The organism is Pseudomonas sp. Marseille-Q0931, from assembly GCF_940789645.1.
GTDB lineage: Bacteria > Pseudomonadota > Gammaproteobacteria > Pseudomonadales > Pseudomonadaceae > Aquipseudomonas.
On the sequence record NZ_CALNWT010000011.1, the window covers coordinates 1 to 204,836 of the forward strand.

Below are 204,836 nucleotides of genomic sequence, written 5' to 3' on the forward strand. Positions count from 1 at the left end.
CCGGGGGAGAGGGTAAAGCGGTTGTCTACGCAGCCCCCTCTCCCTAACCCTCTCCCCGAGGGGAGAGGGGACGGTTCAGTGGCTAGTCTCCCCTATTTTCGGCTCCCCTCACCGGGGCGGGCCTGTTTCATCCCGAGAAAAACGATAAAGAGCGCCTCACCATGTTCAGCAAGCACGACCAACTGCAGGGCTATGACGATGCCCTGCTCGCGGCGATCCAGGCCGAGGAAAAACGCCAGGAAGACCATATCGAGCTGATCGCCTCGGAGAACTACTGCAGCCAGCGCGTGATGCAAGCGCAAGGCAGCGGCCTGACCAACAAGTACGCCGAAGGCTATCCGGGCAAGCGCTACTACGGTGGTTGCGAGCATGTGGACAAGGTCGAGGCACTGGCCATCGAGCGCGCCAAGCAGCTGTTCGGCGCCGACTACGCCAACGTCCAGCCGCACTCCGGCTCTTCGGCCAACAGCGCCGTGTACCTCGCACTGCTGAGCGCGGGCGATACCATCCTCGGCATGAGCCTGGCCCATGGCGGCCACCTGACCCACGGCGCCAAGGTGTCGTCCTCGGGCAAGCTGTACAACGCGGTGCAGTACGGCATCGATGAGAACGGCCTGATCGATTACGACGAAGTCGAGCGCCTGGCAGTCGAGCACAAGCCGAAGATGATCGTCGCCGGTTTCTCGGCCTACTCGCGCGTGCTGGACTTCCCGCGTTTCCGCGCCATCGCCGACAAGGTCGGTGCGCTGCTGTTCGTCGACATGGCCCACGTCGCGGGCCTGGTCGCCGCTGGCCTGTACCCGAACCCGGTGCCGTTCGCCGACGTGGTTACCACCACCACGCACAAGACCCTGCGTGGCCCGCGTGGCGGTCTGATCCTGGCCAAGGCCAATGAAGAGATCGAGAAGAAGCTCAACTCCGCCGTATTCCCCGGCGCCCAGGGCGGCCCGCTGATGCACGTCATCGCGGCCAAGGCGGTGTGCTTCAAGGAAGCACTGGAGCCGGGCTTCAAGACCTACCAGCAGCAGGTGATCGACAACGCCCGCGCCATGGCCGAGGTATTCGTCGAGCGCGGTTATGACGTGGTCTCCGGCGGCACCGACAACCACCTGATGCTGATCAGCCTGGTCAAGCAGGGCCTGACCGGCAAGGCGGCCGACGCGGCGCTGGGCGATGCCCACATCACGGTGAACAAGAACGCCGTGCCGAACGACCCGCAGTCGCCGTTCGTCACTTCCGGCATACGTATTGGCACCCCGGCGGTGACCACTCGCGGCTTCAAGGAAGGCGAATGCCGCACCCTGGCCGGCTGGATCTGCGACATCCTCGACGACTTGGAAAACCCAGCCGTGATCGAGCGTGTGCGCGGCCAGGTCGCCGACCTGTGCACCACCTTCCCGGTCTACGCTGACTGACACCCGACTTACCACGGGCCGCGCGGCGGCCCCAACCGGTGCGCACAGCGCACCCAACAGGAAATCGACATGACCACTGAAACTCTCGCCAAGACTCCGCTGCACGCCCTGCACCTCGAACTCGGCGCACGCATGGTGCCCTTCGCCGGCTATGACATGCCCGTGCAGTACCCGCTGGGTGTGATGAAGGAACACCTGCACACCCGTGAGGCCGCCGGCCTGTTCGACGTCTCGCACATGGGCCAGATCCTGCTGCGTGGCGAGAACGCCGCGCGTGCCCTGGAAACCCTGGTGCCGGTGGACATCATCGACCTGCCGGTGGGTACACAGCGCTACGCCATGTTCACCGACGCCCAGGGCGGCATCCTCGACGATCTGATGGTCGCCAACCTTGGTGACGACACCCTGTACCTAGTGGTCAACGCCGCCTGCAAGGATCAGGACCTAGCCCATCTGAAGAAGCACATCGGCGAGCAGTGCCAGATCGAGTGCCTGTTCGAGGAGCGCGCCCTGCTCGCCCTGCAAGGCCCGAAAGCGGTCGACGTGCTGGCCCGCCTGGCGCCGGAAGTGAGCAAGATGACCTTCATGCAGGTGGCCCGCGTACGCCTGCTGGGCAGCGAATGCATCGTCAGCCGCAGCGGCTATACCGGCGAAGACGGTTTCGAGATTTCCGTCGTCGTCGACCAAGCCGAAGCCCTGGCTCGCAGCCTGCTGGCCGAAGCCGAAGTCGAGGCCATCGGCCTCGGCGCGCGTGACTCGCTGCGCCTGGAAGCCGGCCTATGCCTGTACGGCCACGACATGAGCAGCGCCACCACGCCGATCGAGGCCAGCCTGCTGTGGGCCGTCTCCAAGGTGCGCCGCGCTGATGGCGAGCGTGCCGGCAACTTCCCGGGCGCCGAGCGCGTGTTCGAGCAACAGCAGAAAGGCGTGGCCCGCAAGCGCGTCGGCCTGCTGCCGCAGGAACGCGTACCGGTGCGTGAAGGTGCGGAAATCGTCGATGCCGACGGCACCGTGATCGGCCAGGTATGCAGCGGCGGCTTCGGCCCGACCCTCGGCGCACCGGTGGCTATGGGTTACGTCAATGCCAGCCACACCGCCATCGACAGCGATGTCTGGGCCGTGGTGCGCGGCAAGCGCGTTGCGATGAAAGTGGCCAAGACCCCGTTCGTGCCGCAGCGCTACTACCGCGGCTGATTCGCGGCGCAGCCTGGCTGCCCGCTCCCCTCTCCCATGTATGGGAAAGGGGTTGAGGGCAAGGTGCGTAGGGCGGGTGAAACCCGCCGCGCGATCTGGCGGGTTGACCCGCCCTACAGGCTGAAGCCCTTCCGACAGATGCAGCCATTCGCGGACAAGTCCGCTCCCACAGAAGCAGCGAGATAGAGTGGCTGGATTTGGGGGAGCGGACTTGTCCGCGAAAGCTTCGTAGCCCGGATGCAATCCGGGGATGCCCTCAAAAGCTCCCGGATTGCATCCGGGCTACGTTGTTATTACCCCCTGATTCGCTCGTATGACACACGCTCGCTTCCGGCACGCAGCGTCTGTGCCCCGCTGCTCCACTTCGTAGGGCGGGTGAAGTCCGCCACATTGCTCTAGCGGGTTGCACCCGCCCTACGAGTAGCCATCCGCGCTACGTCGCGCTATTACCCCCTGATCCGCTCGTAAGGCACCCGCTCGCGGCCGGCACGCAGCGTCTGTGCCCACCAGTTAAGTTGCACCAACGTATGCGCCAGCGCCGAGTTGGCTCGCCGTGGCTCGCTCAACCGCCCCTGATCGTCGAACTGTTCCCAGGCATTGGTGAAGCTCACCGAGCCGCGCACCGTCATGCCATGCAACTCCGCCAGCACCTGGCGCAATTGCTCTACCGCACGCAGCCCGCCGGACACTCCGCCATAACTGACGAACCCCACCGGCCGTGCTTCCCAGGATGCCGGCACCTCGTCGATGAATTGCTTGAGCGCCGCCGGATAGCCGTGGTTGTACTCCGGGGTGACGATCAGAAAGGCATCGGCGCGCAGCAGATGCTGCAGCGACTGATGGCGTTGCTCGGCAACCGCCTGCGCTTCACCTGGCTGGCGGAACATCACGGCCGGATCGACCAGGCTCAAGTCAAATTCGCTGCGCTGCTCGATCTGCTCACGCGCCCAGGCCACCACCTGGTCGCAGAAGCGCTCTTCACGCACGCTGCCGTAAATCAGTACCAGACGAATGCGGTCCTGCATGGAAATGCCCTCGGGGTTGTCTATCAAGGCCTGCGAGGGTAAAACCTCAACTTAACTTGAGGTCAACAGGAATTTGTCATGGACATGCATCGCGCCTTCCACGAACGCCCGCTGAGCGTCGGCCAGGTTGCCGAGCGCAGCGGCGTGGCGATTTCCACGCTGCATTTCTACGAAACCAAGGGCTTGATCCAGAGCCAGCGCAATGCCGGCAATCAGCGGCGTTATCGGCGTGATGTGCTGCGCCGCGTGGCGATCATCAAGGTGGCACAGCGCCTGGGCATTCCGCTGGCCGATATTGCTGCCGCGCTGGCCACTCTGCCCTGCGATCACATGCCCACGGCCGCGGACTGGCAACAACTGTCGGCACAATGGCAACGTGACCTGGATGCCCGCATCGAACAGATGACACAGCTGCGCGACCAGCTCACCGGCTGCATCGGTTGCGGTTGCCTGTCGATGCAGGACTGCCCATTGCGCAACCCCGGGGACGAACTTGGCGCGCAGGGCGCTGGCGCACGCCTGCTGGAGACGGATTAATCGTCCAGGCAGTTGCGCCGATTGCTGAATACCTCGCGCCGGATGTCGCGCACATCCAGGGAAATCGCCGGCACCTGCGGCAGGCGTTGCACCAGTGCGCGTACGATACGCCGCGACAGCGCCCGTTTGTCGTCATCGTTGCGGCCAGCCAGCACGTAGAAGATCAGGTGCACAAACGGGCCCGGCTCGCCACCGACGCAGTGATGCTCGTACAGGCTCAGGCGCACCTTGACCTCACCGGGTTGGAACAGACCACTGTCGGCCGTCTGGTCATGCACCAGTTGCACCAGCTCCTGAGGCGCAATCAGCTCACTCACCTCGCGTGCAGCTTCGATCAGGCAATGCGGCATGGATAAGTCCTTGGTGTAAGTAAATTTGTCATACGTTATCACACAACAAAAGCACCACCCTGCCGCTGTCTTTTCCCGCGTTCCTATCGGCCATGAGCGTTCCTCATGGCGTTTATACTGGGCACCGACGACGTAGACCACTCAGACTTTCGTCTGCCATACATTGACAAGCGATAAAAATGCTGTCGATAATCCATCCAGTTGTATGACGACTTATGACAAAGATAAAAACAAGAATCAGGGCCAGAACATGACTATCCTCGCCTCTTTCTCAGCGCAGCAGCTCCTCGCCTGCTCAGCATTCATCGCCACCAGATGCCATAAACCCGGATTCGCCGGAGGCTGACACCAGCCACCAGCAATGACCGGCCGCGTTCGGCCGGCCGCTCGCCCTCTACAGGGGCAAACACAGCATTCCCCTTCATGCAGGCCCTGAGCAGGCCAGCAGGGGATGGTTCGTTCAAAAACTGGGAGCACAACAATAATGACCGCACGCAACATCATTCCATTGGCCCTGCTTGGCAGCACGGCTCTGGCCCTGGTTATGCCGACTGCCACGCACGCTGCCGGCTTTGTCGAAGACGCCAAGGTCACCCTCGGCCTGCGCAACTACTACTTCAACCGCAACTACCTCAACGGCACCGACCCCTTGATCCGCGGGGAGCGCCAGGGCCAGGCCGAAGGCTGGACCCAGAGCTTCATCCTCGATGCCCGCTCCGGCTACACCCAGGGCACCGTCGGCTTCGGTCTCGATGTGCTCGGTCTGTACAGCGTCAAGCTGGACGGCAACCGTGGCGCCGCCAACACCCAGCTGATGCCGATCCACGATGACGGCCAGGCCGCTGATGACTTCGGCCGCACTGCCGTAGCCGCCAAGGCCAAGATTTCCAAGACCGAACTGAAGGTCGGTGAGTGGTTCGCCGTGCTGCCGATCCTGCGTGCTGATGACGGTCGCTCGCTGCCGCAAACCTTCCAGGGCGCGCAGCTCACCTCCGGCGAAATCGACGGCCTCACCCTGTACGGCGGCCAGTTCTGGAAGAACAGCCAGCGCCACGACGCCAGCCGTGAGGACATGACGTTCAACGGTGTGGATGGCGATGACTTCAACTTCGGCGGCGGTGAATACCGCTTCAACGGCAACAGCACCATGGTCGGCGTCTGGCACGCCCGCCTGGAAGATGTGTACAAGCAGAGCTTCGTACAGTTGACCCACAGCCAGCCGGTCGGTGACTGGGTGCTGGGCGCCAACCTCGGCTATTTCAACGGAAAGGACGAAGGCGCGGCCAAGGCCGGCGACCTGGACAACAAGGTGTATCAGGGCGCGCTGTCGGCCAAGAGGGGCAACAACACCTTCCAGGTCACCTACCAGCGTCTGAGCGGCGATACCAAGTTCCTGCGCATCGACGGCGCCAGCGGCGGCTCACTGGTCAACGATGGCTTCCTGTCCGCTTTCGACAGTCCGGAAGAGCGTTCCTGGCAGGTTCGTCACGACTACAACTTCGCCGGCATGGGCATTCCAGGCCTGACCCTGATGAACCGCTACACCAGCGGCTCCAATATCCATGCTGGCGGCCGTACCGATGCCGAAGAGTGGAGCCGTGAGACCGAGCTGGCCTACACCATTCAGGAAGGCACGCTGAAGAACCTGAACGTGCGCTGGCGTAACTCCGACGTCCGCCGCGACGTTGGCCAGGATCTGCACGAGAACCGTCTGATCATCAACTATCCGCTGTCGATTCTGTAATACCGGACGCTTCACTACGTCCTATTGACTCCTGTGTGTTAACGGCACTTTAGGCCCGTCCTCGTGACGGGCTTTTTTTGCCTACGAACCCAACGAGCCACTTCACGGGACGCCAGCATTCGCGCCCGGCACGCCCAGCCTCAGCGCAAGCGCCCGACCATTTGCGCCAGCACCGTCAGCACGTCCTGCCCCAATTTCTGCGAGCGCGCGCCATTCCAGCCGGTGCGTGGCTGCGGGCTGTCGTCGTGGTCCTTGAACGGCATCTCGATGGTGAACGACAGGCAATCGAAGGTTTCGCCCACCGCGTTGCAGGCCAGGGTCAGGTTGGCCTGGCCCGGCTCGTCGCGCGGGTAGCCGAAACGGGTCTGGAACTCAGCGCCGATCCCGACCAGGCGGCTGCGGAAGTCCTCTTCCAATGCAGCCAGGCGCGGGGTGTAGCCGGGATTGCCTTCGCAACCGGCGGTGAACACATGAGGAATTTCCTCATCGCCGTGAATATCGAGGAACAGGTCGACGCCGATGCGCTGCATATGCTGCAGCACGAACAACACTTCCGGGCTGCGCTCGGAGCTGGCCGACTGCCAGGCGCGATTGAGGTCCTGCCCGGCATAGTTGGTACGCAGATGACCACGATAGGCGCCGTCCGGATTCATGTTCGGCACCAGGTAGAATTCGGCCTCACGCAGCAATGCGGCGACCTCGGCATCCTGCGGATTCTGCAGGCGCTCGATCAGCCCTTCCATGAACCACTCGGCCATATGCTCGCCGGGGTGCTGCTGGGCGATGAGCCACAACTTGCGCGGCGCGGCAGCCTGGCCGCCGATACGCAGCAGCTGGATATCGCGCCCCTCCAGGCTTCTGCCACTGGCCACCAGCTCGGCGCCGCGCTCCAGCGCCCTAGCGATCAGCCGTTCGTGTCGCGCTCGCGGGTAAGGTTCGAAGTAGGCGAACCGTACGCTCTTGTGCTCGGCCTGCAGCTCGAATCGCAGTTGCCCGTCCTCGAACCGGGTCGGCACGCGAAACCAGTCCTGCTGATCGTAACTGGCCACGGCCTGGTAACCGTCCCAGGCGCGGTTATAAGCCGATTGCCCGGCATTGGTCAGATTGAAGCCGTAACGCTGGCCAGGCTGCAGGCCATCGACCTGAAAGTGAAACCACTGTAAGTGGTGACTGTTGAGGTCCGGCCGCATGGCCAGCAGCACGCGCTGCGGGTCACTGGTGTCGATGACCTGGATATTGCCGCTGTCGAAATCCGCACTGATCTTCATGGCTGCCTCTTGAGCGAAATCAGCGCTCAGGATTGCAGCTCATCGCGCCAGTGGGAAGTCGGCACTGCACGGAGAGTTCAGAGCGAACTAAGGTGAGCGGGGCAGGCCTAACAGCGACTTGCCTCGTTTTCTCGCCCAGGGAGCCACTGCCATGCCCAGTCCATTCAATCTGTTTCACGCCACAACCGCCCTGCTCGCACTCGTGTTGCTGGCAGGATGCGCCGGGCGTGAGCCTGACGCCGCCAAGCCCGACGACCAGCCGCAGGCCGAACAGCCCATCACCGAGACCGAACAGGATCAGTTGCGCCAAAAGGCCCAACGTGGCGACCTGGACAGCCAGTTCCAGCTCGGCAGCAGCTACTTCGTCGGCCAGCCGGAAAAGAATCTCAAGCAGGCCGAGTACTGGTGGAAGCAGGCCGCCGACAAGGGTCATGCCATGGCTGCAGTAAGCCTGGCCTACCTCTATACCGGGAGGGATGCGCCGGAGTTCGCTAACCAGCGCGACATGCTCAAATACCTCAACCAGTCAGCCGCTGCCGGCAACCCTATGGCCCAGCATGTGTTGGGCAACCTCTATCGCCGCGGCGAAGGTGGTGTGTCGCGCGACCCCGACCAGGCCCAGCGCCTGTACCAGAGTGCCTGTCAGCAGAACTACGAGCCGTCCTGCGCGGCACTGGGGCGTCAGTAAGCCGAACGTTCAACCCTAAGGTTCAAGGTCGAACAGCGCCTTGCCGCTTTCCATATCGCAGGGCGCCGAGAAGTGCTCATGGAAAATCAGCCAGCTGCCGCCTTGGCGGCGCAGGCACTGGGTCACGCGCATCCAGCAGGTTTCCATCTCGCCCTTGTCATTGGTGCCGCCGCAATGCAGCAGGTAGTGGGTCACGCCGAGATCGCCGCTGGCGTTGAAAGTCGGCTCGTGCGGCTCGAACATCCCCGGGCCGCTGCACATCTCCATGCAGGCCTGCCAATGCGCCTGATACGCCGGGCGTCCTTCGAAGCGCAGCGGGCCGACGGCATCGTAGGACACCAGATCCTCCACGTAGTGACTCATGATGCGCGCCACGTCCTTGCTGCGGCAGGCTTCGGTCCAGCTGTTCAGTGCGTCTTGCAGTTCATGCTGACTCATGGGGTTTCTCCTTCGCTAGGGTTCAGGCCTTGTGGCCGCAACAGTCATGGGTGGGCGCCGCCTGCTCGTACTCATCGTGCAGGCGTGTCCAGTTAAGGCCCTTGCCGTCCAGGTCGGGCATGCCGTCCCAGCCTTCGCCACGGCCAAAGGGCGTGAAGTCGAGGAAATGGAAGCTGCTCATCAGGATCTCCACACCTCGGCCATAGGTGGAGTAGGTGTGATAGATGCGCCCACCCTCCCGCAGAAACACACTGACGCCAGGCTGCTCACCCTGCACGTGATAGGTCAGGCCCAGGCGCTCGAGCTCTTCCTTGTCGCGGTAGTTGTACTCGACCGGCGCGACCTGCTCGTCGGTGGTGGCGTGGTAGTCGTAGTTGAAACGGCTGCCGTATGAGCTGTACCAGGGCAGGGTCCAGCCCATACGCCGCTTGAAAGCTTCGAGATCGGCCAGCGGCGCGCGCGAGACCAGCACCAGGTTGGTGTCACGGGCATGCAGGTGGGACTGGTGACCGATGTTGTCCACCAGGCAGGAACAACCGTCGCAACCCTCGCCTCGGTCCATGTGGTACATGAAGTGATAGACGATCAACTGGCTACGCCCGTCGAACAGCGCCTCTAACCCAACCTCGCCGTCTGGGCCATCGAAGCGGTAATCCTCCTCCACCAGCACCATGGGCAAGGCACGGCGGGCACGGTTGAGCGCATCGCGCTGACGGGTCAAGGCCTTTTCCTGCTCGAGCAGGGCCTTGCGCGCGGCCAACCATTGCTCGCGCGTGGCGACTTCAGGGATATAACGACGGTCCATAAGAATTCTCCGATGAACGATGGCGACTCAGCGCTGCGCGGCCGGGTCGATATCCAGTTGGCGAATCGGCCGCACTTCGACGCAGCCGACACGGGCGGCGGGAATGTGCCCGGCGAGCTGGATGGCTTCGTTGAGATCACGCGCCTCGATCAGGTAGAAGCCAGCCAGTTGCTCCTTGGTTTCGGCAAAGGGGCCATCGGTGATCGCCAGCTTGCCGCCACGCATGCGCACCGTGGTGGCGGTCTGTACCGACTGCAGCGCCTCGGCGGCGAGCATGCGCCCGCTTTCCTGCACACGCTGGGCGTAGGCGTGGCATTCGCTGTCATGCGGGCTGTCGGCGGAGCTGTGCAGCTCCTGTTCGCTGGCGTAGACGAGACAAAGGTATTTCATGGCGCGCTCCAGTTCCTTGGGGGTGGATACTGGATAGTCGAACCTAAGGGCGCTATTTCGACATTGGCCGAAAAAAGATCTTCGCAGCCGACGAACGGTCGGACGCGCCTCGTTAGCGAGTTGGCGCGCGGCGCCCTACTCGGGGACTTCGACGCTGACGTGGATGGCGTCGTGGCGCCAGAACTCCAGGTCGCAGTCGATGATGCGCCCGTGCTGGTCGCGATTGACCCGGGTAATGCGCAGCGCCGGGCTGCCAGGCGCGACCTTGAGGCTGGCTGCGGCTTCGGCATGCAACGCAGTGGGCACCATGTCGAAGCGTACTCGGCCGTAGTGGATGCCATATTCGCTGGCGTAGAGATCGGTCAGCGAGCGCGTCAGGTCGAACTCGAGAATGCCGGGGAAGTAAGCCGGGTTGAGGTAGTGCTCGACGTACAGCACCAGGCGTCCGTCGATGCGCCGCGCGCGGCACACCTGATAGACGCTCGACAGTGCGGGCAACTCCAGTATCTCGCAGATTTGCGCCGTGGCGGGCATCAGCCGTGCATTCAGCACCTCGGTAGCCGGCACCCGCCCCTGTTCAGCGACCATGGCGTGGAAGTGGGTGCGAACCAGCGGGTTGTAGGCGACCCGCGTTGGCGAAACGAACCAGCCGCGGCGCTCCTCACGGTAGACCAGCCCCTGCGCCTCCAGCTGGCCAAGCGCCTCGCGCAGGGTGATGCGCGTGGTGTCGAACAATTCGCTGAGCTTGCGCTCGGCTGGCAATTTGCTGCCGGAGGACAACAGGCCCCGGTCGATCTGCTCCTGCAAGGCGCGGCAGATGACAGTGACGGCCCGTGGCACTTCTTCGCGCATCAACATCTTCCTCTTTGGACTAGTCCAGCCCCATGACAGGGCAAAACTCAATTGCCCAGACGGGTTACAAGACTAGGCAGTCTAGATGACTGATAGATGACAACCAGGCTGCAAGCACGCCGCATGCCACCGGCCTGCGCATTCGCTGCCCGATAAATCAGCCACTTATCCATGGTCTACGCTTGTGAAGCGCACCGGCCAGCCACGCCTAGACATCTGCCAGCTGTGGCCGGACATAAAACTGTCATTGAAGGCGCCTAGATTGGCTCGGGTATTGCTGATCTAGACCAACACTCTCACTGCAAAGGAGTTTCCAATGAAACAACTGCTGCTGGCTTCACTGATGGGCTCGGCCATCGCTCTGGCGACCTCCGCCATGGCCGAAGACACCGACTTGCAGGCACTGGAAAAGGCTGCACGCGCCGAAGGCGCGGTGAATAGCGTGGGGATGCCCGATAGTTGGGCCAACTGGAAAGACACCTGGGCCGACCTGACCAAACTCTACGGCCTCAAGCATCAGGACACCGATATGAGCTCGGCGCAGGAAATCGCCAAGTTCGCCGCCGAGAAGGAAAACGCCACTGCCGATATCGGTGACGTCGGTGCCGCCTTCGGCCCTATCGCCGTGCAGCAGGGCGTGACCCAGCCGTACAAGCCGAGCACTTGGGAGCAGATTCCGGACTGGGCCAAGGACAAGGACGGCCACTGGATGCTGGCCTACACCGGCTCCATCGCCTTCATCGTCAACAAGCAACTGGTCAAGGACATCCCGCGCTCCTGGGCAGACCTCAAGACCGGCACCTACAAGGTGGCTGCCGGTGACGTGAGCACCGCGGCACAAGCCGTGAACGGTGTGCTGGCCGCCGCCATCGCCATGGGCGGCAACGAGAGCAACGTGCAGCCTGCCCTGGATTTCTACGGCGAACTGGCCAAGCAGCGTCGCCTGTCGCTGGCCAACCCGACCATCCAGACCCTGGAAAAAGGTGAAGTGGAAGTCGGCATCGTCTGGGACTTCAACGGCCTGTCCTACCGCGACCAGATCGACCCCGAGCGCTTCGAGGTGCTGATCCCGTCCGACGGCTCGGTGATCTCCGGCTACAGCACCATCATCAACAAATGGGCGAAGAACCCCAACGCCGCCAAGCTGACCCGCGAATACATCCTCAGCGATGCCGGGCAGATCAACCTGGCCAAGGGCAACGCCCGCCCGATCCGCGCCGAGCATATCGAGCTGCCGGCCGAAGTGCAGGCCAAGCTGCTGCCGCAAGAGCAGTACGCCAAGGTCCAGCCGATCAAGGATGCTGCTGCCTGGGAGAACACCTCCAAGATGCTGCCGCGCCTGTGGCAGGAGCACGTGATCATCAATATGAACTGATGCGGCCGCGACACCATTGATCCGTAGCCCGGATGAAATCCGGGGCAATCGCCAAGTGCGCCCCGGATTGCATCCGGGCTACGACCTAACGAGAGAACCCCATGAAGCACAACGTCATCCTGGTGGTACTGGATGGCCTGAGCTATCAGGTGGCCCAGCATGCGCTGGGCCACCTGTTGGCTTACTGCCAGGCCGGGCGCGCCGCGCTGTACAAGCTCGACTGCGCACTGCCGGCACTGTCCCGCCCACTCTACGAATGCATTCTCACCGGCGTCGCCCCCATCGATAGCGGCATCGTGCACAACGATGTGGTGCGCCTGTCGAATCAGCGCAGCGTCTTCCACTACGCCCGTGACGCCGGCCTGACCACTGCTGCTGCGGCCTATCATTGGGTCAGCGAGCTGTACAATCGCGCGCCCTTCCAGGCCGCCCGCGACCGTCATACCAGCGACGAGGCGCTGCCGATCCAACACGGCCATTTCTACTACGCCGATCACTATCCGGACTCACACCTGTTCGCCGATGCCGACAGCCTGCGCCAGCTTCATGCGCCGAACCTGCTGCTGGTGCACCCGATGAACATCGACGACGCCGGCCACAAGCACGGCCTCGACAGCCCGCAATACCGCAACGCCGCGCGCATGGCCGACGTGCTGCTGGCCGAGTACATCCAGACCTGGCTCGACGCCGGTTACCAGATACTGGCGACCGCCGACCACGGCATGAACACCGACCGCAGCCATAACGGTCTGCTGCCGGAAGAACGCGAAGTGCCGCTGATCGTCCTCGGCAGCGCCTTCAGCCTCGATCCGGCAGCCCGCCCGCAGCAGACCGAGCTGTGCGGGACCATCTGCCAATTGCTCGGCGCAGCCCACGACAAACCCTGGTGCAGGGAGCTGCTCGCATGAAGTCGTCCATTTCCAGCAAGGGCTGGGCACTGCTGTGCCTGGTACCCTTCGCCTTGTTCTTCTTCGCCTTTCAGATCGCACCGCTGCTCTGGGTGGCAAGCAACAGCCTGAATACCAGTGAAGGCTGGGGCCTGGGCAATTTCCAGCAGGCCTTCTCCTCGCCGTTCTACCGCCAGGCCATGCGCCACAGCCTGGAGGTCGCCTTCTGGTCGAGCCTGCTGGGTATCGTCATCGCGATCATCGGCAGCTATTCGCTGCGTCAGGTCAGCAGCCGCCTGCGCGATTTCGTCATGGCTTTTTCCAACATGACCAGCAACTTCTCCGGGGTGCCGCTGGCCTTCGCCTTCATCATCCTGCTCGGCTTCAACGGCGCGCTGACCATCCTGCTCAAGCAGATGGGCGTGATCGAGGACTTCAATCTCTACTCCAAGACCGGTTTGATCGTCCTCTACACCTATTTCCAGATTCCCCTCGGCGTGCTGCTGCTCTACCCGGCCTTCGATGCCCTGCGCGAAGACTGGCGCGAATCGGCCGAGCTGCTCGGCGCCAGCAATTGGCAGTTCTGGCGACATATAGGCCTGCCGGTGCTGACCCCGGCGCTGCTTGGCACCTTCGTCATCCTTCTGGCCAATGCCCTCGGCGCCTACGCCACGGTGTATGCGCTGACCACCGGCAACTTCAACATCCTGCCGATCCGTATCGCGGCAATGGTCTCCGGCGACATCTTCCTCGACCCGAACATGGCCAGCGCACTGGCGATGGTGCTGGTCGGCCTGATGACCCTGATCACCATCGTCCACCAATGGCTGCTGCGCCGGAGCTACCATGTCGCCCGCTGAAAAACGCTCGCCGCTGTTCCACCAACTGGTGGTCTACCTGCTGTTTCTGGTCCTGCTGCTGCCACTACTCGGCACGCTGGTTTACTCGCTCTCTACCAGCTGGTCAGCGACCGTCCTGCCCAGCGGCTTCACCTTCAAGTGGTACGTGGCGCTGTGGAGCGATGCGCGCTTTCTCTCCGCCTTCGGTCGCTCGCTGCTGGTGTGCTTTGGCGCCCTGGCACTGGCGCTGGTGTTGATCCTGCCGCTGCTGTTCGTGGTCAACTACCACTTTCCCAAGCTCGATGGCGTGATGAACGTGCTGATCCTGCTGCCGTTCGCCATTCCGCCGGTGGTGTCCTCGGTCGGCCTGATGCAGTTGTTCGCATCCGGCCCGCTGCCGATCCTGGGCACGCCTTGGATCCTCATCGGCTGCTACTTCACCATCGCCCTGCCCTTCATGTACCGGGCGATCACCAACAACCTGCAGGCGATCAACCTGCGCGACCTGATGGACGCTGCTCACCTGCTTGGCGCCAGCACCTGGCGCGCGGCTTTCATGGTGGTGTTGCCCAACCTGCGCAAGGGCCTGATGGTCTCGATATTCCTGTCCTTCAGCTTCCTGTTCGGCGAGTTCGTCTTCGCCAACCTGCTGGTGGGCAGCCGCTACGAGACGCTGCAGGTTTACCTGTACAACATGCGCAACGACAGCGGCCATTTCACCAGCGCTCTGGTGATTTCCTACTTCATGTTCGTGCTGCTGATGACCTGGGCAGCCAACCGTCTGAACAAGGACAAGTCATGAGTTTTCTGCACATTCAGAACCTGCACAAAAGCTACGGCCCGACGCAGATCTTCACTGACATCAATATCGAGATCGGCCAGGGCCAGTTCATCACCCTGCTCGGCCCATCCGGCTGCGGCAAGTCCACCCTGCTGCGCTGCATCGCGGGCCTGACTGCAGTCGACGGTGGGCAAATCCTCCTCGACGGCCAGGACCTGGTACCCATGCCACCGCAGAAACGCGGCATCGGCATGGTGTTCCAGAGTTATGCGCTGTTCCCCAACATGAGCGTGGCGCAGAACGTCGCCTTCGGCCTGCGCATGCAGAAGGTGCCCGGTGCCGAGGCCAACAAGCGTGTCGCCGAAGCGCTGGAGCTGGTGGAGCTGAGCGACTACGCCGGGCGCTATCCGCACCAGCTTTCCGGCGGTCAGTGTCAACGCGTGGCCCTGGCCCGTTCACTGGTCACCCGGCCGCGTCTGCTGCTCCTCGATGAGCCGTTGTCGGCGCTGGATGCACGTATCCGCAAACATCTACGCGAACAGATTCGCGCGATCCAGCGCGAGCTGGGCCTGACCACCATCTTCGTCACCCACGATCAGGAAGAGGCGCTGGTGTTGTCCGACCGCATCGTGTTGATGAACGGCGGCCAGATCGTCCAGAGCGGCGACGCCGAAACCCTCTACACCGCGCCGGCCGATGCCTTCGCCGCCGGATTCATCGGCAACTACAACCTGCTCGACGCCGATGCTGCCAGCCGCCTGCTGCTGCGCCCGGTGAACAGCCGCGTGGCGATTCGCCCGGAAGCCATCCAGATCGGTGGCCTGGGTATCGACGGCACCATCCTCGGCCACAGCCTGCTCGGCAACGTCGTGCGCTACCGGGTCGAAGCCCGCGGCGTGGAGCTGCTGGTGGACGTGCTCAACCGCTCCGCCGCAGACCTGCATCAGGACGGCCAGAGCGTCAGCCTGGCCATCGGCGCGGATGCGATCCGGGAGGTGGCGTGATGGCCTTGGCGATTTTCGACCTCGACGAGACGCTGATCCACGGCGACTGCGCCAGCCTGTGGACGCAGGAAATGGTCAAGATCGGCTGGGCTGACGGTGAGTCCTTCATCGCCCACGAACAGGAGCTGATGCGCCAATACGCCGCCGGCACTCTGGCCATGGAGGACTACATGACTTTCACCCTGTCACCGCTGGTCGGCCGCACGCCCGAGGAGGTCGCCCATGTGGTCGAGCCCTTCGTCGAGGACGTGATCGAGCCGATCTTCTACAGCGACGCCAGCCGCACCCTGGCCGCGCATCGCGCCGCTGGCGACCGCCTGCTGGTGATCTCGGCCTCGGCGCATTTTCTGGTCAGCGCCATCGCCGAGCGCTTCGGCATCGACGAGGTCTTGGCCATCGACCTGGAGCTGCAGCACGGCTTTTACAGCGGGCGTACTCAAGGCGTGCTGACCTACCGTGAGGGCAAGGTGATCCGCCTGGAAAGCTGGTTGATCGAACAGGGCGAAAGTCTGGCTGGCGCCAGCTTCTATTCCGATTCTCGCAATGATCTGCCGCTGCTGCAGTTGGTGGACAGGCCCTTTACCGTCAATCCTGACCCAACTCTGCGCGCCCATGCCGAAAAGTCCGGCTGGCCGATCCTCAGTTGGCGCTGAACCTCACACTACCGGCTCATGATCCCTTCGCAGGCCTCGATCAACGCCGCCGCCAGTTCCCGTGCATAACCGGGCAACTGGTTGCGCGCATGCAGGGCCACCTCCACCGGCGCAACCGGGGCGAAGCCTTCGGCCTCGCCCAGTTCGCGATGCGCGGACGTGATCAACCGGCGCGGCAACAGGGTCAGGCCCAGGCCACCTTCGGCTGCGGCGCTGACTCCAGGCAAACTGCTGCTGACGTAGGCGATGCGCCAAGGCTTGCCCATGGCATCCAACGCATGGGTCATTTCCAGGCGATACAGGCCGTTGGGCGGGAAAACCGCCAGTGGCACCGGATTGCGCGCCAGCACTGGGCGCGCGCGGCTGTCGAGCCAGGCGACCGGCTCGGCCCAACTGGCAAGGCCCTTGGCACTGCCGGCGCGCTGCTTGATCAGCGCCAGGTCCAGCTCGCCCGCATTGAACGCCCGCCATACGTCATGACTGAGGCCGCTGGTGATCTCCAGGCGAATGCCCGGATGCGCATCGGCAAAATCGGCCAGGTAGGGTGTCAGGCTGTTGGCGGCGAAATCGTCCGGCACGCCGAGGCGTACCTCGCCTTCCACCGCGCTCTGCCCCAAAGCGAGCATCGCCTCGTCCATCAGCGCGACGATGCGGTTGGCATAACCGAGCAGGCGTTCGCCTTCGGTGGTGGTCACCACGTAGCGGCCACTGCGGTCGAGCAGCTCGGCGCCGAGCTGCTCCTCAAGACGCCGCACCTGCTGGCTGACGGTGGACTGCGTCAGATGCAGGCTAGCAGCGGCACGAGTGAAGCCTCCGGTCTGCACCACGGCGAGAAAACTGCGTAACAGCACCGGATCAAGCATCGCGCCACCCATCATGAAATCCACTGACAGGCATTCTACTATTTAATTTCCGAATCCAGCTGCGAATTCCTATAGTGCCTGGGAGTCCTTTTTCGCGCCGGGATCGATCCCAGCGCCATCCACCCGCCGAGGCAATCTCTCGATGAGCAAAACGCCCTACTACTACGCCCCGCATGGCGGTCATCCTGGTCAGGATCAGTTACTGACCGACCGCGCCATGTTCACCGAAGCCTACGCCGTGATTCCCAAGGGCGTGATGCGTGACATCGTCACCAGCCACCTGCCGTTCTGGGACAACATGCGCATGTGGGTCATCGCCCGCCCGCTGACCGGCTTTGCCGAAACCTTCTCGCAGTACATCGTGGAAGTTGGCCCGAACGGCGGCAGCGAGAAACCCGAGCTGGACCCGAGCGCCGAAGGCGTGATCTTCGTCGTCGAAGGCACCTGCGACCTGACTCTGAACGGCACCCAGCACGCCCTGCGTCCGGGCAGCTACGCCTTCATCCCGCCAGAAAGCGATTGGTCGCTGCGCAACAACGGCAGCGAAGCCGTGCGCTTCCACTGGTTGCGCAAGGCCTACCAGCCGGTTGAGGGCGTGCCCTACCCGGAAGCCTTCGTCACCCATGAGCAGGACATCGAGCCGATCGTCATGCCCGGCACCGAAGGCCGCTGGAGCACCACGCGCTTCGTCGAGATCAGCGACATGCGTCATGACATGCACGTCAACATCGTCAACTTCGAACCAGGCGGCGTGATTCCCTTCGCCGAAACCCACGTCATGGAACACGGCCTGTACGTGCTCGAAGGCAAGGCGGTGTATCGCCTGAACCAGGACTGGGTCGAAGTGGAAGCCGGCGACTTCATGTGGCTGCGCGCCTTCTGCCCGCAGGCCTGCTATGCCGGCGGCCCGAGCCGCTTCCGCTACCTGCTGTACAAGGATGTGAACCGTCAGATGCCGCTGACCCTGGGCGGTCTGAAGCGCTAGGTCACTCCTCCCGCGTAGGGCGGGTGTAACCCGCCGGTTCGGCAATGGTGGCGGGTTGCACCCGCCCTACGCGAAAACCTCCGCCCTCGCCCCAATGAAAAAGGCCATCCCCTCGGGGATGGCCTTTTTATTTTAAGACATCGATCAGCTATGGCGGATCAGGTGATCGAAGGCGGACAGCGATGCCTTCGAGCCCTCGCCCATGGCGATGACGATCTGCTTGTACGGCACGGTGGTCACGTCGCCGGCAGCGAACACGCCCGGGATGTTGGTCGCGCCCTTGGCATCGACGACGATCTCACCGAAGCGGCTCAGCTCGACGCTACCCTTGAGCCAGTCGCTGTTGGGCAGCAGACCGATTTGCACGAAGATGCCTTCCAGCTCGACGGTGTGCAGCTCCTCGGTGGTGCGGTCCTTGTAGACCAGGCCGTTGACCTTCTGGCCATCGCCCGTGACCTCGGTGGTCTGCGCGCTCTTGATCACAGTGACGTTCGGCAGGCTGTAGAGCTTCTTCTGCAGTACGGCGTCAGCACGCAGGGTGTCGGCGAATTCCAGCAGGGTCACATGAGCGACCAGGCCGGCCAGGTCGATGGCCGCTTCGACACCGGAGTTACCGCCGCCGATCACCGCCACGCGCTTGCCCTTGAACAGCGGGCCGTCGCAGTGCGGGCAGAAGCACACGCCCTTGGCCTTGTATTCCTGCTCGCCGGGCACGCCCATCTCGCGCCAGCGCGCACCGGTGGAAAGGATGACGGTCTTGGCCTTGAGCGAGGCGCCGTTCTCGAACTGCACTTCGTGCAGGCCACCTTCGCTGCTGGCTGGCACCAGCGCCGACGCACGTTGCAGATTCATCACGTCGACGTCGTATTCCTTGACGTGTTCTTCCAGCGCACGCACCAGTTTCGGACCTTCGGTCTCCTTCACCGAGATGAAGTTCTCGATGGCCATGGTGTCCAGCACCTGACCACCGAAGCGCTCGGCGGCAATGGCGGTGCGGATGCCCTTGCGCGCAGCGTAGATGGCAGCTGCGGCACCGGCCGGGCCACCACCGACCACCAGCACGTCGAAGGCTTCCTTGGCGGTCATCTTCTCGGCATCGCGGTTGGCGGCGCCGGTATCGATCTTGGCGAGGATTTCCTTCACATCCATGCGACCGGAAGCGAAAACCTCACCGTTCAGGTAGATGCTCGGCACGGCCATGATCTGGCGACGCTCGACTTCTTCCTGGAACAGCGCGCCGTCGATGGAGACGTTGCGGATATTGGGGTTGAGCACGGCCATCAGGTTCAGCGCCTGAACCACGTCCGGGCAGTTCTGGCAGGAGAGCGAGAAGTAGGTCTCGAACTCGAACTTGCCTTCGATGCTCTTGATCTGCGCGATGGTGTCGGCGTCCAGCTTGGACGGATGGCCGCCCACCTGCAGCAGCGCCAGCACCAGCGAGGTGAACTCGTGGCCCATGGGGATGCCGGCGAAGGTCAGGCCGATATCCGCGCCGGGGCGCACCAGCGAGAACGACGGTCGGCGGGCATCGCTGCCATTGGTCTTCAGGGTGATCTTGTCGGTCAGGCCGACGATGTCTTGCAGAAGCCCGAGCAGTTCCTGGGATTTTTCGCCGTCATCAAGGGACGCGACGATCTCGAACGGCTGGGTGACCTTTTCCAGGTAGGCCTTCAACTGGGCTTTAAGATTGGCGTCCAACATGGCGGAAATTCCTCAAATACGAAAATTCGGGCAATAAAATGCCCGGACGGATCGCGCCCGGGCATCGGGCACCACAAGGGCCGGTTAATGGCCCAAACAGCGCAGATTCGTTCCTCCCCAACCCGCAAAGGCTGGGAAGGTGTTGGCAGTTTAGATCTTGCCGACCAGGTCCAGCGAAGGAGCCAGAGTCTTCTCGCCTTCTTTCCACTTGGCCGGGCAAACTTCGCCCGGGTGAGCGGCGGTGTACTGGGCAGCTTTCAGCTTGCGCAGGGTCTCGCCGACGTCACGAGCGATTTCGTTGGAGTGGATTTCCAGGGTCTTGATCTGACCTTCCGGGTTGATGATGAAGGTGCCGCGCAGAGCCAGGCCTTCTTCAGCGATGTGCACGCCGAAAGCGTTGGTCAGCTGGTGGGTCGGATCACCGATCAGCGGGAACTGAGCTTTGCCAACGGCCGGCGAAGTTTCGTGCCAGACCTTGTGCGAGAAGTGGGTGTCGGTGGTCACGATGTAGACCTCGGCACCGGCCTTCTGGAACTCGGCGTAGTTGTTGGCGGCGTCTTCGATTTCGGTCGGGCAGTTGAAGGTGAAGGCAGCCGGCATGAAGATCAGCACAGACCACTTGCCCTGCAGGCTCTGATCGGTGACTTCGATGAACTCGCCGTTGTGGAACGCATTGACCTTGAACGGCTGAACCTGAGTATTGATGAGGGACATCTCTGACTCCTTCTGAGTTTTGGGTGAGGGTTGAAAGCTACGGTCGCTATATTAGCCACCTAACAGAAAAAAGCTTATTGATTACGGGCATGATATCGATTGAATGCACCAATCGATGGCTCAGCCCACGCCACATGCGGGCTGCAGCCCTGATTCAGACTAGGCTGGGATCAATCAGCAGTGCAAGTTTACCTGCGACCTGGTTACCAGCGAGCGTCTCGAACGCCGCCTCATGGTCTTGGATCGCAAAACTGCGCTCCAGTTGCGGCTTTAACCGGCCTTCGCCGAACAGCGGCCACACCTGCTGCTGCAGATCGTGCAGTAGATCGGCCTTGAACTGATCGTCGCGGTTGCGCAGGGTCGAACCGGTCAACTGGATGCGCTTGCCCAGCACCTGAGCCAGGTCCAGCTTGGCCTCGCGCCCGCCCATCAGGCCGATGTTGATCCAGCGACCGTCACGCGCCAATAACTCCAGATTAAGCGCCGCATACTGCCCACCGACCGGATCGAGAATCACGTCGAACGGCCCGAAATCACGCAAGGCCTGCAGATCTTCACCACGCAAGGCACCACCCTGCGCACCCAGCGCTTCGCAGTAGGCCAATCGCTCGGCAGAGCCGACGCTGACCCAGCACGGGCTACCGAACGCCTTGCACAGCTGGATGGCAGCCGAACCGACGCCACTGGCGCCAGCATGCAGCAGGACTTTTTCCCCGGGGCGCAGAGCGCCGAGCTGGAACAGATTGAGCCAGGCCGTGGCGTACACCTCCGGCACCACGGCAGCCTCGACCAGAGTCAAACCCTCAGGCACCGGCATGGCGTGGCGTGCATCGAGCACCACTTCCTCGGCCATACCGCCACCGGCGAGCAGGCAGCAAACGCGATCGCCCACCTGCCAGGCGCTGCCAGCACCCACTTCGACAATCACCCCGGAGCACTCCAGGCCCAGCGCCTGGCTAGCACCCGGTGGCGGCGGATAGAGCCCGGCACGCTGCAACAGATCGGCCCGGTTAAGCCCAGCGGCCGCCACCTTCACCCGGATCTGCCCTGCATCACAGCTCTGTGCCGGTTGTTCCAGCCACTCTGCACGCCCTTCGACGCCTTGCAATGCCTTCATGCTGCCTCCATAGTGCAAGTGAACCAAGCCCAGCGCTGACCGCCGGGCTTTCGCCTAGCGCCAACGGAACCTGGCGCCCTCAAATACGGCCTAATATGCGTTATCACCTGCCACTACGTCGAATCAGCATGAAGCGCTCCCTTGCAAGCACCGCCCTCGCCCTCGTTCTCGGCCTCAGTGCCCTGCCGCTGGCGGCCAAGACCACCACAGCGACCAGTTGGGACTACCTGCAACCGGATCGCGAGCAGGTGATCGCCAGCCTCAACGTAGTGGAGCTGTTGCGCCGCCACCACTACAACAAGCCGCCGCTCAATGACGAGCGCTCGGTTCAGATCTACGACAACTACCTGAAGTTGCTCGATCCGTCCCGTAGCTATTTCACTGCGGCCGACATCGCCGAATTCAACCAGTGGCGCACCAAGTTCGATGACCTGCTGAAAAGCGGCGAGCTCGAACCGGGCTTCACCATCTATCGCCGTCACCTTACCCGCCTGGAAGAACGCCTGAACTTCGCCCTGGCCGAGCTGGGCAAAGGCGTCGACAAGATCGATTTCACGGTGGATGAAGAGCTGCAGGTCGACCGCGAGAAAGCTCCTTGGGCCAAGGATCGTGCCGAACTCGACGACCTCTGGCGCAAACGCGTCAAGGACGAAGTGCTGCGCCTGAAGATCGCCGGCAAGGAAACCAAGGACATCCAGGAGCTGCTGACCAAGCGCTACAAGAACCAGTTGGCGCGACTCAAGCAGACCCGCGGCGAGGACGTGTTCCAGGCCTACATCAACGCTTTCGCCACCACCTACGACCCGCACACCACCTATCTGTCGCCGGATAACGCGGAAAACTTCGACATCAACATGAGCCTCTCGCTGGAAGGCATTGGCGCCGTCCTGCAGAGCGACAACGAGCACGTCAAGGTGGTGCGTCTGGTGCCAGCCGGCCCGGCCGAGAAGAGCAAGCAGATCGCACCTGCCGACAAGATCGTCGGCGTCGCCCAGGGCAATGATGAAATGGTCGACGTGATCGGCTGGCGCCTGGACGAAGTGGTCAAGCTGATTCGTGGCCCGAAAGGCTCCACCGTGCGCCTGGAAGTGATTCCGGCCAGCAATGCGCCGAGCGACCAGAGTAGCAAGGTGGTCACCATCACCCGCGAAGCGGTCAAGCTGGAAGAGCAAGCCGCCAAGAAAAAGGTCCTGGAACTCAAGCACGATGGCCGCGATTACAAGCTCGGCGTGATCGAACTGCCGGCCTTTTATCTCGACTTCAAGGCCTTCCGCGCAGGCGACCCGAACTACAAGAGCACCACCCGTGACGTCAAACGCCTGCTCGACGAGCTGCAGGCCGAGAAGGTCGACGGCGTGGTCATCGACCTACGCAATAATGGCGGCGGCTCGCTGCAGGAAGCCACCGAGCTGACCAGCCTGTTCATCGAACAGGGCCCCACCGTACTGGTGCGCAACGCCGACGGTCGCGTCGACGTGCTCGCCGACGAGAACAAGGGCATCTACTACAACGGTCCGCTGGCGGTGCTGGTCAACCGCCTGTCCGCGTCGGCCTCGGAGATCTTCGCCGGCGCCATGCAGGACTATCACCGCGCGCTGATTCTCGGCGGCCAGACCTTCGGCAAGGGCACGGTGCAAACCATTCAGCCGCTCAACCATGGCGAACTGAAACTGACCCTGGCCAAGTTCTATCGCGTCTCCGGCCAGAGCACCCAGCACCAGGGCGTGATTCCCGACATCCTCTACCCGGACGTCATGGACACCAAGGACATCGGCGAAAGCGCCCTGCCCGCCGCACTGCCGTGGGACAGCATCCGTCCGGCGATCAAGCCCGAGCTGGACCCGATCAAGCCGTTCCTGACCGAACTGAAGGCTCGCCATGATCAGCGCACGGCCAAGGACCCGGACTTCGTCTTCACTCGCGACCGCCTTACCCTAGCCAAGAAGCTGATGGAGGAGAAAACCGTCAGCCTCAACGAACAGACCCGACGTGCTCGCCAGGCCGAAGTCGAAGCCAAGCAACTGGCCCTGGAGAACAACCGCCGCCAGGCCAAGGGCGAAGAGCCGCTCAAGGAGCTGGAGAAAGAAGACGAGGACGCGCTGCCGCTTGCTGACGAGAAGAGCACGCCGGAAGACGATGCCTACCTTTCGGAGTCCGGACGCATCCTGCTCGACTACCTGGGGTTGAACCCGTCGCTGGCGCTGCATTGAGGCGATTCTACGAACGTCATCAAATCGTCATCGAACTGTCGTGAAATGCAGGGGCCGGTTAGAAACCGGCCCCTTCGTTTTCCGGCAGATCGAGAACACCATGACCGTCACCGAGCAGTTGAGCGCACTGGGTAACATCCTCGCTCACGGCGACCTCAGCAGCCTGTTCCAACCCATCGTCTCGCTGTCCGAACAGCGCATTCTCGGCTACGAGGCACTGACTCGCGGCCCATCCAACAGTCCACTGCATTCACCATTGACGCTGTTCGCCGTGGCCCGCCACGCAGGCCGCCTGAGCGAACTGGAAATGGCCTGCCGCAAGAGCGCCTGCAAGGGCTTCAGCGCCCTGGGCCTGGACGGCAAGCTGTTTCTCAACGTCTCGCCGGAATCGCTGCTCGACCCCGGTCACCAGCCCGGGCGCACCCTGAAACTGCTGCAGGCATTCGGCATCCCACCAAGCCAGGTGGTGATCGAACTCACCGAGCAGTCGCCCACCGAAGACTTCGCCCTGCTCGACAATGCGCTGCATCACTACCGCGCCATGGGGTTTTCCATCGCCCTGGATGATCTGGGCGCCGGCTATTCGAGCCTGCGCCTGTGGTCGGAGCTGCGCCCGGACTACGTGAAGATCGACCGTCACTTCATCGACGGCATCCACCTCGACACGGTGAAACGCGAGTTCGTCGGCTCCATTTTGAAAATGGCCGAAGCATCACGCGCACAGGTGATAGCCGAGGGCATCGAGCTGCCCGAAGAGCTGGCCGTACTGACGGAAATGGGCGTCGACCTGGTACAGGGCTACCTGCTCAGCAGGCCGCAGGAAAAGCCGCCGCGCGAGGCACGCCAGTTGCTGCCCCAGATCCAGAGCAACCAGGCCAGCCTCAGCGAAGACAGCCATGACCTCAGCGCTCTGCTCAACGATCAGCTCGCAGTCGATCAGCACACGCCCATCGCCGAGGTGCTGGACGTCTTTCGCGCCCAGGCCAACCTCAACTCCCTGGCGGTGCTGGACGCCCAGCGGCAGCCGGTCGGCATCGTCCACCGTCACTCGCTGTCCGAAGCGCTGCTCAAGCCATTCGCCACCGATCTGTTCGCGCGCAAACCCATAAGCCGTCTGATGAGCCAGGACTTTCTCGCCGTGGAGCTGACGCAGTCGTTGCAGAAGGTCAGTCGTCTGCTCACCAGTCGTGCACGCCAGCGCATCGAGGAAGACTTCATCATCATCCAGAACGGCCGCTATCTGGGGCTGGGACGGGTGATCGACGTGCTCAAGCTGATCACCGAGCAGAAACTCCAGCAGGCGCGTCACGCCAACCCGCTGACCCTGCTGCCAGGCAACGTGCCGATCCAGCAATGCCTGAGCCGCTTGCTGCAACAGCAGCGCGAAGCGGCCGTGTGCTATGTCGATATCGATAGTTTCAAGCCGTTCAACGATCTCTACGGCTATGCCAAGGGCGACGAGGTGCTGCTGTGCCTGGCACAGTGCCTGAACGAGCGGGTCGATCCGGCGCGCGACTTCGTCGGCCATATCGGCGGTGACGATTTCATGCTGGTGCTTGGCTCGACCGACTGGCGCGACAAGCTCGGCAAGCTGATCGAGGATTTTCAAAGTCAGTGCCGACGCTTCTATCGCGAGGAGCATCTCCAGGCCGGCTGCTTCATCGCCCACAACCGCCAGGGCCAGCGCCAGGAATATGCGCTGCTGTCGCTTTCGATCGGCGTGGTGCACGTGAGAAAGACGGATTGCGCTCAACTCGATGCCTCGCGCCTGGCCGAACTGGCGTCCGAAGCCAAGCGCCAGGCCAAGGGCGTGCCTGGCTACAGCCTGCACATTCTGGAAGGCTCAGCGGCCTGAGCGGCTAGCCTCGTCCGCCATGGCGGCGTAGCGCTCGGCGGCCTGCGGGTCTGCTTCCAGGCCGGGAGCGCCCTCGCGGTAAAGCTGGCTCAGGCGCCCGCTCGCCAAGGGATGCCCGGCAGTCGCCGCCATTTCCCACCAACGCACGGCCTGCACGGCATCCGGCACTTGCCGGGTGTCGCCCTGCATGGCCTGCACGCCCAGTTGATAGGCGGCCTTGCCGTCTCCACCCTGGGCAGCCAGACGCAGCAGCCGCAGCCCCTCCTCGCGCGCGCCAAGGCCCTGGCCGCGAAATAGCAGGATATGACCATAGAAACTCTGCGCCGCGGTGTCGCCGAGGTTGGCCATACGTCCGTACTGGCCCTGCATCCATTGCCACAGACGCGGTTGACGCAGCGCCGCAGGCCAGTGGAAAAGTCGCCGAGCCAGCCAGTACCCCAGCCGCGCTCGGGCCTGCCAGAGCCACCTAGACATCGGCGGGATACTCGAACTCGAACACCCGCACCACCTCCGCCGCATGCCAGGACGCAGCGGCGACGCCATCGGAGGCCCCATTGAAACGCCCGAGGCGCGTCACGCAATCGAAGAAGCCGGTGCGCGGCAGGCGACTGGCGCCCTGACTGATGACCAGCGCGCTGCGCAGCGGCCGCTCGGCGCGAGCATCCAGTGCAGCGAGGTGCTCCAAAGCGGCGGTCAGGGTTTGCATGGCCGGCGTCGGTAGGTCGAGGCGCTCGATCAGCGCTCGATAAGTCAGGAGGTGGCGCTGACGGCGGGCATCATCCAGCTCGGTCAGCAGTGCCTGCCAGTGTTGACGACTGATGCGTACACTCAAGACCAGCCCTCCAGCCCCAGCTCCCAGGCAAGAGAACGCAGAATCGCGGCATCGGGCTGCCGTTCGCCGCTCTCGATCATGGCCAGATAATGGGGGCTGATACCGACGCTGCGCGCCAGCGCTTCCGGGCTCAGGCCCTTGGCTTCGCGTAGCGCTTGCAACTGCGCGAGAGGCGCGCGATTGGTTGCAGGCACCGGCGAAGGCTCAACGGTCGCGGCAACCTCCTGGCGCCCCGCAGCCTGCAACAGGGCCTGATAATCGGCCCAGGGCAGCACTGCGTATTCCGGTTCGCCGTCACGGGCAATGATTTGCACACTCATGAGTCTCTCCGTTGGAAAGCAGGGCCGACGGCCTCGACCCCTTCCTTGCATGTGGTCATCTTAACAGGCGTCTACCGCCAGAGGCGTCATCCAAACGGGCCAGGTAGCGAGATGCGGCGTTTCGCCCTATCCACTCGAATCGGCAACCTGCCGAACGCGCGACCTTGAGAGTGCGAAACACGGGAGCGTCGGCCGCTCAGCGAGTGCGGACAGAATCCGCAACGCTTAGAGCCATCAGGATTGCAGCGGATCGACCCGTTCGGCCGGCGGTAGCTGTTCGATGAGCGCCATGCGCTCCGGGCTCTGCTTGTCCCGCCACGCCCTGAAAGCCTCCAGCTCGCCATGCCAGGTGCGCATGACCCAGGCCAGCACGGCGAGGTCGTCGACGAAGCCGACGCCTACCAGCCAGTCGGGAATGGCATCGAGCGGAGCGATGAAGTACAGCAGCGCTGCCACCACCATCAATAGGGCCTGGCTGCTGATCTGCCGGTACTCACCCTTGAACCAGGCCAGGCTGAGCGCACGCAGCAACTGCAGATCTTCCTTGAATGCGGCGAAGCGCTGTCCCTGCGGGGTGCGCTTGTCACCCAACGCGCGCACGAGTTCGGGCAACTTGCCGTCGCGAAGAAAGCGGGCGGCCAACGGCAGGTAACGCGTCAGTTTCCACGGGATTTTCATAGGCCTCCTCGGCGAGCCAGGTACTTTCTGGGCTTGCCTCGCTTATCCACCGAAGCTGTGGATAAATCTGTGCAAATTCTTTAGACAAGCTTATCAAAGCCCCGTGGCATGGGGTCTCGGCTTAGATCGGATATTTTTTATACAGCATATAAAATCCATGAAAATCAACAAGTTGCTGATTGACATGAGAGGCTCGCGTCTGTAGCGAAGGCTCTTCGGGAATCTTTCCCAGAATGTGCATAAGCGTAACACCCTGCCACCGTGCACCCTCTTTTTTGCCCTCAGAAACGACAACGCCCCGTCAAGACGGGGCGTTGTACGCAAGTACCAGGTGTTACTCTTCGGTCGGCTCGGCGGCCTGATCCTTGATGGCGATCAGTTCCAGATCGAACACCAATACCGAATTGGCCGGAATGGCCGGGGACGGGCTTTGCTCGCCGTAAGCCAGCTCGCTGGGGATGTACAGCTTGTACTTCTCGCCCACGTGCATCAGTTGCAGGCCTTCGACCCAACCCGGGATCACGCCGCCAACCGGCAGGTCAATGGGGCTACCGCGCGCTACGGAGCTGTCGAAGACGCTGCCATCGGTCAGCTTGCCTTCGTAGTGAACGGTTACCACGTCGCTTTCCTTCGGCTGCGCGCCGTCGGTCTTCTCGATCACTTCGTATTGCAGACCGGAAGCAGTGGTGACGACACCTTCACGCTTGCCGTTCTCTTCGAGGAATTTCTTGCCGGCTTCGGCAGCTTCCTTGTTCAGCGCCGTCATGCGCTCTTCAGCACGATTCTGCAGGAAGGAGAAGGCCTCGATCATGTCCTCATCCTTGATGCGCGGCTCCTTCTTCGCCAGCGCATCTTCGATCCCCTGGGCGACGGCCTTGGAATCCAGATCGTCCATGCCCTCTTCGGACAGGCTGCGACCCATGTTCAGGCCAATACCGTAGGAAGCTTTCTGCGCCGGGCTGTTGAGTTCGACTTCGCTGGTTTGCGAATCGCAACCGGCGAGCACCAGGCCCACCAGGGCAACCGCCGCCGCCAAACGATGCTGTTTCATGCTTGTTCCTTGTAGATGCGCCCGAAGGCCGTCGTGTGAAAGCGCGAGCTTAGCAGTACGCCGCGATCACTGGCTACGGCATAGGAGCCGTACAATGCGCATAAGTTCAAGCAAACAAAGGATTTTTTGAGGTTTTCGGGGAATGCCGAAGCGTTGTCACAGGAGGGGATGAAGCGAGGAAAAGAATGGCGCAGCGGACGGGACTCGAACCCGCGACCCCCGGCGTGACAGGCCGGTATTCTAACCGACTGAACTACCGCTGCGCGTAACTGCGAGATTGGTGGGTGGTGACGGGATCGAACCGCCGACCCTCTGCTTGTAAGGCAGATGCTCTCCCGGCTGAGCTAACCACCCCATTCACTCTCGAAGTGGGGCGCATTCTAGAGAGCGATTCGGACCTTGGCAAGCCCTCTTCATAAAAAAATTTATCGCCGCAGCAAGAACTTAGGCAGCACCGGCGAATTTCCTCGAAGGTTCGTTGTCAGGGTTGGCCTGAGCACGCCAGCGGAGAATAATGCGCGCTCTGTGCCGGCGGACCGGTCAGCCTACCGCTGCTCGCCCGCCACCTTCATCCGTCGCTGCGCGCCGGCTTTCCCCAGGTGAAAGCCAACAGATGGCGCCGCCTCGCGACTTACATCATCAATGGAGAGTCACCCGCTCATGTGGTTTCGTAACCTGCTGGTCTACCGCCTCACCCAGGACATCCCTTTCGACGCCGAAGCGCTGGAGACCGCACTGGCCAGCAAACCGGCCCGTCCCTGCGCCAGCCAGGAACTGACCACCTACGGTTTCACCGCCCCCTTCGGCAAAGGCGCCGATGCTCCGCTGGTGCACGTCAGCGGCGACTTTCTGCTGATCGGCGCGCGCAAGGAAGAACGCATCCTGCCGGGCTCGGTGGTGCGCGACGCGCTGAAGGAAAAGGTCGACGAAATCGAAAACACGCAGATGCGCAAGGTCTACAAGAAAGAGCGCGACCAGATCAAAGACGAGATCGTCCAGGCCTTCCTGCCGCGTGCCTTCATCCGCAAATCCGGCACTTTCGCTGCCATCGCGCCGAAGCAGGGCCTGATTCTGGTCGACAGCGCCAGCGCCAAGAAGGCCGAAGACCTGCTCTCCACCCTGCGCGAGGCCATCGGCTCGCTGCCAGTACGCCCGTTGTCGGTGAAGATCGCACCGACCGCCACGCTCACCGACTGGCTGAAGAACCAGAGCGCTGCCGAAGGTTTCTTCGTGCTCGATGAGTGCGAGCTGCGTGACACCCATGAAGATGGCGGCGTGGTGCGCTGTAAGCGTCAGGACCTGACCAGCGAGGAAATCCAGCTGCACCTGTCCACTGGCAAACAGGTTACTCAACTGTCGCTGGCCTGGCAGGACAAGCTGTCCTTCATGCTCGATGACAAGCTGACCATCAAACGCCTGCGTTTCGAAGATGTGCTGCAGGAACAGGCCGAACAGGACGGCGGCGACGACGCCCTGGCCCAGCAGGACGCCAGTTTCATCCTGATGATGATGACTCTGGTGGAATTTCTGCCGGAGCTGTTCACCGCACTGGGCGGCGAAGAGATTCCGCAGGGTATCTAGGGCGCTTGTCTCCCCTCTCCCGCTTGCGGGAGAGGGCCGGGGGAGAGGGTCTATCCGACAGGTGTAGGGCGGTTGCAACCCGCCAACTCGACCGGCAGGTTAGCTGCCCTACATCGGAAGACAACCCCGGATTTCATCCGGGCTACACACGAGTGAGCGTCAGACCAGCGACTCGAGGCTCTCGGTAAAGGCACTGGCGCCCTGCTCCGCCGTGCTGAAGTTATGGCGCATGAAGGCGAACAGCTCACGCCCGCAGCCCATTGCCGGAGCCGGCCTGGGCGCTGACTCACGTGCGGCGAACTCAGCCTCGTCGGCCTGCAACACCAACTGCCCGCTTTGACCATCGACACGAATCAGGTCGCCGTCGCGCACCCGCGCCAGCGGCCCGCCATCGAAGGCCTCCGGGCAGACATGAATGGCCGCCGGGATCTTGCCCGAGGCGCCAGACATGCGCCCATCGGTGACCAATGCCACCTTGAAACCACGATCCTGCAGCACACCCAGATAAGGCGTCATCTTGTGCAGTTCGGGCATGCCGTTACTGCGCGGCCCCTGGAAACGCACCACGGCGACGAAATCGCGCTCCAGCTTGCCGGCCTTGAACGCCTCGACCAGCTCCAGCTGATCCTCGAACACCAGCGCCGGCGCTTCGACTACCTGATGCTCGGGTGCCACGGCGGACACCTTCATCACGCCACGGCCAAGATTGCCCTGCATCAGGCGCAGACCGCCTTCTGCCGAGAACGGCCGCGCCACCGGACGCAGCACGCTCTCCTCCAGGCTCTCGGTCGGCCCGTCGCGCCAGACCAGCTTGCCATCCTCGAGGAAAGGCTCCTGGGTGTAGCGCGACAAACCGCGTCCGGCCACGGTGTTGACCTCTTCATGCAGCAGTCCGGCATCGAGCAACTGACGAATCAGGAACGCCATGCCGCCGGAGGCCTGGAAGTGATTGATGTCGGCCTTGCCGTTGGGATAAACATGGGCCAGGGTCGGCACCACCTCGGACAGATCGGCCATGTCCTGCCAGGTCAGCAGAATGCCGGCAGCGCGGGCGATGGCCGGCATGTGCAGTGTATGGTTGGTCGAGCCGCCCGTGGCGTGCAGGGCGACAATGGAATTGACCAGGCAGCGCTCGTCGACGATCTCGCCGATGGGCATGAAACTCCCACTCTGCTTGGTCAGGCGCGTCACCTGCTGCGCAGCCTCGCGGGTCAGCGCCTCGCGCAGCGGCGTGCCCGGATTGATGAACGAGGCGCCCGGCAGATGCAGGCCCATCACCTCCATCAGCAACTGGTTGGTATTGGCGGTGCCATAGAAGGTGCAAGTGCCCGGCCCGTGGTAAGCGGCCATTTCCGCTGCCAGCAGCTCTTCGCGGGTCGCCTTGCCTTCGGCGTAGCGCTGACGCACATCAGCCTTCTCCTTGTTGGACAGACCCGAGGTCATCGGCCCGGCCGGCACGAACAGCGATGGCAGGTGACCGAAACGCAGTGCGCCCATCATCAGCCCTGGCACGATCTTGTCGCACACACCCAGGTACAGCGCAGCGTCGAACATGTTGTGCGACAGCGCCACGGCCGTGGACATGGCGATCACCTCGCGGCTGGCAATGCCCAGCTCCATGCCCGGTTCGCCCTGGGTGACGCCATCGCACATGGCCGGCACGCCACCGGCGAACTGCCCTACTGAACCGAGTTCGCGCAGGGCCTGCTTGATCTGCTCGGGAAAGACCTCGTAAGGCTGATGCGCCGACAACATGTCGTTGTAAGCAGAAACGATGGCCACATTGGCCGCATCCAGCAGACGCAGGGTCTGTTTGTCGTCACCGCTGCAGCCGGCGACGCCGTGAGCGAAGTTGGCGCATTGCAGCTTGCCCCGCTGCGGGCCTTCGCTGGCAGCTGCACGGATCATCTCAAGGTAGCGCTGGCGCGTGGCGCGGCTGCGCTCGACAAGACGTTCGGTAACTTCGACAACGCGGGGATGCATGGGAAATCTCCAGGCTAGCTGCTAGCGTCTGTTTGTATTTACAACAAAATATTGCCACCCGGCACGCTTGATTTCCATAGCGATGGGAATAATCTTGTAATTACAACAACAAATTAACGAGACCCTCACCATGACACTACGAATCGCCATCAATGGCTTCGGCCGTATCGGCCGCAACGTGCTACGCGCACTTTATACCCAGAATTATCGTCAGCACCTGCAAGTTGTGGCCATCAACGATCTGGGCGCCAGCACGATCAATGCGCACCTCCTGCAATATGACAGCGTCCACGGCCATTTCCCCGAAGAAGTGAAAGTCGACGGCGAAAGCCTGTGGATAAAGGGTGATCGCATCGCCGTCAGCGCCATTCGCAACCCGGCCGAGCTTCCCTGGAAAACCCATCAGGTCGATGTGGTGCTCGAATGCACCGGGCTGTTCACCGAACGCGACAAGGCAGCCGCGCATCTTGCCGCCGGCGCGCGCAAGGTATTGATCTCCGCGCCTGCCAAAGGCGCCGACGCCACCGTGGTGTACGGCGTCAACGAACAGGTGCTAACGCCGGACATGCAGATCATCTCCAATGCCTCCTGCACCACCAACTGCCTGGCGCCGGTGGCGCAGGTGCTGCAGCGCGAGCTGGGCATCGAACAGGGGCTGATGACCACCATCCACGCCTACACCAACGACCAGAATCTGTCCGACGTCTACCACAGCGACCTGTACCGCGCGCGCTCGGCGACCCAGTCGATGATCCCGACCAAGACCGGCGCCGCCGAAGCGGTCGGCCTGGTGCTGCCGGAGCTGGCCGGCAAGCTCACCGGCATGGCGGTACGCGTACCGGTGATCAACGTGTCACTGGTTGACCTGACCCTGCAGGTCAAAAGCGAAACCACCGCAGAGGAAGTCAACGCCCTGCTCAAGGCCGCCAGCGAGCAATCCCCGGTGCTGGGTTACAACGCGCTGCCGCTGGTGTCCTGCGACTTCAACCACAACCCGTTGTCATCGATCTTCGACGCCAACCACACCAAGGTCAGCGGCAAGCTGCTCAAGGTGATGGCCTGGTATGACAACGAGTGGGGCTTCTCCAACCGCATGCTGGACAACTGCCTGGTGCTGGCCCGCTTGAACTGAACAGGAGGCTCGATGAGCCGTATCAGCTTTACCCGCGCCGAACTGCCGGCGCGCAAGCGCATCGCCCTGGTGGCGCACGATCACTGCAAGGGCTTCCTGCTCGACTGGTGCGAACGTCAGCGCGACAAGCTCGCGCGCCATGAGCTGGTGGCCACCGGCACCACCGGCCTGCTTCTGAGCAAACGTCTGGATTTACCGGTGGAGAGCATGATCAGCGGCCCGCTGGGCGGCGACCAGCAGATCGGCGCGCGCATCGCCGAACAGCGCGTGGACATGCTGGTGTTCTTCTGGGACCCGTTCGAGCCGCAGCCACACGACCCAGACATCAAGGCCCTGTTGCGCGTGGCTGCCGTGTGGAACATCCCGGTGGCGTGCAACGAAAGCAGCGCCGATTACCTGCTCAGCAGCAGCCTGCTGGAACAGCAGCACGAGTACCGTATCCCCGATTACCAGGCTTATCTAGCTGCGCGCGGCTAGCAGGCCATTGAAAAACTACCTGCGTTGGCAATACTGCGTTAAAACCGGCCTCGCGTGCGAGCCCAGTCAAAATGCTCATTTACAGCTCGTAAACTGCGCTTTTTCGGCCGTTTTTGCCTTGTCTTGCCTGCCTCGCCGACGTTTTTCAACGGCCTGCTAAAAATCCACCTTGCCCCGCCCCGCCTTGATCGCACCGCGCTTGCTCTTGCCGTCCAGACGGCGCTTCTTCGACCCGAGGGTCGGCTTGGTCGGGCGGCGCTTCTTTTCCACCTTGCCAGCGGTGCGAATCAGCTCGGCTAGGCGCTCGAAGGCATCGGCGCGATTCTGCTCCTGGGTGCGGTACTGCTGCGCCTTGATCACCACCACGCCGTCAGCGGTGATGCGACTATCGGCAAACGCCAACAGGCGCTCCTTGTAGAACGGAGGCAGCGACGAGGCCTGGCTGTCGAAGCGCAGGTGCACGGCGCTGGACACCTTGTTGACGTTCTGCCCGCCGGCCCCTTGGGCACGGATGGCGGTCAGCTCGATTTCCTCATCGGGGATATGAACACTGTTGGAAACGATCAGCATGGGTAAAAATTTCTTGAGGCTCATGGTCATCAGGATACCCGCCATAGCTGTAATCTTTGCTTGAAATTTCCCCACGGCATTCGTCGGGCGCCTCGGCTAACGTAGCGGCCTGTCTTTTTCCGGAAGCACGCGATGGACTCGATAACCCAGGCGGTACTCGGCGCCAGCATCCAGGGCGCGCTGCTCGGCCGCTGGCAGGGGCGCAAAGCCCTGCTCTATGGCGCTACGCTGGCTACCCTTCCCGACCTGGACGTGGTCATGGACTACGGCGATGCCGTGGCCAACATGACCTACCACCGCGGTTTCAGCCATTCGCTGTTCGTTCTGAGCGGCCTGGCGCTCCTGCTGACCTGGCTGGCCAGGCGTTTTCGGCCTCACCCAGGTTATTCGGCCAATCGCCTGTTACTGACGCTATGGCTGGTGCTGATCACTCACCCCTTGCTGGACGCCTTCACCAGCTACGGCACGCAGCTGTTCTGGCCGCTGATGCCAACGCCTACGGCCTGGTCCAGCCTGTTCATTATCGACCCGCTGTACAGCGTGCCGTTGCTCGCCGCGGTGGTGATCAGCCTGTTTACCGGGCTGCGCGAACAGAGCTGGCGCGTACCGGCCGTGGCGCTAGCGGTGTCGACGCTGTACATCGGCTTCAGCCTGGCCGGCAAGTTCATGGCCGAGCAGCGCGTGGAGCGTGAGCTGGCGCGCCAGGGCATTCAGGCCGAACAACTGTTCATCACCCCAACGCCGTTCAACACCCTGCTGTGGCGAGTGATCGTACTGGACGGCGAGGACTATCACGAAGCCCTGATCGGCTGGTTCGATGACCAGCCTCCGCAGTTGCAGCGCCTACCGCGCGGCACGCACCTGCGCGAACCACTGGCGGCCTCGCCGATGCACCAGCGCCTGGAGTGGTTCACCGGTGGCGCGCTGCGTTACGACCAGGTCGGTGATCGCCTGATCGTCACCGACCTGCGCCTGGGCATGACCGGTTTTCACCCTTTCCGCTTCGACTTCGCCCAGTTGCGCGATGGCCAGTGGCAGGTGCACCCGCGCCTTGATCGCCTGCCGTTTGAGCGCGGCGAAGTCGGGCACCTGACCCTGCTGTTCAAACGCATCTGGCAACCCGAACTGAAGGTTCCGCTGCTGGCATGGGCCAGCGAGTTGCAGAAACCACTTTTGACTGAGACTCGCTCGCACTAACAGCGGTACTATCAGCGTCCACTTATCTGGGCAGGACGCCTGCAATGCTGTTTCGCCGCTTCGAATCTCTGATCGACGTCTTCAAACCCAGCCCCGACGTTGCCCCGCCAGCCGGCATGCTGCGCTTCTACGGCCACTACCTGAAACAGGTGTGGCCGCTGATGGTCGCCGTGCTGATCATCGGCTTCTTCGCCGCCCTGATCGAGGTAGCGCTGTTCAGCTTCCTCGGCCAATTGATCGACATGGCTCAGGCCAGCACGGACGCCAGCACCTTCTTCCACGAGCACCAGCGCGAGTTGTTGTGGATGCTGCTGGTGGCGCTGATCATCCGCCCCATCGTGTTCGGCCTGCACAACCTGCTCACCCATCAGGCGGTGAACCCTGGCCTGACCAACCTGATTCGCTGGCAGAACCACCGCTACGTGCTCAAGCAGAGCCTGAGCTTCTTCCAGAACGATTTCGCCGGGCGCGTCGCCCAGCGCGTGATGCAGACCGGTCCCTCGCTACGCGACTCGGCCATGCAGGTGATCGACGCGCTGTGGCATGTGGTGGTCTATGCCGGCAGCGCGCTGTACCTGTTCGCCGCCGCCGACCTTCGCCTGGTGGTGCCGCTGGCGTTGTGGATCGTCGGCTATAGCGCGGCGCTGTGGTACTTCGTGCCACGCATCAAGGCACGCTCCGCCGCCGCCTCCTCGGCACGTTCCAAGGTCATGGGCCGCGTGGTGGACGGCTACAGCAACATCGCCACGCTCAAGCTCTTCGCCCACTCACAGGAAGAGGAAAGCTACGCCCGCGAAGCCATGCAGGACCTGCTCGACAAGTTCCGCCTGCAGTCGCGCACCATCACGGCACTGGATTTTCTCATCACCTGCCTGAACGGCGTGCTGATCGTCGGCACCGGCGCCCTGGCCCTGTGGCTGTGGAGCCATTCACTGATCACCACCGGCGCGATTGCACTGGCGCTGGGCCTGGTGATTCGCATCAACAACATGGCCGAATGGATCATGTGGGTGGTCAACGGCATCTTCGAGAACGTCGGCACCGTGCAGGATGGCATGCAGACCATCGTCCAGCCGCGCCAGGTGCTCGATCGCCCGGACGCCAAACCGATCAAGGTGCAACAAGGCGGCGTGCGCTTCGAGGACATCCACTTCCACTACGGCAAGAAAGGTGGCGTGATCGCCGGCCTCAGCATCGATATTCGCCCCGGCGAGAAGATCGGTCTGGTCGGCCCCTCCGGCGCCGGCAAGTCGACCCTAGTCAACCTGCTGCTGCGCCTATACGACCTGGAAAGCGGCCGCATCCTGATCGACGACCAGGACATCGCCACGGTGACCCAGGAAAGCCTGCGCGCCAACATCGGCGTAGTGACCCAGGACACCTCACTGCTGCACCGCTCGATTCGCGACAACCTGCGCTACGGCAAACCCGGCGCCAGCGACGAGGAACTCTGGGAAGCGGTGCGCAAGGCGCGCGCCGATGCCTTCATCCCCACCCTCGATGACAGCCAGGGCGGCCGCGGCATGGATGCTCAGGTCGGTGAACGCGGCGTGAAGCTATCCGGCGGTCAGCGTCAGCGCATCGCCATCGCCCGCGTGCTGCTCAAGGACGCGCCGATCCTGGTGCTGGACGAAGCCACATCGGCGCTGGATTCGGAAGTCGAAGCGGCCATTCAGGAAAGCCTGGACAGCCTGATGGAAGGCAAGACCGTGATCGCCATCGCCCACCGCCTGTCGACCATTGCGCGCATGGATCGCCTTGTCGTGATCGACAAGGGCCAGGTGATCGAAACCGGCACCCACGCCGAACTGATCGCCCACGGCGGCCTGTACGCACGGCTGTGGCAGCACCAGACCGGCGGGTTCGTCGGGGTGGAGTGAGATTACGCGGTTGATCCGGGTGTGGATTGTGGGGCTTGTCCGCGAAGCTGTTCTGCCAACCCATTCGCGGACGTGTCCGCTCCACAGGTTTTATGCCTGAAAGGCCGAGATCCCAGCCCGGGGCAATCCGGGCTAGGATCTATGGTTCACTCGGCTGCCGGCTTCTTGCGCTTGAGCGGCGCGCTGCCGTCGGCGCTGACCAGTGCAGAAGGCTTGCCAGCCGGGCGTGGACCGGTCTTGCGCTTGGGCGCGGCGGCTTTCTTCGGGTCCTTCTTCTCGGCTTTTTTCTTCTTGCTGCCAGCGGCCTTGCCGGACGCCTTGAGGTTTTTCGGCCCCTGATAGACGCCTTTCAGCTCCTTGATGGTGCGACGCTCGAAACGCTGCTTGAGGTAGCGTTCGATGCTCGACATCAAGTTCCAGTCGGTATGGCAGATCAGTGACACCGCCAGGCCTTCGCCACCGGCGCGGCCGGTGCGCCCGATACGGTGCACGTATTCGTCGCCGGAACGCGGCATGTCGAAGTTGATCACCAGATCCAGGCCTTCGACATCCAAGCCACGCGCCGCCACGTCGGTGGCGACCAGCACGCGAACAGCCCCCTGACGCAGGCGTTCGATGGCCAGCTTGCGGTCCTTCTGGTCCTTCTCACCGTGCAGGACGAACGCCTTGACCCCGGCGGCGACCAACTTGCCGTATAGGCGGTCGGCCTGCACCCGGGTGTTGGTGAAGATGATGGCCTTGTCGTAGGTCTCGTTGGCCAGCAGCCAGTCAACCAACTGTTCCTTGTGGTAGTTGTGATCGGCAGTGATGATCTGCTGACGCGTACCTTCGTTGAGCTGGCTGACGCTGTTGAGCATCAAGTGCTGCGGCTCCTTGAGCACCTTGGCAACCATCTCGCGCAGGCCATTGCCGCCGGTGGTGGCGGAAAACAGCAGGGTCTGGTGCGGGCCACAGGCTTCGGCCAGGCGCTGGGCATCTTCGGCGAAGCCCATGTCAAGCATGCGGTCAGCCTCGTCGAACACCAGCACCTCGACCTCATCCAGCGGCAGGTTGCCGGCATTGGCATGCTCGATCAGACGCCCCGGCGTGCCGATGAGAATATCGATCTTGCGCATCATCGCAGCCTGCACCTTGAAGTCCTCGCCACCGGTGACCAGACCGGCCTTGAGAAAGGTGAACTGGGCGAAGCGCTCGACTTCCTTGAGCGTCTGCTGCGCCAGCTCGCGGGTTGGCAGCAGGATCAGCGCGCGAATGCTCAGGCGCTGCTTGGAGTTGCCGTCACCCAGCAGGCGATTGAGCAGCGGCAGGACGAACGCGGCGGTCTTGCCGCTGCCGGTCTGGGCAATCACCCGCAGGTCCTTGCCCTCCAGCGCAGGCGGAATCGCTGCCGCCTGCACCGGAGTCGGCTCGACGAAGTTAAGCTCGGCAACAGCTTTCAGCAGGCGTTCATGCAGGGCGAATTGGGCAAACACGGGGGCACTACCTCGAAAAATCGACAAAACGGTGCATAGCCTAACGGTTTCCGGCGTCGGGGCCGAATTTCTTTGCACGCCACTCACATTCATACGCCGACAGACGGCCGCTTGGCGGCGCCGTCCGGCTATAGGCGAACGGGAACCGAAGCGGCTCGCCCACTATCTAATCGGCATAATCCTCCAGGGAGTGCCGCCATGCTTACCAAACCCCAGGCAACGCTCAGCATTGGCCTGTGTATCCTGCTCGCCACCTCGCCAGTGCTGGCCAACCCGCCCCCCGGTAAAGGCAAGCCTGGCCATCAGCATGATGGTGGCGTGCAGATCGACCTGCGCGGCCCGAGCGTGGATATCGGCCAGGTGCGCATCGTGCTCGGTGAGAATCGCCAGTTGATCGGCCCCACTTCATCACTACCGCCAGGCATCGCCAAGAACCTCGCTCGAGGCAAGCCGCTGCCTCCCGGCATCGCCAAGAACTTCGATAGCCGCCTGACTTCGCGCCTGCCCTATTACGAGGGCTACGAATGGAAGCAGATCGGCCGTGACGTCGTGCTGGTCGCCATCGCGACCGGCATCGTCTACGAAATCCTGCGCAACGTCCTGGACTGAGAGCCTTCCGACAAGCGGTGAGGCGCGCGACGAACTTGTTTCAGCGGCGCCACTCCAATTTCCAGATAGCCCTCCCGAGGTGCATGATGAACCCGTCCCTGATCTACCACGTCACCTCCAGCCTCGATGGCTACATCGCTCGTCCCGATGGCCGCCTCGACTGGTTCGACTCGTTGCGTCAGGCTGATGAAGAGTACAGTTTCCAGTACTTCTATTCGGGCATCGATGCGCTGCTGATGGGCCGGGTCACCTACGAAGCGCTGCTCCAGCGCGGCGGCCCCTGGCCCTACCCCGGCAAACCCTGCGTAGTGTTGACTCGCCTGGCCCTGCCGCGCGCCAGCGATGAGATCCAGCTGACCCACTGCACACCAGCCCAAGCGGTCGCGGCCTTGAACGAGGCCGGCTTTCAACGCATCTGGCTGGTCGGCGGCAGCCTGCTCGCCGGTAACTGCTACACCGCCGGGCTGATCGACGAAGTGGTGATCAATCTGGTACCTCACCTGCTTGGTGCCGGCGTTCCGCTACTGGCCACCGGCATGGAGCGCAGCCTGACACTGAGCGAGCAACGTCGGTTCGACAGTGGCACCCTGCAGCTGCATTACCAGGTGCAGAAGCAGAGCAATGCGCTAACCCAGATGCCCACCCCGCGCATCAGCGCAGCTTGACGTTTTCGCGCTGCCTGCGCAGCAGCCGTGCGCTGTCCCAACCGACCAGCAACACAGCCGCCCAGATCGGCAGGTAGGTCAGCCATTGCCCCGCATCGAACGTCTCTCCCAGCACCAGTAGCGCCACGCCGAACAACAGCACCGGCTCGACATAGCTGAGAATGCCGAATAGTCCGAGAGGCAGCAGCCGGCTGGACGCCATGTAAGCGGCAAACGCCAGGGTACCGATCAGGGCCATCACCGGCACCAGCAACCACAGCTGCGGGCGTTCGGCAAATGCCCCTGCGGGGCCATAGGCGATGATCAGCCAGATCGCCAACGGCGCCAGCATCAGCATCTCCAACACGAAGCCGGACAGAGCATCCAGTCGCATCCAGCGGCGTAACATGAAATAAGGCGGATAGCCCAGCGCGGTGACCAACGTCAGCCAGGAGAACGCCTGAGTACGCCAAAGCTCGTGCAACACACCGAGCATGGCGCAAGTCACCGCCAACTGTTGCAACGGGCGCAGGCGCTCGCCGTAGAACAGTCGTCCGGTCAGCACCATCGCTAACGGCAGCAGGAAGTAGCCCATGGACACTTCCAGCATGTGCCCGGCCAGCGGTGCCCAGAGAAACAGCCCCCACTGCACACCGATCAACGCCGCTGCCAGCGGGCAGGCGGCCAGCAAAAGCGGTTCACGGCGAAGGCGTATGAAGGTCTCGCGCAGCGAAGCTGTTTGCCGCGTCAACACGACCAGCAGCAGAACCAGAGGAATCGACCAGAGCACGCGCTGCGCGAATATCTGCACGCCATCAAGCGGGTTCAGCCACTGCACGTAGCCCGGTAACAAGGCGAACAACATCGAGGCACCAACCGACAGCGCCACACCGCGTCCAGACAATTGCATCAGCGCACCTCGACAGGCTTATGGCGACCCAGCCTGAGCAATGGCAGCGAGGCAGCGATCACCGCACCACCCAGGGTCAGACGCAGCAGATCGGCATCGTGATTCCAGATCAGCAGATTGACCAGCAGCCCCGCCGGTACCAGCACGTTATTCATCACAGCCAGCGTGCCACCATCGACCAGACTGGCGCCCTTGTTCCACCAGTACAAACCCAGGCCGGACGCCACCACACCGAGCCACATCAGTACGCTCCATTGCAATGCAGAGCTCGGCAGGCGCTCACCATTGCCCAACAGCAGGAAGGCCGGCAGCGCTATCAGCAGCGCACCCAGATAGAAGAAACCGAAACGCCTGTACTGCGGCTCGCTGGAGGGGTGCCGGAGCAGCAAATGCTTGTACAGCACCTGCCCTGCCGCAAAGGTGAAGTTGGCCACCTGCAGCAGCAGGAAGCCCAGCATGAAGCCACTGCTGATGCCATCGTAGCGAATGATCCCGGCGCCCAACACTGCCACCAGTGCAGCTGCCAGTGCCCAGGGGTTGAACCTGCGATTCAGCGCATCCTCGATCAGTGTCACGTGCAGCGGCGTGAGGATGGTGAACAGCAGCACTTCCGGCACTGTCAGCACCGAGAAGCTGAGGTACAGGCAGACATAGGTGATGCCGAACTGCAGCGCTCCGATCAGTAACATGCCGCGCACGAACGCCGGTGCGTGACCACGCCAGCGGGTCAGTGGCACGAACAGCAGCCCGGCGATGACGATACGCGTCAGCACCGCGAAGTAGCTGTCGACCCGACCAGCCAGGTACTCACCGATCAGGCTGAAGGAAAAGGCCCACAGCAGGGTCACTATCAGCAGATATCGCACAGCCACCTCCGAAGGAAGGCGGCGACCTTAGCGCGTTCCCCTGCGGCGGACAATCCGTGCTTTGGCGACTGCTTGCCGGCCAAATAAAAAAGCCGGCCACTTCACGCGAAGCGACCGGCATAGCGCGCCCGCGCACGGGCACTCAGGAGAGGAGGATCGGTATCAAGCCACTTCAGCCAGCTTGGCCTTGGCCTGGGCCAGCCCTTTTTCGCTGAACTCGCCGCCCAGGTTCAGGCCTTCGGCATGAATGAACTGCACGTCGTGGATACCGATGAAGGCCAGCGCCTGACGCAGGTAGGGCTCCTGATGATCCAGGCCGCTGCCGGCGTAGATGCCACCACGGGCGGTCAGCACGAAGGCGCGCTTGCCGGTGAGCAGCCCCTGCGGGCCGGTTTCGGTGTACTTGAAGGTCACGCCGGCGCGCAGTACGTGGTCCAGCCAGGCCTTGAGGGTGCTGGGGATGGCGAAGTTGTACATCGGCGCGGCCAGCACCAGCACGTCAGCGGCCAGCAGCTCGTCGGTGAGTTGATTGGAGCGAGCCAGCGCGGCTTTTTCCGCCTCGCTCTGCTGCTCGCTCGGGGTCATCCAGCCGCCCAGCAGGGTGGCATCGAGGTGCGGCACCGGCTCGAGCGCCAGGTCACGAACCTGGATCTGATCGGCCGGGTGCGCAGCCTGCCAGTTGGCAATGAACTGCTGGGTCAGTTCGCGGGAAACCGAACCTTGCTGGCGGGCGCTGCTTTCGATAACGAGAACACGGGACATGTCTGGGGCTCCATCGAGGTGAGTAAGAGTCGATGGAGCACAGAGTAGAGACGCAGCATTCGATTAAAAAGCGTAAATATCCGCTTACATATATCGACTAATTTGATTTATCGAGATGCTAGGTCTAGGCTTCATCACTTCAGGCGGCACGTCAGGGCGATGCGCAGGCGGATCACGCTGCGGTTGAACTTGACCGTCATGTTGTTGCTGGCACCTGGCGCCAGCACGGTGCGCCGGGTGCGTGGTGCCTCGGGGCCATTGCGGAACACCGCGCTGCACTCGGCCTCGCTCTGGCCATAGTTGTAGAGCATCAGCGCCGCCATGTTGTGGTCGATTTCCTGGGTAGTGGCCGAGACCTCGGCGCCGTTGAACTGTTTTTCCACCTCGATGGGATAGGCATGAGCAGCCAGCGGCAGGAAGGCGAACAGCAAGCAGATTATTTTTTTCATCGGTGCTCTCCAACATGGGAGAGCCAGTGTAACAGGCCGCCTCAGGCAGGATGATGTGATGAAAGCTCCCCGTGTAACCCTGGATCAATGGCGCACGCTACAAGCCGTGGTGGACCAGGGCGGTTTCGCCCAGGCCGCCGAAGTGCTGCACCGCTCGCAGTCCTCGGTCAGCTATACCGTGGCGCGCATGCAGGAGCAGCTCGGTGTACCGTTGCTGCGTATCGACGGACGCAAGGCCGTGCTCACCGAGGCCGGCGACGTGCTGTTGCGCCGTTCGCGGCAACTAGTCAAGCAGGCCAGCCAGCTGGAAGACCTGGCGCACCACATGGAACAGGGCTGGGAAGCCGAAGTGCGCCTGGTGGTGGACGCCGCCTATCCCACCGCCAACATCGTTCGCGCGCTGACCGCCTTCATGCCACAGAGCCGCGGTTGCCGCGTGCGCCTGCGCGAGGAAGTGCTGTCCGGGGTCGAGGAAGTGCTGCTCGAAGGCACCGCCGACCTGGCCATCAGCGCGCTGAACATCACCGGCCACCTGGGCATCGAGCTGGGTGAGGTGGAATTCATCGCCGTCGCCAACCCGGAGCACCCGCTGCACCGCCTGCAACGCGAGCTGAGCTTTCAGGACCTGGAGGGCCAGATGCAGGTCGTGACCCGTGACACAGGCCGCCTGCAGCCGCGCGATGCCGGCTGGCTCGGCGCGGAGCAACGCTGGACGGTGGGCAGCCTGCCGACCGCACGCACCTTCGTCAGCAGCGGCCTGGGCTTCGCCTGGCTGCCGCGCCACCTGATCAGTCGCGAACTGGAAGAGGGTTCGCTGAAAGTCCTGCCCCTGGCGCAGGGCGACGTGCGCAAACCGCGGTTCTTTCTCTACAGCAACAAAGAGCGCGTGCTGGGTCCGGCCACGCAGATTCTCATCGAACTGATCAAGAACTTCGATGCAGCTCCGCTGGACACTGCCTTCGCCGCACCGCAGTCAAATCATTGAAGAGCCCCCGCCATGCCCTACTTCGACAACGATGGCTGCCAGTTGCATTACGAGGACTATGGCCACGGCGCGCCGCTGCTGTTGGTGCATGGCCTGGGTTCGAGCACACGGGACTGGGAATACCAGATTCCCGTGCTCGCCCGGCACTACCGGGTCATCGCCCTCGACGTGCGCGGCCATGGCCGCTCGGACAAACCGCAGGAGGCCTACCGCATCGCCGATTTCGCCGATGACGTGGCCGCGCTGATCGATCATCTGCAACTGCCGCCGGTGCATCTGGTGGGCATCTCCATGGGCGGCATGATCGGCTTCCAGCTCGGTGTCGAGCGCCCCGAACTGCTGCGCAGCCTGACCATCGTCAACAGCGGCCCGGAAGTGAAGGCCAAAAGCGCACGCGACTGGCTGGAGATCGCCAAGCGCTGGACGCTATCGCGCCTGCTCAGCCTGGAGACCATCGCCAGGGCCCTGGCCAAGCTGCTGTTTCCCAGGCCGGAACAGGCCGAACTGCGGCGCAAGGTCGAAGAGCGCTGGCCACAGAACGACAAGCGCGCCTACCTCGCCAGTCTCGACGCCATCATCGGCTGGGGCGTGCGGGAACACCTCGCACGCATCACCTGTCCTACCCTGGTGATCAGTGCCGACCGCGACTACACACCGGTTGAACGCAAGCGCGAATACGTGGCAGAAATGCCGAACGCGCGCCTGCTGGTGATCGAAAATTCGCGCCACGCCACACCACTGGATCAACCCGAACGCTTTAATAGCGCCCTGCTCGCCTTCCTCGGCGAGACTGCCAACAAGGAAAACTGACCATCATGCTCAAGCAACTCGTTCTTGCCACCGGCGCTCTGCTGCTGTCGTCCAGCCTGCTGGCCGCGGAAAACCCTAAAGTCCTGCTGACCACTAGCCTGGGTGAGGTGGAAGTAGAGCTGGCCGCCGACAAGGCACCGGTCAGCACGCAGAACTTCCTCCAGTACGTCGACAGCGGCTTTTACAACGGCACGCAGTTCCACCGGGTGATTCCGGGCTTCATGATCCAGGGCGGCGGTTTCGATGCCGACATGCGCCAGAAGGACACCGAAGTACCGATCAAGAACGAGGCCGACAATGGCCTGCACAACGTCCGTGGCACCCTGGCCATGGCCCGCACTCAAGCGCGCGACTCGGCCACCAGCCAGTTCTTCATCAACCACAAGGACAACGCCTTCCTCGACCACAGCTCGCGCGACTTCGGCTACGCCGTGTTCGGCAAGGTGACCCGCGGCATGGACGTGGTGGACAAGATCGCCCAAGTACCCACCAGCAACCGCGGCATGCACCAGAACGTGCCGCGCGAGCCGGTGCTGATCATCGACGCCAAGCGCCTTTAAATACCCAAGACCGCAGTTCGCGGACAAGCCCGCTCCCACATGACGATAGCCGCGCTGTGGGAGCGGGCTTGCCCGCGAATAACAAGGCGCCGCGGGCACACCTGATCAACACCGTAGCCCGGATGCAATCCGGGAGATCGCACCACGACTGATCAAGCACCTGTAGGAGCGAATTCATTCGCGATTGGCCAATACGCATCGCGAATGAATTCGCTCCTACAACGACAAAGCCGCCCATTGGGCGGCTTTGTCGTTTCAACGGAGGCGCTTACTTCTCGACGAAGGCACGCTCGATCAGATAGTCACCCGGCTCACGCATGCGCGGGGAAATCTTCAGGCCGAAGCTGTCGAGCACTTCGCTGGTCTCGTCGAGCATGCTCGGGCTACCGCAGATCATCGCGCGGTCGTCCTGCGGGTTGATCGGCGGCAGGCCGATGTCGGCGAACAGCTTGCCGCTACGCATCAGATCGGTCAGGCGGCCCTGATTCTCGAACGGCTCACGGGTCACGGTCGGGTAGTAGACCAGCTTGTTCTTCAGCGCGTCGCCGAAGAATTCGTTCTGCGGCAGGTGCTCGGTGATGAACTCGCGGTAGGCGACTTCGTTCACGTAACGCACGCCGTGCACCAGAATCACCTTCTCGAAGCGCTCGTAGGTTTCCGGGTCCTGGATCACGCTCATGAACGGCGCCAGGCCGGTGCCGGTGCTCAGCAGGTACAGGTGCTTGCCGGGGTTGAGGTCATCGAGCACCAGGGTGCCGGTGGGCTTCTTGCTGATGATGATCTCGTCGCCTTCCTTCAGGTGCTGCAGCTGCGAGGTCAGCGGGCCGTCCGGCACCTTGATGCTGAAGAATTCCAGGTGCTCTTCCCAGTTCGGGCTGGCGATGGAGTATGCGCGCATCAGCGGGCGGCCATTGTCCTGCTGCAGGCCGATCATCACGAACTGGCCATTTTCGAAGCGCAGGCCCGGGTCACGGGTGCACTTGAAGCTGAACAGCGTATCGTTCCAGTGGTGGACGCTGAGCACGCGCTCGACGTTCATATTGCTCATGATGATTTCCTCGAAGAACTTCAGCGCCAAAAGGCGCGATTGCGCGGCATTCTATTCGCGGCAACAATATCTGTTAAGTGGATTATCAAGATATAGGTTATCGGTTATATCGATATGCGATTTACTCTCAGACAACTTCAAGTATTCGTTGCCGTGGCGCAGCATGAGAGCGTCTCGCGCGCGGCGCAATCGCTCGCATTGTCGCAGTCTGCCACCAGCACCTCGCTGACCGAGCTGGAGCGGCAGTCCGACTGCCAGCTGTTCGATCGCGCCGGCAAACGCCTGGCGCTCAACGCATTGGGTCGGCAGTTGCTGCCCGAGGCCGTGGCGCTGATCGACCAGGCGCGCGAGATCGAACGCCTGCTGGGCGGTAAGAGTGGTTATGGCTCGCTGAACGTTGGCGCCACGCTTACTGTGGGCAACTACCTGGCGACGCTGCTGATTGGCAGCTTCATGCAGCACCACCCGGAGTGCCGGGTGAAGCTGCAGGTGCACAACACCGCCCATGTGGTGCAGCAGATCGCCCATTACGAGCTGGATCTCGGTTTGATCGAAGGCGACTGCCAGCATCCGGACATCGAGGTGCAACCCTGGGTCAAGGATGAGCTGGTGGTGTTCTGCGCCCCGCAGCACCCGCTGGCCAAACGAGGTAGCGCCAGCCTGGAAGAGCTGACGCACGAAGCTTGGATTCTGCGCGAACAGGGCTCGGGCACCCGCCTGACCTTCGATCAGGCCATGCGTCATCACCCGCGCAACCTCAATATCCGCCTGGAGCTGGAACACACCGAGGCGATCAAGCGCGCGGTGGAATCAGGCCTGGGCATCGGCTGCATTTCACGCCTGGCGCTGCGCGACGCCTTTCGCCGCGGCAGCCTGATGCCGGTGGAGACCCCGGAATTGGACCTGCGCCGGCAGTTCTACTTCATCTGGCACAAGCAGAAGTACCAGACGGCGGCGATGCGCGAGTTTCTCGAACAGTGTCGTGCGCTGACCGCCGGAGTCAGCCGCAGTGATCAGATCGTCCTGCCACCGATCGTCTGAACGGTCAGCGTCGATCCAGCGTCACGCGGCGCCGCGATATCAGCCCGGAATCGACTCCATCTGCTGCAACAGCAGCGCCGCCTGGGTGCGGGTACGCACGCCGAGCTTGCGGAAAATCGCCGTGACATGCGCCTTGACCGTCGCCTCGGACACGCTCAGCTCGTAGGCGATCTGCTTGTTCAGCAGACCTTCGCAAACCATGGTCAGCACGCGGAACTGTTGCGGCGTCAGGCTGGCGAGGCCGGCGCTGGCGGCCTTGGCCTCTTCGGACACCGGTGCGCTCTCCTCGGCCAGCGGCGGCCACCAGGTGTCGCCATCGAGCACCTGACGCACGGCCTGCTGCAAGGTTTCCAGCGGGCTGGATTTGGGAATGAAGCCGCTGGCGCCGAACTCGCGGGAGCGGTTGACCACGGAAGCTTCTTCCTGAGCGGAAATCATCACTACGGGAATCTGCGGGTACTGACCGCGCAGCAGCACCAGGCCGGAAAACCCGTAGGCGCCCGGCATGTTCAGATCGAGCAGGACCAGGTCCCAATCGCTCTTGGCGGCCAGGTGGCCTTCGAGTTCAGCGATGCTGGCAGCTTCTACCAGACGGACCTCAGGCCCCAGCCCCAGGGTCAATGCTTGCTGCAGTGCGCTGCGAAACAGCGGGTGGTCGTCGGCAATCAGGATTTCATAGGCGGCCATTGGCAGATCCTGTTCTTCTTATGAGTGGCACCGAGGTGAGTATGGCAGTGCTTTTCGCCTGAAGATCCGCTCAAGCCTGCTCATCCACATCACAGACTCCCCACTCGGACCGACGGCGGCGCTCAGCATGCCGAGCTGTGGCGGGGTGGTCAAGCTCAACGCTTTGCGGCAGCATGCGCAACTTTCCTAGCGAGACGCTCCGATGCGAAGCCAAGCCCTGCGCGCCGACCTGTTGATGCTGATTACCGCGATGATCTGGGGCAGCTCATTCGTCGCCCAGCGCCTGGGCATGGATAATATCGGTCCCTTCCTTTATACCGGCCTGCGTTTCGCCCTCGCCTGCCTGGCGCTGCTGCCGGTGCTGGCCCTGCTGCAGCGTCGTCAACAATGCCCGGTCGCCCCTCTGAATCGCAACCTGCTGATCGGCGGCGTGATCATGGGCCTGGCGCTGTCGCTGGGCATCAACCTGCAGCAGGTCGGCCTGCTGTTCACCACCGTGACCAACTCCGGCTTCATCACCGGGCTGTACGTGATCGTCGTACCGATTCTCGGCCTGCTGATCGGCCAACGCAGCAGTGCAGGCATCTGGCTGGGCGCCAGTCTGGCGGTGGTCGGCATGTTTTTGCTCAGCGTCGGTGAGGGTTTCACCGTGGCCTCAGGCGACTGGCTGCAGCTGGCCGGCGCCTTCGTCTGGGGTGTTCACGTGTTGCTGGTGGGCTTCTTCGCCAGCCGCCACGACCCGCTGCGCCTGGCCTTCATCCAGTTCGCCACCTGCGCGGTGATCAGCCTGCTACTGGCAGCGGTATTCGAAACCGCGACACTGGACGGCATCCTCCAGGCCGCACCGGCCATTCTCTATGGCGGCCTGTTCGGCGTAGCGGTGGGCTTTACCCTGCAGGTGGTCGCGCAGCAGCATGCCATCGCCTCGCACGCGGCGATCATTCTCTCGCTGGAGGCGGTGTTCGCCGCGATAGCCGGCGCCCTGCTGCTGGGTGAGGTGCTGGCACTGCGCGGCTATCTGGGTTGTGCACTGATGTTCGGCGGCATGCTGCTGGCTCAGCTGTGGCCCAAGCCTCTGCCGAACGATCTCAGCGGTACGACTGCAAGCGCTGGTGCAGAGCGTCGTTGAGCTCCAGTGGCAGGCGCCGCTTAGCCGCCAGGTAGTGCTGGCTGAAAGCATCGAGATAGTCGTCCAGCGCCTCGCCGGCGCGCAGATCACCCGCCAGCTCCAAGCACATGGCGGCCACTTCGGCCGTGCACAGATGCTCCCCGCGCGTGGAGCGACGCAGGCGATAGCGCGATAGCTGCGCCGGTGTCAGGCTGAGCACCGGCAAGGCGTCCAGATAAGGGCTCTTGCGAAACATCTTGCGCGCCTCGGTCCAGGTGGCATCGAGCAGCACGAACAGCGGCCGCTTGCCGGGCACAAGCTGCACCTCTTCCACCACGCGCTGCGGCGTGACGTACTCACCGGGAAAGACCAGATAAGGCTGCCACTGCGGATCGGCCAACAGCTCCAGCAGCGCCGGATCGACAGCGGTGCGCGTCCAGCCGAAGGCGTGAGTTTCAGGCACCACGTCGGCGATCAGCCAACCGGTATTGCTCGGTTTCAGCGCCTCGATATCGTGCATCACCAGGCACATGCCGGCATTGGCCTGAACCTGCGGGCGCCAGGCACACAGGCAATGAGTCGGCTGCACCCGACAGTCAGGGCAGCGCTCGGCGCGCGAACCGCGGGCGATGAAGGGTTTGACGCTGCGCGCCAGGCGCTCTGCGCGCAAACGGGCAACGGCATGTGGGGCTGGATGAGTCATGGAGCGAGCAACTGCAAACGGGGGCGGGATTCTACCACCGCGCTCGCCCTTCGAACGGCGTGGACCAAGGACAGACCGATGAAGTGGATGCGGGGGTCGTACGCGCCGGCGCGGTCGTCGCCCAGATCAGGCCAGCCGAGGTAGGCGGCCGAGCATCTCGCCTGAACGTCGCACATCCATTGGATGACGGCATGCCTGCGCCCGAGCGTCTGGCCAAACCAGTACACTACCTAAGGTCATCACGTACCGGCTTGCGTCGAAAAAGGCGAGTCTTGCCGCCTGGACAGCATGCAGCGCTGTTATCGGTAATTCACCGTTTCAGACAGCCAACGGCCAGCGCCGCGAACATTCTTCCCGAGGCCCTGTCCAACCCTCGTCCACGTTTTCAGGAGTCATTACATGCTGCGCTACATCCTTCCCGCCCTCGCGTTCAGCCTGATGTTTTCTACCGCTCAGGCCGCTTCGCTGAAGGAGATGGAACTGACTCGCACCCTGGAGCAGGTCGCCCGACAAAGCAGCGAAGGCACGCCACGGGCGATCAACGAGGACATTCTCGATCAGGGTTATACCGTGGAAGGCCATACGCTGATCAACCACCTCAGCGTACGTGAAGCGCATGCTGCGCAGATGCGCGGCAATCCCGACATCGTGCGTGCGCAACTGGCCGCCAGCGTCTGCCGCAATTCGGGTTATCGCGCCCTGCTGGCCGAAGGCGCGCAACTGCGCTACCAGTTCAGCGAGTACCGCAGCAATCGCCCGGTAACCGTCGAAGTCTTCGACAAGGGCGACTGCGGCCTTTGATCGAAGGCTGGCGTCAGCCCCTGTGCACCCGGCGCTGCGCGTCATCGGCGCGCAGTTCGGCAAGCAAGGCCTCCATGTAGCGTGAGCGTCGCCCACCACCTTCGAGGCGACGCGTGCACTCGTCCTCGAGACTCAGCTGGCTGTTATGCGCTGCCTGCTGCAGCATGCGATAGAGGCTCGTTTCTATCTCCAGAGTCAACTTGGGCATGCCTGTCACTCCCTTCACCTTGACCAAACAGCAGACTCGGCGTAGCGGGCGAGGTTCCGCCGCTCGTCGGCTACCAGCCCTATGCCCACTAGCCACGGACAGAAACAGCACTTCATGGCTGGCAGATCCTGCATGAGCGACTGAACCGAATCGCCCCGTAATCGACGCTTACGAAAAGGTGGCAACGAAACGGCAGCGTGGCTGTGGCAAGCTACCTGACACGCCATAATCAGGGAGCCGGCCAAGTTGAGCGGCTGTGCCTTTCTCAGGCCCGGAAGAGGAGAGTTTCCATGCCCTTTGAAGCGGACGACTATCTGTCGCGCCACGTGCAAACCAGCGAGGTCGACCTGAGCAGCAAGGTAGAGGAACTGGTGGCGCTGGCAGCCCCGAGCAACAGCCCCAACCTGTCGCTGTACCGCGAAATGCTCACCACCGTGATCCATATGGCCCAGGCAGATCGCAATCGCTGGGATGCCAAGATCATGATGCAGACCCTGCGCGAAATGGAACATGCCTTCGGCGTGCTGGAGCAGCTCAAGCGTCGGCGCAAGGTCACGGTGTTCGGCTCGGCACGTACGCCAGCCGATCACCCCCTGTATCGGCTGGCTCGCGAACTCGGCGAACTGCTGGCGCGCCGCGACCTGATGGTGGTCACGGGAGCCGGTGGCGGCATCATGGCGGCAGCTCATGAAGGCGCCGGCACGGAAAACAGCCTGGGGTTCAATATCACCCTGCCCTTCGAGCAAGCCGCCAATGCCACCATGCGCGGCAGTCACCATCTGCTCTCGTTCCACTTCTTCTTCCTGCGCAAGCTGTTCTTCGTCAAGGAAGCCGATGGCCTGGTGCTCTGCCCCGGCGGTTTCGGCACGCTCGATGAAGCCCTGGAGGTGCTCACCCTGATCCAGACCGGCAAGAGCCCGTTGGTACCGGTGGTGCTGCTCGATCAACCGGGTGGCAGCTACTGGGAAGATGCGCTGGGGTTCATCCGCCGGCAGCTCGGCGACAACGGCTACATCCTGCCGACCGACCTCAACCTGCTGCACCTGGTCTACAGCGCTGAAGAGGCCGTGGATGAAATCGCCCGCTTCTATCGCAACTTCCACTCCAGCCGCTGGCTCAAGGACCGCTTCGTGATTCGCCTCAATCACCCGCTCAACAAGGCAGCTCTGGCGAAGCTGCACAGCGACTTCTCCTGCCTGTGCAAAGAGGGCGGTTTTACCCAGCAGCCTCATGGCGAGCAGGAACGCGACGAACCGGAATTGCGCGACCTCACCCGCCTGGCCTTCGCCTTCAACGGTCGCGATTATGGCCGCCTGCGGGCCCTGCTCAATGTGGTCAACGAACCGGAGAACTGGGCAACCTGAGCTGACGAGTTGCCGTAGCCCGGATGAAATCCGGGGTATTGGCCTCTCGCCATTCCCGGATTGCAGCCGGGCTACGCAAAGCAAGAAGCCCAGCATTTGGCTGGGCTTCTTTTTGCTGCATGCCTATCAGGCGTTGCCGGCGACCTTCATCCGCGCCGCCTGGGTGAAATCGAGCATGCGCTTGAGCGGCTTGATCGCCTTGGGAATCAGCGCCGGGTCGACATGAATCTCGCCGGAGCCCTGGCGCAGGCCGGTGAGCACGCGCTCCAAGGTGTTCATCGCCATCCATGGGCAGTGCGCACAGCTACGGCAGGCGGCGCCGTTGCCGGCCGTCGGCGCTTCGATAAAGGTCTTGTCCGGGCACAGCTGCTGCATCTTATAGAAGATGCCGCGGTCGGTAGCGACGATAAAGGTCGAATTGGGCAGCGTCTGCGCCGCCTTGATCAACTGGCTGGTGGAACCCACTGCGTCGGCCAGTTCCACCACGTTCTGTGGCGACTCGGGGTGCACCAGAATGGCTGCATCGGGATACAGCGCCTTCATGTCCAGCAGCTGCTTGGACTTGAATTCTTCGTGAACAATGCAGGCACCGTCCCACAGCAGCATGTCGGCGCCGGTCTCGCGCTGAATGTAGTTGCCAAGGTGCTTGTCCGGCGCCCAGATGATGGTCTCGCCGTTATCCATCAGGCTCTCGACGATCTCCAGCGCGCAGCTGGATGTCACCACCCAGTCGGCACGAGCCTTCACCGCCGCCGAGGTATTGGCATACACCACCACGGTGCGCTCGGGATGCTGATCGCAGAAGGCCGAGAACTCGTCCACCGGGCAGCCCAGATCCAGCGAACAGGTCGCCTCCAGCGTCGGCATCAGCACGCGCTTTTCCGGGTTGAGAATCTTCGCCGTCTCGCCCATGAATTTGACCCCGGCCACTACCACGGTCTGCGCCGGGTGCTGGTTGCCAAAGCGAGCCATTTCCAGGGAATCGGAGACGCAGCCACCAGTTTCCTCGGCCAGCGCCTGGATAACCGGATCACAGTAATAGTGCGCCACCAGCACCGCGTTCTGCTTCTTCAGCTCGGCGGCGATCTCACGGCGATAGAAGGCCTCCTCCTCGGCGGTCAGCGGCTTGGGCTGTTTGGCATCGAGGTGGGCTTGAACCAGAAGGCGTTCGGAAATCTGCGTCATATCATCGAACCTGCGGCGCTCTTGAGCGAGCTGCGAGTATACCCCCTGGCTGCCCATCGCCACAGGCGGGCCAGCCTCGGCCAGAGGGCTTTTCCGAGGGCAAAAAAAAGCCAGTCTCACGACTGGCTTTTGCGATCTGGTGGGTCGTGTAGGATTCGAACCTACGACCAATTGGTTAAAAGCCAACTGCTCTACCAACTGAGCTAACGACCCAACGCGAGGCGCATGATACTGATTTAATTCAGGAAATCAACACTTCGCGAAAATTTTTTCAGAAATAGCGGGTGGCATCAGGCACGCCAGCAGCGACGAAACCGGCAGCGCGCAGGCGGCAGCTGTCGCATTTGCCACAAGCGCGGCCATCATCGTCGGCCTGGTAGCAGGAGACCGTGAGCGCGTAATCCACCCCCAGACGCATACCGGCCTGAATGATTTCGCCCTTGCTCATCTGCTGCAGCGGTGCGCGGATGACAAAACCCTCACCCTCCACACCGGCTTTGGTCGCCAGGTTGGCCATGCGCTCGAAGGCCTCGACGAACTCCGGGCGGCAATCGGGATAGCCCGAATAATCCACCGCATTGACGCCGATGAAGATGTCGCGTGCTTCGACCACTTCCGCCCAGCCCAGCGCCAGGGAGAGAAACACCGTGTTGCGCGCCGGCACGTAGGTCACGGGAATGCCCTCACCTGGGGTTTCCGGAACCGCGATGCTGCTATCGGTCAACGCCGAGCCACCGATACCGTTGAGATTGAGGCCGATCACCTTGTGCTCGACCACACCCAGTTGCCGAGCGACGCGCTCGGCCGCCTGCAGTTCGGCGCGATGACGCTGCCCGTAATCGAAGCTCATGCTGTAGCAGGCGTAGCCTTCGGCCCTGGCCATTGCGACGACCGTGGCCGAATCCAGGCCGCCGGAAAGGAGAATGACCGCTTTCTTGTCGTTCATGATCAATGTCCCGGCTCGTCGTTCCAGAGAATCTTGTGCAGTTGCAGTTGCAGGCGCACCGGCAGGTTGTCCGCCACTATCCAGTCTGCCAGCGCGCGTGCATCGACCTGCTGGTGGCTGGGCGAGAACAGCACCTCGCCGGCCCGGGCCGCCAGGTCGTACTGGATCAGCCTGGACAAGGCCCAGTCGTAATCCTCGCGCGAGCAGATGACGAACTTGACCTGGTCATTGGCGGTGAGCCACTCGATGTTCTCGTAACGGTTGCGCTGCACCTCGGCCGAACCGGGCGTCTTCAGGTCGAGCACCTTGCTCACCCGTGGATCGACGGCCGAGACGTCGAGTGCGCCACTGGTTTCCAGCGACACCTCGTAACCGGCGTCACACAGACGCGAGAGCAAGGGGATGCAGTTGGGTTGGGCCAGCGGCTCACCGCCGGTTACGCAGACGTAGCGCGGCCGATAGGCGGCCACCTGAGTGAGAATACTGTCCAGCGTGACGATCTCACCGCCGCTGAAGGCGTAGGCGGTGTCACAGTACTGACAGCGCAGGGGGCAGCCGGTCAGGCGCACGAATACCGTCGGCAAGCCGGCGGTACGCGTTTCCCCCTGCAACGAGTAGAAAATCTCGGTGATGCGCAGGGTTTCTTGCATGGTAGCCACGGGCGTGATGACGAAACAGGTCATCCGCCTCCGTTGCGTGAAAAGACAGGAACACCGGCAGTGGTCGGTATTCGACGAGGCATGGCGGCAGGGACATCAGCCGAGCTGAAACCCCACACCCATGCGAGCGCGCATTCTAATGGAAGTCGCCGAATGGCAGACAAAAATCATCGGAGTGGATTTTTAACGTCGCTTCGCGACGGCCCATAAAGATTGCTGCCTGGGAGCAGGCCACAAGAAAAACCCGCGACATGCGCGGGTTCGTTCATCAAGATCGGCTTACAGGCGCTGCAGGTCGCGCTGGGCCAATTGGGCGGCCGAGCTGCCCGGATACTGAGCGATCACCTGCTGCAGGATACCGCGCGCCTTATCGTTGTGCCCCAGGCGGCGCTCGACATCGGCCAGCTTGAACAGCGAATCCGGCACCTTGGCATGGCTTGGATAGGCCTGGCTGACCTTGGCAAAGGCCTGGCCGGCGGCTTGCAGATCGCCCTTGGCCAGATTCACTTCACCCAGCCAATACTGAGCGTTGCCGGCGTACTGACTGTTGGGATAACGATTGAGGAAGGCAGCGAATGCCTGCGATGCCTTGTCGAAATCCTTGGCCTTGATCAGGTCGAAGGCGGCATCGTAGTAAAGCTTTTCCTTGGCCGGATCACCCGGCTCGGCGCTGCCCTGCTGCTGTGCAGCAGGTGGCGTCGGGGTGCCATTGGCGTTTACCGCGCCATCGGCTGAATTCTGTGCGGGAGCTCCACCGGCAGCTGCGCCGGAAGAAATACGTTGATCCAGATCCTGGTAACGCTCCAGCCCTTCCTGCTTGAGGCGCTGGATTTCGTTTTGCTGCTCTTCGACCATGCCACGCAGTTGCGCAATTTCCTGCTGCATCTGCTCGAGCTGGTTGAATAGCATACCCTGCGCAGAAGCGGGCGCTTGCGCGCCCGCTCCGGCGGAGGAGCCGGCCGTACCATAACCCGCCGGTGGATAGCTGCTGCCCTGTTGCATGGAGCTGCTTTCCAGTACGGGAACCTCCGCTACCGCCGCGAGCGGCAGGGCGAGTGTCAGAAGGGTCAGGATACGGCGGCAATCTCGCATGGCAGCTTACTTACGCAGCTCTACGCGACGGTTCTGAGCCCAGGACTGCTCGTCGTTGCCAGTGGCAACCGGACGCTCTTCGCCGTAGGAAACCAGTTCCAGCTGAGCCGGGGAAACGCCCTGCAGAACCAGGTAGCGCTGAACGGCCTTGGCACGACGCTCGCCCAGAGCCATGTTGTACTCACGGGTACCGCGCTCGTCAGCGTGGCCTTCCAGAACGACGCGAGCGCCGTTGCCTTTCAGGTCCTTGGCGTGTACGTCCAGAGCGCGCATGGCTTCGGCTTTCAGGTCGGAGCTGTCGTACTCGAAGTAGAAGGTGGTGATAGCGCGCAGAGCCGCTTCTTCGCTCAGGCTGCCGTCAACAGCGCCAGTGTTGGCACCGTAGCCAGCGTTCGGGTCAACAGCGCCTTCACCAGCAGCGTCGCCGCCTTTGGAGGAGCAACCTACAGCAACGGCGAGAGCCAGGGACAGTGCAGCGAACTTACCGAATTTCAGCATTTCCATCATGTAACTCCTAATGAACCCCAGTTGTGTTAAGCAATATAGGTGTAACGCCGCATCAGTTCAGGTAAGGGGACCAAGAAGGCTCTCGAACTTCGCCTTGAGCGGTAGGAAGAGGGAGCCTCACACGTCCGTTGGTGGACGCTAACATCAAGACTCCCCGGCCCTGCTGGCGGGTGGCGTAGATTAGCATGGCCCCATTGGGCGCAACAGTGGGCGACTCATCCAAACTTGTGTCTGAAAGTATGCGCAAACGGTTGGTTTCCAGGTCCTGTGCAGCCACCTTGAACACGGTAAAACCATCTTGGCGATGGATCATCACCAGGGTCTTCTCATCAGCCGACAATTTCGGGTTGGCGTTGTAGTTACCGACGAAGGTCACTCGCTCAACTGCCCCACTGCTGATGTTGGTTTTGTAGATCTGCGGCTTACCCGCGCGATCGGAAGTGAAGTAAAGGGTCTGACCATCCTTGCCCCAGAAGGGTTCGGTATCAATTGCGTAATGGTTGGTGATGCGGCGCATCTGCCGACTGCCCATATCCATCACGTAGATTTCCGGGTTGCCGTCCTTGGACAGCACGAAGGCCAGACGCGAGCCATCCGGCGACCAGGCTGGCGCTCCGTTGAGGCCTTCGAAATTGGTGACCTGCTCGCGACGGCCGGTGTCGATGTGCTGCACGAAAATACGCGGGCGACGCTGCTCGAACGAGACGTAGGCAATGCGGCGACCATCAGGAGCGAAGGACGGCGACAGGATCGGCTCACGCGACTGCAACAGGGTCACGGCGCGGGCACCGTCGTAGTCGGAACGCTGCAGGGTGTAGCGGGTGTTGTTGGCGCCCATGCGCTCGGCGGTGACATATAGCAGGCGAGTGGAGAACGCCCCCTTGACGCCGGTGAGCTTCTCGAACGACTGGTCGGCGATATGGTGGGCCATGTCGCGCAATTGGTCGGTGCCGCCACCTACATTGCCGGTCATCACCTGCTGCTCGGTGTTGACGTTGAACAGTGCGTACTGGATCTGCAACCGGCCACCGTTGGGCACGATATTGCCGACCAGCACATACTGGGCGCCGAGAGCTTTCCAGTCGCGGTAGATGACTTCGCTGGCCTGGGTCGGCAGGCTGATCATGTTCTGTCGCGGGATGGGCTCGAAATAGCCGGAGTTGCGCAGGTCGTTGCCGATGATCTGCGACATGTCTTCGGGCAGCACCGAACCACCCTGCCAGCCGAAGGGCACAACGGCGATGGGCGTAGCGCGGTCGGCGCCTTGGGAGATCACCAGCGGGTCGGCTGCCTGGACGCTACCGACCAGCATGACCAGCCCAAGCAGGGCGATACGAATCAGGTTGTTCACAGAGCTCAATCCTCCGGTTTGAAAATGACGCGACGCTGCCTGTACATACGGTCGAAGGTAGCGCGATCCAATTGTTGCATCTCGGGAATACGCCCGACGTTACGTACAGCGGCAACGGCCGAGTTGTCGAACGGCGCATCGCCACTGGAGCGCGATACGCTGGCGTTGGTCACGGTGCCGTCGGGCAGCATCTGAATCAGCAGCTCGACGCTCATGCCACGGCGCGCCGACATCGGTCGCTGCCAGTTCTCGGTGATCAGTTTGATGATCAGGTCGTCGAGGTTGCCGGCAACCTGGTCGCCATGGGTTTCGGCCAGCGCCTGCTGGTTCTGCACGTTGTCCGAGAGCAACTCGGCCAGCGCCGCAGCCTTCTGATCCTCGGCTGCCTTGCGTCGCGCCTCTTCGGCCTTGCGCTTGGCATCCTCGGCAGCCTTCTTCTTCGCTGCCTCGGCAGCTGCCGCCTTCTTCTTCGCCTCTTCTGCAGCGGCCTTTTTCTTGGCCTCTTCAGCGGCTTTCTTCTTCGCCTCTTCCTCGGCGCGCTTCTTGGCGATATCCGCCTGGCGCTTCTGCTCGGCAGCCTTCTCGGCTTCGGCCTTCTTAGCAGCTTCAGCTTTGGCTTGTTCGGCCTTTCGAGCCTCTTCAGCCTGCTTTTGTTCCTCGGCTTTCTTGGCCGCGGCTACCTTCTGCGCTTCGGCCTGGGCCTGCTTCTGCTCCTCGGCTTTCTTCTGCTCCAGTCGTTCGGTCTCGAACTGCGGTGCCGAGGTCTTCTGCGCCTCACCCGCGACCTTCTGCGTGGTCTGGGTGGTGGCCTGGCTCTGCGACTGCAACTGATACAGCGTAGCCTGTACCACCGGACGCGCCGGTGGCAGTTCCGGGGTGAAGGCGAAGCTGACGAACAGCATGGCGAACATCAGGACGTGCAGACCCACGGCCCAGACCACGGGCCAGAAGTAGCTTTCCGATTGCGAACGCTCGGTTTGCTGCATCAGGGGGCCTCGGTAATCAATCCGACGTTACCCACGTCGGCCTGCTGCAGGCCGCCCATGGCCGCCATCACGGTGCCGTAATCGACGGTGCGATCACCGCGCACGAATACCTGCACCTGCTTACCCTGACGACGGTTCTCGGCAATGATCGCCGAAACGGCCTGGGTCATCTGCTCGAGGGTCGAAGCACGTTCCTGCTCGGTGTCGACGTCGACCTCGCTGCCCATGTTCCAGTAGTAGGTCTTGTCGGCCTTGATGGAAATGGTCAGTACCTGGGCGTCGTTATCCTGCGGCAGCGCTTCGCTGCTGACCTTGGGCAGATCGACCTTGACGCCCTGGTTGAGCATCGGCGCGGTGACCATGAAGATGACCAGCAGTACCAGCATCACGTCGATGTATGGCACCACGTTCATCTCGGCGACCGGTTTGCGTCTGTTGCGAATTCTCGCCATGGCTAGAACCTATTCTGTGCGCGCGTCTTATTCTTCCGAGGTGTGCACCTTGCGGTGCAGGATGGCCTGGAACTCGTCGGCGAAGGTGTAGTAGCGGCCGATCAGCATTTCGCCGCGGGCAGAGAAGCGGTTGTAGGCGATGACCGCCGGAATCGCGGCGAACAGGCCGATGGCGGTGGCGATCAGCGCTTCGGCGATGCCCGGGGCGACGGTGGCCAGGGTGGCCTGCTGCACCTGAGCCAGGCCGCGGAAGGAGTTCATGATGCCCCACACGGTACCGAACAGACCGATGTACGGGCTGGTGGAACCAACGGTAGCCAGGAACGGCAGTGCGGTTTCCAGCTTCTCTTCCTCACGGGAGATGGCCACACGCATGGCGCGCGCCACGCCGTCCATCACCGCGTCCGGGTCCACGCCCTGCTGCTGGCGCAGACGGGAGAACTCCTTGAAGCCGGCACGGAAGATCTGCTCCAGGCCGGAATCCGGATCGGGGTTGCTGCCGGCCTGACGATACAGCTTGGACAGGTCGATGCCGGACCAGAATCGATCTTCGAAGTTGTCCAGCGCGCGTTTGGCAGCGCGCAGCGCATTGCTGCGCTGGAAGATCATCACCCAGGAAATCACCGACGCGGCCACCAGGGTCAGCATCACCAGCTGAACCAACAGACTGGCGTTACTGATCAGACTCCACATCGACATATGGTCAACGGCGTTAGCTTCCACGCTTACTCTCCTGCTGCAATTAATCCCGGCGCCTGCGTCCCGGCGAACGCGTGTCGCAGGGTTTCGGGAATAGCCCGGGGTTTCAAGTTGTCGGCGCGCACACAGGCCACCAGAAACTGCCCTTCGCAGAGCAGCACATCATCCGCAGCCCGCCTGACCTGTTGACGAAAGCGCAGGCTGGCACGGTTCAATTCGATTACATCGGCGCTGATCACCAGCTCGTCATCCAGGCGTGCCGGCGCGTGATAGCGCGCTTCGGCCGAATGCACGACGAACAACAGGCCCTCACCGGCAAGCGTCGACTGGGCATAACCCAGCTCACGCAGGCGCTCGGTGCGAGCCCGCTCCATGAATTTGAGGTAGTTGACGTAGTAGACGATGCCGCCCGCATCGGTGTCTTCGTAGTAGACCCGGCAATGGTGGCTGAACGGCTGGACTCCGTTTTGCGCGCGCATACTCTAGTCCCCGGCCTGCTGCTTGCCAATCCGGCCTGGTAACAATTTTTTCGTCATTCGTCACCCGCGCTGAAAAGGTCGCCACTGGGCGACTTGCCCGGGCGCTTGGGAATGTTCAGCCCGAAGTGCAGATAGGCATGCCGGGTGACCACACGCCCGCGCGGAGTGCGCATCATGTAGCCCTGCTGGATCAGATAAGGCTCGAGCACGTCCTCGATGGTGTGGCGCTCTTCGCCGATGGCCGCGGCAATGCTGTCGAGCCCCACCGGGCCGCCGTCGAACTTCTCGATCATGGCCAGCAGCAGGCGGCGGTCGGAATGGTCGAAGCCACGCTCGTCGACATCCAGGAGGTTCAGCGCCTGGTCGGCGATGGACTGGGAGATATGACCCGTGCCGCGCACTTCGGCAAAGTCGCGCACTCTGCGTAGCAGACGATTGGCGATACGCGGCGTGCCACGCGCGCGACGGGCAATCTCGAAAGCGCCTTTGGCCTCGATGGGCAGCCCGAGAATCCCGGCGGAGCGCGAGACGATGGTGGCCAGGTCATCGATACCGTAGAACTCCAGGCGCTGGACGATGCCGAAGCGGTCGCGCAGTGGATTGGTCAACATGCCGGCACGCGTGGTGGCGCCGACCAGGGTGAAGGGCGGCAGATCCAGCTTGATCGAGCGTGCCGCGGGGCCTTCGCCGATCATGATGTCGAGCTGAAAATCCTCCATCGCCGGATACAGCACCTCCTCGACCACCGGCGAAAGACGATGGATCTCGTCGATGAACAGCACATCGCCGCTTTCCAGGTTGGTCAGAAGCGCCGCCAGATCGCCCGGCCGCTCGAGCACCGGGCCGGACGTGCTCTTGATCGAGCTGCCCATTTCCTCGGCGATGATATTGGCCAGGGTGGTCTTGCCCAGGCCCGGTGGCCCGAAGATCAGCGTATGGTCGAGCGCTTCCGCCCTGCCCCGCGCGGCCTGGATGAACAGCGCCATCTGCTCGCGCACCACGGGCTGACCGATATAGTCGGCCAGACGCAGCGGGCGAATGGCACGATCCTGCTGCTCTTCGCGCTCACGTGGGCTGGCGGTAATCAGGCGATCGGCTTCGATCATCGCAATACTTCCATCGACAAGGTGTTGAAGAACGTCAGCGAGGCAGCCGAGGCTAGGCAAAAACAGGCGAGAAAGCGGAGTTTACGAGTGTAAATGGGCATTTTGAGCCTGTTTTTAACAACGCCTCGGCAACGCAGGTAGTTATTCAACACCTTGTCACGCCACGCCGCGCAACGCGCGACGAATTAAGTCTTCACTGCTCATACCATCCTCCTTGACGGCGGCAACGGCTCGGCTGGCCTCCTGCGGCTTGTAACCGAGGGATATCAACGCACTGACGGCGTCATTCTCCGCGCTTGAGACTGCCTGAGCCAGTTGAGGTTCAACCACCAGGGGCGCAATGGACGGTATCGACTCCCAGGCCTTGAAACGGTCCTTGAGCTCGACCAGCAGGCGCTCGGCGGTTTTCTTGCCGACGCCCGGCACCTTGACCAGCGCCGCGGTGTCCTGCGCCTGCACGCAGCGCACCAACTCATCGACCTCGAGCCCGGACATCAATGCCAGCGCCAGCTTGGGGCCGACTCCGTTAAGGCGAATCAGCTCGCGGAACAGCTCGCGCTCGCGCTTTTCGAAAAAACCGTAGAGCAGATGCGCATCCTCACGCACTACCTGATGCGTGTGCAGGGTTACCGGCTCGCCCACCGCAGGCAGACGATAAAGGGTCGTCATCGGTACTTCCAGCTCATAACCGACGCCATTCACATCCAGAAGCAAATGCGGCGGCTGCTTCTCCGCCAGGGTGCCGCGCAAACGTCCGATCACCGCTGCTTTTCCTTTATTCCGATTACAAACGAAGACGACCGCCGCGCCGCTTGGCGCTGGCCAGTCCATGGGGAATGAGACTCTGCCGATGGTGGGCATGGCACAGGGCGATACCCAGCGCATCGGAGGCGTCGATCTGTGGCTTCTGCACCAGCCCCAGCAGGTGCATGACCATCATCTGCACCTGCTGCTTGTCGGCCGCCCCGGTGCCGACCACGGCCTGCTTGACCTGGGTGGCGGTGTACTCGCTGACCTCCAGCCCGGCCTCCACTGCGGCGACGATAGCCGCGCCACGCGCCTGCCCCAGCTTCAGCGCCGAATCGGCATTGCGCGCCATGAACACCTGCTCGATCCCCATGGTCACCGGGCCATGGGTGCGAATCACCTCGCTGACGCCGCGAAAGACGATCTGCAGGCGCTCGGCCAGAGATCCATTGCCGGTACGAATGCAGCCCGAAGCCACGTACTCGCAGCCACGCCCGGTATCGCGCACCACACCGTATCCGGTAATGCGCGAGCCGGGATCGATTCCTAGGATCAGGGTCATGTCAGCAACTGTCTATTTATCCAGTTGGCGAGTATACGGGGCGCCCCCTGCTGCGTCATCCGCCACTGCTCAGCCAGACGAAAAAAGCCGGAAGCACCATGCGGCGCTTCCGGCCTCCTCGTTCTTAGCCCGAATGCAGTCCGGGAAATACGTACCAGATCGCGTTCGGGCTACAGCCTCAGCCGAGCTGCTCCATGATCTCGTCGGCGACTTCAGCGTTGTGATAGACGTTTTGCACGTCATCCAGATCTTCGAGCATGTCGATCAGCTTGAAGACCTTCTGCGCCGTTTCCAGATCAGTGATCGGCGCACTAATCGACGGGATCATGGCGATCTCTGCCTCTTCACCCTTGAACCCGGCCGCACTCAGCGCCTCGTTCACCGCGTGAAACTCGGTGAAACTGGTCGATACCAGCGCCGAGCCATCCTCACCCATTTCCACATCGTCGGCCCCTGCTTCCAGGGCCGCTTCCATCAAGACGTCCTCATCGACACCCGGTGCGAAGCTGATCTGCCCTTTGCGGTCGAACATGTAGGCGACCGAACCATCGGTGCCGAGGTTGCCGCCGCATTTGGTGAAGGCATGCCGCACTTCGGCTGCGGTGCGGTTGCGGTTATCGGTCATCACCTCGACGATGATCGCCACACCACTGGGCGCGTAACCTTCATAGCTGAACTCGACGACGTTGTCGGCTTCGTTGTTGCCGGCACCACGGGCGATGGCGCGATCGATCACCTCGCGCGACATGTTGTTGGTCAGCGCCTTGTCCACGGCCAGGCGTAGACGCGGGTTATCCGCCGGAATCGGGCCGCCGTGCTTGGCGGCGACCGTCAGCTCACGAATCAGCTTGGTGAAGATCTTGCCCCGCTTGGCGTCCTGACGCCCCTTGCGGTGCTTGATGTTGGCCCATTTGGAATGACCAGCCATAACTCACTCCATCTTTTCCACTTGAGAATTGCAGGGGCGCCCGAATGAACGCCCCAGAACGAAGAAGCCTGGAAATCCAGGCTTCTTGTACAGGCTTATTCGGCCTTGGGTTGCTCGCGCAGGCGGATATGTAGCTCGCGCAGCGACTTGCCATCCACCACACCCGGCGCCTGAGTCATGACGCAGGCCGCGCTCTGGGTTTTCGGGAAGGCGATCACTTCGCGGATCGACTGCGCACCGGTCATCAGCATCACCAGGCGATCCAGGCCGAAGGCCAGGCCACCATGGGGCGGCGCACCATATTTCAGCGCATCGAGGAGGAAGCCGAACTTCTCCTGCTGTTCTTCTTCGCTGATGCCCAATACGCGGAACACGGTCTGCTGCATGGCCTTGTCGTGAATACGGATCGAACCGCCACCCAGCTCCGTACCGTTGAGCACCATGTCGTAGGCACGCGACAGCGCGGCAGCCGGGTTGGCCTCCAGCTCCTCGGGGGTGCACTTCGGCGAGGTGAAGGGGTGGTGCATGGCGGTCAGGCTGCCATCGTCGTTCTCTTCGAACATCGGGAAGTCGACGACCCACAGCGGCGCCCACTCGCAGGTGAACAGATTCAGGTCATGGCCCAGCTTGATGCGCAGCGCGCCCAGGGCTTCAGAAACGATCTTGGCCTTGTCGGCACCGAAGAACACGATATCGCCATCGACAGCACCGACGCGGTCGAGGATGACATTGATGTTGTCCAGCGGGATGTTCTTGACGATCGGCGACTGCAGGCCTTCGACACCGGCGGCACGCTCGTTGACCTTGATGTAGGCCAGGCCCTTGGCGCCATAGATGCCGACGAACTTGGTGTAGTCGTCGATCTGCTTGCGCGGCATGCTCGCCCCGCCCGGTACCCGCAACGCGGTGACGCGGCATTTCGGGTCGTTGGCAGGTCCCGCGAAGACCTTGAATTCGACGTCCTTGAGCTGATCCTCAACATCCACCAGTTCCAGCGGGATACGCAGGTCCGGCTTGTCCGAACCGAAGCGGCGCATGGCTTCGGCCAGGGTCATGTGCGGCAGTTCGCCGAACTCGACGTCCAGCACTTCCTTGAATAGGTTGCGCACCATGGTCTCGGTGATGTCCATGATGTCTTTTTCATCGAGGAAGCTGGTCTCGATGTCGATCTGGGTGAATTCCGGCTGACGGTCGGCACGCAGGTCTTCGTCGCGGAAGCACTTGGCGATCTGGTAGTAGCGGTCGAAGCCGGCCACCATCAGCAGTTGTTTGAACAGCTGCGGCGATTGCGGCAGGGCGAAGAAGCTGCCGGGATGAGTGCGGCTCGGCACCAGATAATCGCGTGCGCCTTCCGGCGTGGCGCGGGTCAGGATCGGCGTTTCCACGTCGAGGAAGCCGTTGTCATCCAGATAGCGACGGATGCTCGAGGTGATGCGCGAACGCAGCTTGAGCTTCTCGGCCATTTCCGGACGGCGCAAGTCGATGAAGCGATAACGCAGGCGGGTTTCCTCACCGACGTCGGAATACTCGTTGAGCGGGAACGGCGGGGTTTCCGCTTCGTTGAGCACGTCCAGCTCGTAACCCAGCACCTCGATGGCGCCGCTGGCCATGTTGGCGTTGCGCGCGCCCTCAGGACGCAGACGCACCTTGCCGGTGATCTTGACCACGTATTCGCTGCGCACGCGGTCAGCCTTGGCGAAGGTTTCGGCACGATCCGGATCGAACACCACCTGAGCCAGGCCTTCACGATCACGAATATCGAGGAAGATCACCCCGCCATGGTCGCGGCGACGGTGTACCCAGCCGCAAAGGGTGATTTCCTGGCCATCCAGGCTCTCGTTCAGTTGGCCGCAATAGTGGCTGCGCATCATGATCGTGTTTCGCTTCTCTAAGGTCTTGGATAGGTCAGGTAGCCCCCAGCACCATGGGCAGGAGCCACGCCGCGGCACAGGCCCAACAGCACGCCGCGCTTCGATAAAGAGCGGGATTATATAGCGTAAATCGTCGCGACGCAGCCGAGCTACTCCCCCTGCTGCGAACAATTGCCGGGAACCGGGTGAACCGAGCGTTATCGATAGTCTCTAAACATCGCTTTAATTGATATAAGCCAAGATCATCCCGCCGTCCTGCGTGCTAGGCTCTGCCTAACACTGCGGGATAGAAACCCCGGGCTCACCTGAAAGGAGACAAGCCATGGAAATCAATATCGGAATCGCCGAACAGGATCGCGCCGCCATCGCCGAAGGCCTCTCGCGCCTGCTGGCCGACACCTACACGCTGTACCTCAAGACCCATAACTTCCACTGGAACGTTACCGGCCCGATGTTCAACACCCTGCACCTGATGTTCGAAGGTCAGTACACCGAACTCGCCCTGGCGGTTGACGCAATCGCCGAACGTATCCGCGCTCTGGGCTTCCCTGCTCCGGGGACTTATGCCGCTTACGCGCGCCTGTCCTCGATCAAGGAAGAGGAAGGCGTGCCCAGCGCCGAGGAAATGATCAAGCAACTGGTGCAAGGTCAGGAAGCGGTCGTGCGCACCGCCCGCGGCATTTTCCCGCTGCTGGACAAGGTCAGCGACGAGCCCACTGCGGACCTGTTGACCCAGCGCATGCAGGTGCATGAGAAAACCGCCTGGATGCTGCGCAGTCTGCTTGCAGCTTGAGATGCTCGAAGGCCCGGTTATCCGGGCCTTTTCATTAGGCAGGCCACCCCGCTCTGATCTATGCTCTGGCCATTCGCCATCGAGTTGTCGACATCCATGAGTCAAGCCAACAAACCGCCCAGCATCATCGAACTGTATCCGGAGGAAACCCGCAAGGCGGCCGAGCTCCTGAAACAGGCCGTCCCCTTGATGATGCGCCACGACATCCCGCCCAATCCGGTGCATTACGCACTGTGGTACACCTACAGCCGAGGCAGCGAGCCAGAACTCAACCGCCGCATGGACAAGGTGGTCGAAGACTTCGACGTGTTTCCTCCGGAAACCGCCAGCCGGCTGTTTCGCGACTACATCATCCGTGGCGAACTGGATGAGGCACGCGCCGGTCAGCAACAGGTCATCGAACTGGTCGACGATATCGAAGACGACGTTTCACGCAGCGTGATTGGCAGCCAGCACTACCAGCAGAGCCTGAGCCAAGGCCTGAATGCCCTGCAGGAGCCTATCATCGACGACCTGCCCAGCGTGCTCAGCGAACTGCAGGAAAGCACCCAGCTGATGCAGGATCAGCAGGAAAAATTTCTCTATCGTCTGCGCACCGCACAACAGGAAATTACCCATCTACGCAGCCAATTGGAGCGTGCCCATCTGGCAGCCACGCTCGATAGCCTGACCCGCGTGTTCAACCGCCATGCCTTCACTCGTCTGCTGGAACGCGCCCTGCACGAATCACAACAGGGCCTGGCTCTGGTGATTCTGGATATCGACCACTTCAAGCAGTTCAACGACCAGTACGGTCACCCGCTGGGTGATCGCGTGCTGCAACACGTCGGCCAACTGTTGCGCGACCTGCTGCCGCCGGAGGCCTTTGCTGCGCGCTACGGCGGCGAAGAGTTTTGCGTGGTACTGCGCAACTGCCCCCACCTCAGCGAGGTTGTAGGTTTCGCCGAACAACTGCGCAACAAGATCCAGTCCCTGAGAGTCAAGGTGCGCCGCACCGACCAGATTCTGGACAGCATCACCGCCTCCTTTGGCTGCGCCATGGCCGAAACTGGCGACACCTTCGAATCGCTGCTGACCCGCGCCGATGACGCGCTCTATCAGGCCAAGCGCGCTGGCCGCAATCAGGTCCATCCGATCACCAGCGAAAAGATGCTAACCGCTTGATTTGAGAAGCCCCTGCCTTTGCTGTTAAATAGCTTCGCACGCCGCGTTACCATCCCGCGGCGTCGCCAACCTGTATAGCGGCGCGCGTTATGGCCGTTCAGCTGGCCACCAGTGAAGCGCGCTCCCTCCGCAACACCTTGAGTCATCATTCAATCAGTGAGTTCGTCGAAGATGTTGAAGATTGCCCATCTCGTGACAGGGTTCGCCGCCCTGCTGCTGTCCGCCGTACCCGGTATTTCCACTTCGTTCCTGAGCACCCCGGATGCCATCTACCTGGCCCTGACCGGCCTGCTGAACCTGCTCGCCGCCGCACAGCAGCAGAATGCAGCAGCCACACGCCAGCAGTTGCTGGGCCTGTCCTCGGCTTTGCTGATCCTGGCTGCCGTGGTCCAGAGCCTGATCCTGCTCGCACCGCTACCCAGCATCGGTGGCCAGCCGGCTATCTGGCTGCCTTTGCTGACCTCGGTCGTCGCCGTGCTACTGAGCCTTGCCGCCCAGCTGCGCGCACAACCGCAGACCAAAGAACAGCAGCCTTTTGCGCAAACCAGTTCCAGCACACCTCAGGAAGATCGCGAGACCGGCACGGTCAAGTGGTTCAACACATCAAAGGGGTTCGGCTTCATTTCCCGAGACTCGGGCGAAGACATCTTCGTGCACTTTCGTGCCATTCGCGGCGAGGGTCATCGCGTATTGATCGAAGGTCAACGCGTGGAGTTCTCCGTCATGCAGCGTGACAAGGGCCTGCAGGCGGAAGATGTGATTGCGGCAGCGCCCTCACGACGCTGAGCGGCACGCAAGAAAAAGCCCGGGAAACCGGGCTTTTTCGTATCAATAGTGCGGTGGTGGCGCTTCGTCCTGGGCAATCCCCGCGAGCCCGTTCAACTCTTCCTGACGACGCGCCATAGCAGTCAATTGCAATTGCATCCGCTCGATGCGGCGGTTCTGCTCGACCAGCTCATCGCTCAACGCCTGAATGGTGTCATCCTGAAAGGCCAGGCGGCTTTCTAGCTCCATGATCCGCGACTCCAGGCTCATGCGAACGCTCCGGCGAATTGAAAATCCTTGGTCAGCACCAGACGCAGCTTGTCGATGATCTGCACCACCTGCTGCTCGGAATAATGCTGCGCAGGGTGGCGACCCCAGACCGGCGCGGGCCAGGAGGCGTCGTCACGACGACGCACGATCACATGCATGTGCAACTGGCTGACTACGTTACCCAGCGTAGCCACGTTCATCTTGTCGGCAGCAAAGGTGTCCTTGAGGGTTTCAACCAGCAAGGTGGTTTCCTGCCAGAGCTGACGCTGGTCAGCCGCATCGAGCTGGAACAATTCGCTAACCTCTGCACGCCGGGGCACGAGGATGAACCAGGGGTAGCTGGCGTCATTCATCAGCAGCAGGTGGCAGAGGGGAAAATCCCCGACCAGCAGGCAATCCTGCTGCAGCCGTGAATCCAGGGTGAACATCGCGCGCTCCTCCTTCAATACAGATCGTCAAGCGTAGTGCCGCGAGGGCCGACGCAATGGCGCGCAGCATACGCGGGCTCAGCGGACAATTCACCCGACGAACGCGCACCAACCCAAGGCAGGCCAGGCGCACACGCACCGCAGGCGTGCACCATTTTGTTTCTTCCCGTAATGGGACGACGCTGAGCGTTACCGACGAAGCGACAGGCAGCTTACTGACGGCGCACTCTGGCTGCAGCCCGCACAGGCCCGCATCCCCCTCGCAAACCCGCGCCAAGGGCAGCATTTGCGCGGCAGAACGAGTTGCTCTGCGCTCAAAAATCAAGGTTTTAGAGTGAGAAGCAGATTTTGAGCATGACTTTTGCTATTTGTGAGAGCAATGCCCGGCAAGCCGTGCAGTCGACCAATAACAGCGGTCTTTGGCACCCGAGAACCGCGGAGACGTTGGTGCAACGAAACGCAAGTGCAGAGCTATAGATTTGCGACATTCCTCCTCACGCGATGCGACACAAGCATGAACGAAGCCGCAACGAATAGACTGCAACTATCGCCAACATTGGCTGCGTGCTATAAGTTAGCGCCGACACAAAAAGAAAGAGCCGCCCATATAAAAAAACAGTGGGCAGCGCAACTCTTCCAAACCCAAGGAGCAATCACGATGCAAGTGATGAAGTGGAGCGTAATCGCCCTGGCAGTAGCCGCGGGCACCAGCCAAATGGCCGTGGCGTCCAGCCAGTCCGAGTCGAACGGCTTCCTCGAAGACAGCAGCTTCGACATCTTCAACCGCGTTCTGTACATGAACCGCGATTTCAAGAATGGCGCCTCGAACGGTGCAAGCACTTCTGCCAATCCGGCAGGTTATCGCGAAGAGACCGGCCTGGGCATTCGCCTGCTGTACCAATCCGGCTTCACCCAAGGTACCGTAGGCGTAGGTTTCGACGCTCACTCCCTGAGCAGCATCAAGCTCGACAGCGGTCGCGGTCGCTACGGCACTGGCCAGTTCGCCCAGACCGATGACGGTCGTGGCGACGATACTCAGACCGAGGTTGGTGGCGCTGTCAAGCTGCGTATTTCCGACACTGTTCTGAAGTATGGCAGTCAGTTCACCGCCAGCCCGGTATTCTCCACCGACGATAGCCGCATCCTGCCAGAAGTCACCACCGGTACCTATCTGGTAAGTAACGAAATTGAAGGCCTGGAACTGAGCGCCGGTCGCTTCACCGCCATGAGCAGCCAGACCGGCACCAGCCGCGATGACATCAACGGCAAAGGTGAAGCTGGCCTGAAGTACGCCAATATCGTGGGTGCTTCCTACTCGTTCACCGATGACCTGAGTGCAGCATTCCACGCCTCCGATGTAGAGGACTACTGGAAGAAGTACTACGGCAACGTCAACTACAACCTGTCTCTGGCCGAAGAGCAGGCTCTGAACTTCGATTTCAACGTCTACAAGACCGACTACGACAAGACCTACACCAATACTGCTAGCGACCAAGACAACACCATCTGGAGTCTTGCAGTTGCCTACTCGCTGGGCGCCCACACTTTCACCCTGGCCCACCAGCGCTCGAGCGGTGATCGTGGCTATGAATACGGCGTAGACGGCGGCGGTACCGTCTGGCTGGCCAACTCCGTGCAATACTCCGACTTCAATGGCAAGGACGAACGCTCCTGGCAGGCTCGCTACGACCTGAACATGGCCGAGTATGGCGTACCGGGTCTGAGCTTCATGACTCGCTATATCTACGGCGACAATATCGACGTTGTAGGTTTCGCTGACGAAGGTAAAGAACATGAGTTCAACTTCGAAACCAAGTACGTCGTTCAGGATGGTGCCGCCAAAGACCTGTCGTTCCGCCTTCGTAGCGCCATCTGGCGTGCCAACAGTGCGTACAACTCGGTCAACGGTTCAGACAACAACGACCTGCGCCTGATCGTCGAATACCCGCTGAGCGTTCTGTAACTTCAGCGCTACTCGATAGCAGCATAGAGAAACCCGGCCAAGGCCGGGTTTCTTTATTTACGCTTCAGCAATTTAGAGAGGCAAAGCGTAAGTTCCCGTTACATGCGCAACCAACTCATTCTCATTTCCATCCGAATATAACGAAACTTCGCAAACAGCCTGACGCCGACTCAACCGCAATATGCGCGCTTCGGCCAACAAATCGACCGGTTTGGGTTTGATCAAAAAGTTGATATTGAGATTGGACGTCACTGCCATCTCTACCCGCCCCAGGCGCCCCAGCACCACCGCATACATCGCTGCATCACCCAGCGCCATGATGGTTGGACCGGACAGCGTCCCGCCCGGGCGCACCAGTTTGGCGTGAAAGGGCACCCGCGCCAGCACGCCCTTCTCGTCGAGCCGGTCGATCCGCAGATCAATGTCCTCGGCCATCGGCAGCCCACCCCGAATCAGGGTTTGGACTTCAAATGCAGTCAGCCCCACTATTATTCCTCCTGATCAACGCGGCAGCGCTCCCGCCCCCGCGCCACTCCTGTACGCCACTGTATAGGCACCGTACAATGCCGGCCTATTCCAAGCCCTAGCAACCGACAGAACGGCCAAACATGCGTACCAGTCAGTTCCTGCTCTCGACCCTGAAAGAAAACCCTTCCGATGCCGTGGTGATCAGCCACCAGCTGATGCTGCGTGCCGGCATGATCCGCAAGCTGGCCTCCGGCCTGTACACCTGGCTGCCGATGGGCCTGCGCGTGCTGCGCAAGGTCGAGACCGTGGTGCGCGAGGAAATGAACGCCGCTGGCGCGCTGGAAGTGCTGATGCCCGCCATCCAGCCGGCCGAGCTGTGGCAGGAATCCGGCCGCTGGGTGCAGTACGGCCCCGAGTTGCTGCGTGTGAAGGATCGCCATGATCGCGAATTCTGCGTCGGCCCGACCCATGAGGAAGTGATCACCGAACTGGCCCGCAACGAGCTGAACAGCTACAAGCAACTGCCGATCAACTTCTACCAGATCCAGACCAAATTCCGTGACGAGATCCGTCCGCGCTTCGGCCTGATGCGCGGTCGCGAGTTCATCATGAAGGACGCCTACTCCTTCCATGCCGACCAGGCTTCCCTGCAGGAAACCTATGACCGCATGCACCAGGCGTACTGCAACGTGTTTACCCGCCTGGGCCTGAACTTCCGCCCGGTACAAGCCGATACCGGCTCCATCGGCGGTACCGGCTCGCATGAATTTCATGTGCTGGCCGACTCCGGCGAAGACGATATCGCCTTCAGCGACAGCTCCGATTACGCTGCCAATATCGAAAAGGCCGAAGCCCTGCCGCGCGAGAAAGTGCGCCCTGCGCCGAGTGAAGAGCTGCGCCTGGTCGATACCCCCGACGCGAAAACCATCGCAGCTCTGGTCGAAGGCTTCAACCTGCCGATCGAGAAGACCATCAAGACCCTGATCGTTCATGCTGCCGAAGAAGGCAAGCTGATCGCGCTGGTGGTGCGTGGCGATCACGAACTCAACGAGATCAAGGCCGCCAATCTGGAGCAGGTCGCCAACCCGCTGACCATGGCCACCGATGCCGAGCTGCGTGCCGCCATCGGTGCAGGCGCCGGCTCTCTGGGCCCGCTGAATCTGCCGCTGCCGGTGATCATCGACCGCTCCGTGGAGCTGATGAGCGACTTCGCTATCGGTGCCAACATCGATGACAAGCACTATTTCGGCGTCAACTGGGAGCGTGATCTGCCGGTTCCGACGGTGGCCGATCTGCGCAATGTCGTCGAGGGCGATCCGAGCCCGGACGGCCAGGGCACGCTGGTGATCAAGCGCGGTATCGAGGTTGGCCATATCTTCCAGCTCGGCACCAAGTACAGCGAGGCGATGAACTGCCAGGTTCTCGGCGAGAACGGCAAGCCGGTCACCCTGACCATGGGCTGCTACGGCATCGGCGTATCGCGCGTGGTGGCTGCGGCCATCGAACAGAATTTCGACGAGCGCGGTATCCGCTGGAACGACGCCCTGGCGCCGTTCCACATCGCCCTAGTGCCGCTGCGCTACGAAACCGAGCAGGTCCGCGAGGCCACCGACAAGCTCTACGCCGAGCTCACTGCAGCCGGCTTCGAGGTGCTGCTGGACGATCGCGACAAGAAAACTAGCCCCGGCATCAAGTTCGCCGATATGGAGCTGATCGGTATCCCGCACCGCGTGGTGGTTAGCGACCGTGGACTCGCCGAGGGCAACCTCGAGTACAAGAGCCGTGCCGAGACCGAAGCGCAAGCCGTACCGCTGGCCGAGATACTGTCCTTCCTGCAAGCCCGTATCAGTCGCTGATCACGCCCTACCGAGACATCATGTACACGAGCAGCAACCTTCGCCTCATCGGCGCCGCCCTGTGCGGCGCCCTCTTCCTCAGCGGCTGCGCCAACCAGCTGCCGCAACGCAGCGAGCATGAGGAGCGCGTCGAACGCAAACTGCTGGATCACCAGCTGCAGATCGATGCCGGCGAGCCCAAGGTATTGGAGCTGCCGCAACGCCGTGTGCGTGTGCATGACCAGAAGAGCTTCGAGGTCACGGCTTTCGAGGTGACCCGCCGCTACGACCGCTACACCCCTTACCAGCCCTGGCGCGAGATTTATGAAGTGCCGATGGGGGCGGTCGCGGTGGTTGCCGGTGTCGGCGCGAACATCCTCAACGTGGTGTTGCTCGGCAGCTTGCCGGAAACCGCGACCCGCGACTGGATCAGCTACGGCATGGCCGGCCTCAACCCGTTCATGAACGTCGAGTCCAACGGTCGTGCCGAGCAGAACCTCGCCAGCATCGACGAGGTTCAGCGCGATCGCCGCATGGAATACATCAACCTGCCCTGGGCCGAACGCCCGGTTCAGGTCAGGGCGGGCGATCAGCAGTTCGAGCTGCTCACCGACAGCACCGGTGTGCTGCGCCTCAATCTGCTGGACAGCCCGTTCACCGAGCAGGACATCACCCGTCTGAACATGCTGCAGCTAAGCGTGGAAGACCGCCTTGGCGATGATGTTGCACGTGCCGAAACGACGCTGATGGTCAGCCACACCCTTCGCGGCAAGCTTCATGAAGCGCATGATCTGATCTTCGACGACCTCGAAGGCGACGACGTCGCCCAATGGGTGCACCGGGTCAAGCGCCTGTCCGATCTCGGCCTGGAGGAGGAAGCCAGCGAGCTGGAACAGAGCCTGATCGAGCTGACGCGCAACGACCCCGAGTTACAGGACGCCTTCCTCAAGGCGCTGCTCAAAGACGCCGGACGCCTGGCTGCCGATCCGGCCAACTGAGCTCGATTGTCGCAGTTGCACCCTAAAGGTTGTACCCGCTCTACGATTGATCCCGTTAAACCATCTGCAAAGTCTGTTTGCGCGCAGGCGGCGCAAAGGCCGCATCGAGCAAGGCCAGGTCGTCCGCACTCAAGATGATCGCAGCCGCCGCGGCGTTGTCGCGCAGATGCGCGCTGCCTACGGCCTTGGGAATCGCAATCACGCCGTCCTGCCTGAGCGTCCAGGCCAGCGCGATCTGCGCCGGCGCAGCCCCATGCCGCTCAGCCACCTGTCGCAGCACGGGTTCATGCAGCAAGGCGCCCGCCTGGCTCAGCGGACAATAGGCCATCAGCGGCATGCCGGCGCGCTGTTGCCAGGGCAGCAGGTCATACTCGACGCCGCGCGCCTCCAGGTTGTACAGCACCTGGTTGGTCCGGCACGCCGGCTGATCCAGCTCGAGCAGATCGTCCAGGTCGAAGTTGGAGACGCCCCAGGCGCCAATCTTGCCCTGCTCACGCAGGCGCTCGAAACCTTCGACGGTTTCCGCCAGCGGATAGCGGCCGCGCCAGTGCAACAGATACAGGTCGATGCGCTCGCAACCCAGGCGCTTAAGACTGCGCTCACAGGCCGCCTGGACACCTTCCACACTGGCGTTGTGCGGGTAGACCTTGCTAACCAGAAACACCTCGTCCCGACGCCCGGCGATGGCCTCGCCCACCACCTGCTCCGCGCCGCCCTCGCCATACATTTCGGCGGTATCGATCAGGCTCAGGCCGAGGTCGAGCCCCTCACGCAACGCCGCGACTTCACGCGTACGCTGGCGTTCGTCCTCGCCCATGCGCCAGGTACCCTGGCCGATCACCGGTACCTGTGTGCCTGCCAACTCAATTCTGCGCATCGATAGCTCCCCCATGGGTTGTAACCAGGTCATATCCCTCGCCACGCCATTGCAGCAGGCACAGCCCGTGACCGAAGGGATCACTCAGCGTGGCCAGGCGCCCCCAGTCATATTCATGGATTTCACCTTCCTGCTGTGCGCCTGCACCCAGTGCCCGAGCCAGCGCAGCGTCGAGGTCAGCGACGACCAGATCTAGGTGCAGCGGCATCCAGTGCCGGCGGTAGTCGCGCTGCACATCTGCCTCTGGGCTGGGTCGAGTGGCGGCAGCCTTGTGCAGCAGGTAGAGCGGTACGGCTGCGCCGAGCATCTCGACCACCGAGCCGTCGAACAGCACGCGCCCCACGCTTAAACCAAGACCCTGCTGATAGAAGGCCACGGCGGCCGGCAGATCGGGAACGTCGAGGTTGAGCAGCAGTTGCATGATCAGAGCGGCTTGAGCAACAACAGCAAGGACACCGGCTGCACGCTCTCGGGATGCAGCGGCTCCTGCAGCCATTCGAGCCGCCAGCCGGTCTCACCGATCAGCGACAGCCAGGACTGCAGGGTGCGGAAGAACCAGGGCATGGGCGCCTGAAAACCCTCGCCAAAACCGACGAAATCCTCGACCCGCCAACCGTCCTGATAGGGCTCGCCATGGCTGGCGCGCCAGGGATGCAGGGTCTGGATCAACAGGCTGCCACCAGGTGCGAGCAACGCGTGCAGGCTGCGCAGGAACGGCTGCAGCGGCTCCTCGAACAGGGCGAAATTGCACACCAGCACCTCGAAACGCCCAAGTTGCTCGGCATGCGCCTCAAGCTCGGCATATCCACAGACGCGGTACTGGCTGCGCCCGTCGCAAGCTGCGCGGGCTGCTTCGATCAGCGGCGCAGAGGCGTCCACCCCGACCGGCTCGATGCCATGCTCGGCCAGACCACGGCACAGCCAGCCCTCGCCGCAACCAATATCCAGCACTCGCTTGGGTTGCAGCGCCAGAACGGCCTGGATGATGGCCGCATCGGTGACCAGGCGCCGGCTTTCGATACGCTGTTCGCGCACTGCGGCAGCCCAGGCATCGGCGTTGGCCTGCCAGCTTTGCTGAAGCTGTTCACGATGGTCGCGCTGCATGCCGATTCCCTGCATCGATGCAATCCTGCGAGTCTAGCAGGCCTGCTCGCAATCGAGGTACAAGCCGCGCAACCTGCAAAAAGCGCCAGCCAGACGCCGCGCCAGCGTCTACGCTGATAGTGAGGCAGACGAGACGACCGCAGCCCAGCCGACCCAGGGTCAGCTTCCGGCAAGAGGCAATCTCGCGGTTTATATGATGCTGACAGACCAGGCCGGTGATTTATGGGCGCATCATGGCAAGTGAATTCGCAGCAGCGTGAACTGGCCTCATCGGCCAGCGCACAGGCTCAGCGAAAGCCGGCTTCGGCAGGGCGTCACTGGCGTCTGAGCCTGTATTTGCTGCTGGTATCGCTGGTGCTGGCTGGCACCGCGCTGCTGGTGTTCGAATCGCGCAGCGCACATTTCCAGTCGCGCGAACTGAGCCGCTATGCCGCAAGCCTCACCTATCAGGTCGAAGCCGGCCCCAGCGAAAATATCCTGTACCCAAGCGATGGCCCCTTCGACAAACGCCAGGGCTATGCCTACCTGCCACTGATGCTGGAGCGCCTGCAGCAGCGCGATTACCAGATCACCGAGCAGGCGCGTTTCTCCGACGAACTGATGGCCTACAGTCGCCGCGGCCTGTTCCCACCCTTTACCGAGAAGAGCCAGAGCGGCCTGACCATCAGCGACTGCCGCGGCACGCCCTTCTACGAGTTTCGCTACCCGCAGCACGGCTATGCCGACTTCGACAGCATCCCGCCACTGGTGGTCAACAGCCTGCTGTTCATCGAGAACCGCCACCTGCTCGACCCGTCGCAGCCGCTGGCCAACCCGGCGGTGGACTGGCCGCGCTTCGCCATGGCGGCGCTATCGCAACTCGGCAAGATGCTCGACGTGCAGGACCAGTCCGCTGGCGGCAGCACCCTGGCCACTCAGCTGGAGAAGTACCGCCACTCGCCAGACGGGTTGACACTGTCTGCCGGGGAAAAACTGCGGCAGATGCTGTCCGCCAGCGTGCGCGCCTACCAGCACGGGCCGCAGACGCTGGAGGCGCGTCAGCGCATCGTGCGCGACTATCTCAACAGCGTGCCGCTGTCCGCCGCGCCCGGCCATGGTGAGGTGCACGGCCTGGCCGATGGCCTGCGCATCTGGTACGGCGCCGACTTCGAGCGCAGCAACGCCCTGCTCGATCCGCGCCGCTCGCCCGACGCCAGCCTTGCCGAGCGTGGCATGGCCCTACGGCAGATGCTGTCGTTGATGATCGCTCAACGCCGGCCCTCCTATTACCTCGCGCAAGGGCGACACGACATGGAGTCGCTGACCGATAGCCATATTCGCCTGCTCGCCGGCGGCGGCCTGATCGATGCCGACCTGCGCGACGCGGCCCTCGCGCAGAAACTGCAATATCGCGACTGGCAGCAGGAACCCAACCTGCGTGCGGTGGAAAGCGACAAAGGCATCAGCGTGGCGCGCTCACGCCTGTCCAACCTGCTGGGCATGCCATTCTACGACCTGGATCGCCTCGATCTGGCTGCGCGCAGCACCCTGCAGCGCGATCTGCAGCAGCAGGTCAGCACCTACCTGCAGGACCTGGCCAATCCGGAATTCGCCGGGCAGATCGGCCTGTTCGGAGAACGCCTGCTGTCGCCGCAGAAGACTGCTGAAGTGCGCTACAGCTTCACCCTGTTCGAACGCACGCCGACAGGCAGCCGGGTGCGGGTGCAGACCGACAGCACCGACCAGCCTTTCGACATCAACGAGGGCAGCAAGCTGGAGCTCGGCTCTACCGCCAAACTGCGAGTGCTGGCCACCTATCTGGAAATCATCGCCGAGCTGCATCAGCGCCACGCCGACAAGAGCCCGGCCGAGCTGCGCCAGGTGGAAATCGCCGAGCAGGATTACCTCAGCCGCTGGGCCATCTCCTATCTGCAGGCCAACCCCGGCGCGGGCCTGGCCAGCATGCTCGACGCCGCGCTGGAACGGCGCTATTCGGCCAGCCCACATGAGCGCTTCTTCACCGGCGGCGGGCTGCATACCTTCGGCAACTTCCGCCGCGAGGACAACGGTCGTAACCCGACCCTGCGCGAGTCGTTGCGCGAGTCGATCAACCTGCCCTTCGTACGTCTGATGCGCGACCTGGTGCGCTACAGCAGCTACCAGAGCAGCGCCGAACTGCTCAAGGACGACAAGGACCCGCGCCGCCAGGAATACCTGCAGCGCTTCGCCGACCGCGAGGGGCGCACCTTCCTGCTGCGCTTCTGGCGCAAGTATCAAGGCCAGGCAGAGCAGCAGCGCCTGGAGACCTTCATCAGCGGCCTGCGCCAGACCTCGGTACGCCTGGGCGCCGTGCATCGTTATTTGCTGCCGCAGGCCGATGAGGAAACCTTTGCCACATTCCTGCGCGCGCAGCTGCCGCAGGAAAAACTCAGCGATCAACGGATCGCCCGCCTCTACAAGGATTACGGCCCCGGTGCCTACAGCCTGCCGGATCAGGGCTATATCGCCCGCGTTCACCCGCTGGAACTATGGCTACTGGGTTACCTGATCGACAACCCGCAGGCGAACTTCAGCGACGCCGTAGCAGCCAGTGTCGACGAGCGTCAGGAAGTCTACGGCTGGCTGTTCCGCAGCCGGCACAAGAGCGCGCGTGACAGCCGCATCCGCATCATGCTGGAAGTCGAAGCCTTCTCCGACATCCACCGGCGCTGGAAGAATCTCGGCTATCCCTTCCAGCATCTGGTTCCCTCACTGGCTACCGCGCTGGGCAGCTCCGGTGACCGGCCCGCAGCGCTGGCCGAACTGATGGGCATCATCCAGAACGACGGTATCCGGCAGCCGGTGCTGCGCATCGACGAGCTGCACTTCGCCGCCGGCACGCCTTACGAAACGCGGGTCGAGCGCGATATTCATGGTGGCAAGCGGGTGATGCAGTCGGAAGTCGCCGCAGCGCTACGCAATGCCCTTTCCCAGGTCGTCGAAGGCGGTACCGCGCGGCGCCTGCAGGGCAGTTTCCAGTTGCACGACGGCCAGAGCCTGACGCTCGGCGGCAAGACTGGTACCGGCGACAACCGCATCGAAAGCGTCGGCGCAGGCGGCCGGGTGATCAGCTCCAGGGCTATGAACCGCACGGCCACCTTCGTATTCTTTCTCGGCCCGCGGCACTACGGCACCCTCACCGCTTTCGTACCGGGACGTGAGGCCGAGCGTTTCACCTTCACTTCGGCGTTGCCGGTACAGGTGCTCAAGGGCATGGCGCCGATTCTCGAGCCCTATCTCGAACCGGGCAGCGCGACGCGCTGCGACACAGCGCTGAGCGCAGTGCAGATCAGCCGCCGGTAATACCTGGTAACCACAGCGGCCGGCGACTGGCGAAACCCGGCATCGGTTGTGCAGTCCATCGCTGCATCATTCGTTGCTGTTCATGAGTATCGCCGATGCGCTCATCCTGGTTCGCCCTGCTACGCCGCCGTCGCCTGAGCCTGATCGTGATGGCCTGCCTGCTGGTGCTGATACCCGTCGGCTGCGCCAAACTGGAGCAGACCGAACGCGAGTTGGTGTTTCGCATCGAGCCCGGCACCGCCCGCTGGTTCAGTGGCCTGCCCACCGGCATCGAGGACGTGCAACTGCAATCGCCAGACCTGGGCGCCGATGAAAGCCTGCACGCCTGGTGGTGGCCCGCAGCCCGCAAGGATGCCCCGGCGCTGCTCTATCTGCATGGTTCACGCTGGAACCTGACAGGCCAGCTGTTTCGCATCGAGCAGTTGCACGCCATGGGCTTCTCGGTACTGGCGGTGGATTATCGCGGCTTCGGCCAAAGCCGTGGCGCCCTGCCCTCCGAGCGCAGCGTTTATCAGGACTCGCTGATCGCCTGGGAACACCTGACTCGCCTGCAGCCCGAAGCGGACAAACGCTTCATCTATGGCCATTCGCTTGGCGGCGCGGTAGCCGTCAATCTGGCGCACGAACTGGCGGGCGAAGATCGAGCGCAGGCCGCCGGCCTGATCGTCGAATCCAGCTTCACCAATCTGGGCGATGTGGCCGCCGCAGTGGCCAACACCTCGCTGCCGGTTCGCTGGCTGCTGTCTCAGGAGTTCGATTCGCTGAGCAAGATCGGCGAGGTCGGCATCCCGGTGCTGATCGCGCATGGGCGCAACGACCGCTACGTGCCCTCACGCTTCAGTGAAGCGCTGTTCGATGCGGCCAGCGAGCCGAAGCAGTTGCTGCTGATCGAGGGCGCCAACCACAACAACGGCCTGCGCATGGCCGGTAACAGCTACCGACAGGCGTTGCAGGCGCTGGGGCTGGAGATCAACTGACCCGCGCGATTTCAGGACTTGAATTGCTGCAGGTAGAGCTGTTCGACCTTGGCCCGCGCCCAGGGCGTCTTGCGCAGAAAGGTCAGGCTCGACTTGATGCTCGGCTCATGCTTGAAACAGCGCACATCGACCTCTCGGGCCAGCCCCTCCCAGCCGATGCGCTCCTCCAGCGCGGTGAGAATCGCCTGTAAGGTCAGGCCGTGGAGTGGATCATTGCTGGTCATGAGAGCATCCGTCGAAAATGGTAGGCATATCTTAGAGCCGCAAACGAAAAAGGCGATGACTACCTGGTAGTCATCGCCTTCGAGTCAAGCCGGCAAGGTCAGGCCGACTTGTATTCGCTCTCGGCCTTGTCGAAGCGGCTCAGCATCGACGGGCTCGGCGCTTGACCGATACGGCTGAAGATAACGATGGCCAGGGTGGCGAGGATGAAGCCTGGAATGATCTCGTACAGACCCAGACCAATCCAGTTCTTCCACACGATTACGGTGGTGGCGCCGACCAGCATACCGGCCAGCGCGCCGTTGCGGGTCATGCCCTTCCACAGCAGGGACAGGATGACCACCGGCCCGAACGCGGCGCCGAAGCCGGCCCAGGCGTAGGACACCAGGCCGAGTACACGGTTGTCAGGATTGGCGGCCAGAGCGATGGCGACCAGCGCCACCAGCAGCACCATGCCACGACCGACCCAGACCAGTTCGGTCTGCGAGGCACCCTTGCGCAAGAAGGCCTTGTAGAAATCCTCGGTCAGCGCACTGGAGCACACCAGCAACTGGCAGCTCAGGGTGCTCATCACCGCAGCCAGGATGGCGGACAGCAGAATGCCGGCGATCCACGGGTTGAACAGCAGCTTGGCCAGTTCGATGAACACGCGCTCCGGGTTCTCGCCGACCGGGCCGGCGACTTCCGGGTGCGCCGAGAAGTAGGCGATGCCGAAGAAGCCTACGGCAACCGCGCCGGCCAGGGTCAGGACCATCCAGGTCATGGAGATGCGGCGCGCAGCCGGGATCGACTTGACCGAATCGGCGGCCATGAAGCGCGCCAGGATGTGCGGCTGGCCGAAGTAGCCCAGGCCCCAGGCCATCAGCGAGATCACGCCGACGAAGGTCGCGCCCTTGAGCATGTCGAAGTTGGTAGGATCGACCGCCTCGATGGCAGCCATGGCCGGATCGAAACCGCCGGTGGCGATCATCACCACCACCGGGGTCAGGATCAGCGCGAAGATCATCAGCGTGGCCTGCACGGTATCGGTCCAGCTCACCGCCAGGAAGCCACCGATGAAGGTGTAGGCGATCGTCGCAGCGGCGCCGGCCCACAGTGCGGTCTCGTAGGACATGCCGAAGGTGCTCTCGAACAGGCGGGCACCGGCTACCACGCCGGAGGCGCAGTAGATGGTGAAGAACACCAGGATCACCAGCGCCGAGAAGATGCGCAGGATGCGGCTGTTGTCTTCGAAACGGTTGGTGAAGTAGTCCGGCAGGGTCAGGGCATTGCCGTTGTGCTCGGTTTGCACGCGCAGACGGCCGGCAACGAACAGCCAGTTGAGGTAGGCACCCGCCACCAGGCCGATGGCGATCCAGCTTTCGGAGATGCCGGCGACGAAGATCGCGCCCGGCAGGCCCATCAGCAGCCAGCCACTCATGTCGGAAGCGCCGGCGGACAGCGCGGTAACGAAGCTACCGAGGCTGCGGCCACCGAGAATGTAGTCGGAAAGGTTCTTGGTACGCAGATAGGCGATCAAGCCGATCAGCACCATGGCTGCGATGTACACCACGAAGGTGACGAGCATTGGAGTACTAGCTGTCATTTGGGGGGCTCCCCTCTCGTTTGTTGTTCTTGGGCACCGTGCCCGGCTTGGCAAAGCGCACCCGCGTTCGCGGATACGGGGCTCCGGTTTCTTTCCTCGTCACACCGATGCCTGGCGAGCACGATCAGGGACAGATACCGGCGCAGTGAAAATCTCCACCACTTCGTCACTGCATCGGCAAGTGCATGAGCACTTTCCCTGACCTCCCTGGCTTACGCCTGCGGCCACCGAATCGCGTTACCACCCCTACTTCGGCTGCATGCACGTCTATTATCGGTCTAGCCCAGCAAAGCTGGTCTGACCAATCGGCGCAGACAAAACGGTCGTAACGAAAGTGAAGGGCGGAATTTAGTGGCAGAGGTGAACGGGCTTCTTGCTGAAAGCTCTGGAGTTTTTGCAGAAATCTCCGACACGGGGAACTTCCGGCAAACAGCTGTTTCGGCGCCAGCACGATAACCTGATCGCTCGATCAGTCCCCACTGGGCTGGCGAAAAGGCAGATAACCGCGCGCCTGTTCCGCGTAAGCCCGCACGCCAGAGCGCTCCTGTTCGAGAAACTCGGCGACTGCAGCATACAACCCCGGGTGACAGAGATAATGCCACGAACGGGTGATGACCGGCTCGAAACCGCGTATCAGTTTGTGCTCCCCCTGGGCCCCGGCGTCGAAGCGTTGCAGACCTTCGGCGATGGCTAGCTCCATTCCTTGATAGAAGCAGGTTTCGAAATGCAGGCGGTCGAACTCGGCCAGGCAGCCCCAGTAGCGACCGAAGAAGGTTTCGCCATCGACCAGGCTGAAGGCCATCGCCAGCGGCCGCCCCTGCTGCCGCGCGAACACCACGCGGATCATCTCCGGCATGCGCTCGGCCAGTAGGCTGAAGAAATCCCTCATCAGATAGGGTGCCTGACCGCGTACATGATAAGTGTTGGCATAGCAGTGGTAGACGAAATCCCAGTCCGCCTCGCTCAACTCATGGCCGCGTCGCCAGTCGAAATCGATGCCCTGCCCCGCGACCTGTTCTCGTTCCTTGCGCATCTGTTTGCGTTTGCGTGAGCTGAGCGCGTCGAGAAAATCCTGAAAGTCACGATAACCGCGGTTGTGCCAGTGGAACTGGCAGCCGAGGCGCTCGAGCCAGCCTTCACGCTGGGCTATCAACGCATCGCAGGCGGTGCTGGTGAAATTGATGTGCAGGCTCGACAGGCCCTCCTCTGCGAGACCCGCGGCCAGGGAATCGAGCAGTCTGCCGGCGCTTTGCGCGTCGCCCAGCAGGCGTGCCCCGCTAACGGGTGAAAAGGGTACGGCCCCGAGCAGCTTGGGGTAGTACGCAATGCCCGCACGGCGGCAGGCGTCTGCCCAGCCGTGGTCGAATACGTATTCGCCATAGGAGTGCTGCTTGAGATAGGCCGGCATGGCAGCCCGGACCACGCCCTGATCATCGAGCCAGAGGCGGTGCGCCGGTTGCCAGCCGCTGCGCCCACCCACACTGCCGCTTTCCTCCAACGCAGCGAGGAAGGCGTGGCGCAGGAAAGGTTGTGAATCGGTCAGCAACGCATTCCATGGGCCTGCGCTGACGCTGGACAGCGAATCGGCAACGAACAAGGTCACAACTGCACTCCAGAAAGGGATGGGTTCTCCCTGAGCGAATCAGGTTATCAGCACGTCAATAGAACAGGAAATCCGCTCGGGGCGAGAGCAACATGACGAAATTTCATCCAGGACGAGGCCCACGCTGCGCTTTTCTCGAAACTTTAACAATGCCTCTATACAGTCGCCGCGGGACTTCTCCGACCCCCTTAAAAACAGCCTAAAAGATTCAAAAAAACTTCCTAAGCATATGTTTTTAAAAAAGTTCCCCTGACTCGAAAATGTCACACGGCAGCAAGCCTTCTGTCATATCGGATTTCCATAATCGCCTCCGTCCAAACAGACGATGTCATGCCACAGGCAATGACGGCGTTTCATAAAACGAAGGAGTTTTTTCGATGAAGATGAAGTTGATTGCGGTTGCTGTGGGTGCTGCTCTGGCGGTACCGGCTGTGGCAATGGCAGACGTGACCGTCTATGGCCGTGCACATGTGTCGGTGGATTACCTCGATGATGGTGCCAAGTACTCCGAAACCAACCTGTCGAGCAACTCCTCGCGACTGGGCTTCAAAGGCGACCACGCCATCAACCCGGATCTGAAGGCGTTCTTCCAGATCGAACAACAAATCAACTTCACCACTGGCGCCTCGAGCGGCGGTACCGACTTCGCCACCCGCGACACCTTCGTGGGTCTGAGCAGCAACTTCGGCGCCATCCAGGTCGGTCGTTTCGACAGCCCGTTCAAGGTAGCCCGTGGTCCGTTCAACCTGTTCGGCGACCAGGTCGGCGACATGAACAACCTGGCTCGCGTCACCGCCGGCCGTCTGGACGAGCGTTACGACAACACCATCCAGTACACCACCCCGGACTTCAACGGCTTCAACGTTAAAGTGGCCTACTCGATGTACAAGGGCCAGTCGCTGAACATCACCGACACCCCCGCCAACAACGAAGACAGCGATGCCTTCAGCACCTCGCTGAACTACATCGGCGGCCCGCTGGAAGCCTCCCTGGCCTACGAGAAAGTGGAAGAAGACACCCTGCGTGGCAAGGCTGACTCCGTCCGCGCTGCCGTTGCCTACAAGCTGACCGATGCCTTCAAGCTGGTCGGTTTCTACCAGACCACCGATTTCGAAGGTGTATCCGGCACCACCAGTGCTCAGCGCGACGCCGGCACCTTCGACGTCTACGGCATCGGTGGCGAACTGGCGATTGCCAAGAACACCGCTCTGAAAGCCACCTATATGACCAACGACAGCGACGCCGACAACTCCGATGCCGACATGTGGGTCGTGGGTATCGAGCACAAGCTGGACAAGGCCGTGCGCGTCTACGCCAACTACGCCGTCGTCGACAACGATTCCAACGTCGCCTACTCGCCGTGGATGCAGTCGCGTACCGCTACCCCGAGCAACCAGTCCATCGTTAACGGCGTGAACGAAGCCGCTGGCGAAAAAGCTGCCGGCTTCACCGTAGGTCTGCGCTACGACTTCTGATCCCGCTTGCGGAACAGATAAAACAAACCGGGTTGCTCCGCGAGGGGCAGCCCGGTTTGTCATTTAACTGACACCTGGCCGTCTTATTCTTGTTTCCGGAATGTCATCGACCCCAGCCCGCCGAGCATCGGCGGACCTTCGTACTTAGGAGTTTTCATGCGCCGCTTGTTCGTAATCGCCATGGCTGGCCTGCTGGCCGCCTGCGCCCAGCAACCCAAAGTCCAACTGTATTCCGGCGCACCGCTGCCGCAGAACCAGGTCCTCACCGTGGTCGTACCCGGCGAGCTGGAAATCCGCAGCATCAATGGCCAGCCCTACTCCGCCGCCATTGCCGCTTCCGGCCTGAACGACAAGGAGCTGCTGCTGCAGCCAGGCGCTTACCAGATCCACGCTTTCTACAAGAACGGCTTCGACATCGCCGGCGGCATGAGTCACGAAGTGGTGCGCAGCCGCACCGCCATCTTCACCATCGACGGCAAGCCCGGCGATCTGTGGCGCCTGGAGTTCAAGCGTCCGGCCAACCTGGCCGAAGCCCAGAAGTTCGAAGAAGACTTTCCGGCCTGGGCCGTGAACACCCGCACCGGCGAACGCAAGGACGCCGAAGCAGGTAATCGTAACGTTTCGGCATTTAGCGTACTGATGGGCTCCAGCGAAGTCGCTGCGCAGGCCACCAGCGTCGCACCGCTGGGTGCCGCCGCAGCGAGCGCACCACAGGCGGTCGCTCTGACTCCGGCCCAGGCCGCTGCCCTGCCGCATAACGACGCCACCCTGACCACCCTGCAGCAGATGTGGAACCTGCTCACGCCGGAAAGCCGCAGCGCCTTCCTCAAGTGGGCTCAGCAGTAACCCAAACCGAGGGCGCTCCCGCCACGCGGGAGCGCCCTCGACAGCCCGCGACAGCGCCGGTATCTACCGTTTGTAGCTGTACCGAAAACTCTGTCTCAGCTACGCAACATCCCCTCTCGCTCCCACGCGCAGCGCACTCGCAGCGCACCTTCCTGGGGGCTGTGAAAGCCGTTGTCGGATTCCCATCGGAAGGTATGCAGGCCGTTCAGTTCGGTTTCCAGATGCACCACGGCACTGGTCCAGTACAGGCGCTTGAGTAGCGCCTCAAAGGCTTCGATCCACAGGTTCCACTCATACTCCACTGCGCCGTAGCTGGCGCCGAAGTGGATCACCTGGGTCTGGTAAAGGCCCGCCCCCGGCAGCTCGCAGAAAGAGAACATCTCGCGCCCCAGAAAGGGCCAGAGATCGCCCGAGGGCAGTTCGGCCAACACGCCATGGTTGGTTTCACGGCGCAGACGACTCTGCTCGGGGTCATCCGAGGGCCAGTCGCGGATGCAGCCATAGACGATGGATTCGGACTCCACACCGGCACTCCTGAAAAAGCAGCAAGCCTTCTAACACAGCACGCCAGGGCAAGAAAGGAACGGGGGCGAATTCTTCAGCGCGCCTTGCGCCTGCTACGCCCCAGCAACCAGGCCACCAGCGTCATCACCAGCGCCAGCGCAGTGAGCACTGCGAACGGCAGGCGGTAGCTGCCGGACAGATCGCGAGCCAGGCCGGTCAGAATCGGCGTCAGGCAGCCAAGGCAGTAACCGGTGAACAACATCATCGCCGTCCAGCGGCTGACCGCCATCGGCGAGCCGGCTTCGTACAGCGGCAATACCAGCGACAGGGCGAAGGAGCCGCCCAGCGAAAAGCCCAGGATCAGCGCCCAGAGCTCCGGAACGAAACGCGGCATGAAGGTGACCATCGCCAGACAACCGCAGGTGACCGCACCGCAAGCCAGCAATAGCGGATAGCGCGCGTTGTAGCGCTGTGCCAGCCAGGGCAGCAGGAATGAACTGGGCAGCCCCATGAGCATGGCCAGGCTGAGCAGCGAGTTGCTGCGCAGCACGCTCAGCCCGGCTTCGTGGTAGCGCGCCACGGCCCAGGTGGCGATGGCATAGAACAGCCCCGCCTGAATGGCGAAGAAGCAACTGATCAGCCAGGCGCGTGGCTGCCGCCAAGGCAGGCCGGTGCTTTCCTGCGCCTCTACAACGCCCACCTGGCTGGGCAACCACAACCAGAGAATTACCCCGAGCAACGCTGGTGCGGCCCACACCGCCAGCCCCAGATGCCAGGCATCGCCAAAGAATGTGGTGACCGGCGCCGTGAATACCGCGCCACCCGCCCCGCCGATGGCCATACCCAGCGAATACCAACCCACCACGCGTCCCATCTGGCTGGCGAAATGACGTTTGATGAAGCCCGATAGCAACGGGCCGGCCACCGCTATACCTGCGCCCAGGGCGATGGCGCTACCGATCAGCACCGTACTCTGGTGTGCGGCCAGACGCGCCAGCAGCGCCAGGCCGATCAGGCCGAGGCAAAGCACGATGGTGCGTTCGAGCCCCCAGCGCATCGCCAGGCGCGGCGCCAAAGGCGCCAGCAGGCCCATGCACAGCACTGGCAAGGCGGTAGTCAGGCTGATGAAACTGCGGCTCAGCGACAGCTCGGCGGCAATACGCTCGATCAGCGGTGCAAGGGAGGTGATGCCGGGGCGCAAATTGATCGCCGCCAGCACCAGGGCCACTAGTAGCAGGACCCGAGGGACTGGTTTCACAAATGTTCCATGGTCATGACGGCAGGCCGGCCGGGGCGGCCGGGGCGGCCACCCTACCCCTGCAGGCCGCGCCAGGCAAGCCTGAAGGCATGAATAACTGACTTATCGGTCAGCTGACGGATTTGGCCTTGCCGCGCATTTTTTCGGCCATGTTGGCCATCTCGTCGTACAGCGCCTGCGGGTTCTTCTGCTTGACTGCCCAGGCCATGCGGCCCATTTCATGCGGCAGGATCATGAAGCTGCCCTTGGCCATTTCATCGTGGATATAGTCAGCGATATTCGCCGCAGTGATCGGCGAACTTTCCAGCAGCTTGCCCACCTGAGCCTTCATCGCAGGCGTCGGGCCACGGAAAGAGTCCAGCAGGTTGGTCTGGAAGAAGGATGGGCAGACCACATGCACGCCGATCTCCAGCTGACGCAGCTCCACCAGCAGGCTTTCCGACAAGGCCACCACGCCGGCCTTGGCCACGTTGTAGTTGCTCATGCCCGGTCCCTGCATCAGCGCGGCCATGGAGGCGATATTGACGATCTTGCCCTTGCTCCGTTCCAGCAGCGGCAGGAACGCCTTGCAGCCTTTGACCACGCCCATCAGGTTGATCGAGATCTGCCAGTCCCAGTCCTCCAGCGACAGCTCGCTGAAGAAACCACCGGAAGCGACGCCAGCGTTATTGACGATGACATCGATGCCGCCAAACTGCTCTTCGCAGGCCTGCGCCAGGGCGGTCAGCTGACTGTAGTCGCGCACGTCGCAACGGCGGGTGAAGCCGTCGCCGCCCGCCTCGCGCACCAGCCCCAAGGTTTCCGCCAGGCCGGCTTCGTTGACGTCGGCCAGCGCCAATTGCCAGCCTTCGCGCGCCCAACGCAGGGCAATTTCGCGCCCCAGGCCGGAGCCCGCGCCAGTGATCATCATGCGGTTTTGCATAGCAGCCCTGCCTTCATTGTTTGGTTGCGATGGCTGCAGTGTAGCGAAGGAGATAAAGGGTCCGAGCCTTCATCAGGCTTATGAATAGGCTGGGCTAATCAGGCGCGCGGCCCGCTGCGCCAGCGCCAGATCAGCCAGGCGTAAACGGCCAGGTTCACCAGCACGACGATGGCCCCCAGCCAGAGCTGGATCTGCGGCGTGAGCCCGGCCGGGTAGATCAGCGGTATCAGGTAATGCTCGATGAAGCCACCCTCATATCCAGCTTGTCCCGCCGCCCGGCGCAACTGATTTTCCCAGGGTGTCAGCGGGCAACCCAGATGCAGGCACTCCACGACGATACCCCAGGCCACTGCGGGCAGGTGCAGCCAGAGCAAGCGCGGCCAGCGCAGCAACAGCAAGCCACCGAGCAGCACGAACAAAATGAAGCCCAGGTGCACCAGCACCAGCGCATCGGCAGCCATACGCCAGAGCATCGCGACTCAGTCCACCACGAACAAGCGCGCGCCAGCCGATGTCGAGGAGCGATGCGCCTCAGCGCCATCGGCCACCTGATAGCTCATACCGGGCTTGAGCACGAATACCCGGCCATCTTCCAGCTCGGTAACCAGCTCCCCTCCAGACACAACAACACGTGCCCCTTATGGCACCAGTGGTCAGCCAGATAGCCCGGTGAATATTCCACCATGCGTACCCGCAGCGCACCGAACTGGCAGGTGCGCCAGCGCGCTACGCCACGCTCGCCCGGGTGCTCGGTAGCTGGCATCGCGCTCCAATCCGTCACACCGAAGGGGATATCACTGATTTGCATGGTTTGGCTCCATCGAAATAGAGCCTCACCTTAACGCAGCGACCCACCAGTCGAATAAATAGGTAATTTATTTCATGTGAATCAAATCAATTTAGAGCGACTATCAAGGCCATGCACACGCCACATTTCCCGAGCCGAACGAACAGGAATAGCCTTCCTACAAGACGAAATGATTCTCAACGAGGTGCATCATGCTCAAGACACTGACCTTCACCATCATGCACTTCTGCATTGCCTTCGGCGTCACCTACGTACTGACCGGCAGCGTTGCAGCCAGCAGCCTGGTAGCGGCAATCGAACCGCTGTGCAATTCGGTGGGCTTTTACTTCCACGAAAAGGTCTGGCAGCGTTTCGAGCGCAAGCGTCAGCCTGCGCCGGAACGCCCCAAGCATGCCTGGCTGCATCATCACGCCTGAGCGAACGCGCCTGCGCTTCGCCAGGCAGGCATGACTACAATTGCTGTGACTCGAGATTCCTACGATTTAGCTAAGATAGTCTGGCACTTTGCCCTTCTTGCTGCTGTCATAAGCCAGCTGTTTAATCCAGACGCTCTCTGATTTAAAGGGACTTAGCACATGCCCAGCCTTGCCCGTCTCGCCGCCTTGCTCGGTGGCCTGGTCTTCTGTGCCTTCGCCGTTGCCGCCGATGTGGATGCCGAAAGCTACGGTTACCCGCTGGCCAACCCGTTCGAAGCGACCATCGCCACCACGCCGCCCGAACTACGCCCGGAACTCCCGGCCGACGGCGACATCAGTCAGCGCGACTACTCGGTACGCCTGCGTCCGGACCGCGAATTCGAACTGCTGGACAACTTCTGGCCGGTGACCAAGCTACGCTACCGCCTGGCCGAGCAAAAAGGCCGGGCGCCGCTGATCTTCATCATCGCCGGTACTGGAGCGCACTACGCCAACGGTACCAATGAGTACCTGAAGAAGCTGTTCTACGGCGCTGGTTTCCATGTCGTGCAGCTGTCGTCGCCGACCAGCTACGATTTCATGGCCGCCGCCTCGCGCTTCGCCACCCCCGGCTATAGCCCGGAAGATGCCGACGACCTGTACCGCGCCATGCAGGCAGTACGCGCCCAGCACCCGAAACTGCAAGTCAGCGAATATTTGCTGACCGGATACAGCCTCGGCGCGCTGCATGCCGCCTTCGTCAGCCAGATCGACGAAACCCGCCGCGCCTTCGATTTCCAGCGCGTGCTGCTGCTCAACCCGCCGGTCAACCTCTACACCTCCATCAGCAACCTGGACAAGCTGGTGCAGACCCGAGTCCAGGGGATCGACAACAGCACCAACTTCTATGACCTGGTGCTGGGCAAGCTGACGCGCTATTTCAACGACAAGGGCTATCTGGATATCAACGAGGCCATGCTCTACGACTTCCAGCAATCCACCGAGCGGCTCTCGGACGAACAGATGGCCATGCTGATCGGCACCTCGTTCCGTTTCTCCTCCGCCGATATCGTCTTCACCTCGGACCTGCTCAACCGCCGCGGCCTGATCACTCCGCGCGATTACCGCATTACCGAAAACACCAGCCTCACGCCTTTCTTCCAGATGGCCCTGCGCTGCGACTTCGATTGCTACATCGCCGAGCAGCTGATGCCCATGTGGCGTGCCCGTTATGACGGTGGCAGCCTCAATCAACTGATCGAGAAAACCAGCATGTACGCACTGGAGGACTATCTCAAAGGCAGCGACAAGGTCGCGGTGATGCACAACGCCGACGACCTGATCCTCGGTCAGGGCGACATCGGTTTTCTGCGCCGCACCTTTGGCGACCGCCTGACCCTTTACCCGCGCGGCGGGCACTGCGGCAACCTCAACTATCGCGTCAACAGCGACGCCATGCTGGAGTTCTTCCGTGGTTAAGCACAGCTCCCTCATCATCGCCCTGCTGCTGGCCAGCGGGCAGGCACTGGCCGAACGTCAGGTCGACGCCGACGGTTTCACCAACCCGCTGCAGAATCTGCAGTTCAACCCGGGGCTGGATCAGCAGGAGTTCGAGCGCGCCTCCAGTGACGCCCTGCAGGTCTATGACCCACTGGAGTCATGGAACCGCCGCGTCTATCACTTCAACTACCGTTTCGATCAGTGGGTATTCCTGCCCGTAGTCGATGGCTACCGCTACGTCACCCCGGATCTGCTGCAGACCGGCGTGCACAACTTCTTCAGCAACCTCGGCGAGATTCCCACGCTGGCCAACAGCGTGCTGCAGCTCAAGGGCAAGCGGGCGATGAACACCACCGCACGCCTGCTGTTCAATACCATTATCGGGGTCGGCGGTATCTGGGACCCGGCAACGAAAATGGGCCTGCCCAGGTTGAGCGAAGACTTCGGCCAGACGCTTGGCTACTACGGCGTGCCCGCCGGCCCTTACCTGATGCTGCCGCTGCTCGGCCCGTCGAACCTGCGCGACACGGGCGGCCTGGTGGCGGATTTCAGCCTGGAGAATGCGGTCAACTACCTCGACGTGGCCGACGCCAGCCGCGACAATCCAGGCATCATGGTCCTGCGCGCCGTCGACACGCGTGCCAACACCGGCTTCCACTATGGCCAGCTCAACTCGCCGTTCGAATACGAGAAGCTGCGCTACTTCTATACGGAGTCGCGCAAACTGAGAATTGCCGACTAACCCTGACTCATTGGATTTATCGATAATTTATTAGGAAATTTTCCACCCAAATATCGATTTAATGCGAATAGCATGGCGCCATCCCTATCTAACAAGGAGCGCGCCATGACTTCGCAACGCCGCGTCATCAGCATCCAGCCTGGCCAACCTGCCTCCGACGGCGCCGGTGTGCGCCTTAACCGCGTCATCGGCGGGCCTGGCCTGGAGCGTTTCGATCCCTTCCTGATGCTTGACGAGTTTTCCACCGACAACCCCGACGACTACATCGCCGGCTTCCCGCCGCATCCGCATCGCGGCTTCGAGACAATTACCTATATGCTCGAAGGGCGCATGCGCCATGAAGATCACCTGGGCAACGTCGGCCTGCTGGGCAGCGGCGGCGTGCAATGGATGACCGCCGCGCGCGGCATCATCCACAGCGAGATGCCAGAGCAGGAGTCCGGCGCCATGCGCGGTTTCCAGCTCTGGCTCAACCTGCCGGCCAAGGACAAGCTGGGCGAAGCGGGTTATCGCGATATTCCCGCCACGGACATTCCACGTATCAGCACAGCATCCGGCGTCGAGGTGGTGGTGATCGCCGGCGAGTTTGACGATGGCGAGATCCGCCAGGCAGGCGCTGTGCAGCGTCCGCATACCCAGCCGCAGCTGTTCGACCTGCATCTGCCGGCCGGCAGCCAGGTGGCGCCGCGCCTGGCCGACGGACAGCGGGTCATGCTCTACGTCTACGAAGGCCTGCTCGAACTGCCCGACGCCAGCGCACAACCGATCAGCGCCGGGCGCCTGGTGCGGCTGTCGGATGCAGGCGAGCTGCGTCTGGCCAGTAGCCATGGTGCGCGAGTGCTGCTGATCGCCGGCACTCCGCTGAACGAGCCCATCGTGCAGTACGGGCCGTTCGTGATGAACAGCCGCGAGGAAATCGAACAGGCCCTGCGTGATTTTCGCGATGGCGTGCTGGCCTGAGTGCATCAGGCCAGCTGGACGGCCTCGGTCAAGCCAAGAAATCGGCAGAGGTCGGCCTTGCGCGTCATCGCGTCCTGATACCCCAGTTCGATCAGCTCGCTGCAATAGCCGGGTTCGAACAGCAGGTAGCTGAGCACGCCGGCACCACCGGCCTTGGTCGCCCCCGGGCCACGCAGAAACAGACGCAGCGCCCTGGGCAGCTCACGCTGGTGGCGGGCGGCGATCTGATCCAGCGGCTGGCTCGGCGCGATCACCAATACCTCCACCGGATTGAGCCCCAGGCCACGCGGACGTCGATCCGGCGGCACCAGCGCGCTCATCTGGTTGAGACGTTCGAGCAGTTCGATATCCGTCTCCAGATTGTCGATGAAGGTACTATTGAGCATGTGCCCGCCGATCTGCGCCAGGCTCGGCGGCCGCGTGCTCGCTACACGCGGCAGTGCGGCACCGGCTTCGAGCTGGGCATTGCCGCTGACGCCGATCACCAGCACGCGGCTGGCGCCCAAGTGCAGCGCCGGGCTGATCGGCGCCGCCTGGCGCACCGCGCCGTCACCGAAGTACTCACGGTTGATCTTCACTGGCGGGAAGATCAGCGGAATCGACGCGCTGGCGAGCAGATGGTGAAGTTGCAAACGTGTCGGCACGCCCACGCGGCGATGGCGAAACCAGGGGTCGATGGTGGCGCGGCCCTGATAGAAGGTCATTGCCTGGCCGCTTTCATAACCGAAGGCCGTCACCGCGACTGCACGCAACTGACGATGGCGCACGGCGGCGGCGATACCGGAGAAATCCAGCTCGCGTTCGAGTAGGTCGCGCAACGGCGAGCTGTCGAGCAGCGCCACTGGAACGTCGCGACCGATACCCAGCAGGCTGTGGCCGACGAAACGCGTCGCCTGACGCAGCACGCCAGGCCAGTCGCTGCGATACACCATATGGGTGTGAAAGCCCTGCCAGACCGAGGTCAGGCGCCGCACCGCTTCGCCGAACTGCAACGCGCCGCAGGCCAGGCCAACGGCGTTGATCGCGCCGGCGGAGGTGCCGACTATCACCGGAAAGGGGTTGTGCGAGGCATCCGGCAGCAGATCGGCGATGGCGGCCAGGACTCCGACCTGATAAGCCGCCCGCGCCCCACCACCGGAGAGAATCAGCCCGGTGACGGGCTCATGGGGCTGGGCAGCTGCGGTCATCGGCCAATCCTGATTTTTCTGTTGAGTATAGGTGCGTTACTTACGCTTTCCGTACAGCTTCGCCTCGCCCTCGGGGCGCGTCTTGAAGCGCCGATGCGCCCACAGATACTGCTCGGGACAGGCGCTGACCACCTGCTCGATCCATTGGTTGATGCGTAGGCAATCGGCCTCTTCGCTCTCGCCGGGGAAGCCTTCGAGCGGCGCATGGATCACCAGACGATAACCGCTGCCATCGGCCAGGCGCTGCTGGGTGAAGGGCACCACGCACGCCTTGCCCAGGCGAGCGAACTTGGTGGTGGCGGTGACCGTCGCCGCCTGGATGCCGAACAACGGCACGAAGATGCTCTGCTTGCGGCCGTAGTCCTGATCCGGCGCGTACCAGATGGCGCGACCGGCACGCAGCACCTTGAGCATGGCGCGAATGTCCTCGCGCTCGATGGCGGTGGCATCGAGGTTGTGGCGCTCGCGGCCACGCCGCTGGACGTAGTCGAACAGCGGGTTGTCATGCTCGCGGTACATGCCGTCGATGGTGTGCAACTGACCGAGCAGCGCGGCGCCGATCTCCAGGGTGGTGAAGTGCACCGCCATGAGGATGACGCCCTGCCCTTCGGCCTGCGCCTGCTGCAGATGCTCGAGGCCCTCGACATGCGCCAGCTTTGCCAGGCGCGCCTTGGGCCACCACCAGCTCATGGCCATCTCGAAGAAGGCGATACCGGTGGAGGCGAAATTCTCCTTGAGCAGACGTTCGCGCTCGGCAGCGCTCTTGCCGGGGAAGCACAGCTCCAGGTTGCGCGCCGCTATCTGCCGGCGCGAGGTCGCCGTGCGATACATCAGCCAGCCCAGCGCCCGCCCCAGCTTCAGCTGCAAGCCATACGGCAGCTGCACCACCAGCCACAGCAGTCCGAACCCCAGCCACAGCGGCCAGAAGCGCGGATGAAGGAAATAGGCGCGAAAGCGGGGGCGATCCATGAGGCGTTTCCGATCACATACAAAGCCGCGCATTCTAACGCAGTTTTCCAGCCGACTCGGTGGCATCGCTGCCGACAGCGCGGCTCACGGCAGTGGATCGACGAACCGGGGCGTCTGCCCCGCCGTCGTTCGTCGCTTGCGGCATGCGGGCTATGTCGTTATAAGTCCGGGCATCTTTCGACTCGCCAGAAGGCCCATCGCATCACCATGAGCCAAGCCGACCTCCTCGCCCAAGACCCCGTATTCCAGCTCAAGGGCAGCATGCTCGCCATCACCGTGATGGAACTGGCGCACAACGACCTCGAGCGCCTCGACGCGCAACTGACGGAAAAGGTCGCCCAGGCCCCGGCCTTCTTCAGCAATACGCCGCTGGTACTGGCCCTGGACAAACTGCCGGAAGGCGAAGGTGAACTGGACCTGGCCGAGCTGATGGCCGTCTGCCGCCGCCATGGCCTGCGCACCCTGGCCATCCGCGCCTCGCGCGAAAGCGACGTCGCCGCCGCCGAAGCCATGGATCTGCCGGTGCTGCCGCCGTCCGGCGCACGCGAGCGGCCGCTCGATCCGGCGCCGAAGAAGGTCGAGGAAAAACCGGCCGAACCCGAGCACAAACCCAGCCGCATCATCACCACGCCGGTACGCGGCGGCCAGCAGATCTATGCCCAGGGCGGCGACCTGATCGTGCTGGCGCCAGTCAGTGCCGGGGCGGAACTTCTCGCCGATGGCAACATCCATGTTTACGCGCCCATGCGTGGTCGCGCCCTGGCTGGCATCAAGGGCAACACCAAGGCACGGATTTTCTGCCAGCAAATGGGCGCCGAAATGTTGTCCATCGCCGGCCATTACAAGGTCGCCGAAGACCTGCGCCGCGACCCGCTTTGGGGCGATGCGGTGCAGGTCAGCCTGTCGGGTGACGTGTTGAACATCACCCGCCTTTAACGGATACTGCGGCCACTTTTACGGACATAAAGGAGCCTCTAAAAACGCTGGCAACGCAGCCAGTTTTTGAGGCTCCGTCAAAAGGGCATCTGGAAGCCTCGATTGGCCTCAGATTCCCGCGTTATCTTCATTTTTTGGGGTGAATCACCTTGGCCAAGATCCTCGTAGTCACTTCCGGCAAGGGTGGCGTCGGTAAAACCACCACCAGCGCTGCCATCGGTACCGGCCTCGCCCTGCGCGGGCACAAGACCGTCATCGTCGACTTCGACGTCGGCCTGCGTAACCTCGACCTGATCATGGGCTGCGAACGCCGCGTGGTGTACGACTTCGTCAACGTCGTCAACGGCGAATCCACCCTGACCCAGGCCCTGATCAAGGACAAGCGCCTCGAGAACCTCTACGTGCTGGCCGCCAGCCAGACCCGTGACAAGGACGCGCTGACCCCCGAAGGTGTCGAGAAGGTCATCACTGAGCTGTCGCAGAATTTCGAATACGTGGTCTGCGACTCGCCGGCCGGTATCGAGAAAGGCGCTCACCTGGCGATGTACTTCGCCGACGAGGCCATCGTCGTGACCAACCCGGAAGTGTCTTCGGTACGTGACTCCGACCGCATGCTCGGCCTGCTGGCGAGCAAATCGCGCCGCGCCGAGAAAGGCGAGGAGCCGATCAAGGAACACCTGCTGCTGACCCGTTACAACCCCGAGCGCGTCACCAAGGGCGAAATGCTCGGCGTCGAAGACGTCGAGGAAATCCTCGCCATCCGCCTGCTTGGCGTGATTCCCGAATCCCAGGCCGTGCTCAAGGCTTCCAACCAGGGCATTCCGGTCATCCTCGATGACCAGAGCGACGCTGGCCAGGCCTACAGCGATGCAGTCGATCGCCTGCTCGGCAAGGAAGTGGCGCATCGCTTCCTTGATGTGAAGAAGCAGGGCTTCCTGCAACGTCTATTCGGAGGTCGCGAATGAATATTTTCGACTTCTTGCGCTCGCGCAAGAAGGAAACCACCGCATCCATCGCCAAGGAACGCCTGCAGATCATCGTGGCCCACGAACGTGGCCAGCGCAGCCAGCCTGACTACCTGCCTGCCTTGCAGCAGGAACTGGTGGAAGTGATCCGCAAGTACGTGGCCATCGACTCGGACCAGGTTCAAGTCGCACTGGAAAACCAGGGCAGCTGCTCGATCCTGGAGCTGAACATCACCCTGCCGGATCGCTGATCGATCCTGGCCACGCGCACGGCGGCTTCGGCCGCCGTGTTCGTTTGTAGCAACGCGCACCTGTAGGAGCGGATTCATCCGCGAAGCTTCTGCAGGCCAAAAGCATCGCGGATAAATCCGCTCCTACACCAGCCCACACATCATGCCGCTAAGCCAGATCGAAATTCTCCACCAGGACGCCGCCCTGTTGGTGATCAACAAGCCCACCCTGCTGCTGTCGGTGCCCGGCCGGGCTGATGACAACAAGGATTGCCTGGTCACCCGCCTGCAGGAAAACGGCTACCCCGAGGCGCGCATCGTGCATCGGCTGGACTGGGAGACCTCCGGCATCATCGTCCTGGCTCGCGACGCCGACAGCCACCGCGAGCTGTCCCGGCAGTTTCACGACCGCGAAACCGAGAAGGCTTACACCGCGCTGTGCTGGGGCCAGCCGCAGGCCGACAGCGGCAGCATCGATCTGCCGCTGCGCTACGATCCGCCGACCAAGCCGCGCCACGTGGTCGATCACGAACTGGGCAAGCATGCGCTGACTCACTGGCGCATCGTCGAGCGCTGCGGCGACTGGTGCCGGGTCGAACTCACGCCCATCACTGGTCGCTCGCACCAGTTGCGCGTGCATATGCTGTCCATCGGCCATCCGCTGCTGGGCGATCGTCTCTACGCCCATGAACAGGCGCTGGCCGCCCATGAGCGCCTGTGTCTGCACGCCAGCATGCTCGCCTTGACCCACCCACAAACCGGCGAGCGCATGCGCTTCGAGTGCCCAGCACCGTTTTGACGGCCTGCCGGTTGCGCATTGGCAGAAAGACACATGGCAGTGTGCGCCCAGCACATCCGACCCAGCAGATAGACGCCAACTATCGCCCCAAACGAGTGCGTAGCCGGCACAGCGCGATACAAATTGGTTAAACTCGCGCCATCGTTGCCCGGAGTCCCTATGCGCGAAGAACTGATCCAAGGCCTGCTCGATTTTCTCAACGCCTCGCCGACCCCCTTCCACGCCACCACCAGCCTGGCCATGCGCCTGGAAGCCGCCGGTTTTCGTCACCTCGACGAACGCGCGCCCTGGCATACCGAAGCGGGTGGTCGTTACTACGTGACCCGCAACGACTCCTCGATCATCGCCTTCAAGCTGGGCAAGCGCCCCACCGTCGACGGTGGCATTCGCCTGGTCGGCGCGCATACCGACAGCCCATGTCTGCGCGTCAAGCCAAGCCCGGAACTGCAGCGCCAGGGCTATTTCCAGCTCGGCGTGGAAGTCTATGGCGGCGCCCTGCTCGCGCCCTGGTTCGACCGTGATCTGTCGCTGGCCGGCCGCGTGACGTACCGCCGCGACGGCAAGGTCGAAAGCCAGCTGATCGACTTCTACCAACCCATCGCGGTGATCCCCAGCCTGGCCATCCACCTCAATCGTGAGGCCAACCAGGGCTGGGCGATCAACCCGCAGACCGAGTTGCCGCCGATCCTGGCCCAGCTCGCCAGCAGCGAAACCGCCGACTTCCGCGCCCTGCTCGCCGAGCAGCTGGCCATGGAGCACGATTTCAACCCGGACGCGGTGCTCGATTACGAGCTGAGCTTCTACGACACCCAGAGCGCCGCCATCGTCGGCCTCAATCAGGACTTCATCGCCAGCGCGCGCCTCGACAACCTGCTGTCCTGCTACGCCGGCCTGCAGGCGCTGATCGACTCGGACGACGAGGAAACCTGCGTGCTGGTCTGCACCGACCACGAGGAAGTCGGTTCCTGCTCCGCCTGTGGCGCCGATGGCCCCTTCCTTGAGCAGGTGCTGCGCCGCGTGCTGCCGGGCGGCGATGATTTCGTCCGCACCATCCAGCGCTCGCTGCTGGTATCGGCCGACAACGCCCACGGTGTGCACCCCAACTATGCCGACAAGCACGACGGCAACCACGGCCCCAAGCTCAACGCCGGCCCGGTGATCAAGATCAACAGCAATCAGCGCTACGCCACCAACAGCGAGACCGCCGGTTTCTTCCGCCACCTGTGCCTGGAGAACGAAGTACCGGTGCAAAGCTTCGTGGTGCGCAGCGACATGGGCTGCGGCTCCACCATCGGCCCGATCACTGCCAGCCAGCTCGGCGTGCGCACGGTCGACATCGGCCTGCCAACCTTCGCCATGCACTCGATCCGCGAACTGGCCGGCAGCCATGACGTCGATCACCTGGTGAAAGTACTGACGGCCTTCTATTCCAGCCCTGAACTCCCCTGAGGTTCTGACGCGATGATCGAACATATCCGCAACAGCCTGCTGGAGGCCCAGCGCGCGCTGGAGGCCTTCCTCGCCAACGAACAGACCCTGGGCAATATCCAGAAGGCCGCCGAACTGCTGGTCGAGAGCTTCGAGAACAAGGGCAAGGCCTTCTCCTGCGGCAACGGCGGCTCGATGTGCGACGCCATGCACTTCGCCGAGGAGCTGACCGGGCGCTACCGCAAGAACCGCCCCGGCATCGCCGCCGTATCGATCAGCGACCCCAGCCACATCAGCTGCGTGGCCAACGATTTCGGTTACGACTTCATCTTCTCGCGCTATATCGAGTCGCACGGCCGCGAAGGTGACGTGCTGATCGCCATCAGCACCAGCGGCAAGAGCCCCAACGTGGTCAAGGCTGCCGAAGCCGCCAAGACCCTGGGAGTGAAGGTGATCGCCCTGACCGGCAAGCCCGGCTCGCTACTGGAAAGCCTGGCCGACGTATGCATCTGCGCCCCCGGCGGCGATTTCGCCGACCGTGTGCAGGAGCTGCACATCAAGACCCTGCACATTCTGATCGAGCTGATCGAGCGCAAGCTGAGCCCGCAGAATTACGCCTAGCGTCGCAACACAATCACATGCCGGTCGCCCGGCTTCTCGTAGTGGTTAGCAACGCGGGAAGCGGATCGACAAGCAAGCGCTGCGGTGGTGCGTCGCGTAACCCACCAAGCGATGGATCACATTGCGCCAATGGTGGGTTGCGCCGCTGCAGATGCGGTGGCGTGATCAACAAGGTGACAGGCGGCTAACCCAACCTACGGACTTGCGCCCTGATTGCATCCGGGCTACGCGCCGACGACCGGCAGACGAACCTGTAGGAGCGAGCTCTGCTCGCGAACACCACCAGCAATAGACGCTTCGCGAGCAGAGCTCGCTCCCACAAAAACACTTTCGCTCAGGCGCTGCGCAGGCGCTTCGGGGTCAGGCCCATGTAGCGGCGCATGGCCGTAGTCAGGGCGCTCTGGCTGGAAAAGCCACATTCCTCGGCGATACGCACCAATGGCAGGTTGCTCTCGCGCAGCATACGCGCGGCGCGGTCGAGGCGGGTCTTGAGCAGGTACTGGTGTGGCGTGAGGCCGACGCAGTCCTTGAACTGGGCGTGGAAGTGGCTGGGACTCAGGCACATCTCGTGCGCCAGCTCGGCAACACTGATGCGCCGCGCCAGGTGTTCGCCGATGTAATCGTCCAGCCGCTGCAGATCCAGCGCGCCTTGCGGCTGCCGGCGCTGCTCGCCGAACAGGCGCAGGTGCAGGGCACGGAGCAGGACGCCGCCGAGAGAGCGCGCGAGGATCGAATCACTGCCATAACGCTCCAGCTCGGCGCCGGCATAGGTCAGCAGGTGCTGAAAATCCACATCGAGGGCAGGATAGCGCGGCGTTTCGAACAGACGATGGAGCAACTCCAGGTCTTCGCTAGGCGTGTCCTGCTCGTCCAGATCGAGAATCAGCATGCGGTTGTCGCCCATGCCGGCGAACTGGTGGGCTGCATCGCCCGGCACCAGGCAGGCACGCATCCGACAGACTTCCCCGCCGCGACCGCCGACCTCGAATTCGGCGCGGCCCACCAGAGACATCACCAACTGGTGATGATCGTGGGCATGTTCATGGGCCTGCTCATCCAGGCGAATCACACGGGCTTGCAGCATCGCTAAAAACTGGCGGCACGAAACGAGGGTTGCACTTTACTCCTTTCCCAACGAAAACGCCGCAACCACCTATCAGCGAAACGGTTGCACCTGTAGCAACCAAAACTAGGCAATACGTCCCACGTGGATCAGTAATTGCCTGCCCACAGCTGAAACGTTGAAAAAATCCTGAGGTCGCCCCATGTAGCATTCAACGTGCAAGCAAAGGTGCTCCATGAACGATCAGGACATCCACTCCGAAGCTGTCGACGAAAACGCACAATCGGCCACCGGCCTGGTGCTGCCCGCACAAAGGCTGCCGGACAAGCTCTACGTCATCCCCATCAACAATCGCCCGTTCTTCCCCGCGCAGGTGTTGCCGGTGATCGTCAATGAGCACCCATGGGGGCGCACGCTCAAGCGCGTGGACAATACCGAGCACAAATGCCTGGCGGTGTTCTACGTCGATAATCCGCCGGACGAGAACGGTGAGTTCGACGTCGACAGCCTGCCCGAACACGGCACCCTGGTGCGCGTGCACCATGTCAGCGAGGAAGGCGGCAAGCTGCAGTTCGTCGCCCAGGGCCTGACCCGCGTACGCATCCGTAGCTGGCTCAGCCGCCGCGGCCCGTATCTGGCCGAGGTCGAATACCCACAGCCGTCCAACAACCCGCGCGACGAGGTCAAGGCCTACGGCATGGCCCTGATCAACGCGATCAAGGAACTGCTGCCGCTCAACCCGCTGTACAGCGAAGAGCTGAAAAATTACCTCAATCGCTTCAGCCCCAATGAGCCGTCGCCGCTGACCGACTTCGCCGCCGCCCTGACCACCGCCTCCGGCCATGACCTGCAGGAAGTGCTGGATACCGTGCCCATGCTCAAGCGCATGGAGAAGGTGTTACCGCTGCTGCGCAAGGAGGTCGAGGTCGGCCGCCTGCAGAAAGAGCTGTCCGCCGAGGTCAACAAGCAGATCGGCGAGCGCCAGCGCGAGTTCTTCCTCAAGGAGCAGCTCAAGCTGATCCAGCAGGAGCTGGGCATCAGCAAGGACGACAAGAGCGCCGACCGCGAGGAATTCCTCGCCCGCCTCGAAGGCAAGACCCTGCCGGCGCCGGCGCAGAAGCGCATCGACGAAGAACTGAACAAGCTGTCGATTCTGGAAACCGGTTCGCCCGAGTACGCCGTCACGCGCAACTACCTGGACTGGGCAACCGCCCTACCCTGGGGCATTCACGGTCAGGACAAGCTCGACCTGGGCCGCGCGCGCAAGGTGCTGGACAAGCATCACGCCGGCATGGACGACATCAAGCAGCGCATTACCGAATTCCTGGCCGTCGGCGCCTTCAAGGGCGAGATCGCCGGCTCCATCGTGCTGCTGGTCGGCCCACCCGGCGTGGGCAAGACCAGCATCGGCAAGTCCATCGCCGAATCACTCGGCCGGCCGTTCTACCGCTTCTCGGTGGGCGGCATGCGTGACGAGGCGGAGATCAAGGGCCATCGCCGCACCTACATCGGCGCCATGCCCGGAAAGCTGGTACAGGCGCTCAAGGAAGCCGAGGTGATGAACCCGGTGATCATGCTCGACGAAATCGACAAGATGGGCACCAGCTACCAAGGCGACCCGGCCTCGGCGCTGCTGGAGACCCTCGATCCGGAACAGAACGTCGAGTTCCTCGACCACTACCTGGATTTGCGCCTGGACCTGTCCAAGGTGCTGTTCGTCTGCACCGCCAACACCCTCGACTCGATTCCCGGGCCGCTGCTCGACCGCATGGAGGTGATCCGCCTGTCCGGCTACATCACCGAAGAAAAGCTGGCCATCGCCAAGCGCCACCTGTGGCCCAAGCAGTTGGACAAGGCCGGCGTGCCGAAAGCGCGCCTGTCGATCAGCGATGCGGCGCTGCGCGCGGTGATCGAAGGCTATGCCCGCGAGGCCGGCGTGCGCCAGTTGGAGAAACAGTTGGGCAAGCTGGTGCGCAAGTCGGTGGTGAAACTGCTGGAAAGTCCCGAGGCGAAGATCCGCATCGGCGCCAAGGACCTGGAAGAAGCGCTCGGCATGCCGGTGTTCCGCAACGAGCGAGTGCTGGCTGGTACAGGCGTTATCACCGGCCTGGCCTGGACCAGCATGGGCGGCGCTACCCTGCCGATCGAGGCGACGCGCATCCATACGCTCAACCGCGGCTTCAAGCTCACCGGCCAACTCGGCGAGGTGATGAAGGAGTCGGCGGAGATCGCCTACAGCTACGTCAGCTCGCACCTCAAGCAATTCGGCGGCGACCCGACCTTCTTCGACCAGGCCTTCGTCCACCTGCACGTGCCGGAAGGCGCCACGCCCAAGGACGGCCCCAGTGCCGGCATCACCATGGCCAGCGCCCTGCTCTCCCTAGCACGCAACCAGGCGCCGAAGAAAGGCGTGGCCATGACCGGCGAGCTGACCCTCACCGGCCAGGTGCTGCCCATCGGCGGCGTGCGCGAGAAGGTGATCGCGGCGCGCCGGCAGAAGATCTTCGAGCTGATCCTGCCGGAGGCCAACCGAGGCAGTTACGAGGAATTGCCGGACTATCTCAAGGAAGGCCTGACCGTGCACTTCGCCAAGCGCTATGGCGACGTGGCGAAAGTGCTGTTCGACTAAAGAGGGCCAATGTAGGAGCGAGCTCTGCCCGCGAATGTCGGCGAGCCTGAAAAGCTTCGCGAGCAGAGCTCGCTCCTACACCCAGCTGCCCGCCTGTACGGTCGCCACCGACAAGCCAATGCGGCTATGCTGGGCCAGGTTTCGTCGACTGGAGTTCGTCATGCACGCCACCTTGCGCCTGCTTACCCTGCCCGCCCTGGCCCTGCTAACCGCCTGCGCGCATCAATCCGGCACACTGGAGCTGAACAAGGATCGGCAGTGCCCGCTGACGCTCGATCAGGGCCAGCAAATGATTCTCAGCCTGCCCAGCAACCCCACCACCGGATTTCGCTGGGAAATCCGCGATGGCGCAGAGAAGGTTTTGCAAAGCCTCGGCCCGGAGGTCTACAGCAATCCGGAAGACGCCGGGCTGGTGGGTGCTGGCGGCATCTCCACCTGGCGTTTCACTGCGCGCGAAGCCGGTGAAGGCCGCCTGCTGCTGACTTACCAGCAGCCGTGGGAGCCCAACGTACCGCCAGCGGAAACCTTCGATTGTGAATTGCGGGTGAAGTGAAATAGCCGCGCATGGTACGGCTTCTGTGGGAGGGGCTACAGCCGCAACGGCTCGACGTTAGCCGCCGCTGAGATGCTTTCCATAGGGCGGGTGCAACCCGCCACCTAGTTATGGCGGGTTTCACCCGCCCTACAGGCTGAGAATTAGCAAAAGGCATGATCGCTGGTTTCGCGGCTGAAGCCGCTCCTACAAACCGAGGCCTACGCGACCTATGTAGGAGCGGCTTCAGCCGCGAATGCCGCTCCCACATCCGACCTCAGCTCTTGAGCCGGTAGCCGGTCTTGAAGATCCAACCCACCAGCACGATGCACAGCGCCAGGAAGCCCAGCACCATGGCCAGGCTGACGCCGACGTTGACGTCGGATACGCCATAGAAGCTCCAGCGGAAGGCGCTGATCAGGTACACCACCGGGTTGAACAGCGTCACCGTCTGCCAGGCTGGCGGCAGCATGCTTATGGAGTAGAAGGCGCCGCCGAGAAAAGTCAGCGGCGTGACGATCAACGCCGGGACGATCTGTAGTTTCTCCCAGCCATCGGCCCAGACGCCGATGATGAAGCCGAACAGGCTGAAGGTCAGCGCGGTCAGCACCAGGAAGGCCACCATCCAGATCGGATGCTGAATTTCGAAATCGACGAACAGCCTTGCGGTGAGCAGGATGATCAGACCTAGGATCATCGACTTGGTCGCCGCTGCCCCCACGTAGCCAATCAGAATTTCCAGATAGGACACCGGCGCCGAAAGAATCTCGTAGATGCTTCCCGAGTACTTGGGCATGTAGATGCCGAACGACGCGTTGGAGATGCTCTCGGTCAACAGCGCCAGCATGATCAGACCGGGGATGATAAAGGCCCCGTAGCTCACGCCCTGCACCTGGGTCATGCTCGAACCGATGGCCGAGCCGAACACCACGAAGTACAGCGAGGTGCTGATCACCGGCGTGGCGATGCTCTGCAACAGGGTGCGCCAGGTGCGCGCCAGCTCGAACAGGTAGATGGCCTTGATGGCATAAAGGTTCATGCGCGCGACTCCTCCAGCAGTGACACGAAAATCTCCTCCAGAGAACTCTGACTCGACTGCAGATCCTTGAAATCGATGCCGTGTTGGGCGAGATCGCGCAGCAGTTCGGCAATGCCGGTGTTCTCGTGCTGGGCATCGAAGGTGAACACCAGCGCATGGCCCTGATCCGCCAGCTCCAGGCCATAGCGCGCCAGCTCGCTCGGCACGCAGGACAACGGCTGCTGCAGGTGCAGGGTCAGCTGCTTCTTGCCCAGCTTGTGCATCAGCACCTGCTTGTCTTCCACCAGGATGATGCGGCCCTTGCTGATCACCCCGATACGATCGGCCATTTCCTCGGCCTCTTCGATGTAGTGGGTGGTGAGGATGATGGTCACGCCGCGCTCGCGCAGGCGCCGCACCATGTTCCACATGTCGCGCCGCAACTCCACGTCGACGCCTGCGGTGGGCTCGTCGAGAAAGAGAATCTGCGGCTCGTGAGAGAGCGCCTTGGCGATCATCACCCGGCGCTTCATGCCGCCGGACAGTTCCATGATCTTGGCGTTGCGCTTGTCCCACAGCGACAGATCCTTGAGCAGCTGTTCCAGGTAGGCCGGGTCTGGTTTTTTGCCGAACAGGCCACGGCTGAACTTGACCGTTGCCCAGACGGTTTCGAACACGTCGCTGACCAGCTCCTGCGGTACCAGGCCGATCTGCGAGCGGGCTGCGCGGTAGTCGCGGACGATGTCCTTACCGCCGACCAGCACCCTGCCCTCGCCCGGATTGACGATGCCGCAGATGATGCTGATCAGGGTGGTCTTGCCGGCGCCATTGGGCCCGAGCAGGGCGAAGATCTCGCCCTGGCGAATGTCCAGGTCGATGCCTTGCAGGGCAGGATGCCCGGACGCATAGATCTTGTTCAGTTGCTGGATGGAAATGACCGAGTGCACGGTGGGTAGCCCCTTGCCTGCGGAAAACGCCACAGTTTACAGGGCTTGAGACAGCGAGATCAGCGCAGAAGTGGAAAAAACGGCGCACTTGTGGTGCGCCGGGATGCTGCAGGTGAGGTAGGAAACGATCACGGCACTTGTGGCGCCGTAACGATAAGCCCGGCGGCGAGTGCCGCCAGGCGTATTCAGTGGCGTGCGCCTGAACGCACGCATGGCCGTAGGGCGGGTGCAACCCGCCAACTGAGGCGGCGGGTTGCACCCGCCCTACAACGGAGTCAAGAGGCTGCCGGTGGCGATGAAGGCTCGCAGGTTATCCAGCACCAGATCAGCCATCTGCTGGCGGGTCTCGATGCTGCCGCTGCCGACGTGCGGCAACAGTACCACGTTGTCCAGTTCGCGCAGTTCGGCCGGTACCTGGGGTTCGCGCTCGAAAACGTCCAGCCCGGCGCCGCCAATCACCTTCTGCTGCAACGCCGTGATCAGCGCCGCCTCATCGACCACCGAGCCGCGCGCGACGTTGACCAGAAAGCCATCAGGCCCCAGCGCTTCGAGCACCTCGGCGTTGATCAGATGATGGGTGGCCTTGCCGCCCGGGCAGGTCAGCACCAGGAAGTCCGCCCAGCGCGCCAGCGCCAGCAGATCCGGCTCATGCTGGTAAGGGCTGCCCTCGACCGCACGGCGATTGTGGTAACGCACCGGCATGGAGAAACCCGAGGCGCGCAGCGCCACTGCCTCGCCGATGCGGCCGAGACCGACGATCCCCAGGCGCTTGCCGCTGACCCGACGCGCCAGCGGGAACCCGGTGGTGCTGCTCCAGGCGCCGCTGCGCACGAAGCGATCGCCCTCGGACAGACGCCGAGCGCTGTCGATCATCAGGCCCATGGCCAGGTCCGCCACGCAGTCGTTGAGCACGTCCGGCGTGGTGCTGAGGACGATGCCACGATCGCGCAGCAGATCCAGCGGATAGGGGTCGTAGCCGACACCGAAACTGCAGATGGCGCGCAGATTCGGCAGCAGCGCCAGCTGCTCGGCCGTACAGCCGAAACGCGCCGAGGACACCATGTAGATGAACTGCTCGCCGTGCTCGCGCAGGAACGCCAGCGGCTCGGCCTGTTGCCATAGCGCGCTGACCTCGTATTGTTCGGCCAGCTCGCGGTTGAAGCGCTCGCTCAGCGGGCCGATCTGCAGCACCTTGGGTTTGCTCATGGAACCTCCTGTTTCGATCATGCGATTTACAGCAATTTGCCCGGATTCATCAGTCCGGCTGGATCCAGCGCCTGCTTGACTCGAGCCATCAACTCCAGCTCCAGCGGCGCCTTGTAATGCTGCGCGGCCAGGCGCTTGGACTGGCCAAGGCCATGTTCGGCGCTGATGCTGCCGGCATCATGCAGGGTCTGGTCGTAGATCACCCGCATGATCGCCTCGGCTTGCGCCTTGAACACGGCATCCTCGGCGCCGATTGGCTTGCTGATGTTGTAATGCAGGTTGCCGTCGCCGACGTGCCCATAGGCCACGATGCGCACACCGGGGAACGCCTGCTGCAGCGCCTGATCGGTACGCGCGATGAAGTCGGGGATACGGCTTACCGGCACACTGATGTCGTGCTTGAGGCTTGGCCCCTCGTGGTTCTGTGCCTCCGAAATGCCCTCGCGCAACGCCCACAACGCGTGCACCTGCGCATCGCTACCCGCCACCACGGCGTCCAGCGCCACGCCCAGCTCGAAGGCCTCGCCGAGGCCCTGTTCGAGCAGTTCGTTCAACGGCGCGTTGGGCTGGGTGTCGCTCAGCTCGATCAGCACGTACCAGGGGTGCACCTCGGCGAAGGGATCGCTGACACCGGCGACATGGCGCAGGACGAACTCGACGCTTTGCCGCGACATCAGCTCGAAGCCGGTCAGGCGGTCGCCACACAGCCCGCGCATCTGCCCGATCAGCTCGACGGAAGCCTGCGGGCTGGGCAGCGCCACCCAGGCGGTGGTCAAGCTGCGCACGGCGGGGAACAGCTTGAGCACGGCGGCGGTGATGATGCCCAGGGTGCCCTCGCTGCCAATGAACAGGTGCTTGAGGTCGTAGCCGGTGTTGTCCTTGCGCAGGCCGCGCAGGCCGTCCCAGATGCGCCCATCGGGCAGCACCACTTCCAGGCCCAGCGCCAGGTCGCGCATGTTGCCGTAGCGCAGCACGGCGGTGCCGCCAGCATTGGTCGCCAGGTTGCCGCCGACCGTGCAACTGCCCTCGGCGCCCAGCGACAGCGGGAACAGCCGGCCGACTTCGGCGGCGGCCTCCTGCAACTGCTGGAGGATCACCCCGGCCTCGACGGTGATGGTTTCATTGCCCACGTCCACTTCGCGGATGCGCTTCATGCGCGTCAGCGACAGCACGAGCTGCGCCCCGGAGTCGTCAGGGATCGAGCCGCCGCACAGGCCGGTGTTGCCGCCTTGCGGCACCAGGGCGACGCCGGCCTGCGCACACAGACGCACCACCGCCGCCACCTCCTCGGTCGAGGCCGGGCGCAGCACCGCAGCCGCCTGGCCACGATAGGCGCCGCGCCAGTCGCTCAGGTAGCTTTGCATACGCTCGGCGTCAGTGATCAGGCCAGCCTCGCCGACCACCTCGCGCAACGTCTGAATGAGATTTTCGGACAGGCCGCTCATATCAGGTCACCGGCGCCGGGTTGAACAGCACCAGGTCGTTGTGCAGACGCAGGTGTTCGGCGCAGGTCTGCTTGCGCCCGCTGGCCACGTCCAGATAGAGCTGGAAGATGTGCCAGCCCATTTCCTCCAGCGTCATGCGCCCGGAAACGATCTGCCCGGCGTCGACGTCGATCAGATCCGGCCAGCGCTCTGCCAGTTGGGTACGGGTCGCGACCTTGATCACCGGCACCATCGACAGGCCATACGGCGTGCCACGACCGGTGGTGAAGATGTGCAGGTTCATGCCCGCCGCCAGCTGCAGCGTGCCGCAGATGAAGTCGCTGGCCGGCGTGGCGCAGAACCACAGGCCCTTGCCGCGAATGCGCTCGCCCGGGGAAACCACACCGGTGATGGTGCCGTTGCCGGACTTGGCGATCGAACCCATGGCCTTCTCGACGATGTTGTTCAACCCGCCCTTCTTGTTGCCCGGCGTGGTGTTGGCGCTGCGATCGGCCATGCCGCGCTGCAGGTAGCGGTCGTACCAGTCCATCTCGCGGATCAGCGCATCGGCCACCTCGACGCTGGCGGCGCGCGGCGTGAGCAGGTGGATGCCGTCACGCACTTCGGTGTTCTCGGAGAACATCACGGTGGCACCGGCGCGTACCAGCAGGTCGGCGGCCACACCCAGGGCCGGGTTGGCGGTGATGCCGGAAAAGGCGTCGCTGCCGCCGCACTGCATGCCGACCACCAGCTCGGCCGCCGGTACAGTCTCGCGGCGACGCTGGTCGAGCACCTGCAGGCGCTCCTCGATCATGCCCATGATCTGCTCGACCATGCCGGTGAAGCCGGTGCCGGAATCCTGCAGGCGGAACAGCCAGTCTTCCTCGTCCATGCCGTTGGTGAGCTGGTCGCCATCCATCAGCTGGTTGGCCTGCAGCTTTTCGCAGCCCAGGCTGATCACCAGCGCCTGGCCACCCAGGTTGGGGTTGCGGCTGATGTTGTACAGGGTGCGGATCGGCACCACGGCGTCCGGCGCGTTGATCGCCACGCCGCAGCCGTAGCTGTGCGACAGCGCCACCACGTCGTCGACGTTGGGGTACTTGGGCAGGATTTCCTTGCGCACGCGCTCAACCACATGATCGAGCACGCCGACCACGCATTGCACGGTGGTGGTCACGCCGAGAATGTTACGAGTGCCGACGCTGCCGTCCGGGTTGCGGAAGCCCTCGAAGGTGTAGCCCTCCAGCGGCTCGCCCGGCGTAGCCTGGATGGTCGCCTTGGGCAGGTTGTCCAGCACCGGCGGCTCGGGCATGCGCAGCACCTGCTCGGTCACCCAGCTGCCGGCGGCGATGGCTTTCAGCGCATAGCCGATGACCTCGCCATAGCGCACCACCTCGCCACCCTCGGCGATGTCGACCAACGCCACCTTGTGGCTCTGCGGAATGCCTTCGATGGCTTTCAGGCCATCGTCGAACTGACCGCCGACTGCTACGCCCTGGTCATTGACCACCACGCCGACGTTGTCGCTCGGGTGCAGGCGGATATAACGGGGCGAATCCTGATGGGGAATCAACTGCATGATGCTTGCTCCTGTGTGCGCTCAGGATACCGAGCCGGATGTGGAGCCAGAGGCGCCATTGTCCAGTTCGACCCTGTGAATACGGCCGACGATCAGGCCGAAGCTCACGACCGCCAGCAGGGCATTGAGGCCAACATAGGCCAACGCCCAATCGAATGATCCGGTACGGCTTACCAGGTAGCCGATGACGATAGGTGTCGTGATCGCCGCCAGGTTGCCGAAGGTATTGAACAGCCCGCCGGACAGGCCAAGAATCTGCCGCGGCGAGGTATCGGCCACCAGCGTCCAGCCCAGCGAGCCGAGCCCCTTGCCGAAGAAGGCAAGGGCCATCAGCGCCACCACCGCGGCGTCGCTGCCTGCGAAGATGCACAGCACCATGCTGCTCGACAGCAGCAGGCCAAGCACCATCGGCAGCTTGCGCGCCAGGGTCAGCGAATGGCCGCGGCGCAGCATGCCGTCGGACAACAATCCACCCAGCACGCCACCGACGCAACCGCTGATGGCCGGCAAGGCGGCGGCGAAACCGGCGCCGAGAATGCTCATGCCGCGCGCCTGCACCAGATAAACGGGAAACCAGGTGAGAAAAAAGTAGGTAATGGCGTTGTTGCAGTACTGACCGAAGTAAATGCCAATCATCGTGCGTTGCCTGAGCAACAGGCCCAGGTGCCGCCACTGCGAGCCGCCAGCATTGCCACGCTGGCCTTCGAGGTCGATCAACGCCCCGCCTCGCTCCAGGTGCTCCAGTTCAGCTGCCTCGATACGCGGATGCTGACGCGGACCATGCAGTTGCTTCAGCCACAGCAACGACAACGCCAGGCCCAGGCAACCGAGCACGATGAACACCGACTGCCAGCCCATCGCCTGCACCACCCAACCCATCAGCGGCGCGAACACCGCCGTGGCGGCATATTGCGCCGAGCTGGAGATGGCCGTGGCCGTGGCGCGCTCCGCGGTGGGAAACCAGGAGGCAATGATGCGCGCATTGCCCGGAAAGCACGGCGCACTGGCAAAGCCCACCAGCAACCGCAGCAGGAACATCGAGGTCACTGCCCAGGTCGTCGGCAGCCAGCCGACGAAGCCCTGCAGCAGCGTCAGCGCCGACCAGATGAACAGCGCCAGGGTGTACACCGGCTTGGTGCCGAAGCGGTCGAACAGCCAGCCACCGGGAATTTGCCCGATCACGTAGGCCCAGCCGAACGCCGAGAAGATGTAGCCGAGCGTCACCGCGTCGATGCCCAGGCCGGCCTGCATCGCCGAACCGGCGACCGACAGGCTGGAGCGATCGGCGAAGGTGATGGTGGTGACGAGAAACAGCATCAGCAGAATGCTGTAGCGCACCCGACCCGGTTTGGCATCTGGCATCGGCAAGGCTCGTGAGACAGAAGGAAAGTTCAGCCTGTAAGGTGGGCCGGCGTTCCGCGTCAGCCAAGGTCATCAATCCGTAGGGTGGGCTTTAGCCCACCGATTGTAGTCACGGTGGGCTGAAGCGGAACGCCGCCCGGCCCACCCTACAGGATCACGGGACCGCACCAGGCTCAACGCACCATGCAGGGCTTCTTGTTATTGAAGGTCCAACCCGGAATCAGGTACTGCATGGCCACCGCGTCGTCACGCGCACCCAGGCCCTTGGTCTGGTACAGCTCGTGCGCCTTGGCCAGCGCGTCCCAGTCCAGCTCGACACCGAGCCCTGGCGTCTTCGGCACCTGTACCAGGCCACCCTCGATGCGCAGCGGGTTGCGCGTCAGGTACTGGCCGTCCTGCCAGATCCAGTGGGTGTCGATGGCGGTGACGCGACCCGGCGCCGCGGCGGCGACGTGGGTGAACATGGCCAGGGAGATGTCGAAGTGGTTGTTGGAGTGCGAGCCCCAGGTCAGGCCCCAGTCGTTGCACATCTGCGCCACGCGTACGGAACCGGCCATGGTCCAGAAATGCGGGTCGGCCAGCGGGATATCCACCGATTGCAGGGAGATGGTGTGGCCCATCTGACGCCAGTCGGTGGCGATCATGTTGGTCGCGGTCGGCAGGCCGGTGGCACGGCGGAACTCGGCCATCACTTCACGACCGGAGTAACCATTCTCGGCGCCGCACGGGTCTTCGGCATAGGCCAGCACGCCATGCAGGTCGCGGCACAGGGCGATGGCCTGATCCAGCGACCAGCCGCCATTGGGGTCGAGGGTCACACGGGCGTCGGGGAAGCGCGCGGCCAGGGCACGAATCGCCTCGACCTCGGCTTCGCCATGCAGCACGCCGCCCTTGAGCTTGAAGTCGTTGAAGCCGTAGCGCGCATGCGCAGCCTCGGCCTGGCGCACGATGGCTTCGGGGGTCAGCGCTGTCTGGTTGCGCACGCGCTCCCAGGCGTCATCGGCATCGCGCTCATCGCGGTAGCCGAGATCGGTCTTGTCCTTGTCGGCGATGAAGAACAGGTAGCCGAGCATTTCCACCGCATCGCGCTGCTGGCCTTCACCAAGCAGTGCGGCGACCGGCACGCCGAGGTGCTGGCCGAGCAGATCGAGCAGCGCCGACTCCAGTGCGGTGACGGCGTGAATGGTGATACGCAGGTCGAAGGTCTGCAGACCGCGGCCGCCGGAATCACGATCGGCGAAAGCGCGGCGCACCTGGTTCAGCAGCGCGTTGTAGTTGCCGACCGGCTGGCCGACGAGAATCGAGCGGGCGTCTTCGAGGGTCTTGCGGATGCCCTCGCCGCCGGGGACTTCGCCGACACCGACATGGCCGGCGCTGTCCTTGAGAATGAGGATGTTACGGGTGAAGTAAGGGCCGTGGGCACCGCTCAGATTGAGCAGCATGCTGTCCTGACCGGCGACCGGTACGACTTGCAGCTCGGTAATCAGCGGAGTGCCGACAGCGGCAGGAATCTGTGAAGTCATTTAGCGTGCCCCTGTTGTTCTTATGAGGGTTTGACAATTGCTCAATGCCATCGCGCCCGGCCTGCGGAGCGCAAACGGGTGGCCGCTCGCCGAGCGAGCGGCCACCTGCGGCATTATTGCGCGCCTTGCGCTTCGATCAGCTTGGCCAGGGCCTCGTACTCTTCCGGCAGCAGATCGGTCAGCGGAGCGCGTACCGGACCGGCATCGTAGCCAACGATCTTGGCGCCGGCCTTGACGATGCTCACGGCATAGCCGGCCTTGCGGTTACGGATGTCCAGGTATGGCAGGAAGAAATCGTCGATCAGCTTGCCAACGGTGGCGTGATCTTCGGCTGCGATGGCACGGTAGAAGTCCATGGCGGTTTTCGGGATGAAGTTGAATACCGCCGAGGAGTAAACCGGTACGCCCAGCGCCTTGTAGGCAGCGGCGTAGACTTCAGCGGTCGGCAGGCCGCCGAGGTAGGTCAGGCGCTCGCCCAGGCGACGACGGATCGACACCATCAGTTCGATGTCACCAAGGCCGTCCTTGTAGCCGATCAGGTTCGGGCAACGCTCGGCCACCTGCTCCAGCAGGTTGGCGTTCAGACGGCAGACGTTACGGTTGTAGACCACCACGCCGATGTTCACCGACTTGCACACCTGCTCGACGTGAGCGGCAACGCCGTCCTGCGAGGCTTCGGTCAGGTAGTGCGGCAGCAGCAGCAGGCCTTTGGCGCCCAGGCGCTCGGCTTCCTGCGCCATCTGGATGGCAACGCGGGTCGGGCCGCCAACGCCGGCCAGGATAGGTACGGACTTCTCGCAGGTATCTACGGCAGTCTTGATCACGGCGCTGTATTCGTCCGGCGCCAGGGAGAAGAACTCGCCAGTGCCACCGGCAGCGAACAGAGCGGAAGCACCGTAAGGGGCCAGCCACTCGAGGCGGCGCACGTAGCTGGCCTTGTTGAAATCACCGGCAGCATCGAAGTCGGTTACCGGGAAAGACAGCAGACCGGAAGAAAGGATGGACTTAAGTTCTTGTGGATTCATTATGCGAACACCCTGGAAAGCGAGTTGTGAGGGATTACGTCAGCCGAAGCTGTAGAGATACGTTATCGTACAACAACAAAAAAAACACCAGTTTTCGTATCGTCCGTTCGTCGAAGATTTTTGCCCGTGCGCCATACCTGCCCGCAGAACCGGCCCGCAAGCGGCGAAGCTCAGCGTAGAGCAGCCTGGATGATGCTCTCAGAACAGATGCCAGCGCAATCATCATTCGCCATGGGTAGCGTTGACACGCCAACTTCAGGCTGGTACTAATTTCACCAAGTCATACGACAACCTATGACATTCCAATAAAAACAAACGAGGCCCAGGTCATGTCACAGACCTTCACTGCCGCTCCGCCCTGCCATCGCGCTGCCCCTCGCAGCGATGCCAGCAGCCGCACGACCAGCGCGCCCCGCGCAGGCCTCGTTGCCGTCTTTGCCCAAGCTCTCATTTGCTGCAACGAGGATCTTTTGCTGATCCCGGTGCACGACTGAACCGTACCTTCGCCATTGCGGCCAAGGGCCGCGCCACGTTCGGAGCCCCAGCCAAGATGTACGAAGCCTCCCGCAGCAGCACACCCCAGATCGTTGAGATGCAGGTCATTCCGGTCGCTGGCCATGACAGCATGCTTCTCAACCTGTGTGGCGCCCACGGCCCCTATTTCACCCGCAACCTGGTACTGCTCAAGGACAATGCCGGGCGCATCGGTTGTGGCGAGGTCCCCGGTGGCGAAGGTATCCGCCAGGCGCTGGAGCGCTGCCGTGAACTGGTGATCGGCCAATCGGTAGGCCGTTACAACCATGTGCTCAACCGCCTGCGCCAGGCCATCGCCGGCCCGGCCAAGGGGCCGCAGACCACCCAGCACCAGGTCACCTCCGAATCCGAAGCGCGTGTACTCAAGCAACCGCACGAGATCAACCTGCGCCTGGACAACGTGATCACCGCGGTCGAAGCCGCCCTGCTCGATCTGCTCGGCCAGCATCTCGACGTGCCGGTGGCCGAGCTGCTCGGCAGCGGCCAGCAACGCGATCGCGTGCCGATGCTCGCCTACCTCTTCTATATAGGTGAACGCCAGCGCACCGACCTGCCCTATCTCGCTGGCACAGGCTCGGCGGACGACTGGTACCACCTGCGTCATCAGGCTGCACTGACGCCAGAGGCCATTGCCCGCCTGGCCGAGGCGGCGCATGCGCGCTACGGCTTCAACGACTTCAAGCTCAAGGGCGGCGTGATGCGTGGCGCCGAGGAGATGGACGCGATCCGTGCGATCAAGGCGCGCTTCCCCGATGCGCGCGTCACCCTCGATCCCAATGGCGCCTGGTCGCTGGACGAGGCCATCGCCCTGTGTCAGGGCCAGAACCATGTGCTGACCTATGCCGAGGACCCCTGTGGCCCGGAAAACGGCTACTCGGGCCGCGAGGTGATGGCCGAATTCAAGCGTGCCACCGGCATTCCCACCGCCACCAACATGGTCGCCACAGACTGGCGGCAGATGGGGCATTCGCTGCGCCTGGAAGCCGTCGACATCCCCCTGGCCGACCCGCACTTCTGGACCATGCAGGGCGCCGTACGCCTCGGCCAGGTCTGTGAAGAGTTCGGCCTGACCTGGGGTTCGCATTCGAACAACCACTTCGATATTTCCCTGGCCATGTTCACCCATGCCGCCGCCGCCGTACCGGGCCGCGTCACCGCCATCGACACGCACTGGATCTGGCAGGAAGGCGAAGAACGCCTGACCCGCGAACCGCTGCAGATCATCGGTGGTCAGGTACAGGTATCGGACAAGCCCGGCCTCGGCATCGAGCCGGACATGGAGCGGATCATGGCCGCCCACGAGCTTTACAAGAAGGTGGCCAGCGGCGCGCGTGACGACGCCATGGCCATGCAGTACCTGGTTCCGGGTTGGCAGTATGACCCGAAACGTCCCAGCCTCGGCCGCGACTGACTCGCGCGGCTTTTTATCCCAACCCGGAGTATTCCAATGAAAAAAACATTCCGCGCTTCCCTACTCTCTGCCCTGGTCGGTGTCGGTGCCCTGGTCACCCATGCCGCCACCTTCGCCGATGAGGTCAACTGGCCGACTCGCCCGATCCAGGTGGTGGTGATCGCCAACCCCGGTGGCGACACCGACTTCAACGCCCGCATGATGGCCAAGTACTTCAACGAGATCACCGGCAAGACCATGGTCGTGACCAACGTCGCTGGCGGCGGTGGCACCCTGGCGGCCGAGCAGGTCAAGGGCGCTGCAGCGGATGGCAACACCATCCTCTTCACCCACCCGGGCCAGCTGATCGTCAACGAAGTGGCCGGGCTGACCGAAGACAGCTACGAAGCCTTCGATGTCTCCTGCATCGCCGGTGTCGACAAGAGCGCCGTGTTCGTGGCCTCCAAGCAGTCGGGCGTGACCAGCATGAAAGACCTGGTCGAGAAGTCCAAGGCCAATCCGGGCAGCCTCACTTACGGCACCGAGATGGGTAACTTCTCCCACGTGCAGGGCCTGCAGCTGGAAAAACTCAGCGGCGCCAAACTGAAGATGGTCGATGCCGGTACCGTATCCGACCGCGTTGTCGCCATGCTCGGCGGCCGCGTCGATCTGGGCGCCATCAGCTACGGCTCGGTACAGGACTACGTCAACGGCGGCCAGATGGTCGCTCTGGGTCAGCCCAACGACGAACGCAACCCGCTGATCCCTGACGTACCGACCCTCAAGGAACAAGGCCTGGACATCACCCTGGACAAGCCATACGTGGTCGCCTTCCCGAAAGGCACCGACCCGGCGATCGTCAAGAAAATGTCCGACATCATGCAGCAGATCACCGAGAAGCCTGCCTACGCTGAAGACCTGAAGAAGTTCAAGCAGCCAGTCGCCTTCTTCGCCACCGAAGACGCCAAGCAGATTCTGGCCAAGACCCGCGAAGACTTCATGCAGTTCAAGGATGAGCTGCGCAAGGCCAAGTAAACCACAACGCAGCGCCGGCCCGATCGATTCGGCCGGCGCTGCACCTCAGAACATCGAGGTATGCAATGAACACCCTGAATAAGAAAGAACTGATCATCGGCGTTGCCATGCTCGCTGCCAGCCTTACCTACCTGGTACTGGCGCAACAGCTGCCCGGGCATGAAGGTGTCGATGCGGCCACCGTTCCCAAGCTGCTGGCCGGCCTGTTGTCGCTGCTGGGCGTGATGCAACTGTTCAGCGCCTTCGCCAAACCCAAGGCTGCCGCTGAACCCACCACTGCGGCCCAGCCTGTGGTGGAAGCCGAAGAGCCGGCTGCCGACGTCGTAGAACCCAAGACCGTTTTCAAGACCCTTGGTCTGATCCTCGGCTACATGGCCCTGCTCGGCCCTGTGGGTTTCCCGATCATGACCGTGGTTTACCTGTATCTGCAGTTCCTCGTGCTGACCCCGGTAAACCAGAAAGCCAAACACCTCACCTATCTGCTGATCGCCGTCATCTGCTCTGCGCTCATCTTCCTGCTGTTCCGCGAGGCCTTCGACCTGTTGCTGCCCGCTGGCCTGCTGAACGACTACATCTGAGGATCGACCATGCTCGAATTACTGCAGCAAGGCTTCGGTGCCGTATTCTCACTGAACATCCTGATGCTGATGGCCATTGGCGTGGCCATGGGCATCGTCTTCGGCGCCGTGCCCGGCCTCTCGGCCACGATGGCCGTTGCCCTGTGCCTGCCCCTGACCTTCACCATGGGCCCGCAAGCCGGCCTGTCCCTGCTGGTCGCGCTGTTCATCGGCGCCACATCCGGGGGGCTTATCTCGGCGATCCTGTTGAAGATTCCGGGAACACCGTCCTCCATCGCCACGGTGTTCGACGGTGGCCCGTTGATGGAGCAGGGCCATGGCGTCAAGGCGCTGGGCGTCGGCATCGTGTTCTCCTTCCTCGGCACCATCTTCAGCATCGTCGCACTGATGTTCATCGCCCCGCAGCTGGCCAAGGTGGCCTTGAGCTTCGGCCCGCATGAATACTTCGCCATCGCCGTGTTCTCCCTGACCCTGATCGCCACCCTGTCGGCCGGCTCCATGGTCAAGGGGCTGTTCGCCGGTGCACTGGGTATCGCCGTATCCACCGTGGGCATCGCCCCGGTCGAGGCCATTCGCCGCTTCACCTTCGGTATCAGCGAGCTCAACGGCGGCTTCTCGATGCTCACGGTGATGATCGGCATGTTCGCCGTGGCCGAGATCATCAAGCTCGCCGAAACCGGTCGCCATGCCGTGCAGGGCAAGGCCAGGTCGGTGAGCATGAAGAACATCAAGGGCTTCGGCTTCTCGCTCAAGGAGTTCCGCGAGCAACTGCCGAACGCCGGTCGCTCGGGGATCATCGGCCTGGGCATCGGCATCCTGCCGGGCATCGGCGCGGGCACCTCGAACCTGGTTTCCTACATCATCGCCAAGAAGCGCGCGAAAGACGGGCACACCTACGGCAAAGGCAACATCGGCGGCGTGGTCGCCAGTGAAACCGCCAACAACGCCGGCATCGGTGGTGCCATGATGCCGCTGATGACCCTGGGCATTCCCGGCGACACCGTCACCGCGATCATGCTCGGCGGTTTCCTGATCCACGGCATCCAGCCCGGCCCGCTGCTGTTCATCAGCCAGGGTCCGCTGGTTTACACCATCTTCGCCGCGCTGATCGTCGCCACCTGCATGATGCTGTTCATGGAGTTCTACGGCCTGCGCCTGTTCATCAAGCTGCTCGACGTGCCCAAGCACATCCTGCTGCCGATCATCCTGGTGCTGTGCGTAGTGGGTGCCTTCGGTCTGTCCAGCCGCCTGTTCGACGTATGGTCGATCCTGCTGTTCGGTCTGCTCGGCTACGCCTTCGTCAAGGCCGGTATGCCCGCGGCTCCGTTCATCATCGGCTTCATCCTCGGACCGATGGCGGAGACCAACCTGCGTCGCGGTCTGATGCTGTCGGACAACAGCTTCGCCGATTTCTTCACCAATCCCATCGCCGGCACCTTCCTTGGCCTGGCGCTGGCATTCGTGCTCTGGCAGGTGTTCAGCGCGCTACGTCCCAAACCCAGCGCGATCAACGAGATCCTGCGTACCTGATCCACTCCACCGCCCCCTCTGCTCAGGGGGCGGTTCTTTTTCCCTTCCCCGCCTCTGCTTCATGCGCCCTGCAGCGCCATCCGCAATCACGTTGCGGTAGATGATGGACGCCCGCATTGATCCAGGTCTAATCTAATCAGCCACTTGATTGATACCCGGAATGAATCAATGTTCGACCTGGCCCAACTGCGCTGCTTCACCACCCTGGCCGCCGAGCTGAACTTCCGCCGCGCCGCCGAGCGCCTGCACATGACCCAGCCACCGTTGAGCCGACAGATCCAGTTGCTCGAACATCAGCTGGGCGTCACGCTGTTCACCCGCAGCACCCGCTCGGTTGCCCTGACGGCGGCCGGTCGCGCCTTCTTCGTCGAAGCCCAGGCCCTGCTCGATCAGGCCCACCGCGCGGCACAGAGTGCCCGGCTGGCCGCCATCGGTGAAAGCGGCTCGCTGAACATCAGTTTCGTCGCCAGCGCGGTGTATGACGTGCTACCGCGCGCGATCACCACCGCCAAGCGTGAGCGCCCGGGTGTGGATATCGCCTTGCTGGAGATGAGCACCTTCGAACAGGTGCAAGCACTGCGCGCCAGGCGCGTGGACCTGACCATCGTGCGGGCGCCCCTGCAGCAACCGGGGCTGATCAGCGAATGCCTGTTGCGCGAGCCCTTCGTGCTGGCCACGCCCGCCGAACACCCGCTGGCAAAGCACGAACGGCCGACCCTGGAGATGCTCCATGGTCAGCCCTTCATTCTTTATGCGCATACCGCCTGGCAGCCCTTCAACGAACTGCACACCGGCCTGTTCCGCGCCAGCGGCATTCAGCCGGAGTTCGTTCAGGCGCTGGGGTCGACCCTGACTATCCTGTCGCTGGTCAACGCTGGCATGGGCCTGGCGCTGGTGCCGCGTAGCGCCAGCGCCATTCGCTTCGAGCAGGTGTGTTTCCGTGAGCTGCCACTACCCAAAGGCGTATGCGGCGAGCTGCACCTGGTCTGGCGCGACGACAACGACAACCCCGCCTTGCCGGCAGTGATTGATGCCGTGCGCCAGGCGGCTCGCGACATCTATCCGCAGAATTGAAGATCAGGCGCGCTTGCCAACCTCCGCCTGCTGCACCGTCCAGCCGGCAACCTGCTCGCTCAGACTCAAACCAAGGCCCGGCCGGGTCGGCACCAGCATGCGCCCGTCGCGAATCTCCAGGCGCTCGTTGAACAGCGGCTCCAGCCACTCGAAATGCTCGACCCAGGGCTCGCGCGTATGACTGGCGGCCAGGTGCACGTGCAGCTCCATGGCGAAGTGCGGCGCCAGGGTCATGCCGGCCTGCTCGGCCAGGGTCTGCACGCGCAGGTACGGAGTGATACCGCCAACGCGCGGCGCATCGGGCATGAGGAAATCGGCACCGCGCTGGCGGATGAACTCCCAGTGCTCGGCCGGGCTGGTGAGCATCTCACCGGTGGCGATCGGCGTATCGAACAGACGCACCAGCTCGGCATGGCCTTCGGCGTCGTAGCAGTCCAGCGGCTCCTCGATCCAGATCAGGTCGAAGGGTTCCAGGCGGCGGCACATGCGCCGCGCGGTCGGGCGATCCCATTGCTGGTTGGCATCGACCATCAGCGGGAAGCTCTCGCCCAGATGCTCGCGCACCGTGCTGACGCGGTGGATATCCAGCGCCCAGTCGGGCTGACCGACCTTGAGCTTGATCCCGCCAATGCCCTTCTCGCGGGAGATATCGGTGTTCTTCAGCAGTTGATCGAGCGGCGTATGCAGAAAGCCACCGGAGGTGTTGTAGCAGCGCACGGAGTCGCGGTGACTGCCGAGCAGGCGCGCCAGCGACAGACCGGAGCGACGCGCCTTGAGGTCCCACAGAGCGACGTCGAAGGCGCCGATGGCCTGGGTCGCCAGGCCGCTGCGGCCAACCGAGGCGCCGGCCCAGCACAGCTTGTCCCACAGCTTGGCGATATCGCTGGGGTTCTCACCGATCAGGTTCGGCGCCACTTCCAGGGCATGGGCGAACTGGCCTGCACCGCCGGCGCGCTTGGAGTAACTGAAACCCAGGCCGCGATGACCGTCACGGGTCTCGATCTCGGCGATCAGGATGGCGATCTCGGTCATCGGCTTCTGCCGGCCGGTCAGCACCTTGGCATCACTGATCGGGTTGGCCAGCGGCAGGGCTACCGAACGCAGGCTCAGCCAGGCAATGCGGTCGTCGTCGGCGCGTGGGGTGGCGTTATCGGTCATGACTACTTCCTCGTGATGAACTCGGCACCCTTTGGGCCGCCGAAAATGAACAACCCGAGTCAGATTAAGATGATTGCGCAATCATTCAAGCATCGAAATCATCTGCTGTTTCCTGACTGATCCGGCCCGCTACGACTCGTCTAGACATTTCACAAATCTGCAACATTCGCCCACTACGCTGAGCCTGTTCCGCCACGCCTGGCTTCCGAGGCATCCCATCATGTTCCTGCAAAAATCCCTGCGCGCGCAGATTCTCGCCCTGCTCGGCGGCAGTCTGGCGCTGATCCTGATCACCGCGCTGGTCTGCTTCAGCTTTCTGTCCAGCGGCATTCAGTCCTACCGCGGCCTGCTCGACGGACCGCTGGAATCCTCTCGTCTGATCGACGCGGCCAACGTTGAATTCAAGATACAGGTGCAGGAATGGAAGAACGTTCTGCTACGCGGCCAGGACAGCGCCAACCTGCAACGCTACTGGAGCCAGTTCGAAGCACAGGAGCGCAAGGTGCAGGATATTCTCGGCCAGTTGACCCAGGTCGCCGCTGCTGATCCGGCGCTGAAGGCCCAGGTCGAGCGCCTGCGCGGCGAACACCAGACCCTCGGTGCCAACTACCGCAAGGGCCGCGACGCCTTCGTGGCTGCCGGCGCCGACGCCAAGGCAGGTGATGACGCCGTGCAGGGCATCGACCGCGCGGCCAGCGAGCAGATGACCACCCTGGTCGAACAACTGCGCCAGAACAGCCTGAGCCAGGCCGAGCAGATCAACGCCAGCGCCGCGCGCACCATCTTCAGCGGTACCGTAGTCATGCTCATCGCCGCGCTGGTCATCGCCCTGTTCAGCCTGTGGCTGGTCAACCGCAACCTGATCATTCCCATCCGCCACCTGATCGGCCATGTCGATCAGCTCAGCCACGGCCAGTTCGATCAACGTGTGGAGAGCACCCGCCAGGACGAGCTGGGCCTGCTGGCACGCGCCGCCAATACCCTGCGCGACTTTCTCGCCAGCACCACCGAGCGCCTGCATCAGAGCACGCAGAATCTCGACAGCGCCAGCGGCGAACTCAACGCCATCGCCTCGCGCATGACCGAAGGTGTCAGCGAGCAGTTCGAGCGTACCGACCAGGTCGCCACCGCGATGCACGAGATGTCTGCCACGGCGCAGGAGGTGGCGCGCCATGCCGCCGACGCCGCACACGCGGCCAACGATGCCGACGACTCGGCGCGCCAGGGCAGCACGGTGATGCAATCGACCATCGCCACCATCACCGACATCCGCGGCGAGATTGCCAGTACGGCAGAAGTGATCCGTCGCCTGGAAAGCGACAGTGGGCGCATCGGCAAGGTGCTGGAAGTGATCCGTGGCATTGCTGAGCAGACCAACCTGCTCGCTCTCAATGCCGCCATCGAAGCGGCCCGGGCCGGCGAGCAGGGTCGCGGCTTCGCCGTGGTCGCCGACGAGGTGCGTCACCTCGCCCAACGCACGGCCGAATCCACTGCCGAGATCAACCAGATCATCGACACCGTGCAAAACGGCGCCCTGGATGCCGTGCGCGCCATTGAGAGCGGCCAGCAGCGCAGCGAACAGGGTGTCACCCAGGTCACCGAAGCCGGCGCCATGCTGCAGCGCATCACCGAGGCGGTAGAGGCCATTCGCGACATGAACCAGCAGATCGCCACGGCTGCCGAGGAACAGACCTCGGTGGCCGAGGACATCTCGCGCAACCTCACCGAGCTGACCGCCATCGCCAGCGCCAACCAGGACAACGTGGAACGCACGCAGATGGCCAGCCGCAACCTGCACGACATGTCCGGACAATTGGGTGAGGTGACCCGCCGCTTGGGTGCCTGACGCCACCGCCGAACGACTCCGGCAGGACGGGGCGTCCGATGCAATTGCCGCCACCCTGCCCGTTCAGCCTTATGTCGACAGTCCGCTGTCCGGGCCGGACAGCGGATCACAGGTCCGAACGGGAATCTCGCCAACTGGTCGTGAGCCGGGAGACACGCCAGCTGCGGACGTCGCGCTTGTCTTCCCGGCACCCGCCTTATTGCCAAAACCTGATCGCGTAAACGACAAAAGGTCGCAATTAGCCCTTGCTATTTATGTAATAGGAATTATTCTCAGTTACGTAATGACGGCCAAGGAGACCTGCCATGACCTACCTGATCGATGCCTGGCTGGACCGCCCGCATCCCTACCTGCGCATCCTCAATCGCGAAACCGGCGAAGTCTGCGCCATGCTCGAAGAAGAAGCGCTGGACGAACTGCGCGACCAGGGCGACTTGGACCTGCATGAACTCAGCTCCAGCGAACCCATCGTGCTCAAGGAGCTGGTGCGCAGCCTGTTTCTCTACTGCTACGCACGGGCCTTGCGGCCGTCCTAAAGACAAAACGGCCCCCTGCAATGCAGGGGGCCGCTCGATCGTAGGGTGGACGACGCTTTACCCGTCCACCGTCGTCGTGGTGGACAAAACAGCGTTGTCCACCCTACGACTTACCTACGCATTTCGCTTACAGAATGTCGAGCAGCTCGACATCGAATACCAGCACGCTGTGCGGCGGGATGCTGCCAACGCCCTGAGCGCCGTAGGCCAGTTCGCTCGGCACGTGCAGGCGCCATTTGCTGCCGGTAGCCATCAGTTGCAACGCCTCGACCCAGCCCGGAATCACGCCGCCGACCGGGAATTCAGCCGGCTGGCCGCGCTCGTAGGAGCTGTCGAACACGCTACCGTCGATCAGGGTGCCGTGGTAGTGCACACGTACCTGATCCTCGGCCGACGGCTTGGCGCCCTCGCCGGCCACCAGCACTTCGTACTGCAGACCCGAAGCCAGTACGGTCATGCCTTCGCGCTTGGCATTCTCGGCCAGGTAGGCACGGCCTTCGCCGGCAGCGGCTTCGGCCTTGGCAGCGGCCTCGGCCTGCATGATCTCGCGGATGACCTTGAAGCTCGCGCCCAGCTCAGCCTCGGAAACGCGGCTGGCCTGCCCGGTGAAGGCATCGGTCAGACCGGCGAGGATCGCGTTCAGGTCGACGCCGGGCGGCGGGTTGTCGCGCAACTGACCACCGAGTTGACGACCGATGCCGTAGCTGACGCGACCTTCATCGGAGGACAGATCGGGGCTGAAGTTGAATTCGGACATGAAAGGCTCCGCTAGGGGCTGTGAAAAAGGTCGGCCAGCCTAGCACAGAAGCCAGGCGCGGCGTCACGGCCGCAGGCATTGCCCGTCGCAGCTGAACCCAAGGAAGACGCTTCAGCGGCGACACTCTCGCCCTATTGCTTGTTGCGCCCACGGCGACAGCGCTCGGAGCAGTAGCGCACCTCATCCCAGCAGCGCGCCCATTTCTTGCGCCAGGTGAATGGCAAGCCGCAGACCGCACAGGTCTTCACCGGCAGCTCGCTCTTTTTCACAGCATCTCCCCGGCATCGAGCCTGGCCAGCAGGCGTTCGCCCCAGTCCCACAGCGCTTGCTGCTTGGCCTCGTTCATACGCGCCAGGTTGCGATAGACCATGCCCATGCGCGGGTTGCGCTCAAGCGGCTCACGGTGGCGCATGAGGAAATGCCAGTACAAGGCATTGAACGGACAGGCCGACTCGCCGGTGCTTTCGCTCACCTTGTAGCTGCAGCCCTGGCAATGATCGGACATGCGCTTGATGTACTGGCCGCTGGCGCAATAGGGCTTGGAGCCGAGGTAGCCGCCGTCGGCGTGCATCACCATGCCCAGGGTGTTAGGCAGCTCCACCCAGTCGAAGGCGTCCATGTACACGGCCAGGTACCAGTCGCAGATAGCCTTGGGCGCGATGCCGGCCAGCAGCGCGAAGTTGCCGGTAACCATCAGCCGCTGGATATGGTGCGCATAGGCGTGCTCCAGGGTCTGGCCGATGGCCTGGCGCATGCAGTTCATCCGTGTCTTGCCGGTCCAGTAGAACTCGGGCAGTGCTCGTGAGTTGCCGAGGCGATTGCCTTCGGCGTACTCCGGCATGCGCAGCCAATAGACGCCGCGTACATACTCGCGCCAGCCAATCAGTTGGCGAATGAACCCTTCGGCGGCATTCAGCGGCACGTCGCCGGCGCGATAGGCGGCCTCTACCTCGGCGCAGATCCGCCGCAGATCGAGCAAGCCGATGTTCAGCGCGGCGCTGATGCGCGAGTGAAAGAGAAAGGGCTCGTCGTCGGCCATGGCGTCCTGATAATCGCCAAAGTCGGCCAGGCCTTGGGCGAGAAAATGCTGCCAAAGGCCCTCGGCCTGCTCGGCCGTCACCGGGTAATCGAAGCCCTCCAGGCTGCCGTAATGCCCGGCAAAGCGCTGTCCCACCAAATCCAGCACCTCACGGGTGATCGCGTCCGGCTCGATGCGCAGAGGCGCAGGTGGACGCACGCCCTTGGGCAGCGCCTTGCGGTTGTCGGCGTCGAAGTTCCAGGCGCCACCCTCAGGCGTGCCGTCGGGGTTGAGCAGCAGGCCACTGGCGCGGCGCATTTCGCGGTAGAAGAACTCCATGCGCAGCTGCTTGCGGTCCTTCGCCCAGGCAGCGAAGGCATCGCGCGTACACAGAAAACGGCTGTCCGGGTGCCAGTGGATCGGCACGCCGCAGTGGCGCAGGGCCTGCTCCAGGCGCCAGTCGCCGCACTCGGTCAGATGGATTTCAGCGGGGTCCAACTGCTGCGTCCAGCGCAATAACTCGCCGGGCAGGGAGCCGCTGTTGCCAGGATCATCGAGCGTCACGTAATGCACCTTGAGGCCCTGCGCGCGCAGGGCCTCGGTGAAATGGCGCATGGCGCTGAAGATCAGGGCGATCTTCTTCGGGTGATGCGGTACATGGCTGGCCTCCTCCATCACCTCGGCCAGCAATAGATGGTCGCGCTGCGGGTCGACGTCCTGCAGCGCGCCGAGGCCGGGCGTCAGTTGATCACCCAGAATCAGGATCAGGCGGCGTACACCGCCCTCACTATCAACGGCCATCTGCGGAGCTTTCACCAGCCGGAACGAAAGGCGATGGGCACACGCAGACTGTTGGCGGCCGAGGGCAAGCCGCACATCTCGTCATGTACCGAGCTGTGCACCAGAAAGAACGGCAGCGTCGGCATTTCCTGCAGCACGTCGCGCGCATGCTCCACCGAACGCAGGCTCAAGGTACTGCCGTGTTCGTCGATAATCGGATGCGCGCGCCCTTCCATCCGTGCTTCGAGCAGGTAGATGCCACCTTCGAGCGAGATCAGGTTGAGTTCATCGATGCGCCCGGCTTGGGCATAAGCGGATAGATCATGCAGATTCATCTGGCTTTCCCTCGTCTTTCTATACAAGAACTTATACAAACATAATTCTTGTAAAACAAAGAAAAAGCTCAACCCCAGAACGCAAAACGCCCGTCCTGTTCGGACGGGCGGTCTTGAAACAAGCCGGGATCAATCGTGCTTGGTCAGCTTGTCCAGATAGCCCATGGCGAACGCCGAGGCGACGAAGGTCATGTGGATGATCACGTACCACATCAGATGGTCCGTTTCGTAGTTGCGCGCATCCATGAACACCCGCAGCAGGTGGATCGAGGAAATGGCCACGATCGAAGCGGCCACCTTCATCTTCAACGAGCTGGAGTCCATCTTGCCCAGCCAGCTGAGTTTCTCCTTGCTGTCATCGATATCCAGTTGCGAAACGAAGTTCTCGTAGCCGGAGATCATCACCATGACCAGCAAGCCGCCTACCAGCGCCATGTCGATCAGTGACAGCAGCACTAGAATCAGGTCGGACTCTGCCATGGCGAACACGTTCGGCAGGATGTGGAAGACTTCCTGGAAGAACTTCAGCGCCAACGCCAGCAGACCCAGAGACAGACCGAAATAGATCGGCGCCAGCAACCAACGCGATGCGTACATGGCGTTTTCGATAAAGCGTTCCATGGAAAACTCACTGAAGAGAGAAAAAGCGGCGAGTATACCCATCGTCCAGCATCAGCAGAAGCAGCCAGCGTATTGTGGATAACCCCCATCAACGCGAGTCCCCGGTGAATGCTCCGGCGCGCTTTGTTGCGGACGTTTCAGCTGTGCCCGTCAGTTTCGGGGCGGCGCTGCAAGGCACTGAGCGGTCTGTTGCGTTCGCCGTTGACGCGGCGCAACTCGGCCTGCATGTGCAAGCGCCAGATGGGCGGTTCGCTGCACTCGGCATATCCCTGCAAGGCCAGGCTTTCGGCAATCGAATCAAGGACCCCTTCTGCGACAAAAGGCCCATAGAATGGGCCTTGCGCCTTGATCGCAGAAGGTTGCGCGCCTGACATGCCGGCGGCGCAGAGCAGTATCCAGCGTCCTTGGTTATCTGCCATCGGCCGGATCACGCATTCGATGCGCGTGACCAGGCCCAGGCATTGGCGGGTGAGGCAGAGGCTGCGCGACATGGCGGCGACCCTCGCGGAATCCAGGCTCCAGCCTACACCCCGAGCGCCCGCACTGTGAAGCCAAAGTTATCCACGCGTTCTGTGGATAACTGTGTGCATGAAGCGTTAGCAACGAGTCCGACGCGCCTATACCGGGAGATCCGGGACAATCGTGCAAGATTTGCTCAGCTCGCCGCGTCGCCCTCGCCCTTCTTGCGTCGCGGCGCCTTTGCCGGCTTGGCGGCTGCCGGCTCGGCTTCGGTTTTGGCCTTTTCCGCTTCGGCGGGCTTGCCCTCCTCCTCCAAGCCGATCTCGGCGATATCGCGCAGGCGCTCGACCACACGGGCATTGACGCTGCCCTTGGGGAAACGCCCTTTCTCGTCCGGGTGACCGGCCGCCTCACCGACCAGCAGGCTCAGCGCCTCATCGACATGGCGCACGGCATAGACGTTGAACTGACCGTCTCGCACGGCCTGCAGCACGCGCTCGTCGAGCATCAGGTTGGCGACGTTGGAATGCGGGATGATCGCCCCTTGCTCGCCAGTGAGGCCACGCGCCTCGCACAGGCGGAAGAAGCCCTCGATCTTCTCGTTGACCCCGCCGACGGCCTGCACCTCGCCGAACTGGTTGATCGAACCGGTAATGGCGAAGCACTGCTTGAGCGGCGTGCGCGACAACGCCGAGATCAGCGTGCACACCTCGCCGAGCGAGGCGCTGTCGCCGTCGACGTAACCGTAGGACTGCTCCAGGGCGATGCTCGCGGAAATCTCCAGCGGGAATTCCTGTGCATAACGGCTACCGAGGAAGCCGGTGAGGATCATCACGCCCTTGGAGTGGATCGACTGGCCGAGGCTGACCTCACGCTCGATGTCGACGATACCGCTGCCGCCCGGATACACGGTGGCGGAAATCCGCGCCGGCACACCGAAGGCCGAGTCGCCGACTTCCAGCACGGTCAGGCCGTTGCATTTGCCAACGGCCGCGCCGCTGGTGTCGATGAGGATGATGCCGGCCAGCATGTCGTCAATGATCCGCGCCGACACCCGTCCGGTGCGCGTGGCCTTGGCCTTGAGGGCACGCTCGATATGACCGACGTCGGTGATGCTCTCCCCGGCGAGCTGGCGAATGAAATCGGCCTCACTGACCAGCTGGAACAGGTCGCCGATACGCGCAGACAGGCGCCCCTGGTGCTCGGCCAGGCGCGCACTGTAGGTAGCCAGACGCGCCACGGCAGCACCGGTCATGGGCGCCATGCCCTCTTCCGAGGTACGCGTCTTCATCAGTTGGGCGAACTGCTCCAGGCTGTCCTCGGCGAGCGGGATGTCCTCGTCGAAGTCGACCAGTACGCGGAACATTTCCTGGAAGTCCGGATCGTGATCCTGCAGCGCGTAGTACAGCTGCCGCGAGCCGATGATGATGACCTTGAGCTGCAGCGGGATGACCTGCGGGTTGAGCGTGACGGTGGCGATGCGGCCGAGATCGCCCAGAGGCGACTCCATCTTCAACTGGCGCGAATGCAGAGCGCGCTTGAGCGCTTCCCAGACGAAGGGTTCGCCGAGCAGTTTTTCCGCCTCGACCACCAGGTAGCCGCCGTTGGCGCGGTGCAGCGCGCCCGGGCGCAGTTGGCGGTAGCTGGTGTATAGCGCGCCCTGATCGGAGCTGTACTCGATACGGCCGAACAGATTGTCGTAGGTCGGGTGCGATTCGAACACCACCGGCGCACCGCCGTTGGCGTGGTGACCGACCACCAGGCTCGGGCAGTACATTTCCTCCAGCAGCTTGCGCAGCTGCGGATCGGCCTTGTCGACATCAACCAGTTGCTCGACAGCGGTTTTCAGCAGATTGATCTGCATCGCCTGCAAATAGGCGCAGACACCGGCGTTTTCCGCATACTTTTCCGACAGTGGCGCCAGCAGCGGCTGCAACGCGACGGTGATGGTCTCTTCGTTGAGCTGACGTAGCAGATTGCTCGACTCGCGCTTCCACTGCGGCAGGCTGGCCAGTTCCTCGTTGAGGCGCTCTTCCAGTGCGGCGATATCGGCGTGGAAGCGCTCGCGGTCGGCTTCCGGCAACTGCGCGAACTCGGCCTCGTCCAGCGCCTTGCCGTCGGCCATCGGGGTGAAGGCGATATTGGTGCTGTCACGGTACAGGGCCACGCCCTTCTCCAGCGAGAGACGCTCGATCACGTCCAGCGCTTGGTCGTAGCGCTTGTTGAAGCCGCGGTCGATGGCGCTCTTCTTCTGCTGGTAGGTCGGCGTTTCGAACACCGCCGGGAAGGTGGCCAGCAGGTTGTCGATCAGTTGGCTGATATCGGCGATGAAGTCGCTCGCCGTACCGGCTGGCAGCTCCAACGCACGCGGCTCGCGCGGTTCGTCGAAATGATTGACGTAAACCCGATCGGCCGGCGTCTCCATGCGCTTGGCTTCGGCCTTGAGGTAGCGCTGGACGAAGGAGAAGCGCCCGGTGCCGGGTTCGCCCATGACGAACACGTTGTAGCCAGGGCGCGGCATTGCCACGCCGAACTGCAGCGCTTCGACCGCGCGGGCCTGGCCGAGTACGCCGCGGAAGGGTTCGAGATCATCGGTGCTGCTGAAGTTGAACTGCTCGGGGGCGAAGGGGCGGGTCAGCGATTCGGGGGCAAGGCGCAAAGCATCGAGGCTACGCTTGGACATTGGCAATCCTTTATAGCAAGCGGGAGTTCCGCAAAAACATGGGGTGATTCTGGGCCTGCTATCTGGCCGCGATCAAGGTTTGATTCCTCCATATGACAAAAAAGCCATGACGCGCACGCTTCATGGCTCGGAGGCTGCAGATACAGGAACACCGCCCTCAGGCGGTGTTCAGGGTTCGCGGAGAAAGGATCAGAACTCGCCGCGCAGGGTCAGGGAGAAGTTGCGGGGTTCGCCGTAGTAGTAGTTGGCGCCGGTCACTCCGATCTTCTCGTAGTAGTACTTGTCGAACAGGTTGTTGGCATTGAACTGTGCCGAATAATGCTCGTTGAAGCGGTAGGCAACCATGGCGTTATAAACCGCGTAACCGGCCTGCTCGGCCCGTGCGGTACGCGTATTGTTGACGGCGTAAATGTCACTTTGCGCCTGGACGCCGCCTCCCACCGTCCAGTTGGCAAACTGTCCCGGCAGTTTGTAAGTAGTGAATAGCCGCAGCAAGTGCTTGGGATCGGTAGTGCGCAGCACGTTGCCTTCATTATTGGCCGTGTCCTTCAGGTATTCGGTGGTGGTGTAGGTATAGCCGCCCCCTACCTGCCAACCCGACATCACCTCGCCGGATATTTCCAGTTCCACACCTTCACTGCGGCTCTTGCCGGCGGCAACCATGCAGGAACCGATGGCATTGTTCGGCTGGCAAGGCAGCGCGATGGCGTTGGCATCCTGCAGTCCCTTACCGACTAGGTTGGTGCGAAAGACCGCGATAGAACTGTTCAGACGCCCCTGATAGAACTCACCCTTTAGCCCAATTTCGTAGACCTCACCGGTCATGGGTTCGAGCAGCGAGCCTGAGACGTCGTAACTGGTCTGCGGCGCGAAGATTTCGGTGTAGCTGGTATAGGCGCTGATGTTGTCGGTCAGATCGTAGATCAGCGCGGCGTAAGGGACGACCTCGCGGGTGACCTCGTAATCGCCGGTCGCGCTGTTACGGTTCTCGAAGTCGTACCAGTTCAGGCGCGCACCGATAATTGCGTTGAGCGGATCGGCCAACGACAGGTTGAGGCTGGCGTAGGTGGCCTTCTGGGTAGTGATGGTATGCGCCTGCGGGTTGGCCTGGGCGCCGATGCGATCCTTGTTCACATTTGCAGGGTTCCAGTAGCGTACGTCGAACGACTGCCTCTGACCGTTAGCGTCGAGGATGTAGCCCCATACCGACTCCACGCCGATGGCATCGGCCTCGTTCCACTCAGCCCCCACGGTCAGCCGGTGCTCGCGCCCGAGCAGCGCGAAAGGCCCGTCCAGAACCGCACCCACGTTGCTGTAGTTGGTACGTCCACCACCGTCGTTGAAGTTGTAGTTCACGTCCCACAGGTAGGGATTGCTGGTACCCGCGGTTCTGGCCAGCGAGGTCTGCTGGAAGCCGTGGTCCTTGTATGCCAAGCGACTGCGGTTGGCGTTCAACTTGAGGCTCCAGCCGTTAGCGAACGCGTGATCCAGCTCAGCGAAGGCATGGGTATTGGTGCGGTCCCAGCGCGCCCAGTTGGCGCCGAGGAAGGTCGAGCGGGAAAAGCGCAGCGGCGAACCGTCGAAGTCCGGTACCAGCCCACCCCATGCCCCGGTCGCATCGATCTCGCTGTATTCCAGGCCGCCGGTGACGGTGGTGCTGTCGCTCAGGTCGGCTGCCAGCACCGTGTAGAACACGTTCTTGCGCTCCATGCGGGTGTCCTGGAAGAAATCCTTGTCATCATGCACCGCAATCACCCGACCACGAATGTTGCCGCTCTCGGTCAACGGCCCGGACACATCCGCCACGTAGCGATTGGCATCCCACGAGCCGAGCGTGTAACTGGCCGAGCCCTGGAACTCGCGCGTCGGACGCTTGCGCACCATGTTCACGACGCCGGATGGGTTACCGGAACCACGCAGCATACCGCTGGCACCACGCAACACCTCGACGTGGTCCAGAGTGGCGACGTCAGGCTGAATGAAATTGCCGCTGCGCCAATCGACATTGATCGTCGAACCATCGAACTGCAGAGCATCGATCTGGTAGCCACGCGAGTAGTAAGTCACCCGCTCGCTGTCGGTTTGATCGACCACTACGCCAGGCGTCTGCTGCAACATCTGCTTGAGGTTGGTGAGGTTCTGATCCTTCATCCGTTGCTCGGTCAGCACCGTGACCGACTGCGGTGTGCGACGCAGGGACTGCGGCGTCTTGCCGATTGACACCGCGCCAGTGGTGTAGGAACCGCTGCCCTCGGTGACACCGCCCAGGCCGGCGCCCACCACACTGATGGCTCCCAGATTCAACGCCCCCTGCGCATCACCTGGCACATTCAGCAGAAACGCCTTGGGCGAGAGTTGCTCCACCTGCATGCCCGTACCGCCCAGCAGCATCCGCAATGCCTCGGCCGTATCGCTCAGAGCCTGCACGCCAGGGCTTTGCTTGCCAGCCACTTCCTCGGCAGCATAAGAGAGGCTGACGCCGGCCTGGCGGGCGAAACGATCGAGCGCGTCGGCCAGTGGCCCGGCCGGGATGTCCCAGGACTGCTGTTGCGAAGCGGCGCCCTGTTCGGCCATGACCGGCACGGCGGCAACGGCCAACGACAGACCGAACAGGGAGGCGCGCAAAGCGCGGGTCAGGGGGTGGAGGGAGAGGGTCATTCATTGCTCCGTAGCAGTCTGGAATTTGGAAGCCTGTAGCCGGCCTTTCCTGACATGCCGAACATTAATGAGAAACCACCTCAATTATTTTCGTATTTGCGGGTTTATTTGTCAGCGTCCGCCATCCGGGCTGCGCTAAGCGCTGCGCAAGCTCGGGTACGGCTCATAATGCTGTTCGCGTTTGGCTCCCCTCTCCCATTTCTTGGGGGCACGCCTAGTGGAGAGGGGCGAGGAGACGGATTGCACTTGATCGTAAATCAAGTGAACAGCATTGCAGGTAAGGCTCAGGCCCTTGCGCTGACGGTCACCCAGTAATCGGTTCGGCAGTCCACCCGCACCGGCAGCGCCAGTGCCAGCAGCCCCAGGATCTGCCGGGTATCGTCCAGTTGGTAGGTACCGGATACGCGCAGGTGCGCGACCTCGTCGCGACATACCAGCAGGCCGCGCCGATGCCGCGACAGCTCGCTCAGAAAGGCGTCTAGGCGCATGTCAGCAGCGCGGATCACTCCATCGGTCCAGGCCCACGGGTCCAGGCCATCGCTCAATGCCGGGCGCACACCATCGGCGTCGAAGCGCACCTGCTCGCCCGCCGCGACGCGCGCAACTGCAGTCGTTTGCGGATCGCCGAACAGGCTCACCTCTCCATCCCTCACGGCCAGGGTGCTGAACCCGCTGTGGTGCTGGTTCAGCAGGAAACGCGACGCCTGGCCCCGCACCTGGCCGTCGCGCCCCATGACCCAAAGCGGCCGCCGATCCTCGCCTGCGACCTCCACCAGCAATTCACCGCGATACAGCCGAATACGCCAGGACTGCCCATCGAAAGCGGAATCGAAGGCGCTGTCGCTGTTCATGTGGATACGGCTACCCTCGCCAAGCTCGACCAGACGCCGCTCGCCCACATCGCTGCGGTACTGCGCCATCAACCCGGGGAGCGGCGTATGCTCGCGCGCCTGCCAGAGCAGCGCGCCGGAAGCCGCGAACAACCCGAGCATCTTGAGGCTCTGCCGACGACTCATGCGCTCGCGCACGCCGCCCAGTGTTCGACGGCTCAGGGCCGGCGGCAGATTGGCGAAGCGCTCGCCGGCCTGGGTCACGCTCTGCCAGGCGCGCTCATGCTCGGGAGATTCGCCCAGCCAGCGCTCGAACCGTTCCACGGTGGCGGCATCGGGCACGTCGAAGCGCATCCGTACCAGCCACTGGATGCCAGCCTCGAGCACCGCGGCATCAAGCGGCGGGTCAGTCCTGTTCATGGCTGAAGCGATAGCAGGCGTGCAGGGCCTTGGCCAGGTCGCGCTCGACAGTGGCGCGCGATACGCCAAGCTGCTCGGCGATCTGCAAGCAGGTCAGACCATCCAGTTGGGCCAGCAGAAAAGCCTGACGCACCCGCGGCTTGAGCCTGTCGAGCAGACAATCCAGTGCCTCCAGCGTGTCGAGCAGTTGCAGGCGTTCTTCCTCCGAAGGCGCCTCGCCCTCGCCCAGATGGGCAATGCTCTCCAAATAGGCCTGCTCCAATGCGCGACGTCGGTACTGATCGATCATCAGCCCGCGGGCGATACGGCCCAGATAGGCACGCGGATTGAGCAGCGTTACCGGCATCTCGCTGCGCAGCAGACGCACGAACACGTCCTGCGCCAGATCCGAGGCATTGTCCCGACAGCCCACCCGGCGGCTGAGCCAACTGTGCAACCAGGACTGATGTTCGCGATAAAGCTGATCGACGGAGGGGGAAAGGCCTGATGTATCGCTGGACATACGGGAAGGCAAAGACGCAATTGATAGGAATTCTCATGTTATTCCTTTCGCCCCCTTCGCAGCAATCCCGCCACGGTGCGATACGTCCACCTGCACGGCCCCTCATACCTTGACATCCGCGCCTGGCTTGGCCAAAGCTCGGCCATCGCCATGACCAGAAGAACAGCGACCTTGAAACGGATATTCGCCGTCCTCGCACTAAGCCTCGCCCTTCCCCTGCACGCCGCCACGGTCGAACAACTCGCCGCCGATCCTTACTGGATCGCACTCGGCCACTACGAAACCGGCAAGCTCGGCGGCTGGCGCAGCTATGTCGATGACGACGACTTCTTCCTCGCCAAAAATGGCGACAGCGACCCGGCCGCTGAACTGCAGGCAACCCTCGAGGCCCTGTATCAACCCGCCGAACTGGGCGACCGTCACCCGCAATGCATCTACCCGGCGCGCACCCGCTGGCTCAAGGCCCAGTTGCAACTCAATGACCTGCCCAACCCGGACTGCGCCGAGTATCGAAACTGGATCGCCGACGTCAATCCGCACAGCACGGTGCTGGTGTTCCCGGCCGCCTATCTGAACAGCCCCTCATCGATGTTCGGCCACACCCTGCTGCGCATCGACCAGCCCGACATCGACAGCCACAACACTGCGCTGCTGAGCTATGCGCTGAACTTCGGCGCCTTCATCGAAGGCAACGACAACAGCATCCTTTACGCCTGGCGCGGGCTGATGGGCGGCTACCCGGGCCTGTTCGCCCTGGTGCCTTACCGCGAGAAGCTCAGCGAATATAACCGCCTGGAGAACCGCGACCTGTGGGAATACCGGTTGAACCTGACGCAGGAAGAAACCGCGCGCATGGTCGAGCACGTCTGGGAGCTCAAGCAGATCCGCTTCGATTACTTCTTCTTCGACGAGAACTGCTCCTACCGCCTGCTGGAGCTGTTGGAAATCGCCCGCCCGGGTATCGAACTGACCGAGCACTTCCCGCTCACTGCCATCCCCACCGACACCGTGCGCGCGGTCAAGGACGCCGGGCTGGTGGAACGCATCGACTATCGCCCATCACGCGAGCGCGAGCTGCTGGCGCGCGCCGAACCGCTGGAGAGCGACGAACAGACCTGGGTACTGCGCCTGAGCGAAGACCCGACTCAGCTCGACAACACCGATTTTCTCGCCCTCCCGGTCGAGCGTCGCGCACTGATTCAGGATGCGGCATTCCGCCTGGTGCGCTATCACGCCAATGACGAAGAACGCAGCAGCAACGCCCAGCGCAGCTTCCAGCTACTCGGCGCGATCAACCGCAACCCGCCGCCACCGCGGGAGGTGGAGCGCCCACTGCTGCCCGAGGAAGGCCACGAATCGCGCACCTGGCAACTGGCCGGCGGCAGCCGTGATGATCGTGCCTTTGCCGAGTACGGCCTGCGCATGGCCTATCACGACCTGAACGACAATCTCGATGGCTTCCCATTGGGCGCGCAGATCGAGATCCTCCAGCTCAAGCTGCGCCAGTACGAGAACAACCACTGGCAGCTGCAGCGCCTGGATCTGGCCAATATTCGCTCGCTGACACCGCGCAACGCCCTGCTCCAGCCGCTGTCCTGGCAGGTTGGCGGCGGCCTGGAGCGAGTACTCGGCGAAGACGGCGACAGCCAGCTGGTCGGTCATATCAGCGGTGGCGCCGGCGCCACCTGGCAGTTGCACGACGACGTGCTCGGCTTCGCCCTCGGCACCGCGCGCCTGGAATACAACGAGGACTTTGCCGCCGTCGTCTCTCCGGCACTCGGCTTCAACAGCGGGCTACTGTGGCGCAACCCGTTGGGTAACCTGACGCTGGAGGCTGCCGGCGACTACTTCCACAACGGCGAAGTGCGCCGGCGCCTGTCGCTCAACCAGCAGTGGGAAGTGTCACGTAACCTCGGCCTGCGCCTGAGCGCCCAGCGTGAATTCAGCCAACTGGCCAGCCCGGTCAACGAAGTGAAACTGGAGCTGCGCTGGTATCACTACTGATCGTATTAGTGCTCAGCGGCTGCTGGTCACGAGTCGCTGGCGGCTCGCTCAAGCCTCGCGCGGCAGGCGCCCGGGTTCGTTCAACAAGCACTCGCGCACCTGCATCAGGGCGAAGCCCAGCAGGTTGAGGCCACGCCAGGAGGCCGGGGTGTGAGCGTTCGGGTCGCCCTCCGCCAGACCGATACCCCAGACGGGATCGACAGGGCTGGCCTCGACCAGTACACGCGGCGCGGTCCCCAACAGGTATCGCGCCAGCTCGGGGTCTTGCGAGAACTTGCCGAGATTGCCTTCGAAGACGACGGCTTCACGGTTTTCACGCCAGAGCGCCTCATCGAAGCCGCGGATTTGCCGGCCAATCGCCTTGACTTCATTCGGCGTGTGCGCAGCCAGAACACGCTCCAGCGCCTCAGCATCCTCGAATAACCGGGCCTTGCCGGCCATCATGTAGTGCTCGGCGGTGGCGTAGTTGATTCCGTCGAGAGTGAAGGCCGAGGGATACCATTGGCTCAGACAACTCTTGCCAACCGGCGCGCCGGCCGCACGGCTGTGCCCCCAGAAATACAGATAGTCGAAGCGATCGCCAGCGGCGCAGGCCTGCTGCAGTTGCTCGACGGTCATGGGCAGGTTCATACGCATTCCTTGCATGGGTTGAATCATGCCGCACAGCATACTGAAGCGTGCCGCCGGCCGCTGCATACCGGTGCACCCCGCCGCCATCGGTTGCTGCCTGAAGCCTTCCACTAGCCGCCGCGATAAGCGCTGACCCGCGGGCAGGAAACGCAAACACAGGATGCTCCTATACTGAAATTCCCGCTGCCCGTTTCAGGAGAGCCATCATGCGTCGCACACTCATGTTTCTCGCCGCTGCCCTGATCAGCCTGCCGCTGTGGGCCATGCACTGCCCACAGGACATGGCCAAGATCGACGCGTTGCTGCAAAGCGATCCGCCCTCCGATCCCGAGGTGCTGGCCAAGGTCAAGGAGCTGCGCGCCGAGGGCGAAGCGCTGCACAAGGCTGGCGATCACGGCGAGTCGGTCAAGGTCCTCGGCGAAGCGCTGGACCTGCTGTCAGCCAGCGAGTAAATGCAGGCCGCGCGGGCCTGCTCAGAAACCGCTGTAGAGCAGGCCCAGCGCCACCTGCCTGACCTCCTGCAGATCCACCGGCTTGCTCAGGCAGGCACTGGCGCCACGCGCCCTGGCGTCTTCGAACAGGCGAGCGTCGGCCACCGCGCTGATCACCAGCACCGGCACATCGCGTAAACGCGGCTCGGCACGCATGGCGTCGAGCACTGCCAGGCCATCGCCATCGGGCAGGTCGATATCCAGCACCACCAGCGCTGGCTCGCTGTTCTGCAATTCGACCAGCGCCCGCTGGCAGGAACTCACGCCGTGAACCTCGGCGAAATCGCGCAGCGAGGCCTGGAGCATCTTCATGCAGGCCGGGTGATCCTCCACGCACAACACCTGCACCAGGCTGCGCGCAGCTTGCGCCGGCACATCGACGGCTTCGTCGTGAGGGCCTTCAGGGCTGGCGGCACTGGGTATGTCGAGCCAGAAGCGACTGCCCACGCCGGGCTCGCTACGCACGCCGATCTCGCCATCCATCAGCGTGGCCAGTTCACGACACAGCACCAGTCCTATACCGGTGCCGGGAATGTTCGAGCTCTCACGCCCCAGACGCTGGAATGGCTGGAACAGCTGCGCCAATTGCTCGCTCGACAGGCCCGGTCCGGTATCGTCGACCCACAGCCGCACGCAGTCGGCACGCACCTCGTAGCCCATGCGGATCGTGCCGCGCGGGCTGTTGTACTTGATCGCGTTGGACAGCAGGTTGAGCAGGATCTGCCGCACCCGCCGTGGATCGCCTTGCACGAACAAGGGCGGGTCGGCTGCCTCCATCACCTGCAGTTGCAGCTGTTTGTGTTGCACCTCGGGCTGCACCAGCTCGGCACAACCGCTGAGCAACGCGCCGATCTCGATCGGCTGGAACTGCAGCTGCTGGCGCCGGCTCTCGATGCTCGACAGGTCGAGAATGTCGTCCACCAATGAGGTGAGATGACGACTGGCATTGACGATTTCGCGTGAGTAGTCGCTCTCCAGTTTCGCGTCGTGCTTGTCCTGTACTTCCATCTCGATCAGCTGGGCGAAGCCATGGATCGCGTTGAGCGGCGTGCGCAGCTCGTGACTCATGCTCGACAGGAAGCGGCTCTTGGCCTGGCTGGCGGCAAGCGCTTCGAGGCTGGCGTGACGCAGCTCGTCCTCCACCTGCTTGAGGCGGGTGATATCGACGTGGGTGCCGGCGATGCGCAGCGGCCAGCCACTCTCGTCACGCAACAGGACCTTGCCTCGGCTAAGCAGCCACAGGTACTCGCCGCGGCAATCGAGATAGCGATACTCGGCGTCGAAATACTCCTCGCCATTGTCGGCGAACAGCTTGCGCAGGTGGCGCAGGCGCTCCAGGTCATCGGGGTGCACGCGCTGGTTGAATTCGCTCAGCGTCAGGTGTCTCGCACCCAGGCCGAAACGCCGTACGAAGCGCTCGCTGAGATCGATGGTGAGATCACGCGTGTCGATCTGCCAGAGGCTTTCGGTGGTGCTATCCAGCACCAGTTGCAGGATGCTTTGCGTCTCCTGCCGCTCATGTTCGCTGGCCTGGAGTTGTTTGCCAGCCTGCTGCACCGCCTCGGCCAGGCGGCTGACCTCGGCAATGTGGCTGTCCGGCACCGTTGGCGAGTACTCGCCCTGCCCCAGGCTGGTGGCCATGTCGACGATGCCGTCGATGGGCTCGGCCAACTGGTTGCTCAGGTGGCGCGAACGCAGCCACATCAGGGCGAAGAACAACAGATAGAACGCTGCCAGGCCGGCGATCAGCAGGTAGCCGATGTGCAGGTAGCGCTCGGCCAGCTGGTTGGTGTCGTGGAAGATCTGCTCCTCGTCCACCACCAGCAGCAAGCGCCAGCCGGTCTGCGGAATCTCGCTCCAGGCCACCAGTTGCTTGCGTCCGCCCAGCAGCACTTCCTGCACATTACCGTTGCCCTCGTTCATCGCCTGCAGCAACGGCGCCATGCCTTCGCGCTTGGCCAGATTGAAGTCCTCGGGTTTGAGCACCTCACGGCGCACGGCCTCATCGTAGGAATACTGGGTCAGCTCGCGCAGACCAAAATCCAGTTCCCCGGCCTTGGGCAGCGCCATGATGTTGTGGTCATGACTGACCAGCATCGCATAGCCGTGCCACGGCACGTTGAGCTCGGCGATCTCGCCCAATACCTGGCCTACGGTCACATCGAGGCCGACCACCCCTTCGAGAAAATCATCGCGATATACCGGGGCGATGGCCGATAGCATCCAACCGAGGCCGGCCGGGTCGAGGTAAACTTCGGTCCACATCACCTGTCGCTGCGGGTTGTGCTGGGCATCGGCGAGGTAATAGAAGTTGTAATCGGGTATCACCATGTCATGGGGATACTGCGCGGGCGTATCGAACCAGGGGTAGATGCGGTTGTAGCTGTCCCAGGTATTGAAATACAGCGCAGCCACCAGCGGATTGGCCTGCTGGATCGAACGCATCAGCGGGTCGATCTGCGACAGGCGCATGACTTTTGCGTGATCCTGCTGCGCCAGAGGCGTGCTGTTGGCATAGAAGGACGCCGCACGGCCGTCATCGCTGCGCGTGTAGAAAACGCCGCTTTCAGTCTTCGCATGACGCTGGCGCTCGAGCTCGTCCGCCTGGAAGCGAGAGTCGAGCAAGGCCTCATGTGTCTCATCGCGGAAGACCTGCACCAACGACTCGATGGAGCGTAAACGGCCATCGATGATCTGCCCTTCACGCAGCGCGGCGCTGGCCAGATCCTTCACCGCCGTTTCCTGCAGATGCTCGACCTGCGCGTCACGGATCGCCTGGTTACTCAACAGATACACCGCGATCAACACCGACTCCACGAGAATCAGCGGGATCAGCGCGCTTTGCACGAACGCTCGCCAGATCCACTGACGCAGGGGGTAGCGGCTAGAACTCGGCATTACGGCTCCTTTTCAGAGGTCGCGGGCAGACGCGAAGGGCCATCATAGCGTCCCGAGACGGAATCCGCAGTCGACGCTGAGGAACCTTTGGCGTAGACTCCGCGTCCTAGCTGTAACCACGAAAGTTTTGGGGCCGATTAGGATTCGACGCCGGTAGCGAAACTTGAGGGGCATGCCGAGTAGGTGACAGTTCTCGTAAATCCGCTGCCACAATTTCATAGTTGCCAACGACGACAACTACGCTCTGGCCGCCTAAGGGCGCCAGCTGACCCTAGGGGATGCCTGTAAACCCGAAGATCTGGTCAGTCATATAGAACAGGATCGCCGCCAAGTTCGCTGCAGACGTAACGGCTAAAACTCATGCAGCTCGCTCCAAGCACCCTGCCACTCGGGCGGCGCGGAGTTAACTCAGTAGAGATGGCTAAGCATGTAGAACCAATAGCGGAGAGCTGGCGGACGGGGGTTCAAATCCCCCCGGCTCCACCAAATAAGCCCTGAAACCCGTCTAAAACGCGGGTTTCAGGCACGATTTGATGGCACTGGATTTCACACAGTCCAACTGTGAATCCAAATAGGTACGCCATCATGTCCAAGCGTCAAAGCAAAACCGGTGTTCAGCACCTGGTCTATCAAGCCAAAACCGGCTTCCAGTACTACTTCACCTTCCCGAGCTATATCGGCAATCACCCGCAGCTGCCGGCACAAATCCGCTGGTCACTCGGCCATGATGAAGCGCTCGCACGCGATCTCGCCCAATATCTCAACCCGCGCTTCGAAGATCTGCTTAGGCGCAGCAGCGCCGCCACGATTGAGCTGCACCCTGATGGCTTTCTGTTAAACCTGGCCACTGTTCACGCTGAAATCAGCCGTTTTACCGAAAGCCACCTGAAAATCTGGGCGCTCCGCCCTGCACCTGCCGTACTGGCCAACTCTGACCTGAGCGCCGGGCATGAGCGCCTGCTGAAAGAGTGCCAAGAGCACACCGTGCTTTATTGCAACGAGCCGGGCGGTGAAATCCACTTCGCCTTGTATCCGAGCGAAGCCCTGCGCCAAGCCCTCAAATTCGGTTTCACCCGTTTCGACTGGCCGCTCGGCACCAACGACCACGTCACCGCCAACGCGGCTGCGGCTTACATCTACAGCGCCATCACAGTGCTGGAAACTACCCCAATGGCCAGGAACGTCTTCAAAACCGGGCATCCGCTTATCACGATGCTGTCGCTCTACGAGTACCTGTGTTTTGCACGCCCCGACCAAGGCCGCCATCTGCTGCATATTCCACCGGGCCTGCCACGTTCCGCACATAGCGTCATGTTTCACCTCAGCCGGATCTCGGGACACCTCGACCGCCTGACACTCTGCCAAAATTTTCAGATTCTTCAGGAGGAAAGCGGGCTCTATACACTCCTTATTCCGCTGACCGGCGCACGACTCACCGGTGCGCCTCGTCATCCCGATGAAATGCGAGTCGAGCTGCTGACTAGTTCGCCGATCCTGGCGTCGATCCTCTTGCACTTCAGCCTGGGTCAAATCGACAAAATTCTGGTGAAAAGTTTTATTGAAGCTCCCTCAGCTGATGCCTATGAGCGCGCCCTGCAAGAAATTCAGGACCTGATCCGGCGCATGCTTGGCCCAGTACCGCCAGCCGAGCCCATGTACACTCTGCCGGACATGAGCGCGGCCAACGACGCAGCCACAGCGCCCCAGGACGCTGGCACGCTCGCACTGCTGAATGCCCTCGGCAGCGTTTTGTCACCTGCTCAGAACGCCAAGCTACAAGCCTTGTTTGAGACGCCCACCTCAAACGACCTGCTGATCCAGCCACCACTCACTCATGAGAACTGCCGGCACTTCGGTGCCCTCACCCGTGAGTTCGAAGAGCGCCAGGTACGCGAAGGTGCGTGGAAGAATCCACGCACCCGCATCACCATGCATGCGCGCTTGGAGGGACTGGCCGAACTGATCGGCGGACATCGCCCACTCGCCACCCTGACCCGGGCTGACTTTAATGCCTTGCGCGACCAGTTGCGCAGCTACCCCAAGAACCGGCATCGCTTGCGCGCGACTCGCCATCAGCCCCTGAGTCAGATTATCCAGAGCGGCAAGTACGAGCCCTTGAATGCTAGGACGGCGAAGAAGTTTTTCGAGCTGGCACGCGCACTCATCGGCTATGCGCACGACCAAGGATATTTGAAAGAGAATCTGGCCGCAGGCCTGACGTTCAGCACCAAAGGCGCCCCCTCGCCACGCAAGCGCACCTATAACCCCAGGCAGATCGAGCAACTGCTGCAAGGCCCAGTCTACACACTCAAAGCACCGCCGCGCTGGCGCTTGGACGACTACCGCTTTTGGCTGCCACTGCTCGGCCTGTATACCGGCGCTCGCTTGAGCGAGCTTTGCCAGCTTCAGCTTGGAGATATTCGTGAAGAGCTTGGCATTTGGGTAATCAGCATCAGCAGCTCTGGAGCGCGACAGCTGAAAACGGTCGACTCGGAGCGCCTCGTGCCGCTGCATAAGGTCATTCTTGAAGCCGGGCTCCTGGCGTATCATCAGCAGCGCTTGAAGGCGCATGGTGGTGATCTGTCGGCGCCGCTTTTTGAAAATCTCCGCGTGTACGGCGACCTTTCGCCCGGGCACACAGCCAGCCGCTGGTACCGAGGCTCAGACAAAGATGACAAAGGCTACCTGGGACAGTGCGGACTCGGCGATGACGAGCTGACCTTCCACGGCCTGCGGCACACGTTCATTCAGCAGTTCCGCCGACAGAAGTTGGACATGCTGATTGGCAAGGCCCTGGTCGGCCACGCCGACCGCAGCACCACCGGCGGCTATGGCGATTGCTACCCGAGCTATGTGCTGAAAGAGGAGCTCGACAAGATCGACTTTGAGGCCTCGACTGCGCACATCCACTACAGCCACTACAGGGCGCTGCAAGCCGAGCAAGGTGTCTTTCGCATTGGCCGCCCGGCTGGCGTCGACAAGGCTAAAACCACCAGCTGGACTGAAAAACGGCACTGGCAATCCCGCATCACCCGATAGTTGAGGCGGTGCGGGGAAATCGCCTTCCCCGCACCAAAAACCTATTGACAAACTGTCAATACCTGGAAATAATCAGATTAATTTGCCAATACTTTATTTACTGGTTTTACATCCAGTGATATTGTTGTGCCTCAATTAACCAGAGAGGCACTTATGAATGCGCTGAACCAATCCCACATCTCCGTCCCAATCACCCACGGCCTATCGTTAGCATTTGCGGCTGGGCATGATCCGAAAATCTTGGAACTGGCGATGCCACACCTCGCCAAGATTTCTGAATCGATTTATCGTCACCACAACTCGCCGCTGCTGGCCGAGTTCATGGATAACGTGCTGAGTCGCTTCCTTCGAGAGAACCCTCGCAACGCAAAGTCGGCATACCAACTCAGCGCCAGAATGGCCAAAATCAAGACCGTGCTTACTCAAGATGATCCCTTGCGCCGAGTAGCCAGCCTAAGCAATCGCGATATCCAAACGCTGAAGGATGAGCTCCCAAAGCTGCTCAGGCAGAACAACGCATCGAGCAACCAGGGCGATACCTTACAAGCCTACTACCGGCTGTTTAATCGCATGCTGGATCAAGCAACCAATGATCACTGGATTGATGAAGACCTCAAGATCAAAGGCTGCCAGACCACCAAATCGAAGATCACCAAGTCGTTCCTCGACTCAAACCTAGTAAGCCTCTTCAATAGCTGGCCCTATCAGGCATACGATTCGAGCACACCTGCAGCGCCAGTTCTCCAAGATGCGCAGAGCTATTGTTTTTGGCTGATGCCGCTTGGACTCTTCACTGGAGCCAGACTCAACGAGCTCTGCCAGCTACGCGCCCACGATGTGATCGAAGACGCCCATGGCGTGCCCCTGATCAGCATCAACGACAACGGCTTCAATAAGTCGCTGAAAAATGAGCAATCGAGACGCGAGATCCCAATTTCCTCGAAGCTGATCACAATGGGCTTTCTCGACTTCGTGACGGAGCGCCGTCAGGCCGAAGGTCCGGATGCTCTACTTTTTTCAGAGCTGCGCTTTGACGAGAAACACCTCTACTCGCGCGCCGCGAGCCGCTTCTTCTGCGGTCCCGAAACAGGCGCCGGATTTATAGGTCAGCATTGCCCCGTGGCATTGGATGGCGGCTTTAATTTTAAAAGCTTCCGCCGCACGTTTGCAGTCCGGCTTGAGACGTCGAATGTACCGGCAACTACCATTGCACATCTGCTGGGCCATTCTGACGGCAAGCTCGAAGTCACCCAAGAGCACTACCTAGACAAGCCGCAATCCGTGCTTTTGCTGGATACTCTGGAGCGCCACCTAAGCTACAACCTGCCCTTAGGCGACATAAACTGGGAGCATTTCAAGCATTTGATGAGCAGCCAGGCAGGACGCAGCAAACGTGGCCGGAGAGCGAGGAAGACGTTGCACTAGCCCCTTCTTAAAGAAGGGAACCATTATCAGCTGGAGATGATGCGATGAGGGATCAATAAGGGCCGCCGTAAGTGCGGCCTTTTTGCATTATTAGAAAGCATCTAGGCATCAGCGATATTACTAACCTGCCGCAGAGCGCTGATGCGACCAAAATGCCACCGGCACTGGGTCATCACATACGGCTACGACCCCAGCTTTAGACTAGCAACAGGCCACTACATGTGCCGGCATACCGGGACTTACTGTGTATCAGAGACACCTTGATGCGACACACCTGGGCTGTCGCACTCTCACGCTGCGATACGCTCCCCTTGTCGCATGAACGGTCTGCGACACACCCAGCATATCGCACATGCGGTTTACGCCCCCCATACGGTGCTTCAAGCAGCATCCGCAGTGTGATCGCAGATTTGCGACACAACCTTCGTGTCGCACGGTCTGGCCTGCGATATTCAGGGTGTATCGCAGAACATCAATACGACACTCTCGGTCTGTCGCACGCTCGCATTGCGACACTCCAACCATATCGCACTAAGTTATTGCGATACACCATGCGTGCCGCACACGCGGTTTGCGACACCTGGATCGTGCCACTAGAGGCAGTTTGAGTGCCTGTAGTGGCACTGGAGGAAGCCGAAAATGACACCGCACTGGTCTCAAGTGGCGCGAAACGTGCCAAAACTGGCACTCCTTTTTTTGGTTATATTATCGCTGCAACCCTTGTAAACACTGACTTCGGTGACTTTTTTCATAACCAAATCGCCACCGCATGGCTAGCATTTTTGAATGCAGCTTTTCTGCATGGGCCATGACACGTTTACTGGCGCCGAGTTCGTCACTTCAGCGCCTCGTGCGCTGGCTACTTTTTGAACTTGATCGCAAACGGCATGAGCAGCTAATACACCGCACCACCGGCAACGCCGCCTTTTCAGCCCGGCATGCCGGGCTGGCTAAGCTTTGACAACAAACGTTAGGGAGGGGGCGTACTTGAGGCAGCCGTCCAGGCGCATCTTCAAGTACGTCCCCTCCCCCCATACTTGAAGCCTTCAAGTATGGGGCAGTTGGGTGTTTTTCCACGTAGCCATGGTTTGCGAAACGAATGTGAAGCAAGCCGAGCGGAGTGGAAAAATGCCCAACTGCCATCGCGCAGCGACAGGCTTTGTTGTCAAAAATCAGCTTGTTTCATTCGCTGCAGGTGAATGGCTGGCTGGTCTTTCGATGCCATGCATGGCTAGCTCTAAAACCAAACAGCTATCTAAGTAGGCGCAGCCCTACATCCGGCCTCGCACAACACCTTCGCCTGAGGCATCACCAACTGTGCGTCCTCTCCTGCAATGGGTCAGCCCACAAGAACACTAATACAAGTCGGCCACTCCCCTCCTGAGACCATGCTGGCATCTTTGTACTTCGCCAGCATCTGCATCGCCTGCCCCTTGCAATCGCTGTAGAAGTCGAAGCCCATTTGATCACGCTGAGGCATGCGGCCACGCCAATAGCCCATTCCTTGATCAAGAAATATCTTGCAGCGCTTTCCTGAGGCCCAAATCACGGAAATCTCCCTGCTGTGCTGTAGATCCCGGGCGTGCTCTTTGATGTCGATCTTAGGCTCCAGGGAGAATTGGCTACCCAGCCATAGGCTAAGCACGGCCTCTTGATCCGCTGCATCTAACCAGTCATGCGATGTCAGCGAGCTCATCTGCCCAGGGCTGGCAGCGAGTGTCTGGATGCTAAGGTTCTTGAGCTCAGGATTTTTAAATATATCTAGGAAACCGCTGAGGAGCATCAACGACCAAGGCGACTTCAGGTATCGATCTGAATAGCTAAGGCTTACAGCTCTGTCATTCGCTAGCAGTTCAGCAACCTCTGGAGCCTGCTTACCGATCAGTGCTTGCAGCCGTTTACCCAGATCTCGCACAGGCCCATTCAGCTCAGTGGTGACCTGGATGACCCTGGCGTCCTGCTCTTGCCGACGCCAGCCACTCGTGTCGATGGCCTTGCCCTCGAGGCCGGGTAATTGCTGTGTACTGACCCAGACAGCACTGCCGTTACCCTCCAGCCATTGAGCACCGGGCATGACTGGAGCCGGATCGTTACAAAGCAAACTTTTGCAAATATCTCCAGAGGTGATTTGAGTCGCCAGGAAGAGGCCGTCGGGAAGAACCCCTCTGATGACCTCGAGCACCGTCACCCCTAGGTGAGCCAGTACCGACAGGCTGTTCTTCAGCTCGCTACTGAGTGCGACGCCTGCAGGTAGTGCAATTCTGACTGGCAATTTGTCTGCGAGCTGCCAGGTTAAGAGACGCTCGCGGAATTCAGGGTGATCGATCTCCCAATCATCTGCTTCGCCCTGCAATAGCACTGTTATCGAGTTGCCACCAACACTCCGGTCGATTTTGTTGATAGCAGCGTTCAGGTAGCGCAGCGGTCCAACTGAACAGTAACGCGCCCCAGGAACCCTTGAAAGATCGCCTGGCAGTTTCAGATGCTCAATCAAACCGGATTGCTGGATCCACTTCAGCGTCATTCTGCGGTCCAGTTCCTCCCGCTCAACCCGGCTGTCTTGCCCTGCCAAGCAATGAGAACAGACATTCTCGCAGCTAACAGGGCACTCGAGCTTCGCTCGGGCTTTCTCCAGCAAACTCGACAGATCTTCTAATCCAGACAGGACGAAACCAGCACCGCCACTGACTTCGTCGAACAACTGAATCACACTGCGGGCCTGGCCGCTTTCCAGATTCTTGTCCAGGCGGAAACCAAACCCCATCTCTGTAGTAGCTATACCGAGCTGATCCGCAATCACATCACGCATAGCGACTGCCAGTGTCATGGCGATAGCTTGCTCTTTAGTGCTGGCTCCCAGCCAGTGGCCTGTGAGAGGGCTTCTCAAGAACACTTCCAACACGTCAGTGTGAATCTGGTAGCCAAGAAAAATACTGGTTTGTACGGATGAGCCTGGGCAATCGTGCTCCTTGTGACTACCCGTAATACCGCCCACCGGGCGATGCGATTGATCCGGAAGAAGTGTTTTCGGAATATCACCTGATGCCAGCATCGACTCAGCGCGGCCACAGATCATGCAAACGGCATAGCCTTTTTCATGCTCACCGGAGGAATGATGGAAAACGCTGCCTCCATGGCCAAAGCGTACGAAACCGCAGCTAGGGTCGGGTAGAGCAATGTTGGAACCGGCCACCTGGATACGCGGGCGCTCGACCCGGATAAATTTTTGCGACGAGATATCGTTACTTGTTGACTCATAGAAGTCAGTGACAAACCCACCTGGGCGCAGGACCTTGCGCTGCTCGGAGAACGGAATGTGGGATGCACAATGCGTACAGGTCAACTCCGCGCTGTTCGTATAGGCGTTTTCTTTTACGCCTGCGGCTCCACAGTGTGAGCAACGCCAGGCAATATCAAATTTTTGCGCCTCGTTCACCTGCCCAGAGGCATGCCACTGCAGGCTCACGCCAGCCGACCGATAGACCCGACCATCGATGACCACCTGCGATCCTGGAGCATACTCACGAATGGCGATGTTCAGCCCGCGTGACGGCAGCTCCTTGTTGTTGAAGACGCTGTCTTCACGACTGCTCTTCCGCTCGCGCTTATGCTTGAAGTCCTCGATATTGTAGGTATTAAGTGTCACCACATCGGTGGGAAAGCCATACCCCGGCAAGAAGGCGCGGGCGGCAAGGTCTCGGAGCAGGTACTCATCACAGTGCCGTTTCTTTTCCAGTTCGAGAGCTTTCTTGTAAGGCTCGTCCTTGGCAGTCAGCTGCTTGTGATTGAGCTTGCGCAACTCCTCCAGCCAGCAGCTCTCAATTTCCTGAATGACGTCTCGGGTATCCGCGGTGATGGACAGAACTACTCGCCCCTGCAGACACGTTCCGGAAACCAGCATGCGCACCGGTTCGGCATACTCGTCTGGGCAACTGCCCAACCAACTGATGAACTGCCGGCAGGGAGATTCATCCGCGCCAAAGAACCAGTGCAAGGTCAGCTTGGTGCGGTCACCATCGCTTTGAGTCTGAGTGCGCAGGAATATGGCAAGCAGCAGCGAATTCACATGTCGCTGCACAATCCTGTCCGAACTCAGAGTGATGCTCGGTGCGGGAATGGCGGTGATGAATGGCCACTTGGGCTGAGCGAATGCCCTTTGATTGTGCGGATCGGCCTTGCACAGGGTGTAGGCAATGGCGCGAGCCTCACTCCGGCGGCCTGCCCGCCCGGCGCGCTGAAGATAGTTAGCTGGGTGTGGTGGTACGTTGTTCATCACCACGGCAGAAATACCGCCGATGTCGACGCCCATCTCCATAGTGGTGGAGCAGTTCAGTACATTGATCCTGCCCTTTTTGAACAGCTCTACGTAGGTATCCAGTTTTTGAGCAGACTGCTGAGCAGAATGCTCTGCGGTTCGATAATAGAAACCACCTTCAACCGTTCTGTCGCTCAGATTTGACCAGAGGCTTTCATATCGCAGTTTTTCAATTACCGGATCCTGACCGACACGCGCTCTGATCTGAGTTAGCTTAGCGGTCGCACTTCCATCCACTTGCAGGCGACTAAGAGGTGCTAGCTGAACTGGTTGACACCGATAGTCTCGCGGTAGCTGCTTGATAGGGAGATAAGGCGTAAGGCCTCTAAACGTTGTCTCAAAAATGCGGTGCGTGAGGGGGCATACCCAGCCTGTGACCGGCAACGAAAACGTCAGGGACTCTAGCCTGAGGTTATGGCCAGCATCCGTAGATTCCAGAATGGTGGCCTTTACCAGCGCGTGCCAAGCGGCATCGAGCCAGCCGTTGATTTTATCGGCATCGGTGCTCTGAGTTCGGTTCAGACCCGTGGCCATCTCGAGGAGTTTCACCAGCCTCGTGGGATTGCCAGTTCTGACTTGTGGCCACTTCTTGATCACGTGGCTTTCGTCAATGTCACTCTTCGGCGGGAAAAGAGACTTAGGCGTAAATCGACTGCCCATCCAAAGCTGCATGTCTCGGCTCAAGCGTACGAAGGTGTTTTCCCGCACATAAAAGTCCAGTGCAACCTTTAGAAAGTCCTGCCAGTCCTGGAGCGTCAGCTTAGATTTGCTGCCGGGGTCGCCTGTCGATGATATCGCAGTGGTCTGCTCCCAGAGCGATGGGCAACTGTTGATCGTTTCCAAGCCTTTGTAGCTAACACGAACCAGACCCAGCGTTTCCGTGCTGTTCTGGCTCTTCGGGCGACGGGCAAACTCCCTGGCCAACAACAACCGCGCCATGGTTGTGCCGCCTTGACTGCCATCGAACAGGGCCGGATTGGCATAGCGGTTGTACTCAAGGATGGATTGCTCAATATCCTTCGTGGCTGCCAGCTCTCGAACCATTTGCTCCCAGTCAACTGCGGCAACACGATCCTGCGCCAGGCTTCCTGAGCGCATAGCTTCTGCTTGGGTACGAAGATCGCTCGCCATACTCGCCATACCGAGCTTCTCCAGGTTGGCCGCCTGGATAATAAGTGCATCGTAATCGCCAGTAGGCACATCCTGCGGCTGGCTATCGATTTTGGCCTGTGCATTACGCAGCGTCTCGAATACCAAACCACGAAGACGAGAGCGCTCTGCTTCCTGCTGCATGCGTACAGCCATGCGCGCAGTACCCTGGCGGCTATCGGTAAAGGTGATCAGCTTGCGTCCGCGTCCTGGTAGCTCCTCTGGGGATCGGCCATCACAGTCTTCCTTATCGGGATCAGGGCAGAATTCCAATACGGTTGGAACCGCATTCGCCACGTAAAATGGCGCCCCCAAATAGGCTTTTCTCAGGAAGCTTCGGCCATCTGGAAACGCATGCTCGCATTCACTGCAGCAGGCCCGTTTTTCTTCAGCAAAAACAATATGAAGAGGCTTCTGCCCCACCAGACTGCCGACCTTCAGGGTTTCAAGATCGATCCGATCAGATTGATAGGGTTCATGAGCCGCAGGTAAGCCGGCAATGACAAGGCGTTGAACGGGCGTCTTGTGGCTGGGGCCCGTAACTGCACTACCTGAAGGTGAATCCTCTTCTCCGTGCTCGTAGCTCAGGGAGAACTCATCGCCGGTGTAGGGGCTGAGCTGGTGCAGCTCGCCACTGCGATCTTCCGCAATCAAATGTGGCGTCTTGCAGTCATCACAGAAACCCAACTCGTAGACTGGGGCCTGGCATTCACAGCGGGCGCGTTGATTGACGTAGACATTGCCAAATGGCCAGTCCAACAGGTGCTGGGACTTCACGCTGCAATTCGGATCAACGCAGGCCCATAGACCATTCAGCATGCGCTGGAAGAAGTGGGCACGCAGCTTCAAGAAAGGAGGCTCCGAGGGGGCCGGCCGAGTGCCGGTGAGTACATCTAGCCAGTCCAGAACCTCCTGCTGTCGGGCCAGTATGGTGTTGCCCTGCAACAGGTCACTGACGGAACGAATCAGGTCGTTGAGATCCAGCGGCTTGGGTGAGCTGACAACGGTGTGGCGGAGAGTTTGGGCGATGGGGTGCTGACACAGTGCTTCAAAGCGAGCAATGGATGCCTCAGTATCAGACTCAACAGCCTGGATATCTTCCAAGGTGAGTGTGTACTGCGGTTTGTGAAACTGCAGATCGGGCCAGACTCGCGAGCCACTGATGACTTCGACCTGTTCAAGCCTTACGCCTGCGAGATTGGCCAGATAATGCTTCAAGCGCTCTTCGGCATCGGCGCCCGCAATAGTGGCGGACGTGGCCACAAAGCGAATCTGTTCGGGATGCTTGCCGAATGCCTGAACCACGCGCCGCAGTAACAGCGACATCTCAGCAGCCTGTGAGCCGATGTATGTGTGCGCCTCATCGAGGACGATCCAGCGGAGAGATTGCTGTTGTCTGGAAATTTCCAAGATTGGATTGTCCACCTGACGTACCAGCATGTACTCCAGCATGGTGGCATTGGTCATCAGGATGGGGGCAGGCTCCTTGCGCAGCAGTTGGCGGGAAAGGATCTGGTTAGGCTTCAGGGCCTGCTCTTTACGTACAAAGCCCTCCGTCTCTTCGGTCTTGCCGTTATAGAGACAGAATCGAATGTCCTGGCCATAAGCCCGCGTCCAGGCATCCAAGCGCTCTTGCTGGGAATTGATTAGCGCATTCAATGGATAGAGGAATAGTGCCCTTACCCCAACCAAAGGCGCCTTGTTCCGCTCACGCTCACGAATGAGATCCTCGAGGATCGGCACCATGAAGCATTCCGTCTTGCCCGAGCCGGTGCCGCTAGTAATCACCACCGATCTCGGTTTGTCAGCTAGAAGCATGCTCCAGGCATGAAGCTGGTGGACGTAGGGCTTCGCGCTTTTCGGGAATTGATAGGCGTGGGCATTCTGCAGGGTGCCCAGCAGACTCTCAGAGAGCAGGCTGGGCGATAAATCCTGCAAGCGTTTGTCGGACTCTTGCCAGCCAAAAGTGTGCTCAAACACTGGTGGCGCCAGAAAGCAGCCGTCAGCCCCCAACTCATCCACCATGCTCTCGCTAAGGTGGTGACGCAGTCCCGCATGGTTGATGCCCAGCACACCCAGTGTTGCCTCACGCGTACGGTTGAGGCTCTGCTCGATCAAGTCTCTGAAGTAACGCATTGAAAACCCTTATGCCTCGCTCTGCGTGGCCAGTAGATAGGACACCATCAGTGCATGAGCCGGATTGAACCAGTTTTGCCTGTCAAAGTCGGCGAGCAGGCGGACGGCAAATTTCAGATAGGGCAATGGCACGCCCAGATCGTTCAGCCTGGCCTTTTCAGCCGTCACAAAGGCCATGAAGATCGGTAAATAGATCACCGCATTGGCATAACCCACTGCCGAGAGCGTCTTAAGCTGCGCCGGCAGCTCCTGCCGAGAGATCCAGGTGCCGAGCTCGGAGCTCAGCTCCGTCGGCCAGCGCCTGTTTGAGCCATGCACCTGGCGCAGTTGCCCGCACCAGATGGGTAGAGCTGCTTCAGGCGGCACCTTGGTCAGCGAAGCGCACTTACCGGTATGCAGATAGTCGTCGACATGGTCAAAACCGGATACGACTGCACGCAGCACAGAAGCCCGATTCTCCTCAAGGTTGCGGATCAATACCTGCGGCAAGCCCAAGTCATGAAGGCTGCGCAGGAAGTACTGATACACCTCCGCCCAGAGGCGCAATGACGTTGCCTCCCAGATCACCGCCAGCTCATCGCGCACCCGATTGCAGAATGCCTCGTCCATTTCCAGGCGCAGCACAGCCAAGGCCATGGCACGTGGATGACGTGAAAGCGCCTTCCAGCTTTCGAACGACGACAAGGGTAGATGCGCGAAGTGCTGTTTCAGGTCGGCCAGGTACTGCCAGCCACTGTGACCGAAGTCTTCGGCCATCGCAGCGATCTGCTGATTAATCACTTCCGGGTTGCGCTCGGGATGGAACACCTCTGTCGCCCGATGCAGCGAGCAGACCTCACCCGCCATGTCGATATCCTGAGTATTCGATACGTATAGCGCCGGGCGGAACTGAACGCTGCTGTCCTGGGCTGGATAAATCAGCCAGGGGCCCCTGCGCTGCAAGGCATTTGGTATCTCAAACAAGCCCGTGCCAACGTCCTGGCTTGTCCTCTCCACCAGTACCAGCGGAGCTTGCTTGGGGTCGGACATCAGCATGGCCTCGACTTGCGCAGCGTCGAGTACATTGGAGGAGCCGATATCGCAGATGGCAAAGATATCCCGCCCTTGCCAGGCTAGGCGCCCGTTGTAGCGCCGGATGTTCAGGGTGAGCAGGCGTTGCTCGGTTTCCACATGGAGTTTGATGAAGGCGTCCTGTTCGTCCACCGCCCCCAGCATCTGTAGGATGTCGTTTTGATAGCTGTAAAGACTCAGCTGGACGGGATCTTGACCGACCCTAACCTCATACACCCGCTGAGGGCGCAACGCTGATTCGCTTACCAGCTCCAGTACCAGAAAAAAGCTCTGACCCTGCGGCTGGCCTGAGGCCAGAGCAACACGATGGCCGAGCAGCTCACTTAGGCTGAGCTCACGGCTGCTGGTAGGCTGTAGATCGGCATCTAGCAGGCGGACCCCCTGGTAGGGGTATTGCAGACGCAACTGTATAGTCTGCTGATTACCTCCAGTGCCAAGCTCCAGAACAAAGCTAGCGGGTGGCCTCTGGCTGTCGTGCTGCAGAAAAAAAACCTTTTCTTGCACATCGGACAGCCGCTGGCATTTCAGGCTGTCACTAACGATTCGGCAGTCCAGCTGCTGCGCGCTCTTGAGCGTGATCCGTGCCGGTTGCCCTTGAATGCCGGGAGATAATCCCAGGCTGAACTCCCTGGGAAGCACAGCAAATCGACGTTGCAGCAGGGTTTTCCCGCTCTTGCAACGCAGACTGTAACGAACCAGGCCATAAAAGCCCGAACGTCTTAGCGCGTCCAATGGCTGGCCATTGGCAAACTCGACCAACTCGTCGCGGCCGTAAGTAAAGCCTTCCGGCAAGTCGAGACTGGGCCAGCCGAGGAAAATGGTCGAGGGATTGCTGTCGTACTGAGCCTGATTGCCAATAAGTGCTGGTTTCAGCGCCTCCTCCTGCGCCTGATTGAGTTCGATACGATAGACGTCATCCTTGAAGTGCAACGAAATATCTGCAGTCACTTCGACCCAATGACCGGCGTCCCTGTCGAGGCCAATATCGGTTGGTGAGTCCAGTTCGGCGTTCAGCTCAAATCCTGAAGGCAAGCGAATCAGCGCCTTGTTGCCTGACAGACTGCAAGAGGATGTGCCTGCCAGCTGCCAACGCTCTGCGCGGCGCTCGAAAACCAGCGGCGAGTACTGGAAGTCTAGCGCGCTGTCCTCGAACTGGAAGCGGTGGACCACTCGCCCATTGTCGAGCAGGCGTAGCGTCACTGGCTCCGACACGTGGCGGCGCTCCAGGGTGACCTGCGTATTGCTGAAGCGAACCTGCAGATTATCGCCGCTTAGTTGTCCGTAAACGGCACCCCCTCGGGCCAGTATGTGCTCGCCTTCGTAATAGGCGATATCCAACCGAGTGCTACTGAGCTGGGTAAGGTCGATTTTGAATGTGGCGTGATGTGGCAAGATCAGTTCGGTGCGAATCGCCCACGCGGGAAGCACGCCTTGCAGTACATGTTCACAGGTAAACTCACGCGCCCTTTCGAGGACCTCCTTGCGTTCCTGACGTTTCTGCCCTGCATCACGCAGCCAGTCGTTGATCAGGCTGCGTGCGTTAGTTTCGTCGAGCGGGATAGGGAACTCTCCGGACCAATAGGGAGCGACCATATCCAGATAGCTGGCCGGGTCCTGTTGGTCCTTCAGTGGATAGTGCTCAACCAGGTACATCAGTTGGTCGACGATCCCAGCCAACAGCTGACGTGTTTCCAGGGTGCGGAACGCTAGCGGTAGATCCTCCTCGAAGTCCGCCATCAAGTCCGAGGTGGTTCGGCGGTTACCTTCAGTACGGAAGAAGTGCTTGATTCCGCGCTTAACCGCTCGGCCAAAGCCGTGCTTGTCATCCTGCACCAGCGGCCAGGGCAGCCCGCCTTCGGCAAACAGGGTACCCAGCCAGTCGCGCCCATTTTCCCGCCGCCGAACGGGACGCTGCCAATAGTCGAGGCCTTTTTGGGTCAGCGTGGCGTGGTCGGCTGGACTGAGCAGGACTCCAAGCTCTGCCTCGGCGCCAGCCCAAGACCAAGAGCGGTTGTAGTTGCGCCGATACTGCTCACTGACAAATAGGCAAAAGCAGGCGCTCAAATGCTGCAAATGCGCAGGGTTGTCGCTGCGCTGCAAATGTAGCTTAAGCAAATCACGCAACGAGGCGTATTCACTCTCGGTGAGCTGATAGCTGTATAGCGGCCTACCGTTCGGCCCCTTGAAGAGTTCGCGATTGAGCAGTAGCTCGCTTAGCCAGGCCTTGAAGGGGTTGATTGCAGGTACATTGGTATTCATCGGAACACTTCCCTTTGTTCAAGACCTGATTGTTCAATGCTCGGTTTGGATCATGCCAAGAGACCGGCGAATTGACATCAATCTTTCGAGGCTTTGCTCATCTGGCAGATAAGAAGCACCGAACAGCGGATCGATCCAAACTAACTCGCCGGCGCTAGGACGGCGCATGAGGTTTCTGATGCGCACATCGGCATCAGCGCCAGAGCGAGCGGCTTTGGCCAGGGATTTCAACAGCGGCGCAAACTCTGGATGCAGCACCGCCATGGCCTGACAGTGCTTAATGAGCGCCGGCAGATCCGGCTCCATAACCACTTGGTCACCCTCGCTCAGCTCATCCAGCAGGGCTGCCAGACGCCGGATGGTTGCACTCTGTCGATCGAGTTCGTCCAGCCATTCCACTTCGGCCAGCCAACAGAACTCGTCGCAACCTCCCTCGTCAGAAGGTTCCACGGCGCCGAAGTCCTGAAGGAAACGCGTCACCTGTTGATTACCGTGCATGGACTCCCATGCGAGAAAGTTATGGCCGCAGCCATCCCGAGTCAGGCGATAGAGTCGCCCGTCTCTCTGAAACAGCATTGCAGACGAGCCCTTGGTAAAGAACTCAGCTACACATAGAGGCTCCTGACGGCGAAGCCACTCGTAGAAGGGACCGCTGAAAAGCTCAGTCGTACTCATGACTAATTGTCTACATCCATGCTTCACACAGCGTCTCCGCCTGCGCCAACACCAGCTGCGCCGCCTCCTCCTGCTGATCCGGCGGGTATTTGTATTTCCGCAGTATGCGCTTAACCAGAAGCCGCAGCTTGGCACGCACACTGTCTCGATTGCTCCAATCGACCGTTACGTTCTGGCGCAGGCTATCGGTGAGTTCATGGGCAATCTTGGCGAGGACTTCATCGCCAAGCTCGCGCACCGAGGCTTCGTTGTTGGCCAAGGCATCGTAGAAGGCCAGCTCATCATCATTCAGCCCCAGCTGATCGCCACGCTTGCTGGCGGCAGCGAACTTCTTGGCCATCTCGATCAGCTCTTCGATGACCTGGGCGGTTTCGATGGAGCGGTTCTGGTAGCGCTTGATCACGCTATCCAGCAGTTCCGAGAACTTCTTCTCCTGAGCCAGGTTGCTGGCGAACTTGCTCTTGATCTCGCCTTCCAGCAGCCGCTCCAGCAGCTCCACGGCAAGGTTCTTCTCTGGCAGGTTACGCACCTCGGCCAGGAACTCGTCATCCAGCAGGCCGATATTGGGCTTGTCCAGCCCCACCGCTTGGAACACATCCACTACCTCGCCGGAGACCACGGCATTGCCGATGATCTGGCGAATGGCGAGCTCACGCTCTTCATCAGTTTTCTTTTTGGCACTGATCTCGCGCTTGGTCAGCAGCACCTTGATGGCCTGCAGGAAGGCGACCTCTTCACGTACCGCCTTGGCTTCATCCAGCGTGCAGCACAAGGTAAATGCCTTGCTCATGGCCAGCGCATTGTCGGCAAAGCGCTTCTTGCCATCCTCCAGCCCCAGCACGTGGTTAGCGGCACCGGCAAGGAGCTTGTGCCCGCCAGTCAGGAAGTCGCTGTAATCGAAGCCATGCAGCAGGCTGCGCAGCACATCGAGCTTTTCCTCAAGCACGGCATAGGCCTCATGGGCATCGACCGTAGGCCGCCCCCGGCCCTTGCTGGCGGTGTACTCCTTGAGCGCTGCCTTCAGCTCGTTGGCGATGCCGATGTAATCCACCACCAGGCCGCCCTGCTTGTCCTTGAACACGCGGTTCACCCGGGCGATGGCCTGCATCAGGTTGTGCCCCTTCATGGGCTTGTCGACATACAGGGTATGCACGCAGGGCGCATCGAAGCCGGTCAGCCACATGTCGCGAACGATGACCAGCTGCAGCGGGTCTTTCGGGTCCTTGAAACGCGCCTCCAGGCTCTTCTTCACCTGGCTCGGATAGATGTGCGGGCGCAGCAAAGCCTTGTCCGAGGCACTGCCGGTCATGACGATCTTCACTGCACCCTTCTTCGGGTCTTCGTCGTGCCACTCCGGGCGCAGCGCAATGATCTCGTTGTACAGGTGCACACAGATCTCGCGGCTCATGGCTACCACCATGGCCTTGCCGCTCTGCGCTTGGTTACGTTCTTCGAAGTGTGCCACCAGATCAGCCGCCACACTCTTGATACGCGGCTCGGCCCCCACGACTTTCTCCAGCGCGGCCCAGCGCGACTTCAGCCGTGACTGCTGATCTTCTTCCTCATCCTCGGCCAGCTCATCGACCTCCTCGTCGATATGCGCCAGCTCCGCGTCCTTGAGCGACAACTTGGCCAGCCGCGACTCGTAGTAGATGGCCACGGTGGCGCCATCTTCCTTGGCCTGCTGCATGTCGTAGACGTGGATGTAGTCGCCGAACACCGCGCGGGTGTCGCGATCCTCACTGGACACCGGCGTGCCGGTGAAGGCCACGAAGGTGGCATTGGGCAGGGCATCGCGCAGGTGCTGGGCATAGCCCACTTGATAACGGGCACTGGCCTCGGCGACCTTGAGGTCCGGCGCCTTCAATGAGGCACTAAAACCGTACTGGGTGCGATGCGCCTCGTCGGCCACCACCACGATATTCGAACGCTCCGAGAGCACCGGGAAGCTGTCTTCATCCTCACCCGGCATGAACTTCTGGATAGTGGCGAAGACAATGCCGCCACTGGGGCGGTTGCCCAGCTTCTCGCGCAGGTCACCGCGGGTCAGCGCCTGCACCGGCTGCTCGCGCAGCAAATCCTGAGACAGCGAGAACACGCCGAACAGCTGGCCATCCAGGTCATTGCGGTCGGTGATTACCACGATGGTCGGGTTTTCCATCGCCGCTTCCTGCATCACGCGCGCGGCGAAGCAGGTCATGGTGATGCTCTTACCCGAGCCCTGGGTGTGCCAAACCACCCCGCCCTTATGCGTACCACCTGGGCGCGAGGCGCTGACCACCTGTTGGATGGCGGCACGCACGGCATGGAACTGGTGATAGCCGGCAATCTTCTTCACCAGCCGACCGTCATCCTCGAACAGCACGAAGTAACGCAGGTAATCCAACAGCATCGCCGGCTGCAGCACACCACGCACCAGCGTCTCCAGCTCGTTGAACTCACCCAGCGGATCGACCGTTAAACCATCGATGGTGCGCCAGTGCGCAAAGCGCTCGATGTCCGCTGACAACGAGCCCATGCGCGCCTCGCTGCCATCGCTGATGACCAGAATTTCGTTGTACTCGAAGACGTCCGGAATCTGCTCCTTGTAGGTCTGAATCTGGTCGAATGCCTTGACCAGGTCGGCATTCACATCCGCTGGGTTCTTCAACTCCAGCAGCACCAGCGGCAGACCGTTGACGAACAGAATGATGTCGGGCCGGCGAATATGCTTCGGCCCCTGAATGCTGAACTGGTTGACCGCCAGCCACTCGTTGGCCTGCACGTCCGCCCAGTCGATCAGGCGCACGAAGTCGCCACGCGTCTCGCCATCCTTTTGGTACTGCACCGGCACACCGCTGACCAGTAGGCGATGGAACAGACGGTTGGCCGAGAGCTGCACCGGCACACCCAGCTCCAGCACCTGGCGCAGCGCATCTTCGCGCGCAGCCAACGGCACCTGCGGGTTGAGCCGCGCGATGGCCGTGCGCAAGCGCATGGTCAAGATCACATCGCGATAGCTCTCACGCTCGGGGTTGTCGCCGTCATGGGCGATGTCCGGCCCATAGAGGTGCGTGTAACCCTGCTCACAGAGCCAGCCGAGGGTTTCCTGTTCCAGTTGGTCTTCGGTCATTCCTGCACCCCAGTTGTTCCATTACGCCGAACGCAGCCATGACTGGCCCTGCTGGCTCAAGCAGCGCGTGAAATCCACATCATCGGCTGCCCAAAGTACGTCTTTATCCAGATCAAACGGCAACACCCAAAGCCTGAGCTCGGGGCTGAAATCAAAGGGCGGCAACGGCCTTGAGAATTGGGCTGTGCGTGGGTAAATCAATGCCATCTCACCGCACCCAGCCAGATACTTCTGGCCATAGGCAAACAGCTGGTAGAAGTCGGCCTGGCTCAGGCCGTACTTGTTCTGCCGATCCGCCGCATCCAAACGTTTCCACTTGGTATCCAGCACCCAGGACTGCTTGCCTTGCTGCAGCAACAGGTCCGGCTCCAAGCGGAACATCGCACTGCCGTCGTGCTGACACAGACTATGGCGGGAGGCCTGCGGCGTCAGATGCGCGCCTGGGAGCAGACGGCGGCGCAACCAGCCTTCCACATACTGCTCGAACAGTTTCTCCATCGGGAACAGCAGGCTCATGCCGCACCACTCACCGCTCACGGCTATCGGCATCTGCTGATTGAGGATCAGCTCGCACCAGGGCTTGATCGCCTGGTAATGCGCCATCAACCGGTCGCGGCTCCAGGCGCGCAAGTCCTGGTTCACCTGGCGGCTGGCGGGCACTTCGGCCAACATCGCCCTCAGCTCATTGGCCAAACGCCAGTTGGCGGCGTCCTGCGTGCTCTTGGCCACAAGCTCCAAAGCCAGCTTGAGCAAGCGGTTCTCGGCACGATCTGGCAGGAACACATCGTGACGAATCTGGAAGTGATGCTGACGCCCCGGCGGCTGGCGCATCTGCGCCACCACATTGAGCTGGCCACGCAAAAAACGCTGCTCTTCCTCAATGCGCTGGTAGTCGAAGCGTACGCCACGCTTAACCAGCAGATCCAACTCTGCCAGAAACTGCGCCATCACCCACTCGCTGAGTGGCGCATCGAACAACTCCAGGCTGGCCACCGAAGCCTCGCGCGGCTTGAGCTGCAAGGCGCTTTGAATCAGCTTGCGCAGCAACTGGCGACTCTTGGCTAGGCAATCGTCCTGCTCATGGTGCTTGGGCAGAATCTCAAGGCGCGTGCCACAGGGCGTTTCCAGCACGCCCACGTAGGAGTCCCACTTGAGCGCACGCCGCCCGTCCACCTGCAACAGCGTGGCGCCGTTGCGGTTGAAACTGGCGCTCAACTCGCAGAGCCATTCGAAGGCACTGACCGACACCTGAGCCAGATCCAGCGAGGGATCGACCTCAGCCGTGGTCAGCCGCGCGTACTCGCGGATGGTGACTGTGGTGATCACGCCGCGCCCTGGCTCAGTCGATCAATCAGCTGGCGCCCCAGACCGCGGGTGGTCAGCAGGCTGCCACTGACACTTTCCAAAGCGAGGCCCAGCTGCTCGGCCAGCTCACGCAAAACCGGCTTGGTCGGTTGCTGCAAGGCACCCGCGCGCCACACTTCAATAGAGCCACTGGCCAGCTCTCGCAGCGTGATCTCGCCCTGCACCACCTCGCGCTTCACGGCTTGATTACCCCCTACAAGCGAAGCATCGAGAATGCTGAGATAGGCCTCCATTCGCTCGAACGCCTCATCATTAAGCGTCCAGTAGCTCCCCGCCAAACCTTGCCCCACGTCCCGACCGAACAGTCCTTCAGCAAGACTGGTTCGCTCCTGAATGAACTGATCGTTCGGCGCCTTGCGCTGGTCATTCAACACCCAGGCGATGCGCTGCCAATCCTCGAAGAAATATTCCTGCAGCAAAGGCAGAATCTGGTTACGGAAGATCAGCTCCAGCCGAGCCTGTGAGCCATCCTTTTTCAGCGGCATAAAGTAGGCGTGCCCCAGGCAATGATCCCGATCCAGCAGCACCTCGATGCGCTGGTTCATCACCCTCAGCAGCTGACCGATATTCAGCCCTGCCACCTCGATATCATCCAGCAGTTCGGGCCGCGGCGGCATCTCGCGGAACACGAAGCGCCGGCGCAAGGCAATATCCAGCCCGGCCAACGAGCGGTCGGCGGTGTTCATGGTGCCGATCAGGTAAACATTCTTCGGCACGCTGAAAGGCTTTTTCGAATAGGGCAGTTTCACGCTCAGCGCCTCATCGGCGCCCTCGCGCTTGGACTCCTCGATCAGAGTGATCAACTCACCGAAGATACGAGACACATTGCCCCGGTTGATCTCATCGATGATCAGCACATAGGGCTCATCAGCTGCCCCGGCCACCGTCACCGACTCAACCGGCTTCACACCCTGCTGCTGCAGGTATGACAGCAGATCCGCCCAGGTGAAGCGGCTCATCGCATACACGGTTTTCAGCGTGAATTGGCGCTCGTCATTGAGCGGCAGAATGGACAGATTGATATCCCGATACAGCCAGCGCACCGAGCGCACATGCTGATAGTCGCCGATCACCCCGCCCGGCACCTGCGCCTCATAACGGTAGTCGCTGGTCACCACGCCAATCGAGCCGATCTGCTCGGCCGAGTGGATGCACAGCAGAATGTCACCCACCACCATCTGCTCAGCGAAGTAGTTGAGCGTGCCTTTATCGCCAGCGCCAAGCGACTGGTAATAAGCGTTCTGCTCATAGTCCCCACGCAAATCACCGGTTTCACCCCAGCCGATTCGCGCTTCGCCATTGTCCAGACAGTAACTCTTGGTCGGTGAACTGCCGGTACCATTAATGGAGATTTTCCAGATCGCAGGGTTGCCCCGCACCCCCAGGTCAGACGCCGGTCGCGTGCGGGCATCATCACAAATGCGCTTGAACACCCCCGACTCAACGGAATACTTGACCTGCCCGGTTTCCGCATCGGAATCCGCCCGCAGCCCTTCGACAAAGTCTTCGTAGCTGAAGCTCTGGTGGAAGGTCACAAAGCGCACCCGCTCGGCGCTCACGAAACGGTCGAACTCCGCTTTAAGGCGCTTGCGCGTCTCCGGGTCATTACCACTGTTCTGCACCAGGAAGTCCGGCGCCAGAATCGCCAGCGCCTGGTTGATGGTGTGGTAGGTTTTGCCGGTGCCCGGTGGGCCGAACAGAATCTGATTCAGTGGGGTTTCGTTCATTCGATCATCCATCCCTGAAGGGCTGGCAGGCAAAGCCTCCGTATCAGCAACCTGCCCCGCACGCTTGAAAGAGAGTTGGTAGTCATAGTCGGCAAGGCGCGCAATCACGGCCTGATCACCCGGTTTCAGCTGCTCGCGAGAAAACAGGCTTTGCAACCGGGCCTGAATGCGCTGGTACTGCGTCAGTACCTGGGTTTTCTGGCTGCTGCCATCGGGCAGGCGCAGGGTGAACAGCTGCCGGGCGGGACGCTCACTCTCGCCCCAGCAATCATCCGGAAACAGCTGCTGCAGCTTGGGTACCTTTAGATACCCATTGCGAATAGCGCCATCCGTCAGCGTAACCACCAGCCGCCCAGCCATGGCGTCGTAGTCATCCGGCCAGTAGCCCTGACGGGTGGTCGCAGGGGCAAGGTCCGACCGGCTCGCTACAGCCGCAATCAACGAGCCGACCAAGGCATCATCCAGGCGTTGCCAGTTCAGCTCTCCGGCTCCGGATAAAGCGACCCGAGTGACCTCTGCCCCAACATCCACCCGCAGCGCCAGCGCCACCTCCCAGACACGGAAATCCTCGCTACGCCCGGCATGAATGGCCCCCGCCTCGGTGATCCACCAGTCCAACCCCAGTTCATGCACAGCCAGAGCCAGATCACAAAAGGCCTGAGTCGCGCCGGCCAGCTCCAGACGTACCGACAAGTCCTTGATGGCGTTGAAGTGCCTTAACACTCCCAGCCTTTGTTCAAACGTTGCCTTGGCAGGTTCTGAGGGCATCACGAGGCCACCTCGGCTACCAGAGCCTCAGCTTCCGGCAGGCGCAGCTGGCCAGAGATCAGGCGGGGTAAGAGGGTGTCGCGGAGTTGGGTGAGGGTTTTGGCTTGCGCTTGGTTCCCGTGAATGGCAGCCCAAAGAGGAGCCACCGAATCAACGAATGTCGACTTTAAAGGTTCGGGCGGATTGAGCACCGGGTAGCTTGGGAAAGCCTTGAGGGCAATCCGATTGACCGTTGCGCCGTGGATCGTGTGCTTATCAAGCAATTGTTGAAATGGCGCTGAGATGAACTGGTGGAACCAGAACATCCCGGCACCGTTTTCTGCATGCGGACGCACCAACGCGAGTCTCCGTCCCAAGCAACAACGTACACCTGGCGGAATCAAAGCAAAGAAACCAAGTGTCGCCTCGTAGCTGAACACGATATCTCCGTGCCTTGGCTCAATACGGCGTGTCCACTGCGTCCAATCGCTCTCGCTGATATGGCGAATATCAGACAGATCCAAGCTGGTGCCAGTTAGATTCTTGATCCCAAGAAAGACTGGACCATCTGCCGACTCAGCCGGCGTGGCATGGGGACCGTCGTAAATCCCCTCTACAAGCTCGCCGATAGCTCTGACCCGCCACCCCTTCGGCACCAAGCCCAGTTCGGACTCTTCGAAGCTGTCGGGGAACAGAGCGGCGGTGGTAGCGTCCATGCCTTCCGGCTGGCGGCCTTCGGCCTTGGCGCGCACGGGGTCGAAATCGACGAACCAGGACTTGAACAGCGCCTGGGCGATGGATTCCAGGGTGGCGTTGGTTTCGCGTAGCAAGGTGATGCGGTCGTCGAACGCCTCCAAGAAATCAGCAATACGCACCTGCTCTTGAACTGGCGGCAGAAGAATTTCGTGGCGTTTCAGTTGCCCAAGATTGAAACCTGGCACTGAGCTGCCGATGCCATTTTCGAGAATTTCATTTTGCTTGGCGGGTCCGGAGAATACGTAATAGATGAAGCGATGGTCCGCTTTGACAGGATCAATCGTTAGCTTCATCTGCTTGTTCGAAACAATGTAGCTGTCGAATTTCGAGCGACTATCAATCAGACCAACCTGATTGATAGTGCCCCAGCACGTAAAGACAAGATCACCACGCTTTGCCACAGACCGCTGAAATTCATTCGCCTTCTCATGAGAGACAAAGACCAAATCAGCATCAATGAGCCTTGTAGATGTATCTGCACTAAGGTTCGACCCACGAATAACGGGCACACCTGAATCGACGAAGTACTTCGAACTGATAGCCGACCCAAATGGCCCTGTCGCTAATGCTGTTGAATAGGGAGCAGCGATCTCCTCGATTTTCGCCACGCGCCACTCAGAACTCATACCCCAGCCCCCCCAGCCTCTGCCGGATCAACTGATCGAGCTCTGCGCCCTTCTGCATCTGCTCGCCCAACTGCCTCGTCAGCCGCTGCATCTTCTCAGCAAAGGCTTCGTCGTCGTCCTCCACTTCCTCGGCGCCGACATAGCGGCCCGGCGTCAGTACATAGCCATGTTCGGCGATTCCCGCGAGGGTGACGCTGCGACAGAAGCCGGGGATATCAACGTATTCACCGACCTGCCCGCCTTCATCCAGCGCCTCGCCACGCCAGGCCGCCACGGTGCTGGCGATGCGCTCGATATCGGCATCGGTCAGTTCGATCTGCACACGGCTGACGCTGCTGCCCAGCTTGCGCGCATCGATAAACAGCACCTGGCCACTGCGGTCGATGCCGCCACTGCTCAGGGCATGGCGCTTGTCCTTGGCGAGGAACCACAGGCAGGCAGGAATCTGGGTGTTGAAGAACAGCTGGCCGGGCAAGGCGACCATCACTTCCACCACATCGGCCTCGACCATCGCCCGGCGAATCTCACCTTCGCTGTTCTGGCTGGAGCTCATCGAGCCGTTGGCCAGCACGATGCCGGCGCGGCCATTGGGCTTGAGGTGGTAGAGCATATGTTGCAGCCAGGCGTAGTTGGCGTTGCCTTGCGGTGGCGTGCCATAGCCCCAGCGCGGGTCGCCTTCCAGACTGCCGTGCCACCAGTCGCTGATATTGAACGGCGGGTTGGCCAGGACGAAGTCGGCGCGCAGGTCGCTGTGCTGGTTACGGATAAAGGTGTCAGCCGGCTCCTTGCCCAGGTTGAAGTCGATGCCGCGAATGGCCAGGTTCATCGCCGCCAGACGCCAAGTGGTAGGGTTGGATTCCTGGCCGTAGATGGACACATCGCCCAACTTGCCGCCGTGGGCTTCGATAAATTTCTCCGACTGCACGAACATGCCGCCGGAGCCGCAGCAGGGGTCGTAGACCTTGCCGTGGTGCGGGTTGAGTACCGCCACCAGGGTTTTGACGATGCTGGCCGGCGTATAGAACTGCCCGCCCTTCTTACCCTCGGCGCTGGCGAACTGGCCGAGGAAATATTCGTAGACCTGACCGAGCAGGTCGCGGGCCTTGTTGGCATCGTCGCCGAAGCCGATGGTGGAGATCAGGTCCACCAGCTCGCCAAGCTTGCCGTCCGGCAACTGGGCGCGGGCGTAGCGCTTGTCGAGGATGTTCTTCAGTTTTGGGTTTTCCGCTTCGATGGCGGCCAGGGCCTCGTCGATGCGCCGGCCTATATCCACCTGCTTGGCAGCCGCACGAATCGACTCCCAGCGCGCCACTTCCGGCACCCAGAACACATTGACCTCGCGGTAGTAGTCGCGGTCTTCCAGCTCGGCGTTGAGCGCCTCGGGGTCACTGCCGTCAAGGGCGTGAGCGCCCAGGTAGTAGTCGTCGTTCTCGTCGGTGAGCTTGCGTTCCAGCTCGACACGGCGACCGGCGAAGCTGTCGGAGATGTACTTGAGGAAGATCAGCCCGAGCACAATGTGCTTGTACTCGGCGGCGTCCATATTGGCGCGCAACTTGTCAGCGGTGGCCCAGAGGGTTTTCTCCATGGCCTCGATACTGGTGGCTTGTTGCTTGGCCGCTTTGCCCTTTTTCACCGCGGCAGCGGCTTGCACCAGATAGCCGGCGGAGGCCTCTTCGGTATTGACCGGTGCCATGCGTTCACGGGCCTTGTTCAACACCTGATCTGCCAGGCTGCTGCCCGAGGCTGGCGCGCGCAGGACCGAACCACCGCGGCCACGGCCTTTGACCAGTACCCCTTGTTCAATCAGGGCATCGCGAGCGGCCCAGAGCTGCTCCTCACTGATTCCCGGCAACTGCGCTTTTAGCCGCTCAAACAACGTTTGATTGCCAATGCTGCTGCCATCAACCGGCACTGCAGCCAGCAGGGCTTCGCCAAGTTGGGCCAAAACACTCATACAACACTCCTCAATACGCGCTGCATATTGGCGGCGCGCCGATACTAAAACGGTGATGGCAAAAGGCGTGGGGGATGGCTGTGTGACGCTTATTGGGCGGTGTACCAAGACGACTGGAGAGGCCATCCCTGGGATACCGCGGCCTGCCATGCTGTGATGCTCGTCACCTTATCCACTGGCCGCACAGGGGTAAAGCCATAGCCAATAGTTTGTGTCCGTGCGGCCAGTTTCCCCGCCCAGCAATGCGCAGCGCTTAAGCCAAGTAGCCTCTTCTTTGGAGCCTTTCTTCCAGCTTTACGGCAAGAGGCATAGCGGCCCCTTGCCCATTTAGCCCAAGGGTTTAAGGGTCAATCGCTTGCCTGGGCAAAATTGCCCTCAATCGCTCGGTGGGTCATCGATGGGATATCCAACACCGGGAGCGCATCCATCATCTGCGCTCCAGGCCCGTCTTCGTACTCAACGGCCTCGCTGGCGTAACTGGTGATCCAGATCTTTCTCTTGCCTAGCGACAACTCAAAACCCGAGTCGCCCTCAATCGCTTTCGGCAACGCCCAGCCTGTTTTTTGCAGAGCGGTCACGCTGATAATCAGATGACCGAGGTAGGGATTATTCAGAAAAAGCTTTTCATGCAGCCAGGGCCAGAACACTGTGTCCCCCTGATTCGGCCCAACAGTGTCCGGGCTGGATGCCTGCCAACCTTTGTACTCGCGCGCCTCGCTTAATGAATCGTATGGATGGGAGTGAAAGGTGCCCACTACCTCCAAATGAGGCCAATAGCGTGTGACAAACTCCATTTTCATGCGCAGCGAGGCCAGGTCGGGGTTGGCCGAGCCTTTGGTCACCAGGGCCGATGTCTCAACAGTGGCGGTTGTCACAATAATGCGCGGGGGGCGATTGCCCCGCTCGGGGGTCATATATCCCCAAAGCAGGCCAAAGGTTTCCAGTTTGTCTTCTTTCTTCCGCGGGCTCGTACGCCCAATTTCGTAGGCCTCCAATGCAGAGGTGATCAACTGCGGCACCGCATGGTCTTCAACGGTGATGTACAAAGGTTTCATCGCTTTCCCTCCCTACGTAAGGTGCATACCTGCACTCAATTGAGATATTCAACATGTTGAAGCAGCTCGCCTATTCAACGAGCAGCGCCTACACCAAGCTGGCTAACCAGGGCTGAGTAATCGCCTTTCGCTCAGCCAGGCCCAGGGTTGCGACGCCATCTTTCACCAAAGCTTTTTTATCGCCCGTGTGCGGATTATTGACGTAGGTGCTGATGCAGGGGAGCGCATTGGAATTGCCACTCCAGCGCAGGTTGAACGCCGCCAGCTTGGGGAACCAGTACTGGCTGGCATACGGCAAGTTGTCATGGATCCACCAGGCTAGTGGCGTCCAGTCTTTATGCTCGTCGTACCAGGACAATAAGGCCGGCACTACGATGCAGGCCGCTGCCCCGAGGTGGCCTTCTGCATCCGGGTAATCCCAGATATGCTCGGCGTAGTTGCTTTCGTTCTTCGCGCAGTTGTTGCCATCTTCCGCTCCCTTGGCATTTACCGCCGGCGAGCGATACGCGGAGCGAATGGCGATACGACCGAAGCGGTCTTGCAGTGGCTCCAGCAAGTATTCACAAAGCCCACGCCCGGCTTCGATGGCCCGATCCGGGTAGTCCGGAATATTGGGGATGCCTTCGATCTGGCTGATTTCCGAGTAGAGGAAATCACGCATAAAAAAGTGCTTGGAGAGCTTGACCCGACCCAATTCTTCCAGGGCCTGCACCGATGCTGGTTTCTTCATCCTGATGTGTTCCTTGTTACTAGGCATCCATTGCCAGAGGTTGTACCCAAACCTTGTTGATTTGTCTGCGGGTAATTAACAGTCGTGATGTCTCTGCCTCGCCTGCTCTTGGGCAAACTCAAGCTTTCGCTGTAGTTGCTCGACGTGTGCCTTTTCCGCCCTCAGGCCGGCAGTCAATTCGCGTATCTCATCCTCTTGCAGATAAACCCGCATCAGCGACTGCTTCAACTGGGCCTGTAAGTTTTGCAAGCTAGCGAACGCTTCACGCCGCTTAAGGACCTGCCAATACAGGGCAACTCCAGCTCCTTGCACAAGCAGCATGCAAATGCCCATAACGAGCCACGACATCCCAAGTCCAAACACGCTTTGCTCTCCCTTTGCCAGTCCGCCCTGTTGCAGCGGACTTGAACGACAGCATCAAGATATGTAGCTTTAAGCGACACATCCAGAGTGTTTACCTGTACAGGTAAAGTTTTCGAGCAGATGGAGAGGCTATGAAGCGTAAGCAGGAAATCACGTCGGTTCGCTGGGATCTGGCACTGCGCTACCGTTTGATCGAGACGGTGGCCTGGTGGGAGGGGCGTCTGACTACAGGTCATCTGATGCAGAGCTTCGGCATCAGCCGGCAACAGGCGTCGAAGGACATCAACTCGTACATTTCCGAGTACGCACCGCAGAACCTGGAATATGACAAGCATTTGAAGGGGTATGTACCGAGCAGCCACTTCAAGCCACTGTTTATTGATGACAGTGCCAGCGCCTACCTACACTTGCTCAACCAAAATCATGACCGCGCCCCTCACATCGAAGGGCTGGCATTGGCCTATGCGCATACCGAAGTGCTGCAGGTGCCGGATCGCACGGTTCGCCCGGATCTGCTGCGCCCTCTTCTGCGCGCCTGCCGCGAAGGGCTGCGCCTGGAATGTGAGTATGTTTCGTTCACCACGCCTGACGCTGAAACGCGTCTGATCGCCCCGCACACGCTGATCTACACCGGCATGCGCTGGCATGTGCGCGCCTATTGCGAGAAGAACCGGGATTACCGCGACTTTGTGTTAAGCCGCTTTCGTGGTGTGCCGGAGTTGATGGACGACAAGACCGAAAATACTCGCGAACAAGACCCGGGTTGGACTACCCAGGTGCAGGTCATCATTGAACCCGACTCCCGCCTGAAGCCCGAGCAGCAAGCCATCATCGAAACCGACTACGGTATGCAGGATGGCCGACTGATCATCGAAACACGCGGCGCATTGGTGCAGTACGTATTGCAGCGCTATCAGATCGATCCGACCAAGGTGCATGCCAAAGCGACGGCGCAGCAAATTGTGGTGGTGAATCTGGATGAGTTGCAGGGGTGGCTCTACCACTAGCCAGAGTCCTCTTCCACTAGCGGGCTCTGCCGAAAAGAAAATAAGCCCGCGTCACATTTCGTCGCGGGCGGAGTCCAGCATGGCTGCTCACTCTCAAGGGAGCAGCACCATGGATAGCCTGATCAAGGAAAACCTCGAATCACTCCTGCAGGAAACCTCGAATACCAAGCGCTTAGGTCGTCGAATTCTCAGCCATTCCGAACCGCCTGAGCATTTGCAGGAGCAGTTGAACAATCTGTCGCGCTTGTTGATTCAGCAGGATGCATTCGACGCCTTGCTTGAACCCGTCACGTTAATGTCCAGGGCGGGGCAAACGCATACCTTGGACGCTCATGCCATGCGCGCGATGCTGGCGAGCCTTGAGGAGGTCCGCAAACACATCGCAGCACTGGAAGACATCAACTATGCCCAACTGATCAGTTGGCTGGTAAGCCTGGCCGTTGCGCGCAAAATCATTCGTGTGAAGACGACGGATAAAGGCTGAACTTGGCTGCTCTAGGGGCTTTACGCAATCAGCTGCGGCAAAATCTCGCCTGCCGTGCCGGCAATCCCCCACTCCCCATCCTCAAGGCTGAGTTGGGGGTTGATATGTATAACCCTCGCCCCGGCTCTGCGGACAATAGTCGGCAGCTCAGCGGCCGGGTAAACAATGCCCGAGGTGCCCACAACCAGCAGTAGATCGGCTTCTTTTGCAGCGCTAAAAGCTCTTCTCAGGGCCGCATCAGGTAGCGACTCGCCAAACCAAACGACACCAGGGCGCAGTCGACCGCCGCAGTGCTCGCAGCGTGGTGGTTCTAGCTCACGCCCCTGCTCTGGCTCATTCGGCTCTGGCAGTCTGCTTTGGGGCTCACGTGCACAGGCGAAACAGCGTGGCCGCAGCAATGAACCATGCAGATGAATGACATCGCGACTGCCGGCCCGCTCATGCAGATCATCAACGTTTTGCGTGATTAATGTCATCTGCGGTGTGTGCTCAGCAAGGCGTGCCAAGGCCAAGTGTGCGGGATTCGGCTGAGCCTGCATCACCTTCATGCGGCGCCATTCATACCATCCCCAGACAAGCGCCGGATTACGGCGAAATGCTTGAGCACTGGCCAACTCCATTGGATCGAAGCGCTGCCAAAGCCCTGTGAGCGGGTCGCGAAAAGTTGGTATCCCGCTTTCTGCCGAAACACCTGCGCCTGTCAGGACGACGATATGGCGGGCGGTATTCAATGCCTCGATTATCTGATTCTGCGCAGTCATAGCTTCTCCCATACTTAACTCACTTCTGCGATGTTTCTCAAGACCTTTGTATACGCCACCTGAACATGCATCATCTGATCACCTCTGTCGGGCATAATGCCGAACACGCCCTTCCCGCTGGCTTCTTCAACTCAAGCTATTTAGCCAACCACAGCATGCGACACATTACGTCGCACGGCATTGCAACAATTCCTCCACGGTCACAGGAGGACTCGCCATGCCAAAGCCCACCCGCAAATCCGGCCCCCACAGTCACGACACATGCCCGCTGGCTATAGCGTGGATGTTCAAGTTGATGCTCGACTGCTCTGGCCATCGTGGTTTTATCAACCACTGCTGCTTCAGTGATGATGATGTCGCTCGTGAGCTGGGGGTCTACTGGCTGATTGAAGCTGACGACAGTGATGACGGAGACGCGGTGCCGGTCTTTCTTACCCATAGATCCGGGCCCTCGAAAAAAGCGCGCAAACCTAGCTTCCACGAACGCACGCTTGCTGCGCTGCGTGCGGAGCGCAAGCTTTTCGACAAAGCCTTCCCTAACCCCGTACTGCCAGACAACCTCCAGGCAAATCTGGAGAACCTCGCGCAGCTAATTGGCCTGGATGAGATTGAGCAGAAGCTGATCGGTTTCTGCTCATTGATGAATACTGACACTCTGCTGGACGACTGTTGCAACCAGCTCGGCTACATCGGCTTTAACCGCCTCACTAGGGTGCTGAGCATCCTGCTGGACGTCCCGCAGAATGACATTCGCGTGCGGCTTTCGGCAGAGGGTCGCCTGGTGCAGTCGGGCTTGATTGAAACCAACCTGCGCAGCAGTGCGCGAAATCACGTGTCTGATTTGTTGGGCTTCAACAACAAAGACCTACTGTTTTCAGTGCGTCACCATCAGGGCAGTGCCATCGGACTCTTTCAGAGCGCCTTTCGTCCGGCCCCTGATAGCTTGTTGTGTGCCGATGACTTTACCCACCTCAGTGTGCCCCTGAATATCGCCCGCCCCTATCTGCAACAGGTACTGGAGGAAAAGAAGCTGGGGGTGAACATTCTGATCTATGGCCCGCCCGGCACAGGCAAAAGTCAGCTCACCCGCATGCTGGCAAACGAACTATGCGCCGAGCTCTATGAGATTGCCTGCACGGATAACAATGGCGATCCGATTGATCGCCGCGGACGGCTGTGCGCCCTTCGCTCAGCGATGTGCGTACTCGGCCAGCAAAAGACGCTGCTGGTGCTGGATGAGATTGAAGATCTGTTCAGTGGCAGCAGCGAGCTGGCCATGCTGGCCGGCCAGGAGCTGCAGAAGGGCTGGATCAATCGCATGCTGGAGGAGAACCCCATTCCCTGCTTTTGGCTCACCAACAACATTCATGCGCTGGACAATGCCTATATTCGGCGCTTCGACCTTGTTCTCAGGCTGGAAAACCCACCGCGGCGGCAGCGTGAGAACATCATTCGCAGCGCCAGCCACAATCAGCTCAGCCAGCCCTTGATCGACAAGCTGGCGGACCACGAGCAGTTGATGCCAGCCATCATCACACGGGCGATGAGCGTGGCGAGTATTCAGGATCAGGCAAACACGACCAATCTGGACACCACTGTTGAGTTCCTGGTCAATGCCACGCTGCAAGCCCAGGGCTTTCCGCGTCTCGGCCAGGGCCGCATGCATGCCTTGCCTACGTTTTACAGCCCTGAACTGGCCAATACCGATATGCCACTCGATCAGCTCTTGAGCGGGCTGCGTAATTATGGCGAAGCGCGCCTGTGCTTTTACGGCCCTCCCGGTACAGGCAAGACCGCGTTTGGTCATTGGCTGGCGCAGCAACTCGGCAAGCCACTGTTGACCCGCCGCGCATCCGACTTGATTTCACCTTATGTGGGAATGACCGAGCAAAACTTCGCCCGGGCATTTGAACAAGCCAACGACGATGATGCGATTCTGCTGCTCGATGAGGTGGATAGCTTTCTGCAGGACCGGCGCAACGCCCGGCATAGCTGGGAGATCAGTGCGGTAAACGAAATGCTGACACAGATGGAAAGCTACCGCGGCCTCTTTATCGCCTCCACCAACCTGATGGAAAACCTCGACGAAGCGGCACTGCGGCGCTTCGACTTGAAGATTAGTTTTGGCTACCTCACTGCGGAGCAAATCACTCAACTACTCCGCCAGCATCTACGCCAGATGGGCTTGAAGAGACCGGACAGCCTTAAGCTCGCCCGGCTACTCAGACAAAGTTGCCTTACACCGGGTGATTTTGCACTGGTGGCCAGGCGTGCCCGCTTCAACCCCTTCACAGACGCCAATCACGTGATTGATGCGCTGCTGGCTGAGAGCAGCCTGAAAAGCGCCAGCACTATGAGAGCCATTGGCTTTGCCGAGTGGTAGATCCTGGAAGGTTCGGCAGCCTTGAGGTTGCTGAACCTGCTGCTGATTTGTTGGTGTCAGGGCATCCCTATGATGCAGTTGCTTGGAGTACCGGGGCTGGGCATGATGCCAATTAGACACTTCCAGACAAGGATGCCCGCTGTGCCATCAGCCACCAGCCGCAGCACACTGACCCGACAATGGGAACTGCTCAAGCTGCTGCCACCCAAGGGCCCGGGGATCACAACGCTTGAGTTACAACGCCTACTCGGTGACGCAGGGCACGAAACCACAAAGCGCACCATTGAGCGTGACCTTGTTGAGCTATCCAGGCTTTTTCCCCTGCAATGCAATAACAAAGGCATGCCCTACGGTTGGCACTGGATGCCCGGAAAAAGCGCCGAGCTTCCTGGCATCACACTTGGCGAGGCCCTTACCTTGCGGCTAGTGGAAGGCAGCATTCGTCCCTTGATACCGGCTTTTATGCTGAAAACGCTTGAGCCGCGTTTCAACCTAGCCAGGCAAAAGCTGGAAGCCATGAGCGAAGAAAATCCTTCGGCTCGCTGGCTAGACAAGGTGGCCAGCGTGCAACCAGAGCTCACGCAAATCCCTCCAGAAATCAACGCCGATCTTCTCGACGTGATTCAGCAAGCACTGATGAACGATACCCAGCTCAGCTGCCGCTATTACTCAGCCCACAAGAATCAATATCACAATTTCACCCTTAACCCACTGGGCTTGGTTCAGCGAGCCCACACCACCTACCTCATAGCCAGCGCCGAACCCTTCGACGACATCCGTCAGTTCGTTGTTCATCGTTTCGAAGAGGCACGTGGGCTGCCCACTCAATGCTTCAAACCGGAAGGGTTTGACCTGCAGGACTATGTCGATAGTGGCGCCATGCAGTTTGGTACCCACGAGAAGATCAAGCTCGAAGCCTGGATCAGCGCAGGACTCGCGCGCCTGCTGCAAGAGGCGCCCATATCCCACGACATGCTGCTGACCACAGAAGATGAAGGCTCACGACTAACCGCCACGGTGAATGACAGCTGGGAGCTGAAGTGGTGGATTTTGTCCCACGCAGGATCCATTCAGATACAACAACCACAGGGTCTCAGAGACGAGATCCAGCAACGACTACGGGCGGCTCTAGAGCTGCATGAGCAAGCGCCTATGAGCTGATTGATGATGGTCGCCGGGATTAGGACTCAAATTAACAAGCGCCAGGAGAACATAATGGACACAGCACAATGGATCACCTTGTTCGAGCAAGCCTTTCGCACGATGGACAAGAAACTTGAGCAGGTGCTGCAGCTAAACAGCTGCCGAGAGCATTGGATACAGGCTGAAATCAGCCTTCATGCCTGGTTCAAGAACGAAGTTGAAATCTGGACTGACCTACCCCTAGGTGAAGGCCTCAAAGCAGACCTTTACTCGCAGGATGAAAGCGGTAAGACAACCATGGTGGCTGAGGTCAAATGCCTGGGCGACGGATCGCAAGCAAAATGCTTGGAAGGTGATTGGTCCGTGCGTGCCGATATCGAAAGGCTTTCCTCCGTCGACGCTCCATCTCGCTTATTCGTGCTGGTGATTGCCAAAGGCGAACAGGAAACCAATATCGGTAAACGTCTGCGTAATGATGAGTGGGTGGAGGGACGGGAATCCGTCAATGTGGATATGGGGCACGCGTTGATTCGGATTTGGGCCTTGTGATTTTTGGCCTCAGACTAATGAGCTGAGAACCTTTACACACGTAGACCTGGCAGCACTTATGCCAGGTATTACCAGCAGCGACGATTCTGATAGACCTGCCACAATCGGCTAACTATTGGCGACTCTCGGCCATTAACGAACGCTGGGAAAGAGGAACGCTGCAGCCGGGGGCGCCTTGCCAAAACAGCCGAATGGAGCATGCGACGGGAGTTGCTCTCTCCCGCTCATACCACCCGCTGAGGGATCCACTGAAGGTCGACGCCCGGTGATCTCGACAATCAGCAATCAATGCGCATGGCCTTCGAACGAGATCGAGCGTATGCAGCATGTGTTGTTCGAACTCTCGATAAGTCTGCTTCGCACGCAGGCCTGACCTGGACAGCCTCGGCGCGACCAAATCGTTTATCACCATATCGAGCAATAGAGTCCGTCGCTTGATGGCCCATTACATAAGCAATTTCGACCCGCGACAGTCCCGATGCCTTGAGGTTTGATCCGAACTGGTGGCGCAACGTGTACATACTCGGCACCTTTTTACGAGGAAAGGTCTCAAGAGCCGCGCGACGAATCGCTATTCGGATTGAGTCCAAGCTCCTGCCCTGAGAATGGAAAGCCTCAAGAGCATTGCTCACCAGCCTGCAGAAATCCTCACTGGCTTCAAGCACTCGGTCAGCACCACGCAGACCGCCATGGCTGTGTTTCGCGCCAGGAATCATGATGCGATTGCCATTGACGCTGATACCACTGAGCTCACAAGGGCGCGCGCCTGTCATACTGATCAACAAAAGGGCCCCCGCCTCAACCACCTGTTCCTTTGCTAACAGCTCCTTGACCCAGCGCCCAAACTCTTCATCAGTAATTCTCTGCCGCCGCGCCTGCTTGCGTTTGCGAGGCAAACCCAAGACGGTAACAGGGTTGAGTGTCCGATTGATTTCCTGGGCAATCCAGAAGTGATTCCGGAGCTTTTGATCCAGCGCGAGTGCATTGCGCAACCGCCTGAAATAGTCGGGCCGATATTCAGGCGCAGCCCTCAATAAAGCACCAATGATATTCAGCTCATTTAGCTCACTGACCGGGATGCCAGGCAGGCGCGTTTCGTAGAAGTGGCTGGCTAGTGAGCGGTAAGCATTTTGGGTCTCTGTGTTCATGCTGATTCTTCTTTTTATACGTACGAACGAGCTCGCACATAACCAGCATGCTCAATGAGCAAAAGCTATTGCAATACGCCGATCAATTATTTTTTGTATACGACAGAAAAAACAAGCGTCAAACCGACCTGCCACGCCAAGGCGGACATAGGTTCGTTGATTGAAGACGAACAACGGTCATGTCCGCTCAAGTAGGCTAATCGCAGCTGGTATCACCAAAGCGGAAACGCATGCCTATCTCGCGCCCGGATGTATGAGGGCGGCAATAAGGCCGGCCCTCACTCAGTCACTTAGAAATGCGCTTATCTTCACTCACCCTGAAACTCTTACACTTCGGGCACCGAGGCAACAGCTTTCGGTCAGCCATGAAGTGGTTAGCGCAACTCCTACAAATGAAGAAGTACGGCGGGCCAGGGTGAAAACTAGACACGACGAGTCAGCCTCACATGACCACTGGCATTCGCCGAGGCACTAGCACCCGTTTTCTTACCTTCGCTCGCACTGCCGCCAAGGGCAAACCCGGTATCCAGGTCATACTTGTTGTGCATCACCATGGCCGCAAGGCCCAGGCCACCGATAACGGCGATGGCAGCCGTCGCCACCACGGCAGTCCCTGCCGTGATCCCGGCAGCTCCGACCGCAGCGGCCACGATACCTGCAGAGGCCACACCGCCAATCCCGGCGCCAATCCAACCCAGTGGATTCCAACCGTTTGCGACCACGACACCGGAACCTACGGCAATGGCCGAGAGGGTTTTCAACGGAATCTTATTGATCACTCGGACACTGGTCGCCAGCTTCGAATCCGTGATGACGATACTGTCGACCTTGTCGTCCAGGGCTTTCTTGAGTTCCTTCGTCGTGCTCACTAGGCGAATACTGCTCATTGTTCAATCCTTATTGATTAGCCAAAACCTGCCGCTTTGATCAGGCGGCCCCCCACTCCCTGCAGGCCGACCGGCCTCAGAAGATAACGTGATTGAGGCCTGGGGTCACCTCAAGAAAAACCGATACTGAGCGCGCCACCGGCAACCGGCAGAAACAGCCACTGCTCCGCGACCTTGCGGCCAGAGGCCTGTTCCACCCCTTGGGCATAGACGAACATCTGAGCTGCATATTCAGCGGCCAGTTGCTCCCAACGGCCCGCAGCCGACTGGCTGGACTTGTGATCAATCAGGACCCAGCCGCTATCGGTCTCCAGCAGCAAATCAATCCGACCGTTCGCCACCTGCCCGCTCGGCAACCTGCTCTGCAGGGCAATCTCGGCGTGCGCCTTCGCCCCGGGCCAGCGACTGGCCAGCCATTCGTGGAAAGCCCCGACCTGTTGCAGGATCGCCGCGGGAGAGAGATACGCCGACACATTGAACGCGGACAGGATAGTGTCTATCTCGGCCTCAGAAAGCGGAACCTGCGGGTCGGTGAAGGACAAGCCGATACAGGCATGAATAGCCTCGCCCAGCTCGCGCGCATCAACGCCCTTGGCCACGGCGATCCGCTCGCCGACTCGACACGTTTCCAGCACAGTAGCCGGGATCGGCCCCGCCGACGATGGGCTGAAGCTGAGTGGCAGCCGCAACCCTGTATTGCCCTGACCCTGGAACCAGTGGAACGACTCTGCCGCCGCAGGCTCGCCATTGCCAGGCTCATCCAGCGGCTCAAGCATCCAGCGATCGGCAGGAATACGCTCGCCACTGGGCAACTCCACAGCATCACATCCCTCCGCCGGCAGTAACCACGGCGCCCCGAGCGAATCGAGCCATTCGCCGCTCGGTCTGCGGCTGGAGCGCGCCAGCACCAGCAGATCCCGCGCCCGAGTCATGCTGACATAAAGAAGCCGCTTGGCCTCCTCCACGGCGGCCTGTCTAAATCCAGCAGCCAAGGGGGTGTCCGCAATCTTGTCAGCAATAGCGATCTTCTTTTGCGGTCCGAATGGCCAGGGCCAATAGCGGATATACCGATCGGCCAGCGGGTTGTGAGCATCAAAAAGGCCCCCGGATTCCACGCAAATAGACCAGAGTCGGTCCTTGATGTCCTTGGCCAGGTCCATGAGGATGACCACCGGCCATTCAAGCCCCTTGGCGGCGTGATGCGTCAACACCCTAACCGCATCGACGGCTGGTTCGGCCAGCATGTCCTGCTTCTGCTCAGCCATTTCATCGAGCCAGAGGATAAGGCCGGAAACTGAAGCCGCCTGCTGACCACTTCGGCAAAGACTTTCATAGTGCTCAGCAAGTGCAACCAGGGCCTCCAGATTGGCCAGGCGCAGGCGCACACGGGCGCCATCCGGCGTCCAGCGTGCAACCTTTTCCGCCAGGGAACAGGTTGCGATCAGCGTCGCCAAGGCTTCCTGCGGGGCCAGTACCGGCATAGAGGGCCGTAAAGCGGCAATGGCTTCCAGCAGGGGATGCGCCGGATGGCCTTCGACGGCCTGCTCACACCAGAGATCGACATTACCGCCTTGCGCCAGGTACCTCAGCCGGTCCGCTAGCCACACTTCAGGCTCCAGGCTGTCGGCCAGTGACACTATCTCAGCCGTGGCCAGGGTATCCGTGGGGTCATTGAGGCGGCGCAGGCAGGCCAGGGCCAGCGTAGCCTCGGGTGTGGCCAGCAGGCCCGCCTGGGCAGTGGCGACGGGAATGCCCTGCGCGGACAAAGCCGCAGCCAAAGCATCCACTCCGTCATGGGAACGCGACAGAATGGCAATATCCCCGAAGCGAACAGGGCGCAGCGACTGGGCGTGCTTGTCATAGACGACATAACCGCTGTCGATCAGCTGGCGAACTCCGGATGCCAGCGCGCTGGCCTCTTGGCCTGCGTTTTTGCCCGCGAGTACCCAGTTGGCCAAGCCAGGCCCAGGCATGGGTTCGGTGCGCTCGGCCCTGAGTTCGATCTCCTCCCTGGCCAGGGAGTCCGCGAAGGCGTGAGTAAAGAGCGCATTCACAACCTTCACCAACTCCGGACGCGAGCGCCACGACGACGGCAAAACTTCCTTGCTACCCCCCAGGTCCGGCAAGGCCGTGATGATGGCCTGCATAAGAGCCGTGTCGCTACCACGGAAGCCGTAGATCGCCTGCTTGATATCGCCGACCCAGTAGACTCGCTTGGCAAAGCGGGCGAGCTTCAAGAAGAGGGCAAGCTGGATAGGGCTGGTATCCTGAAACTCATCGACCATCAGCAGGTCGAGCTCGTCGTCAAGCACAGCCACCACTTCGGGGTGGTCGAGCAAGCCAAGCAGTTGGTGTTCCTGATCGGTAAAATCGAGAACGCCCAGCTCCTGCTTCAGGGCCTGGTAGCTGGCCAGAGCCTTGGTCGCCAGGTCGAACATATGGTCGAGGTAATCGCGCAGGTCCCTATGCAAGCTGGGATGCGCGTCGACCTGCCTGGCCAGGTCCGCAATGGGCTCGATGACCTGGCGCAGGCTCGCTTCGGGAGCCGCCTTAGCAACCTTGACCCATTCGCTCCAGGGTGCGGCCTGCCCCTCAAGACCACGAGCAAAGCCTTTGAGCAGGGCCAGGTAGTCATTGGTGTTCTTTTTGCTGCCAGACTGGGCGGTCGCCTCGATTGTTGGTAGCGCCGCTCGGATTGCTTTGAGCAAATCAAGACTCAGGTCCTGCCGAGACGGCGTTGGGAAATGGCTCAGCAAGTCGTCGGCATTCAACTGGGCGAAGCCGGGGACCTGGCCAAGCGGGATATCGTTGCTGCGGATCTGGTTGACCAGCAACTGCAAGGCGGCTTTCCAGTCATCCTCCAGCCCCAGGCGGCGAACCAGGCCCAGGAGCCTCTGCATGCTCGGTCCATCCAGTACCGCGTCGATAGCGCGGCCCAGCAGAATCCCGCTCTGTGCTTCCTCCAGCACCTGCTGCTCGGTGGCGATGCCGGCCTCAAACGCGAAGCGGGCAATCAGTTGGCCGCAAACGCTGTTAACCGTACCGATGCGCGCCTGGCCCATTGAATTGGCCAGGGCAAAGTTACCCTGCTTGAGCAAATGCCCACGCACGCGCTCCCGCAGTTCAGCAGCCGCCTTCTTGGTGAAGGTGGTCGCCATGATGCCCGCTGGCCGGACACTGCCCGAAGTCAGCTCGTGGTGCAGAAGCTCGGTCAGTCGGTGGGTCTTACCGCTGCCGGCACCGGCGCTGATAAAGGTAATCTGGCCTTTCATTCTGCTCGCCATGCTTAGCGCTCCCATCCGGCAAGCGTCCGATAATCGTTGTAGGCCTCATTGAGCGTTTCCATGGCCATGGCGTCCTCCGGCGGTTGCGCCGCCTCGTCGGCGGGGATGCCCTCTAGCACCACCTCGAACCGCCCGGCCTGTATCTGCGCCACGCGCCAGCGCCAGGTAGCCAGGAAGCGCTGCCAAAGCTGTGGGATGCTTTCGCCATCCACAGGCGGCACTGTCTCAGCGTCCGGGAAGGCGCGGTCGTCGGGGGCGAAAAAGCGGGCACGGTCAAGAATGTAATAGGCGACCGAAGGCCAGCGCCCCGTTTCCTGGCGCAACAGTTCGGCATAGAGGGCGAGCTGGAGATGGCGATTCTGGCGCAGCTTTTCCAGATACTTCCTGACCCCGGACCATTTCATGTCGACGATGGCAAGCTCGCCCAAGGCGTTCTCCAGCATCAGGTCCACCGAGCCCACCAGCTCGCCTCCGGAGAACTGCCCACCAACCGCCCGCTCCGGCACCACCTGCCGCATCCCGGCCTTGGCCACCTGCTCGCGCAGACTACGCATGGCCTGCTGCAGGCGCAGGCGGAAACCCTCCAAGTCGGCGCCCCTTCCCGGGGTTTTCAAGGTGGCCCCTTCATCATCAATCAGCGCCGTGAAGGAGCAAGCAAACCAGGCGTCAAACTCCGCTGCGGGCATCGTCAGCGCGTCCTGACGCAGGAAATACTGCTCGACCAGCCCATGAGCCAGATTGCCAAGCAGCCGGAAACCGCCATCGAGGCTAACGATTCGCGACGTTTGCAGTCTGGCGGGGTATTGCAGCAACCAGTGATAGGGATTGAACAGCAGCTTTTCGAGACTGGAAAAGGACTCTTTAGGGCGCAAAGCCACCGAGACATCGTCAGGCAACTGCCACCAGCGCTTTGGAGCAGGGAGTGGCTGGGCAGTGATCGGAGCCAGCATGGCGCCGCCTGCGCCAAGAAGCGTCTCCAAGGTATGTATCCGGGGCTTCTCGACGAGTGCTTCGATCATTAACCAGAGGGGGTGCACCTCCTCTTCAGCAGGTGGAAGTACCAATACCAGTTGCTCACGAGCGGCCATGACCGGCCGTAACCAACTGGCCGTGACCTGTCCCAGTCTGTCCGCAGCCGACGGCAGCTCCACCCCGGCCTCCTTCAAGACGCGGAGTTCGGCAGTCGACCAGGGATCGCTGCCGGGCAGCGGCGGCAACGCCAAGGGCGACCAGATAACCCGCGCAACCGGTTCGGTAATCGCGCCCGGGTGATTCACCACCTGAACTGCGCCGACCTCGGCTGGCCAGAGAGAGTTTTCCGTACCGCTGGCGGTAGCTTGAGCGACGAGTTTTTGCAGCTGCCTGGGGCGGATAACTAGAGTTCCCTGAGCCTGCAGCCGCACCAGTGAATCCAGACAGGACTGGCACTGGCCATAGCTGGCCAGGAAGGCGAGGTGCTTGGCACTATCGTCTTCGCCAAGGCGCTGGCGAAAGAATGCCGCCAAGTGAGCAACCCGCTCGATGACTGCCTCTATCGGCGCGCCGGACTCGGCAGGGAAACGCGCATGCTCGACCCAGAGGGCAATCTTTTCACGAACCGAGCCAGCGCGCTCCTCGCCGTAGTACTCGTCGATCCGGGCCAGGGTCCGTTGCCAATACGCCCCGCCGATACCCGGAGCATCGGCGACTTTTTCCGCGAGACGGCGCCCGGCATAGCCGGGGACAGGGCAGATCGGGTGAGTGAGGAACTGCACCAGGGCCTGAAAGTCGAGCGGTTCCCACAGCAGCTCCAGGGCCAGGGGAAGAACCTGGAGCGCCGGGCGGAAGGTACTGGCATGCCGGAGCCCTTGCCGGGGCAGTCCGGCAGCGGAAAGCTGGGCATCCAGGCGCATGCCGTCACGGGTACAGAGCAGAAGCGTCGGGCAATCCGCGCCGAACTGGGTCACCAACCAGTGGTTCGCCAATATTGACGTTTCGGCCTGGACGACGAGCACGGAGCCATCCTCCTGCCACGCCAGCTTCGCCCCCTCCTGCTGGCCGTTGGCAGCGCCGTGGAGCTGCTTCTGCAGCACGCCAAGGAAGCCCATGCCCTGCTCAGCGAATTCGCCGGCCACCACGATTGGCAGCTCGGCAAGCACCGCTTGCCAGCGATAAGGCAGAGTTTCCAGCGGATCCACAAGCAGGATCTGCTCGATGCTGGGCTGGCGCTTCTGCAACGCAGCCTTCACCGCACCAAGCCGCTGACCAATACTCGGCGCCACAGCCGTTGCGGCCAGTGCTTCAACCTCCGCCAGGTCTCGCAGGCGCCTTGGCGCCATGCTCGGTATGGCGCCATCCCAACCATGCAGGGCCCATTGATCCCGCCAGTCGAGCAGGCATGCCGCGGTACCCAGGGGGTCGGTAGCGAAGCTGCGATGATAGAAACGCTGCTCGGAATCGAGCCGATGCAGGCAATCCTGATACTGAACAATGCGCTCGGCCTGCGAGGGGCGCAGCACCAGCAGACCCAACTGGGTTTCGAGAATATTCAGCAGACCCAAGGGGCCGACCAGCGATACACCGAGTGCATCAGCCGCCGGCCTGGGGCGCTGGCCGTCGAGATGCAAGCCAAAAGTAATACGCTGTCCTTGCATAGGGACTCCCTGTCTTCTTTTATAGCCTGCCAGCCCACTTTCAATCACTTTGCGACAGCCTGTCTCGTAGGCAAAAAATCAAACAACCTACGGCAAAGCCTCGAACTACAGATAGACCAGCACTGACCAGAATGGCTCTTACCGCATTTGCCACAACACTAAGTCGACCATCTTCTCTTCGGAAATTGCGAACGAGGGATAGGCGGCTTTAAAAGTAGAAACCAAGGCCCGCCCCTCCGCTGACGCCAAGAATCCCTGAAAGTTTTGCTGTAGGTCACGATGCAGGGACTCGATAGCTTGCATACGATTTGGGGTAGTTGAAGAGGCAAGCTTACAGCCAAGATTGCTCAGAACTACCGAATCGATTACAGGCTGGGTGGTATCTAGTGTCGCAATCAGTTTGCTGGCAAATGAGGCTTCATATCTACCAGTCGATTGATGCAAGGCTCTGAGTACCTGCGAGAAGCCATACCCATGGGCTTGGGCTTGACGCATGAGGTCGAAGTAAGTCGACTGCCACTGCAGGCCTCGTCGAACACGATAAAAACCATTGTAGGATCGCCTCAATACTGGGTCAGTGAAACCTGATCTATCTCGCCGGACCTGTTGCTGGATTGACCAGTACTTCTGCAAACCGGGCTGCACCTTGGGCAAAGCCACAGCAAGCTGAGCATTGCTAATCGTTATTGGCCTCATCTGATACTCTGCGCCTTCCTCTATGTTCTGGTCGACCTGCTAAGAGCTTTTGCGTGCGGCGAAAATGGCACTATCCAAAGCACTCAGTTCCATTGCTCTCATACTGCCCTGCTTAACCGCCAGATCCCTCCAGAAGCGAAAAAGCAGTCCTTCAGGGTCCGGCGGAGATTCAAAGGTATAAAAGTAAAAATCGGTAAGCCGCTCAGTCGCCTGCACCTGCCCCTTCATAGCCGCCCACTGCAACCAGTACAAGCCCAGCGCAGGATCATACTCAGGCGATGACTCGTCCAGAGCCAGCCGCCCCAGTGAGAAGCACGCCATCAAATCTTGCTCGGCCGCTCCACGCTTGTACCAACTAATGGCTTTGCCATGATCGACAATGACACCCTCGTCCCCACGCTCATACAAGCTCCCTAATGCTTGCGCAGCACAGGGAATCCCTGCTTCAAAAGCCTGCTCGTAATAGTCGACGGCCAAACTCGGATTGACCTCCAACCCCTTGCCGTAAAAGGCCTGCTCCGCGAGGTTGAATAGGGCCTCGGCAGAGCCCATTACCGCAGAAATCTTGAACAACCGCCTAGCCAGTGCAGGATTTTGCTTGAGCCGCATACCATTGAGCCAAAACCACCCTAGATCATTGAGCGCATCCGCATCGCCCAACAGAGCCTGCTCACGCAGCTCCACATAGCGATTTCGAATCCTGACCGGATCAACCAATCCAAGAAGCGGATTGGCTGCCCTGATCTCGTGGTAGGTCACACCCGCCTGCCCGCTCAGCTCCATCGCTCTCAGCGACGGCATACCGATTCCAGCATAAAGGCGTTGCAGCTCGTCAGGCTCAGCCAGCTCGACGTATTCAGCCCGGGGAAGAAGGTTGTCCATAAGATTGAAGACGTCTGCAGATTTGCTCATGCTGCTGCCCCATCGATGATCGTGTCTGACCATTTTCAACAGCCATGCGACAGCCTATGTCGCACGCAAACAAGGACGGAAGTGTGGAACAGCTGCTTCGTCATGAGCTCATTCTTGGCCTGCTCCCGAGCAAGGAAAGCGCTCTCGATAGCAACGCCATTCACCAACGAGTAGCCAACCAGGGTGTCCAGGTTGATAAGCGCACCATTCAGCGTGACCTGAGCGAGCTAGAACAGAAATTCCCCCATGTGCACAGCAGGCCCAAGGGCAAAGCCAAGTTGTGGTGGGCAGAAAAGTCGCTGTCGCGACTGAGCATGCTGCCAACAGATGCAATGAACCTCGTCATGATCATGGATCACGCGGCTAGATTCGGAATGGCGGTGCAGGTAGAAAACCTGGCACCCCTGCGGGATTACGCGATATCTCTGTTGAAAGGAAACCGCCCCAGCCAGGACTGCTCAGGCAAGATCATCAGCAACACCCGCTTCATTGTCCTGGAGCCAGGCCAAGTGAAGCCAGAGGTACTGGAGGTTGTCCAACAAGCACTTCTGGATGATTCATCTATCGAAGCGATCTACCTGAAGCGCGGTGCCAGTGAGCCACGAACGCTACATATCAAGCCACTGGGTCTTTGCTACCAAGACTCCAATATCTACCTCGTATGTATTTTCAAAGGCTTGCACGATGGAAAGCTGGCGTCCCTCCCCCTGCATCGCTTTCAATCTGCCAAGACTACATGGGAAAACCTAAAGGCTCCTGACGGTTTTGAGATGAGCTCGTTTGAGGTCAAGCGCAGCCTGATATCCCAGAAATCAGAGCACCCAGTTCAACTGAAGCTGCGCATTTCTCAGGCGCTCTACGAACGCCTGTATGAGAACGCGCTCACTGCCGATCAGCAGCTACAACCCACCGGTGATGGCTGGTGGCTGATGACAGGCAGCCGGCCTCTTAGCCAGGGGTTGGAACTATGGCTATTGAGCCAGGGCGAACACTTGGAGGTTCTGGAGCCGGCTGAGCTAAGACAGCAAATGGCCTTATCGGCACATCGGATGGCGGCACTGTACGAACAAGATTAATGCGACACAGGCTGTCGCATACCGGAAGCAACCTGTCTCCTGTCATCTGACCATGGGGACTCCACTATGAAGACCTATTCCGCGTTCCTACAACGTGTCACCCCTAATGCAGGTCCTCGCGCCAACTTCACGATCACGGTCCAGGCCGTGAACTCCGAAATGGCTCGCGTCACGGCCGAAGCCCAATACCCGGGCTACAAATGCGCCAACGCCCCCGTGCAAGTGCGCTGAAAGTGCCCAAGCCACACTTTGGCAAATCGGGGCTTCGAGAGTATCTGTACTATCTGCTCAATCAGGGAGAAATCCTCAAAAGCCCCAATAGCGCCCCGAGGCACGCAGTTGCTCAAGAGAGCGCATGCTTGGAGGTGTATGAAGTAGGACTTTTTTCCGCTACGCAAGCGGAGGCAGATCGGCTCAACGAGCGAATCTCAGGGGCCATGGGCAAGCATCTAGATAGCACGGCAAGGCACCGTTTCACGTCTTATGGCTTGGATCAGGCATGGCGCCCGCAGCACCTTTTTGATGAGATCCATTGGCTTCACGGCCTCTCTACCTGCCAACCACCTCAAGAGTTTCTGCAGAGTCTGGGAAGCAATGTGCACATCCATCTGTATGAAAACAACGAGACAAAACTACAGCCCGGACTTCGCACCTATCACTGGAGGTCAGAAAAGGACCTGACAGAGTTTTGGGCGAGCTTATATCTCTCCCGGGAGATAGGCTGGCCATTAGATCTGGACTGGGCAAGCTATTGCATGTGGCAACCACGCATTGCGTGCATTGCCACAGTGATCTCTGGCTGGGGATCGACACCTAGGGCTGCTGTAGATGCTCTGCTTGCTGCAGTGGACGCAACAACCCCAGGTCACGCAGAAGTTGAAATCCTGATCATTGAGGGCGGTATCGACACATGCCTTGGTGATTACCTCGATATTGTCTGTGCGCTAGAGCGAGGCCTCCAACTCAACTGCATCACCACTAGCTGGGTGAGCCCCAACTACTCGGGATATGGCTTGAGGCTCCTGAGATTCAGCCATTAATCACTCGATCTTGCGCATGCTCCCTTAGCCAAAGCTGAAACAGCCCTGCATGGAAACATGCCATGAAGCCATGTCAAAAAAACTCCCGCAAAGCGCAAAACCTAGCGGCGTTTAGGACAACCAAGCAACTGCTCACAGCACTCCCGCGACCTCGGTTCCACGCACTCAGAAAAGATGACCAAGCGCTACTAAACGAGTTCATATCCCAACTGGATAGCATCGAGCCAAGACTCATTTCAGAGAACATGACTTGGCGGGTGAGATAAGAAACTCCACGAATTGCCCTCGCCTAAAACCCAACAGTAGCGGCCTGAAAAGCTCTGCTGCATGCAGGCAGAAGCCCTGATAAGGTGAGACAATCATCACAGGGAGTTATCGCATGCACTACCAGGCTTTGAAGGACCGCCACCGCCAAGAGCGCAGCCAGCAACATCCCAATCTCAGCCTGCGACTGCATCGAGCACTGAGTTGGCTGAACCGAGCAGAGCAAGCCGAAGATACTGATGGCCGCTTCATTTTTCTGTGGATTGCATTCAACGCAGCCTACGCCACCGATATCGACGAGCAGATGCGGCTATCTGAACAGGAAACCTTCAAAGCCTTTCTCGAAAAGCTGTGCTCGCTCGATAGCACCAACAGCATCGAGAAGCTCGTCTGGTCGGAGTTCCCCGGCAGCATCCGGGTGCTGCTGGACAACCAGTATGTCTTCCAAAGCTTCTGGGATCATCAAAGCGGAAAAATCAGCGAAGAACAGTGGAAAGATCGTTTTGCCAGTGGGAAAAAAGCAGCAGCTTTGGCGCTGGCCAACCGCAACACACCAGCAGTACTCGGTGTGATGTTCAATCGGATCTACACCCTTCGGAACCAGCTCATTCATGGCGGAGCAACCTGGAATGGCCGGGTAAACAGGGATCAGCTACGCGACTGCTGCAACCTGCTAGGCAAACTGGTGCCATTGATCATCCAGATCATGCTGGACAACCCAGACACCTTATGGGGCGATGCCAACTACCCAGTGGTTGGCTAGCGAGATGACTGCCACGAGGTGCTCGCGGCGGCCAGAGCATAAGTCCCTCTCGCTCAGAGCGCGTGACGCAGTGCCAGCAAAGCCTGCTCGAACAATTGCTGGTCTTGCGTCTGCTCTTGTCGGCTTTGTGCCAGCTGCGAGCGCTGTGCCGCCATCCAGTCGTCAATAGGTTTGAACACTTCCTCTGTTACCAGCGCTATCTGGGCCAGATAGGCTTGCCGCAGGTCATCAACAAAGGCGCTCGCCGCATCTTCCACGGCCTTGGCCTGGCGCTCCAGAGCGGCCTTCTCGGCCTTTTCGGTGCTGAACGCCTTGTAGATGCCATAGATGGCCACGCCGGCCTGCAGCAATGGGCCGGCCCAGCGCCCGGCCATGGCAGCCCAGCGCTCCATGGTCTTCTTGCCGATGCCCTTGAACAAATTGGGCAGCAACTCCTTGCCCAACTCCAGCGCCTTCTTCACCCCTTGCTCGGTCAAGGTCTTCAGATCACCCAGAGGCACCTTGCGCATGGCGTCCTTGAGAGCGGGCGACAAGCCACTGTCGCCATCAGTGTCGCTGCCGTCACGGGGCACGCCGCCGACGGATGCGCTGGCAGCCCCGAAGGCGCTCTCGGCAAGCGCTTGCCCGATGTCCTCCAGCTTGCGCTGGGCCTTGGGCAACTCCGTATCGAGGGTGCTCATCATGTCAGCGGTAAGCGCCTTGATGACTTCCTCGGCGCCCTTCTCCATGGCCTGCTCACCTTGGCCGGCGGGTTGCAGATGGGCCTCGTTGATCAGCGCGACGACTTTCGACCTGGCCCGCTGGCAACGGCTATCGAGATGATGCTGCAGAACCCCCTCCAGCCTGGCTCGCTCGCTATCGACCTGGGAGCGGGCCTTGGCCAGGGCCTCCGACTGGATGTCGCCGGTAGCCTGGTGCAGGCGCAGCTGGGCCAGTTCGATGGCGTCCTGCAGATCTTTGCGGCAGGTTTCGAAGACAACCCCACTGTCACTGCTGGCCAGGAACTCGCCCAAGGCCTGCTCCAGCTCAAGAATCCCGCTGAACTCAACCAGGGCGTCCTTGTTTTCCAGGCGCCCGCGTAGCGCCGCCTTGGCGTTGACCCAGAGAATTGGCACCCGGTCGAGGACATCACTGAGCCCATGGGCCTGGGCGGCCTGCTGTAGATGTTGCCGCAGATTGTCGTTGATGCCGACAAAGTCGCGGCTGTCGCGTTGGACTGCCGCCTTGTTGTTGACTATCAACATGACCCGGCGCCCAGAGACGAGGACCTTTACCAGGCGCTCCCAGGTCGCGGCTTCGTCGGTGGTACCTCCGGCAGCCACAACGAACAGCACGACCTCGCTGTCTTGCAACTGCTGGGTGGCGACCTCTTCATGCTCGATCGGGGCATCAATCCCGGGAGTGTCCAGGAGGATATACCCCTGCCAGGGGTACTGGGCTACTTTGGCGGTCTCCGGACGGTCGGCCATGGGCGCCTCGGCGCGTCCCATCAAGGCATTCAGCAGGGTGCTTTTGCCTGCGTTGTAGAGCCCGAACACCATGATCTGCGGGCGTAGTCGCTCCGACTTGCCCTGCAGGCGATGACCCAGCTCGCCGCAGCGCTCGGCGGGCAGCCAGCGCGACAGGGGCGCGGAAACTTGCTCGTAGGTGTCCAGTACCCGGGTGAAATCAGGCAGTGCCATGGTTCAATTCCTTGTGAATCTCGTTGATCTGTTGAGTAGCCAGCTTGTCCAGGCCTTGCAGCGCCTGGCGGAGCTTCTGCAGCCAGTTAGAAATGTCGACGAAGCAGAGCTGGTCGAGCTGCTGGTAAAGGCAGCCGAGGCGATCTTGGGCATGACTGATAAAGTGCTCGCGAGTGGCCAGGGAAACCTCGTCGCGGTTGTCGCCGACCACTATGTCGAAGGAGCCAGAGTCGTTGAACTGGCTCCCGGCCATGCCTCCGACCTTGCCGCCCAGCCAGCCGCCCAGCGCAGCGCCTATGACGCCACCGATCACGGTACCGATACCGGGAAGCACCGCAGTGCCCAGCGCCGCACCCGCCTCGGCACCTCCCCAGCCGCCAAGACCGGCGCCACCAGCCTTGCCGATACCTTCGTTGCGGCGTGACTGGTGCTCGACTGTGCGCGTGCGTGCCGCAAAACCCGGGAGGGGTTTGCCGGCCGGCGCCACGCTTTGTGCGGCATGGGCAACATCCTCGAGCTTCTGCCCGATCGCCTCACACAGCTCGCCGACACACTGGGCGTAGAACCGGTCGAACAGGACCCAACTGGCAGCGGAGAAACCCTGGTCGTCCAATGCGTGCCTATCGGCGAGCTTGTCGATTTCCGCGGGTAGCTGTTGCTGCAGTTGGTAAAGAATCCGCTCGGTGCTGCTCTGCAGTTCCTTGCGCGCACTGGCCAGTTGGCAATGCATGTCGGTCAGGATGGCTTGCTGCAACGCGATGGAGTCGCGCAGTTCGCGGCAAAAGGTCTGCAGGTTTTTCAGCGGCACCTGGCGTTTGATCTGCAGGCCCTCGGCGCGGGCGAGACGCTCGATATCGGCGGCGAATCCTGCCAGGCCGCTATCACGCCAACGCTCTGCCTGTTCCTCGGCAGCGCCCTCCTCCCCATAGCAGGCGGAGATGGAGTGCACCCTGACATCGTCCGACGTCAGGTCGACAACCTCTTTACCCAAGGCCTGGGTGATATAGTCAATCTGCTCCTGACGTTCGCTGTCGCCTTTCATGACCAGCTTTTCCACTACCTCGCCATCGTCGTCCACATCGATATCGGTGGTGTCGCTGCCGGTTATCAACAGCATCAGATTCTTGCCCTTGCGCAGCAGGCCTGCTGCCTCCTGCAGGTCCGAGCGACGGCCCGGGCTCTCGGAGTTGCTGAGGAAAACCACCAGGTCGGCGGAGTCCACATAGTCCTTGGTCAAATCGCCGTTGGCCGCGTTGACGGAGTGCAGGCCGGGCGAGTCTATCCAGGTCAGGCCGGGCAGACGGAAGCCCTGGATGGAACTGGTGGCTTCCACCACATCGACGCCGAAACGGCCGTTCTGACGAATCTGCGCATCGTCCGTCTGTTCGCAGAGGTTGGTGCTGGTCTCGCTGAAAAAGGCCGGTTTGGGCTTGGCGTCGGCGATCAGTTGCGGATCGGGCTCGGTCCTGCCGTAGGCCAGGTAGTTGCCCAATGACGATTTGCCGGCCTTGACCTTGCCGTAGACGAAGACCAGCAGGGAATCGCCGAAGGTGCTGCGAAAGCGCGTGTTGCGCTCGTAGTTCCTGACCTGCCGGATCCACTCCTCGAAGCGCTCGTCCAGATTGCGCTGGCAATCCCTGGCAAACGCCAGGAACGGATGCTCGGGCGGCAGACTTGACTGACTCCAGGGCGAGATGCCACGGAGCCGATCCAGTTCGTCCAGGGCCTGCCGGATGCTCTGCTCGCGCTGGTCGACCTGGCGCTGCACCTGGTCAAACTCACCGGCAACCTGCTCGAACACCTGCAGCAGTTCGGTGCGACTTGCGGGAGCTGTTGTCATGGCGCCCTCTCCAACAGTTCCTGTTTCAGCTGCTTGAGCGTGCGGATTTCCTTGCGCAGAACCTTGGCCTCGACTACGCGGTCGAGCCAGGGCGAGCTGAAGCAGACTTTCGGATCCAGCAGACGCAATGCTTTGAGCTGGCCCTGCGCCGTGCGGAGCGGTGTACTGGCGGCGAATGCCTGGAGGGCTTCCAGATTGACGCCAAGCATAGCGTCGGCCGGGCGTTGCACGATATCCGCGTGCAATGCCATCAGCTCGTCCAGTTGCCTGTCGGTGTCGCTGGCCAACTGTTGCCGTCTCTGCGCTTGCCGTTCCTCAGCTGCCTTTTTCCTTGCCAGGGCCTCAGCCTGCTCACGCGCTCTTGCACGGGCACGGCGTGCGGCCTCTTCCTTTTCAGCGCTATCAGAGTTGGCGACAGCGGCAACCACAGTGCCAATCACGGGTATCAGCAACCACCACATCCTTGGGTTCTCCCTGAATGCTATTAATCGGCCCGGCTACGAGCCAGGCCCTGAGTAATCGAGGTAAAGAGATTCTGCACGCTTCCTTGCAACTGCTTGAGGCTCGACGATTGGGCCTCTTCAATCTTCAGCAGCTGCTCCTTGCGCTCGGCAATCTGTTGGTCGAGAAAGTGCCCCAGCTCGGCGTAACGATGCTCGTCGCGACTGGCTCGTAGGTTACGCAGGCTCTCAACAGACAGCTTCAGATGGGTATCCAGATAGCCGTTGAGGCGGTCGTAGCCACTGAGTTCGAGCAGTTTCGGACTGCGCTTCTGCACGCCATTGCGCAAGGCGCTGAAGGAGGTGACAAAGGTAGGAGGCACCTCCTCGAACAGGGACTGCAGAATGTCGCGGATCGCTTGCTCGCGTGTCTGCTGCTGCGTGGCGCTTTCGGCGTGCGTCAGCACGACCACCAGGTGTCGATTCAGATCCGGGCGACGGCGCATAAGCTCGCAAAGAAACCTGGTTTCGATTTCCTCAAGCGTGCCGGTACGCAGGTTGTGCACGAACAGGATCACATCGGCATGGGCCAGCCCAAGCCAGGCCTGCCGGTCATCCTCATCACAGGCATCAATGCCCGGGGTATCCAAATAGACACGCCCCTCATGCTCTAGCTCTTGCACCCGAGTGGTCGCACGTACAGCCTTGGTTTCGAAGGCTTCGCTCTCCAGGCTTCCGGTCAGACCATTGAGCAGGGCGCTTTTGCCGGCATTCATCAAGCCGCAAACGGCAATGCGTGGCAGAGAGCCGAGGCTGGCCGACTCATCAAGCTCCTGGCGCAGCCGCGAGAACTCGGGGTATTTATGAGCAAGTTGAACCAGCAGATTGCCGTCCGGCACAAGTCGCTGCGTGGATGTAGCAGGCAATATTTTCGTCCTTGGCAGGTTGGAAAGGAATATAGGATGGCGGCAGTTACTAGCACAAGGCAACTGGCCACTAATGGGGTGAGCTGAGCAGCCTGCCTGCATCGGTAAGGGGCAGAAATGGCTCCACCGCGTAAATGGCCTGAGCGACAAACTCATTCGCCCGATTGCTTCCACTTGCACCCTGACTAATAAATCTCTTTAGAGCAGCAAATGCCTACGTTGACCGACGCTCCTGATTTACTGACCCCTCCTCACGCTCACGCTTCATCTCGCTGTATTCGCGATACAGCTCACAGCCTTTCTTGACCACAACAATGAAGCCGATAACTGCAAGCAAATTTCTCATGTGCTGCTACTCCAGGTTCAGAAAGATCTAATGCTGGCTAGGTCGAAGCAAGTGTTCGAGCAGGAGCTCTACCACGTCGATTGGTGTTGCCGCTCACTACCTCACCTGACTCATGTCCACATTTCGGGCACTGGATATGCCAATAGCGACCAATCGCGCGTGCATCACTCTTCGGCAGGGTCGCTCTCTGCCACGAACAGCGTGGGTAGGTAAAAGTGAGCGGTGGCGATGGTATTGGCATAGATGAGGCCTTAAACTCCTTTTGCCAGCAGTCTAGGCGGCCCATGCGACGAATTGCGTCGTAGTCGCTAGAGACTCTGCGTGTCATTGGTCATGGAAGCACCAATATCCAGAGCCAAAATACATCTAACCTGCAGCCCTCACTCAGCACCCTCGCCCCTCGCTCTGGCGCAGATCGCCTGGAACTGCGCCAAATTCGCAGCCCAAAATGGCGCAGTTCTGAAAACTGCGCCAGAATTGCGCCAACAGCATTCAAACGGCGCCACCTCAGCTATGCCCTCCTCCAAAGACATACTCAATAGTATCCACGTATCTGGGAGCGGATTGACGCTGACTGAGCTATTGGCAAGACACCCCGAGATTGCTCGGAGAACAGCACAGCGGCTGATTGCAAAGCTGATAGAAAGCGGTCAAATCTCAGCGCAAGGTGAAGGTAGAGCACGGCGCTACTTCGGAACAGCTATCCAGGCAGAAACCAGCCCCCTGGACACCGACACTGATAGCTTTCCGTCCTTTATCCCGCTGTCGGCAGACAGCCGGGACATTCTCGCTTACATCAACCAGCCACCTGAAGCGCGCAAGCCCGTTGGCTACCAGCGCGACTTTCTGGACACCTACCGGCCGAACGTAACGAGCTACCTGCCTGAGTCCTTGCGGCGCCAACTGCACAGAATGGGCAAAACCACAGATACCGTGGAGCCTGCAGGCACGTACAGCCGTGCAGTCCTGAATCGCCTGCTGATTGATTTGTCGTGGGCATCCAGTCACTTAGAAGGGAACACCTACTCGCGACTCGATACACGACAACTCATTGAGCATGGCAAGGCCGCACGAGGCAAAGCAGCTATCGAAACACAGATGATCTTGAACCATAAGACGGCAATCGAGTTGCTGGTCGAGAACATCGAAAGTGCCGAGTTCAACCGCTACACATTGATGAACCTGCACAGCGCCCTGGCCGAGAACCTGCTTCCAAACCCTGCTGATGAGGGTCGCATTCGGCAACATGCCGTCGACATTGGGAAAAGCACCTACCGCCCTCTATCAACACCACAGCAGATTGAGGACACCCTGGAGGTTCTGCTCAGCAAGGCCAATCAGATTACTGATCCGTTCGAGCAGTCCTTCTTCATGATGGTGCACCTGCCCTACCTGCAGCCCTTTGCCGACATCAACAAGCGCACCTCCAGACTGGCAGCGAATCTGCCACTGTTTCGTGCCAACCTATGCCCGCTGACATTTCTGGATGTACCCGAACAGGCCTACAGCCGCGCCACGTTAGGCGTCTACGAAATGACCCGGGTAGAGCTACTTCGCGACCTGTACCTCTGGGCCTACGAGCGTTCAACGCAGGAGTACCTGGCAATCAAGCAAGACCTTGCTGAACCAGACCCACTTCGACTGACCTGGCGGGACTTCATCAAAACGACCATTCGCGAGGTCGTCACTCATGCGGAGCTTGATCCACTGGCCTGCATTCAACGCGCTGTAGCAGAGCATGTTTCAGACACTGAGCAGCCAGAAGTACAAGCCCTGATCGTTGAAGAGCTCCGACGGCTGCACGAAGGGGTGCTGGCGCGTTACGGATTACGGCCATCCGAGTTCACCCTCTGGAAATCGCGCCATGGGAACTGATGAGTTCACGTCTAACCATTCGCGCCCTCAGGCAGAAAGCGAACACTCAATGCTGAACCCTATGGATTACGAAAGCCTTCTTGCACAGGTCGTCCGACTAGTCGAGGACGCTGGCCTGCTGCTCACTACTGAATGGCAGCGCCCAGAAGGGCCTCGCGGCTCAGGCGATAAAGCAGATGTCGATGTTGAAATTGAATCACTGCTGAGGCCACGGTTACTGCAGCTGCTCGACTGTGATTTCTGGGGTGAGGAAACAGGCCATAGGCTCACAGGAGCCAGGTATTGCTGGGTTGTTGACCCCAATGATGGGACTGCAGACTTTCTGAAAGGCCACAAAGGCTCTGCCATATCTGTCGGCTTGCTTGAGGATGCCCAACCGGTGCTTGGCGTGGTCTATGCCCCTGTTTTGCCGGATGGTGCTTCTGACTGCGTCGCATGGGCAAAAGGGGCACCATGTGTGCTTCGCAATGGGAGCCCCATTAAAGCGACACTCGCCCAAAAGGAATGGAATCAAAACAGCAGAGTTATGGTCAGCACTGCGGCAACGGACAAGCCCGAAATCAATTCTGAATTGTGCTCACCAGGTTGCTTTGTGGCGATGCCCAGCATCGCCTATCGGTTGGCACGAGTCGCTGCAGGTGATGGGGATGCAGGCGTATCGCTTGTGCCGGTTTCAGCGCACGATGTGGCTGCAGGTCATGCGTTGCTAATTGGCGCAGGGGGCGTGCTGATTGACCAAGATGGCAACGGCATCACCTATGTCACTGAAGCCAGCATGCAGACAGTCTCTCGGAGATGCTTTGGCGGTACGCTAGAAGCCTGCCGGTCACTGGCAAGCCGAAATTGGAGCAAGGTGTTTACATGAAAACGCTGAAAGTAGTGATTGAGGATTGGGATGGTGATGGCGCCATTCGCATTCCCGATGAGGCCCTCCAAGAACTCGGTGTAGATGTTGGCGACTCCCTTTATCTAGTCGAAGAATACGTTGGCTCAATACGCTGCCTAGTGCTGAGCAAAACTGAACGTTTTCCAGACCGAGTTGATGAACTGGTCGGACGCTGGGATACCTTTGGAAAAGCGCCGAATGTTACGGATGATTGAGCAGGCAGCTAGGCAGGACTGGCCGCCCTGTCTGCCGCATGACGCCTTGAGCAATCCAGCCAGTTCAACTCCCCAGCAAGGATTTGAACCCGCCCCCCAGCCATATTGCTCAACTTGCAACGCTTGCACTGGGTTCATTTGGATGCGCTCTTGACGGAAGGCTCAAGGTTCCTATACTGCTGAGCGACTGAGTGAAATCCTACAAATCAGCTTTCTGGAGCCAAGCGCCCGAAACGCTGATTTGAGCTGGGTCTTTGTGTCTTTGGATTCAAATCCCCCCGGCTCCACCAATTGAAGCAAGCATAAACCCCTGATTTTCCTAGAGAATTTCAGGGGTTTTGTGTTTTCAGGGGCAGCGAATGTCCCGAAAGTGTCACAGCAGGATCGGGCTACCAATAATCCGGCTTGACGATGGCTGGTTTCCTGAGCAGCGGAACCTTCACCGGCAACTGGCAAGCGGACAACTCCGCCTCTGTGATATAGGCGCGCACCCAGTCCACATGGGCCTTGAGAGAGCCAGGAGGATTACGCACAAGCGCCCTGTCTTCCATCCGATGAGGAAGGATCACGCCGAGGCGGATATGCGGAAAATCCTGGCGGATAGCGGCGAGAGCCGGTGCCAAGTCAGTATCCCCGGAAACCAGAACAATCTGGCTAATCTGGAGCTGATCAGCACGACAGGCCGCCCGGTACATACCCAGGGCAATGTTCACATCAGTCTCTTTTTCCTCAAGCTGCCAGACGGCGACCTGATCCTGCCGGGAGGCTTTCTGCCCCTCGACGAACCGCGGCGCATAACCTTTGGCGAGACGATGATTCCCCAGGGTAACCGCAACGCCTCTAGCTTGCAGGGCACGAATGTATCGATGCTGAGCATCATTCGAAGCCTGGCCACGGGTGGCAAGGCGAGCGATCACAGGAGAGGTAAAGTAGTCGACCGATGCCACCACTGAGGCGGGATCCTGGACGTGAAGGACGGTGCTCAACAAGGCAGTCAAATCCAACCACTTGTGGTCGGAGCCATGCAGGACGCCGTAATAGAGGTTGTAGCCGTCTACGAAGAAAGCTGTACGCACAATGCCCTATCCCTAGAAACGAAAAAACCGGCTTTATGGGCCGGTTTCTTCACCCGAGGCTAAGGCTGAACTGAATCGGCCCGCCAAGGGTTGAGTCGTGAGTGCAGTATGCCGACGTACTGCAAAGGAGACAAGGGCCAAAGTGGGATATACCGGGATATAGAGGAATATACCGGGATGAGCACTCAAGCCCGAACCATTATGAAACCCCGTGCTAGACACGGGAAAACACATCCGCCAACGGATTCAATCTCACCGCCTCAGCCAAATGCTCCGGTGCCAAGTGCGCATAGCGCATGGTCATAGCCAAGCTGGAGTGACCCAGGATTTTCTGTAGCGTGAGGATGTTCCCGCCCTTCTGCATGAAGTGGCTGGCGAAGGTGTGCCGGAGTGCGTGGCTGGCCTGCCCTTTCGGCAGCACGATGCCGGATCGGCTCAACGCTCGGCGGAACGACGTGATAGCGCCGGTGAACTGGCCGTGACGCTTCCAGTGATCACGTATGAACGCTTCCAGCTCGGGCTGGATCGGCACGGTGCGTACCTTGCTGGATTTCGTCTTGCTGTACGTCACGGCGCCATTGCGCAGCCTGGACGGTGTGAGGCCTTCCGCCTCTGACCATCGAGCACCAGTAGCCAGACAGAGCAGCACGATAGGTTCGACATGCGGGTTGTCGCAGCCTTCGCTAATCGCGGTCAGCAGATCGGCTATCTGTTCCTGGGTCAGCCAGGACAGTTCTCGCTCTTCGATCTTGTAAGGCTTCATCAGCTCCAGGGGATTGGCGTAATCGATCTGGCCGAGGCCTCGCAGCTCGTTGAACACTGCCCGGATATATCCGAGTTCATTGTTCAGCGTCTTGGGTGTGATGCCGGCTTCTGCCCGCAAGCGGCGATCATGGGCGTATGTGGCCGGGTCGAGCTTCATCGCGATGGGGTCGCGTAGACGAACGCACAGGGCATCGAGCTTGGCCTTTCTGCGCTCACCATCCTTGAGCATGTGGCCGTGCAGATCGAACCACAGACCCACCAGCTCCGAGAGTCGGCGGCGATCCTGGGCCTTGGGGTTCCAGGCTGGGTCAGCGGCCTTGTTGGCGGTGATGTACTGCTCATAGCGCAAGGCTTCTGCCTTGGTCTTGAACAGCTTGCGGAAGCGCTGGCCACGGATCGGCTGAACGTCTGCGAGCCATCGGCCATCAGGCTGCTTTTTGACGGTCATACTGCCCTGCCCCACCTGACGTGCCGTTCCTCCAGGATGTTCTTGAGGTGCTTGTACAGCCCATCCTCATCCATGCCCTTGGAGGCGTAGTGGTCACGAATCACCGGCCAGCATTCCCAATCCTTGAGGCGGTGAAACCCTCTCCTAGCGCCCACTCGCTCCCGTGCCAGCAGGCTTACGAAGTTTCCCAGGAACAGTTCCACGTTCTTGCCGGAGAAGCCCCGAGACGTTTTGTAGTTGCGCTTGTACTCAGTGTCATCGAGCAGAGAATCGACCGGCAGATCGACGCGGGCGTCTTCACGTAGCAGGGTCCAGATGGGTTCGTAGTAGCCAGGGCGAGCCAGCAACTTGAACTGCTGCATACCGTAGCGCCAAAGGCCGTCCAAATGAGGCGTGAAGGCGGCATAGCTGTTGGTGTCGATGGCGTTGCCGGTGTGCAGATCGACGGAGCCGGAGGCGAATTGCTGGATCACCGAATGGTGGTAACGCAGCTCGATACGCCAAACGGTCTGATCCCGGTTGTAGTTGTCCGGGTCGCCTTCGTCGAAGCTGTCACGTCGTCGCCAGACGCTTTCCCAGTAGTCGAGCTTGTCCGTGGCCTTGGCCTGCTCGGTCTTGTTGTAAATCGCCAGCTGGACGCCACCAGCAGAGCCGAACATGTAGGTTTCGCCGCGGCCGTAGACGCTGCTCTTGGTCTCCCAGGTAATTTCCTTGATGCCGGAGATATCGCGGGCGGATCGGGCGCGGCAGTGCATGCGGGCGACCAGATCAGCGGGCGGTTGCCAGCCTTGAACATCCAGGGCGAGATGGACCGCGCATTGGTTGCGTTCGATGTTGGTAAGGATCTGCTCGGCATAGAAATCCATGCGGGCCTGGAGGCGCTCGGGCGACAGGCTGTCGATGGCATGGGGTGACACTTCGATTTTCAGGTGTGGGCCGATGTTCTCGACTTTGGCGTTGTAGTTCTTGAGCAGCAGCACGAAGCCCAGGTCGGCGTTCTGGAGCTTGTACTGGTAACCAGAATCCTTGCTCACACGACCTGCATGCCAGCGCTCTCCCGCGAAGTCGACGATGGTGCCGGGTTTGTCGAACAGGCACAGCAGCTCCGGCCGGAGCAGGCCACGGTACAACTGGCGGACGGTATCGACGCCACAGTGCAGCAGGCGGACTTTCGACAGGTCAACGATACGGGCGTTGCCTGGGTCTACGAACAGCCGACCGTTCACGTCTTCACGTGCCAGCATGTCGAGTCTCAGGAAGTCTTTTGGCTTTTTCACTCAGTCACCTATTGCTGATTACTGCGGAAGTTTTCGTCTTACTTTCTGACGTGTTACAGGGGCGTCAGCGGGCCGGCGGCGCGCACCCGCGCTCGTGCCTCGCACGCAACCCCACCGCCGGCCCGCATCCTTCGTCTGTCACTGTCCAGGCGCTCGGCGAGGGACTTCCTGGGCTCATCATCGAGACCCAGTTATTTCCCCAGGCGGACAGCAGCAGGTAGAGGATCAGCGCGAGAAAACCCGGCAGGGTTTCAGGTGTGGGCGGGAGCAGATGCAGGCGGGAACGCCCAGGATCAGACGTGGAGGTTGTGCGGCACTGGCGGGTGTTGAAGATCAACACCAAGGGCTTTGCCCTTGTCATCCCACTCTTGCCGCCGAGGGCTCGGGAGCGCGGGGCGGTGAAGCTGCCCCACTCTCCCGTGGTCAGGCTCGTTTTCATGGCGTGGGGTCAAGGGTGCGCTGCGCCCGTGCTTCCGTTCGCCGGAACGATGGAGCTGTTCCGACGAGCCGGGAGCGCGGCCCCTGACCCGGAACCATCGGCGGAATGGGTCAGGGTCATGCGGCCCAGTACGTTGCCGGAACCATGCCGGTCGCGGTACCGCATCGCCCTGATAGTGCAAATGTCGTCGAAGTAGAACTCGTTCGGGTTGCCCGTGCTGGAGCTGACCTCAACGGCGAGGAAGCAGGGAGCGCCCTGCATGCTGTCTCGTGGGATCAGCACGCCGACGATATCGGCGCACTGCCAGAAGGGCTCAGTGTCGCCTTCCCACATCAGCTCCAGCAGAACGGTTTTCCCGACGTAGCTCAGAGCAGTAGGCGTATCCAGGGTCAATCCGCGCTTAGGCATTGTGGCGCTCTCCCTGAATCGGTTCGGCATAGGCATGGACTTGTGTTGGTAGCTGCAAGCGCTCCAGCACCTTGGCCGCTCTGTGGCGGTCGCGGTAACGAACAGCCTTGAGGGTGCGGATGTTCACGAAGAAGAGTTCTTCCGGAAACGGCGTGTCATCGGTCGGGCAAACGACCATGAAACAGCCGTGCGGGTAGACGCCTTCTATCGGCAGCATCACGCCGACGATGTGGAAGATCGACCAGATGGAGTCAGGGTAGATATCCCATACCTGTTCGATCAGGACGGTCTTGCCGATGTAGCCAATGGCTGTGGCTGCATCCAGGGTGATTCCGCGCTCAGACATGGGCGTAGTCCCCTTCCTTGAATACGGTTTTACCCTTCTCCAGATCGGCGCGGAGGCGGGCAAGGTTGACCATGCGGAAGTCAGCCAGCTTCATGCTCGGGATGGTCTGGCTGTCTACCCAGTTGATGACCTCTTCGACCGTCACGCCGCTCAGCTCGGCGAAGGTCTTCACGCTACACAGGTCGAGGCTTTCGTTAGTGGCGGTCATTGGTTGCCCTCCTTGGCGGCTTTGTCCTGGGCGTAGCTCGCTTCCAGGCGAATGACGACTTCCGAGTTCATCGAACGGCGCGAGGCGAAGGCGGACTGTTCGATCTTGGCGCGCAGCTCGGGCGGTACGCGCAGCTTGAATTGCGGGTCTGTTCGGCTCACAGCGTCCACTCCTGTTCCAGTAGCTGGCGAGTCAGCAAGGCCACGTTGACCATGGTGCGTTTGCCGACCTTCTGCGAAGGCAGGTAGTTACGTTCTACCCAGGTGCGTACCACGATGGGTTCGTCGCCCATGCCGATCCACTCGGCGAACTTCTGCCACGGCATCAAGGGCGGTGCGCCGTGCAGCTTTTGCGGGTCAAGACCTTCCGTATCCATAAGCTTTGTTCCACTATGTTCGGCATTGATAAGCAACCAACGACATGGGTAATAGCTACCCATGGAGTGATTGTTACCCATCCCCCACGATGGAGCAATTACTACTCAGGAAATATTTTCTATATGGAAAGCGCAGCCGATAGAGCACGCGTATTGATCAAGCTGGTAGGCCCGAAAAAAGCAAGCGAGCAAGGCGGGGATTACGAGCGCTGGAGAAACGTCAGCAAGGGCGCTGTTCGCGTAAGCGCGGACGAGATCGACGTACTGGTGAAGATTTACCCCCAGTACGCCTTATGGCTCGCTAGTGGGAAGACTGCGCCGGAGATCGGCCAGACGAGCCCAGCCTATGACGAAGCCAACAGAAACTTGAGCCAACCCAACGCGGGATAGCGATCACAATGGAAGTGTCTAAGCGCTGGTATGCCCGACTGTAAACCCAAGCTCAATTAAAAAATCATACAAAACTCTAAAGTGCGGCCTATCAAACAAAACAACTAAAGCCGCACCTTAAAATCACTTAGTGCTCACCGTAAGGTATTCCCGCGAAAAACAAAGCAGCTCATCTATATAACCAATGCCAGCATTCAAACTAGGCACATAGAGCGTAGGATGAGCGCATTGATTTCTAGTTGCTAAATGCCCCTGCAATATCCGCAAGCGAGCCTTACCGATATATCCAACTTCTTTTGCAGCATCTAATAACTGCCCCTCCGCAACACCCTCTTTTAACTCCGCTAAATCCTTAAACTTCCAAGCAGCCCTCTTCAACCTTATTTCATTTTCCCTTGCATCAAAAAGGGACACTGCAAAAATCTCAAAAAACCCACACCACGCCATAACCATACCTGCACGAATGCAACCAGTCTCCAAACACCTAATTGATTCTTTAAAGTACTCCTGTATATCAATTGGGACACCAGACAAATGATTGAGGAGGGAGTTTAGATGGATAACCCTCGATCTAGATGCCTCGTGGGCAGCAAGTATCTTATGGGCTTCGCTTTCGGCCGCCTCCGCACGTTTCTTCCATTCCTCTAAAGACAACACGAGAATCATCCTGGAAAGAGATGACGACGAAGTGCTTTGAAAAGCTCATCGTAAACTTCAGGCTTATCTGTTTCAGGAAGTTGCAACTGAATATTAATAGCAATAGTCGGTGAAACCGGATTAGTTGAAGTGCTCAGAACGGGAGCAGCTGGCAAAGGCAGAGAAGGAACGTCTGCTGACGATACAGGATGATTCAGTTGGGGTGCAGGGCTTTCTTCTGATTCCGATGAGGAGGATTGAGGGACTGGTGTTGCAACACGTAGCTTACCTGCATCGTCTTCAACCAAATTCGAGACAATAAGCAGGTCAGCTACAGTTTTTGCCCCTGTCCTATTTGCCTTAGTATTCTTTGCTCCAGAAGCGTAAAGAACATGACCAATGAGATCATCAACAGCCATCCCATTCTTAATACGTATAGTAGAGATTATATTAGAAAGAAACTCATTCCCCCGAATCACCTCCCGCCAGCATTCTGATATTTGCTCTGGAAGATTGTGGTCAAGAGCACGAGAAAGCTTCCGACCCATATCGGTAATCTGTTTCTTCTTCCCTCCAGCAATAATACCTACCTGAAACAAAAATGGATTATTAGGACCGGCGATTTTCAAGGTAGTTGTCGCGTGAGCGTGTCACGCTGCCTTTGATGTTTGCTGCAGTACCGCTTCCCGCTCCGGGTTCAGGCACACGATTGGTGCCAGCACCCAGTTCCTGATGTTGCCGC

182 protein-coding genes, 3 tRNA genes, 1 other RNA gene and 3 pseudogenes are annotated in these 204,836 nt (G+C 61.2%); 76 read left to right on the plus strand and 113 right to left on the minus strand.

The window, feature by feature from the left end; genetic code table 11:
• The first annotated feature begins 161 nt into the window (after nucleotides 1-161).
• Together glyA and gcvT are read left to right on the plus strand one after the other, a co-directional pair.
• The gene (gene glyA / locus P3C50_RS17065) at nucleotides 162-1,415 is read left to right on the plus strand and encodes a serine hydroxymethyltransferase (protein ID WP_275546884.1); all 1,254 of its coding nucleotides are present in this window, start codon (nucleotides 162-164) and stop codon (nucleotides 1,413-1,415) included.
• Nucleotides 1,416-1,484: 69 nt separating this feature from the next.
• Nucleotides 1,485-2,609 carry a glycine cleavage system aminomethyltransferase GcvT gene (gcvT, locus tag P3C50_RS17070; protein WP_275546885.1) on the plus strand — a complete coding sequence of 375 codons (1,125 nt, stop codon included), beginning with the start codon at nucleotides 1,485-1,487 and terminating at the stop codon, nucleotides 2,607-2,609.
• A gap of 446 nt (nucleotides 2,610-3,055) precedes the next feature.
• Here gcvT and P3C50_RS17075 read toward each other — a convergent pair whose 3' ends face one another.
• Nucleotides 3,056-3,634: an NADPH-dependent FMN reductase gene (locus P3C50_RS17075; RefSeq protein ID WP_275546886.1), complete on the minus strand. Its 579-nt coding sequence runs from the start codon at nucleotides 3,632-3,634 to the stop codon at nucleotides 3,056-3,058.
• A 78-nt stretch (nucleotides 3,635-3,712) separates the two neighbouring features.
• Between P3C50_RS17075 and soxR the strand changes: the two genes are divergently transcribed.
• The gene (gene soxR, locus P3C50_RS17080) at nucleotides 3,713-4,171 is read left to right on the plus strand and encodes a redox-sensitive transcriptional activator SoxR (RefSeq protein ID WP_275546887.1); all 459 of its coding nucleotides are present in this window, start codon (nucleotides 3,713-3,715) and stop codon (nucleotides 4,169-4,171) included.
• Here the strand turns inward: soxR and P3C50_RS17085 are convergent.
• Entirely contained in the window at nucleotides 4,168-4,521 is a 354-nt protein-coding gene (locus P3C50_RS17085; RefSeq protein ID WP_275546888.1) for a 5-carboxymethyl-2-hydroxymuconate Delta-isomerase, read from the minus strand. The two genes, soxR and P3C50_RS17085, sit on opposite strands and share 4 nt — an antisense overlap.
• A gap of 484 nt (nucleotides 4,522-5,005) precedes the next feature.
• On the opposite strand from P3C50_RS17085, the gene P3C50_RS17090 reads away from it, so the two are divergent.
• Nucleotides 5,006-6,265: an OprD family porin gene (locus tag P3C50_RS17090; protein WP_197855215.1), complete on the plus strand. Its 1,260-nt coding sequence runs from the start codon at nucleotides 5,006-5,008 to the stop codon at nucleotides 6,263-6,265.
• 140 nt (nucleotides 6,266-6,405) lie between these two features.
• Here P3C50_RS17090 and P3C50_RS17095 read toward each other — a convergent pair whose 3' ends face one another.
• Entirely contained in the window at nucleotides 6,406-7,533 is a 1,128-nt protein-coding gene (locus P3C50_RS17095) for a M14 family metallopeptidase (protein ID WP_275546889.1), read from the minus strand.
• Nucleotides 7,534-7,684: 151 nt separating this feature from the next.
• Between P3C50_RS17095 and P3C50_RS17100 the strand changes: the two genes are divergently transcribed.
• Nucleotides 7,685-8,221, plus strand: coding sequence for a tetratricopeptide repeat protein (locus P3C50_RS17100; protein WP_275546890.1), 537 nt, complete (start codon nucleotides 7,685-7,687; stop codon nucleotides 8,219-8,221).
• Between the two features lie 15 nt (nucleotides 8,222-8,236).
• Here the strand turns inward: P3C50_RS17100 and P3C50_RS17105 are convergent, their stop codons facing one another.
• From P3C50_RS17105 to P3C50_RS17120, 4 genes are all read right to left on the minus strand, one after another.
• Nucleotides 8,237-8,659 carry a YybH family protein gene (locus tag P3C50_RS17105; protein ID WP_275546891.1) on the minus strand — a complete coding sequence of 141 codons (423 nt, stop codon included), beginning with the start codon at nucleotides 8,657-8,659 and terminating at the stop codon, nucleotides 8,237-8,239.
• A 22-nt stretch (nucleotides 8,660-8,681) separates the two neighbouring features.
• Entirely contained in the window at nucleotides 8,682-9,464 is a 783-nt protein-coding gene (locus P3C50_RS17110) for a DUF899 domain-containing protein (RefSeq protein WP_197855211.1), read from the minus strand.
• A gap of 27 nt (nucleotides 9,465-9,491) precedes the next feature.
• Nucleotides 9,492-9,854, minus strand: coding sequence for a YciI family protein (locus tag P3C50_RS17115; RefSeq protein ID WP_197855210.1), 363 nt, complete (start codon nucleotides 9,852-9,854; stop codon nucleotides 9,492-9,494).
• 135 nt (nucleotides 9,855-9,989) lie between these two features.
• Nucleotides 9,990-10,706 (minus strand): UTRA domain-containing protein, encoded by a 717-nt coding sequence (locus tag P3C50_RS17120; RefSeq protein WP_275546892.1) that lies wholly within the window; start codon nucleotides 10,704-10,706, stop codon nucleotides 9,990-9,992.
• Nucleotides 10,707-11,022: 316 nt separating this feature from the next.
• On the opposite strand from P3C50_RS17120, the gene P3C50_RS17125 reads away from it, so the two are divergent.
• The 6 genes from P3C50_RS17125 (at nucleotide 11,023) to P3C50_RS17150 (ending at nucleotide 16,245) form a co-directional block, all read left to right on the plus strand.
• The gene (locus tag P3C50_RS17125; RefSeq protein ID WP_275546893.1) at nucleotides 11,023-12,081 is read left to right on the plus strand and encodes an ABC transporter substrate-binding protein; all 1,059 of its coding nucleotides are present in this window, start codon (nucleotides 11,023-11,025) and stop codon (nucleotides 12,079-12,081) included.
• A gap of 101 nt (nucleotides 12,082-12,182) precedes the next feature.
• A complete protein-coding gene (locus P3C50_RS17130; RefSeq protein ID WP_275546894.1) occupies nucleotides 12,183-12,989 on the plus strand; it encodes an alkaline phosphatase family protein in 807 nt (268 codons plus the stop codon).
• Complete coding sequence (locus tag P3C50_RS17135) at nucleotides 12,986-13,828, plus strand: ABC transporter permease (RefSeq protein ID WP_197855206.1); 843 nt, start codon at nucleotides 12,986-12,988, stop codon at nucleotides 13,826-13,828. Before P3C50_RS17130 ends, P3C50_RS17135 begins: the two co-directional genes overlap by 4 nt.
• Nucleotides 13,815-14,609: an ABC transporter permease gene (locus P3C50_RS17140; protein WP_275546895.1), complete on the plus strand. Its 795-nt coding sequence runs from the start codon at nucleotides 13,815-13,817 to the stop codon at nucleotides 14,607-14,609. Before P3C50_RS17135 ends, P3C50_RS17140 begins: the two co-directional genes overlap by 14 nt.
• Nucleotides 14,606-15,592, plus strand: a complete 987-nt coding sequence (locus P3C50_RS17145; RefSeq protein ID WP_275546896.1) for an ABC transporter ATP-binding protein — start codon at nucleotides 14,606-14,608, stop codon at nucleotides 15,590-15,592. Before P3C50_RS17140 ends, P3C50_RS17145 begins: the two co-directional genes overlap by 4 nt.
• A complete protein-coding gene (locus P3C50_RS17150) occupies nucleotides 15,592-16,245 on the plus strand; it encodes an HAD family hydrolase (RefSeq protein ID WP_275546897.1) in 654 nt (217 codons plus the stop codon). Before P3C50_RS17145 ends, P3C50_RS17150 begins: the two co-directional genes overlap by 1 nt.
• Before the next feature lie 8 nt (nucleotides 16,246-16,253).
• On the opposite strand, the gene P3C50_RS17155 is transcribed toward P3C50_RS17150, so the two are convergent.
• Nucleotides 16,254-17,108 (minus strand): LysR substrate-binding domain-containing protein, encoded by an 855-nt coding sequence (locus P3C50_RS17155; RefSeq protein WP_343252403.1) that lies wholly within the window; start codon nucleotides 17,106-17,108, stop codon nucleotides 16,254-16,256.
• 142 nt (nucleotides 17,109-17,250) lie between these two features.
• On the opposite strand from P3C50_RS17155, the gene P3C50_RS17160 reads away from it, so the two are divergent.
• Nucleotides 17,251-18,093, plus strand: a complete 843-nt coding sequence (locus P3C50_RS17160; protein WP_197855202.1) for a bifunctional allantoicase/(S)-ureidoglycine aminohydrolase — start codon at nucleotides 17,251-17,253, stop codon at nucleotides 18,091-18,093.
• 144 nt (nucleotides 18,094-18,237) lie between these two features.
• Here P3C50_RS17160 and ahpF read toward each other — a convergent pair whose 3' ends face one another.
• The 3 genes from ahpF to P3C50_RS17175 all read right to left on the minus strand — a co-directional run bounded on the left by ahpF (nucleotide 18,238) and on the right by P3C50_RS17175 (nucleotide 21,625).
• On the minus strand, nucleotides 18,238-19,794 hold the full coding sequence (gene ahpF, locus P3C50_RS17165) for an alkyl hydroperoxide reductase subunit F (protein ID WP_275546898.1): 1,557 nt from the start codon (nucleotides 19,792-19,794) through the stop codon (nucleotides 18,238-18,240).
• A gap of 150 nt (nucleotides 19,795-19,944) precedes the next feature.
• Nucleotides 19,945-20,508, minus strand: coding sequence for an alkyl hydroperoxide reductase subunit C (gene ahpC / locus P3C50_RS17170; protein ID WP_197855200.1), 564 nt, complete (start codon nucleotides 20,506-20,508; stop codon nucleotides 19,945-19,947).
• 154 nt (nucleotides 20,509-20,662) lie between these two features.
• On the minus strand, nucleotides 20,663-21,625 hold the full coding sequence (locus tag P3C50_RS17175) for a zinc-binding dehydrogenase (protein ID WP_275546899.1): 963 nt from the start codon (nucleotides 21,623-21,625) through the stop codon (nucleotides 20,663-20,665).
• A 128-nt stretch (nucleotides 21,626-21,753) separates the two neighbouring features.
• Between P3C50_RS17175 and P3C50_RS17180 the strand changes: the two genes are divergently transcribed.
• The gene (locus P3C50_RS17180; protein WP_197855197.1) at nucleotides 21,754-23,835 is read left to right on the plus strand and encodes a carboxy terminal-processing peptidase; all 2,082 of its coding nucleotides are present in this window, start codon (nucleotides 21,754-21,756) and stop codon (nucleotides 23,833-23,835) included.
• Between the two features lie 100 nt (nucleotides 23,836-23,935).
• Nucleotides 23,936-25,690: a bifunctional diguanylate cyclase/phosphodiesterase gene (locus P3C50_RS17185; protein WP_275546900.1), complete on the plus strand. Its 1,755-nt coding sequence runs from the start codon at nucleotides 23,936-23,938 to the stop codon at nucleotides 25,688-25,690.
• Here P3C50_RS17185 and P3C50_RS17190 read toward each other — a convergent pair.
• The 7 genes from P3C50_RS17190 to P3C50_RS17220 all read right to left on the minus strand — a co-directional run bounded on the left by P3C50_RS17190 (nucleotide 25,679) and on the right by P3C50_RS17220 (nucleotide 28,925).
• On the minus strand, nucleotides 25,679-26,164 hold the full coding sequence (locus P3C50_RS17190; protein ID WP_275546901.1) for a sel1 repeat family protein: 486 nt from the start codon (nucleotides 26,162-26,164) through the stop codon (nucleotides 25,679-25,681). The two genes, P3C50_RS17185 and P3C50_RS17190, sit on opposite strands and share 12 nt — an antisense overlap.
• On the minus strand, nucleotides 26,157-26,522 hold the full coding sequence (locus P3C50_RS17195) for a hypothetical protein (protein WP_197855193.1): 366 nt from the start codon (nucleotides 26,520-26,522) through the stop codon (nucleotides 26,157-26,159). Before P3C50_RS17195 ends, P3C50_RS17190 begins: the two co-directional genes overlap by 8 nt.
• Entirely contained in the window at nucleotides 26,519-26,842 is a 324-nt protein-coding gene (locus P3C50_RS17200; RefSeq protein WP_275546902.1) for a helix-turn-helix domain-containing protein, read from the minus strand. The genes P3C50_RS17195 and P3C50_RS17200 overlap by 4 nt, the downstream gene beginning before the upstream one ends.
• A gap of 234 nt (nucleotides 26,843-27,076) precedes the next feature.
• Nucleotides 27,077-27,520 (minus strand): YkvA family protein, encoded by a 444-nt coding sequence (locus P3C50_RS17205; RefSeq protein ID WP_197855189.1) that lies wholly within the window; start codon nucleotides 27,518-27,520, stop codon nucleotides 27,077-27,079.
• Nucleotides 27,521-27,854: 334 nt separating this feature from the next.
• A complete protein-coding gene (locus tag P3C50_RS17210; protein WP_197855188.1) occupies nucleotides 27,855-28,571 on the minus strand; it encodes an FKBP-type peptidyl-prolyl cis-trans isomerase in 717 nt (238 codons plus the stop codon).
• 186 nt (nucleotides 28,572-28,757) lie between these two features.
• Nucleotides 28,758-28,834 (minus strand) — tRNA-Asp (locus tag P3C50_RS17215).
• A 15-nt stretch (nucleotides 28,835-28,849) separates the two neighbouring features.
• Nucleotides 28,850-28,925 (minus strand) — tRNA-Val (locus P3C50_RS17220).
• 306 nt (nucleotides 28,926-29,231) lie between these two features.
• Here P3C50_RS17220 and rdgC point away from each other — a divergent pair.
• On the plus strand, nucleotides 29,232-30,152 hold the full coding sequence (gene rdgC, locus P3C50_RS17225; RefSeq protein ID WP_275546903.1) for a recombination-associated protein RdgC: 921 nt from the start codon (nucleotides 29,232-29,234) through the stop codon (nucleotides 30,150-30,152).
• 159 nt (nucleotides 30,153-30,311) lie between these two features.
• On the opposite strand, the gene edd is transcribed toward rdgC, so the two are convergent.
• Nucleotides 30,312-32,135: a phosphogluconate dehydratase gene (gene edd / locus P3C50_RS17230; protein ID WP_275546904.1), complete on the minus strand. Its 1,824-nt coding sequence runs from the start codon at nucleotides 32,133-32,135 to the stop codon at nucleotides 30,312-30,314.
• 130 nt (nucleotides 32,136-32,265) lie between these two features.
• On the opposite strand from edd, the gene gap reads away from it, so the two are divergent.
• Together gap and P3C50_RS17240 are read left to right on the plus strand one after the other, a co-directional pair.
• Complete coding sequence (gap, locus tag P3C50_RS17235) at nucleotides 32,266-33,267, plus strand: type I glyceraldehyde-3-phosphate dehydrogenase (protein ID WP_275546905.1); 1,002 nt, start codon at nucleotides 32,266-32,268, stop codon at nucleotides 33,265-33,267.
• A 12-nt stretch (nucleotides 33,268-33,279) separates the two neighbouring features.
• The gene (locus P3C50_RS17240) at nucleotides 33,280-33,744 is read left to right on the plus strand and encodes a methylglyoxal synthase (protein WP_161864507.1); all 465 of its coding nucleotides are present in this window, start codon (nucleotides 33,280-33,282) and stop codon (nucleotides 33,742-33,744) included.
• 156 nt (nucleotides 33,745-33,900) lie between these two features.
• Here P3C50_RS17240 and arfB read toward each other — a convergent pair whose 3' ends face one another.
• A complete protein-coding gene (arfB, locus tag P3C50_RS17245; RefSeq protein WP_197855179.1) occupies nucleotides 33,901-34,314 on the minus strand; it encodes an alternative ribosome rescue aminoacyl-tRNA hydrolase ArfB in 414 nt (137 codons plus the stop codon).
• A 132-nt stretch (nucleotides 34,315-34,446) separates the two neighbouring features.
• Here arfB and P3C50_RS17250 point away from each other — a divergent pair, with 132 nt between their 5' ends.
• Both P3C50_RS17250 and P3C50_RS17255 read left to right on the plus strand, forming a co-directional pair.
• Nucleotides 34,447-35,511 carry a metal-dependent hydrolase gene (locus tag P3C50_RS17250; protein ID WP_275546906.1) on the plus strand — a complete coding sequence of 355 codons (1,065 nt, stop codon included), beginning with the start codon at nucleotides 34,447-34,449 and terminating at the stop codon, nucleotides 35,509-35,511.
• Between the two features lie 44 nt (nucleotides 35,512-35,555).
• The gene (locus P3C50_RS17255) at nucleotides 35,556-37,391 is read left to right on the plus strand and encodes an ABC transporter ATP-binding protein (RefSeq protein ID WP_275546907.1); all 1,836 of its coding nucleotides are present in this window, start codon (nucleotides 35,556-35,558) and stop codon (nucleotides 37,389-37,391) included.
• A gap of 146 nt (nucleotides 37,392-37,537) precedes the next feature.
• Here the strand turns inward: P3C50_RS17255 and P3C50_RS17260 are convergent, their stop codons facing one another.
• Nucleotides 37,538-38,863 (minus strand): DEAD/DEAH box helicase, encoded by a 1,326-nt coding sequence (locus P3C50_RS17260; protein WP_275546908.1) that lies wholly within the window; start codon nucleotides 38,861-38,863, stop codon nucleotides 37,538-37,540.
• Nucleotides 38,864-39,061: 198 nt separating this feature from the next.
• Between P3C50_RS17260 and P3C50_RS17265 the strand changes: the two genes are divergently transcribed.
• Together P3C50_RS17265 and P3C50_RS17270 are read left to right on the plus strand one after the other, a co-directional pair.
• On the plus strand, nucleotides 39,062-39,472 hold the full coding sequence (locus tag P3C50_RS17265; RefSeq protein WP_013714472.1) for an anti-virulence regulator CigR family protein: 411 nt from the start codon (nucleotides 39,062-39,064) through the stop codon (nucleotides 39,470-39,472).
• Between the two features lie 86 nt (nucleotides 39,473-39,558).
• On the plus strand, nucleotides 39,559-40,137 hold the full coding sequence (locus P3C50_RS17270; protein WP_013714471.1) for a dihydrofolate reductase family protein: 579 nt from the start codon (nucleotides 39,559-39,561) through the stop codon (nucleotides 40,135-40,137).
• Here the strand turns inward: P3C50_RS17270 and rarD are convergent.
• From rarD to P3C50_RS17290, 4 genes are all read right to left on the minus strand, one after another.
• Complete coding sequence (gene rarD, locus P3C50_RS17275; protein WP_275546909.1) at nucleotides 40,124-41,026, minus strand: EamA family transporter RarD; 903 nt, start codon at nucleotides 41,024-41,026, stop codon at nucleotides 40,124-40,126. The two genes, P3C50_RS17270 and rarD, sit on opposite strands and share 14 nt — an antisense overlap.
• On the minus strand, nucleotides 41,026-41,892 hold the full coding sequence (locus tag P3C50_RS17280; RefSeq protein ID WP_013714469.1) for a carboxylate/amino acid/amine transporter: 867 nt from the start codon (nucleotides 41,890-41,892) through the stop codon (nucleotides 41,026-41,028). The genes rarD and P3C50_RS17280 overlap by 1 nt, the downstream gene beginning before the upstream one ends.
• A 162-nt stretch (nucleotides 41,893-42,054) precedes the next feature.
• The gene (locus P3C50_RS17285; RefSeq protein WP_275546910.1) at nucleotides 42,055-42,654 is read right to left on the minus strand and encodes an FMN-dependent NADH-azoreductase; all 600 of its coding nucleotides are present in this window, start codon (nucleotides 42,652-42,654) and stop codon (nucleotides 42,055-42,057) included.
• 134 nt (nucleotides 42,655-42,788) lie between these two features.
• Nucleotides 42,789-43,103: a 3-phosphoglycerate kinase gene (locus P3C50_RS17290; RefSeq protein WP_275546911.1), complete on the minus strand. Its 315-nt coding sequence runs from the start codon at nucleotides 43,101-43,103 to the stop codon at nucleotides 42,789-42,791.
• Between the two features lie 58 nt (nucleotides 43,104-43,161).
• Here P3C50_RS17290 and P3C50_RS17295 point away from each other — a divergent pair, with 58 nt between their 5' ends.
• The 3 genes from P3C50_RS17295 to P3C50_RS17305 are packed head-to-tail and all read left to right on the plus strand — an operon-like array spanning nucleotide 43,162 to nucleotide 45,458.
• Nucleotides 43,162-44,088, plus strand: coding sequence for a LysR family transcriptional regulator (locus P3C50_RS17295; protein WP_275546912.1), 927 nt, complete (start codon nucleotides 43,162-43,164; stop codon nucleotides 44,086-44,088).
• Nucleotides 44,089-44,100: 12 nt separating this feature from the next.
• The gene (locus P3C50_RS17300; protein ID WP_275546913.1) at nucleotides 44,101-44,898 is read left to right on the plus strand and encodes an alpha/beta fold hydrolase; all 798 of its coding nucleotides are present in this window, start codon (nucleotides 44,101-44,103) and stop codon (nucleotides 44,896-44,898) included.
• Nucleotides 44,899-44,903: 5 nt separating this feature from the next.
• Nucleotides 44,904-45,458, plus strand: a complete 555-nt coding sequence (locus P3C50_RS17305; RefSeq protein ID WP_275546914.1) for a peptidylprolyl isomerase — start codon at nucleotides 44,904-44,906, stop codon at nucleotides 45,456-45,458.
• Between the two features lie 268 nt (nucleotides 45,459-45,726).
• Here P3C50_RS17305 and fpr read toward each other — a convergent pair whose 3' ends face one another.
• Nucleotides 45,727-46,506 carry a ferredoxin-NADP reductase gene (gene fpr / locus P3C50_RS17310; RefSeq protein ID WP_275546915.1) on the minus strand — a complete coding sequence of 260 codons (780 nt, stop codon included), beginning with the start codon at nucleotides 46,504-46,506 and terminating at the stop codon, nucleotides 45,727-45,729.
• Between the two features lie 114 nt (nucleotides 46,507-46,620).
• Between fpr and P3C50_RS17315 the strand changes: the two genes are divergently transcribed.
• Complete coding sequence (locus P3C50_RS17315; protein WP_275546916.1) at nucleotides 46,621-47,547, plus strand: LysR family transcriptional regulator; 927 nt, start codon at nucleotides 46,621-46,623, stop codon at nucleotides 47,545-47,547.
• A gap of 39 nt (nucleotides 47,548-47,586) precedes the next feature.
• On the opposite strand, the gene erdR is transcribed toward P3C50_RS17315, so the two are convergent.
• Entirely contained in the window at nucleotides 47,587-48,234 is a 648-nt protein-coding gene (gene erdR / locus P3C50_RS17320) for a response regulator transcription factor ErdR (RefSeq protein ID WP_197855151.1), read from the minus strand.
• Nucleotides 48,235-48,436: 202 nt separating this feature from the next.
• On the opposite strand from erdR, the gene P3C50_RS17325 reads away from it, so the two are divergent.
• Nucleotides 48,437-49,363: a DMT family transporter gene (locus P3C50_RS17325; RefSeq protein WP_275546917.1), complete on the plus strand. Its 927-nt coding sequence runs from the start codon at nucleotides 48,437-48,439 to the stop codon at nucleotides 49,361-49,363.
• Here the strand turns inward: P3C50_RS17325 and P3C50_RS17330 are convergent.
• The gene (locus P3C50_RS17330) at nucleotides 49,323-50,045 is read right to left on the minus strand and encodes a tRNA-uridine aminocarboxypropyltransferase (protein ID WP_197855147.1); all 723 of its coding nucleotides are present in this window, start codon (nucleotides 50,043-50,045) and stop codon (nucleotides 49,323-49,325) included. The two genes, P3C50_RS17325 and P3C50_RS17330, sit on opposite strands and share 41 nt — an antisense overlap.
• A gap of 399 nt (nucleotides 50,046-50,444) precedes the next feature.
• On the opposite strand from P3C50_RS17330, the gene P3C50_RS17335 reads away from it, so the two are divergent.
• Complete coding sequence (locus P3C50_RS17335) at nucleotides 50,445-50,846, plus strand: quorum-sensing-regulated virulence factor family protein (protein ID WP_275546918.1); 402 nt, start codon at nucleotides 50,445-50,447, stop codon at nucleotides 50,844-50,846.
• A 13-nt stretch (nucleotides 50,847-50,859) separates the two neighbouring features.
• Here P3C50_RS17335 and P3C50_RS17340 read toward each other — a convergent pair whose 3' ends face one another.
• Nucleotides 50,860-51,054 (minus strand): hypothetical protein, encoded by a 195-nt coding sequence (locus P3C50_RS17340; protein ID WP_197855143.1) that lies wholly within the window; start codon nucleotides 51,052-51,054, stop codon nucleotides 50,860-50,862.
• A 290-nt stretch (nucleotides 51,055-51,344) separates the two neighbouring features.
• Between P3C50_RS17340 and P3C50_RS17345 the strand changes: the two genes are divergently transcribed.
• Nucleotides 51,345-52,418 (plus strand): LOG family protein, encoded by a 1,074-nt coding sequence (locus P3C50_RS17345; protein ID WP_275546919.1) that lies wholly within the window; start codon nucleotides 51,345-51,347, stop codon nucleotides 52,416-52,418.
• A 126-nt stretch (nucleotides 52,419-52,544) separates the two neighbouring features.
• Here P3C50_RS17345 and nadA read toward each other — a convergent pair whose 3' ends face one another.
• From nadA to aspS, 16 genes are all read right to left on the minus strand, one after another.
• The gene (gene nadA / locus P3C50_RS17350; RefSeq protein ID WP_003241694.1) at nucleotides 52,545-53,603 is read right to left on the minus strand and encodes a quinolinate synthase NadA; all 1,059 of its coding nucleotides are present in this window, start codon (nucleotides 53,601-53,603) and stop codon (nucleotides 52,545-52,547) included.
• Between the two features lie 137 nt (nucleotides 53,604-53,740).
• Nucleotides 53,741-53,816: transfer RNA gene (locus P3C50_RS17355), tRNA-Lys, on the minus strand.
• Between the two features lie 58 nt (nucleotides 53,817-53,874).
• Nucleotides 53,875-54,549: a 7-cyano-7-deazaguanine synthase QueC gene (gene queC / locus P3C50_RS17360; RefSeq protein ID WP_275546920.1), complete on the minus strand. Its 675-nt coding sequence runs from the start codon at nucleotides 54,547-54,549 to the stop codon at nucleotides 53,875-53,877.
• Between the two features lie 2 nt (nucleotides 54,550-54,551).
• The gene (queE, locus tag P3C50_RS17365) at nucleotides 54,552-55,199 is read right to left on the minus strand and encodes a 7-carboxy-7-deazaguanine synthase QueE (RefSeq protein ID WP_275546921.1); all 648 of its coding nucleotides are present in this window, start codon (nucleotides 55,197-55,199) and stop codon (nucleotides 54,552-54,554) included.
• 288 nt (nucleotides 55,200-55,487) lie between these two features.
• Nucleotides 55,488-56,300 carry a tol-pal system protein YbgF gene (ybgF, locus tag P3C50_RS17370; protein WP_197855135.1) on the minus strand — a complete coding sequence of 271 codons (813 nt, stop codon included), beginning with the start codon at nucleotides 56,298-56,300 and terminating at the stop codon, nucleotides 55,488-55,490.
• Nucleotides 56,301-56,306: 6 nt separating this feature from the next.
• Nucleotides 56,307-56,804, minus strand: coding sequence for a peptidoglycan-associated lipoprotein Pal (gene pal, locus P3C50_RS17375; RefSeq protein ID WP_003241687.1), 498 nt, complete (start codon nucleotides 56,802-56,804; stop codon nucleotides 56,307-56,309).
• A gap of 55 nt (nucleotides 56,805-56,859) precedes the next feature.
• Nucleotides 56,860-58,158 (minus strand): Tol-Pal system beta propeller repeat protein TolB, encoded by a 1,299-nt coding sequence (tolB, locus tag P3C50_RS17380; RefSeq protein ID WP_275546922.1) that lies wholly within the window; start codon nucleotides 58,156-58,158, stop codon nucleotides 56,860-56,862.
• Between the two features lie 5 nt (nucleotides 58,159-58,163).
• Nucleotides 58,164-59,147 carry a cell envelope integrity protein TolA gene (tolA, locus tag P3C50_RS17385; protein ID WP_275547009.1) on the minus strand — a complete coding sequence of 328 codons (984 nt, stop codon included), beginning with the start codon at nucleotides 59,145-59,147 and terminating at the stop codon, nucleotides 58,164-58,166.
• Nucleotides 59,144-59,596, minus strand: a complete 453-nt coding sequence (gene tolR / locus P3C50_RS17390) for a protein TolR (RefSeq protein ID WP_003241681.1) — start codon at nucleotides 59,594-59,596, stop codon at nucleotides 59,144-59,146. Before tolR ends, tolA begins: the two co-directional genes overlap by 4 nt.
• Nucleotides 59,597-59,623: 27 nt before the next feature.
• Entirely contained in the window at nucleotides 59,624-60,319 is a 696-nt protein-coding gene (tolQ, locus tag P3C50_RS17395) for a protein TolQ (protein ID WP_197855131.1), read from the minus strand.
• 2 nt (nucleotides 60,320-60,321) lie between these two features.
• Entirely contained in the window at nucleotides 60,322-60,774 is a 453-nt protein-coding gene (ybgC, locus tag P3C50_RS17400) for a tol-pal system-associated acyl-CoA thioesterase (RefSeq protein ID WP_013714445.1), read from the minus strand.
• Nucleotides 60,775-60,827: 53 nt separating this feature from the next.
• The gene (gene ruvB / locus P3C50_RS17405; protein ID WP_275546923.1) at nucleotides 60,828-61,880 is read right to left on the minus strand and encodes a Holliday junction branch migration DNA helicase RuvB; all 1,053 of its coding nucleotides are present in this window, start codon (nucleotides 61,878-61,880) and stop codon (nucleotides 60,828-60,830) included.
• 156 nt (nucleotides 61,881-62,036) lie between these two features.
• Nucleotides 62,037-62,642 (minus strand): Holliday junction branch migration protein RuvA, encoded by a 606-nt coding sequence (gene ruvA, locus P3C50_RS17410; RefSeq protein ID WP_275546924.1) that lies wholly within the window; start codon nucleotides 62,640-62,642, stop codon nucleotides 62,037-62,039.
• 22 nt (nucleotides 62,643-62,664) lie between these two features.
• Nucleotides 62,665-63,189, minus strand: coding sequence for a crossover junction endodeoxyribonuclease RuvC (gene ruvC, locus P3C50_RS17415; RefSeq protein WP_275546925.1), 525 nt, complete (start codon nucleotides 63,187-63,189; stop codon nucleotides 62,665-62,667).
• Nucleotides 63,190-63,367: 178 nt separating this feature from the next.
• A complete protein-coding gene (locus tag P3C50_RS17420) occupies nucleotides 63,368-64,117 on the minus strand; it encodes a YebC/PmpR family DNA-binding transcriptional regulator (protein WP_275546926.1) in 750 nt (249 codons plus the stop codon).
• Nucleotides 64,118-64,212: 95 nt separating this feature from the next.
• Nucleotides 64,213-65,988: an aspartate--tRNA ligase gene (gene aspS / locus P3C50_RS17425; RefSeq protein WP_275546927.1), complete on the minus strand. Its 1,776-nt coding sequence runs from the start codon at nucleotides 65,986-65,988 to the stop codon at nucleotides 64,213-64,215.
• 322 nt (nucleotides 65,989-66,310) lie between these two features.
• On the opposite strand from aspS, the gene P3C50_RS17430 reads away from it, so the two are divergent.
• The 4 genes and pseudogenes from P3C50_RS17430 to P3C50_RS17440 form a co-directional block, all read left to right on the plus strand.
• Complete coding sequence (locus tag P3C50_RS17430) at nucleotides 66,311-66,781, plus strand: Dps family protein (protein ID WP_090433838.1); 471 nt, start codon at nucleotides 66,311-66,313, stop codon at nucleotides 66,779-66,781.
• A 96-nt stretch (nucleotides 66,782-66,877) separates the two neighbouring features.
• Nucleotides 66,878-67,945, plus strand: a complete 1,068-nt coding sequence (locus P3C50_RS17435) for a GGDEF domain-containing protein (protein ID WP_275546928.1) — start codon at nucleotides 66,878-66,880, stop codon at nucleotides 67,943-67,945.
• Nucleotides 67,946-68,116: 171 nt separating this feature from the next.
• Nucleotides 68,117-68,425: pseudogene (locus P3C50_RS24180) on the plus strand (cold shock domain-containing protein membrane protein); the annotation flags it as partial.
• An 87-nt stretch (nucleotides 68,426-68,512) separates the two neighbouring features.
• Nucleotides 68,513-68,731: pseudogene (locus tag P3C50_RS17440) on the plus strand (cold-shock protein); the annotation flags it as partial.
• Between the two features lie 42 nt (nucleotides 68,732-68,773).
• On the opposite strand, the gene P3C50_RS17445 reads toward P3C50_RS17440, so the two are convergent.
• Nucleotides 68,774-68,980 (minus strand): SlyX family protein, encoded by a 207-nt coding sequence (locus P3C50_RS17445; RefSeq protein WP_197855116.1) that lies wholly within the window; start codon nucleotides 68,978-68,980, stop codon nucleotides 68,774-68,776.
• Nucleotides 68,977-69,408 carry an HIT family protein gene (locus tag P3C50_RS17450; RefSeq protein WP_275546929.1) on the minus strand — a complete coding sequence of 144 codons (432 nt, stop codon included), beginning with the start codon at nucleotides 69,406-69,408 and terminating at the stop codon, nucleotides 68,977-68,979. Before P3C50_RS17450 ends, P3C50_RS17445 begins: the two co-directional genes overlap by 4 nt.
• 658 nt (nucleotides 69,409-70,066) lie before the next feature.
• Between P3C50_RS17450 and P3C50_RS17455 the strand changes: the two genes are divergently transcribed.
• Entirely contained in the window at nucleotides 70,067-71,371 is a 1,305-nt protein-coding gene (locus P3C50_RS17455; protein ID WP_275546930.1) for an OprD family porin, read from the plus strand.
• A gap of 72 nt (nucleotides 71,372-71,443) precedes the next feature.
• Here the strand turns inward: P3C50_RS17455 and P3C50_RS17460 are convergent, their stop codons facing one another.
• Nucleotides 71,444-71,851 (minus strand): PaaI family thioesterase, encoded by a 408-nt coding sequence (locus P3C50_RS17460; RefSeq protein ID WP_197855325.1) that lies wholly within the window; start codon nucleotides 71,849-71,851, stop codon nucleotides 71,444-71,446.
• Between the two features lie 128 nt (nucleotides 71,852-71,979).
• Between P3C50_RS17460 and P3C50_RS17465 the strand changes: the two genes are divergently transcribed.
• Complete coding sequence (locus P3C50_RS17465) at nucleotides 71,980-73,695, plus strand: proline--tRNA ligase (protein WP_275546931.1); 1,716 nt, start codon at nucleotides 71,980-71,982, stop codon at nucleotides 73,693-73,695.
• Between the two features lie 20 nt (nucleotides 73,696-73,715).
• Nucleotides 73,716-74,672, plus strand: a complete 957-nt coding sequence (locus tag P3C50_RS17470) for a hypothetical protein (RefSeq protein WP_197855111.1) — start codon at nucleotides 73,716-73,718, stop codon at nucleotides 74,670-74,672.
• 55 nt (nucleotides 74,673-74,727) lie between these two features.
• Here the strand turns inward: P3C50_RS17470 and P3C50_RS17475 are convergent, their stop codons facing one another.
• From P3C50_RS17475 to P3C50_RS17485, 3 genes are read right to left on the minus strand one after another with little or no spacing between them, the layout of a single operon-like run.
• On the minus strand, nucleotides 74,728-75,549 hold the full coding sequence (locus P3C50_RS17475; protein WP_275546932.1) for an aldo/keto reductase: 822 nt from the start codon (nucleotides 75,547-75,549) through the stop codon (nucleotides 74,728-74,730).
• On the minus strand, nucleotides 75,536-75,970 hold the full coding sequence (locus P3C50_RS17480; RefSeq protein WP_197855108.1) for a VOC family protein: 435 nt from the start codon (nucleotides 75,968-75,970) through the stop codon (nucleotides 75,536-75,538). The genes P3C50_RS17475 and P3C50_RS17480 overlap by 14 nt, the downstream gene beginning before the upstream one ends.
• Nucleotides 75,971-75,972: 2 nt before the next feature.
• Nucleotides 75,973-76,653 (minus strand): class I SAM-dependent methyltransferase, encoded by a 681-nt coding sequence (locus P3C50_RS17485; RefSeq protein WP_275547010.1) that lies wholly within the window; start codon nucleotides 76,651-76,653, stop codon nucleotides 75,973-75,975.
• A gap of 222 nt (nucleotides 76,654-76,875) precedes the next feature.
• Between P3C50_RS17485 and P3C50_RS17490 the strand changes: the two genes are divergently transcribed.
• Together P3C50_RS17490 and P3C50_RS17495 are read left to right on the plus strand one after the other, a co-directional pair.
• Nucleotides 76,876-79,974: a transglycosylase domain-containing protein gene (locus tag P3C50_RS17490; protein ID WP_275546933.1), complete on the plus strand. Its 3,099-nt coding sequence runs from the start codon at nucleotides 76,876-76,878 to the stop codon at nucleotides 79,972-79,974.
• Between the two features lie 95 nt (nucleotides 79,975-80,069).
• Nucleotides 80,070-80,951, plus strand: coding sequence for an alpha/beta hydrolase (locus tag P3C50_RS17495; RefSeq protein ID WP_275546934.1), 882 nt, complete (start codon nucleotides 80,070-80,072; stop codon nucleotides 80,949-80,951).
• 11 nt (nucleotides 80,952-80,962) lie between these two features.
• On the opposite strand, the gene P3C50_RS17500 is transcribed toward P3C50_RS17495, so the two are convergent.
• The 3 genes from P3C50_RS17500 to P3C50_RS17510 all read right to left on the minus strand — a co-directional run bounded on the left by P3C50_RS17500 (nucleotide 80,963) and on the right by P3C50_RS17510 (nucleotide 84,361).
• Entirely contained in the window at nucleotides 80,963-81,175 is a 213-nt protein-coding gene (locus P3C50_RS17500; RefSeq protein ID WP_197855103.1) for a VF530 family DNA-binding protein, read from the minus strand.
• A gap of 98 nt (nucleotides 81,176-81,273) precedes the next feature.
• Nucleotides 81,274-82,758 (minus strand): sodium/proline symporter PutP, encoded by a 1,485-nt coding sequence (gene putP / locus P3C50_RS17505; protein ID WP_197855101.1) that lies wholly within the window; start codon nucleotides 82,756-82,758, stop codon nucleotides 81,274-81,276.
• Between the two features lie 469 nt (nucleotides 82,759-83,227).
• The gene (locus P3C50_RS17510; protein WP_275546935.1) at nucleotides 83,228-84,361 is read right to left on the minus strand and encodes a GNAT family N-acetyltransferase; all 1,134 of its coding nucleotides are present in this window, start codon (nucleotides 84,359-84,361) and stop codon (nucleotides 83,228-83,230) included.
• 377 nt (nucleotides 84,362-84,738) lie between these two features.
• On the opposite strand from P3C50_RS17510, the gene P3C50_RS17515 reads away from it, so the two are divergent.
• Together P3C50_RS17515 and P3C50_RS17520 are read left to right on the plus strand one after the other, a co-directional pair.
• Nucleotides 84,739-85,836, plus strand: coding sequence for a porin (locus P3C50_RS17515; protein WP_197855098.1), 1,098 nt, complete (start codon nucleotides 84,739-84,741; stop codon nucleotides 85,834-85,836).
• Nucleotides 85,837-85,992: 156 nt separating this feature from the next.
• Nucleotides 85,993-86,682, plus strand: a complete 690-nt coding sequence (locus tag P3C50_RS17520) for a DUF2057 family protein (RefSeq protein ID WP_275546936.1) — start codon at nucleotides 85,993-85,995, stop codon at nucleotides 86,680-86,682.
• 95 nt (nucleotides 86,683-86,777) lie between these two features.
• Here the strand turns inward: P3C50_RS17520 and P3C50_RS17525 are convergent, their stop codons facing one another.
• From P3C50_RS17525 to P3C50_RS17545, 5 genes and pseudogenes are all read right to left on the minus strand, one after another.
• The gene (locus P3C50_RS17525; RefSeq protein ID WP_197855095.1) at nucleotides 86,778-87,206 is read right to left on the minus strand and encodes a hypothetical protein; all 429 of its coding nucleotides are present in this window, start codon (nucleotides 87,204-87,206) and stop codon (nucleotides 86,778-86,780) included.
• A gap of 74 nt (nucleotides 87,207-87,280) precedes the next feature.
• The gene (locus P3C50_RS17530; protein ID WP_275546937.1) at nucleotides 87,281-88,444 is read right to left on the minus strand and encodes a CynX/NimT family MFS transporter; all 1,164 of its coding nucleotides are present in this window, start codon (nucleotides 88,442-88,444) and stop codon (nucleotides 87,281-87,283) included.
• A 109-nt stretch (nucleotides 88,445-88,553) separates the two neighbouring features.
• On the minus strand, nucleotides 88,554-89,366 hold the full coding sequence (locus P3C50_RS17535) for an SDR family oxidoreductase (protein WP_275546938.1): 813 nt from the start codon (nucleotides 89,364-89,366) through the stop codon (nucleotides 88,554-88,556).
• Between the two features lie 98 nt (nucleotides 89,367-89,464).
• Complete coding sequence (locus tag P3C50_RS17540; RefSeq protein WP_197855087.1) at nucleotides 89,465-89,839, minus strand: DUF2784 domain-containing protein; 375 nt, start codon at nucleotides 89,837-89,839, stop codon at nucleotides 89,465-89,467.
• 6 nt (nucleotides 89,840-89,845) lie between these two features.
• A pseudogene (locus P3C50_RS17545) lies at nucleotides 89,846-90,174 on the minus strand (DHCW motif cupin fold protein).
• Nucleotides 90,175-90,365: 191 nt separating this feature from the next.
• On the opposite strand from P3C50_RS17545, the gene P3C50_RS17550 reads away from it, so the two are divergent.
• The 4 genes from P3C50_RS17550 to P3C50_RS17565 all read left to right on the plus strand — a co-directional run bounded on the left by P3C50_RS17550 (nucleotide 90,366) and on the right by P3C50_RS17565 (nucleotide 93,771).
• The gene (locus tag P3C50_RS17550) at nucleotides 90,366-90,590 is read left to right on the plus strand and encodes a DUF2061 domain-containing protein (RefSeq protein WP_275546939.1); all 225 of its coding nucleotides are present in this window, start codon (nucleotides 90,366-90,368) and stop codon (nucleotides 90,588-90,590) included.
• 159 nt (nucleotides 90,591-90,749) lie between these two features.
• Nucleotides 90,750-92,048 (plus strand): serine/threonine protein kinase, encoded by a 1,299-nt coding sequence (locus tag P3C50_RS17555; RefSeq protein ID WP_197855081.1) that lies wholly within the window; start codon nucleotides 90,750-90,752, stop codon nucleotides 92,046-92,048.
• Between the two features lie 13 nt (nucleotides 92,049-92,061).
• A complete protein-coding gene (locus P3C50_RS17560; protein ID WP_275547011.1) occupies nucleotides 92,062-92,811 on the plus strand; it encodes a VacJ family lipoprotein in 750 nt (249 codons plus the stop codon).
• A 105-nt stretch (nucleotides 92,812-92,916) separates the two neighbouring features.
• Nucleotides 92,917-93,771 carry a pirin family protein gene (locus P3C50_RS17565; RefSeq protein ID WP_275546940.1) on the plus strand — a complete coding sequence of 285 codons (855 nt, stop codon included), beginning with the start codon at nucleotides 92,917-92,919 and terminating at the stop codon, nucleotides 93,769-93,771.
• Nucleotides 93,772-93,776: 5 nt separating this feature from the next.
• Here the strand turns inward: P3C50_RS17565 and P3C50_RS17570 are convergent, their stop codons facing one another.
• Complete coding sequence (locus tag P3C50_RS17570; protein ID WP_275546941.1) at nucleotides 93,777-94,958, minus strand: patatin-like phospholipase family protein; 1,182 nt, start codon at nucleotides 94,956-94,958, stop codon at nucleotides 93,777-93,779.
• Between the two features lie 36 nt (nucleotides 94,959-94,994).
• Complete coding sequence (locus tag P3C50_RS17575; protein WP_197855073.1) at nucleotides 94,995-95,927, minus strand: lipid A biosynthesis lauroyl acyltransferase; 933 nt, start codon at nucleotides 95,925-95,927, stop codon at nucleotides 94,995-94,997.
• Nucleotides 95,928-96,134: 207 nt separating this feature from the next.
• Between P3C50_RS17575 and minC the strand changes: the two genes are divergently transcribed.
• The 6 genes from minC (at nucleotide 96,135) to lpcA (ending at nucleotide 100,906) form a co-directional block, all read left to right on the plus strand.
• Complete coding sequence (gene minC / locus P3C50_RS17580) at nucleotides 96,135-96,863, plus strand: septum site-determining protein MinC (RefSeq protein WP_197855071.1); 729 nt, start codon at nucleotides 96,135-96,137, stop codon at nucleotides 96,861-96,863.
• Between the two features lie 149 nt (nucleotides 96,864-97,012).
• The gene (gene minD / locus P3C50_RS17585; RefSeq protein WP_275546942.1) at nucleotides 97,013-97,828 is read left to right on the plus strand and encodes a septum site-determining protein MinD; all 816 of its coding nucleotides are present in this window, start codon (nucleotides 97,013-97,015) and stop codon (nucleotides 97,826-97,828) included.
• A complete protein-coding gene (minE, locus tag P3C50_RS17590; protein ID WP_197855066.1) occupies nucleotides 97,825-98,079 on the plus strand; it encodes a cell division topological specificity factor MinE in 255 nt (84 codons plus the stop codon). The genes minD and minE overlap by 4 nt, the downstream gene beginning before the upstream one ends.
• A gap of 142 nt (nucleotides 98,080-98,221) precedes the next feature.
• Entirely contained in the window at nucleotides 98,222-98,857 is a 636-nt protein-coding gene (locus P3C50_RS17595) for an RluA family pseudouridine synthase (protein WP_061241862.1), read from the plus strand.
• A 159-nt stretch (nucleotides 98,858-99,016) separates the two neighbouring features.
• The gene (locus P3C50_RS17600) at nucleotides 99,017-100,306 is read left to right on the plus strand and encodes a M18 family aminopeptidase (RefSeq protein ID WP_275546943.1); all 1,290 of its coding nucleotides are present in this window, start codon (nucleotides 99,017-99,019) and stop codon (nucleotides 100,304-100,306) included.
• 12 nt (nucleotides 100,307-100,318) lie between these two features.
• Nucleotides 100,319-100,906 carry a D-sedoheptulose 7-phosphate isomerase gene (lpcA, locus tag P3C50_RS17605; RefSeq protein WP_024307228.1) on the plus strand — a complete coding sequence of 196 codons (588 nt, stop codon included), beginning with the start codon at nucleotides 100,319-100,321 and terminating at the stop codon, nucleotides 100,904-100,906.
• Nucleotides 100,907-101,240: 334 nt separating this feature from the next.
• Here the strand turns inward: lpcA and P3C50_RS17610 are convergent, their stop codons facing one another.
• Entirely contained in the window at nucleotides 101,241-101,990 is a 750-nt protein-coding gene (locus P3C50_RS17610) for an AraC family transcriptional regulator (protein WP_275546944.1), read from the minus strand.
• A gap of 214 nt (nucleotides 101,991-102,204) precedes the next feature.
• Here P3C50_RS17610 and lon point away from each other — a divergent pair, with 214 nt between their 5' ends.
• Complete coding sequence (gene lon / locus P3C50_RS17615) at nucleotides 102,205-104,598, plus strand: endopeptidase La (RefSeq protein WP_275546945.1); 2,394 nt, start codon at nucleotides 102,205-102,207, stop codon at nucleotides 104,596-104,598.
• A gap of 160 nt (nucleotides 104,599-104,758) precedes the next feature.
• The gene (locus P3C50_RS17620) at nucleotides 104,759-105,151 is read left to right on the plus strand and encodes a protease inhibitor I42 family protein (RefSeq protein WP_275546946.1); all 393 of its coding nucleotides are present in this window, start codon (nucleotides 104,759-104,761) and stop codon (nucleotides 105,149-105,151) included.
• A 256-nt stretch (nucleotides 105,152-105,407) separates the two neighbouring features.
• On the opposite strand, the gene P3C50_RS17625 is transcribed toward P3C50_RS17620, so the two are convergent.
• The 8 genes from P3C50_RS17625 to kdgD all read right to left on the minus strand — a co-directional run bounded on the left by P3C50_RS17625 (nucleotide 105,408) and on the right by kdgD (nucleotide 115,214).
• On the minus strand, nucleotides 105,408-106,169 hold the full coding sequence (locus P3C50_RS17625; protein WP_275546947.1) for an ABC transporter permease: 762 nt from the start codon (nucleotides 106,167-106,169) through the stop codon (nucleotides 105,408-105,410).
• Entirely contained in the window at nucleotides 106,166-107,095 is a 930-nt protein-coding gene (locus P3C50_RS17630; protein ID WP_197855053.1) for an ABC transporter ATP-binding protein, read from the minus strand. The genes P3C50_RS17625 and P3C50_RS17630 overlap by 4 nt, the downstream gene beginning before the upstream one ends.
• A 264-nt stretch (nucleotides 107,096-107,359) precedes the next feature.
• Nucleotides 107,360-108,301, minus strand: coding sequence for a 2-hydroxyacid dehydrogenase (locus tag P3C50_RS17635; RefSeq protein ID WP_275546948.1), 942 nt, complete (start codon nucleotides 108,299-108,301; stop codon nucleotides 107,360-107,362).
• Nucleotides 108,302-108,327: 26 nt separating this feature from the next.
• Entirely contained in the window at nucleotides 108,328-109,746 is a 1,419-nt protein-coding gene (locus P3C50_RS17640) for an FAD-binding oxidoreductase (protein ID WP_275546949.1), read from the minus strand.
• Nucleotide 109,747: 1 nt separating this feature from the next.
• Nucleotides 109,748-111,304: a galactarate dehydratase gene (garD, locus tag P3C50_RS17645; protein WP_275546950.1), complete on the minus strand. Its 1,557-nt coding sequence runs from the start codon at nucleotides 111,302-111,304 to the stop codon at nucleotides 109,748-109,750.
• Nucleotides 111,305-111,325: 21 nt separating this feature from the next.
• Nucleotides 111,326-112,666, minus strand: coding sequence for an MFS transporter (locus P3C50_RS17650; RefSeq protein ID WP_275546951.1), 1,341 nt, complete (start codon nucleotides 112,664-112,666; stop codon nucleotides 111,326-111,328).
• A gap of 173 nt (nucleotides 112,667-112,839) precedes the next feature.
• On the minus strand, nucleotides 112,840-114,189 hold the full coding sequence (gudD, locus tag P3C50_RS17655; protein WP_275546952.1) for a glucarate dehydratase: 1,350 nt from the start codon (nucleotides 114,187-114,189) through the stop codon (nucleotides 112,840-112,842).
• A gap of 113 nt (nucleotides 114,190-114,302) precedes the next feature.
• A complete protein-coding gene (gene kdgD / locus P3C50_RS17660; protein WP_275546953.1) occupies nucleotides 114,303-115,214 on the minus strand; it encodes a 5-dehydro-4-deoxyglucarate dehydratase in 912 nt (303 codons plus the stop codon).
• 550 nt (nucleotides 115,215-115,764) lie between these two features.
• On the opposite strand from kdgD, the gene P3C50_RS17665 reads away from it, so the two are divergent.
• The 5 genes from P3C50_RS17665 to P3C50_RS17685 all read left to right on the plus strand — a co-directional run bounded on the left by P3C50_RS17665 (nucleotide 115,765) and on the right by P3C50_RS17685 (nucleotide 121,355).
• Complete coding sequence (locus tag P3C50_RS17665; RefSeq protein ID WP_275546954.1) at nucleotides 115,765-117,159, plus strand: enolase C-terminal domain-like protein; 1,395 nt, start codon at nucleotides 115,765-115,767, stop codon at nucleotides 117,157-117,159.
• 36 nt (nucleotides 117,160-117,195) lie between these two features.
• On the plus strand, nucleotides 117,196-118,173 hold the full coding sequence (locus P3C50_RS17670) for a tripartite tricarboxylate transporter substrate binding protein (protein ID WP_275546955.1): 978 nt from the start codon (nucleotides 117,196-117,198) through the stop codon (nucleotides 118,171-118,173).
• 65 nt (nucleotides 118,174-118,238) lie between these two features.
• Nucleotides 118,239-118,751 (plus strand): tripartite tricarboxylate transporter TctB family protein, encoded by a 513-nt coding sequence (locus P3C50_RS17675; protein WP_275546956.1) that lies wholly within the window; start codon nucleotides 118,239-118,241, stop codon nucleotides 118,749-118,751.
• A 9-nt stretch (nucleotides 118,752-118,760) separates the two neighbouring features.
• On the plus strand, nucleotides 118,761-120,281 hold the full coding sequence (locus P3C50_RS17680) for a tripartite tricarboxylate transporter permease (protein ID WP_275546957.1): 1,521 nt from the start codon (nucleotides 118,761-118,763) through the stop codon (nucleotides 120,279-120,281).
• 168 nt (nucleotides 120,282-120,449) lie between these two features.
• Nucleotides 120,450-121,355, plus strand: coding sequence for a LysR family transcriptional regulator (locus tag P3C50_RS17685; RefSeq protein WP_275546958.1), 906 nt, complete (start codon nucleotides 120,450-120,452; stop codon nucleotides 121,353-121,355).
• A 3-nt stretch (nucleotides 121,356-121,358) separates the two neighbouring features.
• Here P3C50_RS17685 and P3C50_RS17690 read toward each other — a convergent pair whose 3' ends face one another.
• Nucleotides 121,359-122,513: an L-talarate/galactarate dehydratase gene (locus P3C50_RS17690; protein WP_275546959.1), complete on the minus strand. Its 1,155-nt coding sequence runs from the start codon at nucleotides 122,511-122,513 to the stop codon at nucleotides 121,359-121,361.
• A 220-nt stretch (nucleotides 122,514-122,733) separates the two neighbouring features.
• On the opposite strand from P3C50_RS17690, the gene P3C50_RS17695 reads away from it, so the two are divergent.
• Together P3C50_RS17695 and P3C50_RS17700 are read left to right on the plus strand one after the other, a co-directional pair.
• Nucleotides 122,734-124,359, plus strand: coding sequence for a methyl-accepting chemotaxis protein (locus P3C50_RS17695; RefSeq protein WP_275546960.1), 1,626 nt, complete (start codon nucleotides 122,734-122,736; stop codon nucleotides 124,357-124,359).
• A gap of 305 nt (nucleotides 124,360-124,664) precedes the next feature.
• Nucleotides 124,665-124,895, plus strand: coding sequence for a hypothetical protein (locus P3C50_RS17700; protein WP_004423370.1), 231 nt, complete (start codon nucleotides 124,665-124,667; stop codon nucleotides 124,893-124,895).
• Nucleotides 124,896-125,022: 127 nt separating this feature from the next.
• Here the strand turns inward: P3C50_RS17700 and P3C50_RS17705 are convergent, their stop codons facing one another.
• The 10 genes from P3C50_RS17705 to P3C50_RS17750 all read right to left on the minus strand — a co-directional run bounded on the left by P3C50_RS17705 (nucleotide 125,023) and on the right by P3C50_RS17750 (nucleotide 135,958).
• Nucleotides 125,023-125,652 (minus strand): FKBP-type peptidyl-prolyl cis-trans isomerase, encoded by a 630-nt coding sequence (locus P3C50_RS17705; RefSeq protein ID WP_275546961.1) that lies wholly within the window; start codon nucleotides 125,650-125,652, stop codon nucleotides 125,023-125,025.
• A gap of 131 nt (nucleotides 125,653-125,783) precedes the next feature.
• Nucleotides 125,784-125,921, minus strand: a complete 138-nt coding sequence (locus tag P3C50_RS17710; RefSeq protein ID WP_275546962.1) for a DUF2256 domain-containing protein — start codon at nucleotides 125,919-125,921, stop codon at nucleotides 125,784-125,786.
• On the minus strand, nucleotides 125,918-127,471 hold the full coding sequence (locus P3C50_RS17715; protein ID WP_275546963.1) for a cryptochrome/photolyase family protein: 1,554 nt from the start codon (nucleotides 127,469-127,471) through the stop codon (nucleotides 125,918-125,920). The genes P3C50_RS17710 and P3C50_RS17715 overlap by 4 nt, the downstream gene beginning before the upstream one ends.
• Nucleotides 127,472-127,482: 11 nt before the next feature.
• A complete protein-coding gene (locus tag P3C50_RS17720; protein WP_197855009.1) occupies nucleotides 127,483-127,785 on the minus strand; it encodes a DUF6482 family protein in 303 nt (100 codons plus the stop codon).
• Between the two features lie 129 nt (nucleotides 127,786-127,914).
• Nucleotides 127,915-128,406, minus strand: a complete 492-nt coding sequence (locus P3C50_RS17725; RefSeq protein WP_161864595.1) for a TIGR00645 family protein — start codon at nucleotides 128,404-128,406, stop codon at nucleotides 127,915-127,917.
• Nucleotides 128,407-128,543: 137 nt separating this feature from the next.
• A complete protein-coding gene (locus P3C50_RS17730) occupies nucleotides 128,544-128,897 on the minus strand; it encodes a hypothetical protein (protein WP_275546964.1) in 354 nt (117 codons plus the stop codon).
• A 164-nt stretch (nucleotides 128,898-129,061) separates the two neighbouring features.
• The gene (locus P3C50_RS17735) at nucleotides 129,062-131,548 is read right to left on the minus strand and encodes a Lon protease family protein (RefSeq protein ID WP_275546965.1); all 2,487 of its coding nucleotides are present in this window, start codon (nucleotides 131,546-131,548) and stop codon (nucleotides 129,062-129,064) included.
• A gap of 189 nt (nucleotides 131,549-131,737) precedes the next feature.
• The gene (locus P3C50_RS17740) at nucleotides 131,738-134,206 is read right to left on the minus strand and encodes a TonB-dependent receptor (protein ID WP_275546966.1); all 2,469 of its coding nucleotides are present in this window, start codon (nucleotides 134,204-134,206) and stop codon (nucleotides 131,738-131,740) included.
• Nucleotides 134,207-134,490: 284 nt separating this feature from the next.
• On the minus strand, nucleotides 134,491-135,456 hold the full coding sequence (locus P3C50_RS17745) for a DUF4880 domain-containing protein (protein ID WP_275546967.1): 966 nt from the start codon (nucleotides 135,454-135,456) through the stop codon (nucleotides 134,491-134,493).
• On the minus strand, nucleotides 135,443-135,958 hold the full coding sequence (locus tag P3C50_RS17750) for a sigma-70 family RNA polymerase sigma factor (protein WP_275546968.1): 516 nt from the start codon (nucleotides 135,956-135,958) through the stop codon (nucleotides 135,443-135,445). The genes P3C50_RS17745 and P3C50_RS17750 overlap by 14 nt, the downstream gene beginning before the upstream one ends.
• Nucleotides 135,959-136,108: 150 nt before the next feature.
• On the opposite strand from P3C50_RS17750, the gene P3C50_RS17755 reads away from it, so the two are divergent.
• Nucleotides 136,109-137,962 carry a DUF4105 domain-containing protein gene (locus tag P3C50_RS17755; protein ID WP_275546969.1) on the plus strand — a complete coding sequence of 618 codons (1,854 nt, stop codon included), beginning with the start codon at nucleotides 136,109-136,111 and terminating at the stop codon, nucleotides 137,960-137,962.
• Nucleotides 137,963-138,010: 48 nt separating this feature from the next.
• Here P3C50_RS17755 and P3C50_RS17760 read toward each other — a convergent pair whose 3' ends face one another.
• Entirely contained in the window at nucleotides 138,011-138,592 is a 582-nt protein-coding gene (locus P3C50_RS17760; protein WP_275546970.1) for an NADAR family protein, read from the minus strand.
• Nucleotides 138,593-138,798: 206 nt separating this feature from the next.
• On the opposite strand from P3C50_RS17760, the gene P3C50_RS17765 reads away from it, so the two are divergent.
• Nucleotides 138,799-139,044, plus strand: a complete 246-nt coding sequence (locus tag P3C50_RS17765; RefSeq protein ID WP_275546971.1) for a hypothetical protein — start codon at nucleotides 138,799-138,801, stop codon at nucleotides 139,042-139,044.
• 21 nt (nucleotides 139,045-139,065) lie between these two features.
• On the opposite strand, the gene P3C50_RS17770 is transcribed toward P3C50_RS17765, so the two are convergent.
• Nucleotides 139,066-141,981, minus strand: coding sequence for an ATP-binding protein (locus P3C50_RS17770; protein ID WP_275546972.1), 2,916 nt, complete (start codon nucleotides 141,979-141,981; stop codon nucleotides 139,066-139,068).
• A 129-nt stretch (nucleotides 141,982-142,110) separates the two neighbouring features.
• Between P3C50_RS17770 and ssrA the strand changes: the two genes are divergently transcribed.
• From ssrA to P3C50_RS17790, 4 genes are all read left to right on the plus strand, one after another.
• Nucleotides 142,111-142,467, plus strand: a transfer-messenger RNA (tmRNA) gene (ssrA, locus tag P3C50_RS17775).
• 99 nt (nucleotides 142,468-142,566) lie between these two features.
• Nucleotides 142,567-145,020 carry a site-specific integrase gene (locus P3C50_RS17780; protein WP_129484183.1) on the plus strand — a complete coding sequence of 818 codons (2,454 nt, stop codon included), beginning with the start codon at nucleotides 142,567-142,569 and terminating at the stop codon, nucleotides 145,018-145,020.
• A gap of 153 nt (nucleotides 145,021-145,173) precedes the next feature.
• A complete protein-coding gene (locus P3C50_RS17785; RefSeq protein WP_275546973.1) occupies nucleotides 145,174-146,445 on the plus strand; it encodes a tyrosine-type recombinase/integrase in 1,272 nt (423 codons plus the stop codon).
• Nucleotides 146,446-147,062: 617 nt separating this feature from the next.
• Nucleotides 147,063-147,257 carry a hypothetical protein gene (locus P3C50_RS17790; protein WP_129484185.1) on the plus strand — a complete coding sequence of 65 codons (195 nt, stop codon included), beginning with the start codon at nucleotides 147,063-147,065 and terminating at the stop codon, nucleotides 147,255-147,257.
• Nucleotides 147,258-147,784: 527 nt separating this feature from the next.
• Here P3C50_RS17790 and P3C50_RS17795 read toward each other — a convergent pair.
• The 10 genes from P3C50_RS17795 to P3C50_RS17840 all read right to left on the minus strand — a co-directional run bounded on the left by P3C50_RS17795 (nucleotide 147,785) and on the right by P3C50_RS17840 (nucleotide 170,122).
• A complete protein-coding gene (locus P3C50_RS17795) occupies nucleotides 147,785-154,045 on the minus strand; it encodes a DEAD/DEAH box helicase (RefSeq protein WP_275546974.1) in 6,261 nt (2,086 codons plus the stop codon).
• Between the two features lie 9 nt (nucleotides 154,046-154,054).
• Nucleotides 154,055-157,375 (minus strand): STY4851/ECs_5259 family protein, encoded by a 3,321-nt coding sequence (locus tag P3C50_RS17800; RefSeq protein WP_275546975.1) that lies wholly within the window; start codon nucleotides 157,373-157,375, stop codon nucleotides 154,055-154,057.
• Nucleotides 157,376-157,408: 33 nt separating this feature from the next.
• Complete coding sequence (locus tag P3C50_RS17805) at nucleotides 157,409-158,050, minus strand: hypothetical protein (protein WP_275546976.1); 642 nt, start codon at nucleotides 158,048-158,050, stop codon at nucleotides 157,409-157,411.
• A gap of 10 nt (nucleotides 158,051-158,060) precedes the next feature.
• The gene (locus tag P3C50_RS17810) at nucleotides 158,061-161,162 is read right to left on the minus strand and encodes a type I restriction endonuclease subunit R (RefSeq protein ID WP_275546977.1); all 3,102 of its coding nucleotides are present in this window, start codon (nucleotides 161,160-161,162) and stop codon (nucleotides 158,061-158,063) included.
• Between the two features lie 21 nt (nucleotides 161,163-161,183).
• Nucleotides 161,184-162,488 carry an McrC family protein gene (locus P3C50_RS17815; RefSeq protein WP_275546978.1) on the minus strand — a complete coding sequence of 435 codons (1,305 nt, stop codon included), beginning with the start codon at nucleotides 162,486-162,488 and terminating at the stop codon, nucleotides 161,184-161,186.
• Nucleotides 162,485-164,254 carry an AAA family ATPase gene (locus P3C50_RS17820; protein WP_275547012.1) on the minus strand — a complete coding sequence of 590 codons (1,770 nt, stop codon included), beginning with the start codon at nucleotides 164,252-164,254 and terminating at the stop codon, nucleotides 162,485-162,487. The genes P3C50_RS17815 and P3C50_RS17820 overlap by 4 nt, the downstream gene beginning before the upstream one ends.
• 767 nt (nucleotides 164,255-165,021) lie before the next feature.
• Nucleotides 165,022-166,383 (minus strand): restriction endonuclease subunit S, encoded by a 1,362-nt coding sequence (locus P3C50_RS17825; protein ID WP_275546979.1) that lies wholly within the window; start codon nucleotides 166,381-166,383, stop codon nucleotides 165,022-165,024.
• Nucleotides 166,373-168,337, minus strand: coding sequence for an HsdM family class I SAM-dependent methyltransferase (locus tag P3C50_RS17830; RefSeq protein WP_275546980.1), 1,965 nt, complete (start codon nucleotides 168,335-168,337; stop codon nucleotides 166,373-166,375). Before P3C50_RS17830 ends, P3C50_RS17825 begins: the two co-directional genes overlap by 11 nt.
• 347 nt (nucleotides 168,338-168,684) lie before the next feature.
• On the minus strand, nucleotides 168,685-169,392 hold the full coding sequence (locus P3C50_RS17835; protein ID WP_275546981.1) for a hypothetical protein: 708 nt from the start codon (nucleotides 169,390-169,392) through the stop codon (nucleotides 168,685-168,687).
• Nucleotides 169,393-169,480: 88 nt separating this feature from the next.
• Nucleotides 169,481-170,122, minus strand: coding sequence for a peptidase M15 (locus P3C50_RS17840; RefSeq protein ID WP_275546982.1), 642 nt, complete (start codon nucleotides 170,120-170,122; stop codon nucleotides 169,481-169,483).
• A gap of 494 nt (nucleotides 170,123-170,616) precedes the next feature.
• Here P3C50_RS17840 and P3C50_RS17845 point away from each other — a divergent pair, with 494 nt between their 5' ends.
• Nucleotides 170,617-171,492 (plus strand): WYL domain-containing protein, encoded by an 876-nt coding sequence (locus P3C50_RS17845; protein WP_275546983.1) that lies wholly within the window; start codon nucleotides 170,617-170,619, stop codon nucleotides 171,490-171,492.
• A gap of 109 nt (nucleotides 171,493-171,601) precedes the next feature.
• Nucleotides 171,602-171,976: a hypothetical protein gene (locus P3C50_RS17850; RefSeq protein WP_275546984.1), complete on the plus strand. Its 375-nt coding sequence runs from the start codon at nucleotides 171,602-171,604 to the stop codon at nucleotides 171,974-171,976.
• 20 nt (nucleotides 171,977-171,996) lie between these two features.
• Here the strand turns inward: P3C50_RS17850 and P3C50_RS17855 are convergent, their stop codons facing one another.
• On the minus strand, nucleotides 171,997-172,737 hold the full coding sequence (locus tag P3C50_RS17855; protein ID WP_275546985.1) for an SIR2 family NAD-dependent protein deacylase: 741 nt from the start codon (nucleotides 172,735-172,737) through the stop codon (nucleotides 171,997-171,999).
• Nucleotides 172,738-172,954: 217 nt separating this feature from the next.
• Here P3C50_RS17855 and P3C50_RS17860 point away from each other — a divergent pair, with 217 nt between their 5' ends.
• From P3C50_RS17860 to P3C50_RS17870, 3 genes are all read left to right on the plus strand, one after another.
• Nucleotides 172,955-175,120 carry an AAA family ATPase gene (locus tag P3C50_RS17860; protein WP_275546986.1) on the plus strand — a complete coding sequence of 722 codons (2,166 nt, stop codon included), beginning with the start codon at nucleotides 172,955-172,957 and terminating at the stop codon, nucleotides 175,118-175,120.
• Between the two features lie 141 nt (nucleotides 175,121-175,261).
• On the plus strand, nucleotides 175,262-176,281 hold the full coding sequence (locus P3C50_RS17865) for a helix-turn-helix transcriptional regulator (RefSeq protein ID WP_275547013.1): 1,020 nt from the start codon (nucleotides 175,262-175,264) through the stop codon (nucleotides 176,279-176,281).
• Nucleotides 176,282-176,335: 54 nt separating this feature from the next.
• Complete coding sequence (locus P3C50_RS17870) at nucleotides 176,336-176,812, plus strand: hypothetical protein (RefSeq protein WP_275546987.1); 477 nt, start codon at nucleotides 176,336-176,338, stop codon at nucleotides 176,810-176,812.
• A gap of 278 nt (nucleotides 176,813-177,090) precedes the next feature.
• Here the strand turns inward: P3C50_RS17870 and P3C50_RS17875 are convergent, their stop codons facing one another.
• The 5 genes from P3C50_RS17875 to P3C50_RS17895 form a co-directional block, all read right to left on the minus strand.
• Entirely contained in the window at nucleotides 177,091-177,960 is an 870-nt protein-coding gene (locus P3C50_RS17875; protein WP_275546988.1) for a site-specific integrase, read from the minus strand.
• A gap of 422 nt (nucleotides 177,961-178,382) precedes the next feature.
• Entirely contained in the window at nucleotides 178,383-178,847 is a 465-nt protein-coding gene (locus tag P3C50_RS17880) for a hypothetical protein (protein ID WP_275546989.1), read from the minus strand.
• A gap of 110 nt (nucleotides 178,848-178,957) precedes the next feature.
• Nucleotides 178,958-182,119: a UvrD-helicase domain-containing protein gene (locus P3C50_RS17885; RefSeq protein ID WP_275546990.1), complete on the minus strand. Its 3,162-nt coding sequence runs from the start codon at nucleotides 182,117-182,119 to the stop codon at nucleotides 178,958-178,960.
• Between the two features lie 14 nt (nucleotides 182,120-182,133).
• A complete protein-coding gene (locus P3C50_RS17890; RefSeq protein WP_275546991.1) occupies nucleotides 182,134-184,764 on the minus strand; it encodes a PD-(D/E)XK nuclease family protein in 2,631 nt (876 codons plus the stop codon).
• A gap of 735 nt (nucleotides 184,765-185,499) precedes the next feature.
• Entirely contained in the window at nucleotides 185,500-186,372 is an 873-nt protein-coding gene (locus tag P3C50_RS17895) for a tetratricopeptide repeat protein (protein ID WP_275546992.1), read from the minus strand.
• 83 nt (nucleotides 186,373-186,455) lie between these two features.
• On the opposite strand from P3C50_RS17895, the gene P3C50_RS17900 reads away from it, so the two are divergent.
• From P3C50_RS17900 to P3C50_RS17910, 3 genes are all read left to right on the plus strand, one after another.
• Nucleotides 186,456-187,448: a helix-turn-helix transcriptional regulator gene (locus P3C50_RS17900; RefSeq protein WP_275546993.1), complete on the plus strand. Its 993-nt coding sequence runs from the start codon at nucleotides 186,456-186,458 to the stop codon at nucleotides 187,446-187,448.
• A gap of 200 nt (nucleotides 187,449-187,648) precedes the next feature.
• Nucleotides 187,649-188,488 (plus strand): hypothetical protein, encoded by an 840-nt coding sequence (locus tag P3C50_RS17905; protein ID WP_275546994.1) that lies wholly within the window; start codon nucleotides 187,649-187,651, stop codon nucleotides 188,486-188,488.
• Between the two features lie 379 nt (nucleotides 188,489-188,867).
• Nucleotides 188,868-189,515 carry a HEPN domain-containing protein gene (locus P3C50_RS17910; RefSeq protein WP_275546995.1) on the plus strand — a complete coding sequence of 216 codons (648 nt, stop codon included), beginning with the start codon at nucleotides 188,868-188,870 and terminating at the stop codon, nucleotides 189,513-189,515.
• A gap of 53 nt (nucleotides 189,516-189,568) precedes the next feature.
• On the opposite strand, the gene P3C50_RS17915 is transcribed toward P3C50_RS17910, so the two are convergent.
• From P3C50_RS17915 to P3C50_RS17930, 4 genes are all read right to left on the minus strand, one after another.
• Nucleotides 189,569-191,197, minus strand: coding sequence for a GTPase (locus tag P3C50_RS17915; RefSeq protein ID WP_275546996.1), 1,629 nt, complete (start codon nucleotides 191,195-191,197; stop codon nucleotides 189,569-189,571).
• A complete protein-coding gene (locus P3C50_RS17920; RefSeq protein ID WP_275546997.1) occupies nucleotides 191,184-193,037 on the minus strand; it encodes a dynamin family protein in 1,854 nt (617 codons plus the stop codon). Before P3C50_RS17920 ends, P3C50_RS17915 begins: the two co-directional genes overlap by 14 nt.
• Entirely contained in the window at nucleotides 193,034-193,324 is a 291-nt protein-coding gene (locus P3C50_RS17925) for a hypothetical protein (protein ID WP_275546998.1), read from the minus strand. Before P3C50_RS17925 ends, P3C50_RS17920 begins: the two co-directional genes overlap by 4 nt.
• A gap of 197 nt (nucleotides 193,325-193,521) precedes the next feature.
• A complete protein-coding gene (locus P3C50_RS17930; RefSeq protein ID WP_275546999.1) occupies nucleotides 193,522-194,559 on the minus strand; it encodes a GTPase in 1,038 nt (345 codons plus the stop codon).
• A gap of 754 nt (nucleotides 194,560-195,313) precedes the next feature.
• On the opposite strand from P3C50_RS17930, the gene P3C50_RS17935 reads away from it, so the two are divergent.
• From P3C50_RS17935 to P3C50_RS17945, 3 genes are all read left to right on the plus strand, one after another.
• Nucleotides 195,314-196,624, plus strand: a complete 1,311-nt coding sequence (locus tag P3C50_RS17935) for a Fic family protein (RefSeq protein ID WP_275547000.1) — start codon at nucleotides 195,314-195,316, stop codon at nucleotides 196,622-196,624.
• A 61-nt stretch (nucleotides 196,625-196,685) separates the two neighbouring features.
• Nucleotides 196,686-197,489 (plus strand): inositol monophosphatase family protein, encoded by an 804-nt coding sequence (locus P3C50_RS17940; RefSeq protein ID WP_275547014.1) that lies wholly within the window; start codon nucleotides 196,686-196,688, stop codon nucleotides 197,487-197,489.
• On the plus strand, nucleotides 197,486-197,725 hold the full coding sequence (locus P3C50_RS17945; protein WP_275547001.1) for an AbrB/MazE/SpoVT family DNA-binding domain-containing protein: 240 nt from the start codon (nucleotides 197,486-197,488) through the stop codon (nucleotides 197,723-197,725). Before P3C50_RS17940 ends, P3C50_RS17945 begins: the two co-directional genes overlap by 4 nt.
• Before the next feature lie 389 nt (nucleotides 197,726-198,114).
• On the opposite strand, the gene P3C50_RS17950 is transcribed toward P3C50_RS17945, so the two are convergent.
• The 8 genes from P3C50_RS17950 to P3C50_RS17985 form a co-directional block, all read right to left on the minus strand.
• Nucleotides 198,115-198,801 carry an NYN domain-containing protein gene (locus tag P3C50_RS17950; RefSeq protein ID WP_275547002.1) on the minus strand — a complete coding sequence of 229 codons (687 nt, stop codon included), beginning with the start codon at nucleotides 198,799-198,801 and terminating at the stop codon, nucleotides 198,115-198,117.
• 214 nt (nucleotides 198,802-199,015) lie between these two features.
• Nucleotides 199,016-200,014, minus strand: coding sequence for a tyrosine-type recombinase/integrase (locus P3C50_RS17955; RefSeq protein WP_275547015.1), 999 nt, complete (start codon nucleotides 200,012-200,014; stop codon nucleotides 199,016-199,018).
• Nucleotides 200,011-201,258, minus strand: coding sequence for a hypothetical protein (locus P3C50_RS17960; RefSeq protein ID WP_275547016.1), 1,248 nt, complete (start codon nucleotides 201,256-201,258; stop codon nucleotides 200,011-200,013). The genes P3C50_RS17955 and P3C50_RS17960 overlap by 4 nt, the downstream gene beginning before the upstream one ends.
• A gap of 481 nt (nucleotides 201,259-201,739) precedes the next feature.
• Nucleotides 201,740-202,138 carry a hypothetical protein gene (locus tag P3C50_RS17965; RefSeq protein ID WP_275547003.1) on the minus strand — a complete coding sequence of 133 codons (399 nt, stop codon included), beginning with the start codon at nucleotides 202,136-202,138 and terminating at the stop codon, nucleotides 201,740-201,742.
• On the minus strand, nucleotides 202,131-202,484 hold the full coding sequence (locus P3C50_RS17970) for a hypothetical protein (protein WP_275547004.1): 354 nt from the start codon (nucleotides 202,482-202,484) through the stop codon (nucleotides 202,131-202,133). The genes P3C50_RS17965 and P3C50_RS17970 overlap by 8 nt, the downstream gene beginning before the upstream one ends.
• A complete protein-coding gene (locus P3C50_RS17975; RefSeq protein WP_275547005.1) occupies nucleotides 202,477-202,692 on the minus strand; it encodes a hypothetical protein in 216 nt (71 codons plus the stop codon). The genes P3C50_RS17970 and P3C50_RS17975 overlap by 8 nt, the downstream gene beginning before the upstream one ends.
• Nucleotides 202,689-202,853, minus strand: coding sequence for an Arc family DNA-binding protein (locus P3C50_RS17980; protein ID WP_074940773.1), 165 nt, complete (start codon nucleotides 202,851-202,853; stop codon nucleotides 202,689-202,691). The genes P3C50_RS17975 and P3C50_RS17980 overlap by 4 nt, the downstream gene beginning before the upstream one ends.
• Nucleotides 202,850-203,068 (minus strand): hypothetical protein, encoded by a 219-nt coding sequence (locus P3C50_RS17985; protein ID WP_059390727.1) that lies wholly within the window; start codon nucleotides 203,066-203,068, stop codon nucleotides 202,850-202,852. Before P3C50_RS17985 ends, P3C50_RS17980 begins: the two co-directional genes overlap by 4 nt.
• A 153-nt stretch (nucleotides 203,069-203,221) precedes the next feature.
• Here P3C50_RS17985 and P3C50_RS17990 point away from each other — a divergent pair, with 153 nt between their 5' ends.
• Nucleotides 203,222-203,458 (plus strand): DNA-binding protein, encoded by a 237-nt coding sequence (locus P3C50_RS17990; protein ID WP_082768146.1) that lies wholly within the window; start codon nucleotides 203,222-203,224, stop codon nucleotides 203,456-203,458.
• Between the two features lie 123 nt (nucleotides 203,459-203,581).
• Here the strand turns inward: P3C50_RS17990 and P3C50_RS17995 are convergent, their stop codons facing one another.
• Both P3C50_RS17995 and P3C50_RS18000 read right to left on the minus strand, forming a co-directional pair.
• The gene (locus tag P3C50_RS17995) at nucleotides 203,582-204,115 is read right to left on the minus strand and encodes a hypothetical protein (protein ID WP_275547006.1); all 534 of its coding nucleotides are present in this window, start codon (nucleotides 204,113-204,115) and stop codon (nucleotides 203,582-203,584) included.
• 5 nt (nucleotides 204,116-204,120) lie between these two features.
• Nucleotides 204,121-204,723 carry a hypothetical protein gene (locus P3C50_RS18000; protein WP_275547007.1) on the minus strand — a complete coding sequence of 201 codons (603 nt, stop codon included), beginning with the start codon at nucleotides 204,721-204,723 and terminating at the stop codon, nucleotides 204,121-204,123.
• Nucleotides 204,724-204,836 lie beyond the last annotated feature (113 nt).

What these genes read in the sequence shown, in the direction of transcription:
- glyA (WP_275546884.1), top strand. Translation starts at nt 162, where the DNA reads ATGTTCAGCAAGCACGACCAACTGCAGGGCTATGACGATGCCCTGCTC.
- gcvT (WP_275546885.1), top strand. Translation starts at nt 1,485, where the DNA reads ATGACCACTGAAACTCTCGCCAAGACTCCGCTGCACGCCCTGCACCTC.
- P3C50_RS17075 (WP_275546886.1), bottom strand. Translation starts at nt 3,634, where the DNA reads ATGCAGGACCGCATTCGTCTGGTACTGATTTACGGCAGCGTGCGTGAA.
- soxR (WP_275546887.1), top strand. Translation starts at nt 3,713, where the DNA reads ATGGACATGCATCGCGCCTTCCACGAACGCCCGCTGAGCGTCGGCCAG.
- P3C50_RS17085 (WP_275546888.1), bottom strand. Translation starts at nt 4,521, where the DNA reads ATGCCGCATTGCCTGATCGAAGCTGCACGCGAGGTGAGTGAGCTGATT.
- P3C50_RS17090 (WP_197855215.1), top strand. Translation starts at nt 5,006, where the DNA reads ATGACCGCACGCAACATCATTCCATTGGCCCTGCTTGGCAGCACGGCT.
- P3C50_RS17095 (WP_275546889.1), bottom strand. Translation starts at nt 7,533, where the DNA reads ATGAAGATCAGTGCGGATTTCGACAGCGGCAATATCCAGGTCATCGAC.
- P3C50_RS17100 (WP_275546890.1), top strand. Translation starts at nt 7,685, where the DNA reads ATGCCCAGTCCATTCAATCTGTTTCACGCCACAACCGCCCTGCTCGCA.
- P3C50_RS17105 (WP_275546891.1), bottom strand. Translation starts at nt 8,659, where the DNA reads ATGAGTCAGCATGAACTGCAAGACGCACTGAACAGCTGGACCGAAGCC.
- P3C50_RS17110 (WP_197855211.1), bottom strand. Translation starts at nt 9,464, where the DNA reads ATGGACCGTCGTTATATCCCTGAAGTCGCCACGCGCGAGCAATGGTTG.
- P3C50_RS17115 (WP_197855210.1), bottom strand. Translation starts at nt 9,854, where the DNA reads ATGAAATACCTTTGTCTCGTCTACGCCAGCGAACAGGAGCTGCACAGC.
- P3C50_RS17120 (WP_275546892.1), bottom strand. Translation starts at nt 10,706, where the DNA reads ATGCGCGAAGAAGTGCCACGGGCCGTCACTGTCATCTGCCGCGCCTTG.
- P3C50_RS17125 (WP_275546893.1), top strand. Translation starts at nt 11,023, where the DNA reads ATGAAACAACTGCTGCTGGCTTCACTGATGGGCTCGGCCATCGCTCTG.
- P3C50_RS17130 (WP_275546894.1), top strand. Translation starts at nt 12,183, where the DNA reads ATGAAGCACAACGTCATCCTGGTGGTACTGGATGGCCTGAGCTATCAG.
- P3C50_RS17135 (WP_197855206.1), top strand. Translation starts at nt 12,986, where the DNA reads ATGAAGTCGTCCATTTCCAGCAAGGGCTGGGCACTGCTGTGCCTGGTA.
- P3C50_RS17140 (WP_275546895.1), top strand. Translation starts at nt 13,815, where the DNA reads ATGTCGCCCGCTGAAAAACGCTCGCCGCTGTTCCACCAACTGGTGGTC.
- P3C50_RS17145 (WP_275546896.1), top strand. Translation starts at nt 14,606, where the DNA reads ATGAGTTTTCTGCACATTCAGAACCTGCACAAAAGCTACGGCCCGACG.
- P3C50_RS17150 (WP_275546897.1), top strand. Translation starts at nt 15,592, where the DNA reads ATGGCCTTGGCGATTTTCGACCTCGACGAGACGCTGATCCACGGCGAC.
- P3C50_RS17155 (WP_343252403.1), bottom strand. Translation starts at nt 17,108, where the DNA reads ATGCTTGATCCGGTGCTGTTACGCAGTTTTCTCGCCGTGGTGCAGACC.
- P3C50_RS17160 (WP_197855202.1), top strand. Translation starts at nt 17,251, where the DNA reads ATGAGCAAAACGCCCTACTACTACGCCCCGCATGGCGGTCATCCTGGT.
- ahpF (WP_275546898.1), bottom strand. Translation starts at nt 19,794, where the DNA reads ATGTTGGACGCCAATCTTAAAGCCCAGTTGAAGGCCTACCTGGAAAAG.
- ahpC (WP_197855200.1), bottom strand. Translation starts at nt 20,508, where the DNA reads ATGTCCCTCATCAATACTCAGGTTCAGCCGTTCAAGGTCAATGCGTTC.
- P3C50_RS17175 (WP_275546899.1), bottom strand. Translation starts at nt 21,625, where the DNA reads ATGAAGGCATTGCAAGGCGTCGAAGGGCGTGCAGAGTGGCTGGAACAA.
- P3C50_RS17180 (WP_197855197.1), top strand. Translation starts at nt 21,754, where the DNA reads ATGAAGCGCTCCCTTGCAAGCACCGCCCTCGCCCTCGTTCTCGGCCTC.
- P3C50_RS17185 (WP_275546900.1), top strand. Translation starts at nt 23,936, where the DNA reads ATGACCGTCACCGAGCAGTTGAGCGCACTGGGTAACATCCTCGCTCAC.
- P3C50_RS17190 (WP_275546901.1), bottom strand. Translation starts at nt 26,164, where the DNA reads ATGTCTAGGTGGCTCTGGCAGGCCCGAGCGCGGCTGGGGTACTGGCTG.
- P3C50_RS17200 (WP_275546902.1), bottom strand. Translation starts at nt 26,842, where the DNA reads ATGAGTGTGCAAATCATTGCCCGTGACGGCGAACCGGAATACGCAGTG.
- P3C50_RS17205 (WP_197855189.1), bottom strand. Translation starts at nt 27,520, where the DNA reads ATGAAAATCCCGTGGAAACTGACGCGTTACCTGCCGTTGGCCGCCCGC.
- P3C50_RS17210 (WP_197855188.1), bottom strand. Translation starts at nt 28,571, where the DNA reads ATGAAACAGCATCGTTTGGCGGCGGCGGTTGCCCTGGTGGGCCTGGTG.
- rdgC (WP_275546903.1), top strand. Translation starts at nt 29,232, where the DNA reads ATGTGGTTTCGTAACCTGCTGGTCTACCGCCTCACCCAGGACATCCCT.
- edd (WP_275546904.1), bottom strand. Translation starts at nt 32,135, where the DNA reads ATGCATCCCCGCGTTGTCGAAGTTACCGAACGTCTTGTCGAGCGCAGC.
- gap (WP_275546905.1), top strand. Translation starts at nt 32,266, where the DNA reads ATGACACTACGAATCGCCATCAATGGCTTCGGCCGTATCGGCCGCAAC.
- P3C50_RS17240 (WP_161864507.1), top strand. Translation starts at nt 33,280, where the DNA reads ATGAGCCGTATCAGCTTTACCCGCGCCGAACTGCCGGCGCGCAAGCGC.
- arfB (WP_197855179.1), bottom strand. Translation starts at nt 34,314, where the DNA reads ATGCTGATCGTTTCCAACAGTGTTCATATCCCCGATGAGGAAATCGAG.
- P3C50_RS17250 (WP_275546906.1), top strand. Translation starts at nt 34,447, where the DNA reads ATGGACTCGATAACCCAGGCGGTACTCGGCGCCAGCATCCAGGGCGCG.
- P3C50_RS17255 (WP_275546907.1), top strand. Translation starts at nt 35,556, where the DNA reads ATGCTGTTTCGCCGCTTCGAATCTCTGATCGACGTCTTCAAACCCAGC.
- P3C50_RS17265 (WP_013714472.1), top strand. Translation starts at nt 39,062, where the DNA reads ATGCTTACCAAACCCCAGGCAACGCTCAGCATTGGCCTGTGTATCCTG.
- P3C50_RS17270 (WP_013714471.1), top strand. Translation starts at nt 39,559, where the DNA reads ATGAACCCGTCCCTGATCTACCACGTCACCTCCAGCCTCGATGGCTAC.
- rarD (WP_275546909.1), bottom strand. Translation starts at nt 41,026, where the DNA reads ATGCAATTGTCTGGACGCGGTGTGGCGCTGTCGGTTGGTGCCTCGATG.
- P3C50_RS17285 (WP_275546910.1), bottom strand. Translation starts at nt 42,654, where the DNA reads ATGTCCCGTGTTCTCGTTATCGAAAGCAGCGCCCGCCAGCAAGGTTCG.
- P3C50_RS17290 (WP_275546911.1), bottom strand. Translation starts at nt 43,103, where the DNA reads ATGAAAAAAATAATCTGCTTGCTGTTCGCCTTCCTGCCGCTGGCTGCT.
- P3C50_RS17295 (WP_275546912.1), top strand. Translation starts at nt 43,162, where the DNA reads ATGAAAGCTCCCCGTGTAACCCTGGATCAATGGCGCACGCTACAAGCC.
- P3C50_RS17300 (WP_275546913.1), top strand. Translation starts at nt 44,101, where the DNA reads ATGCCCTACTTCGACAACGATGGCTGCCAGTTGCATTACGAGGACTAT.
- P3C50_RS17305 (WP_275546914.1), top strand. Translation starts at nt 44,904, where the DNA reads ATGCTCAAGCAACTCGTTCTTGCCACCGGCGCTCTGCTGCTGTCGTCC.
- fpr (WP_275546915.1), bottom strand. Translation starts at nt 46,506, where the DNA reads ATGAGCAATATGAACGTCGAGCGCGTGCTCAGCGTCCACCACTGGAAC.
- P3C50_RS17315 (WP_275546916.1), top strand. Translation starts at nt 46,621, where the DNA reads ATGCGATTTACTCTCAGACAACTTCAAGTATTCGTTGCCGTGGCGCAG.
- erdR (WP_197855151.1), bottom strand. Translation starts at nt 48,234, where the DNA reads ATGGCCGCCTATGAAATCCTGATTGCCGACGACCACCCGCTGTTTCGC.
- P3C50_RS17325 (WP_275546917.1), top strand. Translation starts at nt 48,437, where the DNA reads ATGCGAAGCCAAGCCCTGCGCGCCGACCTGTTGATGCTGATTACCGCG.
- P3C50_RS17330 (WP_197855147.1), bottom strand. Translation starts at nt 50,045, where the DNA reads ATGACTCATCCAGCCCCACATGCCGTTGCCCGTTTGCGCGCAGAGCGC.
- P3C50_RS17335 (WP_275546918.1), top strand. Translation starts at nt 50,445, where the DNA reads ATGCTGCGCTACATCCTTCCCGCCCTCGCGTTCAGCCTGATGTTTTCT.
- P3C50_RS17340 (WP_197855143.1), bottom strand. Translation starts at nt 51,054, where the DNA reads ATGCCCAAGTTGACTCTGGAGATAGAAACGAGCCTCTATCGCATGCTG.
- P3C50_RS17345 (WP_275546919.1), top strand. Translation starts at nt 51,345, where the DNA reads ATGCCCTTTGAAGCGGACGACTATCTGTCGCGCCACGTGCAAACCAGC.
- nadA (WP_003241694.1), bottom strand. Translation starts at nt 53,603, where the DNA reads ATGACGCAGATTTCCGAACGCCTTCTGGTTCAAGCCCACCTCGATGCC.
- queC (WP_275546920.1), bottom strand. Translation starts at nt 54,549, where the DNA reads ATGAACGACAAGAAAGCGGTCATTCTCCTTTCCGGCGGCCTGGATTCG.
- queE (WP_275546921.1), bottom strand. Translation starts at nt 55,199, where the DNA reads ATGCAAGAAACCCTGCGCATCACCGAGATTTTCTACTCGTTGCAGGGG.
- ybgF (WP_197855135.1), bottom strand. Translation starts at nt 56,300, where the DNA reads ATGCGAGATTGCCGCCGTATCCTGACCCTTCTGACACTCGCCCTGCCG.
- pal (WP_003241687.1), bottom strand. Translation starts at nt 56,804, where the DNA reads ATGGAAATGCTGAAATTCGGTAAGTTCGCTGCACTGTCCCTGGCTCTC.
- tolR (WP_003241681.1), bottom strand. Translation starts at nt 59,596, where the DNA reads ATGGCGAGAATTCGCAACAGACGCAAACCGGTCGCCGAGATGAACGTG.
- ybgC (WP_013714445.1), bottom strand. Translation starts at nt 60,774, where the DNA reads ATGCGCGCGCAAAACGGAGTCCAGCCGTTCAGCCACCATTGCCGGGTC.
- ruvB (WP_275546923.1), bottom strand. Translation starts at nt 61,880, where the DNA reads ATGATCGAAGCCGATCGCCTGATTACCGCCAGCCCACGTGAGCGCGAA.
- ruvC (WP_275546925.1), bottom strand. Translation starts at nt 63,189, where the DNA reads ATGACCCTGATCCTAGGAATCGATCCCGGCTCGCGCATTACCGGATAC.
- P3C50_RS17420 (WP_275546926.1), bottom strand. Translation starts at nt 64,117, where the DNA reads ATGGCTGGTCATTCCAAATGGGCCAACATCAAGCACCGCAAGGGGCGT.
- aspS (WP_275546927.1), bottom strand. Translation starts at nt 65,988, where the DNA reads ATGATGCGCAGCCACTATTGCGGCCAACTGAACGAGAGCCTGGATGGC.
- P3C50_RS17430 (WP_090433838.1), top strand. Translation starts at nt 66,311, where the DNA reads ATGGAAATCAATATCGGAATCGCCGAACAGGATCGCGCCGCCATCGCC.
- P3C50_RS17435 (WP_275546928.1), top strand. Translation starts at nt 66,878, where the DNA reads ATGAGTCAAGCCAACAAACCGCCCAGCATCATCGAACTGTATCCGGAG.
- P3C50_RS17445 (WP_197855116.1), bottom strand. Translation starts at nt 68,980, where the DNA reads ATGAGCCTGGAGTCGCGGATCATGGAGCTAGAAAGCCGCCTGGCCTTT.
- P3C50_RS17450 (WP_275546929.1), bottom strand. Translation starts at nt 69,408, where the DNA reads ATGTTCACCCTGGATTCACGGCTGCAGCAGGATTGCCTGCTGGTCGGG.
- P3C50_RS17455 (WP_275546930.1), top strand. Translation starts at nt 70,067, where the DNA reads ATGCAAGTGATGAAGTGGAGCGTAATCGCCCTGGCAGTAGCCGCGGGC.
- P3C50_RS17465 (WP_275546931.1), top strand. Translation starts at nt 71,980, where the DNA reads ATGCGTACCAGTCAGTTCCTGCTCTCGACCCTGAAAGAAAACCCTTCC.
- P3C50_RS17470 (WP_197855111.1), top strand. Translation starts at nt 73,716, where the DNA reads ATGTACACGAGCAGCAACCTTCGCCTCATCGGCGCCGCCCTGTGCGGC.
- P3C50_RS17475 (WP_275546932.1), bottom strand. Translation starts at nt 75,549, where the DNA reads ATGCGCAGAATTGAGTTGGCAGGCACACAGGTACCGGTGATCGGCCAG.
- P3C50_RS17480 (WP_197855108.1), bottom strand. Translation starts at nt 75,970, where the DNA reads ATGCAACTGCTGCTCAACCTCGACGTTCCCGATCTGCCGGCCGCCGTG.
- P3C50_RS17485 (WP_275547010.1), bottom strand. Translation starts at nt 76,653, where the DNA reads ATGCAGCGCGACCATCGTGAACAGCTTCAGCAAAGCTGGCAGGCCAAC.
- P3C50_RS17490 (WP_275546933.1), top strand. Translation starts at nt 76,876, where the DNA reads ATGGGCGCATCATGGCAAGTGAATTCGCAGCAGCGTGAACTGGCCTCA.
- P3C50_RS17495 (WP_275546934.1), top strand. Translation starts at nt 80,070, where the DNA reads ATGCGCTCATCCTGGTTCGCCCTGCTACGCCGCCGTCGCCTGAGCCTG.
- P3C50_RS17500 (WP_197855103.1), bottom strand. Translation starts at nt 81,175, where the DNA reads ATGACCAGCAATGATCCACTCCACGGCCTGACCTTACAGGCGATTCTC.
- putP (WP_197855101.1), bottom strand. Translation starts at nt 82,758, where the DNA reads ATGACAGCTAGTACTCCAATGCTCGTCACCTTCGTGGTGTACATCGCA.
- P3C50_RS17515 (WP_197855098.1), top strand. Translation starts at nt 84,739, where the DNA reads ATGAAGATGAAGTTGATTGCGGTTGCTGTGGGTGCTGCTCTGGCGGTA.
- P3C50_RS17520 (WP_275546936.1), top strand. Translation starts at nt 85,993, where the DNA reads ATGCGCCGCTTGTTCGTAATCGCCATGGCTGGCCTGCTGGCCGCCTGC.
- P3C50_RS17535 (WP_275546938.1), bottom strand. Translation starts at nt 89,366, where the DNA reads ATGCAAAACCGCATGATGATCACTGGCGCGGGCTCCGGCCTGGGGCGC.
- P3C50_RS17540 (WP_197855087.1), bottom strand. Translation starts at nt 89,839, where the DNA reads ATGCTCTGGCGTATGGCTGCCGATGCGCTGGTGCTGGTGCACCTGGGC.
- P3C50_RS17550 (WP_275546939.1), top strand. Translation starts at nt 90,366, where the DNA reads ATGCTCAAGACACTGACCTTCACCATCATGCACTTCTGCATTGCCTTC.
- P3C50_RS17555 (WP_197855081.1), top strand. Translation starts at nt 90,750, where the DNA reads ATGCCCAGCCTTGCCCGTCTCGCCGCCTTGCTCGGTGGCCTGGTCTTC.
- P3C50_RS17565 (WP_275546940.1), top strand. Translation starts at nt 92,917, where the DNA reads ATGACTTCGCAACGCCGCGTCATCAGCATCCAGCCTGGCCAACCTGCC.
- P3C50_RS17570 (WP_275546941.1), bottom strand. Translation starts at nt 94,958, where the DNA reads ATGACCGCAGCTGCCCAGCCCCATGAGCCCGTCACCGGGCTGATTCTC.
- P3C50_RS17575 (WP_197855073.1), bottom strand. Translation starts at nt 95,927, where the DNA reads ATGGATCGCCCCCGCTTTCGCGCCTATTTCCTTCATCCGCGCTTCTGG.
- minC (WP_197855071.1), top strand. Translation starts at nt 96,135, where the DNA reads ATGAGCCAAGCCGACCTCCTCGCCCAAGACCCCGTATTCCAGCTCAAG.
- minE (WP_197855066.1), top strand. Translation starts at nt 97,825, where the DNA reads ATGAATATTTTCGACTTCTTGCGCTCGCGCAAGAAGGAAACCACCGCA.
- P3C50_RS17595 (WP_061241862.1), top strand. Translation starts at nt 98,222, where the DNA reads ATGCCGCTAAGCCAGATCGAAATTCTCCACCAGGACGCCGCCCTGTTG.
- P3C50_RS17600 (WP_275546943.1), top strand. Translation starts at nt 99,017, where the DNA reads ATGCGCGAAGAACTGATCCAAGGCCTGCTCGATTTTCTCAACGCCTCG.
- lpcA (WP_024307228.1), top strand. Translation starts at nt 100,319, where the DNA reads ATGATCGAACATATCCGCAACAGCCTGCTGGAGGCCCAGCGCGCGCTG.
- P3C50_RS17610 (WP_275546944.1), bottom strand. Translation starts at nt 101,990, where the DNA reads ATGCTGCAAGCCCGTGTGATTCGCCTGGATGAGCAGGCCCATGAACAT.
- lon (WP_275546945.1), top strand. Translation starts at nt 102,205, where the DNA reads ATGAACGATCAGGACATCCACTCCGAAGCTGTCGACGAAAACGCACAA.
- P3C50_RS17620 (WP_275546946.1), top strand. Translation starts at nt 104,759, where the DNA reads ATGCACGCCACCTTGCGCCTGCTTACCCTGCCCGCCCTGGCCCTGCTA.
- P3C50_RS17625 (WP_275546947.1), bottom strand. Translation starts at nt 106,169, where the DNA reads ATGAACCTTTATGCCATCAAGGCCATCTACCTGTTCGAGCTGGCGCGC.
- P3C50_RS17635 (WP_275546948.1), bottom strand. Translation starts at nt 108,301, where the DNA reads ATGAGCAAACCCAAGGTGCTGCAGATCGGCCCGCTGAGCGAGCGCTTC.
- P3C50_RS17640 (WP_275546949.1), bottom strand. Translation starts at nt 109,746, where the DNA reads ATGAGCGGCCTGTCCGAAAATCTCATTCAGACGTTGCGCGAGGTGGTC.
- garD (WP_275546950.1), bottom strand. Translation starts at nt 111,304, where the DNA reads ATGCAGTTGATTCCCCATCAGGATTCGCCCCGTTATATCCGCCTGCAC.
- P3C50_RS17650 (WP_275546951.1), bottom strand. Translation starts at nt 112,666, where the DNA reads ATGCCAGATGCCAAACCGGGTCGGGTGCGCTACAGCATTCTGCTGATG.
- gudD (WP_275546952.1), bottom strand. Translation starts at nt 114,189, where the DNA reads ATGACTTCACAGATTCCTGCCGCTGTCGGCACTCCGCTGATTACCGAG.
- kdgD (WP_275546953.1), bottom strand. Translation starts at nt 115,214, where the DNA reads ATGAATCCACAAGAACTTAAGTCCATCCTTTCTTCCGGTCTGCTGTCT.
- P3C50_RS17665 (WP_275546954.1), top strand. Translation starts at nt 115,765, where the DNA reads ATGTACGAAGCCTCCCGCAGCAGCACACCCCAGATCGTTGAGATGCAG.
- P3C50_RS17670 (WP_275546955.1), top strand. Translation starts at nt 117,196, where the DNA reads ATGAAAAAAACATTCCGCGCTTCCCTACTCTCTGCCCTGGTCGGTGTC.
- P3C50_RS17675 (WP_275546956.1), top strand. Translation starts at nt 118,239, where the DNA reads ATGAACACCCTGAATAAGAAAGAACTGATCATCGGCGTTGCCATGCTC.
- P3C50_RS17680 (WP_275546957.1), top strand. Translation starts at nt 118,761, where the DNA reads ATGCTCGAATTACTGCAGCAAGGCTTCGGTGCCGTATTCTCACTGAAC.
- P3C50_RS17685 (WP_275546958.1), top strand. Translation starts at nt 120,450, where the DNA reads ATGTTCGACCTGGCCCAACTGCGCTGCTTCACCACCCTGGCCGCCGAG.
- P3C50_RS17690 (WP_275546959.1), bottom strand. Translation starts at nt 122,513, where the DNA reads ATGACCGATAACGCCACCCCACGCGCCGACGACGACCGCATTGCCTGG.
- P3C50_RS17695 (WP_275546960.1), top strand. Translation starts at nt 122,734, where the DNA reads ATGTTCCTGCAAAAATCCCTGCGCGCGCAGATTCTCGCCCTGCTCGGC.
- P3C50_RS17700 (WP_004423370.1), top strand. Translation starts at nt 124,665, where the DNA reads ATGACCTACCTGATCGATGCCTGGCTGGACCGCCCGCATCCCTACCTG.
- P3C50_RS17705 (WP_275546961.1), bottom strand. Translation starts at nt 125,652, where the DNA reads ATGTCCGAATTCAACTTCAGCCCCGATCTGTCCTCCGATGAAGGTCGC.
- P3C50_RS17715 (WP_275546963.1), bottom strand. Translation starts at nt 127,471, where the DNA reads ATGGCCGTTGATAGTGAGGGCGGTGTACGCCGCCTGATCCTGATTCTG.
- P3C50_RS17720 (WP_197855009.1), bottom strand. Translation starts at nt 127,785, where the DNA reads ATGAATCTGCATGATCTATCCGCTTATGCCCAAGCCGGGCGCATCGAT.
- P3C50_RS17725 (WP_161864595.1), bottom strand. Translation starts at nt 128,406, where the DNA reads ATGGAACGCTTTATCGAAAACGCCATGTACGCATCGCGTTGGTTGCTG.
- P3C50_RS17730 (WP_275546964.1), bottom strand. Translation starts at nt 128,897, where the DNA reads ATGTCGCGCAGCCTCTGCCTCACCCGCCAATGCCTGGGCCTGGTCACG.
- P3C50_RS17735 (WP_275546965.1), bottom strand. Translation starts at nt 131,548, where the DNA reads ATGTCCAAGCGTAGCCTCGATGCTTTGCGCCTTGCCCCCGAATCGCTG.
- P3C50_RS17740 (WP_275546966.1), bottom strand. Translation starts at nt 134,206, where the DNA reads ATGACCCTCTCCCTCCACCCCCTGACCCGCGCTTTGCGCGCCTCCCTG.
- P3C50_RS17745 (WP_275546967.1), bottom strand. Translation starts at nt 135,456, where the DNA reads ATGAACAGGACTGACCCGCCGCTTGATGCCGCGGTGCTCGAGGCTGGC.
- P3C50_RS17750 (WP_275546968.1), bottom strand. Translation starts at nt 135,958, where the DNA reads ATGTCCAGCGATACATCAGGCCTTTCCCCCTCCGTCGATCAGCTTTAT.
- P3C50_RS17755 (WP_275546969.1), top strand. Translation starts at nt 136,109, where the DNA reads ATGACCAGAAGAACAGCGACCTTGAAACGGATATTCGCCGTCCTCGCA.
- P3C50_RS17760 (WP_275546970.1), bottom strand. Translation starts at nt 138,592, where the DNA reads ATGAACCTGCCCATGACCGTCGAGCAACTGCAGCAGGCCTGCGCCGCT.
- P3C50_RS17765 (WP_275546971.1), top strand. Translation starts at nt 138,799, where the DNA reads ATGCGTCGCACACTCATGTTTCTCGCCGCTGCCCTGATCAGCCTGCCG.
- P3C50_RS17770 (WP_275546972.1), bottom strand. Translation starts at nt 141,981, where the DNA reads ATGCCGAGTTCTAGCCGCTACCCCCTGCGTCAGTGGATCTGGCGAGCG.
- P3C50_RS17780 (WP_129484183.1), top strand. Translation starts at nt 142,567, where the DNA reads ATGTCCAAGCGTCAAAGCAAAACCGGTGTTCAGCACCTGGTCTATCAA.
- P3C50_RS17785 (WP_275546973.1), top strand. Translation starts at nt 145,174, where the DNA reads ATGAATGCGCTGAACCAATCCCACATCTCCGTCCCAATCACCCACGGC.
- P3C50_RS17795 (WP_275546974.1), bottom strand. Translation starts at nt 154,045, where the DNA reads ATGCGTTACTTCAGAGACTTGATCGAGCAGAGCCTCAACCGTACGCGT.
- P3C50_RS17800 (WP_275546975.1), bottom strand. Translation starts at nt 157,375, where the DNA reads ATGAATACCAATGTACCTGCAATCAACCCCTTCAAGGCCTGGCTAAGC.
- P3C50_RS17805 (WP_275546976.1), bottom strand. Translation starts at nt 158,050, where the DNA reads ATGAGTACGACTGAGCTTTTCAGCGGTCCCTTCTACGAGTGGCTTCGC.
- P3C50_RS17810 (WP_275546977.1), bottom strand. Translation starts at nt 161,162, where the DNA reads ATGACCGAAGACCAACTGGAACAGGAAACCCTCGGCTGGCTCTGTGAG.
- P3C50_RS17820 (WP_275547012.1), bottom strand. Translation starts at nt 164,254, where the DNA reads ATGAACGAAACCCCACTGAATCAGATTCTGTTCGGCCCACCGGGCACC.
- P3C50_RS17825 (WP_275546979.1), bottom strand. Translation starts at nt 166,383, where the DNA reads ATGAGTTCTGAGTGGCGCGTGGCGAAAATCGAGGAGATCGCTGCTCCC.
- P3C50_RS17830 (WP_275546980.1), bottom strand. Translation starts at nt 168,337, where the DNA reads ATGAGTGTTTTGGCCCAACTTGGCGAAGCCCTGCTGGCTGCAGTGCCG.
- P3C50_RS17835 (WP_275546981.1), bottom strand. Translation starts at nt 169,392, where the DNA reads ATGAAACCTTTGTACATCACCGTTGAAGACCATGCGGTGCCGCAGTTG.
- P3C50_RS17840 (WP_275546982.1), bottom strand. Translation starts at nt 170,122, where the DNA reads ATGAAGAAACCAGCATCGGTGCAGGCCCTGGAAGAATTGGGTCGGGTC.
- P3C50_RS17845 (WP_275546983.1), top strand. Translation starts at nt 170,617, where the DNA reads ATGAAGCGTAAGCAGGAAATCACGTCGGTTCGCTGGGATCTGGCACTG.
- P3C50_RS17850 (WP_275546984.1), top strand. Translation starts at nt 171,602, where the DNA reads ATGGATAGCCTGATCAAGGAAAACCTCGAATCACTCCTGCAGGAAACC.
- P3C50_RS17855 (WP_275546985.1), bottom strand. Translation starts at nt 172,737, where the DNA reads ATGACTGCGCAGAATCAGATAATCGAGGCATTGAATACCGCCCGCCAT.
- P3C50_RS17860 (WP_275546986.1), top strand. Translation starts at nt 172,955, where the DNA reads ATGCCAAAGCCCACCCGCAAATCCGGCCCCCACAGTCACGACACATGC.
- P3C50_RS17870 (WP_275546987.1), top strand. Translation starts at nt 176,336, where the DNA reads ATGGACACAGCACAATGGATCACCTTGTTCGAGCAAGCCTTTCGCACG.
- P3C50_RS17875 (WP_275546988.1), bottom strand. Translation starts at nt 177,960, where the DNA reads ATGAACACAGAGACCCAAAATGCTTACCGCTCACTAGCCAGCCACTTC.
- P3C50_RS17880 (WP_275546989.1), bottom strand. Translation starts at nt 178,847, where the DNA reads ATGAGCAGTATTCGCCTAGTGAGCACGACGAAGGAACTCAAGAAAGCC.
- P3C50_RS17885 (WP_275546990.1), bottom strand. Translation starts at nt 182,119, where the DNA reads ATGAAAGGCCAGATTACCTTTATCAGCGCCGGTGCCGGCAGCGGTAAG.
- P3C50_RS17890 (WP_275546991.1), bottom strand. Translation starts at nt 184,764, where the DNA reads ATGCAAGGACAGCGTATTACTTTTGGCTTGCATCTCGACGGCCAGCGC.
- P3C50_RS17895 (WP_275546992.1), bottom strand. Translation starts at nt 186,372, where the DNA reads ATGAGCAAATCTGCAGACGTCTTCAATCTTATGGACAACCTTCTTCCC.
- P3C50_RS17905 (WP_275546994.1), top strand. Translation starts at nt 187,649, where the DNA reads ATGCGCCAACGCCCCCGTGCAAGTGCGCTGAAAGTGCCCAAGCCACAC.
- P3C50_RS17910 (WP_275546995.1), top strand. Translation starts at nt 188,868, where the DNA reads ATGCACTACCAGGCTTTGAAGGACCGCCACCGCCAAGAGCGCAGCCAG.
- P3C50_RS17915 (WP_275546996.1), bottom strand. Translation starts at nt 191,197, where the DNA reads ATGGCACTGCCTGATTTCACCCGGGTACTGGACACCTACGAGCAAGTT.
- P3C50_RS17920 (WP_275546997.1), bottom strand. Translation starts at nt 193,037, where the DNA reads ATGACAACAGCTCCCGCAAGTCGCACCGAACTGCTGCAGGTGTTCGAG.
- P3C50_RS17930 (WP_275546999.1), bottom strand. Translation starts at nt 194,559, where the DNA reads ATGAGTTTGTCGCTCAGGCCATTTACGCGGTGGAGCCATTTCTGCCCC.
- P3C50_RS17940 (WP_275547014.1), top strand. Translation starts at nt 196,686, where the DNA reads ATGGATTACGAAAGCCTTCTTGCACAGGTCGTCCGACTAGTCGAGGAC.
- P3C50_RS17945 (WP_275547001.1), top strand. Translation starts at nt 197,486, where the DNA reads ATGAAAACGCTGAAAGTAGTGATTGAGGATTGGGATGGTGATGGCGCC.
- P3C50_RS17955 (WP_275547015.1), bottom strand. Translation starts at nt 200,014, where the DNA reads ATGACCGTCAAAAAGCAGCCTGATGGCCGATGGCTCGCAGACGTTCAG.
- P3C50_RS17960 (WP_275547016.1), bottom strand. Translation starts at nt 201,258, where the DNA reads ATGCTGGCACGTGAAGACGTGAACGGTCGGCTGTTCGTAGACCCAGGC.
- P3C50_RS17965 (WP_275547003.1), bottom strand. Translation starts at nt 202,138, where the DNA reads ATGCCTAAGCGCGGATTGACCCTGGATACGCCTACTGCTCTGAGCTAC.
- P3C50_RS17970 (WP_275547004.1), bottom strand. Translation starts at nt 202,484, where the DNA reads ATGTCTGAGCGCGGAATCACCCTGGATGCAGCCACAGCCATTGGCTAC.
- P3C50_RS17975 (WP_275547005.1), bottom strand. Translation starts at nt 202,692, where the DNA reads ATGACCGCCACTAACGAAAGCCTCGACCTGTGTAGCGTGAAGACCTTC.
- P3C50_RS17985 (WP_059390727.1), bottom strand. Translation starts at nt 203,068, where the DNA reads ATGGATACGGAAGGTCTTGACCCGCAAAAGCTGCACGGCGCACCGCCC.